The 165,522-nt window shown below is 68.9% G+C and carries 138 protein-coding genes, 4 tRNA genes and 3 pseudogenes (1 of these 145 running past the window's edge); 78 read left to right on the forward strand and 67 right to left on the reverse strand.

Going from position 1 to position 165,522, the window contains the following annotated elements:
- Nucleotides 1-306 carry the final stretch of a hypothetical protein gene (locus MED01_RS34825; protein ID WP_238672760.1) on the forward strand. 2,037 nt of this gene lie to the left of the window's left edge, so only the last 306 of its 2,343 coding nucleotides appear in the window; the start codon falls outside the window, past its left edge; the stop codon is at nucleotides 304-306.
- Between the two features lie 67 nt (nucleotides 307-373).
- Here MED01_RS34825 and MED01_RS34830 read toward each other — a convergent pair whose 3' ends face one another.
- A complete protein-coding gene (locus MED01_RS34830) occupies nucleotides 374-2,692 on the reverse strand; it encodes a right-handed parallel beta-helix repeat-containing protein (protein WP_238672761.1) in 2,319 nt (772 codons plus the stop codon).
- Nucleotides 2,693-2,864: 172 nt separating this feature from the next.
- On the opposite strand from MED01_RS34830, the gene purB reads away from it, so the two are divergent.
- Complete coding sequence (gene purB, locus MED01_RS34835; RefSeq protein WP_238672762.1) at nucleotides 2,865-4,289, forward strand: adenylosuccinate lyase; 1,425 nt, start codon at nucleotides 2,865-2,867, stop codon at nucleotides 4,287-4,289.
- Between the two features lie 134 nt (nucleotides 4,290-4,423).
- Here the strand turns inward: purB and MED01_RS34840 are convergent, their stop codons facing one another.
- Together MED01_RS34840 and MED01_RS34845 are read right to left on the reverse strand one after the other, a co-directional pair.
- Entirely contained in the window at nucleotides 4,424-4,987 is a 564-nt protein-coding gene (locus MED01_RS34840) for a YbjQ family protein (protein ID WP_238672763.1), read from the reverse strand.
- A gap of 23 nt (nucleotides 4,988-5,010) precedes the next feature.
- Nucleotides 5,011-5,694, reverse strand: a complete 684-nt coding sequence (locus MED01_RS34845; protein ID WP_238672764.1) for a S1 family peptidase — start codon at nucleotides 5,692-5,694, stop codon at nucleotides 5,011-5,013.
- Between the two features lie 358 nt (nucleotides 5,695-6,052).
- On the opposite strand from MED01_RS34845, the gene purS reads away from it, so the two are divergent.
- The 4 genes from purS (at nucleotide 6,053) to MED01_RS34865 (ending at nucleotide 10,493) form a co-directional block, all read left to right on the forward strand.
- Entirely contained in the window at nucleotides 6,053-6,316 is a 264-nt protein-coding gene (purS, locus tag MED01_RS34850; RefSeq protein ID WP_030491392.1) for a phosphoribosylformylglycinamidine synthase subunit PurS, read from the forward strand.
- The gene (purQ, locus tag MED01_RS34855) at nucleotides 6,313-6,996 is read left to right on the forward strand and encodes a phosphoribosylformylglycinamidine synthase subunit PurQ (protein ID WP_091396055.1); all 684 of its coding nucleotides are present in this window, start codon (nucleotides 6,313-6,315) and stop codon (nucleotides 6,994-6,996) included. Before purS ends, purQ begins: the two co-directional genes overlap by 4 nt.
- Nucleotides 6,997-7,063: 67 nt before the next feature.
- Complete coding sequence (gene purL, locus MED01_RS34860) at nucleotides 7,064-9,733, forward strand: phosphoribosylformylglycinamidine synthase subunit PurL (protein ID WP_238672765.1); 2,670 nt, start codon at nucleotides 7,064-7,066, stop codon at nucleotides 9,731-9,733.
- 4 nt (nucleotides 9,734-9,737) lie between these two features.
- Nucleotides 9,738-10,493 (forward strand): 2-phosphosulfolactate phosphatase, encoded by a 756-nt coding sequence (locus MED01_RS34865; RefSeq protein ID WP_238672883.1) that lies wholly within the window; start codon nucleotides 9,738-9,740, stop codon nucleotides 10,491-10,493.
- A 255-nt stretch (nucleotides 10,494-10,748) separates the two neighbouring features.
- Here the strand turns inward: MED01_RS34865 and MED01_RS34870 are convergent, their stop codons facing one another.
- Nucleotides 10,749-12,803, reverse strand: coding sequence for a hypothetical protein (locus MED01_RS34870; protein ID WP_238672766.1), 2,055 nt, complete (start codon nucleotides 12,801-12,803; stop codon nucleotides 10,749-10,751).
- Nucleotides 12,804-12,964: 161 nt separating this feature from the next.
- Here MED01_RS34870 and MED01_RS34875 point away from each other — a divergent pair, with 161 nt between their 5' ends.
- The 5 genes from MED01_RS34875 to amcA all read left to right on the forward strand — a co-directional run bounded on the left by MED01_RS34875 (nucleotide 12,965) and on the right by amcA (nucleotide 17,667).
- Nucleotides 12,965-13,318: a sterol carrier family protein gene (locus MED01_RS34875; protein WP_238672767.1), complete on the forward strand. Its 354-nt coding sequence runs from the start codon at nucleotides 12,965-12,967 to the stop codon at nucleotides 13,316-13,318.
- A 168-nt stretch (nucleotides 13,319-13,486) separates the two neighbouring features.
- Nucleotides 13,487-15,025, forward strand: coding sequence for an amidophosphoribosyltransferase (gene purF, locus MED01_RS34880; protein WP_091396045.1), 1,539 nt, complete (start codon nucleotides 13,487-13,489; stop codon nucleotides 15,023-15,025).
- Between the two features lie 57 nt (nucleotides 15,026-15,082).
- Entirely contained in the window at nucleotides 15,083-16,237 is a 1,155-nt protein-coding gene (purM, locus tag MED01_RS34885; RefSeq protein WP_238672768.1) for a phosphoribosylformylglycinamidine cyclo-ligase, read from the forward strand.
- 130 nt (nucleotides 16,238-16,367) lie between these two features.
- A complete protein-coding gene (amcB, locus tag MED01_RS34890; RefSeq protein WP_308193596.1) occupies nucleotides 16,368-17,471 on the forward strand; it encodes a cyclophane-forming radical SAM peptide maturase AmcB in 1,104 nt (367 codons plus the stop codon).
- Nucleotides 17,440-17,667: a multiple cyclophane-containing RiPP AmcA gene (amcA, locus tag MED01_RS34895; RefSeq protein WP_238672770.1), complete on the forward strand. Its 228-nt coding sequence runs from the start codon at nucleotides 17,440-17,442 to the stop codon at nucleotides 17,665-17,667. The genes amcB and amcA overlap by 32 nt, the downstream gene beginning before the upstream one ends.
- A gap of 135 nt (nucleotides 17,668-17,802) precedes the next feature.
- Here the strand turns inward: amcA and MED01_RS34900 are convergent, their stop codons facing one another.
- On the reverse strand, nucleotides 17,803-18,018 hold the full coding sequence (locus tag MED01_RS34900) for a DUF3073 domain-containing protein (protein WP_030332207.1): 216 nt from the start codon (nucleotides 18,016-18,018) through the stop codon (nucleotides 17,803-17,805).
- Nucleotides 18,019-18,320: 302 nt separating this feature from the next.
- A complete protein-coding gene (locus MED01_RS34905) occupies nucleotides 18,321-19,403 on the reverse strand; it encodes a Glu/Leu/Phe/Val family dehydrogenase (RefSeq protein WP_112677510.1) in 1,083 nt (360 codons plus the stop codon).
- A gap of 193 nt (nucleotides 19,404-19,596) precedes the next feature.
- Here MED01_RS34905 and MED01_RS34910 point away from each other — a divergent pair, with 193 nt between their 5' ends.
- Nucleotides 19,597-20,436 carry a DUF8083 family protein gene (locus MED01_RS34910; RefSeq protein ID WP_124853509.1) on the forward strand — a complete coding sequence of 280 codons (840 nt, stop codon included), beginning with the start codon at nucleotides 19,597-19,599 and terminating at the stop codon, nucleotides 20,434-20,436.
- Between the two features lie 250 nt (nucleotides 20,437-20,686).
- Nucleotides 20,687-20,896 (forward strand): BldC family transcriptional regulator, encoded by a 210-nt coding sequence (locus tag MED01_RS34915; protein ID WP_007073996.1) that lies wholly within the window; start codon nucleotides 20,687-20,689, stop codon nucleotides 20,894-20,896.
- A gap of 89 nt (nucleotides 20,897-20,985) precedes the next feature.
- Here MED01_RS34915 and MED01_RS34920 read toward each other — a convergent pair whose 3' ends face one another.
- Complete coding sequence (locus MED01_RS34920; protein WP_238672771.1) at nucleotides 20,986-21,375, reverse strand: PPOX class F420-dependent oxidoreductase; 390 nt, start codon at nucleotides 21,373-21,375, stop codon at nucleotides 20,986-20,988.
- A gap of 54 nt (nucleotides 21,376-21,429) precedes the next feature.
- Here MED01_RS34920 and MED01_RS34925 point away from each other — a divergent pair, with 54 nt between their 5' ends.
- Nucleotides 21,430-22,209: a class I SAM-dependent methyltransferase gene (locus tag MED01_RS34925; protein ID WP_238672772.1), complete on the forward strand. Its 780-nt coding sequence runs from the start codon at nucleotides 21,430-21,432 to the stop codon at nucleotides 22,207-22,209.
- A gap of 51 nt (nucleotides 22,210-22,260) precedes the next feature.
- Here MED01_RS34925 and MED01_RS34930 read toward each other — a convergent pair whose 3' ends face one another.
- Nucleotides 22,261-22,548: a hypothetical protein gene (locus tag MED01_RS34930; protein ID WP_091396025.1), complete on the reverse strand. Its 288-nt coding sequence runs from the start codon at nucleotides 22,546-22,548 to the stop codon at nucleotides 22,261-22,263.
- A gap of 177 nt (nucleotides 22,549-22,725) precedes the next feature.
- Between MED01_RS34930 and MED01_RS34935 the strand changes: the two genes are divergently transcribed.
- Both MED01_RS34935 and MED01_RS34940 read left to right on the forward strand, forming a co-directional pair.
- Nucleotides 22,726-23,583: a 3-hydroxyacyl-CoA dehydrogenase family protein gene (locus MED01_RS34935; protein ID WP_238672773.1), complete on the forward strand. Its 858-nt coding sequence runs from the start codon at nucleotides 22,726-22,728 to the stop codon at nucleotides 23,581-23,583.
- 52 nt (nucleotides 23,584-23,635) lie between these two features.
- The gene (locus tag MED01_RS34940; protein ID WP_091396017.1) at nucleotides 23,636-24,379 is read left to right on the forward strand and encodes an enoyl-CoA hydratase/isomerase family protein; all 744 of its coding nucleotides are present in this window, start codon (nucleotides 23,636-23,638) and stop codon (nucleotides 24,377-24,379) included.
- 67 nt (nucleotides 24,380-24,446) lie between these two features.
- Here MED01_RS34940 and MED01_RS34945 read toward each other — a convergent pair whose 3' ends face one another.
- The gene (locus tag MED01_RS34945; protein ID WP_238672774.1) at nucleotides 24,447-25,793 is read right to left on the reverse strand and encodes an ABC transporter substrate-binding protein; all 1,347 of its coding nucleotides are present in this window, start codon (nucleotides 25,791-25,793) and stop codon (nucleotides 24,447-24,449) included.
- Between the two features lie 156 nt (nucleotides 25,794-25,949).
- Here MED01_RS34945 and MED01_RS34950 point away from each other — a divergent pair, with 156 nt between their 5' ends.
- On the forward strand, nucleotides 25,950-26,339 hold the full coding sequence (locus MED01_RS34950) for a hypothetical protein (protein WP_238672775.1): 390 nt from the start codon (nucleotides 25,950-25,952) through the stop codon (nucleotides 26,337-26,339).
- A 57-nt stretch (nucleotides 26,340-26,396) separates the two neighbouring features.
- Here MED01_RS34950 and MED01_RS34955 read toward each other — a convergent pair whose 3' ends face one another.
- Nucleotides 26,397-26,837 (reverse strand): hypothetical protein, encoded by a 441-nt coding sequence (locus MED01_RS34955; protein ID WP_238672776.1) that lies wholly within the window; start codon nucleotides 26,835-26,837, stop codon nucleotides 26,397-26,399.
- 129 nt (nucleotides 26,838-26,966) lie between these two features.
- On the opposite strand from MED01_RS34955, the gene MED01_RS34960 reads away from it, so the two are divergent.
- Entirely contained in the window at nucleotides 26,967-27,671 is a 705-nt protein-coding gene (locus tag MED01_RS34960) for a DUF2786 domain-containing protein (protein ID WP_238672777.1), read from the forward strand.
- A gap of 12 nt (nucleotides 27,672-27,683) precedes the next feature.
- Here the strand turns inward: MED01_RS34960 and MED01_RS34965 are convergent, their stop codons facing one another.
- Nucleotides 27,684-28,211, reverse strand: coding sequence for an SRPBCC family protein (locus tag MED01_RS34965; RefSeq protein ID WP_238672778.1), 528 nt, complete (start codon nucleotides 28,209-28,211; stop codon nucleotides 27,684-27,686).
- Nucleotides 28,212-28,257: 46 nt separating this feature from the next.
- Between MED01_RS34965 and MED01_RS34970 the strand changes: the two genes are divergently transcribed.
- Nucleotides 28,258-29,583, forward strand: coding sequence for a hypothetical protein (locus MED01_RS34970; RefSeq protein ID WP_238672779.1), 1,326 nt, complete (start codon nucleotides 28,258-28,260; stop codon nucleotides 29,581-29,583).
- 497 nt (nucleotides 29,584-30,080) lie between these two features.
- Here MED01_RS34970 and MED01_RS34975 read toward each other — a convergent pair.
- The 8 genes from MED01_RS34975 to MED01_RS35010 all read right to left on the reverse strand — a co-directional run bounded on the left by MED01_RS34975 (nucleotide 30,081) and on the right by MED01_RS35010 (nucleotide 35,673).
- A tRNA-Phe gene (locus tag MED01_RS34975) sits at nucleotides 30,081-30,154 on the reverse strand.
- 99 nt (nucleotides 30,155-30,253) lie between these two features.
- Nucleotides 30,254-30,327: transfer RNA gene (locus MED01_RS34980), tRNA-Asp, on the reverse strand.
- Between the two features lie 56 nt (nucleotides 30,328-30,383).
- Nucleotides 30,384-30,456, reverse strand: a tRNA-Glu gene (locus MED01_RS34985).
- 154 nt (nucleotides 30,457-30,610) lie between these two features.
- Entirely contained in the window at nucleotides 30,611-31,393 is a 783-nt protein-coding gene (locus tag MED01_RS34990) for a polysaccharide deacetylase family protein (protein ID WP_238672780.1), read from the reverse strand.
- Between the two features lie 76 nt (nucleotides 31,394-31,469).
- Complete coding sequence (locus MED01_RS34995) at nucleotides 31,470-32,414, reverse strand: MerR family transcriptional regulator (RefSeq protein ID WP_238672884.1); 945 nt, start codon at nucleotides 32,412-32,414, stop codon at nucleotides 31,470-31,472.
- Entirely contained in the window at nucleotides 32,404-33,024 is a 621-nt protein-coding gene (gene idi / locus MED01_RS35000) for an isopentenyl-diphosphate Delta-isomerase (RefSeq protein ID WP_238672781.1), read from the reverse strand. The genes MED01_RS34995 and idi overlap by 11 nt, the downstream gene beginning before the upstream one ends.
- Nucleotides 33,021-34,502 carry a phytoene desaturase family protein gene (gene crtI / locus MED01_RS35005; protein WP_238672782.1) on the reverse strand — a complete coding sequence of 494 codons (1,482 nt, stop codon included), beginning with the start codon at nucleotides 34,500-34,502 and terminating at the stop codon, nucleotides 33,021-33,023. The genes idi and crtI overlap by 4 nt, the downstream gene beginning before the upstream one ends.
- A gap of 28 nt (nucleotides 34,503-34,530) precedes the next feature.
- Entirely contained in the window at nucleotides 34,531-35,673 is a 1,143-nt protein-coding gene (locus tag MED01_RS35010) for a polyprenyl synthetase family protein (RefSeq protein ID WP_238672783.1), read from the reverse strand.
- A gap of 65 nt (nucleotides 35,674-35,738) precedes the next feature.
- Here MED01_RS35010 and MED01_RS35015 point away from each other — a divergent pair, with 65 nt between their 5' ends.
- Both MED01_RS35015 and MED01_RS35020 read left to right on the forward strand, forming a co-directional pair.
- Nucleotides 35,739-36,662, forward strand: a complete 924-nt coding sequence (locus tag MED01_RS35015) for a phytoene/squalene synthase family protein (RefSeq protein WP_238672784.1) — start codon at nucleotides 35,739-35,741, stop codon at nucleotides 36,660-36,662.
- Entirely contained in the window at nucleotides 36,659-37,984 is a 1,326-nt protein-coding gene (locus MED01_RS35020) for a cryptochrome/photolyase family protein (RefSeq protein WP_238672785.1), read from the forward strand. Before MED01_RS35015 ends, MED01_RS35020 begins: the two co-directional genes overlap by 4 nt.
- On the opposite strand, the gene MED01_RS35025 is transcribed toward MED01_RS35020, so the two are convergent.
- Nucleotides 37,985-39,061, reverse strand: a complete 1,077-nt coding sequence (locus tag MED01_RS35025) for a serine hydrolase domain-containing protein (RefSeq protein ID WP_238672786.1) — start codon at nucleotides 39,059-39,061, stop codon at nucleotides 37,985-37,987.
- Nucleotides 39,062-39,141: 80 nt separating this feature from the next.
- Between MED01_RS35025 and MED01_RS35030 the strand changes: the two genes are divergently transcribed.
- The 9 genes from MED01_RS35030 to MED01_RS35070 all read left to right on the forward strand — a co-directional run bounded on the left by MED01_RS35030 (nucleotide 39,142) and on the right by MED01_RS35070 (nucleotide 54,232).
- Entirely contained in the window at nucleotides 39,142-40,629 is a 1,488-nt protein-coding gene (locus MED01_RS35030) for a dihydrolipoyl dehydrogenase family protein (protein WP_238672787.1), read from the forward strand.
- A gap of 98 nt (nucleotides 40,630-40,727) precedes the next feature.
- On the forward strand, nucleotides 40,728-40,931 hold the full coding sequence (locus tag MED01_RS35035) for a hypothetical protein (protein ID WP_238672788.1): 204 nt from the start codon (nucleotides 40,728-40,730) through the stop codon (nucleotides 40,929-40,931).
- Complete coding sequence (locus MED01_RS35040; protein WP_238672789.1) at nucleotides 40,912-41,916, forward strand: LacI family DNA-binding transcriptional regulator; 1,005 nt, start codon at nucleotides 40,912-40,914, stop codon at nucleotides 41,914-41,916. Before MED01_RS35035 ends, MED01_RS35040 begins: the two co-directional genes overlap by 20 nt.
- A 332-nt stretch (nucleotides 41,917-42,248) precedes the next feature.
- Complete coding sequence (locus tag MED01_RS35045; RefSeq protein ID WP_238672790.1) at nucleotides 42,249-43,628, forward strand: ABC transporter substrate-binding protein; 1,380 nt, start codon at nucleotides 42,249-42,251, stop codon at nucleotides 43,626-43,628.
- A gap of 86 nt (nucleotides 43,629-43,714) precedes the next feature.
- Entirely contained in the window at nucleotides 43,715-44,671 is a 957-nt protein-coding gene (locus MED01_RS35050) for a carbohydrate ABC transporter permease (RefSeq protein WP_238672791.1), read from the forward strand.
- Nucleotides 44,672-44,682: 11 nt separating this feature from the next.
- The gene (locus tag MED01_RS35055; protein ID WP_238672792.1) at nucleotides 44,683-45,570 is read left to right on the forward strand and encodes a carbohydrate ABC transporter permease; all 888 of its coding nucleotides are present in this window, start codon (nucleotides 44,683-44,685) and stop codon (nucleotides 45,568-45,570) included.
- A gap of 101 nt (nucleotides 45,571-45,671) precedes the next feature.
- Nucleotides 45,672-47,333 (forward strand): glycoside hydrolase family 13 protein, encoded by a 1,662-nt coding sequence (locus MED01_RS35060; RefSeq protein WP_238672793.1) that lies wholly within the window; start codon nucleotides 45,672-45,674, stop codon nucleotides 47,331-47,333.
- A 143-nt stretch (nucleotides 47,334-47,476) separates the two neighbouring features.
- A complete protein-coding gene (locus tag MED01_RS35065) occupies nucleotides 47,477-50,359 on the forward strand; it encodes a galactose-binding domain-containing protein (RefSeq protein WP_238672794.1) in 2,883 nt (960 codons plus the stop codon).
- A 177-nt stretch (nucleotides 50,360-50,536) separates the two neighbouring features.
- Nucleotides 50,537-54,232 (forward strand): discoidin domain-containing protein, encoded by a 3,696-nt coding sequence (locus MED01_RS35070; RefSeq protein WP_238672795.1) that lies wholly within the window; start codon nucleotides 50,537-50,539, stop codon nucleotides 54,230-54,232.
- Here MED01_RS35070 and MED01_RS35075 read toward each other — a convergent pair.
- Entirely contained in the window at nucleotides 54,219-55,034 is an 816-nt protein-coding gene (locus MED01_RS35075) for a crotonase/enoyl-CoA hydratase family protein (RefSeq protein ID WP_238672796.1), read from the reverse strand. The genes MED01_RS35070 and MED01_RS35075 overlap by 14 nt on opposite strands.
- Before the next feature lie 185 nt (nucleotides 55,035-55,219).
- Between MED01_RS35075 and MED01_RS35080 the strand changes: the two genes are divergently transcribed.
- Complete coding sequence (locus MED01_RS35080) at nucleotides 55,220-56,074, forward strand: Rieske (2Fe-2S) protein (RefSeq protein ID WP_238672797.1); 855 nt, start codon at nucleotides 55,220-55,222, stop codon at nucleotides 56,072-56,074.
- 602 nt (nucleotides 56,075-56,676) lie between these two features.
- Here MED01_RS35080 and MED01_RS35085 read toward each other — a convergent pair.
- From MED01_RS35085 to MED01_RS35140, 12 genes and pseudogenes are all read right to left on the reverse strand, one after another.
- Nucleotides 56,677-57,636, reverse strand: a pseudogene (locus MED01_RS35085) (LysM peptidoglycan-binding domain-containing protein); the annotation flags it as partial.
- Between the two features lie 14 nt (nucleotides 57,637-57,650).
- Entirely contained in the window at nucleotides 57,651-58,100 is a 450-nt protein-coding gene (locus MED01_RS35090) for a pilus assembly protein TadG-related protein (protein ID WP_238672798.1), read from the reverse strand.
- Nucleotides 58,097-58,564 carry a TadE/TadG family type IV pilus assembly protein gene (locus tag MED01_RS35095; protein WP_238672799.1) on the reverse strand — a complete coding sequence of 156 codons (468 nt, stop codon included), beginning with the start codon at nucleotides 58,562-58,564 and terminating at the stop codon, nucleotides 58,097-58,099. Before MED01_RS35095 ends, MED01_RS35090 begins: the two co-directional genes overlap by 4 nt.
- Complete coding sequence (locus MED01_RS35100; RefSeq protein ID WP_238672800.1) at nucleotides 58,561-59,004, reverse strand: TadE/TadG family type IV pilus assembly protein; 444 nt, start codon at nucleotides 59,002-59,004, stop codon at nucleotides 58,561-58,563. Before MED01_RS35100 ends, MED01_RS35095 begins: the two co-directional genes overlap by 4 nt.
- 5 nt (nucleotides 59,005-59,009) lie before the next feature.
- Nucleotides 59,010-59,213 carry a hypothetical protein gene (locus tag MED01_RS35105; protein WP_238672801.1) on the reverse strand — a complete coding sequence of 68 codons (204 nt, stop codon included), beginning with the start codon at nucleotides 59,211-59,213 and terminating at the stop codon, nucleotides 59,010-59,012.
- Nucleotides 59,214-59,237: 24 nt separating this feature from the next.
- Nucleotides 59,238-60,110 carry a type II secretion system F family protein gene (locus tag MED01_RS35110; protein WP_238672802.1) on the reverse strand — a complete coding sequence of 291 codons (873 nt, stop codon included), beginning with the start codon at nucleotides 60,108-60,110 and terminating at the stop codon, nucleotides 59,238-59,240.
- 55 nt (nucleotides 60,111-60,165) lie between these two features.
- Entirely contained in the window at nucleotides 60,166-61,068 is a 903-nt protein-coding gene (locus MED01_RS35115; RefSeq protein WP_238672803.1) for a type II secretion system F family protein, read from the reverse strand.
- A gap of 4 nt (nucleotides 61,069-61,072) precedes the next feature.
- The gene (locus MED01_RS35120; protein ID WP_238672804.1) at nucleotides 61,073-62,614 is read right to left on the reverse strand and encodes a TadA family conjugal transfer-associated ATPase; all 1,542 of its coding nucleotides are present in this window, start codon (nucleotides 62,612-62,614) and stop codon (nucleotides 61,073-61,075) included.
- Nucleotides 62,604-63,404 (reverse strand): CpaE/TadZ family protein, encoded by an 801-nt coding sequence (locus MED01_RS35125; protein ID WP_238672805.1) that lies wholly within the window; start codon nucleotides 63,402-63,404, stop codon nucleotides 62,604-62,606. The genes MED01_RS35120 and MED01_RS35125 overlap by 11 nt, the downstream gene beginning before the upstream one ends.
- Nucleotides 63,405-63,406: 2 nt before the next feature.
- A complete protein-coding gene (locus tag MED01_RS35130) occupies nucleotides 63,407-64,066 on the reverse strand; it encodes an SAF domain-containing protein (RefSeq protein ID WP_238672806.1) in 660 nt (219 codons plus the stop codon).
- Nucleotides 64,063-64,998, reverse strand: coding sequence for a hypothetical protein (locus MED01_RS35135; protein WP_372493795.1), 936 nt, complete (start codon nucleotides 64,996-64,998; stop codon nucleotides 64,063-64,065). Before MED01_RS35135 ends, MED01_RS35130 begins: the two co-directional genes overlap by 4 nt.
- Nucleotides 64,992-65,501, reverse strand: coding sequence for a hypothetical protein (locus tag MED01_RS35140; protein ID WP_274526748.1), 510 nt, complete (start codon nucleotides 65,499-65,501; stop codon nucleotides 64,992-64,994). Before MED01_RS35140 ends, MED01_RS35135 begins: the two co-directional genes overlap by 7 nt.
- Nucleotides 65,502-66,265: 764 nt before the next feature.
- On the opposite strand from MED01_RS35140, the gene MED01_RS35145 reads away from it, so the two are divergent.
- On the forward strand, nucleotides 66,266-66,943 hold the full coding sequence (locus tag MED01_RS35145) for a prepilin peptidase (RefSeq protein ID WP_238672886.1): 678 nt from the start codon (nucleotides 66,266-66,268) through the stop codon (nucleotides 66,941-66,943).
- Nucleotides 66,944-66,959: 16 nt separating this feature from the next.
- On the opposite strand, the gene MED01_RS35150 is transcribed toward MED01_RS35145, so the two are convergent.
- Nucleotides 66,960-67,589, reverse strand: coding sequence for a phosphatase PAP2 family protein (locus tag MED01_RS35150; protein WP_238672808.1), 630 nt, complete (start codon nucleotides 67,587-67,589; stop codon nucleotides 66,960-66,962).
- 170 nt (nucleotides 67,590-67,759) lie between these two features.
- Here MED01_RS35150 and MED01_RS35155 point away from each other — a divergent pair, with 170 nt between their 5' ends.
- Nucleotides 67,760-70,159: a glycoside hydrolase family 65 protein gene (locus MED01_RS35155; protein ID WP_238672809.1), complete on the forward strand. Its 2,400-nt coding sequence runs from the start codon at nucleotides 67,760-67,762 to the stop codon at nucleotides 70,157-70,159.
- Between the two features lie 70 nt (nucleotides 70,160-70,229).
- Here the strand turns inward: MED01_RS35155 and MED01_RS35160 are convergent, their stop codons facing one another.
- Nucleotides 70,230-70,694: a DUF8243 domain-containing protein gene (locus MED01_RS35160; RefSeq protein WP_238672810.1), complete on the reverse strand. Its 465-nt coding sequence runs from the start codon at nucleotides 70,692-70,694 to the stop codon at nucleotides 70,230-70,232.
- A gap of 187 nt (nucleotides 70,695-70,881) precedes the next feature.
- Here MED01_RS35160 and MED01_RS35165 point away from each other — a divergent pair, with 187 nt between their 5' ends.
- Together MED01_RS35165 and MED01_RS35170 are read left to right on the forward strand one after the other, a co-directional pair.
- Nucleotides 70,882-72,042 (forward strand): low temperature requirement protein A, encoded by a 1,161-nt coding sequence (locus tag MED01_RS35165; RefSeq protein ID WP_238672811.1) that lies wholly within the window; start codon nucleotides 70,882-70,884, stop codon nucleotides 72,040-72,042.
- A 27-nt stretch (nucleotides 72,043-72,069) separates the two neighbouring features.
- Nucleotides 72,070-72,966: a helix-turn-helix domain-containing GNAT family N-acetyltransferase gene (locus MED01_RS35170; protein ID WP_238672812.1), complete on the forward strand. Its 897-nt coding sequence runs from the start codon at nucleotides 72,070-72,072 to the stop codon at nucleotides 72,964-72,966.
- 130 nt (nucleotides 72,967-73,096) lie between these two features.
- Here the strand turns inward: MED01_RS35170 and MED01_RS35175 are convergent, their stop codons facing one another.
- Genes MED01_RS35175 through MED01_RS35185 form a run of 3 tightly spaced genes read right to left on the reverse strand, consistent with a single transcriptional unit; the run spans nucleotide 73,097 to nucleotide 74,672 of the window.
- Entirely contained in the window at nucleotides 73,097-73,480 is a 384-nt protein-coding gene (locus MED01_RS35175) for a hypothetical protein (protein WP_238672813.1), read from the reverse strand.
- Nucleotides 73,477-74,379, reverse strand: coding sequence for a class I SAM-dependent methyltransferase (locus tag MED01_RS35180; RefSeq protein ID WP_238672814.1), 903 nt, complete (start codon nucleotides 74,377-74,379; stop codon nucleotides 73,477-73,479). The genes MED01_RS35175 and MED01_RS35180 overlap by 4 nt, the downstream gene beginning before the upstream one ends.
- Nucleotides 74,379-74,672, reverse strand: coding sequence for a hypothetical protein (locus tag MED01_RS35185; RefSeq protein WP_210784198.1), 294 nt, complete (start codon nucleotides 74,670-74,672; stop codon nucleotides 74,379-74,381). Before MED01_RS35185 ends, MED01_RS35180 begins: the two co-directional genes overlap by 1 nt.
- 56 nt (nucleotides 74,673-74,728) lie before the next feature.
- Between MED01_RS35185 and MED01_RS35190 the strand changes: the two genes are divergently transcribed.
- Nucleotides 74,729-75,373, forward strand: a complete 645-nt coding sequence (locus tag MED01_RS35190; RefSeq protein WP_238672815.1) for a TetR/AcrR family transcriptional regulator — start codon at nucleotides 74,729-74,731, stop codon at nucleotides 75,371-75,373.
- A 64-nt stretch (nucleotides 75,374-75,437) separates the two neighbouring features.
- Here MED01_RS35190 and MED01_RS35195 read toward each other — a convergent pair whose 3' ends face one another.
- Entirely contained in the window at nucleotides 75,438-76,319 is an 882-nt protein-coding gene (locus tag MED01_RS35195; protein WP_238672816.1) for a LysR family transcriptional regulator, read from the reverse strand.
- 137 nt (nucleotides 76,320-76,456) lie between these two features.
- On the opposite strand from MED01_RS35195, the gene MED01_RS35200 reads away from it, so the two are divergent.
- Together MED01_RS35200 and MED01_RS35205 are read left to right on the forward strand one after the other, a co-directional pair.
- Nucleotides 76,457-77,068 (forward strand): dihydrofolate reductase family protein, encoded by a 612-nt coding sequence (locus MED01_RS35200; protein ID WP_238672817.1) that lies wholly within the window; start codon nucleotides 76,457-76,459, stop codon nucleotides 77,066-77,068.
- Entirely contained in the window at nucleotides 77,065-78,009 is a 945-nt protein-coding gene (locus tag MED01_RS35205) for a GNAT family N-acetyltransferase (protein ID WP_238672818.1), read from the forward strand. The genes MED01_RS35200 and MED01_RS35205 overlap by 4 nt, the downstream gene beginning before the upstream one ends.
- A 23-nt stretch (nucleotides 78,010-78,032) precedes the next feature.
- On the opposite strand, the gene MED01_RS35210 is transcribed toward MED01_RS35205, so the two are convergent.
- From MED01_RS35210 to MED01_RS35230, 5 genes are all read right to left on the reverse strand, one after another.
- Complete coding sequence (locus tag MED01_RS35210) at nucleotides 78,033-80,069, reverse strand: ABC transporter permease (protein ID WP_372493796.1); 2,037 nt, start codon at nucleotides 80,067-80,069, stop codon at nucleotides 78,033-78,035.
- Complete coding sequence (locus MED01_RS35215; RefSeq protein WP_238672820.1) at nucleotides 80,066-81,496, reverse strand: extracellular solute-binding protein; 1,431 nt, start codon at nucleotides 81,494-81,496, stop codon at nucleotides 80,066-80,068. The genes MED01_RS35210 and MED01_RS35215 overlap by 4 nt, the downstream gene beginning before the upstream one ends.
- Before the next feature lie 462 nt (nucleotides 81,497-81,958).
- Nucleotides 81,959-82,729 carry an IclR family transcriptional regulator gene (locus MED01_RS35220; protein ID WP_238672821.1) on the reverse strand — a complete coding sequence of 257 codons (771 nt, stop codon included), beginning with the start codon at nucleotides 82,727-82,729 and terminating at the stop codon, nucleotides 81,959-81,961.
- 137 nt (nucleotides 82,730-82,866) lie between these two features.
- Nucleotides 82,867-83,169 (reverse strand): DUF3291 domain-containing protein, encoded by a 303-nt coding sequence (locus tag MED01_RS35225; RefSeq protein WP_238672822.1) that lies wholly within the window; start codon nucleotides 83,167-83,169, stop codon nucleotides 82,867-82,869.
- 24 nt (nucleotides 83,170-83,193) lie between these two features.
- Complete coding sequence (locus MED01_RS35230) at nucleotides 83,194-83,931, reverse strand: SDR family oxidoreductase (RefSeq protein ID WP_238672823.1); 738 nt, start codon at nucleotides 83,929-83,931, stop codon at nucleotides 83,194-83,196.
- A gap of 226 nt (nucleotides 83,932-84,157) precedes the next feature.
- Here MED01_RS35230 and MED01_RS35235 point away from each other — a divergent pair, with 226 nt between their 5' ends.
- From MED01_RS35235 to MED01_RS36270, 3 genes are all read left to right on the forward strand, one after another.
- Nucleotides 84,158-85,045 carry a helix-turn-helix domain-containing protein gene (locus MED01_RS35235; protein ID WP_238672824.1) on the forward strand — a complete coding sequence of 296 codons (888 nt, stop codon included), beginning with the start codon at nucleotides 84,158-84,160 and terminating at the stop codon, nucleotides 85,043-85,045.
- Between the two features lie 166 nt (nucleotides 85,046-85,211).
- Nucleotides 85,212-85,892 carry a Crp/Fnr family transcriptional regulator gene (locus tag MED01_RS35240; protein WP_238672825.1) on the forward strand — a complete coding sequence of 227 codons (681 nt, stop codon included), beginning with the start codon at nucleotides 85,212-85,214 and terminating at the stop codon, nucleotides 85,890-85,892.
- A gap of 70 nt (nucleotides 85,893-85,962) precedes the next feature.
- Nucleotides 85,963-88,623: a CHAT domain-containing protein gene (locus MED01_RS36270; protein ID WP_238672826.1), complete on the forward strand. Its 2,661-nt coding sequence runs from the start codon at nucleotides 85,963-85,965 to the stop codon at nucleotides 88,621-88,623.
- Here MED01_RS36270 and MED01_RS35250 read toward each other — a convergent pair.
- The 3 genes from MED01_RS35250 to MED01_RS35260 are packed head-to-tail and all read right to left on the reverse strand — an operon-like array spanning nucleotide 88,620 to nucleotide 95,324.
- Complete coding sequence (locus MED01_RS35250; RefSeq protein WP_238672827.1) at nucleotides 88,620-92,360, reverse strand: CHAT domain-containing protein; 3,741 nt, start codon at nucleotides 92,358-92,360, stop codon at nucleotides 88,620-88,622. The two genes, MED01_RS36270 and MED01_RS35250, sit on opposite strands and share 4 nt — an antisense overlap.
- On the reverse strand, nucleotides 92,353-94,275 hold the full coding sequence (locus tag MED01_RS35255; protein WP_238672828.1) for a caspase family protein: 1,923 nt from the start codon (nucleotides 94,273-94,275) through the stop codon (nucleotides 92,353-92,355). Before MED01_RS35255 ends, MED01_RS35250 begins: the two co-directional genes overlap by 8 nt.
- A complete protein-coding gene (locus tag MED01_RS35260; protein ID WP_238672829.1) occupies nucleotides 94,272-95,324 on the reverse strand; it encodes a hypothetical protein in 1,053 nt (350 codons plus the stop codon). The genes MED01_RS35255 and MED01_RS35260 overlap by 4 nt, the downstream gene beginning before the upstream one ends.
- Nucleotides 95,325-95,938: 614 nt before the next feature.
- On the opposite strand from MED01_RS35260, the gene MED01_RS35265 reads away from it, so the two are divergent.
- From MED01_RS35265 to MED01_RS35300, 8 genes are all read left to right on the forward strand, one after another.
- Nucleotides 95,939-96,388 carry a hypothetical protein gene (locus MED01_RS35265; RefSeq protein WP_238672830.1) on the forward strand — a complete coding sequence of 150 codons (450 nt, stop codon included), beginning with the start codon at nucleotides 95,939-95,941 and terminating at the stop codon, nucleotides 96,386-96,388.
- A 14-nt stretch (nucleotides 96,389-96,402) separates the two neighbouring features.
- Nucleotides 96,403-98,181: a hypothetical protein gene (locus MED01_RS35270; protein WP_238672831.1), complete on the forward strand. Its 1,779-nt coding sequence runs from the start codon at nucleotides 96,403-96,405 to the stop codon at nucleotides 98,179-98,181.
- Nucleotides 98,182-98,183: 2 nt separating this feature from the next.
- On the forward strand, nucleotides 98,184-98,372 hold the full coding sequence (locus MED01_RS35275) for a hypothetical protein (protein WP_238672832.1): 189 nt from the start codon (nucleotides 98,184-98,186) through the stop codon (nucleotides 98,370-98,372).
- Nucleotides 98,373-98,375: 3 nt separating this feature from the next.
- Nucleotides 98,376-98,924: a hypothetical protein gene (locus MED01_RS35280; protein ID WP_238672833.1), complete on the forward strand. Its 549-nt coding sequence runs from the start codon at nucleotides 98,376-98,378 to the stop codon at nucleotides 98,922-98,924.
- A gap of 21 nt (nucleotides 98,925-98,945) precedes the next feature.
- Nucleotides 98,946-100,514 (forward strand): AAA family ATPase, encoded by a 1,569-nt coding sequence (locus tag MED01_RS35285; RefSeq protein ID WP_238672834.1) that lies wholly within the window; start codon nucleotides 98,946-98,948, stop codon nucleotides 100,512-100,514.
- 15 nt (nucleotides 100,515-100,529) lie between these two features.
- The gene (locus MED01_RS35290; protein WP_238672835.1) at nucleotides 100,530-101,375 is read left to right on the forward strand and encodes a hypothetical protein; all 846 of its coding nucleotides are present in this window, start codon (nucleotides 100,530-100,532) and stop codon (nucleotides 101,373-101,375) included.
- The gene (locus MED01_RS35295; protein ID WP_238672836.1) at nucleotides 101,372-102,301 is read left to right on the forward strand and encodes a hypothetical protein; all 930 of its coding nucleotides are present in this window, start codon (nucleotides 101,372-101,374) and stop codon (nucleotides 102,299-102,301) included. Before MED01_RS35290 ends, MED01_RS35295 begins: the two co-directional genes overlap by 4 nt.
- A 293-nt stretch (nucleotides 102,302-102,594) precedes the next feature.
- Entirely contained in the window at nucleotides 102,595-102,975 is a 381-nt protein-coding gene (locus tag MED01_RS35300) for a hypothetical protein (protein ID WP_238672837.1), read from the forward strand.
- Nucleotides 102,976-103,584: 609 nt separating this feature from the next.
- On the opposite strand, the gene MED01_RS35305 is transcribed toward MED01_RS35300, so the two are convergent.
- The 3 genes from MED01_RS35305 to MED01_RS35315 form a co-directional block, all read right to left on the reverse strand.
- Nucleotides 103,585-106,821, reverse strand: coding sequence for a DEAD/DEAH box helicase (locus MED01_RS35305; RefSeq protein ID WP_238672838.1), 3,237 nt, complete (start codon nucleotides 106,819-106,821; stop codon nucleotides 103,585-103,587).
- Nucleotides 106,822-107,211: 390 nt separating this feature from the next.
- A complete protein-coding gene (locus MED01_RS35310; protein WP_238672839.1) occupies nucleotides 107,212-108,000 on the reverse strand; it encodes a hypothetical protein in 789 nt (262 codons plus the stop codon).
- Nucleotides 107,997-108,605, reverse strand: coding sequence for an RNA polymerase sigma factor (locus tag MED01_RS35315; RefSeq protein ID WP_238672840.1), 609 nt, complete (start codon nucleotides 108,603-108,605; stop codon nucleotides 107,997-107,999). Before MED01_RS35315 ends, MED01_RS35310 begins: the two co-directional genes overlap by 4 nt.
- Before the next feature lie 54 nt (nucleotides 108,606-108,659).
- On the opposite strand from MED01_RS35315, the gene MED01_RS35320 reads away from it, so the two are divergent.
- Nucleotides 108,660-108,950 carry a hypothetical protein gene (locus tag MED01_RS35320; RefSeq protein WP_238672841.1) on the forward strand — a complete coding sequence of 97 codons (291 nt, stop codon included), beginning with the start codon at nucleotides 108,660-108,662 and terminating at the stop codon, nucleotides 108,948-108,950.
- Nucleotides 108,951-109,372: 422 nt separating this feature from the next.
- On the opposite strand, the gene MED01_RS35325 is transcribed toward MED01_RS35320, so the two are convergent.
- Nucleotides 109,373-109,795: a hypothetical protein gene (locus MED01_RS35325; RefSeq protein ID WP_238672842.1), complete on the reverse strand. Its 423-nt coding sequence runs from the start codon at nucleotides 109,793-109,795 to the stop codon at nucleotides 109,373-109,375.
- Between the two features lie 142 nt (nucleotides 109,796-109,937).
- Here MED01_RS35325 and MED01_RS36440 point away from each other — a divergent pair, with 142 nt between their 5' ends.
- Nucleotides 109,938-110,366 carry a transposase gene (locus MED01_RS36440; RefSeq protein ID WP_372493797.1) on the forward strand — a complete coding sequence of 143 codons (429 nt, stop codon included), beginning with the start codon at nucleotides 109,938-109,940 and terminating at the stop codon, nucleotides 110,364-110,366.
- A gap of 432 nt (nucleotides 110,367-110,798) precedes the next feature.
- On the opposite strand, the gene MED01_RS35335 is transcribed toward MED01_RS36440, so the two are convergent.
- The 9 genes from MED01_RS35335 to MED01_RS35375 form a co-directional block, all read right to left on the reverse strand.
- Nucleotides 110,799-111,317, reverse strand: coding sequence for an NUDIX domain-containing protein (locus MED01_RS35335; protein WP_238672844.1), 519 nt, complete (start codon nucleotides 111,315-111,317; stop codon nucleotides 110,799-110,801).
- A gap of 57 nt (nucleotides 111,318-111,374) precedes the next feature.
- On the reverse strand, nucleotides 111,375-111,824 hold the full coding sequence (locus MED01_RS35340) for a SitI3 family protein (protein ID WP_238672845.1): 450 nt from the start codon (nucleotides 111,822-111,824) through the stop codon (nucleotides 111,375-111,377).
- 15 nt (nucleotides 111,825-111,839) lie between these two features.
- A complete protein-coding gene (locus MED01_RS35345; protein WP_238672846.1) occupies nucleotides 111,840-112,238 on the reverse strand; it encodes a CdiA C-terminal domain-containing protein in 399 nt (132 codons plus the stop codon).
- A gap of 194 nt (nucleotides 112,239-112,432) precedes the next feature.
- Nucleotides 112,433-112,960 carry a DUF6244 family protein gene (locus tag MED01_RS35350; RefSeq protein ID WP_238672847.1) on the reverse strand — a complete coding sequence of 176 codons (528 nt, stop codon included), beginning with the start codon at nucleotides 112,958-112,960 and terminating at the stop codon, nucleotides 112,433-112,435.
- A gap of 170 nt (nucleotides 112,961-113,130) precedes the next feature.
- Nucleotides 113,131-113,829: a hypothetical protein gene (locus tag MED01_RS35355; RefSeq protein ID WP_238672848.1), complete on the reverse strand. Its 699-nt coding sequence runs from the start codon at nucleotides 113,827-113,829 to the stop codon at nucleotides 113,131-113,133.
- Complete coding sequence (locus tag MED01_RS35360) at nucleotides 113,826-115,016, reverse strand: NUDIX domain-containing protein (RefSeq protein WP_238672849.1); 1,191 nt, start codon at nucleotides 115,014-115,016, stop codon at nucleotides 113,826-113,828. Before MED01_RS35360 ends, MED01_RS35355 begins: the two co-directional genes overlap by 4 nt.
- Complete coding sequence (locus tag MED01_RS35365; protein ID WP_238672850.1) at nucleotides 115,013-115,579, reverse strand: dephospho-CoA kinase; 567 nt, start codon at nucleotides 115,577-115,579, stop codon at nucleotides 115,013-115,015. Before MED01_RS35365 ends, MED01_RS35360 begins: the two co-directional genes overlap by 4 nt.
- Nucleotides 115,579-116,502: a hypothetical protein gene (locus MED01_RS35370; protein ID WP_238672851.1), complete on the reverse strand. Its 924-nt coding sequence runs from the start codon at nucleotides 116,500-116,502 to the stop codon at nucleotides 115,579-115,581. The genes MED01_RS35365 and MED01_RS35370 overlap by 1 nt, the downstream gene beginning before the upstream one ends.
- Entirely contained in the window at nucleotides 116,499-117,302 is an 804-nt protein-coding gene (locus tag MED01_RS35375; RefSeq protein ID WP_238672852.1) for a class I SAM-dependent methyltransferase, read from the reverse strand. The genes MED01_RS35370 and MED01_RS35375 overlap by 4 nt, the downstream gene beginning before the upstream one ends.
- A 252-nt stretch (nucleotides 117,303-117,554) precedes the next feature.
- Here MED01_RS35375 and MED01_RS35380 point away from each other — a divergent pair, with 252 nt between their 5' ends.
- Entirely contained in the window at nucleotides 117,555-118,931 is a 1,377-nt protein-coding gene (locus tag MED01_RS35380; protein WP_238672853.1) for a helix-turn-helix domain-containing protein, read from the forward strand.
- Here MED01_RS35380 and MED01_RS35385 read toward each other — a convergent pair.
- On the reverse strand, nucleotides 118,907-120,730 hold the full coding sequence (locus tag MED01_RS35385) for a S9 family peptidase (protein WP_238672854.1): 1,824 nt from the start codon (nucleotides 120,728-120,730) through the stop codon (nucleotides 118,907-118,909). The genes MED01_RS35380 and MED01_RS35385 overlap by 25 nt on opposite strands.
- Before the next feature lie 311 nt (nucleotides 120,731-121,041).
- Between MED01_RS35385 and MED01_RS35390 the strand changes: the two are divergent.
- The 6 genes and pseudogenes from MED01_RS35390 (at nucleotide 121,042) to MED01_RS35415 (ending at nucleotide 125,960) form a co-directional block, all read left to right on the forward strand.
- Nucleotides 121,042-122,447 (forward strand): annotated as a pseudogene (locus MED01_RS35390) (APC family permease).
- Nucleotides 122,444-123,457: an acetamidase/formamidase family protein gene (locus MED01_RS35395; protein ID WP_238672855.1), complete on the forward strand. Its 1,014-nt coding sequence runs from the start codon at nucleotides 122,444-122,446 to the stop codon at nucleotides 123,455-123,457. Before MED01_RS35390 ends, MED01_RS35395 begins: the two are co-directional and overlap by 4 nt.
- Nucleotides 123,458-123,467: 10 nt before the next feature.
- On the forward strand, nucleotides 123,468-124,145 hold the full coding sequence (locus tag MED01_RS35400) for a GOLPH3/VPS74 family protein (protein WP_238672856.1): 678 nt from the start codon (nucleotides 123,468-123,470) through the stop codon (nucleotides 124,143-124,145).
- Nucleotides 124,146-124,195: 50 nt separating this feature from the next.
- Nucleotides 124,196-125,146: a hypothetical protein gene (locus MED01_RS35405; RefSeq protein ID WP_238672857.1), complete on the forward strand. Its 951-nt coding sequence runs from the start codon at nucleotides 124,196-124,198 to the stop codon at nucleotides 125,144-125,146.
- Nucleotides 125,147-125,181: 35 nt separating this feature from the next.
- Nucleotides 125,182-125,811: an N-acetyltransferase gene (locus tag MED01_RS35410; protein ID WP_238672858.1), complete on the forward strand. Its 630-nt coding sequence runs from the start codon at nucleotides 125,182-125,184 to the stop codon at nucleotides 125,809-125,811.
- Between the two features lie 74 nt (nucleotides 125,812-125,885).
- Nucleotides 125,886-125,960: transfer RNA gene (locus MED01_RS35415), tRNA-Lys, on the forward strand.
- Nucleotides 125,961-126,222: 262 nt separating this feature from the next.
- Here MED01_RS35415 and MED01_RS35420 read toward each other — a convergent pair.
- The 5 genes from MED01_RS35420 to MED01_RS35440 all read right to left on the reverse strand — a co-directional run bounded on the left by MED01_RS35420 (nucleotide 126,223) and on the right by MED01_RS35440 (nucleotide 130,860).
- On the reverse strand, nucleotides 126,223-127,209 hold the full coding sequence (locus MED01_RS35420; RefSeq protein WP_238672859.1) for a serine/threonine-protein kinase: 987 nt from the start codon (nucleotides 127,207-127,209) through the stop codon (nucleotides 126,223-126,225).
- A complete protein-coding gene (locus tag MED01_RS35425; protein WP_238672860.1) occupies nucleotides 127,206-127,571 on the reverse strand; it encodes a PadR family transcriptional regulator in 366 nt (121 codons plus the stop codon). The genes MED01_RS35420 and MED01_RS35425 overlap by 4 nt, the downstream gene beginning before the upstream one ends.
- Before the next feature lie 160 nt (nucleotides 127,572-127,731).
- Nucleotides 127,732-128,457, reverse strand: coding sequence for a hypothetical protein (locus MED01_RS35430; RefSeq protein ID WP_238672861.1), 726 nt, complete (start codon nucleotides 128,455-128,457; stop codon nucleotides 127,732-127,734).
- Nucleotides 128,458-128,984: 527 nt separating this feature from the next.
- On the reverse strand, nucleotides 128,985-130,463 hold the full coding sequence (locus MED01_RS35435) for a tyrosine-type recombinase/integrase (RefSeq protein ID WP_238672862.1): 1,479 nt from the start codon (nucleotides 130,461-130,463) through the stop codon (nucleotides 128,985-128,987).
- A gap of 88 nt (nucleotides 130,464-130,551) precedes the next feature.
- The gene (locus MED01_RS35440) at nucleotides 130,552-130,860 is read right to left on the reverse strand and encodes a helix-turn-helix domain-containing protein (protein ID WP_238672863.1); all 309 of its coding nucleotides are present in this window, start codon (nucleotides 130,858-130,860) and stop codon (nucleotides 130,552-130,554) included.
- 2,026 nt (nucleotides 130,861-132,886) lie between these two features.
- On the opposite strand from MED01_RS35440, the pseudogene MED01_RS35445 reads away from it, so the two are divergent.
- The 20 genes and pseudogenes from MED01_RS35445 to MED01_RS35540 all read left to right on the forward strand — a co-directional run bounded on the left by MED01_RS35445 (nucleotide 132,887) and on the right by MED01_RS35540 (nucleotide 164,167).
- A pseudogene (locus tag MED01_RS35445) lies at nucleotides 132,887-133,755 on the forward strand (RNA polymerase sigma factor).
- Nucleotides 133,756-134,174: 419 nt separating this feature from the next.
- Complete coding sequence (locus tag MED01_RS35450) at nucleotides 134,175-135,143, forward strand: replication-relaxation family protein (protein ID WP_238672864.1); 969 nt, start codon at nucleotides 134,175-134,177, stop codon at nucleotides 135,141-135,143.
- Nucleotides 135,144-135,758: 615 nt separating this feature from the next.
- Nucleotides 135,759-136,694, forward strand: a complete 936-nt coding sequence (locus tag MED01_RS35455; RefSeq protein WP_238672865.1) for a replication-relaxation family protein — start codon at nucleotides 135,759-135,761, stop codon at nucleotides 136,692-136,694.
- Nucleotides 136,695-137,144: 450 nt separating this feature from the next.
- Entirely contained in the window at nucleotides 137,145-137,846 is a 702-nt protein-coding gene (queC, locus tag MED01_RS35460; protein ID WP_238672866.1) for a 7-cyano-7-deazaguanine synthase QueC, read from the forward strand.
- An 8-nt stretch (nucleotides 137,847-137,854) separates the two neighbouring features.
- The gene (gene queE / locus MED01_RS35465; RefSeq protein WP_112698602.1) at nucleotides 137,855-138,493 is read left to right on the forward strand and encodes a 7-carboxy-7-deazaguanine synthase; all 639 of its coding nucleotides are present in this window, start codon (nucleotides 137,855-137,857) and stop codon (nucleotides 138,491-138,493) included.
- On the forward strand, nucleotides 138,493-138,849 hold the full coding sequence (gene queD / locus MED01_RS35470) for a 6-carboxytetrahydropterin synthase QueD (protein WP_238672867.1): 357 nt from the start codon (nucleotides 138,493-138,495) through the stop codon (nucleotides 138,847-138,849). Before queE ends, queD begins: the two co-directional genes overlap by 1 nt.
- Nucleotides 138,846-139,685, forward strand: coding sequence for a GTP cyclohydrolase FolE2 (folE2, locus tag MED01_RS35475; protein ID WP_112698604.1), 840 nt, complete (start codon nucleotides 138,846-138,848; stop codon nucleotides 139,683-139,685). The genes queD and folE2 overlap by 4 nt, the downstream gene beginning before the upstream one ends.
- A 145-nt stretch (nucleotides 139,686-139,830) precedes the next feature.
- Nucleotides 139,831-140,637 carry a hypothetical protein gene (locus tag MED01_RS35480; RefSeq protein WP_238672868.1) on the forward strand — a complete coding sequence of 269 codons (807 nt, stop codon included), beginning with the start codon at nucleotides 139,831-139,833 and terminating at the stop codon, nucleotides 140,635-140,637.
- Entirely contained in the window at nucleotides 140,619-141,779 is a 1,161-nt protein-coding gene (gene dbpB, locus MED01_RS35485; RefSeq protein WP_238672869.1) for a DGQHR domain-containing protein DpdB, read from the forward strand. The genes MED01_RS35480 and dbpB (MED01_RS35485) overlap by 19 nt, the downstream gene beginning before the upstream one ends.
- Nucleotides 141,776-143,017: a tRNA-guanine transglycosylase DpdA gene (gene dpdA, locus MED01_RS35490; protein ID WP_238672870.1), complete on the forward strand. Its 1,242-nt coding sequence runs from the start codon at nucleotides 141,776-141,778 to the stop codon at nucleotides 143,015-143,017. Before dbpB (MED01_RS35485) ends, dpdA begins: the two co-directional genes overlap by 4 nt.
- Nucleotides 143,014-144,159: a DGQHR domain-containing protein DpdB gene (dbpB, locus tag MED01_RS35495; protein WP_238672871.1), complete on the forward strand. Its 1,146-nt coding sequence runs from the start codon at nucleotides 143,014-143,016 to the stop codon at nucleotides 144,157-144,159. The genes dpdA and dbpB (MED01_RS35495) overlap by 4 nt, the downstream gene beginning before the upstream one ends.
- A 374-nt stretch (nucleotides 144,160-144,533) precedes the next feature.
- Nucleotides 144,534-147,785: a protein DpdE gene (dpdE, locus tag MED01_RS35500; protein ID WP_238672872.1), complete on the forward strand. Its 3,252-nt coding sequence runs from the start codon at nucleotides 144,534-144,536 to the stop codon at nucleotides 147,783-147,785.
- A complete protein-coding gene (gene dpdF / locus MED01_RS35505) occupies nucleotides 147,775-150,360 on the forward strand; it encodes a protein DpdF (RefSeq protein WP_238672873.1) in 2,586 nt (861 codons plus the stop codon). Before dpdE ends, dpdF begins: the two co-directional genes overlap by 11 nt.
- Before the next feature lies 1 nt (nucleotide 150,361).
- Nucleotides 150,362-151,261 carry a protein DpdG gene (dpdG, locus tag MED01_RS35510; protein WP_238672874.1) on the forward strand — a complete coding sequence of 300 codons (900 nt, stop codon included), beginning with the start codon at nucleotides 150,362-150,364 and terminating at the stop codon, nucleotides 151,259-151,261.
- Complete coding sequence (dpdH, locus tag MED01_RS35515) at nucleotides 151,254-154,286, forward strand: protein DpdH (RefSeq protein WP_238672875.1); 3,033 nt, start codon at nucleotides 151,254-151,256, stop codon at nucleotides 154,284-154,286. Before dpdG ends, dpdH begins: the two co-directional genes overlap by 8 nt.
- Entirely contained in the window at nucleotides 154,283-154,957 is a 675-nt protein-coding gene (locus MED01_RS35520; protein ID WP_238672876.1) for a hypothetical protein, read from the forward strand. The genes dpdH and MED01_RS35520 overlap by 4 nt, the downstream gene beginning before the upstream one ends.
- Nucleotides 154,954-159,417: a protein DpdJ gene (dpdJ, locus tag MED01_RS35525; RefSeq protein WP_238672877.1), complete on the forward strand. Its 4,464-nt coding sequence runs from the start codon at nucleotides 154,954-154,956 to the stop codon at nucleotides 159,415-159,417. Before MED01_RS35520 ends, dpdJ begins: the two co-directional genes overlap by 4 nt.
- Nucleotides 159,418-159,428: 11 nt before the next feature.
- Nucleotides 159,429-159,932, forward strand: coding sequence for a phospholipase D-like domain-containing protein DpdK (gene dpdK / locus MED01_RS35530; RefSeq protein WP_238672887.1), 504 nt, complete (start codon nucleotides 159,429-159,431; stop codon nucleotides 159,930-159,932).
- Nucleotides 159,929-161,926, forward strand: coding sequence for a hypothetical protein (locus tag MED01_RS35535; RefSeq protein ID WP_238672878.1), 1,998 nt, complete (start codon nucleotides 159,929-159,931; stop codon nucleotides 161,924-161,926). Before dpdK ends, MED01_RS35535 begins: the two co-directional genes overlap by 4 nt.
- A 1,158-nt stretch (nucleotides 161,927-163,084) precedes the next feature.
- Nucleotides 163,085-164,167, forward strand: coding sequence for an NAD-dependent epimerase/dehydratase family protein (locus tag MED01_RS35540; RefSeq protein WP_238672879.1), 1,083 nt, complete (start codon nucleotides 163,085-163,087; stop codon nucleotides 164,165-164,167).
- Nucleotides 164,168-164,178: 11 nt separating this feature from the next.
- Here MED01_RS35540 and MED01_RS35545 read toward each other — a convergent pair whose 3' ends face one another.
- Nucleotides 164,179-165,369 (reverse strand): hypothetical protein, encoded by a 1,191-nt coding sequence (locus MED01_RS35545; RefSeq protein ID WP_238672888.1) that lies wholly within the window; start codon nucleotides 165,367-165,369, stop codon nucleotides 164,179-164,181.
- Nucleotides 165,370-165,522 lie beyond the last annotated feature (153 nt).

A 165,522-nucleotide genomic window follows, 5' to 3' on the forward strand; every position in this document is an offset into this window, starting at 1 on the left:
GTGACGGGGCTGGGTGGGCACCGGACGGTGGTGGAGAGCTGGGGTTACACCGATGCCGCCCTGGCCGCCAACGGACGGCGGGGTCTCGGATACGTACGGCAGGATCCGCCGGACCCGGCCCGGTTCGCGCTGAACGAGAGGGTGTTCCGGGCACCCACCACGGCCGACCTGGACCGTCTGCGCGCCGACCACCGGGTCCGGTGGCTGTTCGCCGACACCCGGGCCGGCGAGGTGTCGCCCGCGTTGGCCGGGCTGGCTCAGGTACGCCTCGTCTCTGGCAGCGTCACGGTCTACGAGCTGCGCTGACTGGGCCCCCGCACGACGACGCCCGCCGGACCCGAGGGTCTGGCGGGCGTCGAGGTGGTGAGGCGGCTCAGCCGAGGGTGAACTTCTCCCAGGTGCTGACGACCGGGCCGTTGGCGATCAGTGGCTTGCTGCCCGCGCCGTCGGCGCTGACGTACTTGTTGTTGATGCCGGCCTTGAAGCTGACAGTGCCGTCGCTGTTGCGGACCAGGGTGAACCGCTCCCAGGTGCTGACGGCCGGGCCGTTCGCGATCAGCGGCTTGGCGCCTGCGCCGTCGGCGGACACGAAACGGCTGTTGGCGCGGGCGAAGAGAGCAACCTGGCCGTTGCCGAGGTCGGCGAAGTCGAACCGCTCCCAGCTACCGGCGGTCGCCGCGCTCGCGATCAGCGGCTTCACACCGGCACCGTCGGCTATCACGAAACGACCGTTCACGCTGGCCTTCAACGACCTGTTCGCGTCGGCGACCGGGACCTGGGCGAACTTCTCCGAGGCACCGATGGTGGACCGGCTGGCGCTCATCGAGACGGTGCCGCTGGCGTCGGCGGTGACGTACAGGTTGTTGCTCGCCTTGAGGCTGACGGTGCCGTCGCTGTTGCGGACGACTGTGAACTTCTCGGTGGTGCCGACCACCTGGCCCGCGGCGTTCAGGGACTCGTTGGCCGACTGGGTGACGTAGCGGCCGTTGGCCCGCGCGACGAGGGCCACCTGGCCGTTGCCGGCGTCTGCCAGGTCGTACTGCGCGGCGGCGGTAAGCCCGGCCTGGTTCGGCAGCAGAACCGGCGCGGACGTACCCACGTAGCGACGGTTCGACATCGCGAGCAGGCCCACGGACGCGGTCCGCCGCAACACGCTGACCTGCTCGGTGCTGCTGCCGCTCAGGCCGTCGGTTCCGATGGGGCTGACGGTGACGTTGTAGGTGCCCGGCGTGGCGTACTTGTGCGTGGCGATCGGACTGGAGTGGCGGGTGGAGATTCCGTCGCCCCAGCTGACGTCGTAATCACGGATCGGGACGAAGCCCGGCGTCGAGGCGGAGGCGTCCACCCTGACCGTGCTCGTGGCGAGGTCCACTGTGGCGTCGAAGGAGGACACCGGGTGTTTGATGGATTCGGCAGCGCCACGGTCGGCGTACGCGATCGGGCCGGCGCCGGTGTTCGCCACAGCCGGATCGTCCCGGCGTGGCTTGCCCTCGGTGTCGAGATCCTGGTAGCCGGGCGCCGTCGAGTTCGCCGAGTCGACATTCTCCCGGACATCCGACGTGTACCGGTCGTGTGCGGCCTGCCCGGAGACGGTGCGGAACTGGGCGAGGCCCATCCTGGTTCCGTTCCACGAGTAGCCGGTCGCGGACGCGGACTGGTGCCAGGTGTTGTTGTAATCGATCACGGTGCCGCTCAGCGCGGCGTCGTAGACCCCGATCTCGGCTCCCTCGGGAGCCTGCGGGTCGCAGTAGCCCTGGTTGAAGGCGGCGTTGTTGCGGAGCACGCTGTTCTGCACCGAGACCTGCGACGATGCGCCGTCGACCCGGATGCCGCCCAGGCAGCGGTCCTGGATCTCGTTGTTGGCGATGGCAGTGCCCACGGCGCCGCGGTTGTGGATGCCGTATCCGATCCCGCCCTTGATCCGGTTGTTGGCGATCACCGTCCCGGCGGCGGCAGGGCCCACCGAGATGGCAGCTTCGGAGAAGCCGGCGACGTCGCCGTCGATGATCGTGTTCTGTGGCCCGTCGACTCGAATGCCCACGCCGCCATCGGCTGCGACGTGTTTCGGGTCGGTCGACACCAGTGAGTCCTCGACGAGCACCTCGCTGGTGGCCGCATCCATGGCCAGGCCGCCGGCAAGCGCCGTCCCGCTGGCGATGAGTTGTTCCAGCGCCGCCACCCGCACATTGGCGAGTCGGATGGCGGGCGCGGTCGCGACGTTCGCCATCGTGAATGTGCCGCCCGAGATCAGGATGTTCGAGGCGTTACGCAGATCGAGGGCGGGCACGTCGGTTGACCCGCTGACATTGATGTTCTCAATCTGGATGTCGTGCTGGCCGTCGATGACCAGGCCCGCGTTCGGGCCGACGAGCGTCACCGGTGTGCGGGTGTTCCAGGCGCTGAAGGCGATCCGCGCCTCTGGTACGCCGGAGCTGGTGACGGTGACGCGCTCGGCGTAGGTGCCGCCTTCGATATAAACCGCCCCGGGGGCGGTCACCACGGCGGCTGCGGCACCGATCGTGCAGAACGGCGTGTCGTCGGAGCCGGGCCCCTGGTCGGAGCAGTTCGGGTCGGCCTGCTTGACGTACAGAAGCATCACAGGGTCGTCTGCCTGGGCGGGTGCGCCGGTGGCCAGGAGGGTGCCGCTGGTCACCGCGATCGCGGTGAGGCCGGCGAGGGATCTTCTACGCATGCAAGCCCTTTGTGAAATGGGATTCGGCTTCGCCGGAGATCAGATGGAGACCATGATCCGATACCGGCTGGTAGCTGTGCCGCCCCGGGCGACAAAACGGCCACTCGGCCCCACCGGCACCCGCCCTGGCCTGCCGGCCGCACGGGCCGCCGGGTAGGAGAGAATGAGGCACGTGACGACGATCCCCAACGTGCTGGCCAACCGGTACGCCTCGCCCGAACTGGTCGCCCTCTGGTCCCCGGAGGAGAAGGTCCGGATGGAGCGGCGGCTCTGGCTCGCCGTTCTCCGCGCTCAGCGCGACCTGGGCGTGCCGGTGCCGGACGGCGTGGTCGAGGCGTACGAGCGGGTGCTCGACCAGGTCGACCTCGCCTCGATCGCCGAGCGGGAGCGGGTCACCCGGCACGACGTGAAGGCCCGGATCGAGGAGTTCAGCGCGCTCGCCGGGCACGAGCACGTGCACAAGGGGATGACCTCCCGGGACCTGACCGAGAACGTCGAGCAGCTCCAGGTGCGCGCCTCGCTGGAGCTGATCCGCGACCGGGTGGTGGCCACCCTGGCCCGGTTGGCCTGGCTGGCCCACGAGCACTCCGAGCTGGTCATGACCGGCCGTTCGCACAACGTGGCGGCGCAGGCCACCACGCTGGGCAAGCGCTTCGCGTCAGCGGCGGAGGAGCTGCTGATCGCGTACGAGCGGCTGGAGGAGCTGATCGCCCGCTACCCGCTGCGGGGGATCAAGGGACCGGTCGGCACGGCCGCCGACCAGCTCGACCTCTTCGACGGCGACGCCGACAAGGTGGCCGAGTTGGAGCGACGGGTCGCCGAGCACCTGGGCTTCTCCCGGGTGCTGGACAGCGTCGGGCAGGTCTACCCGCGCTCGCTCGACTTCGACGTGCTGGCCGCGCTGGCCCAGACCGCCGCCGCGCCGTCGTCGCTGGCCACCACGATCCGGTTGATGGTCGGTCAGGAGTTGGCGACCGAGGGCTTCAAGCCGGGCCAGGTGGGTTCCAGCGCGATGCCGCACAAGATGAACACCCGTTCCTCGGAGCGGGTCAACGGCTTCGCCGTGATCATCCGGGGTTACCTGTCGATGGTTGGCGAGTTGGCCGGTGACCAGTGGAACGAGGGGGACGTGTCCTGCTCGGTGGTCCGCCGGGTGGCACTGCCGGACGCGTTCTTCGCCGCCGACGGGCTGTTCCAGACGTTCCTCACAGTGCTCGACGAGTTCGGCGCGTACCCGGCAGTGATCAACCGGGAGCTGGAGCGCTTCCTGCCGTTCCTGGCCACCACGAAGATCCTGGTCGCGGCGGTCCGGCGGGGCGTCGGCCGGGAGGTCGCCCACGAGGTGATCAAGGAGCACGCGGTGGCTGTGGCCCTGGCGATGCGCGAGAAGGGCTCACCGGAGAACGACCTCTTCGACCGCCTGGCGGCGGACGGCCGACTCGGCCTGTCCCGCGCCGACATCGACACCCTGGTCGCCGACCGCAACGCCTTCGTGGGCGCCGCCCAAGCTCAGGTGGCAGCGGTGACCCGCCGCATCACGGCAGTGGTGGAAGCCCACCCCTACGCCGCCACCTACAGCCCACCCCCCATCCTCTAACCCCCCGTTCCCGCCCCCTGCCCCCCACCTCTCCGCGTTGATCATGAAGTTATTGCCCTACGCGCCGGCGTGTCGTGGCAAGAACTTCATGATCAACGGGGTGAGAGGGGCCGGGGCAGGGGTCAGGGGCCGGGCTATTCGCCGGTTGGGGTTTCGGCGGCGGTTCTCAGGTTGGGGGCGCTGGCGGGTTCGGCGATGCCGCCGAGCGACTCGGCGAAGCCTGCGGGTTCCGCGGTTCCCGCTGCGACAGCCGGCTGGTCGGCTGGCATGACCTCGGGCATCTTGGGTACGGCGACCACTGCCGTCCCGTACGCGCAGATCTCCATCCACATCTCGCCACAGTCCCGGCTGTCGAACCGCATGCCGATCACCGCGTTCGCGCCGAGCCGCAGGGCCTCCTCGCCGAGGCGGGCCACCGAGTCGGTGCGCCAGCGGGTCAGGTTGTCCGGGGCCATCGGGTCGTACGCGCCACCGCGCAGGTTCTTCACACCCTCGCGGTACGGGTTGCGCGTCCTGGCCATCGATGACACCACCTCACCGAGAATCTGGCGGATCTCGTAGCCGGGCAGTTGCTCTGTCGTCACGACCAGCACGTTTCCGATGCTGTCAGGAGTGGCGCGACCCGATCGTGTGCATTGTTCACCTGATCGGATGCTGCAAAACGACGCGGCGCGGACGGCCGGCACGTGGCCGACCATCCGCGCCGAGCGGGCGCTAACCGTCAGACACCGGCCACCGAGGTGATCCAGGCCCGGTTGTACGCAACGCTGCCGTAGTTCTGGATGCTCGAGCCGTCGGCGGTGGAGGCGACGCCGACCTGCTGACCGTTGTAGAACTGCGGGCCGCCGGAGTCACCGCGCCAGGCGTTGCCGTTGATCCGGCTGCTGCGGATCGCCTGGCCGCCGTACGCGTCGGTGGCGCTGTTGCTGGTCACCCGGACGGTGGCGGTCTTCAGTTGGGTGGACGCCGAGCAGCCGCTGTAGCAGGTCATGCCCCAGCCGTAGATCGAGTTCGTCGAGTTGATCGGCGGGTTGCTGCTGGCCAGGCTCACCGCGGAGGTGCTGACGGTGCTGGAGAGCCGCATGAGCGCGAGGTCGTTGCGGGTGTAGGTGGCGCTGACCGTGCGGGTCACCCCGCCGGAGGTGCGGTTCACGCTTCCGACGCGCACCGACATGGTGCCGCTGATGCAGTGCCGGGCGGTGAGCACCCACTGCGCGGCGATGACGCTGCCGGAGCAGGTGAACGAGCCGTTGCTGAGCACCGCGGCGGCCCAGGGCGCGGACGAGACGGTGCCGCCGCCGATGATGGGTTGCGGTCCGGCGGGGGCGGCGGACGCGGCGGACGTGACGCCGAGGGCGCCGACCAGCGCGGTGCTGAGGACGGCGAGCAGGGGGCGGATGCGCATCGGGTGGACTCCTTGGACGGGGCGGGCCCGGGGTCGCCGGGTGCGGATGGGGCCGGGCGGCGGGGGTTCCCGAAGCCGGCAGTATCGACCTACGTCGATGTAGAGTAGGGCGCGACGCGATCGTTATCAAGGAGGTCATCGAGGTTGCCCAATGTAACGATTCGGCCACCCGCTGCGCCGTATATGTCCTGCTAGGGCCACCTGTCGCGCCTGACAGGTCCGACTGAGCGTCAGTAATGTCGATCACTGCCTGAACTGCACCCGGCCGGTGCGTCCGCGGCGATATCTGCCAGGTACGCTGGCTGCGCTCGCCCATTGTGGGTCGGCACCCAACTGCGTACACAGTCAGGAGTGCCCAGTGCCTCGCGTCGTCGTCGACGTCATGCTCAAGCCCGAGATCCTTGATCCGCAGGGCCAGGCCGTCGCAAACGCGCTGCCCCGGCTCGGCGTCGGTGACGTCGCCTCGGTTCGGATCGGCAGGCGGATCGAGATCGAGTTCACCGGTGAACCGGACCTGGACCGCGCTCGGGAGATTGCCGACAAACTGCTCGCCAACCCGGTCATCGAGGACTTCACCGTCCGCCTGGTCGAGGCCGACGAGACCGCGGACGCCCGCTCGTGACCGCCCGGGTCGGTGTTGTCACCTTCCCCGGCTCGCTCGACGACGGGGACGCGGCCCGGGCCGTCCGGATCGCCGGTGCTGAGCCGGTCCGGCTCTGGCACGGCGACCCGGAGCTGCACGGTGTCGACGCGGTCGTCCTGCCCGGAGGCTTCTCCTACGGTGACTACCTGCGGTGCGGTGCCATCGCCCGGTTCGCCCCGGTGATGGAGACGATCGTGGACGCCGCCCGGGGTGGTCTGCCGGTGCTCGGCATCTGCAACGGCTTCCAGATCCTCTGCGAGGCGCACCTGCTGCCCGGCGCGCTCACCCGCAACCAGCACCTGCACTTCCGCAACCGGGACCAGGTCCTGCGCATCGAGTCGGCCGGGACGGCGTGGACCAACGCGTTCCAGCCCGGCCAGGAGGTGCTCATCCCGGTCAAGAACGGCGAGGGCTGCTACGTCGCGGACACCGCGACGCTGGACCAGCTCGAAGCCGAAGGTCGGGTGGTCGCGCGCTACGTCGGCGGCAACCCCAACGGGTCCCAGCGCGACATCGCCGCGATCACCAACGCCGCCGGCAACGTGGTCGGCATCATGCCGCACCCCGAGCACGCGGTGGAGGCGCTCACCGGCCCTTCGCTGGACGGCCTCGGCTTCTTCACGTCGGTCCTCAAGCACCTGGTGGGGGCGCCGGCATGACCGGCGGCACGATCATCGGTCAGCTCAACCGCCGGCCTGGCGGGCACGAGCGCAGCGAGGAGAGGTCATGACCACCCATCCGGACCCGGTACGGGACACACCGGAGGCGTACTCCGCCCCGGCGCAGCCGGCCGAGCCGAGCGCGGGGCAGCCGGTCGCACCGGCAACCGCTCCCGCCCAGCCGGCCGCCGCCGTCTGGACCGAGGGCGTGGACACGGTGCCGCGCGCCGGTGGCACCCCAGGCGAGCTTCAGCCGTACACCGAGCTGGGCCTGCGCGACGACGAGTACGACAGGATCCGGCAGATCCTCGGCCGCCGGCCCACGCAGTCCGAGCTGGCCATGTATTCGATCATGTGGAGCGAGCACTGCTCCTACAAGTCGAGCAAGGTGCACCTGCGCCAGTTCGGCGAGAAGGCCCCGCACAGCGACCGGCTGCTTGCCGGCATCGGTGAGAACGCCGGTGTCGTGCAGGTCTCCGACGAGCTGGCGGTGACCTTCAAGGTCGAGTCGCACAACCACCCGAGCTTCGTCGAGCCGTACCAGGGCGCGGCGACCGGCGTCGGCGGCATCGTCCGGGACATCCTCGCCATGGGTGCCCGCCCGGTCGCGGTGATGGACCCGCTGCGCTTCGGTGCCGCGGACCACCCGGACACCGCCCGGGTGCTCACCGGGGTGGTCGCCGGCGTGGGCGGCTACGGCAACTGCCTCGGCCTGCCCAACATCGGTGGAGAGTTGGTCTTCGACCCCTCCTACCAGGGCAACCCGCTGCTCAACGCGCTCTGCCTGGGCGTGCTGCCGGTCAACCGGTTGCAGAACAAGGCCGCCGCCGGCCCGGGCAACGTTGTCGTCCTGATGGGCGCCAAGACCGGCCGGGACGGCATCGGTGGCGTGTCGGTGTTGGCCAGCGCCACCTTCGACGAGGGCAGCGAGGCGCGCCGACCCGCCGTGCAGGTCGGCGACCCGTTCACCGAGAAGCTGCTGATCGAGGCGTGCCTGGAGCTGTACGACGGCCAACTGGTGGTCGGCATCCAGGACCTCGGTGGCGCCGGTCTGACCTGCGCGCTCACCGAGACCGCCGCCGCTGCCAGCACCGGCATGCGGGTCTGGCTGGAGCGGGTGCCACTGCGGGAGCCCTCGATGGACCCGCACGAGATCCTGGCCAGCGAGTCGCAGGAACGGATGCTGCTGGTCGTCGAGCCGGACAAGCTCGACGCGGTGCTCAAGACCTGTGAGAAGTGGGGCGTCCTCGCCACCGCGATCGGTGAGGTCACCGCACCGGAGCCGGACGGCAGCCCGGGTCGACTGCTGATCACCTGGCAGGACCACCTGGTCGTCGACGTGCCACCGGGGTCGCTCGTCGACGACGGTCCGGTCTACGCCCGGCCGATGCGTGAGCCGGCCGACCTGATCCTGCTCCAGGCCGACCGGGCCGAGACGCTGCCCCGCCCGGCAGACCCGGAGGCGCTGCGGGAGACCGTGCTGCGCATGATCGCGTCGCCCAACCTGGCCGACAAGACCTGGGTCACCGAGCAGTACGACCGCTACGTGCTGGGCAACACGGTGCTCGCCCAGCCGGAGGACGGCGGTGTGATCCGGATCGACGAGCGGACCGGTCTCGGTGTGGCGCTGTCGGTGGACGGCAACGGCCGGTACGCCAGGCTCGACCCGTACAACGGCACCAAGCTGGCCCTGGCCGAGGCGTACCGGAACGTCGCGGTGACCGGCGCGAAGCCGATCGCCGTGACCAACTGCCTCAACTTCGGCTCGCCGGAGGACCCGGGCGTGATGTGGCAGTTCGCCGAGGCCGTGCGTGGCCTGGCGGACGGCTGCCTGGAGCTGGGCATCCCGGTGACCGGCGGCAACGTCAGCTTCTACAACCAGACCGGTGCCGCGGCGATCCACCCGACCCCGGTGGTCGGTGTGCTGGGCGTGCTGGACAACGTCGCCGACCGGGTGCCGATGGGCTTCGTGCCGCGCGCCGGTGGCGACCACGACCAGCTCTACCTGCTCGGCGAGACGAACGTTGAGCTGTCCGGCTCGGAGTGGGCCTGGGTGACGCACGAGCACCTCGGTGGCATTCCGCCGCAGGTCGACCTTCTCCGGGAGAAGGCACTCGCCGAACTGCTGGCCGAGGCGGCCCGCGTCGGTCACCTCAGCTCGGCACACGACCTCTCCGACGGCGGCCTCGCCCAGAGCCTGGTCGAGGCCTGCCTGCGTCGCGGCGTCGGTGCGCGGGTCGCCGTGCCGGAGCAGTTCACCGAGGGCTCGATGCCGTTCGTCTACCTGTTCAGCGAGTCCGCCACCCGGGCGCTGGTCTCGGTGCCGCGCGGTCACGACAAGGCGTTCGCGGCGCTCTGCGCCGAGCGGGGCGTGCCGTTCGAGCTGATCGGCGTCACCGACCCGTCCGGTGGGGCGCTCGAGGTGCACGGCCAGTTCCGGATCGGCCTGGACGAGCTGCGCACCGTGCACACCGAGACGTTGCCGCGCCTCTTCGGAGGCTCGGCGGCCGTCGAGGTGCCCGCGCCGGCTGCCGGTGTGGCGGGTGCGGTCGAGGCCGTTCCGCTGCCGGTCGCGCAGGCTGAGCCGGTCGACGCGGCGGCGGTGGTCTCCGAGCCGATCGCTTCTTCGGGCCCTTCCCCGGAGACCGGCGCTGTCGAGCCGGTCGGGTCGGAGCAGCCCGGCGAGGCGTCCGAGTCTGACTCCGGTGTCACCGAGCCTTCGCCCGACGAGCGCTGAGGCGTTGACGGCCGCCGTCTACGGCCAACCCGGATCGGGTGCCCGGTTCGACTGGGGGCTGACCGGGGCGGCCGAGCTCGGCCGGGTCTGCGCGGCGCTGGTGGTGGTGGACGTTCTCTCGTTCACCACCGCCGTGGAGGTGGCCGTCGCCCGGGGGATGCGGGTGCACCCGTTCCCCTGGGGTGAGCAGGCCGCCGAGTACGCCGTCCGGGTCGGTGCGACAGCTGCGGTCGGGCGGCGGCAGACGACAGCTGAACATCCGTGGTCGCTGTCGCCCGCCGCGCTGAGCAGCGCACCAGTGGTGGCGGACCTCGTGCTGCCCTCCCCGAACGGCTCAGCCATCAGCGCCGCCGCCAGCGCCACCGGCCTGCCGGTGGTCGCGGCGTGCCTGCGCAACGCACGCGCCGTCGGGCGTTGGCTGCGCCGCCAGGGGTACGGCACGCTGGACACCCCGATCGGCGTGATCGCCTCAGGGGAGCGTTGGCCGGACGGGTCACTGCGCCCGTCGGTGGAGGACCAACTCGGCGCCGCCTCGGTGCTGGACGCCCTCTCCGGTGTGCCGGGTGGGCTGTCGGTGGAGGCGGCCATGGCGCTCGCCGCGCTGGCCAGCACCCCGGATCTGCCCGCCGCGGTGCGCGGCAGCGTCTCCGGACGGGAGTTGACCGAGAGCGGCTTCGCCGCGGACGTGGACGTCGCCGTCCGGATCGGCGTGTCGGACGTTGTGCCGGTGCTCCACCAGGGCATCTTCTCCGCCGCCTGACCGAGGGGCCCCGGTCGCCCGTCCACACCAGCTACGCCTGCCGCCCGCCCTTGCCTGCTGCCGGCCATGATTCACTCGCGTTTCCGAAAATCGGGGTGTCCGGGTCCGTGGGATACCCCGACTCCCTGAAACGCGAGTGGATCTTGGCGCAGGTTGGGCGCTGAGCAGGGTCGCTCCTGGGACGGCGTCTGTCCTGCCACGACGAAACGGCCACCCGAATCTCCGGGTGGCCGTTTCTCCTGTGCTGTGGTGGGGTCAGTCGTCCAACCAGTCGAGGCGGCGACCGCCGCGCTCCGTCGGTGGCGGCGGCGGTGGGGTGTCCGGTCGGTTCCGCCCAGCGGGCTGGCCGTAGCCGCCCTGGTCGTAGGCCCGGTCGTCGTAGCCGCCGCGCTGCTGCGGAGGCTCCTGGCCGTAGTTGCCGCCCTGGTCGTAGCCGCCGGCGGGCTGGCCGTAGCCGCCCTGGTCGTAGCCCCGGTCGTCGTAGCCGCCGCGCTGCTGCGGAGGCTCCTGGCCGTAGTTGCCGCCCTGGTCGTAGCCGCCGGCCGGTTGACCGTAGCCGCCCTGGTCGTACCCGCCAGCCTCCGGAGCGCCGTACCCGGCGGTCGGCTCGGCGGCGCGGCCGCCGTACGGGGCGGCATCGGGCTGGCCGTACCCCTGCCCCTGCTCCGGCTGGTAGACGCCTGTGGCGTACGGGTCGGCCGGGGCCGGGTACTGGGTGCTGTCGCCGGTGTACCGGCCGGTGGGCTCGTCGAACCGCTCGCCGTAACCGGCTGCGCCAGCGGGAGCCGGCGGGTAGGCGGCGGTGCCGCCCGGGGCGTCGTAATCACGACCGCCGTAGCCGCCACCGGAGGCCGGAGCGTTGCCGTAGCCGCCACCGGAGGCCGGAGCGTTGCCGTAGCCACCAGCGGGCGCTGGTGCGCCGCCGTAGCCGGCACCGGAACCAGGCGCGGCACCGTAGCCGTCACCGGCCGCGCCGTACCCGCCCTCGGGGCCGGCCGGAGCGCCGTAGCCGCCACCGGAAGCGGGGGCGTTGCCGTAACCGCCGGCACCGTATCCACCCGGCGCTGGCTCCTCGCCGTAGCCGGCGCCGCCCCAGCCCTGCTGACCTGCGCCGCCGTACGCCTGGGCAGGCGCGCCGTACGGGTCCGGCGGAACGTCGTCGACCACCGGTCGGTGCATCATCGTCGGGGCCTCGCTCAGCGCCGCGCCGCCGACCATCGTCGGGTCCGCTCCACCGCCGGGACGACCGCCGACCACCCGGGTCTGGTCGTCGGGACCGCGGAACCCGCCGCGCGAGGGCGGCACCACTCCGCCGCCACCGGCACCTGCCGGAGCGTCGTCGTCGTCGCCGTTCTCCCTGCGCTTCATCCAGAGCAGCACGATCGTGCCGACTCCGGCGGCGACCAGGAGACCACCGAGCAGGATGATGATGTACGAGCTCATGCCGCCGCCGTCGTCGGTGTTCGCGGCGTTCGCCGGAGCGCCCTGGCTGGCCTCCTCGGTGGGCTCCTCCTCGGTGCCCTCCTCGGTCGCCTCCTCGGTCGCGGTGGCCTCGGGAGTGGGGGACGGGGTGGCGCTGGGGGTCGCCTCGGCCTTGATCGCGAGGCTGAGCCGCTGCCCGGTGATCGCCTGTCCTGCGCTGGCGTTCAAGGACTTGAACGCCTTGATGTTGTCGAACGACGCGCCCAGGTCGATCCGGCCGGGTGCGATCGGCTTCTCGGTGGTGCCGGTGAAGCGGAAGTCGCCGCTGCCGTTGCTGGTGGCGTCGTAGCGGTGACCGGCGGTGTCCTGGAGAACCACGAAAGCATTCGGTACGGCCTTGCCGTCCGACTGCCCGACCACCTTGCCGGAGACCGACCGCACGGTCTGGTTCTGCGGCGGCGGCGGAGCGGCCTTGCCCTTCACCGTCAGCGAGACGGTGGCGGTGTCCGGGCCCGACTCGGCCTCGACGGCCACCGTGATGGTCGCGGTCGCGTCGCCGGCGTTGTCGTTCGCCGCGATCCTGACCAGCGCCGACCCTGTCGGGTTGCCCAGGCCGCCACCGGAGAGTTTGACATCGCCGCAACCACTGGCGCAGCTGACGCCGGACGGCAGGCCGGCGAGGCTGACCTTCGCCGACTCGTCGTTGTTACCCCCAGTGACGCGCACTGTGATTGTGGCGTCGCTGCCGGCGTTTACTGTGACCGAGCCGGGGGAAACGCTGACATCTGCGGCCATGGCTGGTGTGGCGGGGACGGCGAGCAGAGCGCCGGCAACCAGCGCTACGACCACACCGGCCCGCTGCTTCCAGGCACGTCGGTGTGTTGACACGTCCACCGCCTTCCGGGCTGACTTCCCTCTGACCGGCGGGGCGCCGGGCCGGGGATCATCACGGTACGAATACGCCGTCGGCAACTATGCCTTGTCCGACTGCATGAGCGCGACCCAGGGCCAGCGTCGCGTGTCTGGCCTGGGGGTCGTATCGTCCCGTCGTGTCCTCTCCGCACAGTAAGTCCGCTGCCGTTGCGGCCGCGTTGTCGGCGCTCGACGAGGGGCGTACACCCGAACGGCCGGTGTTCCGAGAGGCGGTCCGGTCGTTGTTGGCCGTCCTCGCGGAGCGCGCCCCCGGCCGATCGGTGGAGGTGCGCGTTCCACCATACGGGGCTATCCAGTGCGTACCGGGGCCTCGACACACCAGGGGAAATCCACCAAACGTGGTCGAGATGGCCCCGAACACCTGGTTGGAGCTGGCAACCGGCAGGGTTGCCTGGGCGGAGGCGGTCACCGACGGTCGCGTCCAGATGAGTGGCAACCGCGCGGACCTCTCGGCGTATCTGCCCCTCTAGTCGTCCCGTTGTCCCACTCGCCGTGACGCTGAGCAGGGTAATCGTGACTTTCTGTATTGACGCCGATTCGCGTACACTGTCAGGCGATGACAGTGGTCCCGGCAGAGGAGAGTGGATCCGCCCGTGATCCCCGCCCGGCCGGTCCAGACCAGCATGAGGGAGCGGTAGGTGCCCCGAGGCGACGGCCGGCTGAGCCACGACCTTGACCCCCAACGACCTGGCCCCCAGGATGCCTGCGGCGTCTTCGGCGTCTGGGCCCCCGGCGAAGAGGTTGCCAATCTGACCTACTTCGGTCTCTACGCCCTGCAGCACCGCGGCCAGGAGGCGGCGGGCATCGCGGTGAGCGATGGCTCCGGCGTGGTGGTCTACAAGGACCTCGGCCTGGTGGCGCAGGTCTTCGACGAGCCCACCCTGGCGAGCCTGCGCGGTCACCTGGCGATCGGGCACGCCCGATACTCCACCACCGGCGCGTCCAACTGGGAGAACGCCCAGCCGACGATCCGGTCGACCACCTCCGGCACGACCATCGCGTTGGCCCACAACGGCAACCTGGTCAACACTGCCGAGCTGGAGAAGGAGGTCGCCGAGCGCGGCCTCATCGCGGACGGTTCGACAAACGACACCTCCCTGGTGACGATGCTGCTGGCCAGCCGACCGGATCTGTCGGTCGAGGCCGCCGCGCTGGAGGTGCTGCCGCAGCTGCGCGGCGCGTTCAGCTTCGTCTTCATGGACGAGTCGACGCTGTACGCGGCCCGCGATCCGCACGGTGTCCGCCCGCTGGTGCTCGGCCGCCTGGAGCGCGGCTGGGTGGTGGCCAGCGAGACGGCGGCCCTGGACATCGTCGGCGCCAGCGTGGTGCGCGAGGTTGAGCCGGGCGAGCTGATCGCCATCGACGAGAACGGGCTGCGCTCCACCCGGTTCGCCGCGCCGGAGCCGAAGGGCTGCCTTTTCGAGTACGTCTACATCGCCCGCCCGGATGCCACCATCGCCGGGCGCAACGTCCACTCGGCGCGGGTGCAGATCGGCCGGCAGTTGGCCAAGGAGCACCCGGTCGAGGCCGACCTGGTGATCCCGGTGCCCGAGTCGGGCACGCCAGCCGCCATCGGGTACGCGGAGGCGTCCGGCATCACGTACGGCGCCGGCCTGATGAAGAACCCGTACGTGGGTCGCACCTTCATCCAGCCGTCGCAGACCCTGCGTCAGCTCGGCATCCGGCTCAAGCTCAACCCGCTGCGGGAGAACGTCCGCGGCAAGCGGTTGGTGGTGGTCGACGATTCGATCGTGCGCGGCAACACCCAGCGCGCCATCGTGCGGATGCTGCGCGAGGCGGGGGCGCTGGAGGTGCACGTCCGGATCTCCTCCCCACCGGTCAGCTGGCCGTGCTTCTACGGCATCGACTTCGCCACCCGGGCGGAGCTGCTGGCCAACGGGTTGGACAACGACGGCATCCGGCGCTCCATCGGCGCCGACACGCTGGGCTTCGTTTCCCTTCCCGGCCTGATCGCCGCGACCGAGCAGCCGAAGACCAGGTTGTGTCGGGCGTGTTTCGATGGGGAGTACCCGATCGAGTTGCCAGCTGGCAACCTGATCGGCAAGCACGTGCTCGAAGGGGTGGGTCGACGCGTCGCCAACTCGGCGCCGGAGGCCCCGCACACCAACGGCTCGTCCGTCGCCACTCCGGGTGGCGTTACCGCAAACCGCCCGTAGCACCAACCGGCGCGGCCCGGCTACCGCCGGCGGCACCGAGAACCAAAGGGGAGAACCGTGACGCACGTGTCCGAGCGCAGCGGCGCAGGAAGCAGCCCGACCGGCGCCGGCGGTGACCGGCAGCCGTGGACGGGCGGTGCTGGCCGCCAGGCGCGCAAACGCTCGGTCTCGTACGCCGACGCCGGTGTCTCCATCGACGCGGGTGACCGCGCTGTGGAGCTGCTCAAGTCGAAGGTGCGGCAGACCCGCCGTCCCGAGGTGCTCGGTGACCTCGGTGGCTTCGCGGGCCTGTTCCGGCTGGACACGAAGAAGTACAAGAGCCCGATCCTGGCGTCCTCCACGGACGGGGTGGGCACCAAGCTGGTGATCGCCCAGCAGATGGACATTCACGACACGGTCGGCATCGACCTCGTCGCGATGGTCGTCGACGACCTGGTGGCGTGCGGCGCCGAGCCGCTGTTCCTGCTCGACTACATCGCCACCGGCGAGGTCGTGCCGGACAAGGTCGCCGAGATCGGCGCGGGCATCGCCGACGGCTGCCGCTACGCCGGCTGCGCGCTGCTGGGCGGGGAGACCGCCGAGCACCCCGGCGTCCTGCGTCCGGACGAGTACGACATCTCCGCGACCGGCGTGGGCGTGGTCGAGGAAGCCGACATCCTGAGCCCCGAGCGGGTCGAGGTGGGCGACGTGGTGATCGCCATGCGCTCCTCGGGCCTGCACTCCAACGGGTACTCGCTGGTCCGGCACGTGCTGCTGGGCGCGGCCCGGATGCGTCTGGACATCGTGATCGACGACTTCGGTCGGCAGCGGACCCTCGGCGAGGAGCTGCTCACGCCGACCAAGATCTACGCCAAGGACTGCCTCAAGCTGATCGCCGAGGCCGAGGTGCGGGCGCTGTCCCACATCACCGGTGGCGGCATCCCCGGGAACCTGGTCCGGGTGCTGCCCGAGAACGTCGACGCGGTTGTCAACCGGTCCACCTGGAAGCCGCAGCCGATCTTCGACCTGATCCAGACGAAGGGTCGGATCGACGACCACGACATGGAGTCGACCTTCAACATGGGCGTCGGCATGTTCGCGATCGTCTCGGCCGAGGACGCCGACCGGGCGCTGGCCACCCTGACCGGCCGTGGCGTCGAGGCCTGGCAGGCCGGCGAGATCATCGAGGGCACCGGAAACGTGCAGATGGTTGGTCAGCACACCCGAGGCTGATCACCCTCCGGTGATCGTACGGGCACCTGATCAGGGCTTCACCCGAGTGGCCAATGCCGCCTAGCCTGAAGGGCACCCTCAGGCTAGGCGGAGGAGGGCGATGGCTGCTCGGGGACAGTCGTTCAGCGGGATGCGCGGTCTGGCCGCCGTCCCGTCGTACGTCGTGATGCAGCCCACCACCCTCTGCAACCTCGACTGCGCGTACTGCTACCTGCCGTTTCGGGCTGCGGATCGCCGGATGCCGGTGGCGGTTGCCGAGGCGGTCGCGGCCGCTGTCAACCAGTGGGCGGTGAACGGTCGGTTCTCCGTGGTGTGGCATGGCGGCGAGCCCCTGGCCGCCGGTCGGGAGCACCTGGCCGATCTGATCGCCCCGTTCGGGCCAGAGGTCGAGCACCATGTGCAGACCAACGCCACCCTCATCGACGACGACTGGTGTGATTTCTTCACCCGGCACGAGATGCGGGTGAGCGTGAGCGTCGACGGGCCCCGGGCGCGCAACGGCGACCGGGTCAACCGGGGCGGTCAGCCGGCGTACGAGCGGATCCTGCGTGGCATATCGGTGCTGCGCCGGCGCGGTCTGCCCTTCTCCGCACTGGCCGTGGTGTCCCGACCTGAGCCGGGGCTCGCCACCGAGCTGTACGACTACTTCCTCGAGCTGGGCTGCGACGTGCTGGGCATCAACATCGAGGAGACCGAGGGGGTCAACACACGCGACAACCGCCACGACCCGTCGGCGGTTTCCGCGTTCTGGGCGGAGTTGGTCGGGGCGTGGCGCCGGGAGCCTCGGATTCACCTGCGCGAGATCGAGTGGTCGTTGCGCTACGCAGCGGCGGTGCTCGACAACACGGCGGACGGGGTGCTGCCCCGCCACCTGGACCCGATCCCGACGATCGGTCACGACGGATCGGTGATCGTGCTCTCCCCGGAGTTCGCCGGTTTCACCGACCCCCGCTACGGCGACTTCAGCAGCGGCAACGTGCTGACCACTCCGTTGGCGCAGATCCTCGGCAACGCGGCGGCGACGCCGTGGGTGGGGGAGTTCCTGGCCGGGGTGGAGGCGTGTCGGGCGTCCTGCCCGTACTTCGGGTTCTGCGGTGGCGGCCATGCCGCCAACCGTTACTTCGAACTGGGGCGTTTTGACGGTACGGAGACCGAGCACTGCCGCAACAGCAAGATCCGCCTATTGGAGGGAGTGTTGGAGCATGCCCGAGACCACCAGTCACCGGCGTCCTGAGCGCGAAGCGGACGACGGAGTCACCGAACGGGTGCGGGGCGCGGCTCCTGCGCTCGTCGCGCTGCTCCAGGAGGCCGAGGACGCACGGCGGCTGCGTTCGGAGGTGTCGGGCGCGGAGGGCTCCAGCGCGGTCTGCGCCTGGAACCACTTCGAGAACATCCCGACGTTCTACAACTGGAACAATCGCCCGCGCTGAGGGAGCCGTTGTCAGGGGCCTGTCGAGCGGCCGGAGTGGATCCGGTCGGGCCAGGCCCCTGATCGTCGGCGGTTGCACCGCACGGGACGTGCGTGAGCACGCGGGGGTTACCGCGTGCTCAGCTGCGTCGAGAGGTCAGCGGGTCGGACGGACCCAGGGATCCGGATCGTCGTCCGCGTGATCCTCATCATCGTCGTCGACGAACTCTTTAGAGTCGTCGTCGAAGTGGTGCTCAGACTTACCAGCACCCGCCAGTTCGCGCTGCAAAGCGGTGAGGTCGGTGTTCGGGGAGTGGTACTTCAACTCCCGCGCCACCTTAGTCTGCTTGGCCTTAGCACGGCCGCGCCCCATGGCTCGACCCCCTCGCACAGAATGCGGGGCAGCCCGAAGGCGGGCCCCGATGACGTCAGGCATCTCTCGTGGCTCTTACGGTACATGGGGATGCCATCGTTCGGCACCTCGGGTTACCGTCAGCCGGCTCTGCGCGTCGCGTCGATCCGGCCGTCACCCAGTGTACCGGGTAAGGAGCGGAACGGTTAGCACCCGTGACACCGGACAAACCGCATCAAATTTGACCCCGGCTCAGCTTACCCAGCGACGCCCGGCAGCGGGGCCCGGAGGCGGATCTCGTCGATCCGCCCCCGGGGGGACGCTCAGCGCAGGTGGATCGCGCGCAGCCGGCCGACGTCCGCCATCCGCCGCTCCGCCAGCCGGTCGGCGGCCACCGCCGGCGGCACGCCCTCAGCGTCAGCCAGGTGCAGGATCTCGCGGGTGGTGTCGTAGATCCGGGTCGCCCGCAGCTTCGCCCTGTCGAAGTTGAAGCCCTCGATCTCGTCGGCCACCTGGATGACGCCGCCCGCGTTGACCACGTAGTCAGGGGTGTAGAGGATGCCCCGGTCGGCCAGCAGCTTCTCGATGCCCGGGTGGGCGAGCTGGTTGTTTGCCGCCCCGGTGACCACCTTGGCGCGCAACGCCGGCACCGTGTCGTCGTTCAGGGCGCCGCCCAGCGCGCACGGCGCGTACACGTCGATGTCCGCGGCGACCAGCGCGCTGGCGTCGTCGACGAGGGTGACCTGCGGGTGGTTGCTGCGGACCCACGTCAGCGCCTTCGGGTTCACGTCGGTGGCGACCACCTCGGCGCCATCCTCCAGCAGGTGCCCGGTGAGGTACTTGCCGACCTTGCCCAGCCCGGCCACGCCGATCCGCCGGCCCCGCAGGCTCGGAGTGCCCCACACGTGCTCGGCCGCGGCCCGCATCCCCTGGAAGACGCCCCAGGCGGTGAGGATCGACGAGTCGCCGGCCCCGCCGTGCTCCACGCTGCGCCCGGTCACGTAGCGGGTCTCCCGGGCCACGACGTCCATGTCCGCCACGTACGTGCCGACGTCACAGGCGGTGTAGTAGCGGCCGCCCAGCGACTCCACGAAGCGGCCGTACGCGCGCAGCAGCGCCTCGCTCTTGATCTGCTCCGGGTCGCCCCAGATGACGGCCTTGCCGCCGCCCAGGTCCAGCCCGGCGAGCGCGTTCTTGTACGCCATCCCGCGGGACAGGTCCAGCACGTCGGCGAGGGCGTCGTCCTCACTCGCGTACGGGTAGAAGCGGGTGCCGCCGAGCGCCGGGCCCAGCGCGGTGGAGTAGATCCCGATGATCGCCTTCAGGCCGCTCTGCTTGTCCTGGCAGAACACGACCTGTTCGTGACCGGTCGATACCGGGTCGTCGGTGCTCGCGAATACGCCCATTGTTGGCTCCTACTGTGGTGTGCGTCCTTGTGGGACGCGGACCTGGTGGACCCCGGCGGGGATGCTGCCGGTGTGATCGAGCCTAGTATCGGCGGCCGGGCGGGCGCTCGACGCGCCGCCGCCGTCCCACGGTGCGGCGCGCGTGCTCCGGCCGCTGACCGCGTACGGGCGTGGTTCGTGGGAGGATCGCGCGGTGCCGTCGCTCTTCGCTTCTTACCTGCGCGTGTACGAACCGCTGGCCGCCTTCGATCGAGACCGGCAGAGCTACTGGCGCCGCTATGTCTCGGAGGGGCGCGCGATCGCCCCGGTCGAGGGGCCCGGTCGGCAGCGGACGGCGGTGATCGAGGCGCTGGGTGCTGGCTGGACCCGGCTGCCGGACCTGCCGGAGGAGGCGTACGTCCTGGAGACGGACGACGGCCTGCTGGTCTGCCCGTGGAACCTGCGCATCCGGGTCGCTGAGGCGGCGCTCAGCGCCCGGGACGGGGTGCCCTCGGTGCTCGCCGACGCCTTCGTGCCGCCGGTGCTCGCCGGGCAGGCCAGGGCGGTGGTGGACGACTGGCGCAGTGGCGCCCGGGTGCTGGAGCACGGGGTGCCCCGGGTGCACGAGCAGATCGCCACCTGGGGCGTACCGCTGCGGTGGTTCGTGCTCTTCGACCCGGCGGAGCGGGACCTGGTCACCCAGCCGGGCCGGCGGGCGTTGCGCTACCGCACCGAGATCTCCAAGGCTCGACGTCGCTCGTCGCGGGCGCTGTCGGTGCTGCGCAAGTCGGTGGGCGAGGCGCCGATCACGGAGGCGGTGGAGGAGGCGGCCCGCTGGCTGGAGGAGTTCCATCCGCGGTCGGTGGTCGAGCTGGACTACGGCGGTCTGGTCGACCTGCTCTCCGACGAGACGCTCGCCGCTGACGACTCGCCCGAGCTGGTCGCCAGCGGCCTCGCGGGGCTGTCACGCGGCGAGGCCGAGGAGGCGTCGGCCGCGTACGACAAGTTGGTGGCTCGGTGGCGCGCGGTGCAGCTGTTGGAGCGGTGCAACTAGGGCATATCACCCTAGGAGCGCTCCCAAGGTGAGTTGTGCTCGTAGTTGACGCATCACGAACCGTGATCATGAGTCCGAATAAGGTACTTTCTGCCGTGTAAAAGTCGTAAAAATCGGGCATGGTTCATCCGTCCGTCTAGGGACCTTCATCCGTTCGGCCCATGTCGGACATCGGGGACTAGCCGGACCATGGGAGACGCGTCGGCCGGCGGGACCCCGGCCGATGTCTATACATGTGGAGGAGTGACCGATGGCATCGCGAACGCACGAACCAGAGCCGCTACTCACGCCGGCCGAGGTGGCGTCGATGTTCCGGGTCGACCCGAAGACGGTGACCCGGTGGGCCAAGGCTGGCAAGCTCAGTGCCATTCGCACCCTGGGTGGCCACCGTCGGTACCGTGAGTCGGAGGTCAGGGCGCTCTTGCAGGGCCAGATCCCGCAACAGCGGCAGGGCGACTGAGCAGGCAACAGTTCTTCGTCAGGGGCGGTGGATCTCGATCCGCCGCCCCTTTCGTATGCCCCGCCGGGCACGACCCGGCAGCGGGTCAGTCAGCGCCGTGGCTCGGCCAACGTCACCCGGATGCCGACAGTGCCGCCCTCGCCGCGACGCAACCGGCTACCCAGCAGACTCAGCCGGCCGATCAGGCGGTACTTGTGCTTGAGCAGGTCGCGGACCCGACCGGTGTCACCGCCCCCGTAGATCGTCGCGTGAGCTTGCACCTCCGCCCCATGTGGCCGACCCCGCACGTCGCACGGCGCCACTGTCACCTCACCGTTGCGGCGGATCCGTTTCACCTTGCCCGAGTCGGCCCGCGTCCAGACCGCAAGCGCCTCCCCGTCGCGCACCGCCCAGACCGGGGTCGGCACCGCCCGACCGTCCTTGCGAAAGGTCGTGAGCAGGATGTACTTCTCGGCCGACAGCCGGTCCAGCGTGGTCACGCCGCCAGGATACGGCCGGCGCGGGCCACTGAGTGGCCGGATAGCGTGAACGTCGTGACTGTTGAGCCTCTAATCGGTGACGTGGTCGGCGAACTACTGCGGGACACGCTCGCCGTGGCCACCGGGGTGGGCCCCCGACCCCTGGTCGGTGGTCGACTGCCCCGACCGGTCATCGAGATCATCGAACGGGACGACGGTCTGATCAACGGCGCCCCGTCCGCGCACTACCTGGACGGGCCGGCCGAGTGGCAGCCGTACGACCACCGCGCGGTGGACCGGGCGCACGGCGAGACGCTGGACATTGGCACCGGAGCCGGCCGGATCGCGCTGCGGCTCCAGGAGCGCGGCGTACCGGTCACCGGGCTGGACACCTCAGCGGGCGCGCTGGAGGTGAGCAGGCGTCGCGGTGTCCGGCGGCTGGTGCACGGCACCGTCGACACGCACGTCGCCGACGGGTCGCGGTACGACACGTTCCTGCTGCTCGGCAACAACCTCGGGCTGTTCGAGGGGCGGGAGCGCGCTCCCGAGTTCCTGGCCGCGCTCGCCGCGCTGGCCCGACCGGGGGCGCAGATCATCGCGCAGGGCACCGACCCGTACGGCACCCGCGATCCGCTGCACACCGGCTACCACGAGCGCAACCGTCGGCGCGGCCGACTCGGTGGCCAGCTGCGGCTGCGGCTGCGCTACCGCGAGTTGAGCACCGACTGGTTCGACTACCTGGTCTGCTCGGCGGACGAGTTCGCCAGCCTGGTGCACGGCACCGGTTGGCGGCTCACCGATGTGGACGACAGCGACGCCCCCTACTACCTGGCCACCCTGCGCCTCGTCGACTGAGCGGGACGGCCCCGCTCTCCGCCCGGCGGAGAGCGGAGCCGTCCGTACGTCTCAGACCTGGACGGTCGGGGGGAGCTGCTCGGGCGGAAGGCCGCCGTCGCCGTCGACCACCTCGTCCGGTTGGCCGTCCTCGTCGATGTCGACCATGGTGATGTCCACCTTGCCGTCACCGTCGGTGTCGAACTGGAACAGGTCCGCCTTGCCGTCGCCGTCGGTGTCCACCACCCACACGTCGGTCTTGCCGTCGTTGTTGGTGTCGGCGCGCAGCAGTTCGACCCGCTCGTCGCCTCGGGTCTCCACGATCTCCCCGTCGGTGACGCTCTCCGGTGCCTGGCTCATGTCGATGCGGTCCTTCCCTCGGTTGACTGGCCGTCATTACCCGATCCGGCGCTCCCCCACGCATGGGCCGGGCCGCCGCGCTGTCTACTGTCGCACCATGAGCGAGCGGAGCGGGCGGGACACCCGGGCCGGCGTAGCGGGGACCCCGCGCGTCGGCGGGCGGGACAGGGAGGCGTGATGAGCGATCGTTTCGTGGTCGTCGGTGCCGGCACGATGGGGCTTGGCATCGCGTACGTGGCGGCCGGCGCCGGGCACGCCGTCGAGTTGGTCGAGATGGACCCCGAGCGGGGTGCGGCCGCGCTGAACCGGCTCGCCGAGCTGTGGGAGCGGGCGGTGCAGCGCGGAAAGCTGAGCGCCGACCAGGCCGCCACGAACCGGCAGCGGGTGACGCTGCGCCCGACCCTCGCCGAGGTAGCTCCCACCCCCGAGGTGATCGTGGAGGCGGTGCCGGAGCGCCTCGACCTCAAGCGGGCGGTGCTGCGTGACGCCGCTGCCCTGCGACCGGCTCTGCTGGGCAGCAACACCTCAAGCATCGCCATCGGTGATCTGGCCGCCGGGCTGGACGCGCCCGAGCGCTTCCTCGGCCTGCACTTCTTCAACCCGGTCTGGGCGATGGCGCTGCTGGAAATCGTGGTCGGCCCGGCCACCGCCGAGGAGACCACCGCCGCTGCCGTCGCGCTCGCCGGCCGGCTCGGCAAGGACCCCGTCGTCGTACGCGACATGCCCGGCTTCGCCACCTCCCGGCTCGGGGTCACCCTCGGGCTGGAGGCGATCCGGATGGTCGCCGACGAGGTGGCCAGCCCGGCGGACATCGACAAGGCCATGGTGCTCGGCTACCGGCACCCGATCGGGCCGCTGGAACTCACCGACCTGGTCGGCCTCGACGTGCGGCTGGACATCGCCCGCACCCTCCAGGCCGCGTACGGGGACCGTTTCGCGCCACCCCCGCTGCTGGTGGAGATGGTGACCGCGGGGCGGCTGGGTAAGAAGTCCGGGCAGGGCTTCTACCGCTGGAGCGGCGGGGTCAAGCAGTGAGCGCCAGGAGTGAGCTTGCGGGCCCCGCGGTCGCGAACGGAAGGCGGGCCCAGTGAGCGGGTTACGGATCGAGGAGCGGCCGGACCGGCTGGTGGTCACCCTCGACCGGCCGGAGAAGCGCAACGCCATCGACGCCGACCTGATCGCCGAGCTGCACCAGGTCTGCGCCGAGTTGGAGGCGCGCCCGCGCCTGCTGCTGCTCACCGGTGGGGCGGCGGGCATCTTCGCCGGTGGCGCCGACATCGGCCAGCTCCGCGAACGGGGTCGCACTGACGCCCTCGCCGCGATCAACTCGGCCGCGTTCGCCCGCATCCGGGCACTGCCGATGCCGACAGTGGCGGCCGTCGACGGCCCGGCGTTGGGCGGTGGCGCGGAGCTGGCGTACGCGTGCGACCTTCGGGTGTGCACTGCGCGGGCGGTCTTCGGGCAACCGGAGGTGCGGTTGGGCATCCTGGCTGGCGCCGGCGCGACCCACCGGCTGCCCGCGTTGATCGGCGAGGGCCGGGCCAAGGAGCTGCTCTTCACCGGCCGGCGGGTGGACGCCGCGGAGGCACTGCGGATCGGCCTGGTCAACCGGGTGGTGGACGAGCCCGGCGAGCTGCTGACGGTGGCGCACGCGTTGCTGGACGAGATCGCCCTGGGCTCACCGTTGGCGGTGCGACTGACCAAGCTGGCGGTGGACGCGCCGGCCGCCGCGCACCCGCATCTCGACCTGGTCAGCCAGGCGGTGCTCTTCGAGGACGACGAGAAGCACCGCCGGATGACCGAGTTTCTGGAGCGTCGCCGGCCGCGCTGAACCCGCGTACCAGAAACGGCCGCACCGGCGGGAAGCCGGTGCGGCCGTCGTGGGTTTCGGGTACCGCCTACTGCCGGATCTGCACCCCGGCGTCGGCCAGGCCACGGATCACCTGGGCGGACTCACCGAAACCGATGATCAGTACGGCGTCCGCGCCGAATTCCTTGATCTGCTTCGCGCCGCCGCTGAAGTCGACCGGAGCGGCCTTCGCGTCGGCCGGCGGCTCGTACGTCAACAGCTTGAGCCGGTCGTTGGCGATACCGGCCTTCTCCAGCTCGTCGCGGACGGTGCCCTGCAGGCCCTCACCGTAGGAGTCCTTACGGGCGACGATGACGATCTTCTGCGACCCGTCGCGGAGGATCACGTCGGCCAACGCCCGGCCCTGGAGGCTGTCCGGCGGGGCGGTACGGAAGTAGAGGCCCTGGTCGTCGACGTCGGTCAGGCTGCTGTCGGTGTTGGACGGGGAGAAGAGGATCTTCCCGGCCTGCACCACGTCCGGCAGCACCGCCCGGGAGATGCCCGAACCGCCGGCACCGATGATCACGCTGACGCCGTCCGCCACGTGCTTGGCAACCGTCGCCTTGGCCACCGCCGGGTTGGTGCCGTCGTCGCCGTCGAGCCACGTCACCGGCTTGCCCAGTGCGCCGCCAGCGGCGTTGATCTCCTTGATCGCCAGCGCGGCGCCGGCGGCCATCGGCGGGTAGGCGATCGAGAGGTCACCGGTCTTCGGCAGCAGGCCGCCCAGGATCAGCGGCTCCTGGTCGGCGGAGGCGCCACCCGGGCGCTGCTTCTTCGGCTTCGGCGGCGTCTTGGTGCTCGCCGCCGACTCGATGCCCGCGCCGACGAACTCGGTCTTGCCGTCGTTGATCTGCTGCCCGTCGAAGGTCAGCGTGGCATAGCTCGCGGTGGCCGGCTCACCCTTGTCGGTGAAGCCCGCCCGGGTCAACGACACGCCGCGGTACTCGATGTCCTGCCCGTTGCGGGCCAACGCGAGACAACTGGCCGGGTCCTCGCAGCGCTGCCCGTCGTTGGTCACGGCGACGATCTGCTTGGTGATGGCGGCCGGGTCGGTGCTCCCGGCCAACTGGGCGGCGAGCACGGCGATCACCACCGCGTCGTACGTCTCGGCCGAGTACACGTAGTCCGTCAGCGCCGGATTGACGGCCCGTAGCCGGCCCTTGAAGTCGTCTGGCAGCGGTACGAGGGGCGTGGTGCCCTTCATCCCGTCGACGAGACTCGCCCGTTCCTTCAACTCCGCAGGATAGGAGTTGAGCATGTTGCCGTCCGTGCCGTAGAGGCGCACCTGTTGAGCGCTGGCCTCTTCGGGCTTGTCATCCCCGCAAGCGCTTGTGGCGAGCAGGATCGTCGCGCAGGCAGCCAGTGTGGCTACCCGCGAGCGGCGTGATACGAACATGGTCGTCCTTCCTCCGGCGAAGGTCCGCTGCGCACATTAGCGTGCCGAGGCCGGCGGCGGGACCGTGGAGGTGGCGTAATGCGCAGGTAGCTCGCGTTGAACACGGACAGTGACGGTCGCGGGGGGCGCTTGACCACCCGTCCTACTGTGCGCTGCGTGACGGACCTACCACAGCAGACGTTCGATGACGCGGCCGCCGTGCTCCGTTCGGCGCTCACCGGGGATGGAGACGCGGTGGTGGGAGCGTTCGACGCGGTCGTCGACCGGGACGGCCTGGACGGCGCGTACGACGTCGCCTGGTGCCTGGCGGCGACCATGCTCGGCGACGCGCCGGCGGCCAGCGGGGCGGCGCTCGACTTTCCGGGCATCGATCAGGCCGGGTACGACACCCGCTGGGTGGCCCGCTTCGTCAGCGCGTACGCGAACCGGGACGAGCCGACCGGGGAGGCGCTGTTCGGCGCTGCGGCCGCCGACGGTCTGCTCCCCGACTGCCTGCTCACACTCGCCGGCTCGACGATCGCCACCCTGCGCAGCCGCGCCGGGTGAACCGCCGCCGGGTCGCGGCGTCCGTCGGGGGGCGGACGCCGCGACGGTGCGGGTCGGTCAGAACGCGTGGTACGCGATCAGCGGTTCGTACTCGTACCGCAGGTTCTCGAAGCGGACCCGGAAGTTGACGCCGTCCCGGACGTTGGTCGCCACAGTGATCCAGCCCGAGTTGGCCGGCAGGTAGGTCCAGTAGTTGCAGGCGCTCGTCTTGTCAACGAAGATCACGCACGCGTCGGTGGCGTACACGCTCGCATTGCGCACGTTGATGTCGCGACAGCGTGTCGTGGTGCGGTACTGGCCGGCCGAGCCGCCGTAGCGGCCGGTCTCGAAGTACGACCGGACCGCCCCGCCGTAACAGGTGGCGAGCGGGGCGAACACGTTCGGCCCGGAGCTGACCGGCGTGGTCGGTGTCGTCGGCTCCGCCTGCGCGGGCGTGCCGACGGAGAGCAGCGCGGTGGCCGTGGCGACGGCGAGCAGACGAGCGGTCGGGGATGGCATCCGTTCGTTCCTCCAAACAGTTGGTTGACCGTCCGTATCGGACTGATCATCTGGCCGTGACGATGATACGTATCGATCGATTGCCGCGCGGCCCCGATGATGTCCGGCCCGTGTGGTAGCTCTGTAGGCATGTCCGAGGCCATGCTCAGCAAGGTGCGCAAGCTGCTGGCCCAGGCCGAGGACCCGGCCTGCACGCCGGCCGAGGCCGCCGCGTTCACCGCCAAGGCGACCGAGCTGATCGCCCGCTACGGCGTCGACAGGGCCCTGCTCGCCGCCCGGGACCCGACCACCGACCCGGTCGGCGACCGAGTGCTGGACGTCGTCGCCCCGTACGCCCGCGACAAGGTGGGCCTGCTCGCCGCGGTGGCCGAGCCGCTGCGCTGCCGCTGCGTACGCCGTCGGCGAGGCAACGGCTTCGCCCTGCACCTCTTCGGCTTCTCCAGTGACCTGGAACGGGTCGACCTGCTCTTCACCTCGCTGCTCGTGCAGGCGGCCCACGGCCTGGCCGCCACCGAGGTGCCAGCGGACGACCACCCCGCCGCCTTCCGCCGCTCCTGGCTGGCCGGCTTCGCGGAGGTCGTCGGAGGGCGACTCTGGGCGGCGGAGTCGGCGGCGGCCAGCGAGTCGGGCACACAGTCGATGGCGCTGGTGCTGGCCGACCGGTCCGACCGGGTGCAGCGCCGGCTCACCGAGGAGTACCCACGGCTGCGTACCGCACCGCCACGTCGGTTGGGCGGCACCGGCTTCGGTTCAGGGGCGGAGGCCGGCCAACGCGCGAACCTTGGTGGTCGGGACCTCGGCGGCGCCGCAGCCGGTCGGCGGCTCGGCCGGTGACCCGGTAGGTCGTCAGGCCGCCGTGCTGGGGCGGTGACGCGACACAGTGGCGACGTACCGGGTGAGCAGCTCGTGCCAGCCGGCCGTGAGCGCCTTGCGGTAACCCTCGGCAGCTTCGCCGTGCCGGTCGAAGTGCCGGTGCTCCAGCTCGACCCGGGTGTGTTCCGGCCCCTCGGCATGGAACAGCACCTCGACCTCGCTCGCGCGGGCCGGGTCCGGCACGGGCGCCCGGTCGGGGCCGATCTGCCACACGAAGACCAGCCGGCGAGGCGGATCCCAGGTGAGCACCCGGCCCCAGTCGGCGCGGAAACCGTACGGGCCGATCTCGTAGAGCATGCCGCCGGCCCGAGGCTCCATGCCCAGCTCGGCCAGCGCGTCCGGGCCGGACCAGGTGTATTCGGTGACCCACCAGTCGGTCAGCTCGTCGGTGAAGACCGCGAACGCGTGCTCGGCGGAGCCCGGGACGAGCAGGCTGCACCGGAGAGAGAACTGGCCGACGTCCTGCCGGATGTCGGCCGGATCAGTCAATTCCTGTCCCATAGGCCCGGACCATACCGGCTGATGCCTCGGTGTGCAGCTTCGCGCGGTGCCCGGTTCCAGACAGAGGGTCGTCGAGCCGTCACTGACGGGATGGCCCGCCGGAAAGCGGGTAACCGCGCCCAACGGCCCGGACGACCCGGCCGGTGTGCAGGTGGGGCGGGAGAGCATGAGCGAGAGCGGGCAGCAGCGGGAACCGGACCGGAACGTCGACAGCGGGAACCCGGACGTCCTGCTCGACATTCCGAAGGTCTCCGTCGACTCCATCCGACTGGCGGTCGACGGTCTGGAGGCCGATCTGTCGCTGCGGGCCCGGGTGGCCAACCTGCTCCAGGTCGACGCCGGCGTACGGGTGCACCTCAACAGCGGCGAGTTGAACATCGACGGGGTGAACGCCGAGGCGCAACTACGGGTGCGGCTGGAGCAGCTGACCAGAATCCTGGGCCGAGCCCTCGACACGCTCGACCACAACCCGCACATCATCGAGGCGCTCGCGCGCACGGCCGTCGACGACGTGAACCGCAGCGCCCAACAGGTGGCCGCGGGCGCAGCGGAGATCAAGGCGTCGAGTCGACGCTCGGACGCCGTACGCGACGAGCCGGGCCAGCAGGTCGGCGCGGCCAGCCCGGTGGCCGACCGCCACCGACTGGGATCCGACCGACCGGGTCCAGCTCGGCCATTGGGTGCTGGCCCGGGTCCGGATCGCCCGGGTCTCAATCAGTCCGGCCCAGGTCGTCCGGGTTCTGATCGGCCGGATGCGGGTCGACCCGGGGCGGGTCCGGTTGGCTCGGGACCCGGTGCCGGCGGACCTGGGCCGCGAGCTGGCGGCCCGGGGCTCACCGACCAGGCGCATCCGCAGGGCCAGCATCCGGAGGGCCAGCATCCGGAGGTGCGGCGGCCCGAGGGCCCGCATGCGCAGGGTCAGCAGCCTGAGGGGCGGCGGCCTGAGGGTCAGCAGCCGCAGGGTCAGCAGCCAGATGGACGGCAGCCGGAAGGCGGCGCGCCAGGTGGCGACCGCCCGGAAGGCCGGCGGCACGAGGGGGCGCGTCACCCCGCTGGAGAGCGGCCCGAAGGCGCGGGTGACGGAGAGCACCCGGCGGCGGGCCGGGACCAGCGGCGCCCCGAGGGATCGGCGGGGCCGACCGCCGGGCAGACCGGCAACAAGTCCGGCCAGTCGGCTGCGTCCGGTCCAAGCCCAAGCCCGTCCGGAGGTGGCGACGGTGGTCTTCCGGGTGCGGCGCAGGCTGCCGCGCAGAGCGCCGCCCAGTTCGCCGAGCAGGCGGGGGAGACGCTGCGAGAGGCCGGACGCAGCGTGTGGGAGGCGATCCAGGGCAGCGTGGCCCAGCATCGCCCGCAGGGTCGCCGCGACCAGTGACGCCGCGCGGTCGTGCGTCACGCCCGCAGGGTCGCCGTGACCACTGACGCCGCGCGGTTGTGCGTCACGCCCGCAGGGTCGCCGTGACCACTGACGCCGCGCGGTAGTGCGTCACGCCCACCGCCTGGTGCGTCACGTCCTGGCCCACCGCCCCGACGCGGCGGCTCCCCCGGGCATGATCGACTCGGTTTCCTTGAATACGCGGTGTTGCGCCCGCTGGGACACCGCGACTTCAAGAAAGTCGTGTTGATCACGCAGGCCGGCGGGGGTTCATCACGCGGGCCGACGGGGGTTCATCACGCGGGCCGGCGGGGGTTGGTCACGCGGGCTGGCGGGGGTTGATCACGCAGGCCGGCGGGAGGTGTCGGCGATAGCCCAGGAAGTCGCCCACGCGGAGGGTGGTGGGTGTGGCAGTCACTGGAAGCGACCCGCCAAAAGCAAGATCCCCACCTGCGTTTCCGCTGGCGGGGACCTCTGTAGCCCGGCGAAAGGCTATGTGGCCAGGGGCGGGGTCGAACCGCCGACCTTCCGATTTTCAGTCGGACGCTCGTACCAACTGAGCTACCTGGCCGTGTCGCTCGGCTCATGTTACCCGCCAACCGGACGAACCGGCGGCAAGGCGACCTGCTCCGATACGCAGAACGCCGCGCGGGGCGCGGCGTCAGCGCTGCGGTCCTGACGGGACTTGAACCCGCGACCTCCGCCTTGACAGGGCGGCGAGCACTCCAACTGCTCCACAGGACCTAGCTTGTGTTGCCCGGCTTGCGCCGGTCTTGCCTTGCTCCGGCTTGCGCCGGTCGTGCCCCCAACGGGATTCGAACCCGTGCTACCGCCTTGAAAGGGCGGCGTCCTGGGCCGCTAGACGATGAGGGCGGCCCCGCCATCATTGCACATTCGCAACTTCAAGCGGACTTGCTCCCATCCGGCCCCGCCGGAGGCTTGGAAAGCATACGTGATGCTCCGTCGGTCGACAAAATCGGTATGGGCAAGGGCTTCGGGCGGGTCATAACAGCAGGTCAGAGCGGTTCTATCGGAGTGGGGTGATGCCGAAGCGGTGCTTCAGGTCGGCGATCAACTTCGGGCATGCGGCGAGTGTCGCGGCCCGATTACCGCCCCCGTCGTGCAGAAGAACTATCGCACCGGGCCGGGTGGCGGAGTGGACACGCTTGCCGATCGTGGCCGCGGTCGGCTTGTCCCAGTCCTGCGGGTCGACCGACCAGTGCAGCGGACGCATGCCGAGGTCCTTGGCCACCCCGACCACCTCCGACGTCCACCGGCCGCCGGGCTGCCGGTAGAACGACACCTTCGCGCCGGGAGCGGCCTTCTGGATGGCCTTGTTGGTGCGGTCCAGGTCGGCCCGGATCTCGCCGACAGGTCGACGGGCAAGTTCGAGGTCGTGTCGCCAGCTGTGGTTGCAGAGCTGGTGTCCCTCCCGGACGATCCGCCGGACCAGCTCCGGGTGGCGCTGCACCTCGCGGCCGACGACGCAGAAGGTCGCCGTCACCTTGGCGGCCTTCAGTTGGTCGAGCACCTTGGGTGTCCAGGCCGGGCTGGGCCCGTCGTCGAACGTCAGGGCCACCGGACGTACGCCGGTGTTGCGTCCCAGGCCGGTGGGGAGCTTGGCTGGCAGCGGCCGCAGTGGCGGCTTGGCCGGCTTGGTGACGCTGGGGCGTGGTTTCGGGGTGGGCGGCGTGGTTGATTCCACCGGCCGTGGGGCGCCGACGGGTGCGATGGTGCGCTTCGGCTGGGCACAGCCGGAAAGGAGCAGCGCCACGGCGAGGACGGACGCCAGGATGGCGCGGGCTTGCATCTGCTCGCTCCCGGAGGGGTCGGGGTAGGCGGACCCGCCCGACGGTAGTTCACGACGCGGTCCGGCGACAGTGCGATCAGTCACGCCTCGACTGGTCCAGGGAGTCGCGGACAGCGGCGGAGAGCGAGACCGCCTCGGCCAGGTCGACCGGCCGCACCACTCCGGCGGGCAGCGTGTCGGCTCGCCAGCCGGGGCCGGCGGCGAGCACCAGCAACGGGCGTCGGGGAGCGGCGAGCAGCGCGCTGAGTTGGGTCGGATCGGCAGTGGCCCGAGTGTGCGACCAGAGCACCACGGCGGCCGGGCCGGTCCGGTTGACCGCCTCGACGAGGGCGGCCACCGGCACCCGGGCGCCGAGCATCCGGTAACTGACACCGGCCTCCGCGAGAGCCGCCGCCAACGCCTCCAGCGGCAGGGTGTGCTGTTCCTCGTCGGCGCAGGAGAGCAGGATCCGGGCCGGCCCGGTGGGGACGTTGGCCCGGCTGGCCGCCGCGAGCGCCTCCGAGACGCAGCGGGACACCAGGTGTTCCACCTCGATCAGGCCGGCGGTGGCGGCGTGCCGTTCGCCGATGCCGACGAGCACCGGGCGCAGCAGGCCCTCCCAGGTGGCGACGACCCCGCTGGCGGCAAGGGTGTGCGCGATGGTCTCGCTGATCGCCGCCGCGTCCAGTCGCATGGCCGCCCGGGCCAGGCCGCGGGCCGCCGGACCGGCGCGGCCGACCGGGATGGAGCTGCCGCCGTCACGGCCGGTGGGGTGGATCCGGGCGGGAGCGACGGTGCCGTTTGGCGTCGGGTCCGGTGCCTGGCGGGCCCACTGGGCCGCCTCGGCGGGGCTCACCCCCTCGGCGGTGAGTCGTCGCATGATCTCGAGACGGGCCAGATCGGTGGGTGTGTACCGGCGGTGGTGACCGGGGGTGTGTTCGCTGGGCCCGAGCCCGTAGCGCTGGTGCCAGGTGCGGAGGGTCGTCACCGCGACCCCCAACCGACGTGCGACAGCGCCCGCGCTCAGCGCCTCATCGACCACCCGACCGCTCCGCCGTGTCATCCGCCGACGATCCGGGTGGCGTCATGGCCGGGCCGGTTGCGCCCGACCGGGACTCCGCGGGGCGGAGCAGCCGGCTCACCACCCCGCCCAGCCAGGGCGCGTACGACCGGGGGTCGCGCTTCAACTCGACCTCCAGTGCGGCGGGGTCGGCCCACCGCAGCTCGGCCACCTCGTCCGGGTCGGGCAGTAGCGGAGCGTTGGGCAGGAACTCGCCTCGCAGTACGTGGTCGTACTCGAACTCGACCCGACCGGTCGCCGGGTCCTCGGCGTAGTAGACGTAGATGCCGACCTCGGTCAGCTCGACCGGGCCCGCGCCCAACTCCTCGCTCAGCCGTCGGTTGGCCGCCTCGGCGAGCGACTCGCCAGGCTGGGGATGGCCGCAGCAGGAGTTGGCCCAGCGCAGCGGGAACCGGGTCTTCACGCCGGCTCGGCGCTGGAGCAGCACCTGGCCGTCCGGGTCCACTAGCAACACCGAGAAGGCCCGGTGCAACTGCCCCGGTGGTTGGTGCGCTGCCGCGACTGTCGTCTCGCCGTGGGCCTTGCCGGTCTCGTCGACGAGTTCGACGAGGTGCTTCTCACGACCGCTCATCGGCCCTCTCCGGTGATCCGGCCGGCGGCGAGCTTGCCGGAGATGAGCACCATCGGTACGCCGACGCCGGGTTGGGTCCCGGAGCCGACGAAGACCACGTTCGACAGGTCGCGGTGCAGGTTGGACGGGCGGAACGGGCCGGTCTGGAAGAGGGTGTGCGCGGCGGCGAACGGGGTGCCGGCGGCCATCCCCTGCTCCTCCCACTCGGCGGGGGTGATCGCCCGGAGCACCTCGACCCCGTCGCCGAAGCCGACGTAGCCGCGCCCCTCCAGGGTGCCGATCAGCTGGTCGGTGTAGCGCTGGGTCAGGTCGCCGCGCCACTCGAACGGCGCCCGGTGCAGGTTGGGTACCGGGGCGAGCACGTAGTAGGTGTGTCGGTCCGGAGGTGCGACCGCGGGGTCGGTCCGGCTCGGGTTGGTCACCAGCAGCGACGGATCGGTCATCAGCTCACCCCGTCGGATGACCTCATCGAAGGTGCCCTTCCACGCGCGCCCGAAATGGATGTTGTGATGGGCGATCTTCGCATAGGCCTGTCGGGAGCCGACGTGCAGAACGACGCAGGACGGCGAGTAGGTGAGCCGGCGCTGCGGCGCGGCGGGGAGCAGGTCCCGGTAGGCGACAGGCAGGTCGGGGTTGAGCACCACCACGTCCGCCGGGACCAGGTCGCCGTCGGCGGTGAGCACGCCGGTGGCGCGGCCGTTCACTGTCTCCACCCGGGTGACGGTGGTGTCGTACCGGATCTGCACGCCGTGCTTCTCGGCCGCGCCGGCCATCGCCCTGGAGACCGCGTGGATGCCGCCGCGTGGGAAGTAGACCCCGGCCACCGAGTCGAGGTACGCGATGACCGCGTAGATGGCCAGCGCGTCGTGCGGCGCGAGGCCGGCGTACATCGCCTGGAAGGAGAAGATCCGCTGGGTACGCGGATCCCGGAAGAACTGGTTGATCTTCGTCTGGAGTCGCCGGAAGGCCCCGCCACTGAGCAGCTTGAGCAGGTTGCCGGTGATCAGGTCGCTCGGCGCGTCCAGGTTGCGCTCGATGAAGTCGGTGCGCTCCAGCCGCCACAGCTCCCGCGCGTACTCGACGAACCGCAGGTAGCCGTCGGCCTCCCGGGGCCCGCAGACCCGGGAGATCTCGGCAGCCATCCGGGTGGTGTCGGTGAGCACGTCGAGAGTCGAGCCGTCCGGGTAGTACGCCCGGTAGGCGGGGTCGAGCGGGGTCAGGTCCAGCCAGTCGTGCAGCTCCTCGCCGACAGCGCCGAGCGCCTCGGCGATCAGGTCGGGCATGGTGAGCACCGTCGGGCCGGTGTCGAACTCGTAGCCGTCCACGCCGAGGCGTCCGGCCCGCCCGCCGGGCACCGGCTCGCGCTCCAGCACTGTCACCTGTCGACCGCTGCCGGCCAGGTGCAGCGCGCAGGCGAGCCCGCCCAGCCCGGCCCCGACGACCACCACCCGGTCCGTCCGTCCTGTCACAGTCCGCACGTGACCACCTCCTCGCTCAGTTCGCTCATCAGGCCCGCCGGTTGGCAGCGGCGGTGGCCAGCCCGGTCAACGCGGTCCGCGCCGTCTGGTCCACGGGTGCGGCGTCGAGCGCGGCCAGCGCGTCGCTGACCCGCTCGGCGATCATCTGCTCCACCCGGGTCACCGCGCCGGTCTCGGCGACCAGCTCGGCGAGCGTGTCGACCGGTCCGTCGGCGGCCCGCTGCAACGCCGTGAGCTGTGCCGGTGTGGCCAGCTCACGGGCCAGCATCAGCAGCGTGGTCGGTTTGCCGGTGCGGAGGTCGTCCCCGGCCGGCTTGCCGGTGGCGACCGGGTCGCCGTAGACGCCGAGCAGGTCGTCGCGGAGCTGGAACGCTTCGCCGACAGCCAGGCCATAGCGGGTGTACGCGGAGACCAGCGGGTCGTCGGCGGGCACCCCGGCCAGGCAGGCACCGAAGAGCAGTGGTCGCTGGACGGTGTAGCTGGCGGTCTTGTAGCGGGCCACCCGTAGCGCCCGGTCGACCGACCAGTTGCCCGGGTCGTTCTCGCCGAGCACGTCCAGATACTGCCCGGCGACCGTCTCGACCCGCATCTGGTCGTAGCAGCGGCGCACCTCGAAGAGTCGCGTCGACGGCACCGAGGCATGGGCCAGCAACTGGTCGGCCCAGACCATGCAGAGGTCGCCGATGAGCACGGCGACTGCTTCACCGAACCGGCCGGGATCACCTCGGTGGCCGGCGGCGACGTGCTGTTCGGCGAGCGCGACGTGCGCGGTGGGCCGGCCGCGGCGGGTGGTGGACGCGTCCATCACGTCGTCGTGCACCAGCGCGAAGGTATGCAGCAACTCCAGCGCGGCCAGCGCGGGCAGCACGGGTGGCAGCGCCGCGGTGCCACCGACGGCCCCACGCCATCCCCAGTAGGCGAACGTGGAGCGGATCCGCTTGCCGCCGGTGAGGACGGCCTCCCGCGCGGTGGCGGCGAAGCGGCCCATCGACGCGTCGATGTCGTTGAGGTTGTCGACCTCGGAGGTGAGGAAGGTGTCCAGCGTCTCGTCGACCGCCGTGACCAGATCGTGGGTATAAGCAGCCAGAACGGCGCGGACCGGATCGTCCCCGTCCCCTGGCCCTGTCGGCGCCACGCGGGTCACGTTGCCCGCAACTGCGTCGTTGGCCATGCGGCTGAGCGTACCCTAGGCTACGGGTTGCGTCGATTGGTGCGTCGATAAATGGAGGAGGGCCGGTGGAAACTGATCTCACCGCTGCCTATGACCGGTGCCGTGAGCTGCACAAACGCCACGGCCGCACCTACTATCTCGCCACCCGCCTGCTCCCCGCTTGGAAACGACGACATGTGCACGCCCTCTACGGGTTCACGCGGTACGCGGACGAGATCGTCGACCGCACCGAGGACCTGCCGCCGGCCGAGCGGGCCGCCCTGCTGGACCGCTGGGCCAGCCAGTTCGTGGCCGGTCTGCACGGTGCGCCGGTAGACGACCCACTGTTGCCGGCCGTGCTGCACACGATCGCCGTCTTCGATCTCGACCGGGACGACTTTGCGTCGTTTCTGAAGAGCATGGCGATGGACCTGACCGTCACCGCGTACCCAACCTACGACCACCTGCTCGACTACATGGAGGGCTCGGCGGCGGTCATCGGCACCATGATGCTGCCGATCCTGGGCAGCTCCGACCCGGTGGCGGCCCGGGAACCGGCCCGACAGCTCGGCTTCGCCTTCCAGCTCACCAACTTCATCCGGGACGTCGCCGAGGACCTCGACCGGGGCCGCACCTACCTGCCCGACGAGGACATGGCGAAGTTCGGGGTCACCCGCGAGGAGTTGGCCGAGGCCCGCGCCCGGGGCCGCGTCACCCCCCGGATCCGCGAGCTGATCGAGTACGAGGTGACCCGAGCCCAGGCGCACTACGCCGCCGCCGCACCGGGCATCACCATGCTGGCGCCCGCCTCACAGGCCTGCATGCGCACCGCGTACGCCCTCTACGGCGGCATCCTCGACGAGGTGGCCGCGCAGGACTACGACGTCTTCGTCCGGCGGGCCCTGGTGCCGCAGCGCCGACGGATGGCGGTGGCCGCGCGGGCCCTGCTCAGCTCGACCGGTACGCCGGTAGTCATTCCCGGGCCGACGATCCAGCCGGAGAACCGGTGACCGCGAGCACGGCGATCGTGCTCCTCACCCGCGACCTGCGGGTGCACGACCACCCGGCGCTGGCCACCACCTCTGCGGCCTTCGACCAGGTGGTCCCGCTGTACGTGCTCGACCCGGCGCTGGCCGACCTCTCCGCCAACCGCACCCGCTTCCTGCACCAGGCCCTTGCCGACCTGCGCGACCAACTTCGTGAGCGTGGTGGCGACCTGGTGGTCCGGCACGGCGACCCGGTGGCCGAGACGATCCGGCTGGCCGACGAGGTCGGGGCCACCGCCGTCGCGCTCTCGGCCGACGTCAGCCACTACGCCGTCCGCCGGGAGCGGCGACTACGCGCCGAGTGTGAGCGGCACCGGCTGCACCTGCGACTGTTTCCCGGGTTGACGGTGGTCGAGCCGGGCGCGTTGCGGCCCGGTGGCGGCGGGGACCACTACCGGGTTTTCAGCCCGTACCACAGGGCCTGGGCGGCCAACCGGTGGCGCGAGGAGCTGGCCGCGCCGCGCCGGATCGCACTGCCCGATCGGGTGCGCGTGGGCCGGCTGCCGGCGCTGCCGACCGGAGACTCGCCCGACGCGGCCATCGGTGGTGAGCGGATCGCCGGGCAGCGGCTCACCGACTGGCTGCCCGACCTGACCCGGTACGGCGATCAGCACGACGACATGGCCGGCGACGACACGTCCCGGCTCAGCCCGTACCTGCGCTTCGGCTGTGTGTCTCCGCTGGCGGTGGCGAACCGTGCCGGCGACCGGTCCGGCCCGTTCGTCAGGCAGCTCTGCTGGCGGGACTTCTACTACCAGGTCACCGCCGCCTTCCCGAAGATCTCAACTGCGGCGTACCGGCGGGGTGCCACCGAGCAGTGGCGCTACGACGACGACGCGTTGGCGGCCTGGGCCGAGGGACGCACCGGGATGCCGATCGTCGACGCCGGGATGCGGCAGATGCTGGCACAGGGCTGGATGCACAACCGGGCCCGGCTGATCACCGCCGGCTACCTGACCAAGCACCTCGGGCAGGACTGGCGGTCCGGGGTTGGGGTGTTCTTCCGCTGGCTGCTCGACGGGGACGTGGCGAACAACTCCGGCAACTGGCAGTGGGTCGCCGGCACCGGCAACGACACGAAGCCCTACCGGGGGTTCAACCCGGTCCGGCAGGCCGAACGGTACGACCCGGACGGCGACTACGTGCGCCGGTGGGTGCCGGAGCTGGCGACGGTGCAGGGCAGGGCCATCCACCAACCGTGGCGGCTGCCCGAGGCCCTGCGTCAGACGCTCGACTACCCACCGCCCCTCTCGGTACCCGGCACCGACCCCGTCTGGCTGCGCTGATCAGAGCACCGAGTGCAACGCCTCGACCAGCTCGTCCACCCGGTCGTGCTCGGCGAGGTGCGCGGTGGCGTACGCGAAGGTGTAGCCGCGCTCGGGGTCGGCCCACGCGCTGCTGCCGCCGATGCCGCCCATGCCCCAACTGCCGTCCGGCTCCCGCTGCATACCCAACGTCCAGCGGGCGTCGCGATCCAACACCAGGTCCGGCCCGTCGTACTGGACCCCTGTCGCCTCCGCCACCAGGTCGGGGCTGAACAGCCGGACCCCGTCCAGGACACCACCGGCCAGCAGGCCGGCGTAGAGCCGGGCCAGGCTGGGCGCGGTGGCGTGCAGGTTGACGGCCGGCATCTCGGCCCCCCGCCACAGCGGACTGTTCAGCACGGCCACGTCCAGCCCGCCGGCCGGGTTGCCCAGCGCTCGCGCCCGCAGTGACCCCGGCTCGCCGAGCTTCCGGGTCGGCCATCCCGGGTCGCCGTACCGCAGGTCCGCGCAGCGCAACTGGTCCGACTCGGTCAACCCGAACCCGAGGTCGAGCTGCCAGCGGTCGGCGACCTCCTCGGCCAGGAACCGGCCCACCGACCGTCCGTCGACGCGGCGGACCACCTCGCCCACCAGATGGCCGTACGTCCAGGCGTGTTCCCCGGCGACCGAGCCCGGCGACCACTCGGGGTCGGCGGCGGCCAGGTCGCCGGTGAGCAGCGCCCAGTCGGCGATCGCGGCGGCCGGTCGCGGCACCGGAAAGGCCGGCAGCCCGGCGGTGTGCGACAACACCTGACGCACCGTGGCGGGAGTGCGGAACTCCGGCCAGTACCGGTCCACCGGCGCGTCGAGATCGACAGCTCCCCGGTCGACGAGCAGCAACAGGCAGAGCGCTGCCACCGGCTTGCCGACCGAGTAGACGTTCACCAGCGTGTCCGGCAGCCACGGCTCGCCGCCCGACCCGTGGCCGCGGCGGGAGCCGCCGGTCAGGTCCACGACGGGCTGCCCGTCGTACCAGACGGTCAGGGCGGCACCGGTTTCCCGGCCGGAGGTGAGCATGTCGTGGAAGCAGTCCCGGACCGGAGCGAAGCGTGCGTGCATCCGGCCACGGTAGGCGTCCGGGCCGGTGCGCGTGCCGACTTTTCCGCCGACCCCGGTGGTTGGGGTGGTGTCGCTGGGGGATGCTGTTCGGTGTGGCGGAGCCGGAGTTGGTGGACGTGGTGGTGGTCGGGCTCGGGGTCGGCGGCGAGGAGGTGGCTGAGCGGCTTGCCGAGGCCGGCCTGAGCGTCGTCGGCGTCGAACGGGATCTCGTCGGCGGGGAGTGCCCGTACTGGGGCTGCATCCCGAGCAAGATGATGATCAGAGCGGCCAACGCGCTCGCCGAGGCTCGCCGGGTCGACGGGCTCGCCGGGACGGCGCAGGTCCAACCCGACTGGGCGCCGGTGGCGAAGCGGATCCGCGAGGAAGCCACCGACACCTGGGACGACACGGTCGCGGCGGAGCGGTTCGTCGGCAAGGGTGGCCGGCTCGTGCGGGGCAGCGGCCGGCTCGACGGTCCGCGCCGGGTCCGCGTCGGCGACCAGATGTTCGAGGCCCGACACGGGGTGGTGCTGGGCACCGGCACCCGACCGTCGGTGCCGCCGATCGACGGCCTGGCCGACACGCCGTACTGGACCAACCACCAGGCGATCGAGGTCGAGGAGCTGCCGCAGTCGCTGCTCGTGCTGGGTGGCGGCGCGATCGGCCTGGAGTTGGCGCAGGTCTTCGCCCGCTTCGGGGTCCGGGTCACGGTGGTCGAGGCGCTCGACCGGGTGCTGGCCATCGAGGAACCCGAGGCGTCCGAGGTCGCCGCCGCGGCGCTGCGCGCCGACGGCGTGGAGATCCACACCGGGGTACGCGCGGAACGGGTCGAACACGACGGGACCAGGTTCACACTGCACGGTGGCGGCGGCGCGGAGTTCACCGCCGACCGGCTGCTGGTGGTGACCGGGCGCAAGGCCCACCTGGCCGAGCTGGGCCTGGACACGATCGGCCTGGACGCCAGCCAGCGTTACCTCCCGGTCGACGACCGTCTGCACGTCACCGACCACGTCTGGGCGGTCGGCGACATCACCGGCGAGGGTGCCTTCACGCACATCGCCATGTACCAGGCGGGGATCGTGATCGCCGACATCCTGGCCCGCGCCCGGCAGGCGAACGCGGGGGCGGACGCCAGCGGCACCTCCAGCGTGGTCGGCGGAGCGATGGGCGCGTCCAGCTCGCTGGCCGCCAGCGGATCGAGCGGCTCAGCCGGCACTATCCCGCGAGCCGACTACCGCGCGCTGCCCCGGGTGACCTTCACCGATCCCGAGATCGGCGCGGTCGGGCTCACCGAACAGCAGGCCCGCGAACGCGGCATCAACGTGCAGGTGGGTTTCACCAAGCTCGGCAGCTCGACCCGCGGCTGGATCCACCGGGTCGGCGACGACGGGTTCATCAAGCTCGTGGCGGACGCCGACCAGGGCGTGCTGATCGGCGCCACCTCGGTCGGCCCGGCCGGCGGTGAGGTGCTGTCCGCGCTGGTGGTGGCGGTGCACGCGGCGGTTCCGTTGAGTCAGCTCCGGCACATGATCTACGCGTACCCGACCTTCCACCGGGCCATCGAGTCCGCGTTGCACGACCTGTCCTGACCCCAGCCCGCCCCCAAGACCCCTGGCAATGCCGTGCGCCCTGCGACGCCCCGCGCGCTGCGGCTGGGCATGATCCACTCGCGTTTCAGGAAGTCGGGGTGTCCGGGGCATTGGAACCCCGCGATTTCACTGAAACCGAGTCGATCATGGCCGCCTGCGTTGTGGTGTGGCAGGTGGCGGAGGTCGGAATGGTCGGCGGTGGGAAGAATGCGGCAGCCGGCCAGCAAACGACGGGCAGATTGCTGTTCATTTCTTTCATTCAGGTGACGTACGATTGCGACCGTGACCAAGCGGTTGACTGAAGTTGCCAAGAAGGCGGGCGTCAGCGAGGCCACCGTCAGCCGGGTGCTCAACGGCCGCGACGGGGTCTCCGAGGCGACGCGCACCGCCGTGCTCACGGCGCTGGACGTGCTCGGTTACGAGCGGCCGACAAAGCTGCGCGGCGAACGCGCCCGGCTGGTCGGGCTGGTGCTGCCCGAGTTGCAGAACCCGATCTTCCCGGCGCTGGCCGAGGTGGTCACCGGCACTCTCGCTCAGCGCGGCTACACCCCGGCGCTCTGTGCCCGGACCATCGGCGGGGTCTCCGAAATGGACTATGTGGAGATGCTCCTCGACCACCAGGTCTCCGGGGTGATCTTCGCCGGTGGCTCGTACGCGCTCGCCGACGCCCGACACGACCACTACCGTCGACTGACCGAGCGGGGGCTTCCGGTCGTGCTGGTCAACGCCGGTGTGGACGAGCTGGGATTCCCCCGGGTCTCCACTGACGACGCGGTGGCGGTCGAGCAGGCGTACGGGCACCTGCGCTCGCTCGGGCACGAACGGATCGGCATGGTGCTCGGCCCGGAGGGGCACGTGCCGTCGCGGCGCAAGCTCGACGCGATGGTCCAGGCTGCCGGCTGGGACGAGGGCGACGCCGAGTGCGTCGAGCGTTCCAGCTTCTCGATGGAGGGGGCGCGGGTCGCCGCCACGAAGTTGGTCGAGCGGGGCGTGACAGGCATCATCTGCGCCAGCGACGTGCTCGCGTTGGGCACGATCCGGGCGGCCCGACGGTTGGGGCGGTCAGTGCCGGCCGACGTGTCGGTGGTGGGTTTCGACGACTCCGCCTTCATGACGTGCACCGATCCGCCGTTGACCACTGTGCGGCAGCCGATCGAGACGATGGGGCAGGCCGCGGTGGATCTGCTGGTCACCCAGATCGAGGGTGCCGGCGTCCTTCAGGACGAGCTGCTGTTCGAGCCGGAGTTGGTGGTGCGGGGCTCCACCGCACCCGCCCCCGGCCGCTAGGCACCACACCGAACGACGCTTCGGCCGTCGACCGCCTCTCGCGGTCGGCGGCCGTTTTCGTCGTTGCTGGACCCGGTCGCCATCGACAGAGCCGAATGATCGGCCATAAGGGATCAATAGTGGCAAACAGGGCCGCTTTCAGAACCTTGCCAACATCTATCGTCATCACGTCGTGTCCTTTCGCCACAGGGTCGATACCTTGCCGAAATGAGTCGGCCTCGCTACAGTGACTCCACTCACACCTGGCTCCGACGCAGCTACTGGGCGTCAGGTCGTATCACCGCAGATCAGCGAAGGTCATTGGAGACACCCGTTCCCGAAGGGATGGACAGATGTCCGTACCGCAATACCGAAAGGCTGCGGCGGTTGCGCTCGTGGCCGGCCTGGGGCTCAGCCTCACGGCGTGCTCCACGAAGAGTGACGACAAGGGCTCGAACGCAGCTGGCAAGGTCACCATCACTGTCGACTGCCAGCCGGTCGGCGCCCAGAAAGAGCTGTTGAAGAACTGGAACGACGACGTCGCCGAGTTCCAGAAGCAGAACCCGGACATCACCATCAAGAGCGTCAGCGTCGGCGAGCAGTGCAACAACCCGCCGGACTTCACCGCCCGCCTCGCCGGTGGCACCGTTACCGACGTCTTCTACGGGTACATGACCGATCTCCAGCAGGTGCTCGACTCCGGTCAGGCGATGGACATCAGCCAGCACGTCAACAAGGACGCGATCCCGACCTGGGAGAGCGTCGACCCGGCGCTCAAGGAGGTCTTCACCGACGGAGGCAAGCTCTACGCCGTTCCGGTGAAGAACTACTCGATGGGCCTGGTCTACAACAAGGTGCTGTTCCAGCAGGCCGGGCTGGACGTGAACAACCCGCCGAAGACCTGGGCCGACGTTCGGACCGCCGCCAAGAAGATCTCCGCGCTCGGCAACGGCATCGCCGGCTACTCGGAGTACAGCGCCGGAAACACCGGCGGCTGGCACTTCACCTCCCTGCTCTACTCGCAGGGTGGCCGGGTGCTCACCGAGGACGGCAAGAAGGCCGACTTCAACAACCCAATGGGCAAGCAGGTCCTGCAGAACCTCAAGGACATGCGGTACGGCGACAACAGCATGGGCGCCCGTCAGCTGCTCCAGTGGGGTGACCTGCTGACGAACGCCGGCGCGGGCAAGGTCGGCATGTTCATCGGCGCGCCGGACGCCACCCAGGCGATCGTCAGCCAGTTCCAGGGCAAGTTCCAGGACTGGGCGATGGCTCCGCTGCCCGGCCAGGACGGCGCGGCGAAGGGCACGCTCGGTGGTGGCGAGGGCTACTTCTTCAAGAAGGACCTCACCCCCGAGCAGGTCAAGGCCGGCCTGAAGTGGATCGCGTACCAGAAACTCACCCCGGGTAAGGGCCAGTTCGACTACGTCCGGGCCAAGCCGCAGAACTACCCGGTCGGTCTGCCCCAGCCGCTGCTCTTCGCCAACGGCAGTGACGCGCAGAAGCAGGAGTTGGAGCTGCGCAAGGCGAACGCGAACGTCGACACTACGAACTTCGCGCTCTTCGAGGCGACCCCGGTCCCGATCAAGGGTGAGCCGCGCAACGCCCAGGCGGTCTACGCGGTGCTCGACGCGGCGATGTCGGGTGTGCTGACCAACCCGAACTCGAACATCGACGCGCTGCTCAAGACCGCCGAGGAGAAGGTCAACCAGCTCCTCGCCGCCGAGAGCTGACCGATCGTGTGGGGGTCGGGACGCCGACCCGACCCCCACGCCACCTGCACCACATCTCGACGTCACCGACTCACCCAGGAGTTGCCTTGGCGATCACCACCGTCCCGGAGACCCCCAGGAAACCGGGCCGCCCGCCGTCGCCGTACTCGGCGAGGCCGCAGCGCACCAGCCTCGGCCGCAAGGTACGGGACAACCTCACCGGTCACGCGTTCCTGATCGGGGCGGTGCTCTGCTTCGTCGTCTTCTCCTGGTACCCGATGATCCGCGGCATCGTGATGAGCTTCCAGCGCACCCGGCGCGGCGAGACCACCTGGGTGGGCTGGGACAACTACTCCCGCATCATCGCCGACCCCAGCTTCTGGACGGCCTGGCAGAACACCTTCTACTTCACGGTCCTGGCGCTGGTCCTCGGGTACGTGGTGCCGTTCTTCGTGGCGATCCTGCTCAACGAGTTCCGTCACGCCAAGGGGTACCTGCGGATCCTGGTCTACCTGCCGGTGATGCTGCCGCCGGCCTCGGCGCTGTTCCTCTTCAAGTTCTACGCGTACGACCCGAGCGAGGCAGGGCTGTTCAACGCGATCCTCAAGGCGCTGCACCTGCCCACCTCGCAGTGGATGCAGTCGCCGGAGATGACGATGCCGGCCATGGTGGTCGCGTCGACCTGGATGAACATGGGCGGCGCGGTGCTCATCTACCTGGCGTCGTTGCAGAACATCCCCGGTGAGCTCTACGAGGCCGCCGAGCTGGACGGCGCCGGGATCTGGCGCCGGATCGTGCACGTGACGATCCCGCAGACCCGGTTGATCCTCGCGCTCCTGGCGATGCTCCAGATCGTCGCCACCATGCAGCTCTTCATCGAGCCACTGATCCTCGCCAACGGCGCGGGCGCTGAGGACTCGGCGACCTCGGTGGCGTACCTCATCTATCAGCACGGGTTCTTCCAGAACGACCTCAACGGCGCCGCCGCGCTGGGCGTGATCATGCTCGTGGTGCTGGCCGGCTTCTCCGCCGTGTACGTGCGGCTGACTGCGAAACAGGACTAGGACGGCGAGGAATGGCACAGGATTCCGGAACCCGGACCCTCATCTCCCACTCCCAGCTGAGCCGGGGGCGCGGCAAGGTCATCTACTGGACGCTGCTGGTCGTCGTGGTGGCGGGGTTCACGCTGGTCTTCCTTGGCCCGCTCTACTGGATGGTCACCGGGGCGCTCAAGTCCGGCCAGGAGATCGCGCAGACCCCGCCGTCGCTGTTCCCGAAGGACCCACAGCCGCAGAACTACATCGACGCGTGGAACAACCTGGCCCTCGCCAAGCTGCTCTTCAACACCTTCTACTACGCGGTCGGCGCGGTGCTGTTCCAACTGGTCTTCGACACCGCAGCCGCGTACTCGCTGTCCAAGCTCCGACCGATCTTCGGCAACGTGATCCTCGCCCTGATGCTGGGGACGCTGATGATCCCGGCGATGGTCCTCATCGTTCCGCAGTACGTGACGGTGATCGACCTGCCGATCGTGCACATCAACCTGCTGGACTCACCGTTCGCCATCTGGCTGCCCCTGGTCGCCAACGCGTTCAACATCTTCCTGCTGAAGCGGTTCTTCGACTCGATTCCGGAGGAGTTGATGGCGGCGGCCCTGATGGACGGGGCGACGTCGCTGCGGACGCTCTGGTCGATCATCCTGCCGCTGTCGCGTCCCATCCTCGGCGTAGTGTCGATCTTCGCGGTGACGGCGGTCTGGAAGGACTTCCTCTGGCCGAAGCTGGTCATGCCCTCGCCCGAGACCCGGACGGTGAGCGTCGGCATCTACGCCTTCGCCGGTGGCACACCGATGAACGTGGTGATCGCCGCGTCGGTCATCGCCGCGATCCCGACAGTCATCATCTTCCTGATCTTCCAACGGAACATCATGTCCGGTCTGACCACGGGCAGCATCAAGGGCTGACCACCACCGCATCCGTCCGCGCGGCGAACAACGACAGTTCGCCCGACACATGACCAGGTCCGGCGAGTCCGCCGACGTACTGACGCAGAAAGCAGGTGCTCGTGTCCACAGCTGACAGAAGTCCGTGGTGGCGGGGAGCGGTGATCTACCAGGTGTATCCCCGGAGCTTCGCCGACGGCAACGGCGACGGCATCGGCGACATCGCCGGCATCCGGTCCCGGCTGAACCACCTGTCCGCGCTCGGCATCGACGCGATCTGGTTCAGTCCCTGGTACCCGTCCCCGATGGCGGACGCCGGCTACGACGTCTCCGACTACCGCGACATCGACCCGGTCTTCGGCACGCTGGCCGACGCGGAGGCGCTGATCGCCGAGGCGCACGAGCTGGGCATCCGGACCATCGTCGACGTGGTGCCCAACCACTGCTCCGACGCGCACCCCTGGTTCCAGGCCGCCCTCGCCGGCGGGCCCGACGCGCCCGAACGGGACCTGTTCTGGTTCCGGCCCGGCCGAGGCCCCAACGGCGACGAGCGGCCCACCGACTGGATCGGCGAGTTCGGCGGGCCGACCTGGACGCGCACCACCAACCCGGACGGCACCCCCGGCGACTGGTACCTGCACCTGTTCGCCCCGCAGCAGCCGGACCTCAACTGGGACCACCCCCGGGTGCGGGAGGAGTTCGAGGACATCCTGCGGTTCTGGTTCGACCGGGGGGTGGACGGCATCCGGATCGACTCGGCCGGGCTCCTGGTCAAGGACGCGACGCTGCCCGAGGTGCAGCCGGACCAGCCGCACCCGTTCCACGACCTCGACGGGGTACACGACATCTACCGGGGCTGGCGTCGGGTCGCCGACGAGTACGCCGACCGGGCGCTGATCGGTGAGGTGTGGCTGCCGGACCGGCAGCGGTTCGCCAACTACCTGCGCCCGGACGAGCTGCACGCGGCGTTCAACTTCGACTTCCTCGGCTGCGCGTGGGACGCCGCGGCGCTGCGGGAGAGCATCGACGGGACGCTGAGCGCGCACGCACCGGTCAACGCGCCGGCCACCTGGGTGCTCTCGAACCACGACGTCACCCGGCACGTCACCCGCTACGGTCGCGCGGACACCCGGTTCAGCTTCGCCGCCAAACGCGAGGGCATCCCCACCGACCTGGAGTTGGGCACCCGCCGGGCCCGCGCCGCCGCGCTGCTCTCACTGTCGCTGCCCGGTGCCGCCTACGTCTACCAGGGCGAGGAGCTGGGCCTCTACGAGGTCGAGGACATCCCGTACGCGATGCGACAGGACCCGATGTGGGAGCGGTCCGGCCGGATCGACCCCGGTCGGGACGGCTGCCGCGTACCGCTGCCGTGGGCCGGGGACGAACCGCCGTTCGAGTTCAGTCCCACTGGTGCCGCAGCGCCCTGGCTGCCGCAGCCGGCCGACTGGAAGGACCGGACGGCCAGCGCGCAGACCGGCGACTCGGCCTCGATGCTGGAGCTGTACCGGGCGGCGATCCAGGCCCGAAGGGCCGACCCGGCGCTCGGTGACGGTGAGCTGACCTGGTTGCCCGCCCCGGACGGGGTGCTGGCGTTCAGCCGCGGCGGGGGTGGCTTCACCTGCCTGGTCAACCTGTCCGCCGCGCCGGTGACGATGCCAGCTCAGGGGGAGTTGCTGCTGGCCAGCGGGCCGCTCGACGACGGGTTGCTGCCGTCCGACACAGCGGTCTGGCTGCGTACCGCTGAAGTCACCGACGGGCCGCGCGGGGCGGACGGCCCGGCCTGACCTGACTCTGCCCGCCGTGGTGCCGGCGGCCCGTCCCGGCCGCCGGCACCACGCCACCAAGAAGGGAGAACCGAGGGGGGACGCGCGACACCGCACCGACACGGGGGGATCTGGCCTGCCTGACGAAAGGGAGAGCGCAGCTCATGGCCAACCACACCACCGGCACCCCGCACCACCTTCGACACCCGACCCGGGCGCTGTTGGCCGCCATCGCCGCCACAGTGCTCGCCGCCACATCGGTCACCGCCCTCGCTGTCACCGGCACCGCGACCCCGGCCTCGGCGGCGGGGTTGTCCCCCTTCGACATCCCCAACCGGGGCGCGACAGTTCCGTTCGTCGAGCAGGAGGCGGAGGAGACCGCCCACAACGGCACGAAGATCGGCCCGGATCGGCGTTACGGCACGCTGCCGTCCGAGGCGTCGGGCCGGGAGGCGGTCACCCTCGACGCCGTCGGCGAGTACGTCGAGTTCACCCTCACCGCCCCGGCCAACGCGGTGACCTTCCGCTACAGCCTGCCGGACAGCCCGGCCGGCACCGGTCGGGACGCCGCCATCGACCTGCGGGCCAACGGGGCGCTGCTGAAGGCGGTCCCGGTGACGTCGAGGTACGGCTGGTACTACGGCGGATACCCGTTCAACAACAACCCGGGTGACACCAACCCGCACCACTTCTACGACGAGACCCGGGCGCTGTTCGGCAGCACCCAGCCGGCCGGCACGAAGATCCGGCTCCAGGTCTCCTCGACCGCGCAGTCGCCCACGTTCACCATCGACCTGGCCGACTTCGAGCTGGTCTCCCCGGCGATCACGAAGCCCTCCGGTGTGCTCGACGTGGTCACCGACTTCGGCGCCGACCCGAGCGGCGCGACCGACTCGACGGCGAAGTTCCAGGCGGCGGTCGACGCCGGCAAGGCCCAGGGCCGGGCGGTCTGGATCCCGACCGGCACCTTCACCCTCTGGGACCACGTGGTGGTCGACGGGGTGACTCTGCGCGGCGCGGGCCCCTGGTATTCGGTGCTCGGCGGCCGGCACCCCACCGAGCGGAACAGGTCCGTCGGCATCTACGGCAAGTACGTCCCCGGTGGCGGCTACACCGGCCCGGTCCGCCCACACGAGGCGAACGGGCCCAGCCGCAACGTCACGCTGCGGGACTTCGCCATCATCGGCGACATCCGCGAGCGGGTCGACGACGACCAGGTGAACGCCTTGGGCGGGGCGATGACCAACTCGGTGGTGGACAACCTCTGGCTGGAGAACACCAAGGTCGGGGCGTGGATGGACGGCCCGATGGACAACTTCACCATCCGCAACAGCCGCATCCTGGACCAGACAGCGGACGGGGTGAACTTCCACACCGGGGTGACCAACTCGACGGTGACGAACACGTTCGTCCGCAACACCGGCGACGACGCGTTGGCGATGTGGGCGCAGAGCGTGCCGAACGTCAACAACTCCTTCACCCACAACACCATCGGGGTGACACTGCTGGCGAACCACCTGGTCAGCTACGGCGGTCGGGACATCAAGATCACCGACAACGTGACTGCCGACTCGCTGACCAACGGCGGCGGCATCCACGTCGCTAACCGCTACCCGGGCGTGCAGGGCGCCACCGGAGTCCAGGGCACCTGGACGATCGCCCGGAACACGTTGATCCGTAACGGCAACTCGGACTACAACTGGAACTTCGGTGTCGGGGCGATCTGGTTCTCCGCGCTCAACGAGGCGTTCCAGAACCCCACCATCAACATCACCGACACCGACATCCTGGACAGCTCGTACGCGGCGCTGCACTGGATCGAGGGCCAGACCAACGGGATCAACCTCAACAACGTACGGATCGACGGCGCCGGCACGTACGCGCTCCAGGTGCAGGCGAACAGCCAGGTGTCGTTCACCAACGTGCGGGCCACGAACATCGCGCAGAGCAACCCGATGCACAACTGCGTGGGTGCCGGCTTCCAGATCACCCAGGGTTCCGGCAACTCCGGCTGGTACACCCCGACCCCGTACTGCGGCCCGTGGCCGAACCCCCAGTGGGGCGGTGGACCCACCTCGCCGCCGCCCACCACACCGCCTCCCACCACACCGCCGCCGACCACCCCGCCTCCCACCACCCCGCCCCCGACCAGCGGCAACCTGGCACTGGGCCGGTCCACGACGGCGACCAGCACCAACCAGAGCTACACGGCCGCCAACGTGGTGGACGGCAACGCGTCGACGTACTGGGAGAGCGCCAACAACGCCTTCCCCCAGTCGGTCACCATCGACCTGGGTGCGTCCCGGTCGGTCGACCGGGTGGCGCTCAAACTGCCCGGCGGTTGGGAGCAACGCACCCAGACCCTGTCGGTGCTCGGTTCCACCGACGGGTCGTCGTACACCACTCTGGCGTCGTCCGCCGGTAGGGTCTTCGCCCCCGGCGCGGGCAACACGGTGTCGATCGGGCTGCCCTCCGGTGACCGTCGCTACATCCGGGTCACCGTCACCGGCAACACCGGCTGGCCGGCAGCGCAACTCTCCGAGGTCGAGGTGTACGGCGGCACCCAGACGACGCCACCACCGACCACCCCGCCCCCGACCACGCCACCGCCGACCACCCCGCCCCCCAGCGGCAACCTGGCGGCCGGACGGTCGATCACCGAGACCAGCCACTCCGACGTGTACGCCGCCCCCAACGCGGTGGACGGCAACGCGAACACCTACTGGGAGAGCGCCAACAACGCCTTCCCGCAGTCGTTGACAGTGGACCTGGGCGCTGACCGGTCGGTGTCCCGGGTCGTGCTGAAGCTCCCGCCCTCGTCGGCCTGGCAGACGCGTACGCAGACGCTGGCGGTGCTCGGCTCCACCAACGGCTCGACGTTCAGCACCCTGAAAGCGTCGGCCGGCTACAGCTTCAACCCGGCCAGCGGCAACACGGTCACAGTGACCTTCACGGCGACCACCCAGCGGTACCTGCGGCTGACAGTCACCGGCAACAGCGGCTGGCCGGCCGGCCAGCTCAGCGAGTTCGAGGTCTACTCCAGCTAGGTCGGGTGCCCCCGCCCGGACCGGGCGGGGGCACCCCCGGCGCAGTGCCGCGCCGGCCGTCCGACCCCGTCCCCAACCCGCACCGTCCCCCACCTGTCGCGGAACGACGGGCGTACCAGTGCACCCGTCACCGGGCAACGCACCCACACCCACCCCCGAAAGAGGTGTAGCGACCCCATGTCCAGGACCGGCACCAGACGAGGCACGCCGCAAACCGGCGCGCCCACCACCGTCCCCCGCACCGCCCGCACGGGCCGCCGTCGCATGCTCGCCGGCGCGCTCGCCGGGATGCTCCTCGCCACCGCCCCGGTCGTCACCCCCATGGCGAGCGCGGCACCGGCGGCCGACACGTCCGCAGTCGCCTCCCGCGCGGCGATGCTCGCCGGGCTCTCCGCCACCATGACCGCCAGCAGCTACAACCAGAACTACGTGGCGGGCAACGCCAACGACGGCAACGCGTCGACCTACTGGGAGAGCGCCAACAACGCGTTCCCGCAGTGGATCCAGGCGGACCTGGGCGCCACTGTCAGCGTGGACCGGGTGGTGCTCAAGCTGCCACCCGCGGCGGACTGGCAGACCCGTACGCAGACGCTGTCGGTGTTGGGTTCGACCAACGGCTCGTCCTTCACCACCCTGAAGGCGTCCGCCGGCTACACCTTCAACCCGAGCAGCGGCAACACCGCGACCGTCAGCTTCACCGCCGCCAGCACCCGCTACGTACGCGTGCAGGTCACCGGCAACACCGGTTGGCCGGCCGCGCAGCTCTCCGAGGTCGAGGTGTACGGCGCCACCGGCAGCACCGACACCCAGGCACCCAGCGTGCCGGGCAACCTGGCCTACACCCAGCCGGCCAGCGGACAGATCCGGCTCACCTGGTCGGCGTCCACCGACAACGTCGGGGTGACCGGCTACGACGTCTACGCCAACGGCGCGCTGCGGGGCAGCGTCAACGGCTCGACGCTCACCTACACCGACAGCCAGGCGGACAGCGCCACGGTCTCGTACTACGTGCGGGCCAAGGACGCGGCCGGCAACCAGTCGGCGAACAGCAACACGGTGACCCGGACCGGCACCGGCAACCCGCCGACCGGTTCCAACCTGGCGATCGGCAAGCCGATCAGCGCCTCCGGGTTCGTGCACACGTTCGTGGCCACCAACGCCAACGACAACAACGTGGCCACCTACTGGGAGGGCAACGGCAACCCGAGCACCCTGACAGTGCAGCTCGGCGCGAACGCCAGCCTCAGCCAGGTCGTCGTGAAGCTCAACCCGGACTCGGCGTGGGGTGCGCGTACCCAGAACATCACGGTGCTCGGCCGGGACCAGGGCTCGTCGAGCTTCACCACGCTGGTCGGCGCGGCGAACTACAGCTTCAACCCGAACAGCGGCAACACGGTGACCATCCCGGTCTCCGGCGCGGCGGCCGACGTACGGCTCTCGATCGCCTCGAACACCGGTGCTCCGGCCGGTCAGGTGGCCGAGTTCCAGGTCTTCGGAACTCCGGCGCCGAACCCGGACCTGACCGTCACCGGCATGTCCTTCAGCCCGTCCGCACCGGTGGAGACCAGCACCATCACGCTCTCCGCGACGGTGCGTAACGCGGGCTCGGCGGCTTCTGGCGCGACGAACGTCAACTTCTACCTGGGCTCCACCCGGGTGGGCACGGCTTCGGTCGGCGGTCTCGCGGCCGGTGCCTCGACCACCGTCAGCGCCAGCATCGGCACCCGGGACTCGGGCAGCTACCCGCTCAGCGCCAAGGTCGACGAGTCGAACACCGTCGTCGAGCAGGACGACACAAACAACAGCTACACCAACCCCAGCCCGCTGGTAGTCGCCGCGGTCGCCAGCTCCGACCTGGTCGCCTCGGCGGTCGCCTGGTCGCCGGGGAACCCGTCGGCGGGCAACACGGTGACCTTCTCCGTGTCCATCCGCAACGCCGGCAACCAGGCTTCCGCGTCCGGTGCGCACGGCATCACCCTGACAGTGCTCAACGAGTCCGGCACCGCGGTCCGTACCCTGACCGGCTCGTACTCCGGCGTGATCAACGCAGGCGCCACTGTCGGCCCGATCAGCCTGGGCACCTGGACCGCCGCGAACGGCAAGTACACCGTCCGGGTGGTGCTCGCCGTGGACGGCAACGAGCTGCCGGTGAAGCAGGCCAACAACACCAGTGACCGGCCCCTCTTCGTCGGTCGCGGCGCCAACATGCCGTACGACATGTACGAGGCCGAGGACGGCGTGATCGGCGGCGGCGCCAGCGTCGTCGGACCGAACCGGGAGATCGGCGACCTGGCCGGCGAGGCGTCCGGTCGGCGGGCGGTGACCCTCAACTCGACGGGCAGCTATGTCGAGTTCACCACCCGGGCCAGCACCAACACGCTGGTCACCCGCTTCTCCATCCCGGACGCACCGGGCGGCGGTGGGATCAACTCGACAATCAACGTCTACGTCAACGGCACCTTCCACAAGGCCATCGACCTGACGTCCCGGTACGCCTGGCTCTACGGCAACGAGGCCAGCCCGGGCAACTCGCCGAGCGCGGGCGGACCGCGGCACATCTACGACGAAGCCAACGTCATGCTCAACTCCACGGTCCCGGCCGGCAGCAAGATCCGTCTGCAGAAGGACCCGGCCAACACCACCACGTACGCCATCGACTTCATCAACACCGAGCAGGTGGCGCCGATCGCCAACCCGGACCCGGCGCGCTACACCACGCCGACCGGCTTCACCCACCAGGACGTGCAGAACGCCCTGGACCGGGTGCGGATGGACACCACCGGCAACCTGATCGGGGTGTACCTGCCGGCCGGTAACTACTCCACCTCGTCGAAGTTCCAGGTGTACGGCAAGGCCGTCCAGGTGACCGGCGCCGGTCCCTGGTACACCCGGTTCAACGCCCCGTCGGGTCAGGACAACACCGACATCGGCTTCCGGGCTGAGAACTCGGCGGCGAACTCCTCCTTCAAGAACTTCGCCTACTTCGGCAACTACACCTCGCGGATCGACGGTCCGGGCAAGGTGTTCGACTTCGCCAACGTGTCGAACATCGTGATCGACAACATCTGGAACGAGCACATGGTGTGCCTCTACTGGGGCGCGAACACCGACTACATGACGATCAAGAACTCCCGGATCCGGAACATGTTCGCCGACGGCATCAACATGACGAACGGGAGCACCAACAACCTGGTCAGCAACAACGACGCCCGGGCCACCGGTGACGACAGCTTCGCGCTGTTCTCGGCCATCGACGCGGGCGGCGCCGACATGAAGGACAACATCTACGAGAACCTGACCTCGACCCTTACCTGGCGGGCCGCCGGTGTCGCCGTGTACGGCGGCTACGGCAACACGTTCCGCAACATCTACATCGCGGACACCCTGGTCTACTCGGGCATCACCATCAGCTCGCTCGACTTCGGCTACCCGATGAACGGCTTCGGCGCCAACCCGCCGACCCGGTTCGAGAACATCTCGATCGTGCGGGCCGGTGGTCACTTCTGGGGTGGGCAGACCTTCCCGGCGATCTGGGTCTTCTCCGCCTCGAAGGTGTTCCAGGGCATCCGGGTCAGCGATGTCGACATCATCGATCCGACCTACAGCGGCATCATGTTCCAGACCAACTACGTCGGTGGGCAGCCGCAGAACCCGATCACCGACACGGTCTTCACGAACGTCTCGATCAGCGGTGCCCGCAAGAGCGGGGACGCCTACGACGCGAAGTCCGGCTTCGCCATCTGGGCGAACCCGATGCCGGAGTCCGGGCAGGGGCCGGCCGTCGGGTCCGTCACCTTCAACAACCTCCGGTTGAGCAACAACGCTGTGGACATCCAGAACCCCACGACAACCTTCACCATCAACCGCAACTGAGCTGGCCGGTAGCCGACGCCGCCGGGGGGTGCACCCCTCCCGGCGGCGTCGCGCCGTGTCGGCCCTCGCCTGCGGCGAACCGGGCCGCGCCGGCAGCCGCGTCCGTGGCCAGCGAGTCCATCCCGTACGCCAACTCGGCCGCCAGCGCCTCCGGCTCGGGCCGTCCCGCGCCGGCCAGCAGCGCCGCCCGGTCGTTGCGCAGGCAGGTCTGCGGATGCCGGGCGATCGCCGCCGCCAACTCCTCGGCTGCGGCCCGCGCCTGGCCAGGTGGCACCAACCGATTGACCAACCCCATCGTGTACGCCTCGTCGGCCGGCACCGGGCGGCCGGTGAGGATCAGGTCCATGGCCCGGCTCTCGCCGATCAACCGGGGCAGCCGGACGGTCCCACCGTCGATCAGCGGCACTCCCCAGCGGCGGCAGAACACCCCGAGTGTCGCGTCGGACTCGGCGACCCGCAGGTCACACCAGAGCGCCAGTTCGAGCCCGCCCGCCACCGCGTACCCGGAGATCGCCGCGATCACGGGCTTGCTGAGCGTCATCCGGGTCGGACCCATCGGACCGTCCCCCTCCGGCTCGACCCGGTTGCCGCTCGGTGTGCCGATCGCCTTGAGGTCGGCGCCGGCGCAGAATGTCCCACCCGCGCCCCAGAGCACGGCCACCGCCGCATCCGGGTCGGCGTCGAAGGCCCGAAACGCGTCCGCCAGCGCCCGAGCCGTAGGACCGTCCACGGCGTTCCGCGCGTCCACCCGATCCAGCACAACTGTGGTGACCGCCCCAACCCGCTCCACCCGCACACCCATCCCGCCAGCATGCCGGCCAGGCCCCACCCCCACAATCCCCGTCGATCTTGCACTTGTGGTTGCCGGTTCGCGGCTTGTGCCCCGGATTATGTGAGCAGAAACTGCAAGATCGGCGGCGTGGGTGGTGCGGCAGGTTTGTCGTCGACGACCGGTTTGGGACGGCGAACGCCGGGAAGTCGGTACGCGTGCGAGCACTTTTGACGAAAGTTGAGCAGGACTCCCGGCTGGACCGCGCGGGTGACCGGTTGCAGAAGGTCGTCCTGGGGACGCTGCGTCCACGCCGGCTGCGTGACCTGCTGCACGGGGTGACCCTCGGGCATCCGCTGCACCCGGCGATGGTGCAGGTGCCGGTCGGCGCGTGGATCAGCGCCGCGGTGCTGGACCTCATGCCCGGGCAGCGCCGGCCCGCCACCGTGCTGGTCGGTCTGGGCACCGTCAGCGCGCTGCCTGCGGCGATCGCCGGTCTGAACGACTGGGCGGCACTCGCCCGCGACCAGCGCCGGGTCGGCCTGGTGCACGCCGCCGCCAACACCGTCGGCATGACGCTCTACGCCGGCTCGTTGGCCGCCCGGCTGTCCGGCCGGCACGGAATGGGTCGCGCCCTCGGCTTCCTCGGGCTCTCCACGGTGAGCCTCGGCGCGTACATCGGGGGTCACCTGGCGTACAAGCAGGGGGCGCAGGTCAACCAGAGCGTTTCCGAGCTGCACCGGATGACCGATGGCTGGCACTCGCTAGCCGACATGGCGACGCTGCCGCAACGCACCCTGATCACCCGAGAGGTGGACGACGACATCTCGGTGATCCTCTACCGGCACGGTGACGAGGTGACCGTGATGTTGGAGCGCTGCCCGCACCAGAGCGGGCCCCTCGGCGAGGGTGAGGTGCAGGAGATCGACGGCCACGCCTGCGTGGTCTGCCCGTGGCACGGCAGCGCCTTCCGGCTCAACGGCGGCGAGGTCGTGCAGGGGCCGTCCGGCAACGACCAGCAGATCCTGCCCACCCGGATCCAGAACGGCGTACTCCAGACCCGCCTGCCCTGACCCTCTCCCTCCTCCGGGGCAATGTTGCCCATGACGATGATGCCGCTGAGTCATCAGATGCCTCAGCGGCATCACGCTCTCCGGGCACCTCGCCCCGGACGCACTTGCCCTACCGCTCAGGTGCGTCGGTGTCGGCCGACCGGCGGACCGTCGGGCACGGAGTCCAGGCCGTGCCCGCCGCCGAACAGCCCGACCTCGTCACCAGCACCGGCCCAGCCCTCGTCACTCCAGCCCTCAGCGCCGGTGGCCGTCAGTCCGCCGCCGTGGGGTGCCGTGCCGCCGGAGAGAGCCATCCCGCTGCCGGGAAAGGCCGTGCTGCCGGGAAACGCCATTCCGCTGCCGGCAGGCGGCACAGCACCGCCGGTAGGTGCGACAGCACCGCCAGTAGGTGCGACAGCACCGCCAGTAGGTGTCATCCGGCCGCCGCGAGGTCCAAAGCCGTTCTCGCTCGGTGCCGCGCCGCCTTGCCGCGCCGCCGGGGCTTCGATGGCCGCAGCCGCCCGGCTGGCAGCCCAGGCGGCACCGCTTCCGGCCGCCCCACGACTGCCCCGCTGGCCCGCGCCGCCCCGGGATGTGCGGGAGGACGCGGCCAGTCGGGGAGCCGCCCCGGCGGTGGCTGGACGGCGGCGCAGCCCCAGGACTGCGCCGATCTGGGCGCCGACGATGCTCGCCACCGCCAGTACGGCGGAGACAGCCAGCGGGCGGTTCACCCGATCGGCGGCGCTGACCCGGGCTGCGCCGACCGTCATGGCTGGTGGTTGGCCCGCTGACTCCGTACCGCTGGGTGGTGCCGGTGCCACCCGCGGCGGTGCGGCCCGCTCGGGCGCCGGCCGGGGCGCGGGCGGCTTGGGCGCTGCGGGCCGGTCGACGATCCGACCGGTGGCATGCTGCCGAGCGCCCTGGTCGGCGGCCTCCGTGGGCAGTCGGAGCAGTTGGCCGGGGCGGATCCGGTCCGGGTCGTCGAGCTTGTTCAGCTTGGCGAGCTGTCGGTAGTCGCTGAACTCGTCCAGGTACCGCTCGGCCACCTCCCCGAGGTAGTCGCCCCGCGCCACCCGGTACACCGGCGCGGCCGTGTCCGGCGTCGTCGCGGCTCGGGGCGGCGCGGCCACTGTGGTGGGGGCCGTTGTGCTCGGACTCGCGTACACCGGAGTTCCGTAGACCGCCGCGGCGCTGGCGGCGGCCGGGCTGGCGACCAGGATCAGCGCGATCGAGCCGAGCAGCGCGGCGGCGGCCTTCTGCTGGCGGCCCATCCCGGGCAGCTTCGGTGCCGGCCGGCGCAGGGTCTGTGCGCCCAGTTCGACGAGGACGGAGAAGGCGAACGTGGCCCAGCCGAACCAACCGGCCACCGCCAACGCCCGCAAAAAGAGCTGACCGTCGTCCCGGCTGGTCAGCGCGGTGCCCACCTCGCTGATCGTGGGGAGGTGATCGGGCAGCGGGTTACCCGCGAAGGCGAGCAGCGCGATCGGCGCGCCGACCAGCAGCGCCAGAAGCACTGCCAGTGCGCCGATGCCGGTGAGGATCCGTCCGGTCCGCCGTACGACGGACCCACCCGATACGGGCATGGCTGCCTTCCTTCCTACGGTGTTGCGGTGATGGCACGCGCTGTGGCCTCGCCGGTGACGGTGACCGCCTTCTCCTGGATGAACGGTCCGATCATCGAGCGGTGGTAGGTGATGGAAACGGTCACCCGGATCAGGGTCTCCCCGTCGACCTCGGGGAAGTTCACTGTGTGGCCGGCGGTGTTCACGACGGACAGGTAGTTGGCTACCGCATCGCGCGCCTCCGGCTCGTTGATCCGCTTCGGTCCGCCCTCGATGGCGGTGGCCCTGTCGATGGCCTGACCACCGGCCCGGGCCGCCTCGGAGGCCAGGTTCTGGGCGTGTTGCAGGGTGCGGAGCTGACCGGCGGCGTCGAAGGAGAGACCGATGATGGCCAGTACGCCGACCATCGTCACCGCGAGGAAGATGCTCACCCGGCCGTGCTCACCTGCCCGCGAGGGACCGGCAGCCGACGTGGTGGCAGTCATTGCCGGCTCCGGTAACGGTCAAGCGGGGAGGTGAACTGCGCCGAGATCTCCTTCTCGCTCGTCATCCCGGGCAGGATGTCGAGTGTGATGTCCCGGAAGGACACCACGCACTTGAGCCTCACCGTCACAGTGGCGTTCGTACCGACCTCGCTGCTGAAGGCCTTGTCGAAGCTGGACGGGTTGTCGGGCGACCTGCCGGTGAATGCCGGGTCCAGGTCGTTGACGCAGGCCAGGCCGTGCCAGTCCAGCTGGGCCTGGGCGGCCTCCACCGCCTCCTTCCGGGCGGTGCCGGAATCCCGGGAGATCGAGGCGGCGCGGGCGGCGTCGTGCGCTGCCGCGTCGAGCGCCTCAGCGGCAACCGCTGTGCGTCCGACCACACCTGCCAGCACCATCAGCGCGATGAACGCGGGCGCGAGGACAGCCACCTCGATGGAGACCGAGCCCCGCTCGGCGGTACGGGTCATGGCGGGGTCACCCTCTCCACCGTTCCGTGGGCGGTCTGCTGTATCGCGAAGTCCACGCCCGGCACCACTGACAGGGACCTGCCGCTGACAGTGCAGGTCACGTCCGTCGCGGTGGTCACGCAGGTCGGGCCGGCCCTGTCCCAGCCCACCAGCCAACCGCCGGCGGCCCTCAGGAAGCGGGAGGCGCTGTCCACCCCGGCGCCGTTACTCGCCTGGTACGTCCGCTGCGCGTTGACGCCACTCTGCGCGGCGTTCAACGCCGTGGAGCGGGCGAGGAAGACCGCCGCGACCTGGATCGAGGCGAAGAGCAGCACCAGGATCAGCGGCATCATCACGGCGAGTTCCACCGGGTTGGCACCCCGCTCGCGGTCGCCGGCCGCGAGGCGGTGCCGAGCGGCGTTGACCGCTCGACACCATCTCGGGTACGCGGCTCGACGCATCCCGGCTACTTCGGGTTGGTGTGGTCCGGGATGCCGGTCATCCAGTTGTTGGCCTTGGCCAGGGCCAGCGCGGTGACGGCCATGGCGACGGCGACCAGACCGGCGATGATCACCGCGGTGGGCACCGGGCTGTCGCCGCGCTCGCCGTCGCGGCGCAGCTCGGCCAGGCGCGTCGTCAGCGCGACGTGCAGGTAGCTGAGGATGGACATGGCGTTCTCCTTCAAGGGGCGGGGTCAGACACGGGCGATGAACGGATAGAGGACGAATCCGAGCAGCACGAAGACGAGCAGCGCGCCCGGAATGTCGAGCTTGCTGGTCACTGCCTCGGCGCGGCCAAGGTTGTCGGTGCGGATCTGGTCGCGCAGCGAGTCGGCCCGGCTGCGCAGCGTCTCGTGCACCTGCGCTCCCTCGCTGCCGGAGGAGCGCATGATCGCGCCGACGTCGCCCAGCTCCGGAATGCCGATCTTGTCGGCGAGGTCGCGCAGCTCGTCCCAGGGCGCGTGCATCTGCATCTGGGCGATCCGCAGCGACTCCTGAAGCCGGTCGAACACCCAGCCGTCGCAGACAGCCGCGGCCCGCTCCAGCGACTGCACCGGCCCGTGCGCCGCCGAGAGCTGCAACGCCACCAGATCGAGGTAGGTGCAGACGGCCTGGCGGAATTCGTCCCGGGCGGCGTCGGCCTTGGTCAGCACGGCGCGGTGCGCCAGCAGGCCGCCCAGCAGCGCCAGGCCGAGGCTGCCCAGCACCGGCACGACCAGCGGGAATGAGACGCCGAGCACCCAGAGCGCCGCCCCGAGCACTGTCGGCGTGGCCAACCCGATCAGCGCGGAGAGCAGCACCGACAGCGCGTACTGCTCGGAGGTCTGATCGATCAGGGCGAGCTGCATCTGTGGAGGCCGCAACCAGCGGGACATCCCGGTCAGCCAGTCGAGTCGCCGGGATGCGGGCGTGGACACCCGGCCAGTGCCCGGCGGCTGATGCAGTCGACGCAGCGCCGGCCCGAGCGCCGGTGTCGCCGGCACCAGCTCCCGGATCACCAGGAACACACCCAGACCGATCCCGGCGCCACCGCAGACAGCGAGGGCGAACTGCCAGTTCACGATCATGCGAGCCGCCTTTCGCTCGCGACAGCGGGGCCCCGCGGCGCTGCGCTGCCCGCGCTCACGCGATCACCTCGGCGGGGTTGGGCGCCGGCAGGAACCGGGCCGGCCGCTGCGGCTGGCTCATCGACCGCACCCAGGCCAGCAGGCCGATGAAGGCGGCGCCGAGGGCGGCCATCACCAGCTGACCCACAGGTGTGCCGTACGGCCTGATGTACTCGGTGTTGATCAGCCCGTACGCCAGGGTTGCCAGCGTCATCCCGGTGAGGAAGCGGACAGCGAACCGGGGCTGGGTGCGCTTGGCCTCGATCTCCCGACGGGTCGCCACCTCCGCTGACGCCGCGCCGGCGATCGAACCGAGCACGTCACCAAGCCGCTCACCCCGGTCCGACAGGTGCAGGATCAGCGCCGCGACCACCTGGTCGCAGACCGGGTCGGCGATCTCGTCGGCGAACGCCAGCAGTGCGGAGCGGGCCATCCAGCCGGCCTGGAGGCGGGCGGCGAGCAGCCGTACCTCGTCCTCGACGCCTGGTGGCACGCTGCCGATGGTCCCGATGATCGACTGCTGGAGGCCCTGCCCGGTGCCGGAGACGTCCTTGAGTCGGCGGGTCCACTCGCCGACGGCCTCGATCCGGGCGATCGCCCGCTGTTCGGCCTTGCCCACCCCGAACAGCCACGGGGTGCCGGGCACCGCCACCGCCACCAGCAGGCCCACCACCGGCAGCCCGGTCAGCAGGAACGCCAACGCGCCGGCGACCAGCGCGGCGACCAGCAGCGCCTGATAGCCGCGCTGCTCGGCCGGAGTGCTGCCCGGCCCGCGCCACAGTCGGCTCAGCCCCGGCCCGCTGCCCGGCTGCGGCCCGGGGGGTCGACGGGTGCCGACCAGGGCGACCACTGCCAGCAGCAGCCCGGCCACACAGGCGGCGCCGGAGACCACCGCGATCAACTCCAGGCTGTCGAGCATCAGGTCACCGCCGGGCCAGTCGGGTCTGCCGAGGCCGCCGCCAGGCACCGGCACCGGCCTCAACCCACCGGGTCAGCAGCCGCGCGTCGTAACCCACCCTCAGCAACTGGTCGCGGACCCGCTCCGGCAGGTGCCGGGGGACCGCACGACCGTCCGGGCCCGGCCCGAAGACAGTGGTGGTGGTGATCCGACCGGCTTCGCCGGCCCCGATCACCTCCTCCACGTGCGACACGAACCGGTGTTTCCGCCCACCGATCGCGGTCTCGTCCTCGATGGTGACGTAGACGATCAGGTCGAGCGCGTTTCCGGCCATCCGACGGGCCTGGTCGACTGTCATCTCACGGCCGTGCGCCAGGGCCAGCTCGACGATCCGTTCACCCACACCGGCGGCGGTACGGGCGTGGATGGTGCACATCGACCCCCGGCTGGTGGTCATCGCCTGGAGCATCGGCACGATCTCCCGGGACCGCACCTCGCCCACGATGATCCGCAGGACGCCCATCCGCAGCGACAGCGGGATCAGGTCGGCGATGGTCACCTCGCCGGCTGGGCGGCCGTCGAAGCCGCGCTCGCCGTGACCCTCCCGCGCCTCGAAGCTCATCACCGCCCGGTGCCGCTCCCGGCGGCGGGCCGGGAGCAGCTCCCGACTCTCCTCCAGCAGCACGTACGGCTCATCCTGCGGGATCTCGTTCATCAGCGCCCGGATGACGGTGGTCTTCCCGGCGCCGGCCAACCCGGCGACCATGATGTTCAGACCGGCGCGCATCGCCGCGCGCAGGAAGTCGCGCAACAGCGGATCGATCATCTCGTCCAGGTCGCCCCGGGCGCCCGCCAGGTCGTCGAGGCTCACATCCAGTGTGTTGTGCTTGCGGATCACCGCGTACGGGCGGTGGCTGACCAGGAACACAGCGGCCAGCCGGCTGCCGTCGGGCAGTTGCAGGTCGAGGGTGGGCTTCACAGTGGAGAGGGACCGCTCGGTAGCGCCGGCCCGACGGGCCGCCGCCTGGAGGATCTCCACCAGCTCGGCGTCGCTGTCGGCGATCGGCTCGGCCCAGTCCACCCCGCCGCCGTGCCGGGTGATGCGCACCTGGTCGCAGCCGAGGATGTGCACCTCCTCGATGGTGTCGTCGACAAGCAGCGTCTGTAGCCGGCCGAGCCCGACCAGCTCGGCGGTCACCTGGTCGAGCAGCAGGCGTTCGTCGCCGGCGGCCATCGGTGTGCCGGCCCGGCGCACCGAGTCCGCGTACGCGGCGACCACAGTGACGGCGAGTCGGGCCCGCTCGGTGTCCTCCTCGTCGACGGTGAACTCCCGGCCGCGCTGCCAGAGGGTGAGCCGTTCGGTGAGTTCCCGGCGCAGCTCCCGGACGACCTGGAAGTCCATCCGGGCCCGGGGCGGCGACTCCGGCGGCGGGGTCGCCGCGGGCGTGGGCTGCGGCTGCGGCCCGGACTGGTGGTGCCGGCCGTTCGGGACGGCCAGGGGCGGCGCGGTGGAGGTCACTGCCGGTGGCTGCTGACGCGGGTCGGTGGAGACCGGCTCAAACCGCATCCGGCACCACCTGCTGCACGGGCCACGCCAACCGGGCCCGTCGCCGTTCCAGCAGCGCCCCGATCGGGACCTCCAGCGCGGCCGCCGCGCGCATCAGCGGCCGACCGGCCCGCACGGTTCCGCCCAGGGCGAGCACCCCTGCGGTACGCGTATCGTGCGGCAGCCGTGCGATGACCGGCAGTTTCAGGGCGCGGCTGATCTCGGCCCGCCCGTGCCCGTCGCCGACCAGCAGCAGCCGCAGGGTGCCCGGGGGCACCCGGTGTTCGGCGAAGTCCCGTTCGATCGCGGTGACCACCGCGCGGGTGCCGGAGAGGTCCGGCAGGTTCGCCCGGGTCACCAACAGCACCACCGAGGCGGCCCGCAGCACCGGCCACGGAGGCCCGGTCACGTGCAGCCGACCACAGTCGACAAGGACGTCGTAGCCGGGGGTGCCGCGGTCGAGGGCGTCGAAGTAGTCGGCGAAGCGCTGCCAGAGCGGGGTGACGCTGCCGCTCTGGGCCGGGTCGACGAGGCCGGGCAGCAGCAGCCGTTCCCGACGGGGTGCGTCCAGGTCGACCAACTGGGACCAGAACGCGGTTTCCAGGTTGCCGTCGCGCAACTCCCCGACGGCCAGCTCTCCGATGCCGCGTGGGCCGTCCAGTTGGCCGCCGAGATATCCGGCGAGGATCGAGCCGCCGGCCGGGTCACATTCGGCGACCACCAGCCGCCGGTGCCAGGCCAGCGCGCAGGCCAGCGCCGAGGTGGTGACGCCGGGCGAACCCTTCGCGGACACCAGCGCGATGATCGCCATGCTCAGGCCGCCTCGGTCAGGACGACGGCGAGCCGTTGCTGCGCGGCGAGCGCCACCACCGCCGGCACGTCACGGGTGAGCAGCGCCAGGTACAGGACCTTGTCGTCGTTGGCCGGGCTGACCATGTCGATGACGGTGGCCGTGAACCGGGTGCCGGCGGCGGCCTTGTCTCCGTCGGCGTCATTGTCCGGAGTGCTGACCAGCAGAACCTTGTCGCCGGGGTGCAGTTCGCGGGCCGGCACCTGGGCGGTCTTCAGGCCGAGCGCGATCTGCTGCTGGCCGGGGCCGAGCAGCGGGTCGTCGGTGACCTGTCCCAGGGTGAGCAGCGTGCCCGGAAGCAGCGCGACGGCGGCTCGTTTGCCGACCACCTCGTCGAGTCGTGCGGCGGGCACCGGGCGCAGCCCCTGGCCGCCAGCGACCTGCACTGTGACCAGGTCCGCTGCGCTGATTTCCCGGCCCACCTCCACCGGTCGGGCCACCGCCAGATAGCTGCCGGTGGCCCGTACCGAGGTGACCGCGAAGGCCGCGCCCAGCCCGCCCAGGGCGATCAGGAGGACGGCGAGACCGAGCAGCCCGGGACGGACCCGGCGTTGGCGGACCACTGTGGGTGGGTTGACGGGTGCGTCCACCGACGGGGTCCCGTTGCGCGTCGCGAGGCTCATCTGGTGACCACCTGAAGTTCGTTGATCCTGATCTGCACGATGCCGCTTCTCCGGGTCTGCGGGATCACCCGCCTTGTGGCGTCGCTGTTGGTCCACCAGCTCACCTTCCAGTGCGTGGTGGCGGTGACGTCGTAGGTGTCTGCCTTCGGGTAGCCCTCGTCGTAGCCGCAGTCCGGCGAGGTGGCACCCGCCCGCGTGCCAGTGGCCTTGTACTCGGTGCCGGCGCTGTAGCAGGTTTCCTTCTCGCCGTTGCCCATGTCCCAGACGATCCGGTCGACCTTCGCTTCGATGTAGACGGTCAACCCTCTGTCGGACTCGTCGGCGTACAGCGGGCCGAAGTAGTTCTTTCCTGCGGTTGCCCACATCCACACGGGCAGGCCGACCAGGCCCGGACCGATGTCCTTGCGGGGGGCGACCTTCAGTCGGGCCGGCAGCAGGCTGATCTTCGCCAGGGCGCGACGGGCCAGCTCCTCCGGGTCCGGTGGTGCGCCGAAGCCGGCCGGCGGATCGGCCAGCAACACCGTGTCCTGGGCACCCAGGTCGCCGCCGTTGCAGGTTTGCAGGTACCACTGCTGACCCTCGGGGGGCGTGACCGAACCCTCGGTCAGCTTGTAGTAGCACCCGTCGCTGTTGTTGAACCAGCCCAGGTCCTCGTCGTAGCAGGGGATGGTCCGCCCGTTCCACTGGCAGACGCCACCGCCGCCACCGCCGCCGTCGTCCCCGCCTCCACCGTTGTCTCCACCGCCCCCAGGGTCACCGGGATTGCCGGGCTCGTCGTCCCAGACGCTGCAGTCGGGTTGGTCGGGTGGGCAGCCCGCCCCCGGGTCGGCCCGTAGGGCGGCGGCGGCGAGCGGGGCCGCACCGACTACCAGCAGGAGCGTGAGGCCGAGCCCGGCGAGCGCCCGTCGGATTGTCGCGGTCCCGCTCAACACGGCTGGTCCCGGTGGGTCGCGCCGTAGTTGATCAGCCAGCGGCCGTCGGGATAGCGGGTGGCGGTGGCGGTGGAGAGGTGTCTGCCGCCACCGCTGCCCGGGACCGAGCGTTTGTCCTTGGCGTAGACCAGCCGGTAGCCGGTCGTGTCCAGGCAGTCCTGGATCTCCACCGTTGCCGGCTTCGCGTCCAGGCTGACAGCGGTAATGGTCGGGTCGGACTTGATCGTCCCGGTACGCATGGCGCCGTGCTCCTTGGCCTCGCGAATGGACACCCGGACCCGAGTCAAAAGTGGATCACCAAGGAACCGGGACAGTTCCGGCGAACGCGGATCACTGCGCAGGCCCGCCGTGCGCGAGGCCGCGAGATACCCGGAGTACGCGTCAAGTGCTGCCTTTTCGGCAGCGCGCCGGTCGACGTCGGAATCGGTCCGGGGTCCGTTGTCGCGGACTTCCGTCGGCCGTTCGACAGCCTCCCGTCCGCTGGCGCAGGCGGTGACCGGCATCGCCGCCACGCCCACCAGCAGGCAGATCGCCGCTCTTCTGAGCTGCCGTCCGCGCACCGTCGAGCCTCCTCGTGGTCGCCCGGGGCGGTGACGGTTCACCGCCGTCGGGCATGCGGAAGCGCGCCCGGATCAGCACATCCGGAGCCGTTCATTGCGCTTCTGCATTCACCGTTACGGATCTTTTACAAATTCGGGGTCCTGTGTCGTCCGATGGTGAAGGTGAGGCTTGCGTCACACCCAAGGGGCGAGCATAGGCTGACGCTCGCCGATGCAACAGAGGCAATTCAAGCGAACACTCAGCGTGATGACAGGTGGTGGTGGCGGGTGTCCGCACTGCGCCCCGGGCAATGGGCGAGCGAACTGTCGTTATCTGTGGGGTACCGCCGGGCCGAATGGGTTAACCGGAGTCGCGCCACCGGTCGCGGGAGTGGGACATCGCGGTCTCATCCCGGCATTCGACCGACGTCGGCACAGTGTCGGCGGGCCGCCTCGCCCAGCGGCACGCCTGAGTCGGAAGTGGTTGAAAGCAGGCTCGCAGGCTCCGGTCGGCACGTCGCTTTCTGCGCCATCCGCTACACCGCTGCGAGCGTTCAATCACGATCCGTGTTCATCATCGCGGGGGGCCAGTTGGCCGCAACGGAGGCGACATGGCGCTGACCGGCCCCCCGGAGGCCATCCCCGGTCGGGAAGACCCACCCGATCGGAGTCCGGCAGCACGCACCCGGCTCTCGACAGTGTTCGCGATCCTCGCGATCAGCCCGCTGATGCGGTTGGCCGCGCTGCGCTACGCCGTACCCCCGGGTCTGCCCAGCCGGAGCGGCTGCGACGCCTGCGGCGCGCCGGTCGGCCTGACCCACCCCTGGCCGGCGCTCGGCCCGGCAGCCCGGTGCGGTCAGTGCGGCGCCCGGGTCGGCCCACCGCCGGCCACCGTCGAACTGGTGGTGCTCGCGGCGGCGGTGCTGCTGGCGCTCGCCGGCCCGCCGGGCGGGGCGCTGCCGGCGCTGATCTGGTGGCTGGGCTGGACCATCCCGGCGATCATCGTCGACCTGGCCGTGCACCGCTTGCCGGACCGGCTCACAGTGCCTGCGGCGGCCGGGACCTGGCTGCTGCTCGGCGTGGCCGCGCTCGACGCCGACCCGGGGCACTGGCTGCGAGCCGTCATCGGCGGCGCCGGGCTGGCGTTCTTCTTCGCCAGCACCGCGGTGCTGCTCGGCCGCCGCGGCTTCGGGCTGGGCGACGCCAAGATGGCGCTCAGCGTCGGCGCGCTGCTCGGCTGGTACGGCTGGCCGGTGCTGCTGTTCGGGCTGGTGCTCACCTTCGGGCTCTCCGCCCTGGTGAGTCTGGGCCTGCTGGCCACCCGCCGCGCGAACTGGAGCACCCACCTGCCGTTCGGCCCGTTCCTGCTGCTCGGCACAACGGCCGCCCTCCTGCTGACGACCTGACCCGCCGCACGGCTGATCAGGGGCGGGAGCGGCTGGCCAGTTTGGGGACCGGGCCGTCGGGACGGTTGGCCCGGCGGCGGAGCACCTCGCTGGTCGGGCGGGCCAGCAACGGGGTGAGCACCACGGCGACCAGCGCGCCGAGCAGCACGCCAGCGATCACGTCGTGCGGGTAGTGCACGCCCACGAAGACCCGGGAGAAGGCGGCGAGCGCCGCCAGGGGGAGCGCGACCAGGCCGAGTCGGCGGGAGAGCAGCAACGTGGTGACCGCCAGCGCACCGGCGATGGTGGCGTGGTTGCTGGGGAACGACCAGTCGCCCGGCGGTGGGCAGACGCCCGCGATGATCTCCCGACCGATCGTCCGGCAGGGGCGATCCTCGTCCACCACGGTCTTGAGGAACTCGCTGCCCACGTACGCCAGAACGGTCGGCACCGGCGCGATCAGGGCGAGTGCCCGGTCGTGCGGGCCGCCGGACCGGCGGCTCAGCGCGGCCATCACCAGCAGCGCGCCGAGTAGCAGGATCACCCCCTCGGTGGCGTGTCCGACGAACCACTGCACCGGCTCTGGGCTGCCGGCGGCGGCGTCGACGACGTCGCTGTACCACTCGGCGCTGATCTCCGGAACGTCAATGCTGCCGTTGTCGACCATGCATCACCTCACTTCACGTTCATACCCTGTTCACCTTGGGGACACCCTAGGAACGCGCCAGAGGGCATCGCTGCTGTCGAAGGTCAGGTGGTCTGTCAGACCTTCGTCCAGGATTCGCACAGCGGGCTCTGATTGGCTGTCCCAGGACGTGGACATCGACAGGAGGCCTTGTGCAGACCGGTTCGGCCACCGATCAACAGCACTCCACCACCGCTACGGCGGACGACGAGACCTGGCGGATCCGGCGCACGGCGGCCGACGTGGACCGACTCGGCGAGACCGAGTCGATCTTCGCGTTGGGCAACGGGTGGATCGGCTGGCGTGGGGTGCTCGACGAGGGTGCTCCGTGCGGAATGCCAGGCAGTTACGTCAGTGGCTTCCACGAGCGGCGTGAGCTGAGCTATCCCGAGGAGGGGTACGCGTTTCCGCAGGCCAGCGACACAGTCATCAGCGCACCGAACGCCGCACTGATCCGGCTCTGGGTCGACGACGAGCCGCTGGATCTCCGGACCGGGACGCTGCGCAGCCATGAACGGGTGCTCGACCTGCGTACCGGCGTGCTGCGCCGGGAGACCGAGTGGATTTCACCGGCCGGGCGGGGCGTCCGCATCCGCAGCACCCGGTTGGTGTCCCTGCCGCGTCGCCCGGTGGCCGCCGTCCGGTACGAGGTCGAGCCGTTGGACACCGCCGTCGAGCTGCGGGTCTGCTCGGACCTGCTGGCCAACGAGAAGGTGCCGCAGCGTTCGGACGACCCTCGGGCCGCCTCGGTGCCCACCGACCCGCTGACCGCCGAGACGTACCGTGCGACAGGCCTCGACGGCGTGCTGGTGCACCGCACCGAGCGCAGCGGCCAGCGCGTCGCTGTCGCGGTCAGTCACCTGCTGGAGGGCCCGGGCACTGTGACGACCAGCGGTGACTGCACGCCCGACCGGGTACGGCTGACCGTGGCGGGTCGCCTGCACCCGGGGGAGCGGTTGCGGCTGACGAAGTTCGCCGCCTACGAGTGGGCGACTCTCGACGCGACGCCCGCCGACGAGTTGGCAGCCCTGGTCGCCGCCGAGGCGGACGCGGCGCGCGCGGACGGCTTCGACGCCCTGCTCACCGACCAGCGCGCCGCACTGGACGCGGCGTGGCAGGTCGCCGACGTGCGGCTCGACGGCGATCCGGAGCTTCAGCAGGCAGTCCGGTTCGCGATGTTCCACCTGATCCAGGCCGGTCGCCCGGACTCCGACCGGACCATCTCGGCCAAGGGGTTGACCGGCAACGGCTACGACGGGCACGTCCTCTGGGACACCGAGAGTTACGTCCTTCCGGTACTCACCTACCTGGCCCCGGCGGTGGCCCGCTCGGCGTTGAGGTGGCGGCACGCTCACCTGCCCGAGGCGCGGGAGCGGGCGGCCGAACTGCGGTTGAGCGGCGCGACCTTCCCGTGGCGCACCATCGGCGGCCGGGAATGCTCCGGCTACTGGCCGGCGGGCACCGCGGCGCTGCACGTCAACGCCGACATCGCCGACGCGGTGTTGCGCTACGTGGCGGCCACCGACGACCAGCTGTTCCTGGCCGAGGCGGGTCTGGAACTGCTGGTGGAGACCGCCCGGCTCTGGCACGGCTTCGGCCACTGGTCGGACGAGGGCGACTTCCACCTGCACGGGGTGACCGGCCCGGACGAGTACGCGGCACTGGTCGACGACAACGTTTTCACCAACCTGATGGCGAAGCGCAATCTGCGCGGCGCGGCGGACGCCGCCGAGGGACATCCCGAGCTGGCCGGCCGGCTCGGCGTGGACCGTGACGAGGTGGCGGGCTGGCGGGCTGCCGCCAACGCGATGGCCGTCCCCTACGACAGTGAGCGCGGGGTGCACCAGCAGGCCGCCGGCTTCACCGAACAGCCCGAGTGGGAGTTCGCGAACACCGGTGACGACGACTACCCGCTGCTGCTGCACTTCCCGTACCTGGAGCTGTACCGCAAGCAGGTGGTGAAGCAGGCCGATCTGGTGCTGGCCATGCAGCTCTGCCCCGGTGAGTTCACCGCCGACGAGAAGGCCCGCAACCTGGCCTACTACCAGGCTCGGACGGTCCGCGACTCGTCGCTGTCGGCGGCCCCGCAGGCCGTGCTGGCCGCCGAGGTCGGGCACCTGGATCTGGCGTACGACCTGTTCGCCGAGTCGGTCCTTCAGGACCTGGCCGACCTGGGCGACAAGACCGCCGACGGGCTGCACCTGGCCTCGCTGGCCGGCGCGTGGCTGGCGCTGGTGCAGGGCTTCGGTGGGCTGCGCGACGACCGGGAGGTGCTCTCCTTCGACCCCCGGCTGCCGGGCCGGATCGACCGGCTGGCGTTCAGCCTGCGCTGGCGCGGTCACCGGTTGCGGGTCACGTTGACTCCGGCCGAGGCCCGCTACGAGCTGCCCGACGCCGCCGCGGATGCCGAGGTCGAGCTGTGGCACCACGGCGAGTCGCTGCGGCTCACCGGTGCCGAACCGGTCAGCCGGCCGATGCCGCCGGTGCCCGACCCCGGCCCGGAGCCGCCCTCCCCGCCCGGCCGCCGCCCCACCCGCCGCTCAGCCGACTGAGCCGCCCCGACCGGCCGCAGCGTCGGCTCCGGCCCGCCACGGCTTCGTCCCAGGTCGGCGCGGCGTTGGCTCAGGTCGGGGCGGGACCGCCGGTCATCCGCTCGCGGACGGCCTCCAGCGCCTCGAAGGCGTACGCCCAGTTGTGGCATTTGAAGCTGCGCAGACCGTCGATGGCTGTGTGACAGTCGGAGCAGCGCACCCCGGCGATGGCATCCGGGATCTCGGTGTTGACGTACTTGCGCTCGCCCAGGATGACCGTGGCGATCATGGCCTTGTCGTGCAGGCCGGAGAGCGCCGACGAGACGATGTCGTACCAGGTGATCCGCCGACGGCACTTCGGGCAGTCGGGTTCGTCGCCGCTGACCCAGAGCGGGGCGCCGATGCTGCGCGCCGGCATGCCGAGCAGTTTCTCCAGCCGCCGGACGTCCGACTCGGGGGTGGTCCAGCGGTGTCGGCCGGGCAGTGATGCGGGCGAGTCGTACACGGCGCGGAACAGGTCGTGGTCGACCTGCACTGTCTCGCGCTGAGCGGTCATCGGCGTCCCTCCTCGTTGAGTCGGTGCCCCCACCGTGGCCAGTGGTGACCATGGGCGCAGCCGGATCAACGACACGAGGGGTCAGCGGGTCGTCGCCGCGGTCCGCCGCTGACAGCGCTTTCGCCTCCGGTGGACGGTCTCGGGTGGTACGACGGACGCAGGGCGTGCGCCAGCGGGAGGAGCGCCGATGGCGAACAGACCCGAGCGGCTGCTGCGGGGCGGCGACTCGCCGCTGAGCGCGTCGTTCCTGGAGCTGTTCTTCGATCTGGCGTTCGTGCTCGCGCTCAGTCAGCTGGCCGCCCACCTGTTGCACGACCTCAGCATGGTCGGCGCGCTGCACACCGCCCTGCTGTTGGCGGGGGTCTGGTGGATCTGGGTGCCCACCACCTGGTTCGCCGACTGGTACGACCCGGAGAGCCCGGCGGTGCGGTGGCTGCTGGTGGGCGCCGCGCTGGGCGCCCTGCTGGCCGGGGTGGCGATCCCGCAGGCCTTGGACGGGCGGGGGCTGCTCTTCGCCGGCGCGTACGTCTCGGTGCACATCGCCCGGGGCGTGGTCACCGCCGTCGGGCTGCGCGGTCATCCGCGGCAGATCCGGACGCTGCGGATCCTGTGCTGGTTCAGCGTCTCGGCCGTACCGTGGCTCGCCGGCGGGTTGCTGCCGCAGTGGCGGGTGCCGCTGTGGCTGCTCGCCCTCGCCCTCGACCTCATCGGTCCCCGGCTCGGCTGGCCCACGCCGGGGATGGGCCGGACCAGACGGGAGGAGCTGCACCTCGCCGGTGAGCATTTCGCCGAGCGGTACCAGCAGATCATGATCATTGCGCTCGGCGAACTCGTTCTGGTCGCTGGCCTGTCGTACGCCGGCACCGACCTCCACTTCCCACAGACCGTCGCGTTTCTGCTGGTCTTCACCATCGCTGTGCTGATCGGTCTGCTCTATGTCACGCCCGCCGGCCAGCGCCTCGGCCCGGCCATCGAGCGCGCCGACCCGGCCCGGCTCGGCGTGATCACCGGCTACCTGCACCTGGTGATGATCGCCGGGTTGGTGGTCACCGCCGTCGGCGCCGAGTTGAGCATCGCCCACCCCCTGCGGACCGGTGACACGACAGCCGTCGTGGTCATTCTGAGCGGCCCGACGCTGTTCCTCGTCGGGCGGATCCTCTTCTCGGCGGCGATCCACCGGCGACTCTCCTGGCCCCGGGTCGCCGCCCTGTTCGTGCTGGCCGGTGCGGCGGCCGTGCTGCGGTTGCCGCTGTTGGCGGTCAGCGCGGTCGCCACCGGGGTGGCGCTCGCGGTGGTCGTCCTGGATCACGCCGGCATCGGTTCCTACCGCCACCGATCTGGTGCGTAGCCAATAAGCCTGACTAAAGTCAGGTATATGGACTCGGCCCTCATCGCCGCCGTGCGGCGGTTCAACAGGACTGTCACCCAACGGGTGGGTGCGCTCGACGACGAGTACATGGCCCAGGGACGCCCGCTGGGGCAGGCACGGCTGCTCTGGGAGATCGGCCCCGCCGGTGCCGAGGTCGCCGCGCTGCGGGCCCGGCTCGGCCTGGACTCCGGACACCTCAGCCGGCTCCTGCGCGCCCTGGAGAACGACGGCCTCATCGCCGTCGGACCGGCCGACCAGACCGGCGGCGACGGCCGGGTCCGCGTCGCCACCCTCACCGACGCCGGCCGGACCCAGTGGGCCGACCTCGACCAGCGGTCGGACGATCTCGCCGCCTCGATCCTCGAACCACTCACCGAACACGGTCGCGAACGACTCGTCACCGCCATGGCCGATGTCGAACGGCTGCTCGTCGGCTCGATGGTCGTCATCGAGCCGTGCCCGCCGAGTGACAGGCGAGCCCGCGCGTGCCTGCGGGGCTACGCCCGCGACATCGCTCGACGATTCGACGACGGCTTCGACCCCGCACTGAGCAACCCGGTCCACGACGACGCGCTCGTCCCGCCCAACGGGGTGCTCCTGCTCGCCACGCTGAACGGCGAACCGATCGGCTGCGGGGCTGTCAAACTCCACCCCGACGCGCCCGCCGAGATCAAACGCGTGTGGGTGGCCGACACCGTACGCGGGCTCGGCGTCGGGCGGCGGCTGCTGGGTGAGCTGGAACGGTACGCCGCCGAGCGCGGCGCGACAGCGGTCCGGTTGGACACCAACCGCAACCTCACCGAGGCGATCGCCCTGTACCGGGCGACCGGTTACCGGGAGATCGAGGCGTACAACACCGAGCGCTACGCCCACCACTGGTTCGAGAAGCAGCTCAGGCAGTGACGGCCTTGGCTGCCACGCCCTACGCTGCCAGCCATGCCGCCCACCGCACGTCATCAAAGTCACGACACCCGACGTCGACGGCCAGCCGTGCGCCGCGTACCGGTAGACCCGGGCGGCTCCCACCTCGCGGCTACAGCCGCTCGAAGCTCTCCATGCCGGCGAGTTTCAGCACCTCGGTCCGGGTCGCCGGGCATTCCTTGCGGGTCTGGTCGTCGATCTCACGGCCGTTGGGCACCGGGCCCTGCTTCTCGTACCAGGAATAGAGGTTCACTGTCAGGTTCGCCATTGCGCCCGTTTCGGACCCGATCCCCTTGAGCGTCGGCACCTGGCCGTCCAGGTAGTTGCACACTTCCTTCGCCGACACCGGGGAGCCGCCGGCCGGAGCGGATCCGGCCGCGCTGGTCGATCCTGTCGTGTCTGGCGCCGCAGCGGGCTGGGGCGCCTCGGCCTCGGTGCACGCCGTCAGGGCGAGTACGAGGCAGAGGGCCGGTGCGAGCGGTCGGAACGTACTCATTGGATCTTGTCCTCACGGGGTTCGTGGTGGGTAGGGGTTCCGGCGGCGTTCGCGGTGACGAGCCAGAGACCGGTGGGCAGCCGGTAGCCGACGCCAGGCTCCCGGAACCGGCCGAGCAGTCGGGTGACCCCCGCCCGGGCCGAAGCCTGACCAGCCGGCGAAGCCGTCCGGTACGCGGCACCGGCCGGGCCGACCTCGATAAGCCATTCGGCCACCGCGTCGGCGTCGTCCGGAGTTTCCACTGCGACATCGCACGGTGTGATCGTGACGGCGGTGAAGCCGGCGGTGCTGAGGATCCGGGCGACCCGCGCCGGGTCGGCGAACGCGAACGGACCGGCCTCGTCACCGACCGGCAACGGTGGTAACGGTCCGAGATGCGGTGCGGCGCCGAGCATCGCCGCGGACAGCCACGGGTTGACGCCGCTGTCGCGGAAGACAGTCGCGGCGAGGCGCCCTCCCGGGCGCAGTGATCGCCGGATCGTGCGGCAGCCGGCAACCGGGTCCGCCAACAACATCAGGGTCATTCGTGAGAACGCCGCGTCGAACGGGGCACCAGGCACGACATCGAGAGTCTCGATGTCGGCCACGTGGAACTGGATGCCCGGGTATCCGTCGGTGGGGAACCGGCGTTGAGCGGCGGTCACCATCGTCTCGTCGATGTCGACACCGATCGCCGCGCCGGTCCCGCCGACTGCGGCGGCGATCTCGGCCGTGGTGCCGCCGCAGCCGCAGCCCACATCGAGGATTCGTTCGGCGGGTCGTGCGGCCAATCGATCCATGGCCGCCGCGCCCAGCGGTCGACCGGTCTCGTCCTGCCGATCGGCGTGGCGAATCCAGCCAGGTGCCGCTCCCGCCCAGAAAGCGGCGCCGCGGGCCCGCAGGCTGGCGGTGTCGGTCATCAGAACGGCATCTCGGTGCCGTCGACGCTCATCGAGCGGAAGTGAGCCGCCTTCGTCGGGTCGAAGCCGTCCTCCTGTGCCGCCAAGCCGGCAGCCCGGACCAGCCGTTCGGACTGGAACCGGCGGAATGCCGCTTCGTCCTGCCAGACGTTGATGATCCGCCAGCCGTCCTCTGTCGGCCCGGCGACATGGGCGAGGAGGCCCGGCGGTCGGTCCGGTCCGAGGTGTCGTTCCACCTGCCGGTATTCCGCCTCGCTGACGCCGGGCATCTCCTGCAACACACCGAACGGCATGGCCGTCCCCTCTCGATAGAGTGAGCCTCTATCCAATAGAGCACTACACTTGAGAGGTGGTTGTCAAGAGACGTTATGACTCTTCCCGCCGGCAGGAGCAGGCCCGACAGACCCGGCGAGCCATCCTCGAAGCGGCTGGTCGGCTGTTCGTCGACCCGGGCTACGCGGCCACACCGCTGACCGCCGTCGCTGTGGAAGCCGGCGTCGCGGTCCAGACCCTGTACGCGGTGTTCGGCAGCAAGCGGCAACTGCTCTCCCAACTGGTCGACGTCACCCTGGCCGGCGACGACGAACCGGTGGCCCTGCCGGACCGTCCCTTCGTCGCCGAGATCCGCGCACTCACCGACCCTCGGGCCAAGCTCGCCCGCTACGCCCGCCACCTGGCCGAGGTCAACGCCCGGCAGGCCCAGGTGATGCTCGCGCTGGCCGGCGCGGCCACGGCCGATCCGGACGTCGCCGAGATCTGGCGCAAGAACGTCGACGACCGCCGCCGGGGCATGGCCATGTTCGCCGCCGAACTCGTCGGCACGGGAGGCGTACGCCCCGATCTGGGCGCCGATCAGGTGGCCGACATCCTCTGGTTGGCCCAGGACGTCCGCAACTTCGACTGGCTCGTCCGGCAACGTGGATGGGCGACTGAGCAGTACCAGCGGTGGTATGTGGACACCGTCAGCGGCGCGATCATCGCCAGCGTCAAGTAGCGGAAGGCGCTGGTCATGGGCGTGAGGCCGAAGCTGTGGTCACCTGGTCCGCCGACGCGGCGGGCTATTCGACGGAGTAGAGACCCTGCGCGATGCCGGCGAACGACCGGATGAGTTCCGTCTCGCCGCCGGTACGCCAGATCAGCCCCCACCGGGCCGGCGGGGCGTCGTGGATGGGCACGTAGGCGATGTCCGGCCGCGCGTAGTAGCGGGCAGCCTGGGCGTGCACGGGCGAGACGGCTTCGCCAGTGACGAGGATCGGGATCATCTCCTGGAAGTTGGAGACCGACGGGCCGATCGGGATCAACCGTCCGCTGGGTGTGCGTACTGGCACCAGGATCTCCCGCCAGTAGTCCGGCCGGGCCCCGCCCATCACCGTCTCGTCCGCCAGGTCCTCGTAGGAGACCGATTTCCGGCCGGCCAGCCGGTGGGTCGCCCCGACGGCGAGCACTATGGGTTCGGTGTAGATCACCGGACCGACGGTGAGGTCCGGTTCCTTGACGGGCAGCCACACGATCTGCACGTCGATGTCGCCGGCGCGCAGCCGACCGAAGGGGTCGCCGAAGTCGACATGCCGGATCTGCACCTCGCACTCACTGTGCTCCTTGGCGAACCCGTCGAACAGCTCGCGGAAATCATGGAGGTTGACGGCGATCGACCCGACCCGCAGCACCCCGGTCTTGCCCCGGGCGGCGAGCCTGGCCCGGTCCATGCCCTCGTGCAGACCTCGGTACATGGGCTGAATGTCGTCGAAGAGCCGTTGGCCGATCGGCGTGAGTTTCACCTGCCGGTTGTTCCGCTCGAACAGCGCTGCGCCGATCCGGCGTTCCTGCTTCTTGATCGCCTGGCTGACCCGGGCCTGGGTCACGTGCAGCCGCTCGGCGGTGCGGGTGAAGTGCAGTTCCTCCGCCAGGGTCAGAAAGATCTCGATGTCGCGGAGTTCCATGTGCTGTTCCCGATCCACCCATTAGTGAAGGGTTATGGCACGTTACCAGTTGTGATCTTGTAGCCCGGTGCCTCGCCGGGCAGGCTGACGGACGTCGTCGCCGAACAGCATCCGGCAGCCTGAACGAGGAGATCGTCGTGCGCAAGCTCGTGTATTACATCGCCGCCACCCTGGACGGCTTCATCGCCGGCCCCGACGGCGCCGACCCGACCGGCCCCGGCGGGTTCTGGCCCGTCCCGGACGACTACCTGCGTCACCTCGTCGCCGAGTACCCGGAGACCCTTCCCGGTCCGGCCCGGCAGGCGTTTGGCATCACCGACCAGGGCAGCCGGTTCGACACCGTGCTGGAAGGGCGTCACTCGTACGAGGTGGGCCTGAAGGCCGGCGTGACCGACGCGTACCCGCACCTGCGCCACCTGGTGTTCTCCCGCACGCTGGGCAGCAGCCCGGACCCGGCCGTCGAGGTCATCGGCCAGGACCCCATCGCCACGGTACGAGAGCTGAAGCGGCACGACGGCAGGGACGTCTGGGTGATCGGCGGCGGCGCGCTGGCCGGTGCCCTCTACCCCGAGATCGACCAGCTGATCATCAAGCTTGCCCCGTTGACGATTGGCGCCGGCATCCCGCTCTTCGGCCGCGACGCCGTCTTCGCACCACGCGCCTGGCGCCTGACCGACCACACAGTCCTGGACAGTGGCGCTCTCTTCCTCACCTACACGCGCACACCGACCGGAAACGAGTCAGCATGAGCACGTCCCCTGACACCGTCACGATCCGTCCGATCACCGGACCGGACGAGATCGCCCTGTTCAACCGCCTGTCGTACACCATCAATCACGAGCTCGACGACGACCTTGCCGACAAGCGCCGCCGACCGGAGTGGATGTGGGTGGCGGTGCGCGGCGACCGACTGCTGGCCAGGGTCGCCTGGTGGGGCCGCAGCGGCGACGACACCCCGCTGCTGCTGGACATCCTCGACGTCGACGACACAGCCGAGGACCTGACCGAGGTGGCACAGGCGTTGTACCGGACCGCCGCGAAGCAGGTCCTGGCCCCCGGCGCGGTCCCTCCCGAATACGGCCGGTTCATCCCGGCGGACTGGCGCGAGAACCCGGACACGTACCGGGCGGTGCGTACCAGGATGGGCGTCCTGGAGAGCACCGGCGCCCGGCTGACTGTCGAACGCCTACGCCTGGAGTGGCGCCCCGCGGCCGGCCTGCCCACGCCCGACCGGCGACTGGCCTTCCGCCCGGCCCTGGACACCGACGAACTGGTCGCGCTGATGACCCGCGCGCTGGACGGGACCCTGGACGCGCACAGCCGTACCGACCTGGCACAGATGTCGCCCCACGAGGCCGCGCTCAAGCACTACGAGCAGGAACTCGCCACGTACTCCAGCCCTCGCGAGTGGTGGCGCGTCGGCACGTTGGGCGAGAACGGCGAGCCCGTCGGGTTCGTCGTTCCCGCCCGCAACGCCTACCACCCGGTGATCGCCTACCTCGGCGTCGTTCCGGAGCACCGGGGCCACGGGTACGTCGACTGCCTTCTCGCCGAAGGCACCCGAACGCTGGCCGCCGAGGGGGTCTCACGCATCCGCGCGGCCACCGACCTGGGCAACGTACCCATGGCAAGGGCGTTCGCCCGCGCCGGTTACGTCAACTTCGAGCGGGCCATCAACATGGCCTGGTAGCGCGAGCGACAGGCTGCCCCCAATCAGCCCTTCACCGCGCCCGCGGTGAGCCCCTCGGTCAGGAAACGCTGCCCGAGGGCGTACATGATCACTACAGGGATGCTGACGAGCAGCGACGCCGCAGCGAGTTGTCCCTGCGGCACGACGTCCCCGGCGATCATCGACTGCATCCCCACCGGGAGCGTCTTGTACTCGTCCTTCGTGATGAACACGAATGCGAAGAGGAACTCGTTCCAGGCGTTGGTCAGGGTGAAGAGCGCAACCGCCAGCAGCCCTGGCTTGGCCAGCGGCAGCACCACCCGGCCGAACGCCTGGATGCGGCTGCAACCGTCGACAAGCGCGGCCTCCTCCAACTCGATGGGGATCGACGAGAAGTACCCCACCAGCAGCCAGGTGGCGAACGGCAGCGTGAAGGTCGGGTACGTCACCACGAGGGACCACAACGAGTCGGTGAGCCGGGCGCCGATGAGCATCTGGTACAGCGGGATGAACAGCAGCGCGCCCGGCATCACGTAGGTGAGCAGCACGGTGACGGTGAAGCCCTGCGCCCCACGGAACCGCAGCCGGGCCAGCGCGTAGCCCGCCAGAGCGGCGCAGACCAGTGCCACAGCGGTCGACGCCGCCGACACCAGCAGGGTGTTGAGATACCAGCGGCCGAACGGCTGGTTGTCGAACAGGGCGCCAAACTGCTCAAGCGTCCACGGCGTCGGCCACAGGTCGTCGGTACGCATGACGACCTGGCCCTCGGACTTGAAGGCCGTGACGGCGATCCAGTACAGCGGGCCGAGCACGAAGAAGAGCAGGCCGGCCAGCGCGGCCCAGGAACCCAGGCCCGACACCACTGACGACGACCGGCGACCACCTCGGGACTGGAGGGTCGAGACCACCCGGCCGACCCCCGCCGCGATCAGCAGAATCACACCGAGGACCACCGCCGCCTTCCAGAAGATCTGCGGTGACGCCCAGGCCAGCAGACCGGTGACCAGTGCGGCGACGACCCACGGAAGTGCCTTCCGCACCGGCGCGGCCCACCGCCGTGCACCGATCCACTGCGCTGTCCGGCGTCGCCGGGGCAGTTTGATGTTGGTGTCCTGGCGCAACAACCGGACCAGGACGAACACCAGCCCGCCGATGATCGGCAGCATGACGAGCGTGACCGCCGCGCCCGCGCCGTACTGGAGCTGCAGGATGGCCTTCGAGTAGGCGATGAGCACGTACGGCGCTGTCACGTCGCCAGGGCCGCCCTGCGTCAGCAACCAGACCAGGTCGAAGTTGTTGAACGTCCAGATCGACGACAGGGTCACCGTCACGGTGATCACGTGGCGCAGTCCGGGCAGCGTCACGCTCTTGAACCGCTGCCACGACGAGGCGCCGTCGATTGTCGCCGCCTCGTAGAGATCCGCTGGGATGGCCTTCAACCCCGCGAGGAAACACACGGTGAAGAACGGCACTCCCTTCCAGACGTTGACGAGGATCACCGACGGCATGGCCAGTGACGGGTCGGACAGCCAGCCCGCGGGCCAACTGTCGACGAGGTGCGCGCTGGCCAGCAGCGGCCCGATCCCGGTGGCGGTGAGCAGCGTGTTGACGCTGCCGAAGATCGGGTCGAGCAGCGCGCGCCAGCTGAACGCCGTCACCACCGTCGGCACCACCCACGGCACCAGGAGCAACCCGGCCAGCACGGCCCGGCCACGACGGCGATGGTGCAGCAGCAGGGCCGCGGCCAACCCCAGCACGACCTTGAAGACCTCGGCGTACGCGGTGAAGACGAACGAGTTCACCACGCCGGTGTGGAACTGGTCGTCGCCGACGAGCGCGAGGTAGTTGTCCAGGCCGACGAAGACGCTGTCCTGCCCGTGCCGTTCCGTGGTGCTGGTGATGATCGACCGGGCGATCGGCACGAGAACGAGCCCGCCGACCAGCACTGCCATCGGCGCCAGGAACAGCGCCGCGAGTCTCCAGTCGCGACCCAGCCGCCGCTGAACCGCGGTGAGGGAGCCGGGCCCCGACGGCGAGGATTTCCTCGCCGCCGGGACCCGCGCAGGACGGACCGACCTCACTGCGGCAGCCCCTGCTGGTTGAAGATCTGCACCATCTTCGCGTGGGCGGCCGTCACGGCCTGCGCCGGCGCTGTGCCCTGCACTACCTGCTGCATCATGTCGGTGAGGACGTAGGCCGACCCCACCGCCTGCTGGCCCGCGCTGGCCTTCTGCGGGAAGGCCAGGCCGTTCTTCGTGTTCAGCGGCAGCTTCAATTCAGTGATCTTGCGCAGCATGGGGAACGCCGGGTCGCCGCTGGTGAAGAACGGGTCGGCATCCCAGACCTTCTCCCAGGCGGGCATCACCAGGCCGGGTGCCTCCTTCGCCACACCGAGCAGCGCTGGTGCGCTGACCAGGTACTGAGCCAGGAGCTTGGCGAGCGCCGGGTTCTTGGCACCCTTGAAGACGACGAAGCCCTGCGACTGGCCGAGCAGCAGCGGGTTGTCGGTCGCCGGCCCGATGCAGTCGGAGAACACGTGGGTGTTCTCGTGCACCGGGTTCTTCTTGGTCCTGGAGTCCGCGTAGACGCTGAACTGGTTGCGGGTGTAACCGAGGATCCCGGCGAGCCAGTTCTCGTTGTTGCTGGTGTCGGTCCAGCTCGCGATCCCCGGCGGCAGCATCGGCTTGTACTTGGGGTTGGTGTAGATGTCGCCCAGGAACGTCACCGCCTGCACCGTCTCCGGGCTGTTGAAGGTGACCTTCCGGCCGTCGTTGGCGGCGATCGACCCGCCGTAGGCGTTGATCAGCGCCTCGATCATGCCGTTGCCGTCACCGGACCGGTTCACAGTCATGCCCCAGCCGAACCGGCGCTTGCCCGGATCGGAGATCTCCAGGCACAGGTCCCGCAGCTCCTCCCAGCTGTAGATGTCCTTCGGGGTGATGCCCTTGTCCTGCATCCAGTCCTTGCGCAGGAACGACCCGATCCCGATGAAGTGGTACGGGATGGCGAACCACTTGCCGTCGAAGACGCAGAAGTTCTTGGCCTCGGCGCAGGGCTCGCCGTACTTGGCGGTCAGCGTCTTGACGACGTCCGTCACGTCCTCCAGGTCGCCCAGCGCCTGGAACTGCGCGACGAACCGCGAGTCGGTCATGAACGCCAGGTCACGGGCCACCCCGCCCTTGACCTCGGCGTCGATCTTGGCCACCACGTCACCGGCGTCGGCCTGGACCAGACTGTTCTCGATCTTGGTTCCGGTGGTGTCGGCGAACTTCTTGATCGAGCTGTCGAGGGCTTCGTTAGCCGCCGTCGAGTACAGCTTCTGCGACAGCATGCCCATCGAGGAGCCCTTCATCGCCGCCGCGGCGTCGATCAGCTCCTGCGGAACCTCCGGCTGCACCTTGCTGGGCGATTCGGACTCGCCCCCGCACGCGGCCAGACCGGCCGCGCCGAGCACCCCCACTCCCATCCCCAGAAAGCCGCGCCGGGACCATGCCGGTTTGATCTCCATGAACATTCGCCTCCTTGAAGTCTCCGCACCTCTGCACGCCGAAGGCCTGTCTGACGAACACCGCGATGCTCGTGCTCCAGGCGTGTCCATGACGGCGACCAGAGACGCGTCGCCCCCATCGATCAGCGCGTTCGCGTGCTCGTTGTCGAAATGCGTCGGGTTGCCACGGTGCCGGCGGGCTCGTTCGTGCCGCCGTTCACCGTCGTCCTGCCTTGGCGTCCGTGTGGGCCGCGCGAGAGAATCCGCGTGTCGCTCGCCGGGTAGCGCGACGAGGTCGAGGCGATCGACGACCGGGCCGAGGAAGCAGCGCTGACGTTCCAGTTCGGTCGGGTCACGGGACCACCGCCGTTCGAGATTTCGAACCAGGTTCGATATACCGGATCGAGTGGTCGCGACGCTAAGGCAGCGTGGAGAGCGATGTCAATGTTTCGATGTTGTTTCGAGCCGAAAGCGGGAGGTTGACTAACGAGGCTGCGCCCGGTGACCCATCCGAGCCGACAACTCGGCCGCGCCCTCGCGAACCAGCCCGGTCCACTCCACCTGCACCTGAGGCGTCCAGCGAATGATCGGCGCGGACAGGCTCATCCCAGCGATGACGGCACCGGTATGGTCCCGGATCGCCGCGGCGACGCAGCGCATCGCGCTGTCCGACTCGCCAACGTCGACAGCGACGCCCTCCACCCGGACACGTTCAAGCTGCTCACGAAGAAGGTCCGGGTCGGTGATGCTGTCCGGCGTCATGCCCGGCAGGGGTTCCTTTTGCAGGACGGCGTCCAGGTCCGCCTGATCGAGGGCCGACAGCAGTACCTTGCCGACCGCCGTGCAGTGGGCGGGCAGCCGCAGCCCGACCCCGGAAACCATCCGAACGGGGTGGGTGCTGTCGAACTTCACCAGGTAGATGACGTCGGCGCCGTCGCGTACCGCCACATGAACCGCCTCGTCGCACGCGGCGGCCACGTCCCGTGCGACGCCCTGCGCCTCACGTACCAGATCAAGCCGGCCCGCGAACGCCGCGCCCAGTTGGAACAGCGGCATGCCGAGCCGATACTGCACCGGCTGACCCGGTATGGAGATCAGGTACGAGCGAGCCTCAAGCGTGACGAGCAGTTCGTGGACCGTGGTGCGGGGCAGGTCGAGCCGCTCCATCACCTGGCGGGCCGACAGTTGGGGGCAGTCCAGGAACAGTTCGAGGACGTCGAGTGCGCGGTTGAGTGCCGGTACCACACGGGGCATGTCGATAGTCCCTTCGCAGTGCCGGCCCCGTGTCAACGATCTCCACACGGGCCGGCACTTGAAGAGGATATCTACGTCGGCTCCCGGCGCCAGGTCGCGGACTCGTCGTCCATCAGGGCGGTCCCGGCAGATCGAGGTCAACTGGTGTGCTGCAACACCGGGACGATCCGGAAGTCGACAGTGGCCTGGTCGATGGTGGCGTGCACCGGGGAGTCGGCCATCTCCGTCATGATCCCCGAGGCGCTGCGCCGGCCGTCCGCGGCGGAGTCCCACGCGACGATGTCGGTGATGGTGCCGTCGTCGTCCTGCATGATCCGACGCCACCGGAAGCCGGGCTGACGCCGCAGGTAGTCGTTGATGTCGTCGTTGGCGTTGACGAAGTCGGCGCCGGTCAGGCCGGGGACGAGCCGGAACGTCGTCATCTCAAGCGCTTCGCTCATGGGTGCACTCCTCGTGATGCGCGGTCAGCCCTGCACGGTTGACCGCATGATGATCTCGTTGACGTCGACGCTGCCCGGCTGGGCGATCGCATGGGCGATCGCGTCAGCGACCGCCGAGGCAGGCATTCCCAGTTCTTCGGCCGCCGCGTGGACGGCAGCCCGCACCCGAGGGTCGCCACCCCGCTCGGTGAGTTCCGAGTGGGTGTAGCCGGGGCTCACCAGGGTCACCCGGATGTCCTGGCTCTCCTGGCGCAATCCCTCGGTCAGTGCCCGTACCGCGTACTTGGTGGCGCAGTAGACCGCAGCCGTCGGGTCGACGCGGTACGCGGCGGTGGAGCCGATGTTGATGATGTGCCCCGCGCCGCGGGCGCGCATCAACGGCAACGCGGCGGCGATGCCGTACAGGGTGCCGCGCAGGTTCACCTCGATCATCTGGTCCCACTCGTCCACCCGCAGCGTGTCGAGGGTCGACAGGGCCATCACGCCGGCATTGTTCACCAGCACGTCGATGCGACCGTGCCGTTCGTGGGCGCCCTCGACGAAGGAGAGCACGCTGTCGCGGCTCGTGACGTCCAGCTCATGGTGGTCGGCGGTGCCGCCAGCGTCGCGCAGTTCGTCGACGAGCGCGGCGAGCCGGTCGACGCGTCGGGCGCCGAGCACGACGTGATGACCATCGGCGGCCAGCCGGCGGGCGGTCGCCGCACCGATACCACTGCTCGAACCGGTGATGAGAATGATCTTCGAGCCGGAACTGTTTCCCATTGATCCTCCTGTTGCACTTCGGGCCCGCTGCCCGAGCGCCGCAGCTCAACGATCCGGCCGGTACGCGGGCCCTGGAAGGGCGAGGTTTCCGGGGTGCGCCACACCCCGGCACCGTGTCCGGTTAACTCGGTTCAGGCAACCTCTGTCCCGTAAGCCCTCGATGTGCCGATCACGCCACCCGGCGGACCGGCCGGCGACGGTGGTCCGACGTCTTAGGCTGATCGGCATGCCCGATTCAAACCGGCTCGGGGAATTCCTCCGGGCCAGTCGCGGACGAGTCGACCCCAAAGAGGTCGGACTGCCCAGCGGCGGCGACCGCCGGGTACCCGGACTGCGCCGCGAGGAGCTCGCAATCCTGGCCGGGGTGAGCGCCGACTACTACGCCCGCCTCGAACAGGGCCGGGAGCGCAACCCCTCCGCACCGCTGCTCGACGCGATCGGTCGGGCCCTGCACCTCGACCCGGACGCGCGCCGCCATCTCTTCCGGCTCGCCGGGCTCCACCCTCGCCTCGGCCCGGACAACTCCCGGGACTCCGTGCACCCGGCGCTGCTGCGGCTGCTGGACGCCTTCCCCACCGCCGCCGCCTACGTGCTCAGTCCCGCATTCGAGGTGCTGGCCACCAACAGCGTGGCGGCTGCCCTGCTGTCCCCGTTCACCGGCCCGACCAACATGGTCCGGGTGCTGTTCCAGCATCCGCAGGCCCGCGCCGTCTTCCCCGACTGGCCGTCCCTGACCGAGAACGTCGTACACGCCCTGCGACTCAACGCCGGTCGCTTCCCGGAAGATCCCCAAATCCGGGCGCTCGTGGCCGACCTGCAACGCGACTCGCCGGCGTTCCGCACCCTCTGGGCGGACCAGACAGTGCGGGGCCTGACCCGCATGTTCAAGGTCATCAACCACCCCCAGGCGGGACAGGTCCAGCTGACCTACCAGACCTTCGACGTCCGCGACGCTCCCGGTCAGCAACTTCTGGTCGGCACACCTGAACCGGGCAGCGCCGAGGCCCTGGCCGCCCTGGCGGCAGCAGATCGGGTGATCGCAGCCCAGCCGCCGGCTGGCAGTCAGCCATCCGATGGAGCCTCCGACCACCCGGCCGGCAGGCGGGAGCCATGACGGGCCACGGTAGGGGTCGAGCTGATCTGAGGCGCGTACCGCATGCCGCAGCACACTCCGATGGACGCATCCGCGACGACCCCGGGCATCTGGTTCGCCACGCCGACGATAAGCACGGCGGGGGATCAATTTGCCTACCGCCACCGCCGTGTGTCCAATGAGGGTCATGGCATGGACTGCGGGCTCTTTCCTGGACCGGCTCGACGCGGCGCCCCGCCAGGAACTGCTGGGTCTGGGCACCACCAGGACCATCCCGGCCAATAGCCGGATCTTCACCGAGGGTGGTCAGGACGACCACGTCGAGCTGATCCAGCGCGGCTTCGTCAAGGTCACCACCACCGTCAGCGGCCTGGAGCAACTGCTTGCCGTACGCCTACCGGGTGACCTGGTCGGGGAATTGGCTGCGGTAACCGGCTCGGACCGGTCCGCCACCGTCACGGCCTGCGGTGAGGTGGTGTCGACGGTGGTGACACGTGCGGTGTTCCTGGCCTTTCTGCAACGGCGGCCGGCGGTCGCCCACGAGGTCACCGCGGCGGTCGGGCGCCGGCTGCGCTGGGCCAACACGCGGCGGGCCGACTTCACCGCGTACCCCGTCGATGTGCGTCTGGCCCGGGTGCTGGCCGAGCTGGCCGTGACGTGCGGGACCGACAACGGCGACGGGATCCTGATCGGCGTGCCGATGTCACAGCCGGAGCTCGCCACCCTGATCGGCGCCGCCGAGGACACGGTGCAGAGGGCACTGCGCACGCTGCGGTCCGCCGGGCTGCTTCGAACCGGCTACAAACGGGTCACGGTGACGGACGTCGATGGTCTGCGCGCCTACGACAACGAGGACCATCAGCAGTAGCTCTTCGTCCGGACATCCTGAACCAACCGCAGGTGCACCTGCGGTGATCGAGGCACTACCGTCAGCCTTTGTGCTCGTCTCCGATCCTCTCGCCGCGATCCCGCTCCTCGCCAACCTGACCGCCGAGGACCTCGACCTGGTGATCGAACAGCTCACCGATCCGGCCAACCGGCCGACCGATGCGCACGTGCTGACCCGTGCGTACGCTCGCGGCCTGCGGTTCGAACGGGACCACGACCCGGCGACGCTGACGGGGGCGCTGGCCGACCTGGCAGCGAGCCGTTACGACGGCCCCTACCGCGGGCTGGTCGCCCGGTCGCTTGTCGTACGGCAGATGCAGGCGGCGGTTCTTGGCCAGCCGTTCGATCAGCCGCGGATCCGCCGCATGATCGACGAGGCCGGCGATGATCCGGCCCTCCCGCACACCGCCGACATGCTGCAGGTGATGGTGGATGCCGTGGCAGCGCTGGTCGACGACCCGGCGTACGACCGTGCTGACGCCCTGCGGCGCCTCGACGGGGTGCAGGACCTGGTGCCCCCGGACAGCCAGTACGGCAGCCTCCTGACGTCTCTGCGGATCGCCCTCGCCGTCAAGCGCGGCCAGGACGGCAACCTCCACGACGCCAGGCAGGCGGCGGAGTACGCCCGCGAGATGCTCGCCCGCGGGGACCTCGGTCCGCAGCAACAGCTGATGGCCGAGGCGATGCTGCTCGGGGCTGAGGGCATGCAGCAGGCACAGAGCGGCGACATGACCAGGGCTTTCGAGACGGTGGACCAGATGGCCGAGGTCGTCGATCGGCTGCCGGCCAATGACCCGGCCGCCGTCTCGCTGCGCAACCTCATCGCCAACCTGACAGGCGCCGACGCCTCGGCCGTCGGACTGTCCGACTCCGAGCGGGCGTTCCGGTTGCTCACCTCGGCCATGCGGGTGCTCGGCCCTGCGCTCGACAACCAGGATCCGGCCGGCATCGAGCGTGGGGTGCGGATCCTGCGCGAGGCGGCCAGCGTCGCGCCCGCCGACTACCCGCACCGCGTGATGATCCTCAGCACGCTGGGCCGGATGCTGTGCGCACAGTTCCAGCTTGGCGCTGGCCGGGCCGCACTGGACGAGGCCCTGCTCCGGCTCGAGGAGGCCAAACGGTCCGCGGCGCATCCTGGTCACCCACTGTGGGCCCCGACCGCGACCGCGTTAGGTATCGCGTATCGGCTGGCCGGGCGGCGGGCCGAGGGCCGAGCCTGGGGTCAGCGGGCTCTGCGCGGGCACGCCTGGAGCGTGCTGCTCCAGGCCGGCACGGCCGACGCCGCCACCGCCGCCCGGGATGCCTCGACCGATGCCGTCGAGGTGGCGCGCTGGTGCATCGTCGACGGCGACCACGCCGGCGCGGCCGCCGCTCTCGACTCCGGGCGCTGCTTGATGCTGTACGCGGCGACGGTCGCCATGGACATTCCCAGCCGTCTGCGGGGCCTGGATCGGCACGACCTGCTGCACCGGTGGAAACGTGACCCGGAGGACGCCGACCTGCGTCGGGAGGTGCTGACCGCGCTGACCGGCGGACCGCTGTCCGAGGCGTCGGTGCCCGAGGTGCTGGACCCGCCGCCCGGCGAGGAAATCCGGCGGGCTCTGGTCGCCCTCGACGTCGACGTGCTCGTCTACCTCCTACCCGGCGGCGAGACCGGCCTGGGCGGGGCGCTGCTGGTGCCGTCCGGCGACCGGCCCTACCACCTGACGCTGCCACGGCTGACCGAGGTGTCCGGTGCCGTCGAACGACACGTCAGGCGGTTGGGCGTCAGGGACGCGGGCGGCGTCGAGGGCCTGGATCCCGAGGAGGACCAGGATTGGCGCAGCTCCCTCAACGACCTCTGCGACTGGGCGTGGACCGCCGCCGTCGGTCCGCTGCTCATCGAGTTACGACGGTGGCGGCTCGGGCGGCCCGCGCGGGTGGTCCTGATCCCGATGGCCCGGCTGGCCGCCGTGCCCTGGCACGCCGCGCGTGATCGGCACGGCTCCCGGGCGGTCGAGCAGGCGGTCTTCTCGTACGCGCCGTCCGCCCGCCTGCTGTGTCAGAACGCCTGGCGCTCCAGCGTGCCGGTGGATGCGGGTGGGCTCGTGGTCGGTGACCCGACCCTGGACCTGCCGGACGCACGCGCCGAGGCGGAGGCAATCCGCACGGCCTTCTATCCGGAGGCCGACCTGCTCGGCGAGACCGACGCCACCCCGGCGGCGGTGATGGAGTGGCTGCGGCGTACCGAGGGCTCCCGTTCCGTGCTGCATCTGGCCTGCCACGGCCAGGTGACCGAGGGGATCGACGGCTCCTATCTCGTGCTCGCCGGCGGCAGGCGGCTGCCTGCCCGGCAGGTCCTGGAGACCCGTAGGAGCGGCACGATCGGCGTGGTGGCGTTGGCCGCCTGCACCACGAACGTCCCGAGCGGCGCGTACGACGAGTCGTTCAGCCTTTCCACGGCCTTCCTGGCGGCCGGCGCCCGTACCGTGTTCGGCTCTCTGTGGCCGGTGCCGGACGGCGCCACCTCGCTGATGATGTTCCTCGTGCACCACTATCTGCGTGTCGACCGGTTGCGTCCGGTGGATGCCCTGCACCGCGCCCAGCTCTGGATGCTCAATCCCGAACGCAGACCGCCGCCCACCATGCCGCCACACCTCGCCACCCGGGTCGCCGCACTGGACAGCGACGACGTCGCGGCCTGGGCGGGTTTCACGCACCAGGGCCGTTAGCGACCCATGTGGTGGAACGCCGCCCAGGACGCGGGGTCGGCCAGGGCGGGGCTCTCGCAGTGTGCCGCTAGATCGGCTGGCATGCCCGGTGGCGGCCGACGCGAAGGGTCCAGCATCCACAGCTGCGCACGGTGCAGTGCATCCGCCGGTGCGCAGGCTTCCGCATTCAGGAAGTGATGCACCAGGAACATCAGCATCGAGGTCTCGGCGTCGGGTACGGACCACAGAGAGCCGAACACGGTACGGGCGCCGGCCGCCAGGAAGGCCGTGGAGAGGCTGAAGGCCTCGTCGTGATCAGCACCGGTCACGCCCGTCGTGCAGGCGGCGAGGAAGACCCGTTCCATGACCAGTTCGGCAGTCCTGGAGGCGTCCAGCAGACGCCGGGCGGTGAGCATGCCGCCGGCCAGGACCAGATGCGCGTCCGCCGGGCTGCGCGGGTCGACGCGGCCGTGACAGGCGAAGTGCAGCAGCGACGGGCCAGGCGCCGCGGCGGCGATCCAGTCCAGGACCTCGGACGGTGTTCCGGTTCCGGCCGGACGGCCAAGGTAGGTGCAGCCAGGGTAGAAGGCGTCGCGGATCGCCCGGGCCTCGAGTCCTGCGTACGGGAGGTCACCTCCGGGGTCACCAATCACCAGGACGCTGCGCATCGGGCGTTGCGGGAACGTCGACGAGGTGCACAGGGACCGCGCAGAGACCGCGTAGGAGAAAACGGCGCGTTCCACCGCCCAGTGCCGGCCCTGCCCGTCCTGCCGGAAGGCGCCGTGCCACGGGACCGTGGCGAGCAGCCCCATCGGCACCAGGACCAGGCGTACCGGGCGACCCAGCTGCCAGCGTTCGGCATGCCGTAACACCGGTCCGATCGCCACCGACCATGCCCAGCGGCACACGTCGTCGACGGACGGGCCGGACGAGGCCGTGACCTGCGCGCCGACCTCACCGGCGTCGCGTTGGGCGGCCGCGGCGAGCCGGGACACCATCGAGGATGGGCCGGTCACCAGGTCGGGCAGGATCACGGTGGCGACATCTCCGGACACCGGGACGAAGACCGCCGCTCCGGGCTGGTCCAGGGCGGCCGGAACGAGGTACACCAACGCGTCCGCGCGCACCTCGGTCAGCGCTCGTCGGATCTCCGGAGGTCGTACCGGCGTGAACGGTCCGCCGCGCACCGGGTCGTGCGCGCCGAGCGCATGCAACACGAGGGTCCGCAGATCGTCCGGCACTTCCGGCCCGTCCGACAGCGCGTTGAGCGAGGCACCGGTGCGGGCGTCCCGGCCGAACCCGGCCGACTCACGCCACCGTTCCGCCAGGTCCTCCCGGCCCGCGTCGACGAGGCGGTCGGCGACCGTGCGAGACGCCGTGGCGGCGTGCAGGACGAGGCCACGCCCGGCGTCCAGGGCCGTCACCAGATCGTCGTACGCGCCGTCCGCCCGGCACCATGCCGCGACCTTCATCGCCTCAGCCGAGGCCTGCGCGGCCACGGCGACCGCGTCGTCGGTGCCGGACTGCAGCAGCACCTGCCAGGCGAAACCTCGCATCGCCGACATGCCGAGCTCCCGCGAGCGGGTCAGATCCGGCTTTGGCGTGCTCCGCATCGCCTCGCCGTGGCTCATCGCCGCGGTCGCCCAACTCGGGTGCTGCGGTCCGCCGGCGATCGCCTCGCCGCGTGCGAGCCACTCCGTGGCCCGCGTGGCGGCGTCCTGATCGGTACGGTCGTTGCGCACGACGGCCAGTTCGGCCACACCGGCCAGCAGCGTGACGACGAACTGCATCGTGTCGTCCTCCGATGCGGCCGCGGCGATCTCGGCGAACCGGGCGGCGCATTCGCGCAACGCGGCCAGGTCATGCCGGGTCACCGCGGCGGAGAAGGGACCGAAGACCTCCGCTAACGCACCGCCGATGACCATGCCGGCTTCCAGGCCGCTGACGTGCGGGAGAGGGGTGCGGTCCACCGCCCGACCATGCCCGGACATGCCGTCGTAGACCCCCTGCAACATCCGAAGCGGTATCGCGACCGCCTGCTGGGCGGTGTGGGACGGAGGGCTCTCCCGCAGCTCGGCCGCCAGCCGTCGCACCTCGCCGGCCACGTTCTCGCCGTGTTGGGTCCGATCCATCAGATCCAGCACGCGAGCGAGCACGGCGCTGTCCGGGTCGACCAGGCCGGCGGTGAGCATCCGGTTCAGCGCGGCCTGCATCACGCGCCGGTCACCGCTGCGGCTCGCGTTGCCGAAAAGCACGACCGGCATCAGTTGGTCGACCATTGCCTGTGTTTCAGCGTCGATGCCCGGGGCATTGAGGGCGCCGATCAGCGGTGTCAACCCGCCGTCGCGCTGCCCGCCCCTCTGCGCATCCAAGACGAACTGCACACCGGCGTCCAGGCTGTCGAGAATTCCCGTCCACCCGGCGGGAGGATCGGTCACCGTTCGACCGAGCGCCGCGAGGAAAGCGACGCGATCGATGTCGACCGATCCCAGGTCGGTGCGACCGCCCTGCATCTCGCCGAGAGCGAGCATTGTCGCCAGCATCGCGCTCGTGTCGGGATCGGCCCGGTCACCGGCCGCCTCCCAGGCGGCCCGGGCCTCGGCGACGCACCGGCCCATGCCTTCGGCGCTCGGCGGCGCCTGGGTCGGTAGTCGCTCCGCCTCGTCCTCGACCTGGGCGTTCCACACAGTGATTCGCTGCAGGTGCAGCCAGAGCGACAGATCATCGGTCGCGTCGTGCTCGGCCACCGCCTGGTCGGCGGCGTGCACCGCTCGTTCCAGCAGGCTGCGATCCCGGCCGATCTTCCAGCCGGCATGGCACGCCCTGGCAAGCTGAAACCAGCGAACGTCGTCCGCGTCCATCCGCACCGCGAGCTCGAGCAACCGGACCGCCTCGCGGGCGTCCGCCATGTCCTGGCCACGTTCGGCCCGTTCCCTCATCAGGCGTCCGCACTCGGTCAGGGCGTTGTCGGTCGGCTCCACCTCGATGAGGCGCTGCCAGTAAACGATCGCTTGACCCAGGTCCTCCGGATCAGTCTCGCCGTCGTCCCAGCGATCCTGATACGACTCAGCAAGGAATTCGATCAGGAGCGGCAGACTCGGATCGTCGGGCGCGGCCCTGTCCGCAGCTCGTCGGCCCACGTCGATCGACCTGTTGAGGTCGTCGAGCTGCCGCAGGGCCAGGCACAGCCAGGCCGAGGCCTCGACGTACCGCGGCGCCTCCGGCGTGAGTGATTCCAGCGCGGCCGAGAGGACACCGACCGCGGTCTTCAGGTCGGGGCGATGCTCGGTCTCGTCATAGACCGTCAGCAGAGCCAGGCCCTGAACGACCCGGGCATACGCCGCGAGCGTCTCGTCGGTCAACTCAGCCGAGAGGCTTCCGATGACTGCCGCCGCGTGTTCCGCGCCGTGGCCGGATATCCGCGTCCGCTCCCACCAGGCATCGATCAGGACCACGACGTCCACGTCGCGATCCGAACCCCGGTCCAGCGACGCCACCACCTCCGTCAGCAGGGCGACGGCGCGGTCGTAGTCGGCGAGGGCGTCGGCCCGGTCGTGGTCGGCGACCGCGTCCGCACGATCACCGCGTTCCGCATACGCGAGGCCGAGGCAGTGCGCCCACCACAGCGCGGACTCGTGGCCGGGATCCGAATCCAGCGCCGCCTGAAGGTGTCCGATGGCGGCGTCGAGCTCGGTTGGGTCGCCGCTCTCGGCGTAGCGGTCGAGGGCCTCCTCGCCGAGATGCGGGACGTCAATCATCGACGGAGGTGCGGATGCGCACCATGGCCGTGCTCCAGTCGTACGCCGCGTGCGGCTCGGCCGAGCCCGCGTCGCGGTGCACGGCGATCCGGCCCAGCCGGTCCAGTATGCCGCCCAGCCCCACGGGCCCCCGTTCGGTGGCGGGTACGCGGGCGTCCAGCCGGCCCAGCTCGAACGGCCGGCAACTGAACTCCTCCTCCGCCACGATCAGCTTGATCCAGTCGCGAACCGAGGCGCCGGGCGCCGCGGCCACTCCGGCCGGCAGGCGCATCTGTACCGGCCGTCCCTCCAACGCCGCGCCGCTGTGCCCCGGCGCTACGAAGGCACCTGGAAACAGTCCGGCGTGGATCCGGTACGAGTCGGTGAGGTCGAGAAGGACGCAGTAGAGCGGCTGTTCCGACGTATTCCGCAGGCGCAGGAACACGGTCGGCGGCCGGGCGGAGTGATACGCGAGCCGGATCACGCCCTCGTCGTCGGGGCGCAGGGCGGCCCGGGCGAGCGGCGCGGTCTTCTCACCCGGCAACGCCTCGACGACCTGGATCCGGACCGCCCCGGCGAGCGCGGACCGTGGGTTACTCAACGCCTTCACCTCTCGCCACCGGGCGATGTGCTCAAGGGTGGCGACGGTCCGGCGGGCGCAGTCCGCAGGCACACCGGTGATGTCGTCGGCCACTCTGTCGCCCTCTGGCGTGCACACCATCACCAGGCCGGGCCCCGCCACCCGGACACTCAGGTCGGCGCGTACGGCGCTGAGCGGGTCGGCCATGCGGACGAAAGGCGACGCCCTGAGCAACTCGGTGATCGCTCCGGCGGTGTCGGAGGATGCCCGGTCGTAGGAGATGTCCGCCGTGGCCAGTGGCTGCGGCAGATCCGTCACCACGACCGGGTACTGCCGGGTCGCGTCCGGGACCCAGCCCACCGGCTGCACAGTGCTCCGCTCGGCGTGCACGGAGACCACCTCGGCCAGTCGCACCGGCCGGCTTCCGCTCACCCCGACCCGCAACTCCCCGCCATCGGCGGAGGGTAGACCATGGCAGTGACCTACGTCGATCTCCCAGGCGTCGCGCACGTGCCGCATGACCATAGCGGACGCGGGTGTGGTGACGTCGCCACCGAGAAACGGCTGATCGGCCAGCCTCGGCGCGCCTGACAACTGCGGGCGCTGGTGCAGCACACGATCCTCGACCGCGCACTGGGCATCGCCCAGCACTTCCCGGTAGGTGGCCGCCGGGCCGAGTTCGGCCAGTGCCCGCAGCAGGGCCACCGTGAAGACGCCGCGCGGCACACCTTCGGCGTCCGGCATCTCGCGGGCGTATTCGGTGGACCGGCAAGCGGCCAGGGCGATGTGCCGGGTGCGCTCCGGTAGGTTGTCGTATCCCGCCGAGAGTTCGGGCAGCAGCGTCTCGGCGCGAGGCGCCGGGCCGGGCGGCACGGAGCGGTTCCGGACGAGCGGGTCCGACCCGCGGGTGGCGCCGTCGGAATGACACGAATCCAGCACCACGGCGACGTGGCAACCGTTCTCGGCGACCTGGTCCAGCAAGACGGACAGTTCCTTGTCCCACAGGTCCGGAACACCGTCATGCCGGCTGTCCGCGCAGACCAGGGTCTGTGACATCGCCATGCTTTCCAGGTGCCAGAGTTCCGGGGGCACCGGGGAGGTCGAGCCGTGCCCGGCGAAGTAGAACAGTGCCGTGTCACCCGGGCCGGCCAGGGTCAGGTGGTGCCGCAGGCCGTCGATGATCGCTGCACGAGTCGCCTTTCGGTCGTACAACTCCAGCTCGGAAAGGGTGCTCGAACCGTGGGTACGCACTCGCAGCGCACCCAGCATCGCGGCAGCGTCCCTACGGCAGCCGCGCAGCGGAGAAACCGCGAGGTACGAGTCGATGCCGACGATCAGTGCGTACACGGTGTTCATGCGGTCTTCTCCGACTCTGCGACGTACAGCCAGGCCCGTTCCTGGAAGCCCTTCGCGGGCAGCTCGACGGTCACGGACGTGAACTCGCTGGGCGCGGGTGGTTCCTCGCTGTGCGCGATCACGTCCAGGAAGAGCACGTCCGGCACGGCCAGGACGAACCCGGCCTGCGGGTGGTCGGTCAGAGCCGTGCGGAGCGGGAGCGAGTCCAAGAGCCGGTGTACGGCCACCGCGGCCCGTCCGACCCAGCCGTTGTCGGCCTCTTTGACTAGCCCACGGTGCAGCGCGAACCGTAACCGCATCGGGCCGGTGGAACCGCCGGTTTCACGGGTGGCGAGGGCCTCGGCCAGGCCCCGAACGAGCCGCGGAATGACCACCGACTCGTCAATGCCGATCGGTAGCACGGTGAACTGCCCGTCTCCCTGCGGTTGCGGCGTCACGGCATGCTCGTCGATCCCGGCCGCCCGCCGGGCCGCGGCCAGCACCGACACCAGGTCGCGCTGCAACCTCTCCGCCACCGCGTTGCCATGCCGGCTGTACCCGGCCACATCCGCCGCCATGCACAGCCGTACGGCAGCGGAACGCTGGCCCGGTCCCTGAACCTGGGGCATCGTCACGCTGAACGGCACCCGATCGGCCAGGGATGCACGACGTCGGCCCGGACCCGCCAGATCCACGTCCACCGCGAGTGCGCCGTGTAGTGAGGGGACACCGGGTGGGGACTCCAGCAGCGCGTGCACACCGTAGGTGCGCGGCAGGATCGGCGCCGATCGTTGGCCCGTGTAGACCCAACCGAAGCGGTGACCCTGGGTGCCGATCGTTCGCGCACTCGGCCGGTCGATTCGCACGATCAGGCGGCGTAGTAGGCCGCCCACCGCGCTGCGGGTCTCGGCGGACAGCGGGCTCGAAGCGTCGTCGAGAGTCAGCCCGAACTGGCCGCCGTCGCCGTGCACGGTGGCGGCGATCACCCGATCGTCGTCGAGCTCGACGGTGAAGCGGGCGGCGGCGTACCGGTGGCCGGGCGGCGCCTCGTCGAGGTCGAAGCTGAACATCGCGCCGGTGTATGCATTGCCGCTCGCCTCGGCGCGACTGCGAAGCGGTTGCGGTAACGCGGCCGGCGGCACCGAATACAACAAGGGACGGCCACAGGTGACGCCGAAACGGTATGCGTTGTCGCCGCGCAACTCCGGCGATACCAGATCGCGTCGGTCGAGTATCTCGTCCGCACGTAGGAATTCCTCCATCATTTGACCTCCGCGAATGCCTTCCGGGGCCGGTGCAGTCTTACACGGTGCTCTTCATTTCGACAAGGATGCGATTTCCGAGCGACACGGGCCCATTCAAGATCGACATCTTGTGAGCGAGATTCCGCACAACGACGGGATCCCCAACCTCCTGCCGTGGCAGGCTCATCGACGTCCGGCGGGGCGATCGCCCAGCCTCTCCAGACGATAGGGAGAACCACTATGGACGTTCGGTCAGCCTGAATCCTCGATCATCGTTATTGATGGAACGATCCGTCGGGCGCGTTGAACCTTGGTGCCGTCAAATTGCCGTAAAGCGTCTCGGCCTGGTGGACATGGAGTCTGGCGTGGGACGTCGTTCTGCGGTTACGCTCCCGTTGTTCGGGCACCATTCATGAGTCGGGTCACATGGTCGGGAGACTATGGAATTCACAGAGCGGCGGCGCCTTGAATCGCATCTGGATTCGGGGCTGGCGGCCTCGTCAAATGAGCAGGGCCTGCTGCGGCCGGCGCAGCGCAACGTTCGCAAGCCCCGGCACGCGGGGATCTTTGAGGCGATCCATCGCATCGACACCAGCTTGGACCCGGCGATGCGCGCCGAGCTCGGCCGGTGGATCCGCGACGAGTACGAGCGCGAGTACGGCGACGTCCCGCTGGGCCTCTTCGCACAGTGCCACCTTGGTCCACCGTACGTCGACCACCGCCTCGACCTGTGGCAGTCGATCGTCGAGCACTACACCCGGGCGGACACCGTGCCGCCGCAGTTCGCGGAGGCGCGGACCCTTGTGCGTTCCGGTGCCTACGACTACGTCGAGGTCTATGCGAGCGGCCAGACCATCCCCGTTCTTGTAGACGGCACGGTCGTCGCCTAGCCGTAAGGAGTGCCATGAGCGATATCGATTACACCTTGCGTAACAAGGTCGACCACGTCGCGGGCATGGTCGTGCAGCTGGATCAGGGGCTCACGCAGGTCAGCAACCAGGTCTCCCAGGTCGGCCAACGTACTGAGGAGACCCGCGACCGGCTACAGAAGCTCGCCGCCGACTTCGAGACCTTCGTCATGATCGCGCAGCGCACCGCCAACGTGCAGCGCGCCGAGACCAGGACCGGCATCGTCGAGGCACAGCTGGAGAACCAGTTCGGCCACTACAAGTTGGTCCGGCGCTTCGCCACCGGCGTCCTTCAGGGTTTCGACTCCGGTCTGGTCTCTCAGGAGACCGTGCGCAGCGTCAGCGAGCAGCTGATGGTGCAGACTCCGCGCTACTGGTTGGCGCCGGTGCTGGTCGCCCTGGGCGCCTGGGCCGAGGACGACCGGGAGTTGTGCGACCGGGCAATCCAGACGGGCTATGGTCGGTCGCCGAGTCGTACGTCGCTGTTCCTGGCCCTCGTGCTGCGCCGGCAGGGCCGGCGGGAAGCCTCGGTGCGCTGGCTGCGGCAGTACCTCACCGCCCTGGACCCGAACACGCTGGGCCGCGACTTCGCGATGATTCTGGAGTGCGTGTCGCAGGGCGCGTTCGGGCCGGCTGGCCTGGAGCTGGTGCAGGAACGCCTCAACTCCTGGCGTGCCCAACTGCTGAACGACGACGCCAAGCAGCAGGCCCAGGTGAACCGCTGGCGCGGTGAGGTGGATGTCCACGTCGGCGGCTCCTCTCAGGCATCGTTCCCGCGCCTGTCCGCGGTGTCACCTCAGTGGCCGGCGCTGGATCGCGCACTCGCGCATGCCAACGCGCACGGCTCACTGATCACGAAGTACACGGCAATGGCCGCCGAGGAGCACCCGAGCCAGGATCGCATCGAGGACGCGGTCGACGACATTCTCGACCGGCTCGTCGCCGAGTTCGACGACGAGGAGCTTCCGCTGCGCCGCGAGCACGCGCTGAACCAGGCGATCATCCGCAACGACGGCGACATGGCCGCCTCGCAACGGGACCTGCCGAACGACCTGGTCGCCCTGGAGACCAGGTTGGACTACCTGACCATCCAGTCGGAATCGGCACTGAATCCCAGCAAGATCGGGGTGTCTCGCGCCACCCAACGAATGGCCGTCTCGTCCTGCCACGACTGGTTCGGCCGGGCGCACGCAGCGTTCAGCCGCGACTACCGGCTCGGGCTTCCCACTGACGTGGAGGCCGTCTTCGAGGGCAACCACACCGGTGCCGGCGTCGTCTTCAACCTGCCCCGGTGGACCGGGTCCTTCACCGACCCGATCGAGCACCTGGAGCGATCGCTGGCCGAGCATTGGGACCGACACGGGCGGCCCTTCATCGACAGCATGACCTTCAACTGGCGCAAGGAGGCTGTCGTACCCGGCGTGGTCATCGGCGCGGCCGTTCTCTTTGGTCTCCTCTGCGCGGGAGTTTCGTCTGCCCTCGCCCTGGTGTGCGTCTTCGCCGCGCTGATCGGCGGTGGCATCTGGTTCTTGGTTCTGAACGGTAAGGCGCAGACGGCGGCGAAGCGTCAGCAGGATGCCAGGGCCCTGGTCGAGCGCGGAAAGCAGGATTCGATTGCCCAGCTGCGAGGGGCCGGTGCCGAGCTCCTCGACTGGACCACCGCCTACCGCGATGCCGACACCCGAGAGCCGGAGGTACGGACGCTGATTGCCGACCTTGCCCAGTTGGGCAACGCCCCGACCCCGTACGAACGACGCGTAGCGACAGGAGCCTGACCATGTCTCCCAGCGAGGGCGACGCCCGGAATGAAAACGGCGACGCAGCGGTCGTAGTGCCGTGGGCACAGCAGGCCAGCACCCCAGTAGAGCATCGGACCGACCGGCGACGGCACATGGTGCAGGGCCTGCCGTCGTGGGAGCCGCTGCCGCCCGGCGAGATCTACGTCCAGCGACACCGGTCGGACTGATCGATGTACGTCCAAGGCGGACATTACGCCGCGTGGGCCGATTTCCTCGAGCGGTGGGGTGCGGGCGAGTCGTTGGAGCCGGCGATCCTGCCGGCGCTCGAACCGGCGGACTTCCATGCGGACAGCTGGGAGCGGCTCAGCGGTCGGATCTTCGATGCGCTCGTACGGCGGCTGAAGACCTGGAGCGAAGCGCTGACCCGGGAGCTCGGCAACCCGGACGAGTTCGCGGCGGCCAGGGCGCTGAACCACGCGCGGTGGTCACTCGTCTCGATCCGGGCGCTGGCGGGCGCGCAGGCCCTGCCTGAGGAGGTACGGGCCAGGCTCACCGAGATGGTCGACGCCCAGATCCGCAGCGGCCAGCGGCAGCTGGACGAGTCGGTCGAGCGTTTACGTCGGTCGGGAGCGCCCCGGGCTGCGGTCGAGGCCCGGCTGCGCACCATCCGCGACAACCCGCTGACAGCAGTGACCGAACGTTCCAACGGCCACGTCGCGCGTGACGCCTGGGCCGCCGACCCGCTGGCGACGCCGCGACGCCGCGTCATCGTCGATTGACCGTCCCGAGAAGGAAGACCCATGTCGAACTATGCCGAATCGCTGAGGGACCTCGACAGCTACATCTCCGCGCGCGTCCCGCTGATCGGCGTACACAGCATCGAACAGGTCCGGGCCCTCCGCCTGGTCCGGCAGGTCGCGGCGGTCCCCAAGCGGTCCAACCTCCCGTTCTGGGTCTATACCCGAGCCACCGGTCTGCGCGACCTGCGCACCAACTCGTCGGTCGCGGAGGACAAGTCGCTGACCGGCGCGATGGATTTCGCCGCCCAGCAGTTCACCACTCGTGCGCAGGCCACGGTCGTGTTCGTGGATCCAGAGAACCTGAGTGACGACAACACCGCAGCTCGGCACGTCGCCGAGCTGGCCCGACTGGCGGACGCCAACTCAGGCAGCATGATCATCATCACCGACACGCCGCTGTGGAGCGGTTTGGAACGGCTCGGCATGAGCGTGGCATTGGACCTGCCGGACGCCGACGAGATGTACGACGTCATCGTCGAGTTCCTTCGCGACCACCACGGCATCGTGCCCATCGCATGGACCGAGAACGACGCCCGGCGGGCTGCGGAGTTCCTGGTCGGAGTGCCGGAAGGCACAGCGGTCAACGTGATGGCCACCCTCGTCGCCAAGGGCTCGGTGGGGAGGGACGACGTCGGGCATCTGGCCGAGTTCAAGGACAAGCACTTCAGCTCGCTGTCCGGTCTGGAGCGGGTCAAGCTCAGGGACTCGGATCGTCAGGTGGGCGGCTTGACGAACCTCCGCACCTGGCTGCGCAAGAAGCAGAAGGTCATGGCGGCAGACCTCCGCGGAACGGAGCTCCGTCCGCCTCGTGGCGTCCTGCTGGTCGGAGTCCCCGGCTGCGGCAAGTCGCTCTCGGCCAAGGCGATCTCGGCGGAGTGGCGGTTGCCGCTCTACCGGCTCGACCTGGCCGCGATCATGGGCCAGTACGTGGGCCAGTCGGAGACCCGTTTTCGCGAGGCGCTGGACACCGCGGACCGGGTGGCACCGTGCGTGCTGTGGATCGACGAGATCGAGAAGGGCCTGGCCGGGCAGAACGACACCACCGGCGTGAGCCGCCGGCTGATCGGCCAGTTCTTGTTCTGGCTGCAGGAGTCCCGGCATCGGGTTTTCGTGGTCGCCACCTCGAACGACGTCCGCTCACTGCCGCCGGAGCTGCTGCGCAAGGGTCGGTTCGACGAATTGTTCTTCGTGGACCTTCCTGATGCCGACGATCGTGAGGAGATCATCAACATGTACTACCGCCGCTACGTCGGTCAGGAGCCCGCCACCGAACTGGTCGACAAGTTGGTCGGCCTGTCCGAGGGCTTCGCCGGGTCGGATCTCGAGTCGGCGCTGCACGAGGTCGGTGAGGAGGTGCACCTCAACGGTGGCACCGCGAACCTCCGACCCGAGTTCGTGGTGGACATATTCGTCAACATGTCCCCGCTGAGTCGGACGAACCCGGAGCAGATCGAGGAGATCCGAGGCTGGGGACGCGATCGTGCGGTACCCGCCGGCCGTCCGATCGCGGGGGCCACCGTCGGAGCGGGCCCGAGTCATGGCAGGCGCGTCGTCGTCTTCGGCGACTGACAGGGGGGATCTGACATGACCGATCGTGAGACGTCGGGCGGGTTGTGGAACCTTTCAGCCCTGATCACGGGTGACGCTGAGCCGTCAGCCTCGCAGGCGCCGCCGGCCTCGCAGCCCTCGTCGGACCTTGCGGTGCCGTCTCGACCGGAACCTGCGTCGCCGCGGAGCCAGCAGCAGACGGCGTCGCCATGGATTCCACCGCCGCCCACCGTTGCCTCGGCCCCATCCAGCGGACTTCACCGCCGGCGACTGATGATCGTGGTCGGCAGCGCGGCGGCCGTCCTCCTGGCGCTCGGAGCGACCGTAGCCAGTGTGAACGCCGCAACCGACGACACCTCTTCCGTGATGCCGACCGCTGAGCAGCCGATCGCGCCGTACCCGACGGTCGAGCCCGAGCAGACGCCGGACAACACCGCCCCGGCGGAGACGACGATCGAGGAGACGATCGACCCCGAGCAGGCTGCGCTGAACGCGCTCAACGCGCAGCACGACCAGGACCTCCCGACGGTCTCGTTCCACGGCCAGTACGCGGCCCAGTTGGCGTCGAAGACCCTGGGGATCAGCGACCCCTACCAGACCAACAGGTCGGGCTCGCACATCTTTCAGGCGACCGACATCCTCGAGGAGCATCAGGCTCTGCGCGAGGGCACCACCGACGGCACCGCCGTGGTGTTGCTGAAGAGCACCGACTACGGCAAGCGGCAGGTTTACAACGGCGAGGCCCTGTGGGTCACGTTCGCCCTCGGCGACTTCGCGAACCGCGACGACGTGCTCGCCTGGTGCGGGAACAGATTTCCGCAAATGTCCGGCGCAGAACTGGGGAACCAGTGCGCCGTCCGCACGTTGGCGCCGGCCCCATGACCGAACCCCTGCCGCCCTGGGCCCGCCCCCGCCCGGCCGACGTGTCCGTGGAACGGGAGGCCGTCCCGATCCGGGTGGAGTCGGCGCCCGAGCCCGAGCCCGATCCGGAGCCGGAGCCGGAGTCGCCGCCTCTGTTCCCCACCCAGGCGACGGACGGGGACCCGTTGCTGTTTCCGGGCGGCGCCTCGCGCCCAGGCGACTCCGGGCCGCGGTCGTTCTCGGCGAGCGATGTGCCGCGTACCGTGCGCCGGGTTCGTACCGAGGGACCCGGCCGCTCCGGCGAAGCGGCGCCGCTCCGAGTACCGCCCGGCGGCCTCGCACCGCCTCCGGGCCGCCGCCCCCCACCGATGCCCCAGCAGGCCGCACAGGCGCACGACGCCCCCGCAACGGCCACCGACCCGCACATAGGCGTGGTGATCGGTCCAGTCGAACAGACCCGATCACGGCGCTCGTACTCCGGCTTCGTCGTGCTGATCGTCGCAGCAGGCCTGACGGTCGCGCCAATGCTCGGTCGGTTTCTCATGGGCGGTGTCCCGTTCGTACTCGTGATCATGCCGGTAGTGCCGGTCGCCGGCGTCTGGCTGGCACGGCGCCTGACTCGCAGTGGCGGTGAGCTCAGCGCGCCGGGGCACCGTTTCCGTCTCCAGCCGGCCGACGGGCGCACCGTTCGTGTCGTGATCGACGGCGAGATCGACCCGGACTCGCTGAGGCCCGGCGACGTGGCGCGCGTGCACAGCGCAGGCAGCCGTGAAGGGCACATCGTGGCTCGCTCGGTGGACATCCTCGCGACGTTGGGCGGTCCGGTGGTGCGGCAGGTGGCCGGCCGGACGCCGGGGCCGATAGTGGCGGCTCGCCTCCTGAACGCGATCAGCATCGCGCTCGCCGTCCTGCTGGTGGCTTCCGCTGCCGCAGTCATCGTCGGGTGAGCAGAGGAGTTCGAACCCGGCTGGCCCCTCAGTCTCTTCTCCGCAGGCATCCGATGGCATCCAATTCAATCAACCGACCCCCCGGGCACTCAGCCGAAACCACTCCAAGATCCGCAAGGCAGCTGATCAGAAAAAGTGCGCGGAGCAGCAGCATCGCCTTCGCAAGAAAGAAGCGGAAGACCGGGGAACGTACTTCTCGTCGAGTCTCGGCGCCGGGCAGCGAAAGCGGGCAAAGTCGCTCGCCACGCCGTCGCCGATCTCGTGAGACCGTCCAGAAGGAGGCGTGGCGCATCATGCAAACCGAGTCCGTCATCGTGGAGACCGCAATCCCGCTAGCCGAGGTGGCAGCGATACTCAACGCAGCCCTGGCCGGGTACAAGGCCACCATCGAGCCATTGATGGTCAGCAACAATCCACTTGATCAGTTACGCCATCAGCCCGACATGGCATTGTTGGCATCCCGAAAAGGCGCGATGGGAGCATGGGGCGTTCGGGTCTACCTGACGGATCACGGCCAACGTCGTGAGATCCACCTGGAGGCACTCGGCGACGGTGGTTTCTCACGCGCTTTCCATGGCATCAAAAACACGTTCTCCCTGTCGAAGAGCTTGGCCAAGGCGGAGGCACTTGCCGCCAACGTCACCAACTCCGACGCGACCGCGGTTGTTCGGTAGCCGCGATTCGTATTGCTGGCGCCGAGGAGGCTCGGACCTGCGCGAATAAGACCGCAGTACGCCCGGCCGAGATGCCTCGGTCGGGCAGCGCCAGGTCCAGGTAGTCGTGCCCGTGTTCAAGGTCCCTCGCGGCGACGATGCCCCTGCCCGGCGCGGGTGGGGGCATCTGAGGAGTGCCCCGGTTCGCACAAGGGTGCGGTCGATGGGTCGCCAGGAACTCGGACCCTGAACCTACGGCGCGTCTGCGCTGATCCCCCCGGCTGCTGAGCTCAGAAGGGTTCTGTGGTGGGCCGCCAGGGACTCGAACCCTGAACCTATGGATTAAAAGTGCGCAGACCAGGACAAACTACTGTCCGTGCTCGATCGACTTTCGCTCTCCGCGACCCGGGCACCTCGTCCGGCCGCGTTCGCGATGGTCCGCGCCGTGCTCGCATAATGTGTCATCGCGTTGTTTGCCCGCCGAAGGTACGAATCCAGGAATCGTGCCGCGAATCCGGTCCGGCTCCGGAACATCCGAGCACCCAGGGAGCGCCCCGCGAGTAGGCGCCCGGCCCGTTGGTGGTGGCCAGGGCGGGGCACCGGAGCTGATACGTCCGACCCGAGCCGCCTCTATCGACTGCACCACACCGCGAGCGGTGCGTTGATCGTCGTTTTGAGGTACGCCTGTGTCGAGGCGAGCAGGTTTAGTTGCTGGGTCGTCGCCCTCGAGGCGGACAGGCCCGGCTGGACGATCACCATTTCCATGCGCCGCCGCAGGACGGTTGCCTGCTCCTGAATTTTGTAGAGCGCCTTGATATCTCCGACCTCGAAGGGGCTGACGCCGTCACGCCGCTGCTTTTTGCGAGCCCGGTCGTCGAGTGTGCGGAAAAATGGGCGTAGATCGCCGCGCCGCCACATGATCGACTTTTGAGTCTGCCCACAGACCTCGTACAGGTCGTTGACGCGTGTGCCGACGGTCTCACCGTGCGAGTACTTGCAATGCACGAGCCGGATCAGCAGCCCTTCGCTGTCGATCCGGATGGCCACGATGTCGGCGACCTCGCCGCTGCCGTCGTCGTCGAGGATGACGTCCCACGGATCGCTCTCCGCCTTGAGCTCGGCGATGGCACGGTACTGAACGGAATCGATCAGCCGGTCCTTGGTCTGAGATTCGACGGTGATGGTGGTGCCCTTCCAGTCGAAGGGCGTGAGGTTCGCGCGGTCGAAAGGCTCCTTGTCCCAGGTTGGCTTGTAGAGTAGGTCACCCTCAATGATCCGGTCATCGTCAAGGATGAAGGTGAGACCGACCTGGTTGAGCCAATCACTCAGGTTGAGCTCGGAGCGTGCGCGGACGATCTTGATCTCTTCATCGCTGGCGCACCGGTAGAAGAGGCGGCTGTTCTCGACGGTGGCCTCGTACGTGACCTTCCACCCCTTGGTGCGCACGTCGAAGCGGAATGGGCCCTCGGTTGCGGCGGTGTCCGGAACGAGATCGGCGTAGACGGCTTCGTATTTGAGGTCCTGGAACGACAGCCTCAGGTTGTCCGCCTGCACCGTGTGGATCTGCCACGGCCACTCGACTGCCAGGACGACGCCAGCGGGCCGGCCTTGTAGGCGTTCAGGCAGGATGAACTGCCCGATCACCTTGTCGATGCTGATGGTGTCATCGACCAGCTTCTCGCCAACGGAGTCGCACCAGTCCCGCCAGTGTTTGAGACCGCGGGCGGTAGCGGCGGACCAGATGCGGCCTTTGAGGGAGGCGCTGATGTTGACCCGCTCGCCGTCGCGGTACCCGCCGCCGGAGATGTTCGTCTGCGACTTCGTGCCGGCCTCGGCCTGGGTAAAGCTAGCCGTGACGTCGGAGCCCACGTGCATGGAGAAGCGGCGAAACTGGTCATGGGCGTCAAGGACGCCGACGTTCGTCGGCACTAGCCGGTCAATGTCGGCCATCACGCGGTAGACCGTCGAGCCCGTGAAGCGCCTTGCGCCAGCACCCAGCACGGCCGTCGCGAGATCCTCGAAGACTCCATCGTTGGCGGAGTTGTTGATGTACAGCAGGCGCTTCTCCCGGTCGAAGTAGAGGATGTACAGCTCGTAGCTGACCTCTTCGAGGGTTTTGAGGTCGCCCCAGCGGACGTTGTCACGGTCTTCCACGACACACCAGGCAATCCCGGCGGCTGTGTTCAGGCCGATGGGCTGGGTGTACATGCGGTCCTCGCCGAAGAAGTCGACGAGGTTCTCCGGTTCCCATCGCTCAGTAGGGGCTCGGTAGACGACCGTACTCAGCTTCGGCAGCAGGCTCCGCAACGTGACGTCCTCGGGCAAGCTGGTGAAGCCCTCCTCGAAGTCGCTGACATCCTGCTGTCCCTGAACGGCGGTCTCGGTGAGGTTGCGCAGGATCAGGTTCCAATCGGAATCCTCCGCGTACAGCGTCCGCAAACGCCTGTCGACATCGATCTCGGCACGGGCGACGAATACCGATGCGTCGCCGTACCTGCCCTCCGATGACGTCCGTGCGAAGCGGCCGATGAACTGCAGGGTGACACCGAGGCTCTTCTGCGGATCATGCACCGCTGCGACCTTCAGAGACGGCAGGTCGAAGCCTTCTCCGAGCATGTTGACGCAGATGACGATGCGGGAGCGACCTTCTCGCAGCTCCTTGACTGCCTCGCGTTGTTGTCTCGCGGGCATTTGGCTGTTGATGATGACCGGCTGGAGATCGGCGGCCAGCTTGTCGTAGAGCGGCTTGAGTTCCTTCGCTCGAAGGATGCCGCTGACGCGAGCCATCAGAACGTGGTCGAAACCAGATTCCAGGTCCGCGCGCAGCTTGGCGACGCTCTGCTCCGCCACGGCTCGGTCCAGGTCCTCGAAGTCGACAACCGCGGTGTAGTTGATCCGCGAGAAGAATTCCTGCGCTTGAGCTTCCCGCAGGGGGAAGGAGTAGAGGATGCGGCCTTGAAGGTGCTTGCCATCCTCACGGAACGGCGTCGCGGTGAACTGGATCACGTTCTTGTCGACGAAAAAGTCGCGGACGGCAGACCACGTACGTGCGGCCACGTGGTGGGCCTCGTCGATGAACAAATGAGAGCAGGCGCCGGCGAGGGCTGCCAGTGCCTCGGGCTGGCAGGCAGTCAACGCCTGGGGCGTCGCGACGATGACGTTGCACGCTCGCGTGAATGACTCCGCCGCGTCGACGGTGGTGAAGCCCTGTTGGACGCGCCCCACCGCCGGGCGGATCGCCGAAGCGGTGACGATGCCCAGCTTCTGCAGCACGCCGAGGGTCTCGAATTTCGTCGCAATCTGCTCACGGAGGGCATCGGAGGGGACTAATACCAGCAATCGATTGATGCGGGCGGCCACCAGAAGCGCGAGCATCGTCTCCGTCTTGCCAGTGCCTGTCGGCATAACCACCGTGGCCGGAGTGGTCCGCTTGGTGGTCCAGTAGCCGAGCACGGCATGCATCGCTCCGAGTTGCGGCGATCGAAGGCCGCGACTTTCCTTGGTGCCTTCGTTGAAGGTGATCGCATCCCGATACGACCTGAGAACCTCAGATGGCGCAGAACGGAGGAGGACGCTCGGCAGGTGCCAACCCGCTCGGGTCAGCGAGTCCCCGGCTCCCGTTCCGGGCGGGAGCCTTAGCCACAGGATGTCCTGATCGAGCGGCGTCTCACCGCTCGCGGCTGGCCAGACGCCGTAGTTGTTGACGACTTCAAGTGCCCCATCGCTACCTGAGACGGCGTGAAAGGCACTCGCTGGAACAAGGAGCTGCTTGATCGGGTTGCCATCGAACGTCTCCGTGCGCGCCCAGACATTGGGCGTACGCCACCCGCTGGGCGAGTGCCGGTCGTCAGCATGGGGACCATTCATGAGCACGATTCTTCCGTGGGTGGGTGCTCATGCTTTAATCGATATACGTAGTGCTTTCTCTTGTGGGACCTCGGACTGTCGTAAATCTGACGGCGAGCACCAACAGTCGGGAATGACGATCACTATGCGCGAGAGCCGGACCGTGGTGGAGAAGGCAACCATCATCGAGTGCGGCGAACGCGCGCTGACGTGGACACGACCTGACGTTGACGTCCCACCCGGCATTGACCGACGATAGTTCGGCCCCTCAGCCTGCCGCACGCACGGTCGGCGGCAGATCCAGATTTCCGATCTTGTTCGGGGGCCAGCTCGATGGGTCAACCGGCGATGGCGAGATGGCGGCAGATGACGTTACGTCAGGAAGCTCCAGGGGTCCCGAACCTCTTTGGTTCATTGGATCCGTAGCCGGACGGTGTCTGGGTCGACGAGCGTCACGCCGGCGGCAGTGCGCACGTGCAGCTTGCAGCCGGTGGGATCGCCCCGATCGCTGGGCCACCACACACCCCAGACACCGTTTCTCACCGTGGCGGTCACTCGCAGGCCATTCGTGAGTACAACGTCGACGCCGGTCACAGCGGAGCCGCTCAGGCCGTACATCTGGAAGGCTTGGATGCCGCGGGGCGGTGGGTCCGAGATGCCGCCGAGCACCAACACGGCACTGTCTTGCGGCTTGGCGAACGGTTTGTCGGAGACGGTGGCCTGCATGAGGTTGAGGCCATTGAGCCCCTTGGCTTTCAGACCGGACAGGGCGATCAGCGGATCCGAGGAGGTGCCGCTGCCCAGTGCAACATCGACGCAGTAGGTGAACCCGCCGCGCCGGTCGACCAGCACCTCCCGGCGAGTCGCGGCTTTCGGGCGCGCCGTGACGCCTGCGACGCCCACCCCGCCGACGCCGAGGTCGCTGCACTTCGAGGCCCAATTCTCGATTTCTTCATCTGTAGCGGTCAGTGGTGGAGCGGCCTGCGGAACGGCCGTCCAAGCGGCATAGGTCGGCGGCGGCGGGTCGGGATAGACGGCGAACGCAACGACGCCGGCAGCGACGACCACCCCGGCGAAGGCGCCGGCGAGGGCGATGCGTCGGCCGCGAGTCACCACAGTTGTCTGCGATGCCTGCTCAACTAGCAGCCGCCGGATCTCGGCCTGACGCTGCGGGTTCAGGCGGATTCGCAGATCGCTCATGACATCTCCCGTCGCTGTGCTGAGGCGGTCCTTGGGCAGGCCACGTGGGGTGCGTTCAGGGCTTCTGTCTCGACCCCGAGCCGGGACCGCGCCCGCGACAGCCGCGACCGGACGGTGCCGACTGGTACGCCGAGCGCTACCGCCGCCTCGGCGTAGGACAGGCCCTGCCAGACGCAGAGCAACAACACGTCACGCTCGGGTGGCCTCAGCCGCTCGAGGGCCGCTGCCAACCGGGCCAGGTGCCGCTCGTCATCGAGCCGTCCGACGACCTCGTCGGCATGGTCGGGCGTGACCGGCGCGGGTGTCAGCCGCTCCAGCGCCCGTCGATGCCGCAGCGCCGTCCGCCAGCGATGCTGCATGGTCCGGCGCGCGATGCCGTACAGCCACGGCAACGCGTTGCCATCAACCAACTCAACCTCACCCCGCCGGCGCCATGCCTCCAGGAACACGATGGAGACCACATCATCGGCGGCGTCGCTCGAGCCGGTCCGGCGCGCACAGAAAGCCCGGACGGCCTCCCCGTGCCGGTCGAAAAGCACACCGAAGCACGCGGCCTCGCCCTGGCGTGCCCGCCGCCACAACTCACCGTCGTCGGCCCGAGTCATGTCCGCCCTATCCCTCACACCCTCTTATGACCGCTACGCCCGTCGAGTTCCATAGTGGAGCAGGTCGGCGAGGTACTTGCCGCCCACGGCGTGCCCGACTTGGTGAGCCGCGCTGAGGTCGCACACCTGCAACAGTGGCGGATCGCCCCGACCGGCAGCCCTCCGCGTCGTCGGCATCATGAACGAGTTCGCCTTCTTCACCGGCACCTGGCGCGCGCCGCCGCGCGGCCGGACCTTGTTGATCTCGCGGTGCGGCTGGCCGCCACTCCCTGCAGCCCTCTCTACCAGCGCCACGTCAGCCCCGACCGGGAACTCGCTGCCATCGTGCGGCAGTTCGACGCTTAGCTAGGGAAAGGTTCGGTAGCTGACGCAGCCCGTGGACGACCGGCACTTCTCGCACTCTCGCCGCCACTAGTGGCATCCCAGTGGCGCGAAGGTGATTCGATATGGCTGCGACGGCGTTCCTCTTGTTGCACTGACAAACTACCTTGGCTTCGAATCCGAACGGCGGCGAGAGGACAGCCCGAGATGGCAGCGAGATCACGGAGGGGAAGGAAAAGTCGGCTGGCCCGCCGCCTCTCGGCCCCGCCCGTTCCATCGGAGCCCGCCGACATCAAATCCACGAAGCTAAGGCGACGCGCATCAATTTTACGTACAGTCATCGGGTGGAACGAGGACGTCCCAGTCCCGATCCCACTTATTGCGGCATGTAGTTGTGTCGGGGCGGTGATCCTGGCGACCAGGTTTCCGGTATACGCTACTTGCCCTCAGGTGACACAGGGAACGCCGCGACTAGTCGCCTCGATTATCGTGGGACTGCCAATCGGCTTCGGAATTGTGGCCATCCTCATGATCGCATCCACCTTGGACATCACGGCCAGTCGGAAAAACAGTGCGGGGGCAATCAGAACCGGGCTGGAAAGAGCGGGGCTTGGCGCGGCATACGGTACATTCATGTCGGTTTTCGCCACCCTGGCAGTACCCGACAGCACCACGTGCGGGACGGACCTATTGGCGAACATCAGCAATGGCGCCACCTGGGGCAGCATGATCGGCCTAACTCTCTCGGTAGCGACTCTCCGCAAGGGGATGTTGTCGGACGCAGATTCAGCCCGAGGCGCTTGGGTTAAGTGGCAGTTCATTTCCTCGGCAAACTTAAGCCTCGTGCTTGGCGTCACCACCTCGATCATGCTGATCTCGTCGCTGTGGGAGGGCAGGGGTTGGCCCCAGTAGCGCTTGGGCGTGGCATGGCTCGACTAACAACTCCTAACGAAATGGTGTTGGGCGTAACCCCCGGGATGCGAGGGTCTTTCTGCCTGAACGTGAGGAGGGGTGCGAAGGCATGGTGGTCGTCTCGGACGACCTCTGGGCCCAGATCGTGCCGCTTCTACCGCCGCGACCACCACGGCGGCATCGGTTCCCTGGCCGCAAGCCCAAGGGCATCCGAGGCCGACCCGGCAACGACCCGGACGGATCTACGCTGACCGCGGCTACGACGTCGACACGTGCCGCCGCGAGTTACGCATCAAGGGCATCACACCAATCATCGCCCGATGCGGCACCGCACACGGCTCAGGACTCGGCACTCGACGCTGCGTCGTGGAGCAGACTATCGCCCTGCTGCACTGGTTCCGCGGCCTGCGTATCCGCTGGGAGATCCGCGACAACACCCACGAAACCTTTCTCACCCTCGCCATCATCTGCTGGCACCGACTCCTGCTCTCGTGTCTGGCGCTAAGGCCGCTCTCGGCGGTGTGGTGAAGCGCAGCGATGTCCTTAGCAAGATTGGTTGCTGCTGGAGTTGCGGTGGGACCGGCCCGCGCCTGCGATCACGGCGGTGTCGAGGCCGATGCGGTCTAGCGTCGCCCGCATCTTCATGTCGTGCAGAGCACCAAGGCTGCGGGCGGTGCCAGCGTGTACGCCGGCGAGATGCAGCGAAGCTCTTATGCCGTGAAGCTTGGAGACTTCGGCGATGATCCCGTTGATCTTCGCTGCTATTCGCGAGGTCGCGGGGAGATTCCAGGCGACGAAGTCGACGTCGCTCCAGCCGTCGACAAAGTCCCCGCGGGCGGCCGATCCGCACAGCCCTACGCCCGCACCAGGGTGCCCGGCGACGACGGCCTGAACGTCCGTTGCGACTTCGGTTATGAGTTGGCTGAGGCTTCGGCTGAATGGGAGTGGCCCTGCCGAACGTCAGGCGATGATGGCGAGGGCGCGGTCCAGGATCCGCTGAAACTCAACATGAGTGGCCGCTCGTCGGGCGGCGGAGGCGTCAAGCCAACGAGCTTCGACGAGGCCCTCGTCTCTGGCTGGCGTTGCGGCGGTGGTCGCGGTGGTGAAGAGGAACCAGTCGACGGTCTTCGCCGCAGGAGAGCCGTCGTTGTCGGTGAAGACGTACTTCTCCTGTCCGAGATACGCGCCGTACTGAGTACCGGTCAGACCGGCCTCCTCGGCCACCTCCCGCACGGCTGCCTGCAGGGGGGCCTCGCTCGGCTCGAGGCGACCCTTCGGGGCTACGGTCTGTCGTTCGCCGTTCCCCCGGACCTGATCCAGAAGCAGGATCGAAGGAGCGCCCAGGTCGTTGGTCGTGACGACGGCGCCGGCGGAGGCGTATCGACGAATCATGGCCGGGTTCCCTCCGGGGGCTGCCTGCGTGGATTCAAACGCGTCGCGAAGACGAGCTGAACGATCCTGCGGGGCAGGAACGTTCATTGGTGCCTGGCATCCCATTACGCCCCGGGGCGGGCATCCCAACTCGCGGGCTTCTACTCAGGCGGGACGATGGTCGAGGCCATAGGTGTTCCACCACGACGGTCGGTGCCTTCGAAGGACTCCTGCGACTCGGGTCAGTAGCAGCCAGTTACCGTTCAGTGTCAGTGCCGCGTCCTCCGGCCTGCTGGCGAGCAGCCGGTCGACGGCCGCGACCATGTCGGGGACCGCACTGCCGGACGTGTCGTCCTTGAGCATGTGGAAGACGATGTTGACGTACGTGTCGGGTTCCCATTCCCACTGGGAGCCGTCGTCGTCCTCGGCGTCGTAATAACCGTTTCTGCCCGCATAGACGCTGACGGTGTAGCCGGACTCGTCACCGAGGTCAGCGCCGAGTAGCCGGGGGTATCCGGGCAGAGTTGACTCCTCGACGTTCCCAGGAGCCGCGATCTCGGCCACATGTTCCAGCGGGATGTCACCCGCCAGCGTCAGTCGGTACTCGATACCCACGTGCTGCCTGCCTTCTCAGTCTCGTCGAACGATCTGAATGATCTCACCGCTGCGGGTCAGCGCCGTGAGTTCTTTGAGGTGGTGGATGGGCCAGTCGTCGAACTGCTTCTGCAGGGTGCCGAGGTCGCCACGCCAGTCCTGCAGGTTGAGCATGATCCGTTGGGTCTGCTGGCTGGCCACCTTTCCCGACACTTCCGTCCAGACACCACGTACGGCCTTCGCGGGAGTTGGCGAGTAGCAGTCGAAGACATGGCCTTCGATCAGGTAGTCCGGGTCCTTGTCCGGCTTCCCGCCGTCGCCCGTGTTCCGCCGCGCCTCGGCGATCTCCTGCCTGGTCGGGTTCTGGTGCAAGCGGTAACCCTTGCCGGCGACCGTGTCGGCACACGCGTTCTCCAACTCCAACGCACGCTGCACCCTCTGATCCGCCCGTGGCGGAATTTTGGTTCGGGGCCCGGTGGGTGATCCGCCGAGGACACCGGTCGGGTGCCGGCTCCACGGGGTGGGGTTGCGGTCACCGAAGGCATCGCCGCCGGAGGCGGGAGGCGGCGAGTTCGGATTGCTGGTGGCAAGAGGGGGCGGGCTGGCCGGTCTGGGACTGCCAGCCCCGATCAGTTTCCCGAGGACCCGATCTGCCGTGCTTCAGCGACCGCGGCTTCGATGAGCTGCCGAGTGGTGCTGGTGCGCTGGACCACCAGTACCAGGACCTGCTTGATGCTCTCCAGCGCCTGCAGCAGCGGTCCAGGCTGCCCGCCCTGAAGGATCATGGTGACGAGCCGCTGTGCCTCACCAACCTGAGCGATAGCCGCTGCCGTCGCGTCCCGGGCGCTGTCTACCGCGGCGTGAACGGGTGTCAGCCCGGCGATCGTCTCTTGCGGAGTCGCTTCGTGTGGAACGGCGGCAGTTGCCTTCGTCGCCTCACCGATCGAACCGCCGAGGCTCCCCAGGCCGCCTTGAATATCGGTGATCGCACTGCGCACTCGCGTGACGCCCACCGCCACCGCGGCGAAGCCAGCGCCCGCGGCCCGCAGGGCCACCTCCTGTGCCTGGCTGTCGGCTGCGGCTGCCAACCCCTGCGCGCGCTCGACGCCTGCCGCCAGGGCCCGGAGTTCAGCGGTGACCTTCTCAATGTGCGACACGTAGCCGACTCCCCAATCGAAGACTGTGATGGTGTCCGGCAGCCGAAACTACCGGGGTATCCGGGAGCCCGACCAGAGATCGGCAGTCGAAGACCTGGGGTCCCGAGCATGACGTGGATCGGCGGTTCTGGCGGGCGCACGGCATCCGATGCCGTCATGACCTGCACCGCCTACTTGCGCATTGACGGAACTGGGCCCCAACGTGACGCCGGAAACGGGTGGGCGTCTAAGCGGTTGGGCACGGCTGGGTTTAGGTCACGGTGGAGCGCTGCGAGGACGGCTCGGCAGCTATCGTCGACTGAGGCGAAAGAGTTCACTCGTTGCGTTGGCAGCCCTGGCCAATCAGACCCGGTGCGCATCTCCTCCGCGAACGTCCGTAGGTACCTCAGGTACTGCGGACTTACGGCCTGAATTTTTGCTAGGCGCGGCAGGGCGACCCCGAGCGCGTCTTCGGCGCCAAGTTCGACCGCCTTGCACGGCTGAGTTTCCTGGAGCGCGCGGACGGCGTTGGCGAGAAGTTCCCGCAGGTCGCCGAGTTCCGTGTGATGTCCTCCGGCGTGTGCGAGAGCAGAGGCGTAGACGGTCTTTGGCCCTCGATCAACGAGATGCACGCGGGTGTGCTTCTCGCCGCCCCGCCGCAGGCTGTTGATCCGACCGATCATCGCTCTCACCAGCGCTATGGCCACCTCCGTCCCGCTGCTGCTGGTGACCCAGGGGCCGAACTGTTCGGGGGCGGTGATCGGCGTGAGGTGCCGCCAAAGCGGCTCAGCGACGTATGTGTCGATGTCGGCGGAGCCGAGTGTCTCGTGAAGGTGGCGGACAAGGGCTGTCTTTCCGCTGCCGTCGATGCCGTCGACGAAGAGGATCATCGCTGTGAGAGCTCTTCGGCGAGTCGCTGTGATTCCATGAGCACGCTGGGAACGCGCGCGGCCAGCTGTTCTGCCTGGTCGATGTTGCCCGCGCCAGCGCGTCGGTAGGCGTTGTAGTCGTGCAGCAACGCGCGGAGCTGATCACCGGGCCAGTCACGCAGGGCGTCTTCGACCTCGGGAAGTCGCAGGGGCGCATCCGGGCGCCGGTGTGTCACAAGCAGCCGGGCTGCGCTTGAGAGTACGGACAGCACCCGGCGCGCCGCGTCCTCGCGCTCCGGCAAAGTGTCGCAGCTCCTGCTGAGACGTAGGAGAGCAAATTTGTGCAGCACACCGATGTCACCGGCGAGGTCGGTTTCTTCCGGGCCGGCGGGCGTGGGGGCGGCGCCCGCGATCACGACGGTGTCGACTCCGACGCGACGCAGTACGGCGCGCATCTTCATGTCGTACAGGTCGCCAAGGCGACGTGCGTCGCGCCCCTTGTCGTCAGCAAGGTGCAGTGAGGCCCGCAGGCCAAGGCGGTGGGCGGCTCGGCCGACGGTTCCCTCAAGCTCGGTTGTGGCGCTCGATGCCCCGGGCAGGTTCCAGGCGATGAAGTCGACGTCGCTCCACCCGCCGACCAAGTCGCCACGTGCGGCAGATCCGCACAGCCCGACTCCGGCTTCCGGATGCCCGGCCAAGGCCGCTCGTGCCCCTGCTGCCACCTCCGTAACCAGGCGACTGAGGTCCTTGCTGAAAGGTAGAGGCCGTGCGGAACGCCAGGCGATGATGGCGAGGGCGCGGTCCAGTATCTGCTGGAACTGCGCGTGACTGGCAGCCTGGCGGGCGGAGTCGGCGTCTAGCCAGCGGGCATCTACGAAGCCTTCGTCTCGGTTCGGGGTTGTTGCCGTGGATGACGCCCTGAAGAGGAACCAGTCGACCGTTTTCGCGGCGGTTGTGCCGTCGTTGTCGATGAAGGTGTACGCCTCCTGTCCGAGGTATGCGCTGTAGTGCGTGTTGGTCAAGCCAGCTTCCTCGGCCACCTCCCGCGTGGCTGCCTGTAGCGGGGCCGCGCCCGGCTCCAGGCGACCCTTCGGGGCGACGGTCTGTCGTTCGCCGGTCTTCCGGATCTGATCGAGGAGCAGGACGGACGGGGCGTTCAGGTCATCGGTCGTGACGACGGCGCCGGCCGAGGCGTAGCGGCGGATCATGAGGGGATGCCTCCCGGGGGTGTCTGGATGGCCTCGAGCGCGCCACGTAGACGAGCCCTGAAGCTGGTGATGTCGGCGCTGTTGTCGATCCAATGATCGGCAACAGCGCGCCAGGTCGGTAACTGTTCGTGAACTCGCTTGCGGTCGTCCTTGCGACGGACGATCTGTTGAGCCTGCTTGGTGCTCATTCCTCGAGCCGCTGAGAAGCGTCTGATGCGCAGGGCCTGCGGCGCGGTGATGAAAATGATGTCGCACGGCGATGGCCATGCCCGCTTCAGTTCGACCGTGAGAGCGGCGTCGATGAAGCTCTCGACTACCAACGGGGCCTCACTGGCAATCGACAGTTCGATGAGCTTCGCGATGAACTCCTCGTACACGAATTCTTCCCGCGTTTCCGTGCCTTCGTGATAAGCCTCCCGGCCCGTGGTGAGTTGCACCAGGATTGTTCGGATCTTGATGCGTCGAGCGCCGAGAGCACCCAGGTACTCGCCCGCGCTCGATTTTCCGGCCTCGCTGGTGCCCGCGAGGAGGAGCATCGGTGGTGGCGTGGGCAGCATCGGCATCAGGTGCCTCCCGCTATCCGGCGGCTGACCGCCATGACGCTCGCGGGCAGGTCGTGTGGCTTGCCGATGCCGGCACGGACGATCGGAACGGCGCTCAGCGCCTCGATCGTCCTCTCGTCCCGGCTGGCCCCGCAGAGATTTCGGCCGATGCTGACGTCCTCGGGTGAGTCGAAAATCGAGACGTGGTCAAGCCTCGGGTTGCGGAGCTTGGCCTCGTGGTCGGTCACCGCGGCGCGCAGTAGGTCGCGGCCCGCGGGGGCGGGTGCCTCCCGCAGTTCGCCTGCCGGCAGTCCGTGGTCCGGGATGACGATGAGGCTCAACGGCACCGGCCGTTGCTCGGCTAGCGACCCGGCGGGCAGATCGCCCGGGTAGAGAAGCCGCTCTGCGACCCCAGGGACCAGCAGTGCCGCCATGTCGGTTCGGAGGTGCCAGGGCATGGTCGGCATCGGCACGATGCACGGCTGGTCGTGGCGGACGACGGTGAATGCGAACTCGTCGACAAGTAGGCTTCCTCCGCGCGCGGCGAGGCCCAGCGCGAGGGAGGTCTTACCCTGCCCGCGACCGCCGTCCAGCACCGCCACGGCGGACTTTCCTTCGTCGGTGGTAATCGCGCTCCCGTGAAGGAGCGCCAGGTCGCCATTGCCCATAACGGCCATGGAACGAGCGGCGGCCTGGAGGATCCCGATCTCGAGAGTGGCCCGGCCACCGGGCAGGTTTGCGGCGAGTTCGAGCAGGACCTCGTTTTTGCATGTGTCGACGATCAACCGGGTCCGGTCGCCACCGCACACGTGCATGGACTGGGTTGCCTGCCCGGCTGGCCGTTCCGCGCAGGCGATCCGGGTGACGAAGTGCCGCAGCGACGGCGGTGCCGACTTCGCGACGCGCAGCTCCAGTGAGCGGTTGCCGATGGTCAGGAGCTTCATGGCTGCTCCGGGGGCTTGCGGAGGACCAGCCACATGGAGTAGCGACGGTGTCTGCCGCGAATCGGGGGCGAAGGTGTCGACATGACGCCAACTTCGGAGGTCACGTTCGCGTGCTGACGGATGTCACAGGCCGAGGCTAGGAGGTACAGCTCGGTTACGGTGGTGAGGTGGGCGTAGCCGGGCGCCGCACCGCTGGCCTTGTTTGCCAGATAGATGATGTCACGCGCGGGCAGTGGCTTTGAGCCGGCACGGCGTTGGCCCTGCCAACGTACGGCGCGTGCGGCCATGTCCAGGATGTTGGCGATGCGGACAAGCCCGAAGCGGCCGGCATAGTGCCAGTTGAACGTCTCCACCAGGACGCGGCCTCCCGGGGCGCAAACTCGCCACAGCTCGTGCAGGGCCTCCAGCCGTTCCGCTTCGGTTGCGAGAGCGTTAAAGGAGAAACGCAGGCACCACACCTGGTCGAAGCTGGCCGTAGGTAGCGGCAGGGCACTCATGCTGCCGCGCACGAAGGTGCCGTGCGGGCACGCGACTCGGGCTGCGGTCAGAGCTGCTTCGTTGATGTCGACGCCGACGACGTTGCCGCCGAGCGCGGTGATCGCCCGGGTCACACGACCAGCTCCGCACCCGACATCGAGGATCCGCGCCCTGGTGCCGAGCCCGTGGTAGAGCGCCTCCTCACATGTACGCAGCGGTGCCGTGTCGTAGAACGAGGTTTCACCCGCGTAGTGCGCCTGATTCAAGGAGCGGATCATCGCCCCGTAGTCGATCTCGGTGATATCGCCATGGGTAGTCGTCATCGCAGGCCCAACCCTCCATCGACATGCAGCGCGGTGCCGGTATCTCCACACTCACCCTTCGAGTCCTCTGGGTGAATGCCGGGCATGCGGACGAAGTGGTTGTCCGCATCCGCGTGCCCAACGCGTGGGCCGTCAATCGGCGGCGATTCGGGCGATCCTGGTTGCGTCCCGCCAGACGGTGAGTGACCCTATGTGCGGATGTCCACGCCGCTCGATTCCATTTGGTCTGGAGTGGCCTGAGGAGGCGGTGTCATGGGTCAGGCCCCGCGGGCGCTGCAGCCGTCCTTGTCCGAGCGGCATTTCTTCGGTGCCGAACTCCGCCGGCGGCGGGAGCGGGCCGATCTCTCCCAGGCGCGCTTGGGCTCCATGATCCGATTTAGCGCTGATCTGATTCGTCGGGTCGAGACCGCGGATCGATTCCCCTCTCGGGAATTCGTCGAGGCATGTGACAAGGCGTTGGCGGCCGACGGAGCCTTGATGCGACTGCTACCGCTGCTTGAGAAGACGCGGAACAAGGAGGGCGAGCCGTCGGGCGGCCATGCGGGCGTCACCAAGTTGCTGCCCGCCTACTCGGCGCAGCCGTCGGGGAAATCTGAGATGGTCGTCCGGGTCCCATTTCAACCGGGGGTCCTTGATCGTGCCGCCCTGGATTGGCTGAATGCCCCATCCGGCCCGCTTCTGTCCATGCACGCGCGACTCGGCTCGTCTGATCAGGTCTGCGATGAGGACCTCTTTTCCGCTGAGACCGCTCTGGAGATGTTCCGACAGTTGGACCACACGCACGGCGCTGGACGGATCCACGCCCAGGTGCAGCGATACGTCGAGGATGAGCTGAACCGGTTGCTGGCGAACAGTCCCGCCTCGGAAGCGATCGGTCGGCGTCTGTACACGCTGGCGGCTGGCTTCTTCGAGCTGTGTGGCTACCAGGCGGTCGATACCGGTGCACATGGTCTCGCGCAGCGGCGCTACCTACGTGCATTGCGGCTGACGCAGGCCGCCGACGACCGCCTCTACGGCAGCTACCTGCTGGCTGTGAACATCGGCCACCTCGCGCTGCACTGCGGCCACCCCGAGCCGGCCTTGCGGATGGCGCTCACGGCGGTGCGAGGCGGTGAGAGTCTGGCGACGCCAGCCGTGAAGGCAGGGCTGCACGCCGTGGTGGCACGCTCGCACGCCCGACTCGGGCGTGAGGGTGAGTGCCTCAGCCACCTCGACATAGCGGAGAGGCAACTGGCCCGCAGCCGGCCTGAGGACGAGCCGACGTGGATTCGGTACTTCACATCGGCGTATCTGGCGGACGAGATGGCCCACTGCTTCCATGACCTGGGCAGACCGCAGCAGACTCAACAGCACCTGGGTGACGCTTTTGCCGCGTTGAGTCCCACGCACGTCCGTCGTCTTGCTATCGACACCGCGCTACTGGCCTCGTCGTTGGCCGTCGCCGGCCGCATTGATGAAGCATGCGTTGCCGCCCGGGAGGCGGTAGATCATGCGGCGAAGACCGCCTCGCACCGTTGCTTACAGCGCGTCGTCGAGGTCCAAGCGGACCTTGAGCCCTACCGATGCGAGCTGGAGGTTCGTGAGCTCGGCGAGTACGTTCGCCATCAGCTGCCGCTCGCGGCGGTGTGACCGCCTCGACTGGTCACGGCAGCTGCTATCGCTGCGCGGTAGTGGGCCAATTCCGCCTCCAGTGCCGCACCCGCCCGCTTGGACGTTGCAACGTAGTGGCCGACCTCGGGGAGGAGTAGTAGCTGGTGAGGGATGCTGCGAGCCTCCAGTTGATCAGCAAGCTCCCGTACGTCCTCGGCCACGGCCACTTCATCGGCAGTGCCATGAATGAACAGCACAGGTCGCTGAACGGCAGCGGCATCGACTCGCCCGGCACCGCCGCGAAGCCGCATGGCATGCGCACGCTGGAATCGGGGCACAGTCTTCGTCCACCGGTCAGGATCCACGATCGCTGAAACGGCGGTGGCAGCAGCGAACGGACCATCCTGCGCCACAGCGTGCAGCGCCGTGTATCCGCCAGCGCTGGCACCGCGGATGAAGACCTGCCCTGAGACGGCTTGCCCTGCCGTTAGGAGCTGGTTCGCCACTGCTGCGCAGTCGTCGACGTCGTCCAAGCCCCACCGGCCATACAGAGCTTCCCGGAAGGCTCGGCCGTACCCCGTGCTGCCGAGGTAGTCCACATCTACGACAGCGAATCCGCGACTGGTGAAGAACTGCGCCTGCCAGTCCAGGCGCAGCAGGCAGGATGCGGTTGGCCCAGGGTGCGCCCGAACGATCACGGGAGCCCGCCACGACGCCGGTGAGCCCGTCGGTGGATACACCAGCGCCAAGACCTCACGACCATCTGTGACGCGGACCCGCAGCTCCGTCGCCTTCGACACCTGAACGCGGGCAAGCCCAGCGTGCTCCGATCGGGCAAGCACCTCCACCTGCGGGTCGTCATCGGCTAGGTGAACGAGCGCGATCTGGGGTGCCGCCGTTGGTGACGAACCGATCAACGCCACCGTCGTACCCAGCGCGGCCAGGTAGGGCTTGATCGACGTGTACGGCAGGTTCACCTGGCGGACGGTGCCGAGAGCGTCGATGACAACGAGTCGGTGTCGCGGCCCGTCCTGCACTGCCACGACGATTCGACCGTCGTCGAGGAAGTCGTATGACGCGTACCCCAGCTCCCACGGCTCTGCGGCGCACTCGCCGGCGATGGATGCAACCGCCTCAATCTTGTCTCCATCCCAGCGGAACAGATTCCACCAACCGCTGCGGTCTGACATGAAGTACAACGCGCCATCGGGTCCCCACCGAGGCTCGATTGCTGACTCGTCAGCACCGCCGGCGACCTTGACCGGTGCCTCGATGTGCCCGTGCGATGAATAGGGCGCCACCCATACCTCGCAGGCATCCCAAGGCATGTCGCGCTCGCTCCAAGCAGACCAGGCCAGGGAACTCGGACCGGGCCTTGGTGCGCTTAGGAAACCTCTGCTCGCGACGAGGGTTCTCAGCTGTCGTGCGCCCAAGAGTGGAAACGCGATCAGCTCGTCGCCGTGTTCCGACTCTCGCACCGCCAGCAACTCGCCGTCGCCGAGCGTCAGATCTCCCAAGGACGTCCGGCTGACCAGGTCGAGCTCACCGCCATGACGACCCTCGTACAGGCCACCTTCGCCGACACACCACAACGACTCCCCGGCGATGGCGAAAGACCCGCCACCGTATGCGTGCACGTTGTTTGTGACGTTGAACCCCGCAGGGCTGGCATCGAACTTGCCCTCGCCGGCCCGCCAGCGCGTCAATGTCGTGACCCCGCCAGCGTCCGGACGGGTTTCCAACCAATAGAGCGTGCCGTCAGAGACACGAAGCTGGTCGTAGCTGACAGACGCGCTGACAGCGTCGGCCAACGAGACGGCGGCGACAGAATCCGCCACTTGCACGGCCCTCCTCGAACAACTCTGGCATGCCCCCGCCCGTCGCCGGACCGGCCGGGGCGAGTGTCCCCCAGACATCGGAGACTCTACGCCGGACTTGCCTGTCCCGGCCGCCGGACATCTTGTGCCGAACTGGCCGCTGTCGGGTCGCCCCGCAGAGCCCTCTTCATGCGGACAACTCCTCTGTCCGCATTTCCGGTATCGACCCGGCTATCCATTCCGAGCGACCCTCTCGAGGTGGAAAGGCCCGCAGGCCTGACCGGCAATGGCTGTCCTGCCCGAACAAATACGAGATGATCGGAAGGGCTTCGATGCAATTGCAAGAGGAATTGGTGCGTTACGGCTACCGCCAAGAATTGAGCCGCCGTTTGCGGTTCCGGGATCTACTTGCCTACGGCTTGGTGTACATGGTGCCGATCGCGCCGATGGCGATCTTCGGCAGTGTGTACGCCGGCTCCGGCGGCATGGTCGCCCTGGCGTACGCGGTTGGTGTGGTGGCGTTGGTGTTCACGGCGTTTTCGTATGCGCAGATGGTGAAGGCGTTCCCGATGTCGGGCAGCGTGTACAACTACGCGGGCCGGGGCATCAGCCCGCCGGTCGGGTTCCTGGCCGGTTGGGTGATCCTCCTCGACTACGTGCTCGTACCGGGGCTGCTGTACCTGGTGGCGTCGGTGGCGATGCACGCCACGGTTCCGTCGGTGCCGGTGTGGCTGTGGCTCCTCGGCTTCGTCGCGGTCAACACGATCGTCAACTCGGTCGGCATCCGCATGACCGCGGTGGTTACCCGAGTGATGCTCGTCGGTGAGCTGATCGTCTTGGCGGTCTTCTTGGCCGTCGCCGGCTGGGCTCTCGCGACCGCAAGGGTCGGTTCAGTTGGGCGGCGTTCTACAGCGCCGACACGTTCACCTGGTCGGTGGTGGCGGGGGCGGTGTCGATCGCGGTCCTGTCCTTCCTCGGCTTCGACGGGATCAGCATGCTGGCTGAGGAGACCAAGGGCGGCTCCCGTCAAATTGGCCGCGCGATGGCGGCCGTCCTGATTTTGGCCGGGGTGCTGTTCATTGCGCAGACGTGGCTGGCCGCGATGCTCGCCCCTGACCCGGCCTCGCTGCTGGCCGAGGGTGATCCGAGCGGGACCGCGTTCTACGACGCCGCCGCCGTGGCTGGTGGGGGTTGGTTGGCGACGGTGTGCGCGGTGGCGACGGCGATCGCGTGGGGGTTGCCGAACTCGATGGTCGCGCAGGTCGCCACGTCTCGGCTGCTGTACGCGATGGCCCGCGACCGGCAGCTGCCGGCGTTCCTGGCGAAGGTGTCGATTCGCCGCAACGTGCCGATCAACGCCACGCTGCTCACCGGCGCGGTGTCCCTCGCTCTTGGCCTGTACATGGCGACCCGTGCGGATGGGATCACCCTGCTGTCGTCGCTGATCAACTTCGGGGCGATGGTCGCGTTCCTAGTCCTGCACGTCTCGGTGGTGGTGCACCACCTCATCCGGCAGCGCAGCGGGAACTGGTGGTCGCACCTGGTCATGCCCGCGATCGGCTTCGCGATTCTGGTGTGGGTTGTCGTCAACGCCAACATCGCCGCCCAGCGCCTCGGCCTGGCATGGCTCGCCCTCGGCATCATCGTCCTGGCTGGCTTGTACCTGTCCGGCCGCCGACCTGCCCTCTCGGGACTGGCGCCCGCGCAACCGCAGGCCCGTCACGTGGAGCGGGTGTGACCGGAATGGACACGTTCACCTACCGGCCCGCCTGGGATGAGCTGGCGTACACCTTCGGCGGGCGGATGCCGGTGGCGCACGTGCGCGGCGGGGACGTGTTCACCGTCGTGACGGAGGACTGCTTCGGTGGTCTCGTTCGGGGGCCTGCGGATCTGCCGTCGCAGGTGTGCCGCATGCCGTACCTCAATCCGGTGTCAGGACCGTTCTTCGTCGAGGACGCCGAACCCGGCGACACCCTCGCCGTCCACCTCGCCGCCATCACCCCGGCCCGGGACTGGGGTGTGTCCTCGACGTTCCCGCACTTCGGCGCCCTGACCTCCACCTCCCACACCGCCACCCTGCAGCCTCCGCTGGAGGAGCGGGTGTGGGTGTACGGCATCGACCGGCAGGCCGGGACCGTACGGTTCGAGGCCACCCGCAGCGACCACAGCGTGGACCTGCCGCTGGACCCGATGATCGGCACGATCGGTGTCGCCCCCGGCGGGTTCGAAGCCCGCTCCACACTCGTACCCGACACCCACGGCGGGAACCTCGACACCCCGCACCTGCGCGCCGGCACCACCCTCTACCTGGGGGTGAACGTCCACGGGGCGATGCTGGCCCTCGGCGACGGGCACGCCCGCCAGGGCGACGGCGAGGCGTGCGGCGTCGGCGTGGAGATCGCCACGACCACCACCCTCGCCATCGACGTCATCAAAGGCGTGAGCACACCGTGGCCGCGGTTGGAGACCGACCGGGACATCCTGACCATCGGTTGCGCGAGGCCCCTGGAGGATGCCTACCGCATCGCCCAGCACGACCTCGTCGGCTGGGCCAGCGCCCTGACCGGCCTGGAAACCCTGGACGCCTACCAACTCGTGTCGCAGGCCGGGCGGGCGCCGATCGGCAACGTGTGCGACCCCAACTACACCGTCCTCGCCGCCATCGACAAAACGCTGCTCCCCGCCCCTGGACCCGCGTACGCCGGGACACACGAGCGGCTGCGGCGGCTCACCGCTGGGCTGCGGTAGGAGCCCTCGAATGACTGCGTCGATCCCGCGCCTGCCGCTGCGCGATGACCTGTTCCTCCTCGGCCACGACGACGACACCGGACACCCCCACGTGCACCGGCAGACCCTCGCCCTCGGGCTCGCGGGCGCGGTCCTGATCGACCTGTACCTGGCCGGGCGGGTGACCCTCGACCCGAACGACGACACCCGCCCGGCCAGCCACCAACGGATACACCCGCACATCGACCGGCCGGTCGGGGACCTAATCGCCGACGCCGCGACCGCCACCATCCGCCACACCCACCCACACCTGCGGGGGTGGCTGCGGGGATTCTCCGACGACCTGTATGACCGCACCCGCGCCGGCCTCGTCGCCGGCGGGATCCTGCGCCACCACACCCGACGGCGCCTCGGCGGCCTCATGCGCAGCAACGCCTACCTGCCCACCGACAGCAAATGGGCCGTCATCGCCCGCTCCCGCCTGCGCTACCTCGCGGCTGGCCGCGAACAACCCGACAACCACACCGCCGCCCTCGGCGGCCTCGTCGCCGACCTCGGCCTTACCAGCCACCTCTACCTCGACGACGACATCACCACCCTGACCAGCCGCCTGAAAGCCATCGCCGGGCAGCACTACCAGCCGGTACGCGATATCACCGCCGCCGTAGACGCCGCCGTGGGGGACCTCGCCACGACCGCCTACCGCTAGGCCCAATTCACCTCACCTCGAGAAAGTTGACCGTGAACAACCTGCCCCACGTGCGACCCGCGACCGAGACGCCCCACCCGACGGGCCGGCGAGCCGTAAAGGTCACTGCCGCCGTCTGCGCGCTCGGCCTCCTCGCCACCGCCACCGCTATCCCGAACTGGACGGGTGCCGCCGGGCCAGCCCAATCCCCACCCTCACCTTCCACCAATGACCCGGTCCGGTCGGCCGCGTCGCCCTGTCCGTCACCCGCCGCCCTGACCGCGGCACAGCTCAAGGCACGCGCACAGCAGAAACTCGACCCATCGCCGACGCATCTGCCGGAGTCGGCCCCTGCGCAGCAGGCTCTGGAAGCGGTCACGGTTGGGCCGTCCGGCTGCGACGCCATCCCGGGCCGGTTCGCCTACGTCCACCTGCTGCAATGGGCCACGGACACCACCATCGCGGGCAACAACGCCACCACGCGGATCGTGCTGTTCGAAGAGCAGCGCTGGCGTGCCGACGATGCCTCCGGACGCGTCATCCGCAGCCGTTACCCCACCGGTAAGCGGCCCACCGACGACAGCACCTACGAGCCCGGCGAGCTGGATGGACCCATCGGGCCGATCGCTGCCGACCCGGCGGCGCTCAGCGCGCATATCGACGCCACCCAGCCCCGATTCCTCGGACCCACCGCCGTCATTCGCGGCCTCGTCAGCCTGCTCGGCTGGCGTACTCCCAACCAAGCCGCCCGCACCGCGGTCCTCACCGCTCTGCGCGACACCCCCGGAATCGCGTACCACGGACCGGTGACCGACCGGGCGGGCCGAACCGGCGTCGGCGTCAGCGCCACCTCCGACGACATCCGCTTCCTGCTGATCCTCAACCCCACCACCGGCGAACTACTCGCCTACGAAAGAGCAGCGCTCACACCGCCACCAGGCAGCGACCGGACCGGCCCCCTGGTCGACGACTACCACCTGTTCCTCGTCCACACCCGTGCCAGCAGCAGCGGCAGTTCCTGACCTGCGCGACCAACAACCTCGAAGGGAATCTCGCCATGGACACTGCAACGCGCATCCGCGCCGCCCGCTGGGCGGACAAAGACCACGTCGCCGCACTGATCGCCGACGCACTCCATCCCAGCCCTCTCGCCACATGGCTGATCCCCGACCCAGGCCCACGCCGCCGGATCCTCACCGACGTCCTCGGTATCTGGATCGAACACGCCATGTTCTACGGCGACATCCACCTCACCGACGACGCCGCCGCCACCGTCGGCTTCCACCGATACCGCAGCATCCCGCCACCGGCGCATTACCAGGTGCGGCTGGCCGACGCGGCAGGCCCGCACACCGATCGCTTCGACATTCTCGATCGGTTGCTCGCCAAGGCGCGACCCACCGAGCCCCACTATGAGCTGGCGTTTCTCGCGGTGCGGCCGAGCAGCACAGGTGCCGGCCACGGCACCGCCATGCTCGCCCACCACCGCAGCCGCCTCGACCACGTAGGCCTGCCGTCCTGGACCAGCACCACCTCGGCCAGTGACCTCTACCGCCGGTACGGCTATACACTCCGTCCGCCGATCATCCTGCCGGACGGTCCAACCCTTCACCCGATGCGCCGCAACCCCGAGTCAGACGGCCATCGGCTGTCGGTCATCACCGCTCAGGAGTCGCGGCGGGCGTAGATCAGCATCGCTCGTCTCGACCGGGGGCGGACATCAACCCGGGCACAGGTGGTCGGGTAGCCTGATAGCGCAGAGGGCCGTTAGCTCAATGGCAGAGCTGAGGACTTTTAATCCTTAGGTTCTGGGTTCGAGTCCCAGGCGGCCCACCATACAAAGCGTTCTGCTCAGGCATCCTGCCGGTGATCGCCGCGAACCCTATTGGGGCTAGGACCTCGCTGTCAGCCCTTGCTGAGCCAACAGCGGAGCAGTCCGACGGCCCCGCCCGGTCACCAAGCACAGCAACTCCCATTCCTGACCTGCCGCGCTATCGACGGGCTACAAGCCCAGCTTGCGCCAGCCTCGCTGGGTGTCTCGCGGCCTGCTGGCCCCCGCCAGGTGCACCTGCGCGACGTTGGCATGATCCGCAGACCGCTATTTGCCGCAGTTCGGGCACCGCTCGTGCAGGCGTACCGCCAGAGTGTCGGCCGTCGCGCTGGATCGCGCCCGGATTGCGAGCGCGGCAGCCAGGGTGGTTCCTCCCAGGAGGAATATGGCTGCGGTCGTCCCGGTGATGACGCGGAAGTCAGCGTGACCAGCACCGACGATGTTTTCGGTCAGTGGGTACAGGCCGAGCAGTCCGATCGGGGTGAGCAGGACAAGAAGAGCCCAGAGTCCTCGGGCGTCACCGCGCAGCGACAGCACGATCGCGGCGAGCATGGCGGTCAGCAAGAGAACCGCGCCGGCTTCCGGAAGGAACGCGCCCCCGTAATTGAACCGGTAGAACCACGAACTCTTCCCGGACAGGACTCCAGCTGCGATGAGGGCTGCCGCCGATGCGACCGCCAAGGGCGTGAGGCGTTGGCGTCGCGCCGTGTGGGCGGGGAATGCCAGTGCCAGCAGGCCCAACGTTACCTGGGGCACCAGAACGAACAAGTACGGGCGGGGCAGCTCGAACAGGGCGGCGATGGGCACCACCGCGGCGGTGAGGAACAGTGCCAGTCCGATGGCGACGCGTGCCCACCGGGCTGGAGCGATGACATGAACGGCGCCCGCCAGTAGCCAACAGCCCCACACGACGATGCCGGTGGTGGCGAATGGTCCGAAGGCTGGTGCACCCCAGCTGGCCGAACTGGTGACCACCTCGGCGGTTCCCCAGAAACCCGCGAGAGCGGTCGCGGTGATGAAGCTGAGAACGGCGGCGAGGCGTATGCCAGGTATGAGGTCAGCGGCACCGGCAGCGCGTAGGCGCTCACCGACGCCTCCGGCCAGCACATCCACCACATCGATAATCGACGGCCAGCGGCGATCGGGTTCCGCCAGGTCGAGGTAGGTTCCGACGATTTCGCCGCCCCGTGCCTGGCGGTAGCCAGCGGGGTACGCCCGCAGCAGCTGCCGGTAACGGCGTTCCAGGTCCCTCATGCCAGCCCTCCCAGGGCGCGTGGGGCAATGGGTCGGGCGGCGGGCGCCAGGGCACCCAGGCGGGCGGTCGCCGCCTTCACATTGCGCCGCAGGCGCTCGGTCTCGCCGGCGAGGGTGGCACTACCGGTTGTGGAAAGGCGGTAGTAGCGGCGCTGGCGGCCGTCAACGACCTCCTCCCGGTCGGCCTCGATGAGGCCGGCGTCCACCATTCGGTCAAGCGCGCCGTACAACGTGCCAGGCCGCAGGGACAGCCGACCCTCGGACAGGGCCGCCACCTCCCTGATGATCCCGTAACCATGCATTGGCGGGCCAGCGAGAGCGGTCAGGATCCAGAAGGTCGGTTCCCGCAGCGGTGCATCCACCATGGCAATATATCGGGCACAAAGGTATGATAGGGGCAAACCGCCGACAACGTCTGGAGGCGACCGAGTTGGCGCGTCCGCCGCTCGGTTGCATCGCGGAGAACTCAGCCGGTGACGTTGATGAGCGAGGTCATCGCGGCTTCGGTTCTGCGGTGCGTTGTCATGGCGTTGAAGAAGGCCCCTCTTCGTCGGGCGGTGGGTATTCGGCAGCGTTTCGAACGATTTCCTCGGCGTCGAAGGTGACGTTGGCGACGATCTCGTAGTCGGCGACCCGGGCGCGTAGTGCCGCGAGTCGGGCTGCGGCCTGTCGTAGGCGTCCGCCCTCCACGTCGAGAGCGGCGAGCAAGTCGGTGTTGTCGATCCACGTCAGCACGTGGTCGACCTCATCGTCGAAGTCGGCGGGGTCCGTGATGTCTAGGGTGCTGGCCATCCATCTCAGTAGTTCGACCTGCTTGTCGAGTGCTACGCACGGTTCGCCGCTGCGAAGGGCGTCGACGGCGCGTTCGTAGGCGGGCGCGGGGACGGCCAGCGGGGGTGCGCCGAGTGCGTCGTGAGCGACGATGACCGCCGCCAGTTCAACTGCCGGGGTGACGGCGGCGAACCTACGGACTACACCGCCGTCGTTGACGTGGATGATCTTGTCCGGGTCCTCAAGGGGTATCGCCTTGGCGGTGGTGATGGTGCGGCGCTTCGTGCGGTCCGGCGGGCGAGGATCCATGAGGGTGCTGCTGGCGACGGTGATTGGGGTGTCGGCGGGCAGTCGCTGCATCAGCTTCGCGAGCTGGCCGGCGGTGCGGATCGCGATCCTGCCGTCGACGAAGGCGTCGTGTACTGCTGCGAAGGCGGCTGCTTGCTGTTCTTGGTGTTCCTGCCAGTCGCTGATCAAGGTGTTCCTCCGGAAGTTGTCGTTGATGCTGGTGCTCGTGGGTTCGGTGCCGGGAGGCGTCGTGCATGACGTGGTGACGCGCTGGCCGCGAGGCGGCCTCGGTCAGGTTCGCGTGAGGTCGTTCGGCACATATCCGGGCCGCGACGTTTCACCGTCCGCTCGTCGGGCGACTCGCCGCCGATCCTGGGACGAGCGGAGGTACGTCGTGCCGGTAATGCCGCAGTCTCGCCAGGTGTGGATTCGTCCGCGGCCAAGTCGAGGCCCGCTCGTTCCGGCTGGCTAGTCTGCGGTGGTCTCGATGTCCTTTGGCCGGCATCGGTGACCGCTCGTTGCCGTATGGCACTGCCGATCTCGCCCGGACGGAGCATCCGGTCGAGGGGCTGGCGCGCCGTGGTCGCTGGAGTGGCGCTGCTGGAGATCCCTCTTGCTGCTCGTGGCGGCGTGCTGCGTCACCTTCGTTGGCGTCGACCTCGACGGCGGGGGCGGCATTCGAGGGCTGCCGTCCCCGCCTGGCGGGTGTTGTCTGTCTACGCTGCGCGCTTGCGTCGGCGGGGGAGTAGTTCGGCGGCGGCTTCGGCTTTGGCGCGTTCGACGTCGAGTTCGGCGATGACCGAGGTGTAGACGTCGGTCATGGCGGCGGAGGAGTGGCCGAGGAGTTCCTGGATGTCTTTGAGGTCGGCGCCGGCGGCTTTGAGGTAGGTGGCGGCGCAGTGCCGTAGGTCGTGTAGCCGGATCGGGGGTAGGTCGGCGTCGCGGACGAGGACCTCGAAGCGGTCGGTGACGGCGTTGGGGTGCCAGGGCTTTCCGTCGGGTTGGACGAAGAACAGTCCGGTGTCGGGCCAGGTGTGGCCGGCGGCGAGTTTCCACTGGGCGCGGCGGGCGTGGTGGGCGCGCAGGACGACGCGGGTGATGCTGGCCATGGCCATGATCCGGTTGCCGGACTCGGACTTGACCTTCTTGATCACTGGTGTGTAGCCGTGGGTGGCGATCTGTTGGGTGACGCTGATCAGGGAGTTGTCGAGGTCGACGGCGGTGTCGGTGAGTCCGACAGCCTCGCCGCGGCGCAGTCCGCGGTGCAGGATGAGCGCGAACAGTGGGTAGAGGACGACGTCGTGCTCTTCGGCGTGGTCGAGGAACGCGCCGGCCTGCTGCGGGGTCCACACCATGACCGGGCTGGGTCGCTCGCCGGTGTCGCGCCACCGTTGGACGGCTTTGGTGGTCCATACCCGGGCTTTGGGGCGTACCCCGGAGGGCAGTTCGATGTGGGCGGCGGGGTTGAAGTCGATGAGCCGGTTGTTGCCGCGGCGGATGGCGTCGTTGAGTGCCTTGCGCAGGGTGGCGCGGATGCGGTGCATGCTGGCCGGTTTGGTGGTGCGCAGGCCGCGGACGCTGGCGCGGATGGTGGGGTCGTCGCTCTGGCGGGCGATCTCGATGGCGGTGCTGCGGTCGGCGATGGTGGCGAACATGGCCTCGACGTGCTCCACCCGTAGTTTCACCAGGGCGATGGCGCCGAGGTGCGGGACTAGGTGGACGCGGATGTGCGACTCGTAGGCCAGCAGGGTGTTGGGTTGGACGCTGCTGAGGCTGCGGCGGGATGCCAGCCATGACTGCAGGTACTCGCCGACGGTGGTCGTGACGGTGGCGGGCAGTCCGGCGCGGACCCGTCGGGCGATGGTGTCGCGGTCCGGCAGTGGTGCGCCGGCGGTGACGGCGAGGAGCATGTCGGCGATCTCGGCGGCAACGGCTGGGTCGTCGCTGGCGAGGGCGAGTAGGGCTTTGGCGTGGTCGCGGTCGCCGGTGGCGGCGTCGCGGGTGTCGAAGGTGCTGCGGCGTAGTTGCCGGCGCGCCTGGCCGGGGTGGGTGGGCAGTTCGAGTTGGTAGGCCCACCGTCCGTGGGTGGGATTCCACGCTCCGCTCGCCCGGCGAAGCTGCGGACAGTGGTTGCCGAGTTTGCGCCGGTTGCGGTCGCGGCACGCGCAGCGTTTGAAGACGGATCCTTCCGCCATGATCAGTTCTCTCCCTCGGGTGGGGTGTTCGGCAGCCGGTGGCTGCGGATTGCGTACGGGGTGATCCACGCGTGCCTTCCGCCGACGATCAAGTCGTCCCCCGGCGATGGGGTGGCTGATGGCTGTCGTCGCTGTCGGGTAGGTGCAGGGCGTGGAGGATGGCGGCGACCGGCACCCGGTAGCGGCTGCCGAAGCGCAGCACGGCGACCGGGAACTCGCCGCGCTTGGCCAGGTCGTAGGCGACGGAACGGGATAGCCCGAAGATCCGGGCCGCGGTGCTCAGGTCGGTGACCATGCCCAGGGCGCGGATCCGCTCGGTAGTCCAGGTGCCAGGTGGAGGGTCCTCAACGGGGCGGGCGGGCTGCGTGTGCTCGACGTGAGGTTCAGGGGTGCTCATCGCGATGGTCCTTCGCAGTGGGAGAAGGCGACGGTGTCGCCGGGATGGTTTCGGGACGGTGGGGGTGAGGCGGCAGGCCGACGTGGCGTCGACCCGATGGGCGACGATCGGGGCCCTCGGTGCTGGTGGCGTCAGGTAGCGTCCGACCGGTGGCCGGTCATGGAACGGACCGAGCCGGGCAGGGGTCGTGATGGTGCGAAGCCGAGCTCGCTCAAGCCGAAGTCGACTCTGCGCCGGCCGGGTCGGGCTCTGACACCCTCAAACCCCTGTTTGTGTGCTCTGGCGAACGCCTGCCGAACTCACAGCCGCTCACAGCGACTCACAAAGTCACCCGGTCGACCATGTCCGTTCTCAGGCAATCTGCTCCGTTCTCAATATTTCTGCTCCGAGCGCCCTCGGTCTGCTGATCCGCTCGCCGCGTTCTTACCGTGTTGGGGAGAGCGTGAACCGGCCCTGCCAGGGACGATGCTGAGGAAGAGGTTCGCGATCAGGTCCCACTCCCGGACGCGGCCAGACCGAGCGACCCGCCGCGGAACGTGGCGGCGGGGCAGATTGACTGAGAATCAAGCCGAGTTGGCCTTCTCAATCGAACTGCTCCGCCCAGCTCAGCGCGCCCCACCCGGAGCAACTTCGCTGAGAACGGACACCGGGCCAGCGCCGATCCGACGCGGATGCGCTACCGCCTCGGCGCCAACCACCCGGACAGTGGCAGAAGTCGATGACACGGTCTGTGGTGTGACCGTTCACGAATGCTGCGACAGCGTGTCCGCCGACGGCTCGGCCGCGGTGCCAACGTGTCACACGCCGCAGCGGCGACGACCGGTCGGGCACTCATGTTGGTCTATGACATGGTGTCCGCGGACATGTCCTTACCCGACAGGCGCGGACACGGCCTGCGTGCGGTTGACACGCCCGTCCATGCGGCGCAGGGATGTCATGCCGGTTTGACCACCGACACCACGGGAAGGGCTGTCGCCGATCGGCGCCAGTGTCACTCCAGGTCAGGAACACGCGCGTGACTGCGCTGTCCCGGCCCTGCTCAGCGACCACGCCGGACACTTTGTCAACGGCAAGCATCGATGGCATGCGCGACGCTGCGGACACACTCGCCGGACGCGGAGGACACCTTCTGCCCACCTCGAGGCCATGGCCGCGCGCACGGAAGCGGTCGACATCTCTCAACGTCATGTGACCGCCGCCGATCGCATGCCCGGACAAGGTGACACAGCACCCCTGCCGACGTTCCTGTCCTCTCGGACGCGGTCGCCGCTGCCTGTACGGACAAGATGTCCATCGATCATCCTCGTTGACATCGGTTCGCTCGTTCCCGGGTAAGGCAGCCGGTACGGAGGGTTCCCCATCACTGGTGCATCCATCGGCGACCGACACGGGCGAGGGGGCGCCAGGCACGATGCCCCGGCCCGGGGGACGCGGCAGGTGGTCGGGATTCGCGCCACCGCTGGCGTCGTCGCCGGCGTTTCGGGCGTGCCGGCAGCGGATGCAACGCCGCTGTGAGTCTCTGTGAGCGGCTGTGAGTCGCTGTGAGTGAGAGGGTGTACGGCCCCGGAGGCCTCTTTTCGGGCACTTCTCGCACGGACCTCTGTTCTCACAGCCCTGCTCAGAACCCTCGTACGAGGGGGCGCCGGCGCGATCGCCAGCTCAGCGCCAGACCGGACGGGCTGTGTCAGCGGCTGTGAGCGCCTGTGAGTCGCTGTGAGTGACTGTGAGCGGTGGGCTCGGCCCGACGATCGCGGCCTCGTCGCGGAGCCGTTTGGGTGCCGCGCTTGGCGTGCGTCGGTGGCTCACAGCCCTGCTCAGCCGTACCGCGGCCCGTCCGAATCGCCCGCCTGGTGCCGGCCTCGGGTCCGGAGTTCGGGCGAGGCACCGCAGCGGCCCGCTGGGCGCGAAAGCCGCCTTGACCTGCGCTGTGAGTGCCTGTGAGTCGGTCGTGGCGTAATCGGCATTCCAGCGTCGCCAGAACACGGCGGCGACGCCCGCTGGTCTCTCTGGCCTAGGAGTATTGATCATGAGTGTGTCCGACACGATCTTCCCTGCCGCGCCCCTGGACGCCGTCGATGTCGCGTTCGCGGCGCTGACCAGCGACCCGGCACCCCTGTCCCTCGACCTCGACATGTTCGGTCCGGATGACGGCCTGCCAAGGGGTGTCGTGGCGCTGCCGGCGCTGCGGGACTGGCTGCTGGCGAACCCGCGCGCCTACACCGCCCGCGACGCGGTGTGGCGGGAGTTGATCCGTCGTGCCCGACTGGACGGGCCGCAGTGGGTCATCGCTGCGGTCGGCATGGCGATGCCGGCGCTGCGCCGCTACGCCAGGCGGTTGTCTGACGGCTACCGCGCGGTGACCCCGACGACATCGGCGCGGAGATCCTCGCGGGTTTCCTGGCTGCGCTGCGCAACCACTTGGACGTGGCCCGCCGGGCGCCGTACGCGTCGTTGTGCCGGGCCGGGTGGCGCGCCGGGCACGCGCTGCGCCAGCAGGCCAGCGAGTTCACTGCGGTCGAGGATGTGGAGCGCGTCACGGGACCGCGGACGCCGCAGGTGCCCTACGGGCATCCGGACGTGCTGGTACGCCGCGCGGTGCGCCTGGGGATCCTCGACGCCGACGACGAGCAGCCCTACATCGACGTGCGGCTGGGCCGGCGAGCCATGGATCCGATCGCGGCCCGGATGGGCATCAGCACCGACGCCCTGCGCATGCGGTTGGGTCGCATCGACACCCGCCTCGCCGAAGCCCTCGCCAGCGGCATGCTGACCGGCGCGGCGTCCCCGCAGGCCGCCGAGGCGTTGGCGGCGCGAGCCGAACGCCGGGCCAGTCTGCGCGCCGCCAGCCGCCGCCGCCTCTCCACCACTGCCGCCACGTCGACGGCAGTCGCGTAGGTCGGCTCCCTCTTCTCGCGGCGCCGTCACCTTCCCCGGTGAGGCCTCCTGGGACGGATCACCTCAACTGAGAAAACCCCTCGTTGTGAGCGGCTGTGAGTGGTTGTGAGTGGGGGCAGGCGTTCGCCAGAGCACACAAACGGCGGTTCCTTAATGACGGCGCCACAAGCCGCGCTCGGATTCTCGCCGTACCGCAGGTACCGGCCGGTGATCCGGCCGCGCGGACCAGCCGGTGCCGTGCCCGGGCTGCCGCCCGGGCACGGAACCGTCGATCTGGCACCGCACTGTCACCCACCGCGACGCACGACCGCGGTGGCGTGATCCGCCCGAGGTGCGCCGCACCGACGCGGTCGCCCAGGCATTCATCCACCCCTGCCACCCCCCAATCAGGGGACGGCGCCACCTTGGAGGTACCGGTCATGTCGACCACCTACCATCCCCAGTTCACTGTCCCGTCCACCCGGCCGATCCCGACGGAGCTGCTCCTGGCCGAGAGCGGCCGCATGCGCCTGCCCGACTGGTGGGGCGTCGAGATGCTCGCCGAGCACCGCGTCCTGACCACCGCGCAACTCACCGCACTCGGCTTCGCCACCACCACGGCGTCGGCCACCCGACGTCTGACGATCCTCGCCCGCCGCGGCTGGATCGACCACCTCTGGAACACGCGCACCGCGGCAACCGCCGACACCTCGTGGTGCCTCGGCCCGATCGGCGCCCAACTCACCCCACTCGACGAAGACCGCGATGTCACCCCGGCGCAGGTGTACCGGGCCCGCGACCGGCTCCGCGAGCACGCCGAGCTGCCCAGCCTGCTGCAGGCCAACGCCTTCTTCGTCGACCTGGCCACCCACGCGCTCACCGAACCCGGCAGTGACCTACGCACCTGGTGGTCACCGCGTACCTGCCGATACGTCACCGCGGCGCGGCAGCCCGCCTGGCACGGCGAGTACATCCACGACCGTAACCGCCACGCGTTCTGGTACCAGCCCGACCCCGGCGAGATCCGTCCCGCCGACCTCGCCGACCGTATCCACGCCTACCGGCGGTTGGCCGAACAAACCGGCCTGGCGACCCTGCTGTTCCACGCCGCCGACCCCCGGCGAGAGCAGGAACTGCACCGCTACCTCGAGCGCCGCAACACGCGGCACCTCACCGTCGTCACCAGCAACCCCGAGCACGGCCACCCGACCGACCCGGTCTGGCAGCCGATCGGCGAGACACACCGCCTCGCCCTGACCGACCTTCCCCACACCCCCGAGCAGTGGCCGCCCGACACCGTGACCTTCAAGGAGGTACGGCCCCGAGCCCCACACCCCATCTACGACCCCGAGCGCCCCTACGAAGAATCCGTGGCCAACGGCGAGTACCACTACCCGCCGCGCCCCTGACCAACCGACCGCTGCTCCTCGACCGGCCCACCCGGGCCGGTCGAGGAGCAGACCGGGGCGACCCACCGAAGCGATCCCCCGGTCACTGTCAGGGGACTGCCGGCGTTGCTGTCCGCTTCGAACCCGAACGGCAACGCCGGCAGCTCTCACGCCGCAGGTCGCAGCCGCTGCGACCAACTTCGATCGCGGCGACTGACACCGCCCGTGTCACCGGACGTTCGCCATACCCGCGAGACCAGGCAGGTTGGCATGTCCAGACCAGGCCTCCGCACAGCGACCGCGGACCTCCGGTCGCTCGCCCGCTGCGGCCGCGGGGGCGCACCAACCTCACATCCACTCGCACCTCTGACCCTGGAGCAACAGCGATGATCAGCCAGCACCGCGAACCTCACCAGCCCGACTCACACCCAGCCTCACCGCAGCGTCACGCCGAACCCGTTGTGCCCGGCGCTTCAGCGGTCAGTGCCGATCTCCGTTCTACCGTCCGTCTTGATCCTGACCCCCAACCTGACCCCTCACGGCCGCTCACAGCCCAGGTCAGCCTCGCTGTCAGGAGTGTGGGACCGCTCCAGACAGACCCTCCAGTCTCGGGTCTCTCCCCAAGGGCTTGTGCCCATGGGTAAACACCTACCCGCCGCGGACCCGCTGCTGCGCCTGCAGGCCAGCATCACCGCCCGCGACGACCGGCTCCTGGGCTGGCTCTACGACCACGGCGTGCTCACCACCGACCAGATCGCCGCCGCCCTGTTCCCATCCCTGGACTTCACCCAACGCCGCCTACGCCGCCTCACGGCGCTGCGGGCGTTAGACCGGTTCCGACCCAACAAGGCCGACGGCGGCTCCCACCCATACCACTACGTCCTGGACCAACTCGGCTACGACCACGTCCACGCCCAACGCGGACTGCCACGAGGCCGCCGCGACCAAGCCCGCCGCCGCAAACACTCCCTCACCCGCCGGCCGGACCTGCCGCACCTGCTCGGCGGCAACCAGGTCTTCATCGACCTCGCCGCCCACGCCCGCACCCACCCCGACACCGAGCTGGCCCGCTGGCAGCCCGCGTCCGCCTACCACGAACCCGGCACCCTCTACCGCGAAGGCGGCGACCCGAACATCGTCATCGCCGGAGCGACCGGCTTCCCCCGCCCGGACGGCGCCGGAATATGGACCGAGGGCGGACGGTCCGTGCCGTTCTTCCTCGAGTACGACACCAGCGGTGAGAACCTGCAGGTCCTCATCGACAAAATCATCAAATACGAGCGGCTCTACCTCCTGAGCACTTGGGCGTGGCCGGTGCTGTTGCACCTCCCCTCCGCCCGCCGCGAGGCGAACCTGCACCACCGGATCGCCGGCACCGGCCCGGAGGCGGCCATCGCCACCACCACCGCCGAACTACGCACCGCACTCGCCGCCAGCCCCGCCCACCAGATCTGGCAACTACCCGGCTGTACCGGCCGTCACCGCCTCATCGACCTGCCCTACACCGACACCCACCACGACGACCAATACGCCACCCACGACCAGCCCACCCCGGACGAGCGGGCCGCCTAATGAGGGGGAGCGGAACACACGGCGCGTGCGGCGGCCTGCAGGCCGCCGCACGCCGCCGGACCGTGGACGGCCTGCGCCACCGCCTGGACCGTTGGGCATGGCCTGCGCGCCGTAGTCACGGTCGAGGCGGGCGAGAGCTCCGGACGGGGCACACCAATGTCGCGGAGTGGACTACGAATCCACGCAGCGTAACCGCGTAAACTTCCGCTCGGTGTTCGGCGGCAGGCTGGTAGTTTCTGCACCTAAAACTCTGGACCTTGGCTTCTGACTACTCAAGTCCGAGCGCGCTGGGTTGTCGACCATCTCGAACGCCCAAGCTCAGCCGAGGATTTGTGGGCGGCGGCACTTGATGTTGACGATCCGTTCGGTACCGTAGCAAGCGGTAAACTACATAGCTGTGGTTCGCCATGGGTCTGCAGTTTCACACGAGCGAGAGATCAGGTCACAAACATGGCGCAGCGCAAGGCGGTAGTCCTCCTGAGCGGCGGCTTGGACTCGGCGACGGTGCTGGCGATCGCCCGGAACGAAGGGTACGAGACCTTCGCGCTGAGCTTCAGGTACGGACAACGCCACACGGTCGAGTTGCAGGCGGCAGAGCGCGTCGCCGCCGCACTGGGAGCGACCAAGCATGTGGTAGCCGACATTGACCTGCGGGTCTTCGGTGGATCGGCGCTCACCGACGCGTCGATCGCGGTACCGCATCACGACAGCGTTGACGACCTCTCTACCGATGACATTCCCGTCACCTATGTCCCAGCACGCAACACGATCTTCTTGTCGTTCGCCCTGGCATGGGCCGAGACGCTTGACGCGTCGGACGTTTTCATTGGGGTCAGCGCACTCGACTACAGCGGCTACCCGGACTGCCGCCCGGAGTACATCAAGGCCTACGAGGAGATGGCGAACCTGGCTACTAGGGCTGGGGTCGAGGGCCGCCAGAGACTGAAGATCCACACTCCTCTGATTCAGTTGACCAAGGCAGACACCATCCGGCGAGGCCTCGAACTAAATGTGGACTACGCCCTCACCCACAGTTGCTACGACCCGGTCGACGACCGCGCCTGCGGCACGTGCGACTCGTGCCTCCTCCGCAACCGCGGCTTTGCCGAGCTGGGAATGACCGATCCGGCTTTGACGACGTCACAGAGCTGAACAGGGCTATGTACAAGATCAAGGAGATCTTTTACACCCTGCAGGGTGAAGGCAGCCACGCTGGTCGACCCGCAGTCTTCTGCCGGTTCGCGTCCTGCAACCTGTGGACCGGACGGGAGACCGACCGGCACCGCGCGATCTGCCAGTTCTGTGATACCGATTTCGTCGGCACTGACGGGCCTGGCGGGGGCCGTTTCGCCAGCGCCGCGGACCTCGCGATAGCGGTGGCCAAGACATGGCAGGGCCTGCCGCACTCCCGTAGCAAGCCCTACGTGGTGTGCACCGGCGGGGAGCCGTTGCTGCAACTCGACGATGACGCCGTGGCGGCGCTGCACGCCGAGGGCTTCGAGGTTGCGGTGGAAACTAACGGCACCAAACCGGCGCCCGCTGGCCTCGACTGGATCTGTGTCAGTCCCAAGGCCGGCGCCGATCTGGTGTTGACCGCCGGCGATGAACTGAAGCTCGTCTATCCCCAGCCCGCCGCGATGCCTGAGCTTTTCGAGGACCTCGCGTTCACGTTCATGCGGTTGCAGCCGATGGACGGCCCAGAGCAGGAGGCCAACACCCGCGCGGCGGTGGCCTACTGCCTGGCTCACCCGCAGTGGCAACTGAGCCTGCAGACCCACAAGTACTTAGGAATAGCCTGATGGAGATTTACCGCGAGTTCACCTTCGAGGCCGCCCACCGGCTTCCTCGCGTGCCCGACGGGCACAAGTGTGCCCGCCTCCACGGCCACTCCTACAAAGTGCAGGTACACGTCCGCGGGGACGTCGATCCGGCGAAGGGCTGGGTGATGGACTTCGCCGAGATCAAGAAGGCGTTCCGCCCACTGCACGACCAACTCGACCACTACTACCTCAACGATGTCCCCGGGTTGGACAACCCCACCAGCGAAAACCTTGCCCGCTGGATCTGGGAACGACTCATCGATCAACTGCCGCTGTCAGAGATCCTCGTCCGGGAAACCTGCACGTCAGGCTGCGTCTACCGAGGCGACGCATGACGATCAGTGAGATCAGGGGCGACAGCTTGCAAGACGTTCAGGCCCTGCCGGACACTCGGGGCATCGCCCTCGACGAGGTCGGTGTCGAGGGCCTTCGCTACCCCCTGCTCATCTCCGACGCGCGTGGCAACAAACGCGAGACCGTCGCGACAGTCACCATGTCGGTGAGCCTCGCCGACCACGTCAAAGGCGCCCACCTGAGCCGCTTCGTCGACGTGCTGCACACCTGGCGGGACCGACTCAGCAGCCAAGCCGTCACCTTGATGGCCGACGACCTGCGCCAACGCATGGGCTGTGCCACCGCCCGCGTCGCTCTCACCTTCCCGTACTTCCTGGAACGCCTCGCCCCAGTCACCGGCATCGCCTCGTTCATGGACTACACCTGCACCCTGACCGCCGCCGCCAGCGACCGTGGGGACGAGGTGGTGCTCGCCGTGAAGGTGCCGGTCACCAGCGTGTGCCCGTGCAGCAAAGCGATCAGCGACCGCGGCGCCCACAACCAACGCGGCTGGGTCACCATCGACGCCCGCCCACACACCCCCGCCACCGGCCTGTGGTTCGACCACCTCATCGACATCGCCGAGGCAGCTGGATCATCGCCGGTGTACGCGCTACTCAAACGTCCGGACGAACGCCACGTGACCATGGCCGGCTACGACAACCCCGTCTTCGTTGAGGACATGATCCGCACCGTTGCCGGGGCACTGGACCACGACGTCCGCATCGCCGAGTACCGGATCCGCGTGGTCAACGACGAAAGCATCCACAACCACGCCGCCTACGCGCAGATCCCCTGGACGCTGACCGCAACGACTCGGGACTCCACCGATGGCTAGCAGCGGTCACTCCGGCCCGGCCAACGTGCACGTTGTGGTCACCTGCAGCAACCGGAAACGACACACAGTGCCAGACCGGTTACGTGTGGGTAACCTCCATGAAAGCAGTCCAGGTCAGCGGTTCACCACCTGGACAGACCGACTGTTGACCAGTTCTGCCAGCAGCTTCCCTGCCGTTGATCTGTACGCCGGTGAGCATTGGCAGATTGCCCGGACCCTGCCCGACCAGATCGCACCGCGGGCCGCGACGTTATGGGTCTGCTCAGCAGGCTACGGGCTCATCGCCGCATCGGCGGCGATCCGACCGTACGCGGCAACGTTCGCCTCGGGCGGGGTCGATTCGGTCGGTGAGGATAAATCCGCCGCCCGCGACTGGTGGACAAGGCTGACCGAGTGGTCTGGCCCTGACGCAGACCAACCGCGGTCATTCGCGGACCTAGCCCGTCGTGATCCACACGCCACGATCATCGCGGTGCTCTCTGACGCCTACCAGCGAGCCTGCGCCACGGACGTCACCGTTGCGGCCAGTCTGTTGCACGACACGCAGCAACTATCCGTTGTCGGGCCATCCACTAATGACCTTGAAGACCTCGTCGTACCGGTGACCGCCAGGCTGCAACCTCACCTCGGCGGCAGCCTGCTATCGCTCAACGCCCGCGTCGCAGCGTTCCTGCTGCGCTCGTCGGTCGATGACGATCACGACCTACGGCGCGAACGACTGCGCGAGCGTGTGGAACAGACAACGCAAGCAACGCCGGTTCCCGCAACTCGCACCGCTGGACAGCGTCTTACCGACGAAGAGGTGCGCGCCTTCATCCGTGGGCATGCGGGCGAACGGGCAGCCACCGCGACGGGCTTGCTGCGACGCCTTCGCCTGTCAGGACGGTCATGTGAGCAGGCCCGCTTCGGGCAACTCTTCGCCGAGGTAATGGCATGGAGGGCGCGCCCCTGATGCCTGCCTCACCGCCTCCCAACAGCATGGTCCGTCGGGCCTTGTGCATCGCGCAGAGCACCGAATATCCCCTCTATGTCTTCACCCTCCGGGCCGAGGAGATTTTGCAGGTCGCGGACATCTCCCGGGTCAGTCGTGACCATGCCGGCAAGCTCATCGGCTACCAACGCCCTGAGGTGCGCAAACATATCCAGGAGATCGTCGAGTACCTCAACAGCGACGCTGCGGTCTTCCCCAACCCGATCATCATGGCGTTGTCGTCGAGAGTGCACTTCAAGAAGATCCGCGGCGACCGGCTCCCGGGAGATGAGCTCGGCATTACCGGCACGCTCACCATCCCCATGGCGGAAAACGGTCGGCCGAAACCCGCGTGGATCGTCGACGGGCAGCAACGCGCGGTGGCGCTGTCCCGCACACGGCGCAAAGACTTCCCCGTCCCAATCACCGCGTTCGTCGCCGACGCCGTGAAGGTCCAACGCGATCAGTTCCTGCGCATCAACAACACCCGGCCGTTGCCACGCGGCTTGGTGACGGAGTTGCTCCCGGCGGTCGACAGCCCACTGCCGACGCGGCTGGCCATTCGCCGGGCTCCGTCGGAGCTATGCGACGTGCTCAACACCGACGAACGCTCACCGCTGCGTGGGATGATCAAACGGGCGTCGACGGACAAGTCGCAGACCGCTCTCGCGGTGATCACCGACACAGGGTTCGTCGAACTGATCAAAGACAGTTTGACATCGGCCGGGTGCCTGTTCCCGTATCGGGACGTGGGCCGTAACGAGACCGACTTCGACGGCGTGCTGCACGCCCTCTACACCTACTGGGGTGCCGTGCGGGACACCTTCCCCGACGCCTGGGGGAAACCGGCCGCCAAGAGTCGGTTGATGCACGGCGCAGGGATACGCGCCATGGGTCACCTCATGGGCCGGGTGCTCGGCATCGTCGATCCCCGCGCAGCGGACGCGCCTCGCCTGATCCGCGAGCACCTTGCGTTGATCGCCCCGTACTGTCGCTGGACTTCGGGCACCTGGGACGAGCTCAACATGCGGTGGAACGAGGTCGAGAACACCCCCCGCGACATCCAGGCATTGTCCAACTACCTCATCCGGGTGCACCGCAACGCCCAGGCGGAGCAGCGATGAAATTCTTCTTTCCTGACAGCCAGGACCAGGTCGATCCGAGCTTCGACTTCATCACCGAAGAACGGGACCCGTTCCGTGTCCGGCAACGCGACGACCTGTACGCGCACGAGGTCCTGACCCAAGCGCCGTTCGACGGGCTGCTGGTGTCCAAGGCCATCGTGGATGGGCTGGCCAGCGGCACCACGGGCAAGTACACCGGAGCACAACGCCACCGCCTCTATCGTGAAGGCGCCGCGAAGTTCTTCCGGCTCGACAACGGCCATACCCCGTTGGAGATCATGGGCGACTGCGGTGCCTTCTCCTACGTCGCCGAAGAGTGGCCGCCGTACACCGTTGATGAAGTCATCGATTTCTACGACGGATGCGGCTTCAACTACGGCATCGCCGTCGACCACGTGATCTTTCAGTACGAGCCCGCTACGTCACGCGACGATCCCAAGGCACAGGAATGGGTCCGCCGCCAGAAGATCACCCTCGATTTGGCCCAGGAGTTCTGGGATCGGTGCGACGCCCGCAACGTCAGCTTCGCCCCTGTCGGCGTTGCCCAGGGCTGGAGCCCGCAGTCCTACGCGGACGCGATCGCGGAACTGCAGCGCATCGGCTACACCCGCATCGCGCTCGGCGGCATGGTGCCGCTGAAGACCAATGAAATCCTCGCCTGCCTACGAGCGATCGACCAGGTCCGAGAGCACTCCACCCAACTGCACCTTCTCGGTGTGAGCCGCGTCGGCGACGTGCCGACGTTCGCCAGCCACGGCGTCACCAGCTTCGACAGCACCTCACCGTTCCGCCAGGCATTCAAGGACGACCGGGACAACTACTACACCCCCACCCGTACCCATGTCGCCCTGCGCGTTCCGCAGGTGGACGGCAACGCGAAGCTCAAGGCCCGGATCCGCTCTGGCGAGATCGGCCAAGGCGAGGCGATGGCGCTCGAGCGGACTGCCCTCACCCTTTTGCGCGAGTACGACGCTGACAAGACTGACCTCGAGCCGGTCTTGGAGGCACTCGTCACCTACAGCGCGCTGTGGGACGGCGGCAAGTCCGACCGCAGCGAGCAGTACCGTGCGACGTTGGCGGCTCGGCCGTGGCGCGACTGTCGTTGCGATCTCTGTGTCGCCGTTGGGATTGAGATCGTCGTGTTTCGGGGCTCCGAGCGCAACAAACGGCGCGGCTTCCACAACCTGTACGTGTTCGAACAGCGTCTCCGCGCACAACGAGGAAGGACAAACGCGTGACCAAGACCCGGACCGAGGCGTCCGCTGACTCCGCCGTCACCCAGGAGTTGCGCCTGCCCGCCTTGGAGATCCAGCAGGGCCGCGGGCGCCTTCTGTACACCTTCGCCATGGACGGCAAGCTCGTACCCAAGATCGCTACGGTCTCCCGCATCCGCCGCGACGAGGACGCCCTTCTGCACGGCTACCAACGGCCCGAGGTCCTCGCCCATGTCGCGGCGATCCGCCGATACATAGAAACCGATGCCAGCCCCCTGCTCCCCAACGCCATCGTCATCGCGTTCGACGAACGGGTGCGCTTCGAGCCAGGCCAGACGGGATCCGACAGCCCCGGCTACGTGCGCAGCGGAACTTTGATCATCCCGATAACCGAAGGGCCTGATCACGACAGGCCCGGCTTCATTGTGGATGGCCAGCAGCGCAGCGCCGCCATCCGCGATGCCAGGGTCGATGCTTTCCCACTGAGCATCAGCGCCTTCATCACGAACGAGACCGCAGATCAGCGCTCACAGTTCATCCTCGTCAACTCCACCAAGGCGCTGCCGAAGGGGCTCATCCACGAACTCCTGCCCGGGGCCTCGGGCGCGCTGCCAACTCCGCTGCGGGTACGTCAACTGCCGGCAACCCTGCTCGAGGGGCTCAACTTCGACGCCCGGTCTCCACTCAACCGGATGATCCAGACCCCGACCAACCCGTCCGGCGTCATCAAGGACAACTCGGTCTTGAGGATGCTGGAGACCAGTTTGAGCGACGGCGCCCTCTACCGGTTCCGCAACGACGAGGCGCTGCCGACCACCGGCTATATGTTGACCGTCCTGTTCAATTTCTGGACCGCTGTCAGCCAGGTCTTCCCCGAAGCGTGGGGCAAGCCGCCCCGCAAGTCGCGCCTCATGCACGGCGTCGGAATCATCAGTATGGGCTACCTCATGGACGCCATTAGCCATGCGCGTGAGGAGGGCGACGGGATCGTCGAGGTTGAGGAGTTCGCCGCCCACCTCAAGTCGATCGCCGATGACTGCCGCTGGACGGACGGTGAGTGGGACTTCGGCAACGGCATCGTTCGCAGGTGGAACGACATCCAGAACACGCCTCGCGACATCAAGCGCGTCGCGGATTTCCTGCAGGTTAGGTACCGGAATAGGTAGTCAAGCATCGAGTGCGTGGGGCTACTGGGTGTCGCGCTGGGCTGAGGCGAATTCGGGTCGGCCCTACGTCGCAGTCGCAGCCGCCAGGCGTCGCCGGCAGCCGGACGGTGGTGGGGCAGCGGCGTCGTGGCCTCCTGAGGGCACAGGCGCCGCCGGGCCGGGTCCGAACCGCGCCTGCGTGGGAAGCGATGGGCGCCCTAGATGAGACCGTGAATCCAGCTCAGGAGTTGGGTTGGTCTTTTGGGCTTTTCGGCTGATCAAGGTGGGCACCGCTGCTGCTGCCACATCTCAGAGGTAGTCGATACCCTGCGTTGGTGCGTTTAGGTGCCGATCCGTCCGCAGGGCGGCGCGCAGGGACGGGGACCAGTCCGATCATGCTGCTGCCGACCGGTCAATTCGTTGAGCACCCACAGGTTCCAGGTATCGGACGTGTGGGAGAACGTCGCGGCGGCGACGTGCGAATTGATGCCTTCGAGTCCATTGCGAGGCCGGTCGCGCAGAGCTATTGGGTCCCGGCCGACGAGTGCCGTCTGGCGCAGCTGCTACCCCAGACGAGGGTCTACTGGCAGGACCCTGATACGGGACGGTGGCGGGCGGGCCGGATCATCGGCGGTGGCCCTGGCGTCTACTTCGTGCGCCTACCCAACAAGGACCTCGACTTTCAGGTTCCACAGCAGCATCTGCGGGTGCGCTGGGACAGGCCGATCGCCTCTCCGGTCGAGGTCCTCGCAGCGGGCGCCAACGAGTCGCCGTACTTTCGGGATGCCCGGCTTCCGATGCTCAGCAGCCTCGTGGCCCAACGGGCCGCCTGCGCCGACCTTCCCGCGCTGCTGTCGGCGGCGATCGAAATTTATCCGCATCAGGTGCAAGCTGCGCTGACCGTGCTCAGCGACCCTGTGCAGCGATACCTCTTGGCCGACGAGGTCGGCCTCGGGAAGACCATTGAGGCTGGACTGGTGATCCGGCAGCGCCTCCTCGATCAGCCGACCGCTCGGATCGTCGTCCTCGCGCCGGACATGCTGCGGCAGCAATGGAGCCGTGAACTGCAGGGAAAGTTTTTCACCGAGGACTTCCCGGCAGCAACGATAAAGATCACCCGCCATGAAACCCCAGACAAGTGGGAGGAATACCACGGCTTCGACCTGGTTGTGGTGGACGAGGCGCATCGCCTTACCGATGCGGCCGACCCAACGGAAGCCCGATATCGGGAACTGACCCAGCTGGCGCACTCCACGCCCCGGTTGCTGCTCCTGTCGGCTACACCGCCGATGTCGCGGCCGCAGGCGCACCTCGGCATGCTGCATTTGCTCGATCCCACTCTCTACCGCTGGGAGGACCTGCCGCAGTTCACCCAGCGATTCCAGGCACGGCGCGTGCTGGCCAACGCCGTCTTCGCGCTCGACGCGGACTTCGAGCCTCTGCTTCCGAGCGCCATCGCGGAGATCTCGGACCTCCTCCCCGGCGACATAACGTTCCGCGATCTTGCCGGTCGCGTTTCGGACCTGCTGACTGCCGATGGCGACCTGATCGACGAAGGCGAGCGCGAGACCCTCCGGTCACACGTCGATGCCTTGCGGGCCCACATCAGTGAGACGTACCGCATGCATCGCAGAATCATCCGCCATCGCCGGCACAACGTTCTTACGCCGGCAGGCGACGACTCCGTGGACGCACTGCCCTTCGAGGTCACTGGTCGGCAGCGACCTACCGTACTGAGCGCCGCCGCCAATGACGAACTGGTTAGCGAGTCGCTGGTGACGTGGCAGCAACACGTCTCGCACTGGCTGCTCGACCACAACGCCGACGACCGCACCGGAGCGTACGGCCTCGTCCTGGCGGTGCTGTCGTCGCGCAGTGACGGTCTCTCCGGGGATCTGCAGGACGCTCTCCGGTGGCGCATTCACCGTGACGACGCGGCTGCTCGGCGCGCTGGCCTGAGTGAGTACGAGCGTGAGGTGCTTGCTGCGGCAACTGTGTTGCCTGACGACGAGGACCTTCTGCGCAAACTCGACGACAACGATGCTGCAGAGCCCGACATGCGTGACTACCTTCAGGTGCTCGGACAGCACAAACGCGCTGTGATGTTCTGCGGCGCAGGCAGCCTGGCCGGCTTGATCGCCGACGTCCTGACACCGAATGCGCGAGTCCGGATCACCGAGCACACCCATCGTCGAGGTGCTGCGGCGAGCGCAATGGACGTGGATCGCTGGCGGGCCGAGGGCGGCCTCCTCATTGCAGACGACAGCGCCGAGGACGGCGTCAATCTGCAAGAGGCCGATGCCGTCATCCATCTACGGCTGCCGTGGTCACCCAACCAGTGTGAGCAACGGCTGGGACGAGTAGACCGGTTCGCCGGCGCGTTCGGTGCCGGACACCGGGCAGCCATGCAGTACGTCGCCTCTGGCGGTCACGCCGACAACTCCTTCGCCGCCGTTTGGACGACGCTGCTCACGAGTGCGGTACGCATCTTCGACGACTCTGTGTCGGCGCTGCAGTACGCCCTCAATAGTTTGACCACGACAATCTGGGAGACCGGCCTGCGGGATGGACCGGCGGCGATGCTGGAGATGGCCGATATGGTCGCCGACGTCCTCAGGAAAGAGCGTCGGGAGATCGACGGGATGGACACTGTCGAGGCCGTGCACGAGGGCTCGCTCGGCCTCACCGTCGCTGAGGCGATGACCACTACCGAGGTTCGCTGGGGCGCCCACGAAAAGGCGATGCGGCTCTACGCCGGCGCCGAAGCCGGTGGGCTGCGGTTTGCTGTCCATCCCGAGGGATCGATTCGGCACGTCATGCGCTTCGAACGCGCCCATGCAAACCCGTTGGTGTCCCCGCGGCTCCTCGCTATCTCCGGACGGTCCGTCCCACCGGCAGCCATGCAAGGCACCTTCAACAGGAACACCGCTCTGCGTACACCGAACACCCGGCTCTTCCGGCTGGGTAACCCTTTTGTCGACCTGCTCGCGAACGTTGTGGCGATCGACGATCGCGGCCAAGCGTGCGTGTTCTGGCGCCCGGGCGTCCGCGGGCGAGAACTCCGCTCCTACTTCGGCTTTGACTTCCTGGTCGAGCCCGACATCGAGCCGGCTCTAGAACTCGTCAGAGACGCGGCGGACGCTGTACACGCCCTCCGACGTCAGGCCAGCGTCATCCTTCCGCCCATCATGCGGCGGATCTGGCTTCCGTCGCAGGCAGACCAGGCCGTGCAGGATCCCGATCTCCTGCGGTGGCTGGAAGCCCCGTACGCGCAGGATCGCGGCGATCTCAACCTCAATGACGAGCGGATATCTGCTCTATGGCAATACTTCGGCGACATCGAAGGGCTGGCGACGGCCGCCCGCAGCGCCGAAGCAACCGCACGCGACGAGTTGACCCGTTCCGCGCAGCTCGTACGGCGCGCGGAGCAGGCGCAGCATGAAGCAGGCCGGGCGTGGGCAGTCCGTCGCGCCCAAGCCGAGGCGCGCCGGAACGCCGGCCGGTTGTTGTCCGATACTGATAGTTACCTCACCGATGTCCGCGTGGCGGCTGCTCTCATCGACGCGCTGAAGGAGCCAAAGGTCCGGCTAATGGCCGTGACCTGCGTGACCGGCGGCGAACTGGGGGTGCCACAAGATGGCAACTGATGGCTGGTCATCCGCCCAGGAGCTTTGGGCTAGCTGGCCCAAGGTTCCAGCCACGTTCCCTGCCTCGGGCACCTGTGCGCGACTGCGTGATGCGCTCGTTGGCCTGACCGCGGGTGGTGCAGGATGGCGTGATGTGGTCGGGCTGACCCGTCAGATCCTGCTCGAAAACGAGGTACGCCAGGGTGGCGACTGGCCCCTCATTGTGCCCAACAGCCCAGCCCTCCCGAACCGCCAACAGTGGGAGGACGTGGGCTGCGAGGCGTTGTCAGTGGCTGCGGGCTTCTCGGTGACGGCACGGATCTGGCATCCTCGCACCGACGCCCCTGTGTCGGAGGGCGCCGCCAAGCAGGAGGTTCTCGAGGTCTACGGCGGGTACGCCACCCCTAGGTCAGCCCATCCGGCGGATCCGTTTTGGAGCCGGGCACTCGGCACCGGCTTTCAGCATTACACCTCGCTGGGACAGCGGCAGGCGGCCCGCGCGATCGTGACGGCTCCGGCCGGCAGCACGACCATCTTGTGTCTGCCGACTGGCCAGGGAAAGACTGAGGTGGCATGGGCTGCTGTTCTGCCCGCGACACGGCAGCGCGGTGTCGCAGTCGTCGTGGTCCCCACGGTCGTACTGGCCCTGGACATGGAACGTCGTCTGCGTGCGCTACTCACATCGCTCGGGGAGCAGGGTAGTCCTAGCGGCCACTATGCCTACACCGGCGGAACTTCGGAAGACGTCAAACAGGCCATCCGCAAGGACATCCGTGGTGGTCGCCAACGCGTTGTCATCGCAGCTCCCGAAGCCATCCTGACCGGGCTCAGCCAGGCACTGGACGACGCGACAAGGCAGGGCTACCTCACTCACCTGATCATCGACGAGGCGCACCTGGTCGAGCAGTGGGGCAATGAATTCCGTCCAGAGTTTCAGGCGATGAGCGGGCAGCGTCGCTCCTGGCTCGCCATCGCACCGCCTGGCCGTGAGTTGATCACATTGGCCATGAGCGCCACGCTGACCGAACACCAGATCCAGACGCTGGTGGAGTTGTTCAGTTCACCGGGTCGCGTCGAGTTGGTTTGGGCGTCGCAAACACGCCGCGAACCGTCCTACTTCGTCGAACGCTTCAGAACCGAAGCCGACCGGTGCACCGCGGTTTTGCAAGCGGTCAGCACCCTGCCGCGCCCGCTCATCCTGTACACATCGCTGAAGAGGGATGCGCAGGAGTGGACTCACCGGCTCAAGGCTGCCGGGCTCCTTCGCGTCGCGGAGGTCACGGGCGACATGTCCGATGCCGAGCGCAGAGCCGCCGTGATGGGATGGCGCGGAGAGAGCGACGAAGGCAGAGCGGCGCCCACCGAACACGACATCGTCGTCGGGACGTCAGCCTTTGGCCTCGGGCTAGACATGTCCAATGTGCGCAGCGTTGTGCACGCCTGCCTGCCCGAAACCTTGGACCGGTACTACCAAGAAGTAGGACGCAGTGGGCGCGACGGCCGCCCCGCAGCCGTCTACCTGACTATCGCACCCGGCGACGACGAGACGGCGAAGCGGCTCAACGCCTCCATCGTCATCAGCCCCGAGAAAGGCTGGGACCGGTGGCGCACCATGTCTCGAGCCGCTTCTGATCTCGGGGACGGCCGCCACGAGACAAGTCTTGATGCGGTTCCGCCGCACGTCCTCGCCGAGTCACGGCACAACCGCCAGTGGAACGTCCGCACCTTGAACCTGATGTCACGCGCCGGCCTCATCACACTTGAAGAATCACAAGCCCCTGAACGGCTACCGGACGAGCCCGATGGCCTGTGGCAGGCCAGGCTGGACCAGTACTTCAGCGGCCTCGATGCCCGGGTGGTCTTTCGGCTGCAAGATGGTCAGACAAATGACCGATCACATTGGGGGCGAGCATTCGGCACACAACGGGCACTTGTCGCGCAGCAGCAAACCGCTGCGCTAGACCGCCTGCAGGCATTGATAAAGGGTGACCGATGCGTCGGCGATGTCCTCGGCGACTACTACCGCTCACCATGGCGAGGCGGGCTGTTGGGCACCGCCGTGAGCTGTCGAGGATGCCCTCACTGCCGGCGATGGCCCGACATGCGAGGCGACGGTCCTCTTTACCGCGACGGCGGCGAACCCCATCCCGCAATTCCTCACTGGGAGGGAGGCCGTGATCCCCTCGCACTGATCCGCGGTGACCATCCGTGGTTGAGCATTTGGTGGCGGACGCCAACTGCACGCGATGATCTTCTGCCCGAACTGCTGTCGCAGCTCGCGCGGCGCGGTCTGGGGGTGCTTGCTGGCCCCGGAATTACCGCACGTCTCGCGAACCGCATACAGCGCGAAGCGTGGCCCCACCCGGTCATCGTGGACCACGACGGCAACCTCACCGAATCCTTCTCCGGGCCGCTAGTCTGGGTCGCCGACGACCTGCCCGCCCTGCCGACCGCCGTACGTCTGCGCCTGCAGGACGACGTTCCGACCTACCTCGTGCACTCCCAGGAACTGCCCGATCCCGAACGGCCGACCATTAGTCTGCGGCAGATGTGCGACGCTTCACTCTCGCTCGAGACCGCCCTTGGAGCGCTGTGACATGACGCTGTTGAATGAGCCTGCGTCCTTTCCTACTGCCATGTGGGTGGTTGCCAGGCACCTAGCGTCCGCGCCTGGCCGGCGCCAAACCCACGACGCTGTACGGGCCGCGCTGAGGCCAGGCAGCCTGCTGCCACCTGACAAGGCCGACGCCGACAAGACCTTCGACAACGCGGTCAAAACGCTTCAGGACCTGAATCTGATCGCCCTAGAAGACGATCGCCTCACTTTGCGCGACGACGGCCGACTGAAGTCCCCAGATGATTACCCCGGGTACGCCGATCTGCTGCGCACACGTGTCCTTGAGTCTCACCGCAATGAAGGAATCGCCCACGAAGGCGACCAGGGGCCCAAGGACCTGGTCAGAGCGTTGGCATGTTTCCTCACTCTCGACGCGTTCACGCCAGTCGACGAGGACGCCATGGCTGACCTGCTGCGCAGGACTCTGCCAGAACACATCAGCGACCCCAACTTCAACGACGTCCGCCGGAACCGATTCGGTTACTGGGCCAAAGCCCTCGGTTTCGCGACCGGCCCGCTCCTGCAAACGCCCACCAAGCTGACGCTCCAACCCGATTGCGCGGTCGCTGTCCAGCGTGCGGCTCGGATGCTTTGGCCAGCGGGCGCGCGGCTCGCAGCACGAGACGCGATCGCGGCTCTCCTTGAGGTTCTGCCTGTCCTACCTGGCGGCCGCTACAGCCTCGCGCTCGACCTCAAGGAAACCTCGATAGACGTGTCCTCCGCCTTATCATTCGCACTCTTCTGCGGCGAGGAGCGAGGCTGGCTCAAGTTCGACCGCCGCTCCGACGCCGACGATGAGGTGTTGCTCGTCGATCCCGACCGGGCTAACGGGACGCACCGGATCACCCACCTTGACATCCTGGAGCCACTCGATGGCTGAGTTCCGCCAGTTCCTCTGTTGGTCACCGATCGAGGCCGCGACGACCATCAGCACGGAGGCCGTCAGCCCGTCACCGTCCGTCTTCTTCGCCACCCATGCGCCACTGCGCATCAGGCGCCGACACCCCGAGGCCAAAACCGACGACCCCGGCACGGCAGTCACCGAGGAGGACGTACGGCGAGACTTCCTGGGGCGGGACACCCCGAACGGGGTCCTGTTGATGCCCGTGACCGGCGAGTCCGGAACCGGAAAATCGCATCTGGTCCGCTGGGTGCACGAGTTAACGCCGTCGACCGACAAGCGGGTGGTGATCTACCTGCCGAAGACCAGCACGAGCCTGCGGGCCGTCGTCCGGACGCTGCTCGATCAACCCGGAGTCGACAGCCCTGAATTGGCGCAACTACGCGCTGACGTCGACCGCATGAGCTCGGAACTGGACGTCGAAAGTCTGGAACGCCGCCTCATCAACGAGCTGTCCGAGGCCGTTGCGGTCGCTGACGCCAGACCAGGCCAAGGACGCGTCCTCGCCGGGCCAGGCAATCTCGCTCTTCTCCTGCTTGACCCCCATGTCCGCGACCATCTGCTGCAGAAGGGCAAGCTGATCCCGCGGCTTGCCGCCAGCCTCCTCTCCGACCGACGGGATGGCGAAGACGATCGACCGACCGCCTTCTCGATCACCGACCTGCCACTAGACATCGCCGATGTCAACAAGGCATCCGACAAAGCAAGACGCCTGCTGAGTCTCATCACGAACAGGCCGGAACTGCAAACCGCCGCGATCGACATCCTCACCGAGCAGTTACCGGTCGCCATCACCGCCGCCTGGAACATGGGCGGTGGCCGCCTACAGCAAGCGATGTTGGAGATTCGCCGCCAGTACGCAGCCCAGGGCAAAGAAATCGTCCTACTGATCGAGGACTTCGTCGTCCTCCAGGGTGTTCAGCGTGACCTGCTCGACGCCCTGATCGAGGCGGGGGTGCGCAGTGGCAAGGCCGAACTGGCTCCTGTCCGAACGCTAATGGCCGTGACTACCGGCTATTTCGCGCGGCTGGCCGAGACGGTGCTCACCCGCGCGAAGGCGGCTACGCCGTACCTCTACGACCTGGATGCTGGGTTCGACACCGGCGAGCAGGGCCGATCTGACATCACGGCTTTCGCCGGCCGGTACCTCAACGCCGCGCGCGTCGGCCGAGAGGCCTTAGACAATGCCAATATCGCGAACGGGGCAGACGTGCCCAACCGATGCGTCACGTGCGAGTTCCAAGAGACATGCCATTCCACCTTCGGTGCGTCGGTCGACGGGCATGGGCTCTACCCGTTTAACTGGCCAACCCTGCGACGGGCCATCCGAGCACGACCGGCACACAATAATCCCAACTCGTTCAACCCGCGGGCGGTGATCGGCGAGGTCATCCGGCCCGTCCTGGTCGATCACGCTCATGCCCTCCGTGATGGATCCTTCCCGGATCAACGCTTCAGCGAGGACTACCGCACTCCTGCTGGTGAGGATTACATGCTCGGCGCAGTGCAACGGGAGATCGAGGAACGCGACCACGCCGACGCTAGCCGCCGAAAAGCCTTCCTTGAGTTCTGGGGAGACGCCCCAGACCAAATAACCAACCTTGATCCGGCGATGCACGCCGCATTCGGCATTGGCCTTCTCGATCTAAACGATCTCGCCAGCGGACCCGGCCAGACAACGACACGCGCAACGGAAGACACCACCTCCGGGAGGAGGAAGCCGGCCAGCGCCAACGCGCAAGAACTTCCTCGCGCCCTGGCCATGATGATCGATCATGTCGAAGAATGGCAGGGACGACACAGTCAACTGCCGCAAACTACCGCTGCTCACCTTCGAGGGACGATCAGACAGGCCGTGATCAACAGATGCATGTGGATCGATCCGGTTGTGGCGGACCCGCAGTCTGCTGAACTCGACAGGGCATGGCCATCGAACTCCACCGTCGTGTCGATCGAAGGTGCGGCGAGCGAGCGGTTGCCGGGAACGGCAGACGCCCCGATTCGGTTCAAGCGTAATCCGAGCAACGCCACGTTCTTCCGACAGATACTCCTGGCGAGCGTGGGTGTGGCAGGTAACGCGGCAGCGATACGACGCCTCCACGAGATCGCGGAGCATCACCAACCCGACCTCCAGCGTGCCGTACAACGCCACCGTGGCTTCTCAAACCGGGAACTCATCCTCGGGTTCCGTGCCTCACTGCTGGGCGCCGCGCTTGCCGGCCACGCCTGGCCGGGCATGAAGGACACAGAATTGCTGAACGCGGCGCTTGCCGACGGGAGCGGGTGGGAACGAGCGGATGGACTGAGCCGCACACCGCAATGGAATCGGCTCTGGGAGGCTCACCGCAGCGGCCGTGGCGAACTGGTCGCCAGGCTACGAGACAGTGTGGGCTTCACGCGAGGGGTGCGAGGCAACGTCCGCATCGTCGACGGCACACGGGCCTTGCCCTTGGTTGGTGAGGCATCCCAAGAGTGGGCCTGGGAGCGCCCCGACAAGCTTCCCTCGTGGGCCACCAAGGCAGTGTCCGGACTCAATCAGTTTGCTGTCGTGGCCGATGCGCAGTTTGCCGACCTGAAGCACACCCTCGAGAAGGTTCGTGCTCTGCTACCCGCAGGAGCCAGCGGCGCCGAGACGGTGCTGGCGGTTGACCAGGCTCTTCGTGCCGCGGTCGACGAGGGCCTTGGCCCGGTGGACCTGCCAACATTCCGATCCTTGCTGGCTGACGTTCGGCAACGCGACTGGAAATCCATCGATCGGCTGGAGCGTGACATAGCGCGCGTCGCGGCTGCCGAGGACGACGACAGCCGGTTCCGCGCGGTCCTGGCGACATGCGCAGCAGACCGAGGGGCGGACCTGGCCGCGATTGAACGCTTCCTCGTCGCTGGTAACGCTTGGTTGACCGAGCGACTGGACCAGGCCAGGTTGAAAACTGGCGGTTCTGGCGAGTCGGCGGCACTACGGGTTCAAGAAGTTTTGCGGCAGTGGGCAGAGGTGGGGCCATGACAGCGATGTCTGTTTTAGACAAGGCGAGGGCGCTCACGGCTGAGGCGAACCGGCTACGCGAAGGGTCTGTCGCGGAAGACAACGCCAAGCGGGTCTTCACGCAGGCCAATGGCCTCGGCAGCGCGCTTGAGCAACTGCGCCGGTTGCTTGAAGCGGGTCGCGCTCTGCAGGAACAAGGCGCCGATGTACCGGTGGGTCAGGTCGATGAGGGACGCGAGAGATTCGCGCAACTTGCCGCGGACGGACTGCCATCAGTTCGCGCCATCACCGCGGCCCGCCAGAAGGTAGAGGGCGTCCTTGAGCGGGTGCAGGCCACGCTGACAGGGGCGTGGCTGAGGTGGACCAGCGAGCGGTTGGCCGAACTCCCGATTCAACGTTTGGCAGTGTTGCCCGCTGCCGCCCAGCGCGACCAGCAGACATCGTTCAGCGAACTGAAGAGACTCGGCAAGATCGAAGTGCCTCACGTACGGGAGATCTCCTCCTTCGTGACGACACATGCCAGCCTGAAGGAGTCGCTGAGCTGCCTGCGGGAACCCGAGCCGGAGCTTGAGGCGTTACTGTTTCGCCTTGGCCGGCGGGTGTCACTCGATCGAGTCTCAGACGCAGAGATCAAAATGCTACGGGAGTACGGTCTGGCCGACCAGATTGAACTCCATAGGAGGGGTTTGTGACTCAGGGGCTCGACGGACGCACCCTGTCTGGCGTCCTCGATCATCTGGAGGATCTCGAACTGCCCCTCCTGGTTTGGGGCGTGACCACGGGCACCCTCTCGCACGAGGAGGTGCTCGAGACGATCAACGAGCAACTCCTGCAGTCCCCGACCTCGGCAAACGTGGACCCCGACGACGTCCTCACGGCCCTCCTCGATGGCGCACTGCTGATGCGCATCCCGGCGACGTCACCGCCCCGCTACCGCACACGCATGGGCGAGACCGTGCGTCTCACCACCCGACTGCGACAGCTATTCGGCCCCCGCGACCTCACGTCGCCCCCAGCGCGTTGGTGGGAGCAAGGTAAAACGCTCGTCGCCGATTACCGCCTCCACACGGCACCGCGTCGCTACCCTGAGCGCAACGTCCTCATCGAGGACGCCCTGCAGGAACTCGCCCTCGCCGAGGCATGGACGGCCGGGCATGAGTCAACCGCCCGAGCGCTGCTCAGACATCCAACTGTGGCGAGATTCCAGGTGGACGCGACGCGAGCGATCACCGCGGCGCTGAATGCGCGCCAGAGCGCGGGCGTCATCGTCGGTGCCGGCACCGGCAGCGGAAAGACGCTGGGTTTCTACCTCCCCGCATTCGCCGCCATGGTCGCGTACATGCGGACGGGCGGAACCGGTGTGCATACGCTGGCTCTTTACCCTCGGATCGAACTGCTGCGTGACCAGTTGCGGGAGGCGGTCGCCACCTCATTGCGGGTGAATGGGGAGGCCGGCGCCGGGACGAGCCGCCGGCTCAGGATCGGAGTGTTGTACGGCGACACGCCGCACAACGCCCAGCGTCTACGCGCACAGACATCTCACCTGAGCCGTGCGTGGCGCAGTCGCGGCGCCGATGTCGTGTGTCCCTACCTGTCGTGTCCCCAGTGCCGCCAGGAACTGATCTGGTCTCGCCAAGATCAGAACGAGAACCGGGATCGCCTGCACTGCACTCAGGCCACCTGTGGGCTTGTCATCGACGATGTCGTTTTGACCCGTGACTCGCTACGCGACAATCCACCGGACCTTCTATTCACCACGACGGAGATGCTCAACCGCAACGCCACCGACCCTGGGCTCGGTCAACTCCTCGGCTGGCGCGGCCCATGCCGGCCGTCGCTGGTGCTCCTGGATGAGGCTCATACCTACACCGGCATGCACGGCGCCCAGGTGGGCCTCGTACTCCGGCGATGGCGCCACGCCGTGCGAAACCCGGTGACCTTCGTCGGCCTGAGCGCCACCTTGCGCGACGCCGCTGCATTCTTCGCACAGCTCACAGGTCTGTCGGACGCGTCGGTGGAGTACGTCACGCCGCAGCCGCAAGACCTGGAGAACAAAGGCCGGGAGTACGCCATTGCTCTACGCGCCGACCCGGTCTCCGGCGCGAGCCAGTTGTCGACGTCCATTCAGACCGCCATGCTGTACGGCCGAATCCTCGACCTTCCCGGCCGGGAGATGCTTCACGGCTCGCGTGGTTTCCTATTCACTGATGATCTAGACGTCACGAACCGCTTCTACGACGACCTGTGCGACGCCGAAGGAGGAGGCACTAGACGCGGACCTCGACGAGCCGGGCGAGTCTTGGCCGGGCTCCGGTCACCGGAAGCGCCGTTCCGGGCTGAACGTTTCATCGACGGCCAGTCGTGGGATCTGGTACGTCAGATTGGGCGTGACTTAGACCCTCGCGCTCTGATGGGACAGTTAGCCGTAGGACGTACGTCATCGCAGGACGTCGGTGTGGACGATGATGCCGATCTCATCGTTGCAACGGCGTCGCTGGAGGTGGGCTACGACGACGACCGCGTGGGTCTCGTCCTTCAGCACAAGGCGCCACACGACGCGGCTGCCTTCATTCAACGCCGCGGTCGCGCCGGACGTCGCCGAGGAACCCGCCCCTGGACCGTCATCACCCTGTCGGACTACGGCCGCGACAGGCTGGCATACCAGGCCTACGACTCCCTGTTCTCGCCCGAGTTGACCGCGCGCCGCCTCCCGGTCCGCAACCGCTTCGTACTCAAAATCCAAGGCGCGCAGGCTCTGCTGGACTGGCTATCCACGACGCTACGGGACAACCGGATCGACCCACGCCGGCTGCTGTCCGCGCCACGCCCGACTGCCCGCCCGCCGTCTCCAGCACATGGGCAGGCACTCGCCGATTTGCTGGAAAAACTCATCATCGACCCAACATTGCAGGACAGCCTGATCGTCCACCTGCGTCGCGCCCTGGACATCAGCGCCGACGAGGCTCAGGCATTGCTCTGGGAACAGCCGCGTGCCCTCCTGCTCGGCGTGGTGCCCACCGCCCTGCGCCGGCTGCGGTCCGGGTGGCGACCCGTCGACCCGGACCCAGGCGCGCATCCCGGAAGCCTGCTACCCGAGTTCCTCACCACGGCCTTGTACGAGCCGCTGAACGTGCCGGAGGTCAACTTCCGGCTGCCATTCGCAGAGGATTGGGAAGCCCTTCCCATCGAGCGGGCGCTCCGCGAGGCAGTGCCCGGACGCGTCAGCCGCCGCTATGGCTACCGCCGCAGCAATCACCGCACGTGGCTGCCGCTGCCAGATGTCCAGGCCAACGGCGCTCTAGAGATCGACAGTTTCGTCGAGACCTATACGCCACAGGGCACCTGGTCACCGACGGGACACCAGCCGGTTCAGGTCTTCCGGCCCCACGTCGTCGCTCTGCAGCAGCCACCGGACGAGGTCGCCGATCGATCGCAAGGCGTTCCGGTGTGGGCGTCTGAGATCCTTGAACCCAGCAGTGGCCTCTACATGGCGGACATCCCCAAGCCGTCCAACTGGACCGACCGCATCACCGCTGTTGGTTTCGCCACGAGCGCCGCCGGCAACCCGGCTGAGGTTCGCCGGATGACGCTCGGGGCCGAATGCGACACGACCTATGACCGCGGCACCGCAGGCACCGTCACCAGCAGCGTCCGCTACAGCTTGGACGGCCGGCCGGCTGCGCTTGGCTTCCGCCTAAACGTCGACGCAGTCCGGTTCGACCTCGCACCGCTTAACCTCACTCGGCCGACCGTCGCCGAACACTTGAAATCGCCAGAGTGGCGATCGCTGGCGTTCGCCACCGCCGTCGCGGAGGACCCGGCGCTCGACGGTGTAGCCAATCCATTCCAGCGGAACTGGCTGACCACCGTGTATACGGCAGCATATGCCCTGGCCGCCACCCAGCCCAACAACGCGACCTCCGGCGAACGCCTTCACGTCCAATTGAGTCGTGGCGCCTGGCGCAACGACGTCCAACAGATCCTGCGGGCCCTCTACCGCGACGCCGGATCCGTCGCGACCGCCGCACCTGAGCGGCTCGTCGCCGGTCTGACTGAACTCAGCAACGACGCGCGGCTCACCGACTGCCTCGACCGCCACGCACGGCTGCTCTGGACCGATCAAGTCGTAAGCCTCACGGAAGACCTCGCCCAACGGACGTACCGCGAGACCGTGGCAGCCGCGATTCTGGCCGCTGCCCAACGCGCGTGCCCCGACGCTCAAGACCGCGACCTGATCGTCGACGTCGTTTCGCCGCCTGGGACCGGAGGCCCCGCCGCGGTCTGGCTGAGCGAAACATCGCTGGGCGGTATCGGAATCATCGAGCAACTGACGCACTACTATGCCGAGAATCCGCGCCGCTTTTGGAACCTCGTCGACAGCGCTTTAGGCCCCAGCGACCACGACTACATTCACAGTACGATCGTGCAACTGCTCGACCATGTCGTGTCCCAGCCATCAGGGCCCGCCGCACAGGCAATGTCCACGCTCCGTGATCCGCGCTCGGCCCATGCCGCTGAGACCGCGCTGCAACAACTTCGATCAGCATGGGCAAAACTCACCGGCCACCCACGCCATCAAGCCGTGGCAGCGCTCTCCACCCGCCTGCTAAGACCAGGAACCACCAACGCCACCGACGCCGCAGCGCTCGGACTCGTCCACGCCTGGGACGCCCTCCAGCAACGCCTCGGCTTCGAGGTCGAGGCAGCAGTGTTCGCATATCTCATCGGCAGCGGACAAGTCGCCGTGCCGAATGCAGGCAACACCAGCCTTACGCCGGACCAGGTGTTCAGCTTGCTGTGGCCCCGGGGCAACAAGGCCCGAGTCCAACACCTGCAGCACTACCAGCCATACGCCCCCACGCCGATCCTCGATCGGCTCTTGGCGCAGGCAGCACACGACGAACGGCTGCCTGTGGTCAACGTCGACGACGTCGACTGGCTCGACAACTACCGAACGGCAGTACGCGACCGCGGCGCCGTCGTGCTCGTCGCCCCGGCACAGCGGATGCGAGCCTTCAGCACAGCCCTCAGGACCGTGCCGGCGGTCGCCGTCGATCGCGACGTGCTGCGGGTCTACGGCGACGTTCGCACCAGCACACGTGACGGCGACAATCTACGCGCGACGATCGAAGTTCGTGAGGCTACACAGTGACGTTGGAACGAGTGGTCCGGACCGGCCGGGCGACCGGCCTTCGCATCGACACAGTGCTGGCAACCGTGCTCACCGCTGAACTGGTGGCGCCGAGCAGCCAACTCTGGCTCGTGTCTCCCTGGATCAGCGACGTACCGGCCATCGACAACACCAGCGGCAGCTTCGACAGCGTGTTCGTCGACCCCTCGAACCGGATGTACACCCTTTCCGAAGTCCTATCCCTACTTACCTACAACCAGGCCCGGGTGACAGTCGTCTCGCGTCCCGACCGGCACAACTCGACGTTCTTGGACCGCCTTCGCCGCAGCGCCGACGGCGAGAACCTGCAGATCAAGCAACACGAAGACGTACATGAGAAGACTTTCTGCGGAGACGATTGGCTCCTCACGGGGTCCATGAACCTCACCCTGCGCGGCATGCAGATCAACGACGAAGCCGTCACGTACAAGGTGAGCAGTGAAGCTGCCGCTACCGCCCGCCTCGACTTCCGGCACCGTTTTGGAGGACTCGAATGACCGGGCGCCGCACCGAGAGTAGCTACGCCATTCGGGCGGACCGGCTCATCGAAGCGTTCTTCGGTCCAGCAAATCCTGTGTGGCCGGACCGCGATCCGGGCTCACCTGTCGGACGCCGCCTCGTTCCTTACCTCCAAGTCCTTCATGAGGCATCTGACGTCCCCATCATCCTGCCGCGCCAAGACCCCGAGACCCGGCAATGGGTGGCATACGTCATCCCCCACGATGAACGACATGCGGCGACGGTTGGTGAACTACTCCAGGCGTTCATCGGCACCAGCTTCGCCAGATTTCACGGCCTGCCCGCACGCCTCAACCCGAATGATCCGATAGATCGGGCTGTCCTTGAGTTCGCCGGCCACAGTTCAATCTTCGTCATCGCGAGCCCACGCTCGAAAGAGAAAGACATGTGGGACGCCGTACGGCTACTCCAGCAAGCCATACGAGCACGCCCACGACGGTCCTGGCATACGCCGACTCCCGTCGGCCGGCTGCTCAGCCAGTTTGACGTTGCCATGGCCGCAGGCGACAACTCCGCCTCAGCATCGATCCTCGATCAACTCTCGGCCACCGGCGGGCTCAGCGCCACAAACGTCGCTCACCTGCGCATCAAGCGCTTATCCCGCCTCGGCCGGAACAGCGAACTGCTCCGGCTCGCAGAACTGCCCGATGTCGCCATCACGCACCCACCCATCCCTGTGCGCGACGCCATCCTCGCAGCGATCTTTGCCACCGCACTGGCGGAACCCCTAGCAAACGGCGACCTCGACCTTGCGCGGACCCGCCTCATCGAGGCCGGAACTCTGGTTCCCGCCCTCATGAACGGCGAACTTTCCGAACTGAGCCCTGAAGCGCTCACTGTCCTCGCGCTAGCTGCAATCGTCGTAAACAGCACACCCATCTTAGACCTCATACGCGACCAACCCGATGTCCTCGAAGCGGTCGAACGGTTGGCACCTGAACTGGCCGCGAAATACCGCAACACCCGCCCCGAACCGCATGGGGGAGGCAATGTCCCAGAACCGACCGAACGCAGATCCAGCCCGCCGGCAGCAGCGCCAGCGTCATGGCTTCAGTTGGTACAAGCCGTCGCAGTCCGGTCACCCGTCACCGAGGTCCTTGCCGGCGAGCAATGGCGCCAATGGTCACAAGCAGCCGAGCACGACGACCAGATCGCTGCCGTCCTCGGTCAACTCGACGATGCAGCGGCGGACCGAATTTGGTCGCTTGTTGGCCCATTCGTCGATTCGGACCGCTACCTGACCCCAGCGGCGAAATCAGCACGTGAGTTCCTCGTTAACGCGCTCACCCATGACCGCTTCAGCCCTGGTGACCTGGCCGGCGTCGTCGCTCTCACAGAAATCGTCCTTCGGTCCGCACCGGACGCCCCCGCATACGCACACCTCCTGGACGACCTGACGGCTGAAGCACCGCGATGGGCCGGCCCCGATCGTGCCCCAGTCGTCCTCGACCTCGTCGACCTCGTCGCACGGTCGGCGTGTCCAGACTCCGACGCCCGGCTTCGACTGGGTTACCGCCTACTTCGACCGCTGAGCGATCACAGCACCCGCCTCGACCCCGATCAGGCTACTTTTGCCGCTCAACTGAGTGCCGAAATCGCCGTTGAACTCCCGTGGCCTAAGCCCGAACCGAAATCATCAGCAGAGGCATGGTCGTTAGTGGTAGCTCAGGATCTGCTCCTGTACTCACTGGACGAAAAGGTCCTCGGCCGGGTAGCCGCGACCTTCAATGCCGTCGCACCCCAGGTCAACGTCATCACAAGCCATGATTACGTCGGCAGCACGCAACTAAGACAGTGGGCTCGGCGTGCCGACGTCGTGGTCATGGCCACACGCTGCGCGACTCACGCCGCGACCGGCTTCATCCGTGCGAACTGTCGGCCGGGAACACCTGTCCGTGAAGCTGATGGAAGTGGCTCGGCCTCCCTCCTGCGCGCCGCGACAGCAGCGCTGATGCGTCGGCAGCCGATTTGAGCGGTGCCCCCAACTCGCGATCGCTGGAGGACGCCCAACGACGCCCGAGTGCTGCTGTTGCATCCCGGCGGTGCAGGTGTTTCGTCCTCCAGGTCCACTTCTCCAGGTAAGAGCCGCGTTCCGCGGACGCGCCGAGGGGCAACTCGTCGCCGGACTCCGTCGTCAACCCACCCCGCCACACCACGTGAGGAGTACGACCAGTTCCGCGTCATCCCGTGCGGCCCCCTCACATGAAGAATAGGATAGGAAGCCGCAGGTCATTGCCTGCGTGCACAGATAGGGCACCGCCTTAGGGAAACCGGTACCCCATTTCCTGAGCTCAACCCGCGCCGTGTGCCTGTCACAGGTGGCGGGCACGTTCCGTATGGCAAGCGAGCAACCCGCGAGCATCACGGATCCATAGTGGATTAAGAGCGCGGCATTCGCGCAGGTCGTTGCATGATCATCTCAGTGCTGGCGGACATTGCTCTGGATTAAAAGTCCACAGCTCTGCCATTGAGCTAGCGGCCCGCGCGCTCAGGTTACCCGACGGTGAGCGTCGACGGCTCTCGGCTTCCGGCCGGCCGTCGATGGCTGCGGCCGGCCGGTGTCCGCCGCAGTTGATCATCACCTGTCGGGGGCGACGCGGAGGGTCCGAGGCGCTGGGTCGGTGAGCTGGGGTGAATCGAGCGACCTCGCGCGGCGGCGCATGGGTGTGGGTCGGTGGGGAACCAGGACCGGCATGGGACCAAGCAGCGGGCCGGCCGTGGCGGCCTCCGGGGAGGAGATCGGGCGCGATGGCGTACGCCAGCCGGGTGGGGAGGTGCACGCCTGGCTGCCCGGCCAGAACCAGACGGTCTGTGGCTTGGCGCTGATCGGACCCGCCTGCGTCGCTTCCCGCATGTGCGCTTCGACTACTCGGGTACCGATGTGCTCACCGCGGCGGACGTGGTGGGCTGGATCTGCCCACGCTGCCTGGCCGCCACCGCCGGTAGTCGGGGCAAGGAGAAGCACGGCTGGGTACGGGAGTCTCCTCGCCCTTGATCGACTCGGGATTCAGGAAGTCGGGCTGTCCCGCGCGCGCGGATGCCGCGACTTTCGGGAAGCCGAGTGGATCACGCCGCGCGGGCCGCGAGCCGTGGGTGGTTGAGCTGCTGCTGGGCGGGTACGGGGTCGGGCATGCGGATCGTGGTGGTGGGGGCGAGCGGCAACGTCGGTACGGCGCTGCTGCGGCGGCTGCGCCGGGAGCGGGGCGTGGAGCTGGCCGGGGTCGTGCGACGGTTGCCCGGCCCGGATGCCGGCGAACCGTACGACCAGGTGGAGTGGCACTCCTGCGACATCGGCGCGCCGAGCGCGGTCGGGCAGCTCGCCGAGGTGTTCGCGGGTGCGGACGCGGTGGTGCACCTGGCCTGGCAGATCCAGCCCAGCCACGACCAGCGGGTCTTGCGCCGGACCAACGTCGAGGGCAGCCGTGCGGTGATCAACGCGGTGGTCCAGGCCGGTGTTCCGGCCCTGGTGTACGCCTCGTCGGTCGGCACCTACGCGCCCGGCCCGAAGGACCACCCGATCAGTGAGCGGTGGCCCGCCACCGGCGTGCCCGGATCGTCGTACAGCGAGCACAAGGCGGAGGTGGAAGCGCTGCTGGACGCTGTCGAACGGGATCAGCCGACGCTGAGGGTGGTACGGATGCGACCCGGGTTGATCTTCCAGCGGGCCGCAGGTGCGGAGATCACGCGGTATTTCCTCGGCCCGTTGGCGCCGGTGCGGCTGCTGCGCTTCGGCCGGATCCCGCTGGTGCCGACGAACCGCCGGTTGCGGATGCAGGCGGTGCACGCCGATGACGTGGCCGACGCGTACGCCCGGGCGGTGTTGGGTGATGCGCGCGGCGCCTTCAACGTCGCCGCGGACCCGGTGCTCACTCCGGAGCTGGTGGCCCGGCACTTCCATGGTTGGACGGTGCCGGTCGCCGCGCCGGTGCTGCGGGCGGCGGCGGCGCTGACCTGGCGGGCGCGGCTGCAACCTGTCGACGCGGGCTGGGTGGAGCTGGGTCTGAACACCCCGCTGATGTCCAGCGAGCGCGCGGAGACCGAGCTGGGCTGGCAGCCCAAGATCAGTGCGCTGACGGCGCTCAAGGAACTCTTCGCCGGAATGGCCGACGGCGACCACACGCCGAGCCCGCCGATGTCCGGCGCACGGGACCTGCCCGGCCGCCCCGCCGCCCTCCTCCACGCCCGCCCCCCAGGCCAGGGAAACCCCTACTGAGGTACGCGGCCTCAGCTCAGTTTGGAGTTGGTCAGCGTGGGGTTGCGGGCGCCCAGGAAGAAGATGCCGGGGTAGCCGCGGGTCTCGAACTTGGCGCTGGGGTTGCGGCGCAGAGTCGAGTTTTCGATCCTCATCGTGCCGGTGCGGTTGTTGCTCACGAAGAAGACCGCGCCGCCACCCTCGTTGGCAGTGTTGTTCTCGATGATCGTGCCGGCGATCCGTACGGTGAACTCGTTGCCGTCGCAGTAGATCGCGCCGCCGCTGCCGCCGCCGGGCGTACCGGACTTGGCCGGGTTGGCGCCGCTGCCGATCGCCTCGTTGTTCCTGAGCAGGCTGTTCAGCACCACCCACGACACGCCGATGCTGCTCAGCGCCCCTCCGTTGGAGCAGGAACCGCCGTCGAAGGTGCTGCCCACCACGTACACCGGCTTGTTCTCGTACTGGCTCAGCACCCGGACGGCCGCGCCACCCAGGTCGGGGCCGGTGCGTTCGCAGCGGTTGCGGACGAAGCGCGAGTTGACCACCTTCAGCCGCCCGCCGCGTACGAAGATCGCCCCACCGCCGCCGCCCTCGGCCTTCTCGCCCGTGGAGTTGCCGTCGGCGAAGGTGAGGTTCTGCACTGTGAGCTGCGGGTGATCCTGGTTCTGGCAGTGCGAGGTGGTGAAGCCCTGGGCCTCGTCGCAGGTGTTCATGTAGAGGATGCGGCGCTGCCCCTGGCCGCTCAGCGTGACGGTGCCGCCGCCGTCCAGCACGATCTTCGGCCCATTGGCGTTGCGGACCTTCGCGGTGGCGGCCATCTTGATCGTCACCGGGGCCGGTCCACAGTTGAACGTGATGACACCGCCGGCCGCGACGGCCTTCACTACCGCGGCGGAGGTGCAGCTCGCCGGGGTGCCGGAGCCGATGGTCCGGGTCGGCTTCGAGGTGTCCACCGCCCGCGCCTCGGCCGGCACTGTGGCAGTGCCGTTCGGGTTGCCGGCGGCGAGCACCTTGTTGGCGGGCTTCGGGCTGGCGCTGGCGCTGGCCCCCGGGCCGCCGAGGCCGTCCCGCGCCCCCGGCGCGTCGCCCTGACCGCCGGTGGGCAGGGCCGTCGGCGAGGCGGTCGAGCCGGCCTCGAAGGCGGGAGCCGGGTCGTTTGGCGCGCAGGCGGGCAGGGTCGCGGTGGCGACACCGAGGACGAGGAGAGCGGCAAGCGACGTCATGCGCACCCAGTGATGCTAGGAGCCGCGACGGCATCGCGACGAATCCGCCGGGCCGGTTTAATGCGCAGCTAAGCCGCGCCCGTCGCCGCTCGCCGCTCGCCGTCGCCGCTCGCCGTCGCCGCTCGCCGCCGCCGCCCGCCGCCGCCGCCCGCC

Source organism: Micromonospora alfalfae (assembly GCF_022230925.1).
GTDB lineage: Bacteria > Actinomycetota > Actinomycetes > Mycobacteriales > Micromonosporaceae > Micromonospora > Micromonospora alfalfae.

Excerpts from the sequence above, each read along its gene's own strand:
- MED01_RS34830 (WP_238672761.1), bottom strand. The coding sequence starts at position 2,692 with ATGCGTAGAAGATCCCTCGCCGGCCTCACCGCGATCGCGGTGACCAGC.
- MED01_RS34840 (WP_238672763.1), bottom strand. The coding sequence starts at position 4,987 with ATGGTCGGCCACGTGCCGGCCGTCCGCGCCGCGTCGTTTTGCAGCATC.
- MED01_RS34845 (WP_238672764.1), bottom strand. The coding sequence starts at position 5,694 with ATGCGCATCCGCCCCCTGCTCGCCGTCCTCAGCACCGCGCTGGTCGGC.
- purL (WP_238672765.1), top strand. The coding sequence starts at position 7,064 with ATGACCACCCATCCGGACCCGGTACGGGACACACCGGAGGCGTACTCC.
- amcB (WP_308193596.1), top strand. The coding sequence starts at position 16,368 with ATGCGCGGTCTGGCCGCCGTCCCGTCGTACGTCGTGATGCAGCCCACC.
- amcA (WP_238672770.1), top strand. The coding sequence starts at position 17,440 with ATGCCCGAGACCACCAGTCACCGGCGTCCTGAGCGCGAAGCGGACGAC.
- MED01_RS34900 (WP_030332207.1), bottom strand. The coding sequence starts at position 18,018 with ATGGGGCGCGGCCGTGCTAAGGCCAAGCAGACTAAGGTGGCGCGGGAG.
- MED01_RS34905 (WP_112677510.1), bottom strand. The coding sequence starts at position 19,403 with ATGGGCGTATTCGCGAGCACCGACGACCCGGTATCGACCGGTCACGAA.
- MED01_RS34915 (WP_007073996.1), top strand. The coding sequence starts at position 20,687 with ATGGCATCGCGAACGCACGAACCAGAGCCGCTACTCACGCCGGCCGAG.
- MED01_RS34930 (WP_091396025.1), bottom strand. The coding sequence starts at position 22,548 with ATGAGCCAGGCACCGGAGAGCGTCACCGACGGGGAGATCGTGGAGACC.
- MED01_RS34935 (WP_238672773.1), top strand. The coding sequence starts at position 22,726 with ATGAGCGATCGTTTCGTGGTCGTCGGTGCCGGCACGATGGGGCTTGGC.
- MED01_RS34945 (WP_238672774.1), bottom strand. The coding sequence starts at position 25,793 with ATGTTCGTATCACGCCGCTCGCGGGTAGCCACACTGGCTGCCTGCGCG.
- MED01_RS34955 (WP_238672776.1), bottom strand. The coding sequence starts at position 26,837 with ATGCCATCCCCGACCGCTCGTCTGCTCGCCGTCGCCACGGCCACCGCG.
- MED01_RS34960 (WP_238672777.1), top strand. The coding sequence starts at position 26,967 with ATGTCCGAGGCCATGCTCAGCAAGGTGCGCAAGCTGCTGGCCCAGGCC.
- MED01_RS34965 (WP_238672778.1), bottom strand. The coding sequence starts at position 28,211 with ATGGGACAGGAATTGACTGATCCGGCCGACATCCGGCAGGACGTCGGC.
- MED01_RS34990 (WP_238672780.1), bottom strand. The coding sequence starts at position 31,393 with ATGCAAGCCCGCGCCATCCTGGCGTCCGTCCTCGCCGTGGCGCTGCTC.
- idi (WP_238672781.1), bottom strand. The coding sequence starts at position 33,024 with ATGAGCGGTCGTGAGAAGCACCTCGTCGAACTCGTCGACGAGACCGGC.
- MED01_RS35010 (WP_238672783.1), bottom strand. The coding sequence starts at position 35,673 with ATGGCCAACGACGCAGTTGCGGGCAACGTGACCCGCGTGGCGCCGACA.
- MED01_RS35025 (WP_238672786.1), bottom strand. The coding sequence starts at position 39,061 with ATGCACGCACGCTTCGCTCCGGTCCGGGACTGCTTCCACGACATGCTC.
- MED01_RS35030 (WP_238672787.1), top strand. The coding sequence starts at position 39,142 with ATGCTGTTCGGTGTGGCGGAGCCGGAGTTGGTGGACGTGGTGGTGGTC.
- MED01_RS35045 (WP_238672790.1), top strand. The coding sequence starts at position 42,249 with ATGTCCGTACCGCAATACCGAAAGGCTGCGGCGGTTGCGCTCGTGGCC.
- MED01_RS35055 (WP_238672792.1), top strand. The coding sequence starts at position 44,683 with ATGGCACAGGATTCCGGAACCCGGACCCTCATCTCCCACTCCCAGCTG.
- MED01_RS35065 (WP_238672794.1), top strand. The coding sequence starts at position 47,477 with ATGGCCAACCACACCACCGGCACCCCGCACCACCTTCGACACCCGACC.
- MED01_RS35070 (WP_238672795.1), top strand. The coding sequence starts at position 50,537 with ATGTCCAGGACCGGCACCAGACGAGGCACGCCGCAAACCGGCGCGCCC.
- MED01_RS35075 (WP_238672796.1), bottom strand. The coding sequence starts at position 55,034 with ATGGGTGTGCGGGTGGAGCGGGTTGGGGCGGTCACCACAGTTGTGCTG.
- MED01_RS35090 (WP_238672798.1), bottom strand. The coding sequence starts at position 58,100 with ATGACTGCCACCACGTCGGCTGCCGGTCCCTCGCGGGCAGGTGAGCAC.
- MED01_RS35095 (WP_238672799.1), bottom strand. The coding sequence starts at position 58,564 with ATGACCCGTACCGCCGAGCGGGGCTCGGTCTCCATCGAGGTGGCTGTC.
- MED01_RS35100 (WP_238672800.1), bottom strand. The coding sequence starts at position 59,004 with ATGCGTCGAGCCGCGTACCCGAGATGGTGTCGAGCGGTCAACGCCGCT.
- MED01_RS35105 (WP_238672801.1), bottom strand. The coding sequence starts at position 59,213 with ATGTCCATCCTCAGCTACCTGCACGTCGCGCTGACGACGCGCCTGGCC.
- MED01_RS35110 (WP_238672802.1), bottom strand. The coding sequence starts at position 60,110 with ATGATCGTGAACTGGCAGTTCGCCCTCGCTGTCTGCGGTGGCGCCGGG.
- MED01_RS35115 (WP_238672803.1), bottom strand. The coding sequence starts at position 61,068 with ATGCTCGACAGCCTGGAGTTGATCGCGGTGGTCTCCGGCGCCGCCTGT.
- MED01_RS35120 (WP_238672804.1), bottom strand. The coding sequence starts at position 62,614 with ATGCGGTTTGAGCCGGTCTCCACCGACCCGCGTCAGCAGCCACCGGCA.
- MED01_RS35125 (WP_238672805.1), bottom strand. The coding sequence starts at position 63,404 with ATGGCGATCATCGCGCTGGTGTCCGCGAAGGGTTCGCCCGGCGTCACC.
- MED01_RS35130 (WP_238672806.1), bottom strand. The coding sequence starts at position 64,066 with ATGAGCCTCGCGACGCGCAACGGGACCCCGTCGGTGGACGCACCCGTC.
- MED01_RS35140 (WP_274526748.1), bottom strand. The coding sequence starts at position 65,501 with ATGCCGGTCACCGCCTGCGCCAGCGGACGGGAGGCTGTCGAACGGCCG.
- MED01_RS35145 (WP_238672886.1), top strand. The coding sequence starts at position 66,266 with ATGCGGTTGGCCGCGCTGCGCTACGCCGTACCCCCGGGTCTGCCCAGC.
- MED01_RS35150 (WP_238672808.1), bottom strand. The coding sequence starts at position 67,589 with ATGGTCGACAACGGCAGCATTGACGTTCCGGAGATCAGCGCCGAGTGG.
- MED01_RS35160 (WP_238672810.1), bottom strand. The coding sequence starts at position 70,694 with ATGACCGCTCAGCGCGAGACAGTGCAGGTCGACCACGACCTGTTCCGC.
- MED01_RS35165 (WP_238672811.1), top strand. The coding sequence starts at position 70,882 with ATGGCGAACAGACCCGAGCGGCTGCTGCGGGGCGGCGACTCGCCGCTG.
- MED01_RS35170 (WP_238672812.1), top strand. The coding sequence starts at position 72,070 with ATGGACTCGGCCCTCATCGCCGCCGTGCGGCGGTTCAACAGGACTGTC.
- MED01_RS35175 (WP_238672813.1), bottom strand. The coding sequence starts at position 73,480 with ATGAGTACGTTCCGACCGCTCGCACCGGCCCTCTGCCTCGTACTCGCC.
- MED01_RS35180 (WP_238672814.1), bottom strand. The coding sequence starts at position 74,379 with ATGACCGACACCGCCAGCCTGCGGGCCCGCGGCGCCGCTTTCTGGGCG.
- MED01_RS35185 (WP_210784198.1), bottom strand. The coding sequence starts at position 74,672 with ATGCCGTTCGGTGTGTTGCAGGAGATGCCCGGCGTCAGCGAGGCGGAA.
- MED01_RS35195 (WP_238672816.1), bottom strand. The coding sequence starts at position 76,319 with ATGGAACTCCGCGACATCGAGATCTTTCTGACCCTGGCGGAGGAACTG.
- MED01_RS35205 (WP_238672818.1), top strand. The coding sequence starts at position 77,065 with ATGAGCACGTCCCCTGACACCGTCACGATCCGTCCGATCACCGGACCG.
- MED01_RS35215 (WP_238672820.1), bottom strand. The coding sequence starts at position 81,496 with ATGGAGATCAAACCGGCATGGTCCCGGCGCGGCTTTCTGGGGATGGGA.
- MED01_RS35220 (WP_238672821.1), bottom strand. The coding sequence starts at position 82,729 with ATGCCCCGTGTGGTACCGGCACTCAACCGCGCACTCGACGTCCTCGAA.
- MED01_RS35225 (WP_238672822.1), bottom strand. The coding sequence starts at position 83,169 with ATGAGCGAAGCGCTTGAGATGACGACGTTCCGGCTCGTCCCCGGCCTG.
- MED01_RS35230 (WP_238672823.1), bottom strand. The coding sequence starts at position 83,931 with ATGGGAAACAGTTCCGGCTCGAAGATCATTCTCATCACCGGTTCGAGC.
- MED01_RS35235 (WP_238672824.1), top strand. The coding sequence starts at position 84,158 with ATGCCCGATTCAAACCGGCTCGGGGAATTCCTCCGGGCCAGTCGCGGA.
- MED01_RS35240 (WP_238672825.1), top strand. The coding sequence starts at position 85,212 with ATGGCATGGACTGCGGGCTCTTTCCTGGACCGGCTCGACGCGGCGCCC.
- MED01_RS35250 (WP_238672827.1), bottom strand. The coding sequence starts at position 92,360 with ATGATTGACGTCCCGCATCTCGGCGAGGAGGCCCTCGACCGCTACGCC.
- MED01_RS35255 (WP_238672828.1), bottom strand. The coding sequence starts at position 94,275 with ATGAACACCGTGTACGCACTGATCGTCGGCATCGACTCGTACCTCGCG.
- MED01_RS35260 (WP_238672829.1), bottom strand. The coding sequence starts at position 95,324 with ATGTTCAGCTTCGACCTCGACGAGGCGCCGCCCGGCCACCGGTACGCC.
- MED01_RS35265 (WP_238672830.1), top strand. The coding sequence starts at position 95,939 with ATGGAATTCACAGAGCGGCGGCGCCTTGAATCGCATCTGGATTCGGGG.
- MED01_RS35270 (WP_238672831.1), top strand. The coding sequence starts at position 96,403 with ATGAGCGATATCGATTACACCTTGCGTAACAAGGTCGACCACGTCGCG.
- MED01_RS35275 (WP_238672832.1), top strand. The coding sequence starts at position 98,184 with ATGTCTCCCAGCGAGGGCGACGCCCGGAATGAAAACGGCGACGCAGCG.
- MED01_RS35280 (WP_238672833.1), top strand. The coding sequence starts at position 98,376 with ATGTACGTCCAAGGCGGACATTACGCCGCGTGGGCCGATTTCCTCGAG.
- MED01_RS35285 (WP_238672834.1), top strand. The coding sequence starts at position 98,946 with ATGTCGAACTATGCCGAATCGCTGAGGGACCTCGACAGCTACATCTCC.
- MED01_RS35290 (WP_238672835.1), top strand. The coding sequence starts at position 100,530 with ATGACCGATCGTGAGACGTCGGGCGGGTTGTGGAACCTTTCAGCCCTG.
- MED01_RS35295 (WP_238672836.1), top strand. The coding sequence starts at position 101,372 with ATGACCGAACCCCTGCCGCCCTGGGCCCGCCCCCGCCCGGCCGACGTG.
- MED01_RS35300 (WP_238672837.1), top strand. The coding sequence starts at position 102,595 with ATGCAAACCGAGTCCGTCATCGTGGAGACCGCAATCCCGCTAGCCGAG.
- MED01_RS35305 (WP_238672838.1), bottom strand. The coding sequence starts at position 106,821 with ATGAATGGTCCCCATGCTGACGACCGGCACTCGCCCAGCGGGTGGCGT.
- MED01_RS35310 (WP_238672839.1), bottom strand. The coding sequence starts at position 108,000 with ATGAGCGATCTGCGAATCCGCCTGAACCCGCAGCGTCAGGCCGAGATC.
- MED01_RS35315 (WP_238672840.1), bottom strand. The coding sequence starts at position 108,605 with ATGACTCGGGCCGACGACGGTGAGTTGTGGCGGCGGGCACGCCAGGGC.
- MED01_RS35325 (WP_238672842.1), bottom strand. The coding sequence starts at position 109,795 with ATGATCGAGGTGGTGACGCCAAGCACGAGGCTTAAGTTTGCCGAGGAA.
- MED01_RS35335 (WP_238672844.1), bottom strand. The coding sequence starts at position 111,317 with ATGAACGTTCCTGCCCCGCAGGATCGTTCAGCTCGTCTTCGCGACGCG.
- MED01_RS35355 (WP_238672848.1), bottom strand. The coding sequence starts at position 113,829 with ATGATCCTCTTCGTCGACGGCATCGACGGCAGCGGAAAGACAGCCCTT.
- MED01_RS35360 (WP_238672849.1), bottom strand. The coding sequence starts at position 115,016 with ATGATCCGCCGCTACGCCTCGGCCGGCGCCGTCGTCACGACCGATGAC.
- MED01_RS35365 (WP_238672850.1), bottom strand. The coding sequence starts at position 115,579 with ATGCCGATGCTGCCCACGCCACCACCGATGCTCCTCCTCGCGGGCACC.
- MED01_RS35370 (WP_238672851.1), bottom strand. The coding sequence starts at position 116,502 with ATGAAGCTCCTGACCATCGGCAACCGCTCACTGGAGCTGCGCGTCGCG.
- MED01_RS35375 (WP_238672852.1), bottom strand. The coding sequence starts at position 117,302 with ATGACGACTACCCATGGCGATATCACCGAGATCGACTACGGGGCGATG.
- MED01_RS35380 (WP_238672853.1), top strand. The coding sequence starts at position 117,555 with ATGGGTCAGGCCCCGCGGGCGCTGCAGCCGTCCTTGTCCGAGCGGCAT.
- MED01_RS35400 (WP_238672856.1), top strand. The coding sequence starts at position 123,468 with ATGACTGCGTCGATCCCGCGCCTGCCGCTGCGCGATGACCTGTTCCTC.
- MED01_RS35410 (WP_238672858.1), top strand. The coding sequence starts at position 125,182 with ATGGACACTGCAACGCGCATCCGCGCCGCCCGCTGGGCGGACAAAGAC.
- MED01_RS35420 (WP_238672859.1), bottom strand. The coding sequence starts at position 127,209 with ATGAGGGACCTGGAACGCCGTTACCGGCAGCTGCTGCGGGCGTACCCC.
- MED01_RS35435 (WP_238672862.1), bottom strand. The coding sequence starts at position 130,463 with ATGGCGGAAGGATCCGTCTTCAAACGCTGCGCGTGCCGCGACCGCAAC.
- MED01_RS35440 (WP_238672863.1), bottom strand. The coding sequence starts at position 130,860 with ATGAGCACCCCTGAACCTCACGTCGAGCACACGCAGCCCGCCCGCCCC.
- MED01_RS35450 (WP_238672864.1), top strand. The coding sequence starts at position 134,175 with ATGTCGACCACCTACCATCCCCAGTTCACTGTCCCGTCCACCCGGCCG.
- MED01_RS35455 (WP_238672865.1), top strand. The coding sequence starts at position 135,759 with ATGGGTAAACACCTACCCGCCGCGGACCCGCTGCTGCGCCTGCAGGCC.
- queC (WP_238672866.1), top strand. The coding sequence starts at position 137,145 with ATGGCGCAGCGCAAGGCGGTAGTCCTCCTGAGCGGCGGCTTGGACTCG.
- queE (WP_112698602.1), top strand. The coding sequence starts at position 137,855 with ATGTACAAGATCAAGGAGATCTTTTACACCCTGCAGGGTGAAGGCAGC.
- queD (WP_238672867.1), top strand. The coding sequence starts at position 138,493 with ATGGAGATTTACCGCGAGTTCACCTTCGAGGCCGCCCACCGGCTTCCT.
- folE2 (WP_112698604.1), top strand. The coding sequence starts at position 138,846 with ATGACGATCAGTGAGATCAGGGGCGACAGCTTGCAAGACGTTCAGGCC.
- dbpB (WP_238672869.1), top strand. The coding sequence starts at position 140,619 with ATGGAGGGCGCGCCCCTGATGCCTGCCTCACCGCCTCCCAACAGCATG.
- dpdA (WP_238672870.1), top strand. The coding sequence starts at position 141,776 with ATGAAATTCTTCTTTCCTGACAGCCAGGACCAGGTCGATCCGAGCTTC.
- dpdE (WP_238672872.1), top strand. The coding sequence starts at position 144,534 with ATGCTGCTGCCGACCGGTCAATTCGTTGAGCACCCACAGGTTCCAGGT.
- dpdF (WP_238672873.1), top strand. The coding sequence starts at position 147,775 with ATGGCAACTGATGGCTGGTCATCCGCCCAGGAGCTTTGGGCTAGCTGG.
- dpdG (WP_238672874.1), top strand. The coding sequence starts at position 150,362 with ATGACGCTGTTGAATGAGCCTGCGTCCTTTCCTACTGCCATGTGGGTG.
- dpdH (WP_238672875.1), top strand. The coding sequence starts at position 151,254 with ATGGCTGAGTTCCGCCAGTTCCTCTGTTGGTCACCGATCGAGGCCGCG.
- MED01_RS35520 (WP_238672876.1), top strand. The coding sequence starts at position 154,283 with ATGACAGCGATGTCTGTTTTAGACAAGGCGAGGGCGCTCACGGCTGAG.
- MED01_RS35535 (WP_238672878.1), top strand. The coding sequence starts at position 159,929 with ATGACCGGGCGCCGCACCGAGAGTAGCTACGCCATTCGGGCGGACCGG.
- MED01_RS35540 (WP_238672879.1), top strand. The coding sequence starts at position 163,085 with ATGCGGATCGTGGTGGTGGGGGCGAGCGGCAACGTCGGTACGGCGCTG.
- MED01_RS35545 (WP_238672888.1), bottom strand. The coding sequence starts at position 165,369 with ATGACGTCGCTTGCCGCTCTCCTCGTCCTCGGTGTCGCCACCGCGACC.